This is a genomic window from Pseudomonas sp. C9D1, from assembly GCF_056491235.1.
Genome location: NZ_JBSZIE010000002.1, coordinates 3,338,490 through 3,562,303, shown reverse-complemented (window position 1 = coordinate 3,562,303; position 223,814 = coordinate 3,338,490). Strand labels below are relative to the sequence as shown.

The 223,814-nt window shown below is 66.7% G+C and carries 207 protein-coding genes and 3 pseudogenes (2 of these 210 cut by a window edge); 101 read left to right on the top strand and 109 right to left on the bottom strand.

Going from position 1 to position 223,814, the window contains the following annotated elements; all coding sequences use genetic code 11:
• Positions 1-891, top strand: partial view of a DUF6602 domain-containing protein gene (locus ACXI0U_RS24285; protein WP_374979492.1) — the 3' portion only. Its footprint begins 135 nt before the window's first position; only the last 891 of its 1,026 coding nucleotides appear in the window; the start codon falls outside the window, past its left edge; it ends in the stop codon at positions 889-891.
• Positions 892-1,589: 698 nt separating this feature from the next.
• Here ACXI0U_RS24285 and ACXI0U_RS24280 read toward each other — a convergent pair.
• On the bottom strand, positions 1,590-2,816 hold the full coding sequence (locus ACXI0U_RS24280; protein WP_043243834.1) for a nucleoside recognition domain-containing protein: 1,227 nt from the start codon (positions 2,814-2,816) through the stop codon (positions 1,590-1,592).
• 140 nt (positions 2,817-2,956) lie between these two features.
• On the opposite strand from ACXI0U_RS24280, the gene wrbA reads away from it, so the two are divergent.
• Both wrbA and ACXI0U_RS24270 read left to right on the top strand, forming a co-directional pair.
• Entirely contained in the window at positions 2,957-3,553 is a 597-nt protein-coding gene (gene wrbA, locus ACXI0U_RS24275) for an NAD(P)H:quinone oxidoreductase (protein ID WP_271659561.1), read from the top strand.
• Positions 3,550-3,801 carry a hypothetical protein gene (locus ACXI0U_RS24270; protein WP_374979490.1) on the top strand — a complete coding sequence of 84 codons (252 nt, stop codon included), beginning with the start codon at positions 3,550-3,552 and terminating at the stop codon, positions 3,799-3,801. The genes wrbA and ACXI0U_RS24270 overlap by 4 nt, the downstream gene beginning before the upstream one ends.
• 297 nt (positions 3,802-4,098) lie before the next feature.
• On the opposite strand, the gene ACXI0U_RS24265 is transcribed toward ACXI0U_RS24270, so the two are convergent.
• From ACXI0U_RS24265 to ACXI0U_RS24240, 6 genes are all read right to left on the bottom strand, one after another.
• Positions 4,099-4,563, bottom strand: coding sequence for an inhibitor of vertebrate lysozyme family protein (locus tag ACXI0U_RS24265; RefSeq protein ID WP_184488228.1), 465 nt, complete (start codon positions 4,561-4,563; stop codon positions 4,099-4,101).
• A gap of 9 nt (positions 4,564-4,572) precedes the next feature.
• Positions 4,573-4,734 carry a DUF1328 domain-containing protein gene (locus ACXI0U_RS24260; protein ID WP_021218842.1) on the bottom strand — a complete coding sequence of 54 codons (162 nt, stop codon included), beginning with the start codon at positions 4,732-4,734 and terminating at the stop codon, positions 4,573-4,575.
• A gap of 32 nt (positions 4,735-4,766) precedes the next feature.
• Positions 4,767-4,961: a hypothetical protein gene (locus tag ACXI0U_RS24255; RefSeq protein WP_021218841.1), complete on the bottom strand. Its 195-nt coding sequence runs from the start codon at positions 4,959-4,961 to the stop codon at positions 4,767-4,769.
• A gap of 21 nt (positions 4,962-4,982) precedes the next feature.
• Positions 4,983-5,246, bottom strand: coding sequence for a hypothetical protein (locus ACXI0U_RS24250; RefSeq protein WP_021218840.1), 264 nt, complete (start codon positions 5,244-5,246; stop codon positions 4,983-4,985).
• Positions 5,247-5,504: 258 nt separating this feature from the next.
• Positions 5,505-5,939: a ferritin-like domain-containing protein gene (locus ACXI0U_RS24245; protein ID WP_021218839.1), complete on the bottom strand. Its 435-nt coding sequence runs from the start codon at positions 5,937-5,939 to the stop codon at positions 5,505-5,507.
• 32 nt (positions 5,940-5,971) lie between these two features.
• Entirely contained in the window at positions 5,972-6,805 is an 834-nt protein-coding gene (locus ACXI0U_RS24240; protein ID WP_479550929.1) for a BON domain-containing protein, read from the bottom strand.
• A 228-nt stretch (positions 6,806-7,033) separates the two neighbouring features.
• Between ACXI0U_RS24240 and algB the strand changes: the two genes are divergently transcribed.
• Both algB and ACXI0U_RS24230 read left to right on the top strand, forming a co-directional pair.
• A complete protein-coding gene (gene algB / locus ACXI0U_RS24235) occupies positions 7,034-8,380 on the top strand; it encodes a sigma-54-dependent response regulator transcription factor AlgB (protein ID WP_021218837.1) in 1,347 nt (448 codons plus the stop codon).
• On the top strand, positions 8,377-10,152 hold the full coding sequence (locus tag ACXI0U_RS24230) for an ATP-binding protein (RefSeq protein WP_043243836.1): 1,776 nt from the start codon (positions 8,377-8,379) through the stop codon (positions 10,150-10,152). The genes algB and ACXI0U_RS24230 overlap by 4 nt, the downstream gene beginning before the upstream one ends.
• A gap of 202 nt (positions 10,153-10,354) precedes the next feature.
• Here the strand turns inward: ACXI0U_RS24230 and ACXI0U_RS24225 are convergent, their stop codons facing one another.
• The 3 genes from ACXI0U_RS24225 to ACXI0U_RS24215 form a co-directional block, all read right to left on the bottom strand.
• On the bottom strand, positions 10,355-11,167 hold the full coding sequence (locus ACXI0U_RS24225; protein WP_479550928.1) for an N-acetylmuramoyl-L-alanine amidase: 813 nt from the start codon (positions 11,165-11,167) through the stop codon (positions 10,355-10,357).
• The gene (locus tag ACXI0U_RS24220) at positions 11,164-11,757 is read right to left on the bottom strand and encodes a MarC family protein (protein WP_021219840.1); all 594 of its coding nucleotides are present in this window, start codon (positions 11,755-11,757) and stop codon (positions 11,164-11,166) included. Before ACXI0U_RS24220 ends, ACXI0U_RS24225 begins: the two co-directional genes overlap by 4 nt.
• Positions 11,758-11,829: 72 nt before the next feature.
• Complete coding sequence (locus ACXI0U_RS24215; RefSeq protein WP_043243839.1) at positions 11,830-12,510, bottom strand: hypothetical protein; 681 nt, start codon at positions 12,508-12,510, stop codon at positions 11,830-11,832.
• Positions 12,511-12,706: 196 nt separating this feature from the next.
• Here ACXI0U_RS24215 and ACXI0U_RS24210 point away from each other — a divergent pair, with 196 nt between their 5' ends.
• Positions 12,707-14,128, top strand: a complete 1,422-nt coding sequence (locus tag ACXI0U_RS24210; RefSeq protein WP_479550927.1) for a DASH family cryptochrome — start codon at positions 12,707-12,709, stop codon at positions 14,126-14,128.
• Positions 14,129-14,134: 6 nt separating this feature from the next.
• Here ACXI0U_RS24210 and ACXI0U_RS24205 read toward each other — a convergent pair whose 3' ends face one another.
• From ACXI0U_RS24205 to ACXI0U_RS24185, 5 genes are all read right to left on the bottom strand, one after another.
• Positions 14,135-16,234, bottom strand: coding sequence for a GGDEF domain-containing protein (locus ACXI0U_RS24205; protein ID WP_479550926.1), 2,100 nt, complete (start codon positions 16,232-16,234; stop codon positions 14,135-14,137).
• Positions 16,231-17,109 (bottom strand): endonuclease/exonuclease/phosphatase family protein, encoded by an 879-nt coding sequence (locus ACXI0U_RS24200; protein WP_021219844.1) that lies wholly within the window; start codon positions 17,107-17,109, stop codon positions 16,231-16,233. The genes ACXI0U_RS24205 and ACXI0U_RS24200 overlap by 4 nt, the downstream gene beginning before the upstream one ends.
• 21 nt (positions 17,110-17,130) lie before the next feature.
• Positions 17,131-17,760 carry a thiol:disulfide interchange protein DsbA/DsbL gene (locus ACXI0U_RS24195; RefSeq protein ID WP_021219845.1) on the bottom strand — a complete coding sequence of 210 codons (630 nt, stop codon included), beginning with the start codon at positions 17,758-17,760 and terminating at the stop codon, positions 17,131-17,133.
• A gap of 153 nt (positions 17,761-17,913) precedes the next feature.
• Positions 17,914-18,519 (bottom strand): c-type cytochrome, encoded by a 606-nt coding sequence (locus tag ACXI0U_RS24190; RefSeq protein ID WP_021219846.1) that lies wholly within the window; start codon positions 18,517-18,519, stop codon positions 17,914-17,916.
• Between the two features lie 53 nt (positions 18,520-18,572).
• Positions 18,573-18,863 carry a c-type cytochrome gene (locus tag ACXI0U_RS24185; RefSeq protein WP_031287843.1) on the bottom strand — a complete coding sequence of 97 codons (291 nt, stop codon included), beginning with the start codon at positions 18,861-18,863 and terminating at the stop codon, positions 18,573-18,575.
• Positions 18,864-19,038: 175 nt separating this feature from the next.
• On the opposite strand from ACXI0U_RS24185, the gene yihA reads away from it, so the two are divergent.
• Positions 19,039-19,686, top strand: a complete 648-nt coding sequence (gene yihA / locus ACXI0U_RS24180) for a ribosome biogenesis GTP-binding protein YihA/YsxC (RefSeq protein ID WP_479550925.1) — start codon at positions 19,039-19,041, stop codon at positions 19,684-19,686.
• A 251-nt stretch (positions 19,687-19,937) separates the two neighbouring features.
• Here the strand turns inward: yihA and polA are convergent, their stop codons facing one another.
• The gene (gene polA, locus ACXI0U_RS24175; protein WP_479550924.1) at positions 19,938-22,685 is read right to left on the bottom strand and encodes a DNA polymerase I; all 2,748 of its coding nucleotides are present in this window, start codon (positions 22,683-22,685) and stop codon (positions 19,938-19,940) included.
• Between the two features lie 77 nt (positions 22,686-22,762).
• On the opposite strand from polA, the gene ACXI0U_RS24170 reads away from it, so the two are divergent.
• Together ACXI0U_RS24170 and ACXI0U_RS24165 are read left to right on the top strand one after the other, a co-directional pair.
• Positions 22,763-23,047, top strand: a complete 285-nt coding sequence (locus ACXI0U_RS24170; protein WP_111259321.1) for a DUF2782 domain-containing protein — start codon at positions 22,763-22,765, stop codon at positions 23,045-23,047.
• Between the two features lie 32 nt (positions 23,048-23,079).
• On the top strand, positions 23,080-24,030 hold the full coding sequence (locus ACXI0U_RS24165; protein WP_479550923.1) for a homoserine kinase: 951 nt from the start codon (positions 23,080-23,082) through the stop codon (positions 24,028-24,030).
• On the opposite strand, the gene ACXI0U_RS24160 is transcribed toward ACXI0U_RS24165, so the two are convergent.
• The 4 genes from ACXI0U_RS24160 to ACXI0U_RS24145 all read right to left on the bottom strand — a co-directional run bounded on the left by ACXI0U_RS24160 (position 24,027) and on the right by ACXI0U_RS24145 (position 29,534).
• Positions 24,027-25,106, bottom strand: coding sequence for a DUF4419 domain-containing protein (locus tag ACXI0U_RS24160; RefSeq protein ID WP_479550922.1), 1,080 nt, complete (start codon positions 25,104-25,106; stop codon positions 24,027-24,029). The genes ACXI0U_RS24165 and ACXI0U_RS24160 overlap by 4 nt on opposite strands.
• 508 nt (positions 25,107-25,614) lie before the next feature.
• Complete coding sequence (locus ACXI0U_RS24155; protein WP_169708402.1) at positions 25,615-26,304, bottom strand: TSCPD domain-containing protein; 690 nt, start codon at positions 26,302-26,304, stop codon at positions 25,615-25,617.
• Between the two features lie 12 nt (positions 26,305-26,316).
• Positions 26,317-28,452: an adenosylcobalamin-dependent ribonucleoside-diphosphate reductase gene (locus ACXI0U_RS24150; protein ID WP_479550921.1), complete on the bottom strand. Its 2,136-nt coding sequence runs from the start codon at positions 28,450-28,452 to the stop codon at positions 26,317-26,319.
• A gap of 167 nt (positions 28,453-28,619) precedes the next feature.
• Positions 28,620-29,534 (bottom strand): zinc ABC transporter substrate-binding protein, encoded by a 915-nt coding sequence (locus ACXI0U_RS24145; RefSeq protein WP_479550920.1) that lies wholly within the window; start codon positions 29,532-29,534, stop codon positions 28,620-28,622.
• A gap of 63 nt (positions 29,535-29,597) precedes the next feature.
• Here ACXI0U_RS24145 and ACXI0U_RS24140 point away from each other — a divergent pair, with 63 nt between their 5' ends.
• From ACXI0U_RS24140 to znuB, 3 genes are read left to right on the top strand one after another with little or no spacing between them, the layout of a single operon-like run.
• Positions 29,598-30,098 carry a Fur family transcriptional regulator gene (locus ACXI0U_RS24140; RefSeq protein WP_021219856.1) on the top strand — a complete coding sequence of 167 codons (501 nt, stop codon included), beginning with the start codon at positions 29,598-29,600 and terminating at the stop codon, positions 30,096-30,098.
• Positions 30,095-30,898, top strand: a complete 804-nt coding sequence (znuC, locus tag ACXI0U_RS24135) for a zinc ABC transporter ATP-binding protein ZnuC (RefSeq protein WP_021219857.1) — start codon at positions 30,095-30,097, stop codon at positions 30,896-30,898. The genes ACXI0U_RS24140 and znuC overlap by 4 nt, the downstream gene beginning before the upstream one ends.
• Positions 30,891-31,676, top strand: a complete 786-nt coding sequence (znuB, locus tag ACXI0U_RS24130; RefSeq protein ID WP_043243847.1) for a zinc ABC transporter permease subunit ZnuB — start codon at positions 30,891-30,893, stop codon at positions 31,674-31,676. The genes znuC and znuB overlap by 8 nt, the downstream gene beginning before the upstream one ends.
• On the opposite strand, the gene ACXI0U_RS24125 is transcribed toward znuB, so the two are convergent.
• Positions 31,673-33,319, bottom strand: coding sequence for a GMC family oxidoreductase (locus ACXI0U_RS24125; protein WP_479550919.1), 1,647 nt, complete (start codon positions 33,317-33,319; stop codon positions 31,673-31,675). The two genes, znuB and ACXI0U_RS24125, sit on opposite strands and share 4 nt — an antisense overlap.
• A gap of 201 nt (positions 33,320-33,520) precedes the next feature.
• Between ACXI0U_RS24125 and ACXI0U_RS24120 the strand changes: the two genes are divergently transcribed.
• From ACXI0U_RS24120 to ACXI0U_RS24105, 4 genes are all read left to right on the top strand, one after another.
• A complete protein-coding gene (locus tag ACXI0U_RS24120) occupies positions 33,521-34,357 on the top strand; it encodes a PA5502 family lipoprotein (RefSeq protein WP_479550918.1) in 837 nt (278 codons plus the stop codon).
• Between the two features lie 245 nt (positions 34,358-34,602).
• Positions 34,603-35,610: a methionine ABC transporter ATP-binding protein gene (locus tag ACXI0U_RS24115; protein ID WP_021219861.1), complete on the top strand. Its 1,008-nt coding sequence runs from the start codon at positions 34,603-34,605 to the stop codon at positions 35,608-35,610.
• Complete coding sequence (locus tag ACXI0U_RS24110; RefSeq protein WP_021219862.1) at positions 35,610-36,275, top strand: methionine ABC transporter permease; 666 nt, start codon at positions 35,610-35,612, stop codon at positions 36,273-36,275. Before ACXI0U_RS24115 ends, ACXI0U_RS24110 begins: the two co-directional genes overlap by 1 nt.
• A 56-nt stretch (positions 36,276-36,331) precedes the next feature.
• Positions 36,332-37,102: a MetQ/NlpA family ABC transporter substrate-binding protein gene (locus ACXI0U_RS24105; RefSeq protein WP_479550917.1), complete on the top strand. Its 771-nt coding sequence runs from the start codon at positions 36,332-36,334 to the stop codon at positions 37,100-37,102.
• 633 nt (positions 37,103-37,735) lie between these two features.
• Here ACXI0U_RS24105 and ACXI0U_RS24100 read toward each other — a convergent pair.
• From ACXI0U_RS24100 to ACXI0U_RS24035, 14 genes are all read right to left on the bottom strand, one after another.
• Entirely contained in the window at positions 37,736-38,131 is a 396-nt protein-coding gene (locus ACXI0U_RS24100; protein WP_021219864.1) for a YbaN family protein, read from the bottom strand.
• On the bottom strand, positions 38,124-38,717 hold the full coding sequence (locus ACXI0U_RS24095; RefSeq protein ID WP_479550916.1) for a biliverdin-producing heme oxygenase: 594 nt from the start codon (positions 38,715-38,717) through the stop codon (positions 38,124-38,126). The genes ACXI0U_RS24100 and ACXI0U_RS24095 overlap by 8 nt, the downstream gene beginning before the upstream one ends.
• A gap of 154 nt (positions 38,718-38,871) precedes the next feature.
• Positions 38,872-40,200, bottom strand: coding sequence for a TolC family outer membrane protein (locus tag ACXI0U_RS24090; RefSeq protein WP_479550915.1), 1,329 nt, complete (start codon positions 40,198-40,200; stop codon positions 38,872-38,874).
• Between the two features lie 5 nt (positions 40,201-40,205).
• Positions 40,206-41,543, bottom strand: a complete 1,338-nt coding sequence (locus ACXI0U_RS24085; RefSeq protein ID WP_431483066.1) for an HlyD family type I secretion periplasmic adaptor subunit — start codon at positions 41,541-41,543, stop codon at positions 40,206-40,208.
• Positions 41,540-43,312 carry a type I secretion system permease/ATPase gene (locus ACXI0U_RS24080; protein ID WP_479550914.1) on the bottom strand — a complete coding sequence of 591 codons (1,773 nt, stop codon included), beginning with the start codon at positions 43,310-43,312 and terminating at the stop codon, positions 41,540-41,542. Before ACXI0U_RS24080 ends, ACXI0U_RS24085 begins: the two co-directional genes overlap by 4 nt.
• Before the next feature lie 159 nt (positions 43,313-43,471).
• On the bottom strand, positions 43,472-44,233 hold the full coding sequence (locus ACXI0U_RS24075; protein WP_374979473.1) for a heme acquisition protein HasA: 762 nt from the start codon (positions 44,231-44,233) through the stop codon (positions 43,472-43,474).
• A gap of 119 nt (positions 44,234-44,352) precedes the next feature.
• Positions 44,353-47,028, bottom strand: a complete 2,676-nt coding sequence (locus ACXI0U_RS24070; RefSeq protein WP_479550913.1) for a TonB-dependent receptor — start codon at positions 47,026-47,028, stop codon at positions 44,353-44,355.
• A 144-nt stretch (positions 47,029-47,172) separates the two neighbouring features.
• A complete protein-coding gene (locus tag ACXI0U_RS24065; protein WP_374979471.1) occupies positions 47,173-48,180 on the bottom strand; it encodes a FecR family protein in 1,008 nt (335 codons plus the stop codon).
• Positions 48,181-48,248: 68 nt separating this feature from the next.
• Entirely contained in the window at positions 48,249-48,764 is a 516-nt protein-coding gene (locus ACXI0U_RS24060; RefSeq protein WP_431483062.1) for an RNA polymerase sigma factor, read from the bottom strand.
• Positions 48,765-48,844: 80 nt separating this feature from the next.
• Positions 48,845-49,480, bottom strand: a complete 636-nt coding sequence (locus ACXI0U_RS24055) for an SCO family protein (RefSeq protein WP_236205070.1) — start codon at positions 49,478-49,480, stop codon at positions 48,845-48,847.
• 88 nt (positions 49,481-49,568) lie between these two features.
• On the bottom strand, positions 49,569-50,474 hold the full coding sequence (gene cyoE / locus ACXI0U_RS24050; protein WP_479550912.1) for a heme o synthase: 906 nt from the start codon (positions 50,472-50,474) through the stop codon (positions 49,569-49,571).
• 23 nt (positions 50,475-50,497) lie between these two features.
• On the bottom strand, positions 50,498-51,541 hold the full coding sequence (locus ACXI0U_RS24045) for a COX15/CtaA family protein (RefSeq protein WP_271659540.1): 1,044 nt from the start codon (positions 51,539-51,541) through the stop codon (positions 50,498-50,500).
• Between the two features lie 98 nt (positions 51,542-51,639).
• Positions 51,640-52,227 carry a hypothetical protein gene (locus tag ACXI0U_RS24040; RefSeq protein ID WP_184488206.1) on the bottom strand — a complete coding sequence of 196 codons (588 nt, stop codon included), beginning with the start codon at positions 52,225-52,227 and terminating at the stop codon, positions 51,640-51,642.
• On the bottom strand, positions 52,202-52,930 hold the full coding sequence (locus tag ACXI0U_RS24035) for an SURF1 family protein (RefSeq protein ID WP_271659539.1): 729 nt from the start codon (positions 52,928-52,930) through the stop codon (positions 52,202-52,204). Before ACXI0U_RS24035 ends, ACXI0U_RS24040 begins: the two co-directional genes overlap by 26 nt.
• A gap of 69 nt (positions 52,931-52,999) precedes the next feature.
• Here ACXI0U_RS24035 and ACXI0U_RS24030 point away from each other — a divergent pair, with 69 nt between their 5' ends.
• A complete protein-coding gene (locus ACXI0U_RS24030) occupies positions 53,000-53,203 on the top strand; it encodes a twin transmembrane helix small protein (RefSeq protein ID WP_021219878.1) in 204 nt (67 codons plus the stop codon).
• Between the two features lie 78 nt (positions 53,204-53,281).
• On the opposite strand, the gene ACXI0U_RS24025 is transcribed toward ACXI0U_RS24030, so the two are convergent.
• Genes ACXI0U_RS24025 through coxB form a run of 4 tightly spaced genes read right to left on the bottom strand, consistent with a single transcriptional unit; the run spans position 53,282 to position 57,466 of the window.
• Positions 53,282-54,169: a cytochrome c oxidase subunit 3 gene (locus ACXI0U_RS24025; RefSeq protein ID WP_043241918.1), complete on the bottom strand. Its 888-nt coding sequence runs from the start codon at positions 54,167-54,169 to the stop codon at positions 53,282-53,284.
• Between the two features lie 25 nt (positions 54,170-54,194).
• Positions 54,195-54,746, bottom strand: coding sequence for a cytochrome c oxidase assembly protein (locus tag ACXI0U_RS24020; RefSeq protein WP_184488204.1), 552 nt, complete (start codon positions 54,744-54,746; stop codon positions 54,195-54,197).
• 1 nt (position 54,747) lies between these two features.
• The gene (gene ctaD, locus ACXI0U_RS24015) at positions 54,748-56,337 is read right to left on the bottom strand and encodes a cytochrome c oxidase subunit I (RefSeq protein WP_021219881.1); all 1,590 of its coding nucleotides are present in this window, start codon (positions 56,335-56,337) and stop codon (positions 54,748-54,750) included.
• Between the two features lies 1 nt (position 56,338).
• On the bottom strand, positions 56,339-57,466 hold the full coding sequence (gene coxB / locus ACXI0U_RS24010; protein ID WP_043241915.1) for a cytochrome c oxidase subunit II: 1,128 nt from the start codon (positions 57,464-57,466) through the stop codon (positions 56,339-56,341).
• Positions 57,467-57,841: 375 nt separating this feature from the next.
• Here coxB and ACXI0U_RS24005 point away from each other — a divergent pair, with 375 nt between their 5' ends.
• Positions 57,842-58,501 carry a hypothetical protein gene (locus ACXI0U_RS24005; RefSeq protein WP_043241913.1) on the top strand — a complete coding sequence of 220 codons (660 nt, stop codon included), beginning with the start codon at positions 57,842-57,844 and terminating at the stop codon, positions 58,499-58,501.
• 3 nt (positions 58,502-58,504) lie between these two features.
• Here the strand turns inward: ACXI0U_RS24005 and ACXI0U_RS24000 are convergent, their stop codons facing one another.
• From ACXI0U_RS24000 to ACXI0U_RS23945, 12 genes are all read right to left on the bottom strand, one after another.
• Entirely contained in the window at positions 58,505-60,034 is a 1,530-nt protein-coding gene (locus tag ACXI0U_RS24000) for a SulP family inorganic anion transporter (RefSeq protein WP_021219884.1), read from the bottom strand.
• A 72-nt stretch (positions 60,035-60,106) separates the two neighbouring features.
• Entirely contained in the window at positions 60,107-60,754 is a 648-nt protein-coding gene (locus ACXI0U_RS23995) for a carbonic anhydrase (RefSeq protein WP_374981977.1), read from the bottom strand.
• Positions 60,755-61,121: 367 nt separating this feature from the next.
• The gene (locus ACXI0U_RS23990) at positions 61,122-61,826 is read right to left on the bottom strand and encodes a carbonic anhydrase (protein ID WP_021219886.1); all 705 of its coding nucleotides are present in this window, start codon (positions 61,824-61,826) and stop codon (positions 61,122-61,124) included.
• A gap of 148 nt (positions 61,827-61,974) precedes the next feature.
• Positions 61,975-63,033 carry a PA0069 family radical SAM protein gene (locus ACXI0U_RS23985; RefSeq protein WP_374979467.1) on the bottom strand — a complete coding sequence of 353 codons (1,059 nt, stop codon included), beginning with the start codon at positions 63,031-63,033 and terminating at the stop codon, positions 61,975-61,977.
• An 83-nt stretch (positions 63,034-63,116) separates the two neighbouring features.
• Positions 63,117-63,638: a hypothetical protein gene (locus tag ACXI0U_RS23980; RefSeq protein WP_374979466.1), complete on the bottom strand. Its 522-nt coding sequence runs from the start codon at positions 63,636-63,638 to the stop codon at positions 63,117-63,119.
• A complete protein-coding gene (locus ACXI0U_RS23975; protein ID WP_021219889.1) occupies positions 63,635-64,459 on the bottom strand; it encodes a hypothetical protein in 825 nt (274 codons plus the stop codon). The genes ACXI0U_RS23980 and ACXI0U_RS23975 overlap by 4 nt, the downstream gene beginning before the upstream one ends.
• Positions 64,460-64,587: 128 nt before the next feature.
• Positions 64,588-65,229, bottom strand: a complete 642-nt coding sequence (locus ACXI0U_RS23970; protein ID WP_043241907.1) for a Vat family streptogramin A O-acetyltransferase — start codon at positions 65,227-65,229, stop codon at positions 64,588-64,590.
• Between the two features lie 37 nt (positions 65,230-65,266).
• Complete coding sequence (locus tag ACXI0U_RS23965) at positions 65,267-66,046, bottom strand: DUF3658 domain-containing protein (protein WP_479550911.1); 780 nt, start codon at positions 66,044-66,046, stop codon at positions 65,267-65,269.
• A gap of 81 nt (positions 66,047-66,127) precedes the next feature.
• Entirely contained in the window at positions 66,128-67,507 is a 1,380-nt protein-coding gene (locus ACXI0U_RS23960) for a hypothetical protein (protein ID WP_479550910.1), read from the bottom strand.
• Between the two features lie 21 nt (positions 67,508-67,528).
• Positions 67,529-67,810: a YheV family putative zinc ribbon protein gene (locus ACXI0U_RS23955; RefSeq protein WP_021219893.1), complete on the bottom strand. Its 282-nt coding sequence runs from the start codon at positions 67,808-67,810 to the stop codon at positions 67,529-67,531.
• Positions 67,807-69,855 (bottom strand): oligopeptidase A, encoded by a 2,049-nt coding sequence (gene prlC, locus ACXI0U_RS23950; protein ID WP_435634797.1) that lies wholly within the window; start codon positions 69,853-69,855, stop codon positions 67,807-67,809. The genes ACXI0U_RS23955 and prlC overlap by 4 nt, the downstream gene beginning before the upstream one ends.
• Before the next feature lie 82 nt (positions 69,856-69,937).
• Positions 69,938-70,126: a hypothetical protein gene (locus ACXI0U_RS23945; RefSeq protein ID WP_431483055.1), complete on the bottom strand. Its 189-nt coding sequence runs from the start codon at positions 70,124-70,126 to the stop codon at positions 69,938-69,940.
• Between the two features lie 167 nt (positions 70,127-70,293).
• Here ACXI0U_RS23945 and ACXI0U_RS23940 point away from each other — a divergent pair, with 167 nt between their 5' ends.
• Together ACXI0U_RS23940 and ACXI0U_RS23935 are read left to right on the top strand one after the other, a co-directional pair.
• Positions 70,294-70,839: a gamma carbonic anhydrase family protein gene (locus ACXI0U_RS23940; RefSeq protein WP_271659532.1), complete on the top strand. Its 546-nt coding sequence runs from the start codon at positions 70,294-70,296 to the stop codon at positions 70,837-70,839.
• 90 nt (positions 70,840-70,929) lie between these two features.
• A complete protein-coding gene (locus ACXI0U_RS23935; protein ID WP_271659531.1) occupies positions 70,930-71,577 on the top strand; it encodes an HAD family hydrolase in 648 nt (215 codons plus the stop codon).
• Between the two features lie 56 nt (positions 71,578-71,633).
• Here the strand turns inward: ACXI0U_RS23935 and ACXI0U_RS23930 are convergent, their stop codons facing one another.
• Both ACXI0U_RS23930 and ACXI0U_RS23925 read right to left on the bottom strand, forming a co-directional pair.
• Positions 71,634-71,867 carry a DUF1161 domain-containing protein gene (locus tag ACXI0U_RS23930; protein WP_031287857.1) on the bottom strand — a complete coding sequence of 78 codons (234 nt, stop codon included), beginning with the start codon at positions 71,865-71,867 and terminating at the stop codon, positions 71,634-71,636.
• Positions 71,868-71,898: 31 nt separating this feature from the next.
• On the bottom strand, positions 71,899-72,996 hold the full coding sequence (locus ACXI0U_RS23925; RefSeq protein WP_350447380.1) for an aminopeptidase: 1,098 nt from the start codon (positions 72,994-72,996) through the stop codon (positions 71,899-71,901).
• A gap of 49 nt (positions 72,997-73,045) precedes the next feature.
• On the opposite strand from ACXI0U_RS23925, the gene ACXI0U_RS23920 reads away from it, so the two are divergent.
• Together ACXI0U_RS23920 and ACXI0U_RS23915 are read left to right on the top strand one after the other, a co-directional pair.
• A complete protein-coding gene (locus ACXI0U_RS23920) occupies positions 73,046-73,462 on the top strand; it encodes a PA0061/PA0062 family lipoprotein (protein WP_350447379.1) in 417 nt (138 codons plus the stop codon).
• A 51-nt stretch (positions 73,463-73,513) separates the two neighbouring features.
• The gene (locus ACXI0U_RS23915; RefSeq protein WP_265170181.1) at positions 73,514-73,933 is read left to right on the top strand and encodes a PA0061/PA0062 family lipoprotein; all 420 of its coding nucleotides are present in this window, start codon (positions 73,514-73,516) and stop codon (positions 73,931-73,933) included.
• A gap of 1 nt (position 73,934) precedes the next feature.
• Here ACXI0U_RS23915 and ACXI0U_RS23910 read toward each other — a convergent pair whose 3' ends face one another.
• The 3 genes from ACXI0U_RS23910 to ACXI0U_RS23900 all read right to left on the bottom strand — a co-directional run bounded on the left by ACXI0U_RS23910 (position 73,935) and on the right by ACXI0U_RS23900 (position 75,722).
• Complete coding sequence (locus tag ACXI0U_RS23910; protein ID WP_423727701.1) at positions 73,935-74,933, bottom strand: LLM class flavin-dependent oxidoreductase; 999 nt, start codon at positions 74,931-74,933, stop codon at positions 73,935-73,937.
• Between the two features lie 191 nt (positions 74,934-75,124).
• A complete protein-coding gene (locus ACXI0U_RS23905; protein WP_021219903.1) occupies positions 75,125-75,349 on the bottom strand; it encodes a DUF1161 domain-containing protein in 225 nt (74 codons plus the stop codon).
• 157 nt (positions 75,350-75,506) lie between these two features.
• Positions 75,507-75,722: a dodecin gene (locus tag ACXI0U_RS23900; RefSeq protein ID WP_043241890.1), complete on the bottom strand. Its 216-nt coding sequence runs from the start codon at positions 75,720-75,722 to the stop codon at positions 75,507-75,509.
• A 137-nt stretch (positions 75,723-75,859) separates the two neighbouring features.
• On the opposite strand from ACXI0U_RS23900, the gene ACXI0U_RS23895 reads away from it, so the two are divergent.
• Positions 75,860-76,183, top strand: a complete 324-nt coding sequence (locus ACXI0U_RS23895) for a hypothetical protein (RefSeq protein ID WP_021219905.1) — start codon at positions 75,860-75,862, stop codon at positions 76,181-76,183.
• Positions 76,184-76,295: 112 nt separating this feature from the next.
• On the opposite strand, the gene ACXI0U_RS23890 is transcribed toward ACXI0U_RS23895, so the two are convergent.
• Positions 76,296-78,542, bottom strand: coding sequence for a TonB-dependent siderophore receptor (locus tag ACXI0U_RS23890; RefSeq protein WP_374979456.1), 2,247 nt, complete (start codon positions 78,540-78,542; stop codon positions 76,296-76,298).
• Positions 78,543-78,838: 296 nt separating this feature from the next.
• Between ACXI0U_RS23890 and ACXI0U_RS23885 the strand changes: the two genes are divergently transcribed.
• The 6 genes from ACXI0U_RS23885 (at position 78,839) to ACXI0U_RS23860 (ending at position 87,008) form a co-directional block, all read left to right on the top strand.
• Entirely contained in the window at positions 78,839-79,339 is a 501-nt protein-coding gene (locus ACXI0U_RS23885) for a sigma-70 family RNA polymerase sigma factor (protein ID WP_479550909.1), read from the top strand.
• Positions 79,336-80,298, top strand: coding sequence for a DUF4880 domain-containing protein (locus tag ACXI0U_RS23880; RefSeq protein ID WP_479550908.1), 963 nt, complete (start codon positions 79,336-79,338; stop codon positions 80,296-80,298). The genes ACXI0U_RS23885 and ACXI0U_RS23880 overlap by 4 nt, the downstream gene beginning before the upstream one ends.
• A gap of 126 nt (positions 80,299-80,424) precedes the next feature.
• Positions 80,425-82,842 (top strand): TonB-dependent siderophore receptor, encoded by a 2,418-nt coding sequence (locus ACXI0U_RS23875; RefSeq protein WP_374979454.1) that lies wholly within the window; start codon positions 80,425-80,427, stop codon positions 82,840-82,842.
• A gap of 150 nt (positions 82,843-82,992) precedes the next feature.
• Entirely contained in the window at positions 82,993-83,511 is a 519-nt protein-coding gene (locus ACXI0U_RS23870; RefSeq protein ID WP_021219910.1) for a sigma-70 family RNA polymerase sigma factor, read from the top strand.
• Complete coding sequence (locus tag ACXI0U_RS23865; RefSeq protein ID WP_479550907.1) at positions 83,508-84,467, top strand: FecR domain-containing protein; 960 nt, start codon at positions 83,508-83,510, stop codon at positions 84,465-84,467. Before ACXI0U_RS23870 ends, ACXI0U_RS23865 begins: the two co-directional genes overlap by 4 nt.
• A gap of 99 nt (positions 84,468-84,566) precedes the next feature.
• Positions 84,567-87,008, top strand: a complete 2,442-nt coding sequence (locus tag ACXI0U_RS23860; protein ID WP_479550906.1) for a TonB-dependent siderophore receptor — start codon at positions 84,567-84,569, stop codon at positions 87,006-87,008.
• Positions 87,009-87,019: 11 nt separating this feature from the next.
• Here the strand turns inward: ACXI0U_RS23860 and ACXI0U_RS23855 are convergent, their stop codons facing one another.
• The gene (locus ACXI0U_RS23855) at positions 87,020-87,913 is read right to left on the bottom strand and encodes a LysR family transcriptional regulator (protein ID WP_374979450.1); all 894 of its coding nucleotides are present in this window, start codon (positions 87,911-87,913) and stop codon (positions 87,020-87,022) included.
• A gap of 107 nt (positions 87,914-88,020) precedes the next feature.
• Here ACXI0U_RS23855 and trpB point away from each other — a divergent pair, with 107 nt between their 5' ends.
• Positions 88,021-89,229 (top strand): tryptophan synthase subunit beta, encoded by a 1,209-nt coding sequence (gene trpB / locus ACXI0U_RS23850; RefSeq protein ID WP_184488177.1) that lies wholly within the window; start codon positions 88,021-88,023, stop codon positions 89,227-89,229.
• On the top strand, positions 89,226-90,035 hold the full coding sequence (trpA, locus tag ACXI0U_RS23845; RefSeq protein ID WP_021219915.1) for a tryptophan synthase subunit alpha: 810 nt from the start codon (positions 89,226-89,228) through the stop codon (positions 90,033-90,035). The genes trpB and trpA overlap by 4 nt, the downstream gene beginning before the upstream one ends.
• Before the next feature lie 160 nt (positions 90,036-90,195).
• Here the strand turns inward: trpA and ACXI0U_RS23840 are convergent, their stop codons facing one another.
• Positions 90,196-91,059, bottom strand: a complete 864-nt coding sequence (locus ACXI0U_RS23840; protein ID WP_479550905.1) for a carboxylate/amino acid/amine transporter — start codon at positions 91,057-91,059, stop codon at positions 90,196-90,198.
• A 105-nt stretch (positions 91,060-91,164) separates the two neighbouring features.
• On the opposite strand from ACXI0U_RS23840, the gene ACXI0U_RS23835 reads away from it, so the two are divergent.
• On the top strand, positions 91,165-91,845 hold the full coding sequence (locus ACXI0U_RS23835; protein ID WP_435634784.1) for a FadR/GntR family transcriptional regulator: 681 nt from the start codon (positions 91,165-91,167) through the stop codon (positions 91,843-91,845).
• 67 nt (positions 91,846-91,912) lie between these two features.
• Positions 91,913-93,352: a flavin monoamine oxidase family protein gene (locus ACXI0U_RS23830; protein ID WP_479550904.1), complete on the top strand. Its 1,440-nt coding sequence runs from the start codon at positions 91,913-91,915 to the stop codon at positions 93,350-93,352.
• A gap of 4 nt (positions 93,353-93,356) precedes the next feature.
• On the opposite strand, the gene ACXI0U_RS23825 is transcribed toward ACXI0U_RS23830, so the two are convergent.
• From ACXI0U_RS23825 to ACXI0U_RS23805, 5 genes are all read right to left on the bottom strand, one after another.
• On the bottom strand, positions 93,357-93,725 hold the full coding sequence (locus ACXI0U_RS23825; RefSeq protein WP_021219919.1) for a DOPA 4,5-dioxygenase family protein: 369 nt from the start codon (positions 93,723-93,725) through the stop codon (positions 93,357-93,359).
• A gap of 56 nt (positions 93,726-93,781) precedes the next feature.
• Positions 93,782-94,387, bottom strand: a complete 606-nt coding sequence (locus tag ACXI0U_RS23820; protein WP_479550903.1) for a hypothetical protein — start codon at positions 94,385-94,387, stop codon at positions 93,782-93,784.
• Positions 94,384-95,664, bottom strand: coding sequence for a peptidylprolyl isomerase (locus ACXI0U_RS23815; protein WP_479550902.1), 1,281 nt, complete (start codon positions 95,662-95,664; stop codon positions 94,384-94,386). Before ACXI0U_RS23815 ends, ACXI0U_RS23820 begins: the two co-directional genes overlap by 4 nt.
• Positions 95,645-96,631, bottom strand: a complete 987-nt coding sequence (locus ACXI0U_RS23810) for a hypothetical protein (RefSeq protein ID WP_479550901.1) — start codon at positions 96,629-96,631, stop codon at positions 95,645-95,647. The genes ACXI0U_RS23815 and ACXI0U_RS23810 overlap by 20 nt, the downstream gene beginning before the upstream one ends.
• A gap of 122 nt (positions 96,632-96,753) precedes the next feature.
• Positions 96,754-97,704 carry a choline sulfate utilization transcriptional regulator gene (locus tag ACXI0U_RS23805; RefSeq protein ID WP_021219922.1) on the bottom strand — a complete coding sequence of 317 codons (951 nt, stop codon included), beginning with the start codon at positions 97,702-97,704 and terminating at the stop codon, positions 96,754-96,756.
• A gap of 112 nt (positions 97,705-97,816) precedes the next feature.
• Between ACXI0U_RS23805 and betC the strand changes: the two genes are divergently transcribed.
• The 3 genes from betC to ACXI0U_RS23790 all read left to right on the top strand — a co-directional run bounded on the left by betC (position 97,817) and on the right by ACXI0U_RS23790 (position 101,981).
• Entirely contained in the window at positions 97,817-99,322 is a 1,506-nt protein-coding gene (gene betC / locus ACXI0U_RS23800) for a choline-sulfatase (protein WP_431483040.1), read from the top strand.
• A gap of 52 nt (positions 99,323-99,374) precedes the next feature.
• Positions 99,375-100,301, top strand: coding sequence for a choline ABC transporter substrate-binding protein (gene choX / locus ACXI0U_RS23795; RefSeq protein ID WP_431483039.1), 927 nt, complete (start codon positions 99,375-99,377; stop codon positions 100,299-100,301).
• Between the two features lie 120 nt (positions 100,302-100,421).
• Positions 100,422-101,981: a SulP family inorganic anion transporter gene (locus ACXI0U_RS23790; protein ID WP_479550900.1), complete on the top strand. Its 1,560-nt coding sequence runs from the start codon at positions 100,422-100,424 to the stop codon at positions 101,979-101,981.
• A 61-nt stretch (positions 101,982-102,042) separates the two neighbouring features.
• On the opposite strand, the gene aroE is transcribed toward ACXI0U_RS23790, so the two are convergent.
• Positions 102,043-102,867, bottom strand: coding sequence for a shikimate dehydrogenase (gene aroE, locus ACXI0U_RS23785; RefSeq protein ID WP_479550899.1), 825 nt, complete (start codon positions 102,865-102,867; stop codon positions 102,043-102,045).
• A 58-nt stretch (positions 102,868-102,925) separates the two neighbouring features.
• Positions 102,926-103,843: an oxygen-dependent coproporphyrinogen oxidase gene (hemF, locus tag ACXI0U_RS23780; RefSeq protein WP_479550898.1), complete on the bottom strand. Its 918-nt coding sequence runs from the start codon at positions 103,841-103,843 to the stop codon at positions 102,926-102,928.
• A gap of 156 nt (positions 103,844-103,999) precedes the next feature.
• Here hemF and ACXI0U_RS23775 point away from each other — a divergent pair, with 156 nt between their 5' ends.
• Positions 104,000-104,977, top strand: coding sequence for a quinone oxidoreductase family protein (locus ACXI0U_RS23775; RefSeq protein WP_479550897.1), 978 nt, complete (start codon positions 104,000-104,002; stop codon positions 104,975-104,977).
• 1 nt (position 104,978) lies between these two features.
• Here ACXI0U_RS23775 and tsaC read toward each other — a convergent pair whose 3' ends face one another.
• From tsaC to ACXI0U_RS23760, 3 genes are all read right to left on the bottom strand, one after another.
• Positions 104,979-105,536 (bottom strand): L-threonylcarbamoyladenylate synthase type 1 TsaC, encoded by a 558-nt coding sequence (gene tsaC, locus ACXI0U_RS23770; protein ID WP_374979438.1) that lies wholly within the window; start codon positions 105,534-105,536, stop codon positions 104,979-104,981.
• Between the two features lie 39 nt (positions 105,537-105,575).
• Positions 105,576-106,679: a DNA-processing protein DprA gene (dprA, locus tag ACXI0U_RS23765; RefSeq protein ID WP_479550896.1), complete on the bottom strand. Its 1,104-nt coding sequence runs from the start codon at positions 106,677-106,679 to the stop codon at positions 105,576-105,578.
• Positions 106,680-106,744: 65 nt separating this feature from the next.
• On the bottom strand, positions 106,745-107,770 hold the full coding sequence (locus tag ACXI0U_RS23760) for a LysM peptidoglycan-binding domain-containing protein (protein ID WP_265170160.1): 1,026 nt from the start codon (positions 107,768-107,770) through the stop codon (positions 106,745-106,747).
• A 141-nt stretch (positions 107,771-107,911) separates the two neighbouring features.
• Between ACXI0U_RS23760 and def the strand changes: the two genes are divergently transcribed.
• The 6 genes from def (at position 107,912) to ACXI0U_RS23730 (ending at position 112,923) form a co-directional block, all read left to right on the top strand.
• The gene (gene def / locus ACXI0U_RS23755; protein WP_043241851.1) at positions 107,912-108,418 is read left to right on the top strand and encodes a peptide deformylase; all 507 of its coding nucleotides are present in this window, start codon (positions 107,912-107,914) and stop codon (positions 108,416-108,418) included.
• Positions 108,419-108,485: 67 nt separating this feature from the next.
• Positions 108,486-109,430, top strand: coding sequence for a methionyl-tRNA formyltransferase (gene fmt, locus ACXI0U_RS23750; RefSeq protein ID WP_374979435.1), 945 nt, complete (start codon positions 108,486-108,488; stop codon positions 109,428-109,430).
• A complete protein-coding gene (gene rsmB, locus ACXI0U_RS23745; RefSeq protein WP_374979434.1) occupies positions 109,427-110,740 on the top strand; it encodes a 16S rRNA (cytosine(967)-C(5))-methyltransferase RsmB in 1,314 nt (437 codons plus the stop codon). Before fmt ends, rsmB begins: the two co-directional genes overlap by 4 nt.
• An 11-nt stretch (positions 110,741-110,751) precedes the next feature.
• Positions 110,752-112,125, top strand: coding sequence for a Trk system potassium transporter TrkA (gene trkA / locus ACXI0U_RS23740; RefSeq protein WP_043241845.1), 1,374 nt, complete (start codon positions 110,752-110,754; stop codon positions 112,123-112,125).
• 40 nt (positions 112,126-112,165) lie between these two features.
• On the top strand, positions 112,166-112,486 hold the full coding sequence (locus tag ACXI0U_RS23735; RefSeq protein ID WP_431483035.1) for a tetratricopeptide repeat protein: 321 nt from the start codon (positions 112,166-112,168) through the stop codon (positions 112,484-112,486).
• A gap of 8 nt (positions 112,487-112,494) precedes the next feature.
• The gene (locus ACXI0U_RS23730) at positions 112,495-112,923 is read left to right on the top strand and encodes a hypothetical protein (RefSeq protein ID WP_021219937.1); all 429 of its coding nucleotides are present in this window, start codon (positions 112,495-112,497) and stop codon (positions 112,921-112,923) included.
• A 1-nt stretch (position 112,924) separates the two neighbouring features.
• On the opposite strand, the gene ACXI0U_RS23725 is transcribed toward ACXI0U_RS23730, so the two are convergent.
• The 3 genes from ACXI0U_RS23725 to ACXI0U_RS23715 form a co-directional block, all read right to left on the bottom strand.
• The gene (locus tag ACXI0U_RS23725; RefSeq protein WP_021219938.1) at positions 112,925-113,188 is read right to left on the bottom strand and encodes a PilZ domain-containing protein; all 264 of its coding nucleotides are present in this window, start codon (positions 113,186-113,188) and stop codon (positions 112,925-112,927) included.
• Positions 113,189-113,271: 83 nt separating this feature from the next.
• Positions 113,272-114,159: a lysophospholipid acyltransferase gene (locus ACXI0U_RS23720; RefSeq protein WP_431483034.1), complete on the bottom strand. Its 888-nt coding sequence runs from the start codon at positions 114,157-114,159 to the stop codon at positions 113,272-113,274.
• Between the two features lie 82 nt (positions 114,160-114,241).
• Positions 114,242-114,793, bottom strand: coding sequence for a DNA-3-methyladenine glycosylase I (locus tag ACXI0U_RS23715; protein WP_374979433.1), 552 nt, complete (start codon positions 114,791-114,793; stop codon positions 114,242-114,244).
• Positions 114,794-115,000: 207 nt separating this feature from the next.
• On the opposite strand from ACXI0U_RS23715, the gene glyQ reads away from it, so the two are divergent.
• The 4 genes from glyQ to ACXI0U_RS23695 all read left to right on the top strand — a co-directional run bounded on the left by glyQ (position 115,001) and on the right by ACXI0U_RS23695 (position 119,390).
• Positions 115,001-115,948, top strand: a complete 948-nt coding sequence (glyQ, locus tag ACXI0U_RS23710) for a glycine--tRNA ligase subunit alpha (RefSeq protein ID WP_031287876.1) — start codon at positions 115,001-115,003, stop codon at positions 115,946-115,948.
• Complete coding sequence (gene glyS, locus ACXI0U_RS23705; RefSeq protein WP_431483033.1) at positions 115,945-117,999, top strand: glycine--tRNA ligase subunit beta; 2,055 nt, start codon at positions 115,945-115,947, stop codon at positions 117,997-117,999. The genes glyQ and glyS overlap by 4 nt, the downstream gene beginning before the upstream one ends.
• 76 nt (positions 118,000-118,075) lie before the next feature.
• Entirely contained in the window at positions 118,076-118,606 is a 531-nt protein-coding gene (gmhB, locus tag ACXI0U_RS23700) for a D-glycero-beta-D-manno-heptose 1,7-bisphosphate 7-phosphatase (RefSeq protein ID WP_431483032.1), read from the top strand.
• 13 nt (positions 118,607-118,619) lie between these two features.
• Complete coding sequence (locus ACXI0U_RS23695) at positions 118,620-119,390, top strand: lysophospholipid acyltransferase family protein (protein WP_031287880.1); 771 nt, start codon at positions 118,620-118,622, stop codon at positions 119,388-119,390.
• Positions 119,391-119,519: 129 nt separating this feature from the next.
• Here the strand turns inward: ACXI0U_RS23695 and ACXI0U_RS23690 are convergent, their stop codons facing one another.
• The 5 genes and pseudogenes from ACXI0U_RS23690 to dnaA form a co-directional block, all read right to left on the bottom strand.
• Complete coding sequence (locus ACXI0U_RS23690) at positions 119,520-119,708, bottom strand: hypothetical protein (protein ID WP_031287881.1); 189 nt, start codon at positions 119,706-119,708, stop codon at positions 119,520-119,522.
• 65 nt (positions 119,709-119,773) lie between these two features.
• Positions 119,774-122,193: pseudogene (gene gyrB, locus ACXI0U_RS23685) on the bottom strand (DNA topoisomerase (ATP-hydrolyzing) subunit B).
• Positions 122,190-123,298: pseudogene (gene recF / locus ACXI0U_RS23680) on the bottom strand (DNA replication/repair protein RecF). Before recF ends, gyrB begins: the two co-directional pseudogenes overlap by 4 nt.
• Positions 123,299-123,305: 7 nt before the next feature.
• The gene (gene dnaN, locus ACXI0U_RS23675) at positions 123,306-124,409 is read right to left on the bottom strand and encodes a DNA polymerase III subunit beta (RefSeq protein ID WP_021217134.1); all 1,104 of its coding nucleotides are present in this window, start codon (positions 124,407-124,409) and stop codon (positions 123,306-123,308) included.
• A gap of 38 nt (positions 124,410-124,447) precedes the next feature.
• Positions 124,448-125,911: a chromosomal replication initiator protein DnaA gene (dnaA, locus tag ACXI0U_RS23670; RefSeq protein ID WP_031286948.1), complete on the bottom strand. Its 1,464-nt coding sequence runs from the start codon at positions 125,909-125,911 to the stop codon at positions 124,448-124,450.
• Positions 125,912-126,435: 524 nt separating this feature from the next.
• Between dnaA and rpmH the strand changes: the two genes are divergently transcribed.
• From rpmH to ACXI0U_RS23550, 24 genes and pseudogenes are all read left to right on the top strand, one after another.
• Positions 126,436-126,570, top strand: coding sequence for a 50S ribosomal protein L34 (gene rpmH, locus ACXI0U_RS23665; protein WP_021217136.1), 135 nt, complete (start codon positions 126,436-126,438; stop codon positions 126,568-126,570).
• 14 nt (positions 126,571-126,584) lie between these two features.
• Entirely contained in the window at positions 126,585-126,989 is a 405-nt protein-coding gene (rnpA, locus tag ACXI0U_RS23660) for a ribonuclease P protein component (protein ID WP_043241807.1), read from the top strand.
• A complete protein-coding gene (yidD, locus tag ACXI0U_RS23655) occupies positions 126,982-127,227 on the top strand; it encodes a membrane protein insertion efficiency factor YidD (RefSeq protein ID WP_431483031.1) in 246 nt (81 codons plus the stop codon). The genes rnpA and yidD overlap by 8 nt, the downstream gene beginning before the upstream one ends.
• 2 nt (positions 127,228-127,229) lie before the next feature.
• Positions 127,230-128,945 carry a membrane protein insertase YidC gene (gene yidC / locus ACXI0U_RS23650; protein WP_021217139.1) on the top strand — a complete coding sequence of 572 codons (1,716 nt, stop codon included), beginning with the start codon at positions 127,230-127,232 and terminating at the stop codon, positions 128,943-128,945.
• Between the two features lie 86 nt (positions 128,946-129,031).
• A complete protein-coding gene (gene mnmE, locus ACXI0U_RS23645; RefSeq protein ID WP_374979427.1) occupies positions 129,032-130,399 on the top strand; it encodes a tRNA uridine-5-carboxymethylaminomethyl(34) synthesis GTPase MnmE in 1,368 nt (455 codons plus the stop codon).
• 510 nt (positions 130,400-130,909) lie between these two features.
• Positions 130,910-132,802 carry a tRNA uridine-5-carboxymethylaminomethyl(34) synthesis enzyme MnmG gene (gene mnmG / locus ACXI0U_RS23640; RefSeq protein WP_374979426.1) on the top strand — a complete coding sequence of 631 codons (1,893 nt, stop codon included), beginning with the start codon at positions 130,910-130,912 and terminating at the stop codon, positions 132,800-132,802.
• Positions 132,802-133,448: pseudogene (gene rsmG / locus ACXI0U_RS23635) on the top strand (16S rRNA (guanine(527)-N(7))-methyltransferase RsmG). The gene mnmG and the pseudogene rsmG overlap by 1 nt, the downstream one beginning before the upstream one ends.
• 15 nt (positions 133,449-133,463) lie before the next feature.
• The gene (locus tag ACXI0U_RS23630) at positions 133,464-134,252 is read left to right on the top strand and encodes a ParA family protein (RefSeq protein WP_021217143.1); all 789 of its coding nucleotides are present in this window, start codon (positions 133,464-133,466) and stop codon (positions 134,250-134,252) included.
• Positions 134,253-134,261: 9 nt separating this feature from the next.
• Positions 134,262-135,134: a ParB/RepB/Spo0J family partition protein gene (locus ACXI0U_RS23625; protein WP_021217144.1), complete on the top strand. Its 873-nt coding sequence runs from the start codon at positions 134,262-134,264 to the stop codon at positions 135,132-135,134.
• Between the two features lie 147 nt (positions 135,135-135,281).
• A complete protein-coding gene (locus ACXI0U_RS23620) occupies positions 135,282-135,689 on the top strand; it encodes a F0F1 ATP synthase subunit I (RefSeq protein WP_043241800.1) in 408 nt (135 codons plus the stop codon).
• Positions 135,690-135,705: 16 nt separating this feature from the next.
• Positions 135,706-136,575 carry a F0F1 ATP synthase subunit A gene (gene atpB / locus ACXI0U_RS23615; protein ID WP_431483028.1) on the top strand — a complete coding sequence of 290 codons (870 nt, stop codon included), beginning with the start codon at positions 135,706-135,708 and terminating at the stop codon, positions 136,573-136,575.
• Between the two features lie 190 nt (positions 136,576-136,765).
• The gene (atpE, locus tag ACXI0U_RS23610; protein WP_003457994.1) at positions 136,766-137,023 is read left to right on the top strand and encodes a F0F1 ATP synthase subunit C; all 258 of its coding nucleotides are present in this window, start codon (positions 136,766-136,768) and stop codon (positions 137,021-137,023) included.
• Positions 137,024-137,071: 48 nt separating this feature from the next.
• Complete coding sequence (locus ACXI0U_RS23605; RefSeq protein WP_021217147.1) at positions 137,072-137,542, top strand: F0F1 ATP synthase subunit B; 471 nt, start codon at positions 137,072-137,074, stop codon at positions 137,540-137,542.
• A 12-nt stretch (positions 137,543-137,554) separates the two neighbouring features.
• Positions 137,555-138,091, top strand: a complete 537-nt coding sequence (locus ACXI0U_RS23600; protein WP_021217148.1) for a F0F1 ATP synthase subunit delta — start codon at positions 137,555-137,557, stop codon at positions 138,089-138,091.
• Between the two features lie 21 nt (positions 138,092-138,112).
• Positions 138,113-139,657 (top strand): F0F1 ATP synthase subunit alpha, encoded by a 1,545-nt coding sequence (gene atpA, locus ACXI0U_RS23595; protein ID WP_021217149.1) that lies wholly within the window; start codon positions 138,113-138,115, stop codon positions 139,655-139,657.
• 50 nt (positions 139,658-139,707) lie between these two features.
• Positions 139,708-140,568 carry a F0F1 ATP synthase subunit gamma gene (gene atpG / locus ACXI0U_RS23590; protein ID WP_021217150.1) on the top strand — a complete coding sequence of 287 codons (861 nt, stop codon included), beginning with the start codon at positions 139,708-139,710 and terminating at the stop codon, positions 140,566-140,568.
• 30 nt (positions 140,569-140,598) lie between these two features.
• Positions 140,599-141,975 carry a F0F1 ATP synthase subunit beta gene (gene atpD / locus ACXI0U_RS23585; protein ID WP_021217151.1) on the top strand — a complete coding sequence of 459 codons (1,377 nt, stop codon included), beginning with the start codon at positions 140,599-140,601 and terminating at the stop codon, positions 141,973-141,975.
• Positions 141,976-142,018: 43 nt separating this feature from the next.
• On the top strand, positions 142,019-142,444 hold the full coding sequence (locus ACXI0U_RS23580; protein WP_021217152.1) for a F0F1 ATP synthase subunit epsilon: 426 nt from the start codon (positions 142,019-142,021) through the stop codon (positions 142,442-142,444).
• Between the two features lie 99 nt (positions 142,445-142,543).
• Positions 142,544-143,908 carry a bifunctional UDP-N-acetylglucosamine diphosphorylase/glucosamine-1-phosphate N-acetyltransferase GlmU gene (gene glmU / locus ACXI0U_RS23575; protein ID WP_374979424.1) on the top strand — a complete coding sequence of 455 codons (1,365 nt, stop codon included), beginning with the start codon at positions 142,544-142,546 and terminating at the stop codon, positions 143,906-143,908.
• Between the two features lie 116 nt (positions 143,909-144,024).
• Positions 144,025-144,795 carry a DeoR/GlpR family DNA-binding transcription regulator gene (locus ACXI0U_RS23570; protein ID WP_374979423.1) on the top strand — a complete coding sequence of 257 codons (771 nt, stop codon included), beginning with the start codon at positions 144,025-144,027 and terminating at the stop codon, positions 144,793-144,795.
• Between the two features lie 11 nt (positions 144,796-144,806).
• Positions 144,807-146,639 (top strand): glutamine--fructose-6-phosphate transaminase (isomerizing), encoded by a 1,833-nt coding sequence (gene glmS / locus ACXI0U_RS23565; protein ID WP_431483027.1) that lies wholly within the window; start codon positions 144,807-144,809, stop codon positions 146,637-146,639.
• A gap of 222 nt (positions 146,640-146,861) precedes the next feature.
• The gene (locus ACXI0U_RS23560) at positions 146,862-147,647 is read left to right on the top strand and encodes a DUF1190 domain-containing protein (protein WP_316924270.1); all 786 of its coding nucleotides are present in this window, start codon (positions 146,862-146,864) and stop codon (positions 147,645-147,647) included.
• 6 nt (positions 147,648-147,653) lie between these two features.
• Positions 147,654-148,514 carry a hypothetical protein gene (locus tag ACXI0U_RS23555; RefSeq protein ID WP_236233398.1) on the top strand — a complete coding sequence of 287 codons (861 nt, stop codon included), beginning with the start codon at positions 147,654-147,656 and terminating at the stop codon, positions 148,512-148,514.
• Positions 148,504-149,289 (top strand): hypothetical protein, encoded by a 786-nt coding sequence (locus ACXI0U_RS23550; RefSeq protein WP_431483024.1) that lies wholly within the window; start codon positions 148,504-148,506, stop codon positions 149,287-149,289. The genes ACXI0U_RS23555 and ACXI0U_RS23550 overlap by 11 nt, the downstream gene beginning before the upstream one ends.
• Here ACXI0U_RS23550 and ACXI0U_RS23545 read toward each other — a convergent pair.
• Positions 149,257-150,420 carry a glutathionylspermidine synthase family protein gene (locus ACXI0U_RS23545; protein ID WP_111259212.1) on the bottom strand — a complete coding sequence of 388 codons (1,164 nt, stop codon included), beginning with the start codon at positions 150,418-150,420 and terminating at the stop codon, positions 149,257-149,259. The two genes, ACXI0U_RS23550 and ACXI0U_RS23545, sit on opposite strands and share 33 nt — an antisense overlap.
• A 222-nt stretch (positions 150,421-150,642) precedes the next feature.
• A complete protein-coding gene (folE2, locus tag ACXI0U_RS23540) occupies positions 150,643-151,533 on the bottom strand; it encodes a GTP cyclohydrolase FolE2 (protein WP_431483023.1) in 891 nt (296 codons plus the stop codon).
• Between the two features lie 75 nt (positions 151,534-151,608).
• Here folE2 and dksA point away from each other — a divergent pair, with 75 nt between their 5' ends.
• The 3 genes from dksA to ACXI0U_RS23525 are packed head-to-tail and all read left to right on the top strand — an operon-like array spanning position 151,609 to position 153,924.
• On the top strand, positions 151,609-152,025 hold the full coding sequence (gene dksA / locus ACXI0U_RS23535; RefSeq protein WP_111259210.1) for an RNA polymerase-binding protein DksA: 417 nt from the start codon (positions 151,609-151,611) through the stop codon (positions 152,023-152,025).
• A 49-nt stretch (positions 152,026-152,074) separates the two neighbouring features.
• Positions 152,075-153,280 carry a zinc metallochaperone GTPase ZigA gene (gene zigA / locus ACXI0U_RS23530; RefSeq protein WP_431483022.1) on the top strand — a complete coding sequence of 402 codons (1,206 nt, stop codon included), beginning with the start codon at positions 152,075-152,077 and terminating at the stop codon, positions 153,278-153,280.
• Entirely contained in the window at positions 153,280-153,924 is a 645-nt protein-coding gene (locus ACXI0U_RS23525; protein WP_236207651.1) for a DUF1826 domain-containing protein, read from the top strand. The genes zigA and ACXI0U_RS23525 overlap by 1 nt, the downstream gene beginning before the upstream one ends.
• A gap of 121 nt (positions 153,925-154,045) precedes the next feature.
• Here the strand turns inward: ACXI0U_RS23525 and ACXI0U_RS23520 are convergent, their stop codons facing one another.
• Complete coding sequence (locus ACXI0U_RS23520) at positions 154,046-154,432, bottom strand: NADH:ubiquinone oxidoreductase (RefSeq protein WP_111259207.1); 387 nt, start codon at positions 154,430-154,432, stop codon at positions 154,046-154,048.
• An 82-nt stretch (positions 154,433-154,514) separates the two neighbouring features.
• Here ACXI0U_RS23520 and ACXI0U_RS23515 point away from each other — a divergent pair, with 82 nt between their 5' ends.
• The gene (locus ACXI0U_RS23515) at positions 154,515-155,480 is read left to right on the top strand and encodes a CobW family GTP-binding protein (protein ID WP_431483021.1); all 966 of its coding nucleotides are present in this window, start codon (positions 154,515-154,517) and stop codon (positions 155,478-155,480) included.
• A gap of 532 nt (positions 155,481-156,012) precedes the next feature.
• Here the strand turns inward: ACXI0U_RS23515 and ACXI0U_RS23510 are convergent.
• From ACXI0U_RS23510 to ACXI0U_RS23490, 5 genes are all read right to left on the bottom strand, one after another.
• The gene (locus ACXI0U_RS23510; protein WP_021217435.1) at positions 156,013-157,320 is read right to left on the bottom strand and encodes an MFS transporter; all 1,308 of its coding nucleotides are present in this window, start codon (positions 157,318-157,320) and stop codon (positions 156,013-156,015) included.
• An 868-nt stretch (positions 157,321-158,188) separates the two neighbouring features.
• Complete coding sequence (locus tag ACXI0U_RS23505) at positions 158,189-159,133, bottom strand: IS110 family transposase (protein ID WP_431482168.1); 945 nt, start codon at positions 159,131-159,133, stop codon at positions 158,189-158,191.
• Positions 159,134-160,112: 979 nt separating this feature from the next.
• The gene (locus tag ACXI0U_RS23500) at positions 160,113-161,453 is read right to left on the bottom strand and encodes a sigma-54-dependent transcriptional regulator (protein WP_431483020.1); all 1,341 of its coding nucleotides are present in this window, start codon (positions 161,451-161,453) and stop codon (positions 160,113-160,115) included.
• The gene (locus ACXI0U_RS23495) at positions 161,450-163,210 is read right to left on the bottom strand and encodes an ATP-binding protein (protein ID WP_043241785.1); all 1,761 of its coding nucleotides are present in this window, start codon (positions 163,208-163,210) and stop codon (positions 161,450-161,452) included. Before ACXI0U_RS23495 ends, ACXI0U_RS23500 begins: the two co-directional genes overlap by 4 nt.
• 71 nt (positions 163,211-163,281) lie before the next feature.
• A complete protein-coding gene (locus ACXI0U_RS23490) occupies positions 163,282-164,118 on the bottom strand; it encodes an extracellular medium-chain-length polyhydroxyalkanoate depolymerase (protein ID WP_431483019.1) in 837 nt (278 codons plus the stop codon).
• 328 nt (positions 164,119-164,446) lie between these two features.
• Here ACXI0U_RS23490 and ACXI0U_RS23485 point away from each other — a divergent pair, with 328 nt between their 5' ends.
• Entirely contained in the window at positions 164,447-166,201 is a 1,755-nt protein-coding gene (locus ACXI0U_RS23485) for a DUF1302 domain-containing protein (RefSeq protein ID WP_184488130.1), read from the top strand.
• 16 nt (positions 166,202-166,217) lie between these two features.
• Complete coding sequence (locus ACXI0U_RS23480; protein ID WP_043241779.1) at positions 166,218-167,579, top strand: DUF1329 domain-containing protein; 1,362 nt, start codon at positions 166,218-166,220, stop codon at positions 167,577-167,579.
• Here the strand turns inward: ACXI0U_RS23480 and ACXI0U_RS23475 are convergent.
• The gene (locus ACXI0U_RS23475; protein WP_043241777.1) at positions 167,576-168,190 is read right to left on the bottom strand and encodes a TetR/AcrR family transcriptional regulator; all 615 of its coding nucleotides are present in this window, start codon (positions 168,188-168,190) and stop codon (positions 167,576-167,578) included. The two genes, ACXI0U_RS23480 and ACXI0U_RS23475, sit on opposite strands and share 4 nt — an antisense overlap.
• Before the next feature lie 184 nt (positions 168,191-168,374).
• Between ACXI0U_RS23475 and ACXI0U_RS23470 the strand changes: the two genes are divergently transcribed.
• From ACXI0U_RS23470 to ACXI0U_RS23460, 3 genes are all read left to right on the top strand, one after another.
• A complete protein-coding gene (locus tag ACXI0U_RS23470; RefSeq protein ID WP_479550895.1) occupies positions 168,375-169,166 on the top strand; it encodes an alpha/beta fold hydrolase in 792 nt (263 codons plus the stop codon).
• A gap of 67 nt (positions 169,167-169,233) precedes the next feature.
• Complete coding sequence (locus tag ACXI0U_RS23465; protein ID WP_271659471.1) at positions 169,234-170,109, top strand: alpha/beta fold hydrolase; 876 nt, start codon at positions 169,234-169,236, stop codon at positions 170,107-170,109.
• Positions 170,106-170,471, top strand: coding sequence for a DUF7079 family protein (locus ACXI0U_RS23460; protein ID WP_479550894.1), 366 nt, complete (start codon positions 170,106-170,108; stop codon positions 170,469-170,471). The genes ACXI0U_RS23465 and ACXI0U_RS23460 overlap by 4 nt, the downstream gene beginning before the upstream one ends.
• A gap of 551 nt (positions 170,472-171,022) precedes the next feature.
• Here ACXI0U_RS23460 and ACXI0U_RS23455 read toward each other — a convergent pair.
• Positions 171,023-171,427: a DUF3301 domain-containing protein gene (locus ACXI0U_RS23455; protein ID WP_021220995.1), complete on the bottom strand. Its 405-nt coding sequence runs from the start codon at positions 171,425-171,427 to the stop codon at positions 171,023-171,025.
• A gap of 47 nt (positions 171,428-171,474) precedes the next feature.
• Positions 171,475-173,013, bottom strand: a complete 1,539-nt coding sequence (locus ACXI0U_RS23450; protein WP_431483016.1) for a sensor domain-containing diguanylate cyclase — start codon at positions 173,011-173,013, stop codon at positions 171,475-171,477.
• Positions 173,014-173,117: 104 nt separating this feature from the next.
• On the opposite strand from ACXI0U_RS23450, the gene pdxY reads away from it, so the two are divergent.
• The 4 genes from pdxY to ACXI0U_RS23430 all read left to right on the top strand — a co-directional run bounded on the left by pdxY (position 173,118) and on the right by ACXI0U_RS23430 (position 176,578).
• On the top strand, positions 173,118-173,987 hold the full coding sequence (gene pdxY / locus ACXI0U_RS23445; RefSeq protein ID WP_479550893.1) for a pyridoxal kinase PdxY: 870 nt from the start codon (positions 173,118-173,120) through the stop codon (positions 173,985-173,987).
• 122 nt (positions 173,988-174,109) lie between these two features.
• Complete coding sequence (locus ACXI0U_RS23440; protein WP_043243083.1) at positions 174,110-174,493, top strand: DUF2946 domain-containing protein; 384 nt, start codon at positions 174,110-174,112, stop codon at positions 174,491-174,493.
• 121 nt (positions 174,494-174,614) lie between these two features.
• Positions 174,615-175,994 carry a PepSY-associated TM helix domain-containing protein gene (locus ACXI0U_RS23435; protein ID WP_479550892.1) on the top strand — a complete coding sequence of 460 codons (1,380 nt, stop codon included), beginning with the start codon at positions 174,615-174,617 and terminating at the stop codon, positions 175,992-175,994.
• Positions 175,995-176,065: 71 nt separating this feature from the next.
• A complete protein-coding gene (locus ACXI0U_RS23430; protein WP_374979406.1) occupies positions 176,066-176,578 on the top strand; it encodes a copper chaperone PCu(A)C in 513 nt (170 codons plus the stop codon).
• A gap of 18 nt (positions 176,579-176,596) precedes the next feature.
• Here ACXI0U_RS23430 and ybaL read toward each other — a convergent pair whose 3' ends face one another.
• From ybaL to ACXI0U_RS23410, 4 genes are all read right to left on the bottom strand, one after another.
• Entirely contained in the window at positions 176,597-178,288 is a 1,692-nt protein-coding gene (ybaL, locus tag ACXI0U_RS23425; RefSeq protein ID WP_479550891.1) for a YbaL family putative K(+) efflux transporter, read from the bottom strand.
• Between the two features lie 176 nt (positions 178,289-178,464).
• Positions 178,465-178,968, bottom strand: coding sequence for an acyl-CoA thioesterase (locus ACXI0U_RS23420; protein ID WP_021220988.1), 504 nt, complete (start codon positions 178,966-178,968; stop codon positions 178,465-178,467).
• A 281-nt stretch (positions 178,969-179,249) separates the two neighbouring features.
• Positions 179,250-180,617, bottom strand: coding sequence for a glutamine synthetase family protein (locus ACXI0U_RS23415; RefSeq protein WP_479550890.1), 1,368 nt, complete (start codon positions 180,615-180,617; stop codon positions 179,250-179,252).
• A gap of 14 nt (positions 180,618-180,631) precedes the next feature.
• Positions 180,632-182,023 carry an aspartate aminotransferase family protein gene (locus ACXI0U_RS23410; protein ID WP_479550889.1) on the bottom strand — a complete coding sequence of 464 codons (1,392 nt, stop codon included), beginning with the start codon at positions 182,021-182,023 and terminating at the stop codon, positions 180,632-180,634.
• Positions 182,024-182,305: 282 nt separating this feature from the next.
• Between ACXI0U_RS23410 and ACXI0U_RS23405 the strand changes: the two genes are divergently transcribed.
• Together ACXI0U_RS23405 and ACXI0U_RS23400 are read left to right on the top strand one after the other, a co-directional pair.
• Complete coding sequence (locus ACXI0U_RS23405; protein ID WP_111259187.1) at positions 182,306-182,971, top strand: GntR family transcriptional regulator; 666 nt, start codon at positions 182,306-182,308, stop codon at positions 182,969-182,971.
• A 180-nt stretch (positions 182,972-183,151) separates the two neighbouring features.
• Positions 183,152-184,912 carry a cation:proton antiporter gene (locus ACXI0U_RS23400; protein WP_431483009.1) on the top strand — a complete coding sequence of 587 codons (1,761 nt, stop codon included), beginning with the start codon at positions 183,152-183,154 and terminating at the stop codon, positions 184,910-184,912.
• 4 nt (positions 184,913-184,916) lie between these two features.
• Here the strand turns inward: ACXI0U_RS23400 and ACXI0U_RS23395 are convergent, their stop codons facing one another.
• Positions 184,917-185,324 carry an SMI1/KNR4 family protein gene (locus tag ACXI0U_RS23395; protein ID WP_021220983.1) on the bottom strand — a complete coding sequence of 136 codons (408 nt, stop codon included), beginning with the start codon at positions 185,322-185,324 and terminating at the stop codon, positions 184,917-184,919.
• 138 nt (positions 185,325-185,462) lie between these two features.
• Between ACXI0U_RS23395 and ACXI0U_RS23390 the strand changes: the two genes are divergently transcribed.
• Positions 185,463-185,921 carry a GNAT family N-acetyltransferase gene (locus tag ACXI0U_RS23390; RefSeq protein WP_021220982.1) on the top strand — a complete coding sequence of 153 codons (459 nt, stop codon included), beginning with the start codon at positions 185,463-185,465 and terminating at the stop codon, positions 185,919-185,921.
• Positions 185,922-186,678: 757 nt separating this feature from the next.
• On the opposite strand, the gene ACXI0U_RS23385 is transcribed toward ACXI0U_RS23390, so the two are convergent.
• The 3 genes from ACXI0U_RS23385 to uvrD all read right to left on the bottom strand — a co-directional run bounded on the left by ACXI0U_RS23385 (position 186,679) and on the right by uvrD (position 191,891).
• A complete protein-coding gene (locus ACXI0U_RS23385; protein WP_021220981.1) occupies positions 186,679-187,527 on the bottom strand; it encodes a Tim44 domain-containing protein in 849 nt (282 codons plus the stop codon).
• A gap of 283 nt (positions 187,528-187,810) precedes the next feature.
• Positions 187,811-189,598 carry a hypothetical protein gene (locus tag ACXI0U_RS23380; protein WP_431483008.1) on the bottom strand — a complete coding sequence of 596 codons (1,788 nt, stop codon included), beginning with the start codon at positions 189,596-189,598 and terminating at the stop codon, positions 187,811-187,813.
• A 109-nt stretch (positions 189,599-189,707) separates the two neighbouring features.
• Positions 189,708-191,891: a DNA helicase II gene (gene uvrD, locus ACXI0U_RS23375; RefSeq protein WP_043243075.1), complete on the bottom strand. Its 2,184-nt coding sequence runs from the start codon at positions 191,889-191,891 to the stop codon at positions 189,708-189,710.
• A gap of 199 nt (positions 191,892-192,090) precedes the next feature.
• Here uvrD and ACXI0U_RS23370 point away from each other — a divergent pair, with 199 nt between their 5' ends.
• Entirely contained in the window at positions 192,091-194,976 is a 2,886-nt protein-coding gene (locus ACXI0U_RS23370; protein ID WP_431483007.1) for a putative bifunctional diguanylate cyclase/phosphodiesterase, read from the top strand.
• Here ACXI0U_RS23370 and trhP read toward each other — a convergent pair.
• Together trhP and zwf are read right to left on the bottom strand one after the other, a co-directional pair.
• Positions 194,945-196,303, bottom strand: a complete 1,359-nt coding sequence (gene trhP, locus ACXI0U_RS23365; protein WP_431483006.1) for a prephenate-dependent tRNA uridine(34) hydroxylase TrhP — start codon at positions 196,301-196,303, stop codon at positions 194,945-194,947. The genes ACXI0U_RS23370 and trhP overlap by 32 nt on opposite strands.
• Positions 196,304-196,640: 337 nt before the next feature.
• Positions 196,641-198,062, bottom strand: coding sequence for a glucose-6-phosphate dehydrogenase (gene zwf, locus ACXI0U_RS23360; RefSeq protein WP_263403901.1), 1,422 nt, complete (start codon positions 198,060-198,062; stop codon positions 196,641-196,643).
• 173 nt (positions 198,063-198,235) lie between these two features.
• On the opposite strand from zwf, the gene hexR reads away from it, so the two are divergent.
• Positions 198,236-199,102: a transcriptional regulator HexR gene (gene hexR, locus ACXI0U_RS23355; RefSeq protein WP_021220975.1), complete on the top strand. Its 867-nt coding sequence runs from the start codon at positions 198,236-198,238 to the stop codon at positions 199,100-199,102.
• Between the two features lie 33 nt (positions 199,103-199,135).
• On the opposite strand, the gene ACXI0U_RS23350 is transcribed toward hexR, so the two are convergent.
• Positions 199,136-199,912, bottom strand: coding sequence for an IclR family transcriptional regulator (locus tag ACXI0U_RS23350; protein WP_271659453.1), 777 nt, complete (start codon positions 199,910-199,912; stop codon positions 199,136-199,138).
• Positions 199,913-200,085: 173 nt separating this feature from the next.
• Between ACXI0U_RS23350 and ACXI0U_RS23345 the strand changes: the two genes are divergently transcribed.
• From ACXI0U_RS23345 to ACXI0U_RS23325, 5 genes are all read left to right on the top strand, one after another.
• Positions 200,086-200,844: an ABC transporter substrate-binding protein gene (locus tag ACXI0U_RS23345; protein WP_316924301.1), complete on the top strand. Its 759-nt coding sequence runs from the start codon at positions 200,086-200,088 to the stop codon at positions 200,842-200,844.
• A 61-nt stretch (positions 200,845-200,905) separates the two neighbouring features.
• A complete protein-coding gene (locus tag ACXI0U_RS23340) occupies positions 200,906-201,562 on the top strand; it encodes an amino acid ABC transporter permease (RefSeq protein ID WP_265170124.1) in 657 nt (218 codons plus the stop codon).
• Positions 201,559-202,302, top strand: a complete 744-nt coding sequence (locus tag ACXI0U_RS23335; protein WP_184492010.1) for an amino acid ABC transporter ATP-binding protein — start codon at positions 201,559-201,561, stop codon at positions 202,300-202,302. Before ACXI0U_RS23340 ends, ACXI0U_RS23335 begins: the two co-directional genes overlap by 4 nt.
• Complete coding sequence (locus ACXI0U_RS23330; protein ID WP_431483005.1) at positions 202,299-203,588, top strand: NAD(P)/FAD-dependent oxidoreductase; 1,290 nt, start codon at positions 202,299-202,301, stop codon at positions 203,586-203,588. Before ACXI0U_RS23335 ends, ACXI0U_RS23330 begins: the two co-directional genes overlap by 4 nt.
• Before the next feature lie 112 nt (positions 203,589-203,700).
• Entirely contained in the window at positions 203,701-203,925 is a 225-nt protein-coding gene (locus tag ACXI0U_RS23325) for a PA3496 family putative envelope integrity protein (protein ID WP_081672315.1), read from the top strand.
• Here the strand turns inward: ACXI0U_RS23325 and ACXI0U_RS23320 are convergent.
• Positions 203,867-204,814, bottom strand: a complete 948-nt coding sequence (locus tag ACXI0U_RS23320) for a LysR family transcriptional regulator (RefSeq protein ID WP_031288296.1) — start codon at positions 204,812-204,814, stop codon at positions 203,867-203,869. The two genes, ACXI0U_RS23325 and ACXI0U_RS23320, sit on opposite strands and share 59 nt — an antisense overlap.
• A gap of 201 nt (positions 204,815-205,015) precedes the next feature.
• Between ACXI0U_RS23320 and ACXI0U_RS23315 the strand changes: the two genes are divergently transcribed.
• The 3 genes from ACXI0U_RS23315 (at position 205,016) to ACXI0U_RS23305 (ending at position 208,877) form a co-directional block, all read left to right on the top strand.
• Positions 205,016-206,431 (top strand): acetyl-CoA carboxylase biotin carboxylase subunit, encoded by a 1,416-nt coding sequence (locus tag ACXI0U_RS23315; RefSeq protein ID WP_021220968.1) that lies wholly within the window; start codon positions 205,016-205,018, stop codon positions 206,429-206,431.
• Positions 206,432-206,447: 16 nt separating this feature from the next.
• Entirely contained in the window at positions 206,448-208,268 is a 1,821-nt protein-coding gene (gene oadA, locus ACXI0U_RS23310; RefSeq protein WP_021220967.1) for a sodium-extruding oxaloacetate decarboxylase subunit alpha, read from the top strand.
• Between the two features lie 168 nt (positions 208,269-208,436).
• Entirely contained in the window at positions 208,437-208,877 is a 441-nt protein-coding gene (locus ACXI0U_RS23305; RefSeq protein WP_265170122.1) for a CBS domain-containing protein, read from the top strand.
• Positions 208,878-208,901: 24 nt separating this feature from the next.
• Here the strand turns inward: ACXI0U_RS23305 and ACXI0U_RS23300 are convergent, their stop codons facing one another.
• The 3 genes from ACXI0U_RS23300 to ACXI0U_RS23290 all read right to left on the bottom strand — a co-directional run bounded on the left by ACXI0U_RS23300 (position 208,902) and on the right by ACXI0U_RS23290 (position 211,859).
• Entirely contained in the window at positions 208,902-209,102 is a 201-nt protein-coding gene (locus tag ACXI0U_RS23300; protein ID WP_021220965.1) for a DUF2191 domain-containing protein, read from the bottom strand.
• Positions 209,103-209,263: 161 nt separating this feature from the next.
• Positions 209,264-210,253, bottom strand: a complete 990-nt coding sequence (locus ACXI0U_RS23295) for an asparaginase (protein WP_374979394.1) — start codon at positions 210,251-210,253, stop codon at positions 209,264-209,266.
• Between the two features lie 160 nt (positions 210,254-210,413).
• Positions 210,414-211,859 (bottom strand): alanine/glycine:cation symporter family protein, encoded by a 1,446-nt coding sequence (locus ACXI0U_RS23290; RefSeq protein ID WP_184492005.1) that lies wholly within the window; start codon positions 211,857-211,859, stop codon positions 210,414-210,416.
• Between the two features lie 180 nt (positions 211,860-212,039).
• Between ACXI0U_RS23290 and ACXI0U_RS23285 the strand changes: the two genes are divergently transcribed.
• Positions 212,040-212,858 (top strand): helix-turn-helix domain-containing protein, encoded by an 819-nt coding sequence (locus ACXI0U_RS23285; RefSeq protein ID WP_111259165.1) that lies wholly within the window; start codon positions 212,040-212,042, stop codon positions 212,856-212,858.
• A 58-nt stretch (positions 212,859-212,916) separates the two neighbouring features.
• Positions 212,917-213,633, top strand: a complete 717-nt coding sequence (locus ACXI0U_RS23280) for a hypothetical protein (protein ID WP_271659449.1) — start codon at positions 212,917-212,919, stop codon at positions 213,631-213,633.
• A gap of 388 nt (positions 213,634-214,021) precedes the next feature.
• Here ACXI0U_RS23280 and ACXI0U_RS23275 read toward each other — a convergent pair whose 3' ends face one another.
• The 4 genes from ACXI0U_RS23275 to ACXI0U_RS23260 all read right to left on the bottom strand — a co-directional run bounded on the left by ACXI0U_RS23275 (position 214,022) and on the right by ACXI0U_RS23260 (position 218,992).
• Positions 214,022-216,925, bottom strand: coding sequence for an autotransporter family protein (locus ACXI0U_RS23275; protein ID WP_431483003.1), 2,904 nt, complete (start codon positions 216,923-216,925; stop codon positions 214,022-214,024).
• Between the two features lie 272 nt (positions 216,926-217,197).
• The gene (locus ACXI0U_RS23270; protein WP_374979391.1) at positions 217,198-217,881 is read right to left on the bottom strand and encodes a GNAT family N-acetyltransferase; all 684 of its coding nucleotides are present in this window, start codon (positions 217,879-217,881) and stop codon (positions 217,198-217,200) included.
• Positions 217,882-217,894: 13 nt separating this feature from the next.
• Positions 217,895-218,338 (bottom strand): GNAT family N-acetyltransferase, encoded by a 444-nt coding sequence (locus tag ACXI0U_RS23265; protein WP_374979390.1) that lies wholly within the window; start codon positions 218,336-218,338, stop codon positions 217,895-217,897.
• 21 nt (positions 218,339-218,359) lie between these two features.
• Positions 218,360-218,992 carry an FMN-binding negative transcriptional regulator gene (locus ACXI0U_RS23260; protein ID WP_374979389.1) on the bottom strand — a complete coding sequence of 211 codons (633 nt, stop codon included), beginning with the start codon at positions 218,990-218,992 and terminating at the stop codon, positions 218,360-218,362.
• A gap of 89 nt (positions 218,993-219,081) precedes the next feature.
• Here ACXI0U_RS23260 and pdxR point away from each other — a divergent pair, with 89 nt between their 5' ends.
• Entirely contained in the window at positions 219,082-220,548 is a 1,467-nt protein-coding gene (gene pdxR / locus ACXI0U_RS23255) for a MocR-like pyridoxine biosynthesis transcription factor PdxR (RefSeq protein WP_479550888.1), read from the top strand.
• A gap of 290 nt (positions 220,549-220,838) precedes the next feature.
• Here pdxR and ACXI0U_RS23250 read toward each other — a convergent pair whose 3' ends face one another.
• A complete protein-coding gene (locus tag ACXI0U_RS23250; protein ID WP_031288292.1) occupies positions 220,839-222,263 on the bottom strand; it encodes an aspartate ammonia-lyase in 1,425 nt (474 codons plus the stop codon).
• A 175-nt stretch (positions 222,264-222,438) separates the two neighbouring features.
• Here ACXI0U_RS23250 and ACXI0U_RS23245 point away from each other — a divergent pair, with 175 nt between their 5' ends.
• The gene (locus tag ACXI0U_RS23245) at positions 222,439-223,359 is read left to right on the top strand and encodes a LysR substrate-binding domain-containing protein (RefSeq protein ID WP_350447322.1); all 921 of its coding nucleotides are present in this window, start codon (positions 222,439-222,441) and stop codon (positions 223,357-223,359) included.
• A 20-nt stretch (positions 223,360-223,379) separates the two neighbouring features.
• Here ACXI0U_RS23245 and adhP read toward each other — a convergent pair whose 3' ends face one another.
• Positions 223,380-223,814 carry the 3' end of an alcohol dehydrogenase AdhP gene (gene adhP / locus ACXI0U_RS23240; RefSeq protein ID WP_479550887.1) on the bottom strand. It continues 588 nt past the right edge of the window, so the window shows 435 of its 1,023 coding nt (coding positions 589-1,023); its start codon lies off the right edge, out of view; it ends in the stop codon at positions 223,380-223,382.

Here is a 223,814-nt window from a genome sequence, read left to right as displayed (position 1 = left end):
CGCTTCCTGCCGAGCAACATCAGCATCGGCTCGGGGCAGATCGTCGACAACGAAGGCGGCATCTCCAAGCAGATCGACCTGATCATCTACCGCAACGACTTCCCCACCCTGCGCACCTTCGGCTCGGCGGACGTGTACCTGATCGAAGGCGTGGTCGCCACGGTGGAGGTCAAGTCGCAGCTCAACGACAAGTCCCTGGTCGAAGCCCTGGAAAACGGCAGGTCGGTGCGCAACCTGCGGCCGTCGTTGCTCAAGGCCTCGCTGGACGACTACAGCACCCGCGTTTTCGGCAAGCCGCACACGGAGCTCTCCATCCCCCAGTACAACTCGCTCATGGGCCTGGTACTGCCGCCGACCTACGTCTACGGCTACCGCGGCTATACCGAGAGCAGCCTGGAGGACCTGCGCGGAAGCCTGAACCGCTGGCACAACGTGCCCAACAGCGCCGGTGAGCTGGATATCACGCTGATGCCGGAGGTGATCGCCACCCAGGGCTGCGTGAGCCTGAAGAACCTCAGCAACTTCCTGCAGCTGCCCCATGCGGGCGCGGAAGACCTCGAGGCCTGCCGCCAGTCGTTCAACCAGGCGATGAACACCGACCTCGGCAAGCAGGCGTTCTATGCGAACTTCCGGGCCAACGAAAACGCGCGCTTCGACTATGGCCTGGCCCTGAAGACCTCCGATACGCCGCTGCAGTACCTGATCTCCAGCCTGCTGGAGACGGTCATCTCGCGCATCGGCCACCAGCAGTTGGGCGGCACCGCCATCCAGTACAACCTGCTGCGCTACCACATGACCGAGGAGATGGAGGGCGGCTGGTCCGGCGCGGCGGTGAACGTCACCAGCGTGCGCGACCCGAAGCTGGACTTCGCCAAGGCCAACGGGTTCTGAGCCCGGGCGGTGCCGGGCGAATGAATTGGCTCTGTCTGCGTTAGCTGTTGTGGTTTTAAAGCAAGGGCTCAAGCACGGCCATTTCCGGGCCCCAAAGGGTTTGTGGCACCTCCACCGCATGGGTTTCGCTTCGCTCTACACCATCCTACGAAAGCTCGTGCGCACCACGTGGCGATGCGCTGGACGAAGAAAGTTGGAGCAGCCGCCAACGCCCCTCCAGGAGGCCGAACGCAGTCGTTGCGCCGGGGGACGAGCGACATGGATGCCGCGAGAGGCGCGCCAGGCCATGGATGGCCCATCGCGCCGGCCCCCAGACGACGCTTGCGGCGAACGCACTTCAGTGCGGCCCGAAGGGCGAGCGTAGCGAGTAACGGCGATGGAGTGAGGGAACCCCGGCGAAGCCGGGGCCGGATGATGGGGCAAGCGTTTTTGGTTCCTTTTTTGTGGTTCGGCATCCCGACGACTGAAAAAAGGGACTCGCCCGGGTGGGCGAAACCAGAAACATCACCAGAGCTCGGCAATCAGCTGGGTCCAGATCTTCTAGCAACACTTAACGCAGACAGAGCCAATGAATTCGCCCCTACAGGGTTGGACGCGGGCCGTAGGGCGGGTGCAACCCGCCACCCCCGATCGCGAATGAATTCGCTCCCACCGGTTCAGCGCCGGCGGTAGCCCGGGCTTCAGCCCGGGAGCTGGGGTCAGCCGAAGAACCAGTAGCACACCAGGATCGAGGCGATGACGCCGGCGAGGTCGGCCAGCAGGGCGCAGCCCACCGCATGGCGGGCGCGCTGGATGCCCACGGCGCCGAAGTACACCGCCAGTACGTAGAAGGTGGTTTCGGTGCTGCCCTGCATGGTGGCGGCCACCAGGGCGGGGAAGCTGTCCACGCCCTGGGTCTGCATGGTTTCGATGAGCATGGCGCGGGCGGCGCTGCCGGAGAACGGCTTGACCAGGGCGGTGGGCAAGGCGTCGACGAAGCGGGTGTCGAGGCCGGACCATTCCACCAGCGCGCGGATGCCATCGAGGCCGAAGTCCAGGGCGCCGGAGGCACGCAGCACGCCCACGGCGCAGAGCATGGCCACCAGGTAGGGCAGCAGGCTCTTGGCAACATCGAAGCCGTCCTTGGCGCCGTCAACGAAGGTTTCGTACACCGGCACCTTCTTCAACGCGCCCACCAGCAGGAACAGCATGATCAGGCCGAACAGCACCAGGTTGCCCAGCAGCGACGACAGGGCCGCCAGCGCCGTGGCGGAGAGGCCGGCCAGCAGCGCCATGAAGCCGCCCAGCAGCAGGGCGCCGGGTACCAGGTAGGCGAGTACCACCGGGTCCCACAGTTTCAGGCGCTGCATGAAGGCCACCGTCAGCAGGCCCACCAGGGTGGAAGCGCTGGTGGCCAGGAGGATGGGCAGGAATACCAGGGTCGGGTCGGCGGCCCCCTGTTGCGCGCGGTACATGAAGATGGACACCGGCAACAGGGTCAGGGACGAGGCGTTGAGCACCAGGAAGAGGATCTGCGCATTGCTCGCCGTGGTGCTGCTGGGGTTGAGTTCCTGCAGCGCGCGCATGGCCCTGAGCCCGATGGGGGTGGCGGCGTTGTCCAGGCCCAGGCCGTTGGCGGCGAAGTTGAGGGTGATCAGCCCCAGCGCGGGATGGCCCCGGGGCACCTCGGGCATCAGCCGGGCGAACAGCGGGCCCAGCAGGCGCGCCAGCACCTCCACCAACCCGGCCTTTTCGGCGATGCGCAGCAGCCCCATCCACAGGGTCAGGGTGCCGAACAGCAGGATCATCACCTCGACCGAAAGCTTGGCCATGGCGAACAGGCTTTCCACCATGGCCGCCCAGACACCCGGGTCACCGCCGAGCCAGCGCACCAGCGCCGCGGTCGCGGCCACCACGAAGAAGCCGAGCCAAAGGCCGTTGAGCATGAACGATCCCCCCGAAAACGATGGACGGATGATAGCGGCGGCGGCACGGCGCGCGCCAGGAAGCCACCCCGGCAATGTCATGAAAGCCATCTAGGCTGAACCGGGTCGGTCGATGACGACCTCTGTCCTGGGAGATGACGATGAAGAAGGTCCTGGTGCTCTATTACTCCATGTATGGCCATATCGAACGCCTGGCCGAAGCGGTGGCCGAGGGCGCGCGCAGCGTGCCGGGCGTGGAGGTGACCCTCAAGCGCGTCGCCGAGACCATCCCCGAGGACATCGCCCGCAACGCCGGCGCCAAGCTCGACCAACCCGCCGCCGTGGCCAGCCCCCAGGAGCTGGCGGACTACGACGCCATCCTCTTCGGCACCCCGACCCGCTTCGGCAACATGGCGGGGCAGATGCGCACCTTCCTCGACCAGACCGGCGGCCTCTGGGTGAAAGGCGCCCTGGTGGGCAAGTTCGGCAGCGTGTTCACCTCCACCGGCACCGGCGGCGGCTCGGAAACCACCATCACCTCGTTCTGGAACACCCTGGCCCACCACGGCATGCTCATCGTCGGCCTGCCCTACGCGGCACCCGAGCTGACCGACATCAGCGACGTCCGCGGCGGCTCACCCTACGGCGCCGCCACCCTCGCCGGCGCCGACGGCTCACGCACGCCGACCGACAAGGAACTCGCGCTCGCCAGATTCCAGGGCGCACACGTAGCCAAGTTGGCGACACGACTCCAATGACGGGAAAGAAAATAACCAAGGCCGGCAGGACGCTGGCCCTCTTCGCCGGGCTCACCCTGCTCGCAGGGTGCGCCGGGACGCTGCACACCGGCAACGGCGGTTGGGCACCGGGGAATCAGCAGGTCTACCTGCTAGCTCCAGCGGGAATGCACGGCAATCAGACAGTGGACGGTACGATCCACGCGCTCAGCCTCTACATGAATGGCCTGCTGGCCAGCGACAAGGTCCGCCCGAGCTGGGGCTATTGAGTCACTGCTTGAAGCTTGAAGCTTGAAGCTTGAAGCTTGAAGCTTGAAGCTTGAAGCTTGAAGAAGACTCCAGCTCCCGGCTTTTGTCTTCCAGCTTCCAGCTGCTTTTCTCTTCCAGCTGCTTTTAACGCTACCACCGAGAAGCTGGATCACAGCTTCCCGGTGGCGGCTTCGCCTGACCCGGCCCGCGTTCGCGGAGGTAACCCCTTTACCCCTAGGTCATGCCGCTCTACCGACGCGGAACAACCCGGCCCCATGGTCATGGCCCCGCCTGCGGGGCCTGTGGTCTGAATGGCTTCAGTACCAGTTCGGATCGCTTTTCAGCTGGTCCTCGAGAATCGCCTTGACCTCATCATCCGGTTCGCCCAGCCAGCGCTTGCTGGCGTGGCGGCTCGGTGATTTGTCCTGGGGCAGGCCTTCCGGCACTTGCACCAGCAGGGCGTAGGCGTCGTCCTTGTCCCAGCTGAAGGCGACGAGCAGTCGTTGGCTGGCGCAGGCATGCGGTTCGCACAACTCGCCAACCAGGTATTTATCGCCGTCCTGGTCCACCGCCTTCATCGGCGGTGCCGTCCCGCTCAGGTTCATTACCCATTCGGGCAGACGGCTTTCGTCCTTGACCAGCGCCTGCCAGGTCTCGCGGTACTGCGGGTCAGTGCCCAGCAGTTCGTTGAGCCTGTGCTGCGCGTCGGTATCGGCCGCCAGCACCAGGGTGCTGGCGAAGCCGAACGCGGCGGCGGCGCAGAGATCACGCAGGATGCGCATGCTGCCTCCCTAGCCCCTGCGGCGACCGAAGATGAAGGACACCACGAACAAGACCAGGAACAGCACGAAGAGAATCTTCGCGATACCTGCTGCGGTGCCGGCGATACCACCGAAGCCCAGAACGGCAGCGACGATGGCGATGACGAGGAAGGTAAGTGCCCAGCTGAGCATGATGGTTTCTCCTGCTTCGGTTTGTCGGGTTCTCAGTGCGCCGGCGACCAGGCCGGGTCGTGCTGAGCCGGCTGCGAGGCGAGGGCCTCGTCCGCCGGGGGATTGATGAAATCGATATCGCTGAAGTCGTTGCTGTCCTGCAGCGCCTGGCCAACCGCCAGGGCACTGCCGAGCATCAATACGGGGAGGATCAGGAGGGCGGTCAGGAACAGGGCGATGGTCCACATCTTCGTATCTCCTTTATGTACTCAGAACACCCAGCGGGGTTGCTGCGGTTGATCGTTCCAGCGCTGCTGGGCAACGCTCTGCAGCGAACCGTCGTGGAGCATGCCGTTGGCATGGAAAGCGGCCGGGGTCGGCGCGATATCCAGGCGGGCCGGCAGCGGGGGCTGCTGCTCGTGGCTGCGCAGGCTCTGGCGCAGCTGGTGTTCGGCCAGGAGGATCAACACCACGGCGAGGGCGGCCAGCAGTACCTTGCCCGCAAGGGCGAGACGCGCATGACGACGGTTCATCCTGAAACACCTCCTGAGCTGTTGATCGATCGAGGGAACCGAAGCTCCCCTGCCTGTCCTAGCGGTCATCGCCGGCTGGCGATTTGCTTTTCCTGATGTATTGATTGCAGAGCGCATGCCAGTTTCTCTAATCAGTTAAATCCATTTAAATTCAATAACTTACGAATTGATTGATCACTGGATCTGCTGGCAACTTGCATGATCGCCAGCGCTGCGTCGTGCGTTTTGCATGGCCGGACATCCCTGTCCGATCCGGGCTCACTTCATCGCCAGCTTCAGGCTGCGCATGCGGTCATGGCAGGCCTTGACCCGGGGCATTTCCTGGGCGAGCAGGCCGCGCACCTCGGGCTCGGCGCTTTCCAGGGCGTCTTCGAAGGCGTGGAGGATGCGATCCTCGGCTTCCTCCAGCTGGCTCACATAGGTGGCCTTCTCGTCGCTGGAGAGCGTGGCGCGGGTGTCCGCATAGACCTGGCGCAACTTGCCGACGAAGGTGCCGCCGGTGGACGGGTCTTCGTGGTTGGCCGCGACCCGGACCGCCAGGGCCTGGATGACCTGGGTCTTGGCCTGGGCCATGTCGCGGAACAGGCCCTGCAGGGCCGGGTCCTTCACTTCGTCGATGGCGTGCTGGTAGAAGCGCTCGCCGTCGCGGGTGATCTCGATCAGCTCGTTGAGTTGCGCAGTGGTATTGGTCATGGCGTTTCTCCTTGGGGGTACGGGTCGCGCGTTCAGCCGGCGACCTTGAGGGATGCGGCGTGCACATCGAGCACGCCGCGAACATTTCTGGCCGTTTCCACCGCCAGCGCCTTTTCTGCCGCCGTGGCCACGTTGCCGGCGAGGCGCACCACGCCGTCGTCGGTTTCCACGGAGATATCCAGAGCGGCGAGGTTGTCGCTGGAGAGGAAGCGGGTCTTCACCTTGCCGGTGATCCAGGCGTCGCCCAGCAGGCTGCCGGCCTCGGCCCGTTGCTCACCGTCGCGCTGGGCGGTGCCGGGGTCGGCGCTGAGGTGAATGGCGTTGTCCACCCGCTCGACGCCCTCGGTGCTGGCGGCCAGCTTGCCGGCCATCTCACGGGCCTCGGCGCTGGCGGAGCGACCACTGAGGGTGACCAGGCCTTCGCGGGTCTCGACACCGATGTCGAGACCTTGGGTGGTGGTGTTCCACAGCAGCTTGGATTTCACCTTGGCGGTGACGGTGGCGTCGTCGAGGTGGCTTTCGGCGGCGGCAATGGACAGCAAGCGAGGCCGAACGCCCGGGTCGACGCGGATGAGGTTATCCACAGCGTCGATACCCTCGACGCCGAGGGCGACCTGCTCGGCCAGCTCGCGGTTGACTTCATTCGCCACGGTGCCGGTGAGCGTGGCCAGGCCATGCTCGACATCGACGTTGAGGGAGAAGGGGCCGAGGTGATGGTTGAAGGCGAAGGCGGTCCAGATGCTGCCTTCCTGGCGGGCTTCGCGAATCTGTTCGCTGAAGCCGTCCCCGGCGGCCGCCGGCAGGGCGACCAGTCCCAGCAAGGCGCTACCGGCCATGGCGAGCGCCAGGCTGTGCAAGTGCGGCATGGAAACCTCCTGTCATCCACTTCGGCGCTCAGCGCCTCCAGATGCAGGGGTTATCGCAAGGCCTGTGCCAGGCCTTTTCGTGGCGTTTATTCCTTTAAAATCAATTGGTTATTGTAGACGTCCAAATACCCGCTGCATGCAGGCTGCAATACATGTATGAAAGGACCTTGCAACTTGCACGATAATTCCTGGACTAAGCGATACGACTGAACAATGCGGAGCGACAAAATGGCATCAGCAACGGAAACCAAGGGACGCATCCTGCTGGTCGACGATGAGTCGGCGATTCTGCGCACCTTCCGTTATTGCCTGGAAGACGAGGGTTACAGCGTGGCCACCGCCAGCAGTGCGGCACAGACCGAGGCCATCCTGCAGCGCCAGGTGTTCGACCTGTGCTTCCTCGACCTGCGCCTGGGCGATGACAACGGCCTGGATGTGCTTGCGCAGATCCGCGTGCAGGCCCCCTGGATGCGGGTGGTGATCGTCACCGCCCACTCGGCCGTGGACACCGCCGTGGACGCCATGCAGGCCGGCGCGGCCGACTACCTGGTGAAACCCTGTAGCCCCGACCAGCTGCGCCTTTCAGCCGCCAAGCAGCTGGAAGTGCGCCAGCTCACCGCGCGCCTGGAGGCCCTGGAGGGCGAGGTGCGCAAGCCGGGCGACGGCCTGGATTCGCAGAGCCCGGCGATGATGGCGGTGCTGGAAACCGCTCGCCAGGTGGCGGGCACCGACGCCAACATCCTCATCCTCGGCGAGTCCGGCACCGGCAAGGGCGAGCTGTCCCGGGCCATCCACGGCTGGAGCAAGCGGGCGAAGAAGGCCTGCGTGACCATCAACTGCCCGTCGCTGTCGGCGGAGCTGATGGAAAGCGAGCTGTTCGGCCACAGCCGCGGCGCCTTCACCGGGGCCAGCGAGAGCACCCTGGGCCGGGTCAACCAGGCCGACGGCGGCACGCTGTTTCTCGACGAGATCGGCGACTTTCCCCTCACCTTGCAACCCAAATTGCTGCGCTTCATCCAGGACAAGGAATACGAGCGGGTGGGCGATGCGGTGACCCGCCGCGCCGATGTGCGCATCCTCGCCGCCACCAACCTCAACCTCGATGAAATGGTCCGCGAGGGCCGCTTCCGCGAAGACCTGCTCTACCGCCTCAACGTCATCACCCTGCACCTGCCGCCCCTGCGCGAGCGCACCGAGGACCTGATCGGCCTGGCCGAGCGCTTCCTCGCCCGCTTCGTCAAGGACTACGCGCGCCCGGCACGCGGTTTCAGCGACGCGGCACGGGGTGCCCTGCTGGGCTACCACTGGCCCGGCAACGTGCGCGAGCTGCGCAACGTGATCGAGCGCGCCAGCATCATCTGTGGCCAGGAACTGGTGGAAATCGCCCACCTGGGGCTGAGCGAAGCGCCGTCCAACAACGCCCCGCGCGTAGGAGCCTCCATGAGCCTGGAGGACCTGGAGAAGGCCCATATCGCCGCCGTGCTCGCGGCCAGCGAAACCCTCGACCAGGCCGCCAAGACCCTCGGAATCGACGCATCGACGCTCTATCGCAAACGCAAGCAGTACGGTCTATGAAGCTGCCGATGAAGCTGCGGACGCGGCTTTTCCTCAGCATTTCGGCGCTGATCACCGTGGCCCTCCTGGGGCTGCTGCTGGGGCTGACCAGCGTCATGCAACTGGCCCGTTCCCAGGAGCGCCTGATCTCCTACAACTTCGCCACCATCGACCTGGGCGAAAAGTTGCGCACACACCTGGGCGACCAGTTGGTGAACCTGACCCGCGAACAGCCGGATATCCAGGCACTGCTCACCTCGCAGCAACGTTTCCTCGCCGTGGTGCAACAGGGCCTGATGAACGCCCGCGACGAGCAGACCCGTCAGGGCTTCCAGGCCATCGCCGACAGCTACGGCGAGTTCCTGCGGGTCAGCGAACGCAACACCGACCGCCGCGACGATGATTTCAGCCAGGCGTTGAACGACACCCGCAATGCCATGCTGGCGCTGCAGAAGCATGCCTTGCAGAGCGCCGCCGAGGCCGAGCAGTCGGCCCGTGAGCGCGCCGGCCTGGTGGCCACCCTGCTGGGCCTGCTGGGCATCGCCGTGCTGCTGATCGGCTTCGTCACCGCCCACGGCATCGCCCGGCGCTTCGGCCAGCCCATCGAGGCCCTGGCCCGCGCCGCCGACCGCATCGGCCAGGGTGACTTCCAGGTGACCCTGCCGATTTCCACGGTCAGCGAGATGGCCTCCCTGAGCCGCCGCTTCGGCCTCATGGCCGAAGGCCTGCGGCTGTTCAAGGAAACCAATATCGAGAAGCTGCTGGCCGAGCAGCGCCGCCTGAAGGCGGTGCTCGACAGCATCGACGACGGCTTGCTGATCCTCGACCGCCAGGGCCGCATCGAACACGCCAACCCGGTGGCCCAGCGCCAGCTGGCCTGGGAGACCGAGCAGCTCGGCCAACCCCTGAGCCAGGCCCTGGGCGACCCGGCCATGGAGGCGCCCACCCAGCAGGTGCTGCGCGGCCAGCCCCTGGAGCAGGTGCCGCCGGACCTGGCCATCGAGGTCGAGGGCGAGAGCCGCCTGCTGAGCTGGCGCCTGACCCCGGTGAGCCTGGACGAGGAGCGCATCCTCGGTGCGGTGATGGTGCTGCGCGATGTCACCGAGCAGCGCGCCTTCGAGCGGGTGCGCAACGAGTTCGTGCTGCGCGCCTCCCACGAGCTGCGCACCCCGGTGACCGGCATGCAGATGGCCTTCGGGCTGCTGCGCGAACGCCTGGTCTTCGCCGAGGAGTCCCGCGAGTCCGACCTGCTGCTGACGGTGGACGAGGAGATGCAGCGCCTGGTGCGCCTTATCAACGACCTGCTGCACTTCTCCCGCTACCAGAACGGCATGCAGACCCTGACCCTGGCGCCCTGCGATATCGACGACCTGCTCGGCGCCCTGCGCACGCGCTTCCAGGAGCCGGCGCAGAACAAGGGCATCAGCATCGAGCTGGACCTGCAGGAGCCGCTGCCCCGCGTGCCCATCGACCGCCCCCAGGTGGAGCGGGTGCTGGACAACCTGGTGAGCAACGCCATCCGCCACACGCCCAATGGCGGGCATATCCGCCTGCAGTCGCGGCGCCATGGCGAGCGGGTGATCCTCAGCGTCGAGGACAACGGCGAAGGCGTGCCGTACAGCCAGCAGGCGCGCATCTTCGAGCCCTTCGTGCAACTGGGCAGCTACACCGGCGGCGGCGTTGGCCTCGGCCTGGCGCTGTGCAAGGAGATCGTCCAGCTGCACGGCGGCCGCATCGGCATCTACTCGCGCCCCGGCGAAGGCGCGCAGTTCTACCTGGCGCTGCCGCTCTAGCGGCGGGCTTGAACGCTATTTGGAGGATGGGTAGAGCGAAGCGAAACCCATCACCTCGGCGCGGCAGGGGCGGGTAGAGGGTGCGGCGCCAGCAGGCGAAGGGGGGTGCACGATGAGGAGGGTCGCGTCCGAGCGAGATCACTCAGGTAAAGCCCACCGTCATCACGCCAGCCACCGTCCGGTGCAGGGCGCGATTCTAGCGTCAGTAAAACGTCACGGGACGGAGTGGCAGCGCCTCGCCCGGCATGCGGTTGAGCACCAGCAGCAGGGCGGCGGTCTCGGCGTCGGGCTGGCCGTCGAACAAGTGCGGGCGGTACTTCATCTGGAACGCGGCGATGACGTTGCGGGTGGCCTCGTCCAGCTGTCCGTTGCGCGGCACCGGGTAGCCCTGGCGGGCCAGCTGCATCTGGAACCAGCCGACGGTGGGCAGTGCCTGGGCGAAGCGCGCCTGCTCCACCGCCACGGCGGAAGCCTCCGGCCAGGGCACGAGGCCGGCGTCGGCGAGGCGCTTCCAGGGGAACAGGGGGCCGGGATCGACCTTGCGCTGGGGGGCGATGTCGCTGTGCCCGATGATGCTGCCCAGGGGCAGGTTGTGGCGCTTGACGATGTCCTTGAGCAGCACGATCAGGGCGTCGATCTGCTGGTCGTCGAAGGGCTGCCAGTTGCGCCCGGTGGCGGTCTGCTCGTAGCCCTCGTTGACCAGCTCGATGCCGATGGTGCTCGCGTTGAGCCAGGTGCGGCCCTGCCATTCGCTCTGGCCGGCGTGCCAGGCGCGCCGGTTCTCGTCCACCAGCTGGTAGATGGTCGGCGGCTGGGCGCCGATCAGGTAATGGGCGCTGACCTCGCCATGGGTGAGCAGCGCGAGGGAGTGCTCCAGGTCGGTCGAGGTGTAGTGCAGCACCACGTACTGCACGCGGCTGTTCTGGTTGACCGAGGTCTGGCTGCGATCGATGCGCGGGCCGCTGGTGCAACCGGCGAGCAGGGCCAGCAACAGGCCGAGGGCTAGGGTTTTCATGGGGTGATGTGTAGCACGCTTTGCAGGTTGTCCAGGAGCATGTCGACACTGAGCATGATCAGCAACATGCCGGTCAGGCGCTCCACCGCCATCAGCCCGCGCTGGCCGAGGAAGCGCTGCAGGAAGGCTGCCTGGAGCAGGATCAGGGCGGTGCAGGCCCAGGCCACCAGCACGGCGACGTAGAGCTCCCAGAGCTCGCCCTGGTGGGTGTTGCGCAGGGTCATCAGCACCGCCAGCGCGGAGGGGCCGGCCACTGCCGGGGTGGCCAGGGGCACCAGCATGGGTTCGCCGTCCGGCAGGTCGCCGAGCACGCCCTCGGGCCGCGGGAAGATCAGGCGCAGGGCGATGATGAAGAGAATGATGCCGCCGGCGATGGCGATCGCCTCGCGGGACAGGCCGAGGCCACTGAGGATGTTTTCGCCGAAGGTGAGGAACAGCAGCAGCAGGCCGAGGGCGAACACCAGCTCACGCAGGGCCACCTTGAGCCGGCGCTCCGGCGCCACGTTCTTCAGGGCGGCGAGGAAGATGGCGATGTTGCCGAATGGGTCGGTGACCAGAAAGATCAGCACGGCGATGCCGAGAATTTCCATGGGCGCTCCTCAACTGAAGGACGAAGTGTAAAGGGCGCTGGCGGCGACGTCTCGCCGCCGTGCCGATCGGGGTCAGAAGTGGTACTTGAGCGTGCCGTTGACTGCGCGCTGCTCGCGGGAGGCGTTGCCGCGCACGTCGTCCAGCTCGCTGTAGCCACCGCTCTGCTGCAGGTACTGGATGCCGAGGAATAGCTGGCGACCCTGGGCGAAGAAGTAGTCGCCGGCATCGAAGCTCAGCTGCGGGCTGAAGCTCAGGCCCTGTTCGCGGTCGCCTTCGGCACCGGCCCAGTCGAGGCCGCCATCGAGCATCCAGCTGGCCTCGCCGAGGCGGAAGGCATAGGCCCAGGCGCCGCTGAACTGCACGCTGTGGCCGGGTTCGTCCTGGTCGTCGCGGTCGTAGAGGCTCAGGGTCAGGTAGTCGAAGCCGGGGGCCTGCAGGTCGAAGGCCGGGCCGAGCAGGTTGCCGCCCTGGCCAGGCGCCGGGGCCGCCTGGGCACCGCTGAGGCGCATCTGCAGGGGCGCCGGGGTGTGGCCGGGCAGCTCCGCCAGGGCCTTGGGCGAGAGGCCGGCGGTGAAGGCCGGGCGCTCGGTGGCGAAGCTGAGGAAGCTCTCGCCGGCGGAATAGGGCAGGGTGGAGAACTGCAGGTTGCTGTCCTGCAGGTGCAGCAATTCGTTGCCGGCGACCTGAACGGCGCCGAAGGTCAGGGCAAAACCACCCAACCAGCTGGCGATACGGGAAAAGGAAAGACGCATTGACGATGTCTCCACAGGTGAATGCAGGCAGGGCCCGCGAAAAAAGGGGCGGATTATACGCAGCTCCCGGCCCGACGGCAGCAACGCCACCGGTCATCCTCCCGGCGGCACTGTTCAAGCCCGGCGAAAAGCCTATAACGTCTAGAAGCCAGCGGAATCAGTTGGCATAGGGAAATGCCTGCCGAGGATTTACGTCATGCGTCGTACTCTGCTCTGGTTCAAACAGGATCTGCGCCTCGATGATCACCCCGCCGTGCAAGCGGCGCTGGCGACCGATTGCGTCCTGCCGCTGTTCGTTTTCGACCCGACCCTGCTGCGCCCGGGCGACCTCGGGATCCGCCGCATGGGCGTGCACCGCGCGCGCTTCCAGCTGGAGAGCCTCACCGCCCTGGACGCCGAGCTGCGCCAGCGCGGCTCGCGCCTGCTGGTGGTGCAGGGCAACGCCGCGCAGGTGATCCCGGCGCTGCTGGAACACCTGGACCTGAACGAAGTACTGACCCTGGAGGAGGTGGCACCCCAGGAACGCACCCTGGTGGAGGAGCTGCGTCAGGCACTCGGCGACATTCCGCTGCGTGAGCTGGCCGGCAACAGCCTGCTGCGCCGCGAGGAGCTGCCGACCCCGGTGGAGCACCTGCCGGCGGTGTTCAGCCAGTTCCGCGAGCAGGTGGAGCAGCGCCCCAGCGTCTATCAACCACGCTCGGCCCCGGCGGCCTTGCCGCCCCTGCCCGAAGCGGTGGAGCTGCTCTTCGAACCCCTGCCGACGCCAACCCGCCTGGGTCTGGGCGAGCCGGTCGGCCCGCCCATCAGCGCCTTCCCCTTTTCCGGCGGCGAGGTCGCGGCACTGGCGCGACTGCGCGATTACCTGTGGGCGACCCAGGGCGTCCGCACCTACCAGGAGAATCGCAACGGCATGGTGGGCAGCGAGTACTCCTCCAAGTTCTCGCCCTGGCTGGCCAACGGCAGCCTCTCGCCGCGCCGCGTCGCCGCCGAGCTGCGCCGCCACGAGGCGCAGTACGGCGCCAACGCCTCCACCCACCAGTTGTGGCAACAATTGCTATGGCGTGATTACTTCCGCTGGACCCTGCTGCGCCATGGCCGCGCGCTGTTCGAAGCCGGCGGCCTGAAGGCCACGGTGCGCGCACCGCAGCAGCTGGACGAACGCTTCGAACGCTGGTGCCAGGGCCGCACCGGCATGCCGCTGGTGGACGCCAGCATGCGCGAGCTGGCAGCCACGGGCTTCATGTCCAACCGCGGCCGCCAGGTGGTGGCCGCCTACCTGGTGCACGACCTGGAGCAGGACTGGCGCCATGGCGCCGCCTGGTTCGAAGAACACCTGCTGGATTACGACCCGGCGAGCAACTGGGGCAACTGGGCCTACCTGGCCGGCGTGGCCAGCGATCCACGGCGCAGCCAGGCCTTCAACGCGCTGCGCCAGGCCCGGCATTACGACCCGGATGCGACCTACGTGAGCCTGTGGTTGCCAGAGCTGCGAGCGCTGCCCCAGGCGTTGCGGCATACGCCCTTCCAGCTCTCGCGCCTGCAGCTGGACGCCCTTGACTACCCGCGCCTGGAGCATGTGCCGGAAGACTGGAAGCCCTACCTGACCCACGCCGCCTGAGGCGGCTCAGCCCAGTTCGATGCGGTTGCGACCTTCGCGCTTGGCGCGGTAAAGCGCCTGGTCGGCGCGTTCGAACGCCTGCTCGTCCTTCTCGCCTTCGACGAAGGACACCAGCCCTCCCGACAGCGTGATGGTCACCGGCTCGCCCTTGAAGTGGAAGGGGCATTGCTCGATGGCCGAGCGCAGGGTGTCGAGCAACTGCTGGCCACCCTCCAGGGGCGTGGCGGGGAGCAGCAGGACGAACTCCTCGCCGCCGAAGCGGGCGATGAAGTCGGTCTTGCGCAGGCGCTTGGCGATCTCGCCGGCGATGATCTTGAGTACCTTGTCGCCGGCCAGGTGGCCGTAGTTGTCGTTGATGCGTTTGAAGTGGTCGATGTCCAGCACCGCCAGCAGCAACTCGCCGCCATAGCGCTTCCAGCGCGCCACTTCCAGCTCCAGGCGCTCGCTCCAGGCGGCGCGGTTGGGCAGGCCGGTGAGCGGGTCGCTGAGGGCTTTCTGCCGCTGTTCTTCCAGGTGGTCGCGGAAGGCACTGGCCTCCTGTTCCATGGTGGCGACGCGATCCACCAGCACCTTGAGGCGTCCGCCGACTTCTTCTTCGCGGGCGGCGCGCTGGCGCTGGTAGTCGTTCATGGTGCTGAGCAGGCCGTCGAGGCGCTTTTCCACGGCGCGCTTGAGGTCGTCCAGGTCGGTGGCGTCCTGCACGCTGCTCTGCAGGTCGCTGACCTGCTCGCGCAACTGGTCGTCGAGCACGCGCGCGCTTTCCAGGGTCTCGCTGTAACCCTCCTGGGCGGCGGAAATGGAGGCGACGAAGGCGACCAGGCGCTCGTTGAGCTGCTTGAGGTAGATGGCGAAGTCACGGTGCTCGCTGTTGGTGACGGCCAGCACCAGCACGGCGAGGTCGTCCAGCACGGGCACCAGTTCGTACCAGTTCAGGCCACCTACCAGACGCTCGCGAAGGGCTTCGCCCTGGGGCTTGTGGCGCTCGGGCAGGTCGAGCTCGTCCAGCAGCCCGCGCAGGCTGGCGGCGACGTGGGGCGCGACGGCGCTGTAGCCGGGTTCGGGCGGCGTGGGCAGCGCGTAGCCCGGGTCGCCTTCGCCGGTGAGCAGCGCCGCCGGCAATGGCAGGCTGTCGAGGCGCGGCGTCAAGCTTGGGCTGACACCATCGGCCAGCGCGGTGACAGGCGCCGGAGCGGCTGCAGCGAGTGGCTCGACCGGGGCGGCAGGAGCAACCTCGGGCACAAGGGGCGCAACCACCGGTGCCGCTTCGGCGACCACCTGGGCCGAGGCAGACTGCTCGGTGGCGGCTGCCGGGGTGGGTACGGGAGCCTGGGCAGGGGCAGGGGCAGGCGCCGGAGCGAGAGCCGCAGCCACGGGGGCCGCCTCAACGGTAGGCGGCACGCCGGGAGCTGGCACGACAGGAGCCGGGGCGGCAGCGAGCGCCTGGGCCGGCGATGCGGGCTCGTCGTCCAGCGGGCGCGCGGCCTGCAATGCGGCAGGTGCCGGGACGGCCGGTGGTGGAGCCAGGGCATCACCTGTCGGCAGCGCGGCGGCAGCGGGCTGGGCGTCTTCGGTGGCGTCACCCTGGCTGCCGAACAGACGCTGCAGCAGGCCGGGCTTGGGCGCGGCAGGGTCGGTGTTGGCGATCTCGTCGAGGGCGCGCTGTTGCAGGCCGCTGAGCTCGCCGAGGAGGGCAGGCATCTCACGCGCCTGGCTGGCGCGCTCGTCGATGCGCTTGGCGAACTGCTTGAGGGATTTGCGCACGTCACGCGGCACATCCAGCTTGAGCAGCTGGTTGGTCAGCCCGGTGAGGGCGCCGACGTTCTGGTCGATCCGTTGCTGGCGACGCTGCTCGGAATCCAGCACGGCCTTTTCCAGGCGCGGGATCAGGGCGGAGAGGCCGGCGTCTATCTGATCGCCACGGATGATCTCGCGCAGCTCCTGCATGCACTGGTCGACGGCCTTGTCGCTGCCTTCGGCGGCGAGGGAGCTGCGCACCAGGCCACGGCGCAGGAGATCGAGGCGGGCGTCCCAGCGACGCTCCAGCTTCTCCTGCTGCTCGAGGCTCTGCAGGTACTTTTCTTTCCAGCGCTGGCCGTCGTCGCTCATGAAGGTGATCCGTCGGGAGTGTCCACCAGGGCCGGCAACGCATCCCCGGTAAGGGACGTGGGCAGGCGGATGTCCACCGCCACTGGCAGGTGGTCGGAGATGGGTTGGCTGAGCACTTGCACGCGCTCCAGGGTCAGGCTGGGGCTGAGCAGGATGTGGTCGAGGCAGCGCTGCGGGCGCCAGCTCGGGAAAGTGGCCTCGACCTGTGGCGCGAGCAGCCCGAGGTCACGCAGGGGCGAGTTCTGCAGCAGGTCGTTGGCGTGGGTGTTCATGTCGCCCATCAGCACCTGGTGGCGGTAGCCGCCGATGAGCTCGCGGATGTAGGCGAGCTGGCGGGAGCGGGCCTTGGTGCCCAGGGCCAGGTGCATCATCACCACCACCAGTGCGTCCTCGCCCTCGCCGAAGCGCATGAGGATGGCGCCGCGCCCGGGCGGGCCGGGCAGGGGGTGGTCTTCCAGCTGGGTGGGCTGCAGGCGGCTGAGCAAGCCGTTGCTGTGCTGGGCGATGCGCCCGAGGTTGCGGTTGAGCTGTTGGTACCAGAAAGGGAAATCGGCCAGGTGGGCGAGGTGCTCGACCTGGTTGACGTAGCCGGAACGCAGGCTGCCACCGTCGACTTCCTGCAGGGCCACGAGGTCGAAATCGCCGAGCAGGGCACCGATGCGCTGCAGGTTGCTGGCGCGGCCGGCGTGGGGCAGCAGGTGCTGCCAGCTGCGGGTCAGGTAGTGGCGGTAACGGCCGGTGCTGATGCCGACCTGGATGTTGAAGCTGAGCAGCCGAAGGCGGCCATCCTTTGGGAGGCCGCTGGAGCCACAATGAGGATTGACCTGCGGAGCCCGCAGGCCAGCGGTTCGATCATTGCTCCAGCGGCGCAGCATCTTCGCTCTGCCGGGCGCCGCTTACTTCGCGGCGCGCTCCTTGGCGATGAGGAAGTCGGCGACCTGGGTGGCCTGCTCGAGGCCGCCCGAAGAACCGATGTCGAAGCGGTACTTGCCGTTGACGATCAGGGTCGGTACGCCGGAGATCTGGTACGCCATGGCGAGCTTCTTGGCCTTCTCCATCTGGCTCTTCACGCCGAAGGAGTTGTAGGCCTTGATGAAGGCCGCCTTGTCGACGCCCTGGCCAGCGAGGAACTCGGCCATCTCGTCGGGGGTGGAGAGCTTCTTGCCTTCTTTGTGGATGGCTTCGAACACGGCTTTATGCACGGCGTGCTCGACGCCCATGCTTTCCAGGGTAATGAACAGTTGGCCGTGGACGTTCCACACGCCACCGAACATGGCGGGGATGCGTACGAAGTTGACGTCCTCCGGCAGCTTCTCGGTCCAGGCGTTCAGGGTGGGTTCGAATTGGTAGCAGTGAGGGCAGCCGTACCAGAACAGTTCCACCACCTCGATCTTGCCGGGCTTGGAAATCGGGACCGGGCTGCTCAGTTCGACGTACTGTTTGCCGGCCTGGATATCCTCGGCCTGTGCGGTCATGCCGAAAAGGCTCGCACTGGCAAGAACGGCGGAAAGAATCAGGTTACGCATGCTCAACTCCTAAGCGGGTCATATGGTTCTGCGGCGGGCCTTGCTTCGACCGATCGCGTTGCGTCGGGTTCCGGCAATTGTAGCGGGGGCGCCAATGAAAAAGGGTGGCCATGGCCACCCTTTTATTTACCGTTTTCTACCGCTGGGCCGGACTTAGTGCAGGCCCTGAATGTAGCTGGAGACGGCTTCGATGTCCTTGTTGCTCAGCTTCGCGGCGATGGCGCGCATGATCATGTTGTCGCCATCGTTGGTGCGGTTGCCTTCGCGGAAGTCGGTCAGCTGCTTGGCCACGTACTGGGCATGCTGGCCACCCAGGTGCGGGAAGCCGGCAGCGGCGTTGCCGGCGCCGTTCGGGGAGTGGCAACCGGTGCAGGAAGGCATGCCTTCTTCCAGTTTGCCGCCACGGAACAGGGCTTCACCGCGCGCGACCAGCTTGGGATCGGCGGCGCCGACACTGCCGGACTGGCTGGCGAAGTAGGCGGCGATGTCGGCCAGGTCCTGATCGCTCAGGTTGGTCAGCAGGCCGGTCATTTCCAGGACCTGGCGGTTGCCGGACTTGATGTCGTGCATCTGCTTGAGCAGATAGCGCTCGCCCTGGCCAGCCAGTTTCGGGAAGTTGGGGGCAGCGCTGTTGCCGTCCGGGCCATGGCAGGCACCACATACGGCAGCTTTCGCCTGACCGGCTTTGGCGTCGCCAGCGGCGTGGGCCAGACCGGTGATGCCCAGGGTCAACAGCAGACTCACGAGTACTTTGTTCATCAGCTAATCCAATTACGGCTAAGGGTGAAAGAGTTAGCGCCGGGCTACCTTGATTATTGGCTCATCCACTGGATGACCGCTTGGTAGTCCTCGGCACTGCAGTCCATGCACAAGCCTCGGGGAGGCATGGCGTTCAAACCATTGGTGACGCTCTTGACCAGAGCATCGTTGCCCTTGGCCAGACGCGGCTCCCAGGCGGCCTTGTCGCCTTTTTTCGGCGCCATAGGCAGTTGACCGTTGTGGCAGGCACTGCAGGTCCGGTTGTAAACCGCTTCCGGATCCTGGGCAGCCTGCGCGCCAAAGGCCAGCGCCGCAAGGCTTGCGACGAGTAGCACTTTCTTCATGATCAACCTCATCAGAGGGGCCCTGCCATGCGTTCTGTCGCGCAACGGTCAGTCCCGTGAACACTGAACCCTGGGGGATAAAGCGCACACTAAATCTGCGGCATTATATACTGGCGATGCTCAAACGGAAACGAAACAGCCCCCTGCGACACCGCGTCGCACCCGTGGACACCTCATGTCATTCAAGAACCCGATCATCGGTCTGTGCCAACAGGCCCGCTTTCTCATCAGTGCCGCCAAGGTGGATCAGTGCCCTCCCGACGAAGGTCTGGAAGTGGCGTTCGCCGGGCGTTCCAACGCCGGCAAGTCCAGCGCGCTGAATACCCTCACCCACGCCAGCCTTGCACGCACCTCGAAGACCCCGGGGCGCACCCAGCTGCTCAACTTCTTCTCCCTGGACGACCAGCGTCGCCTGGTGGACCTGCCCGGCTATGGCTACGCCAAGGTGCCGATCCCGCTCAAGCAGCACTGGCAGCGCCACCTGGAAGCCTACCTGAGCAGCCGCGAAAGCCTGGCCGGGCTGATCCTGATGATGGACATCCGCCATCCGCTGACCGACTTCGACCGGCTGATGCTCGACTGGTCCAGCGCCGGCAACATGCCCATGCACATCCTCCTGACCAAGGCCGACAAGCTGGCCTTCGGCGCCGCGAAGAACGCGCTGCTGAAGGTTCAGCAGGACATACGCAAGGGTTGGGGCGAGGGCGTGACCATCCAGCTGTTCTCGGCACCCAAGCGCCAGGGCATCGAGGAAGCGCAAACGGTGCTGGCCAACTGGCTGCAACTGGGCGAGGAATTCGAGCAGGTCGAGCCGGAAGCCTGAATCGCAGGCAAAAAAAACCCCGAGCTTCGTATGGGGAGGGGGAAGTTCGGGGTTCAAGTCTGAACCGCTAGGGCGGGGTTCAGATATCTGCCAACACTAAACACAGCAAAAGGAGCATCGAAGGCTTCACCAGCCATTCCCATCCTCTGACCCTGTGCCCAGGTATAAAGTTCACCGCCCCGCTGAAAACCGTTCGTTATTAGAGCCTCCTGCTTTATGCGCAGGAGGTCTATGCCAGGAATGGCGCCGGCTCAGTGCGCCTCGTCCCAGTTGTCGCCCACGCCCACTTCCACCAGCAGCGGTACATCCAGCTGCGCCGCATCGCTCATCAGCGGGCGGATAGCGTCGCGCACCTGGTCCACCAGGTCCTCGCGCACTTCCAGTACCAGTTCGTCGTGGACCTGGAGGATGACCCGCGCATCGATGGCGGACTCCGTCAGCCAGTTATCCACAGCCACCATGGCGCGCTTCATGATGTCGGCCGCGGTGCCCTGCATCGGCGCGTTGATCGCGGTGCGTTCGGCACCCTTGCGCATGGCCTGGTTCTTCGAGTTGATCTCCGGCAGGTACAGGCGACGGCCGAACAGCGTCTCGACGAAGCCCTGCTGGGCCGCCTGCTCGCGGGTGCGCTCCATATAGGCGAGCACGCCGGGGTAGCGGGCGAAGTAGCGATCGATATAGGCCTGGGATTGCTTGCGGTCGACGCCGATCTGCTTGGCCAGGCCGAAGGCGCTCATGCCATAGATAAGGCCGAAGTTGATCGCCTTGGCGCTGCGGCGCTGGTCGTTGCTGACCTGCTCCAGCTCGACGCCGAAGACTTCCGCCGCCGTCGCCCGGTGCACGTCGCGATCGTGGCGGAAGGCATCCAGCAGCCCTTCATCCTTGGCCAGGTGGGCCATGATGCGCAGCTCGATCTGCGAGTAGTCCGCCGCCAGCAGCTTGTAGCCCTTGGGCGCGACGAAGGCCTGGCGGATGCGCCGGCCCTCGGCGGTGCGGATCGGGATGTTCTGCAGGTTCGGGTCGGTGGAAGACAGCCGCCCGGTGGCCGCCACCGCCTGGTGATAGGAGGTGTGGATGCGCCCGGTGCGCGGGTTGATCTGCTCCGGCAGCTTGTCGGTGTAGGTGCTCTTGAGCTTGCTCACGGTGCGGTACTGCATGATCACCTTGGGCAGCTCGAAGTCCTGCTCGGCCAGCTCCGCCAGCACGTTCTCGGCGGTGGACGGCTGGCCGGTGGCGGTCTTGGACAGCACCGGCAGGCCCAGCTTCTCGTAGAGGATGGCGCCGAGCTGCTTGGGCGAACCGAGGTTGAATTCCTGGCCGGCCAGCTCATAGGCCTGGCGCTCCAGCTCCACCATGCGCGCACCCAGCTCGATGCTCTGCTGACCGAGCAGCTTGGCGTCCACATAGGCGCCGTTGCGCTCGATACGCGCCAGCACCGGCACCAGCGGCATCTCGATATCGCGGAACACGCTGGCCAGGGACGGCACGGCCTCCAGCTTCTGCCACAGCGCCTGGTGCAGGCGCAGGGTGACATCGGCATCCTCGGCGGCGTAGGGGCCGGCCTGCTCGATGGCGATCTGGTCGAAGGTCAGCTGCTTGGCGCCCTTGCCGGCGATGTCCTCGAAGCGGATGGTGCTCTGGCCGAGGTACTTCAGCGCCAGGCTGTCCATGTCGTGGCGGGTGGCGGTGGAATCCAGCACATAGGATTCGAGCATGGTGTCGAACGCGATGCCCTGCATGAGGATGGGCGTCGAAGCGTTGGCCAGGACGTTCATGTCGTACTTGGCGTGCTGGCCGATCTTGCCCTTGGCCGGGTCTTCCAGCAGCGGCTTGAGGGCCTTGAGCACGGCGTCGCGGTCCAGCTGGTCGGGCACACCCATATAGGAGTGGGCCAGCGGCACATAGGCCGCCTCGTGCGCATTCACGGCGAAGGACACGCCCACCACCTGCGCCTGCTGCGGGTCGAGGCTGGTGGTTTCGGTGTCGAAGGCGAACAGCGGCGCGTCCTGCAGCTTCTTCAGCCAGGCATCGAACTGCGCCTGCTCCAGCACGGTTTCATAGCGGGTCTCGACCGCATCGGCCGGCGCTGCGGGCGGCGGCAGCGTCTCGCCGGCGGCCTTGGCCTGGCGCTGCAGATCATCCAGGCCGGTCTTGAATTCCAGGGTGCGGTACAGCTCGGTCAGGGCTTCCACGTCCGGCTCGCCAGGGTGCAGCGCCTCGATCTCGACGTTCAGCTCGACGTCGCACTTGATGGTCGCCAGCTTGTAGGAGAGGTAGGCCATCTCCTTGTGCTCTTCGAGCTTGGCCGGCAGCCCCTTGGCGCCGCGGATCGCCAGCTCGGGCACCTTGTCGAGGTTGGCGTAGAGCACGTCCAGGCCGCCACCGACGCCGGTCAGCAGGCCAAGGGCGGTCTTTTCACCGACGCCGGGCACGCCCGGGATGTTGTCGACCTTGTCGCCCATCAGGGCCAGGTAATCGATGATCAGCTCAGGACCGACGCCGAATTTCTCTTTCACGCCATCGATGTCCAGCACGCTACCGGTCATGGTGTTGACCAGCGTAATGTGCCCGTCGACCAGCTGCGCCATGTCCTTGTCGCCGGTGGAGATCACCACCGCACGGCCCAGCGCCGCGCTCTGCCGGGCCAGGGTGCCGATCACGTCGTCGGCCTCCACGCCTTCCACGCACAGCAGCGGCAGGCCCAGGGCGCGTACGGTGGCGTGCAGCGGCTCGACCTGCACCCGCAGCTCGTCGGGCATCGACGGCCGGTTGGCCTTGTACTCGGCGAACATCTCGTCGCGGAAGGTTCCGCCCTTGGCGTCGAAGACCACCGCGAAGGGGCTGTCCGGGTACTGCTTGCGCAGGCTTTTCAGCATGTTCAGCACGCCCTTGACCGCACCCGTCGGCAGGCCGGCGGAGGTGGTCAGCGGAGGCAGGGCATGAAAGGCGCGGTACAGGTAGGAGGAACCGTCCACCAGGACGAGAGGGACTTGGCTCATGCGTGAATTCAACCTTTATTCGCCGGACCCGCAGTAGAATGGCCCGATCATTGACGATAAGGGACAAGGTTACCACCATGCGCGCCATCAACCGCCTGTTGCTTGCCAGCCTGCTGGTCGTCGCCCCGGCCGGCGTATTCGCCGCCGACGACGCCCCCTCTGCCGAGCCCGACGTGACCATCCGCCAGGACGGCGACAAGACCATCCAGGAATACCGCGTCAACGGCTTCCTCTATGCCATCAAGGTCACCCCCAAGGGTGGCAAGCCCTATTTCCTAGTCCGCGCAGACGGCGACAGCAACTTCATCCGGTCGGACAACCCGGACATGCTGATCCCGCAGTGGGAAATCTTCAGCTGGTAAGGCCGCCGTGCCGGCCGTAACAAGGTAGTCCAATGTCCGTTTTCACCCCACTCGAACGCCCTGAACTCGAAACCTTCCTGGCCCCTTACGGGCTAGGGCGGCTCAAGGATTTCAAGGGCATCGCCGAAGGCTCGGAGAACAGCAACTTCTTCGTCAGCCTGGAGCGGGGTGAATACGTGCTGACCCTGGTGGAGCGCGGCCCCAGCCACGACCTGCCGTTCTTCATCGAGCTGCTCGACGTGCTCCACGACGCCGGCCTGCCGGTGCCCTACGCCCTGCGTACCGCCGATGGCCAGGCCCTGCGCGAGCTGGCCGGGAAGCCCGCCCTGCTGCAGCCCCGGCTCGCCGGCAAGCATGTGCGCGAGCCCAACGCGCACCATTGCAGCGAGGTCGGCGCACTGCTGGCCCGCCTGCACCTGGCCACCCGCGCACACCCCATCGAGCGCAAGAGCGACCGCGGCCTGGACTGGATGCTCAAAGAGGGCCCGTCCCTCGCCCTGCAGCTGGACGCCGCCGCGCTGCCGCTGCTCCGTGACGCCCTCAAGGAAATCGCCGAGCTCAAGCCGCGCATCCTCGCCCTGCCCCGCGCCAACCTGCACGCCGACCTGTTCCGCGACAACGTGCTGTTCGACGGCCCGCACCTGGCCGGGCTGATCGACTTCTACAACGCCTGCTCGGGGCCGATGCTCTACGACCTGGCGATCTGCCTGAACGACTGGTGCTCCGACGAGGAAGGCCGCCTGGACGCCCACCGCGCCCGCGCCCTGCTCGGTGCCTATGCCGCGCTGCGCCCCTTCAGCGCCGCCGAGGCGGATCTCTGGCCGGCGCTGCTGCGCATCGCCTGCGTACGCTTCTGGCTGTCCCGCCTGATCGCCGCCAACGCCTTCGCCGGCCAGGACGTGCTGATCCACGACCCCGCCGAGTTCCAGCGCCGCCTGGCCCACCGCCAGGACGTGCACCTGCCGCTGCCTTTCGCGCTCTAGCTGGAAGGCTCGTCCACCACCGCCCAGCCGAACGCCGGGTACAGCGCGCCGTCCGTGTCGCGCTGGGCCACGCCGAACAGGCCGCCCACCAACCGGGCATTGCGCTTCGTGCCGGTGGTGAACTCGTCGATCAGCAGCACCGCACTCACCAGGCTCTTGGGGATGGCCTGCAGGCCCGGCCCCTGGGCCTGGTCCGCCATCAGCCAGTCACCGCTCAGCGCCATCACGCCAGCCCGCTCGAAGCGCACCTGCCAATCCCCCAGGTAGGGGTTCGGTCGCAGCGCGTCGGTGGCCGTGTCGACGATGTAGGGGAAGAGCGTGAGGATCCAGCCCGTCAGCTCCGACGGGCCCGAACCGCTGCGATAGCGGAAGAAGGACTCCCAGAAGGCGCGATCCACCTCGCCGGCCGCAGTGCGGGCGATCGCCTCCAGCACCGGCTTCAGGCTCGCCACCCAATGACCCAGGCCGTAACCCTCCAGGGCAGTGAAACGCTCGATGATCAGGCGCCAGTCATCCTCGCTGCCCTGCAGCTCGATTTCGGGGATGCCGCAGCCGGCCAGCATCTCGTAGTCGAAGTAGCCGCTGAAGGCATCCATCCAGCACAGCGAGAAGGCCGCCTGCTCGATGGGGCCGGTGGTGGAAAAGGCGGTAGCGATGAAGTCGGAGAACTGCGGGATCTCCCCGGCGATCTGCCGGGAGAAATCACCGAACAGCTCGACCCAGCGGCTGTTATCGGCGAAGGGGTAGTCGGGACAGAACACCGTCAGCGTCTTCTTGCCCTGATGGCTCACCAGGTCGGGCCGCAGCTGCTCGCCATGCAGGGCCATGTGGTTCGCGAAGCCCTGGGCGATGCAGAACCAGATGTCGTCCGGGCGGATCACCAGCGGGTGATGCCCATAGAAGGCGCGGCACGCGGCCTTGGCGAAGGCGTTGCAGTTGTCCTCCTCCAGCAGTTCGGCGGCCGCGCAATCCAGCGCCTCCACCGGTCGGTTGAGCAACGTGCGCATGACGGTATCGGCCGGCAGGCGTGGATAAGGGGCGCCGCGTTCTACATCCGAGAGGGTGAAACGGATCATTCGGGTTCTCCCTGAACCTGGAAAAGCGCCATGGTGCCGGTTTGCCGGAAGCGGTGCAGCTACCTACGTCCGACTCTGAAGCCACGGAAGGGCACGGATAGAGGGCAGATGTAGCCTGGGCTTCAGCCCAGGAAATGCGCGCGAGGGCGAAGCATGCTTGTCCGTGTGAAGGTAGAGCCCGCTGTGGACGTCCCTGTCGGTGCTCCGCTGCCTCAGTTCGACCCCGGCCAGGCCATCCTTGGCCGGGCGTTCGCCGGGGCGAAGCATGCTTGTCCGTGTGAAGGTAAAGCCCGCTGTGGACGTCCCTGTCGGTGCTCCGCTGCCTCAGTTCGACCCCGGCCCGGCCATCCTTGGCCGGGCGTTCGCCGGGGCAACGCATGCGTTGACCGAGTGAAGGTAAAGCCCGCTGTAGACATCCCTGTCGGTACTCCGCTGCCCCGGTTCAGCCCCGGCCCGGCCATCCTTGGCCGGGCGTTCGCCCTTCAAAACGCATGCGTTTTGAGCGGGCTCACCCACATTTCGAGTGCCCGCAGTTGAGGCAGGTGGCGCAGCCGTCCATCTGCACCACGGCCTGGGTGTTGCACTTGCCGCAGAGCTGGGAGCCAGGCGGGAAGCCTTCGCCGGGTTCGGCGGTGCTGGTGCCCAGGCTGGCTTCGTAGGCGGCGCGTTTTTCGGCGAGGTAGAGCTTCTGCTCCTCGCCCAGTTGCTGGCCTTCCATCAGGCCGATGGCGATCAGGTGGCGCTCCAGCACCGCGCCTATCTCCGCCACCAACGAGGGCATGTAGATACCGCCGCGCTTGAGATAGCCACCACGCGGATCGAACACCGCCTTGAGCTCTTCCACCAGGAAGGTGCAATCACCGCCCTTGCGGAACACCGCCGACATGATGCGGGTGAGGGCGACTATCCACTGGAAGTGCTCCATACCCTTGGAGTTGATGAATATCTCGAAAGGCCGGCGCTGCTCGTAGGCCGTGCCGGGGTTGAGCACCACGTCGTTGATGGTCACGTACAAGGCATGCTCGAACAGCGGCGACTTGATCTTGTAAGTGGCACCCACCAGGGTTTCCGGGCGCTGCAGGGTCTCGTCCATCTGCACCACGGCGGCGGCTTCCTCGGCGGCCAGGCGCACGCGCTCGGCCTCGACGTCGACCACCTTGAAGCCCTTGATCTTCTGGCTGATCTTCACGCTCATCACTGCCTCCGCGAATCAGTACTTGCCGTAATAGCCTTCTTTCAAGGCGTCGAAGAGGTTGGCGGCGCTGTGCAGCTCGCCGTCGTACTCCACCTGCTCGTTGCCCTTGAGCTCCACCACGCTGCCGTCTTCCAGTTCGAAGCGGTAGCGGGTCTTCTCCAGGTCCGCGTCCTTCACCAGCACGCCCTGGAAGGCCGCCGGGTTGAAACGGAAGGTGGTGCAGCCCTTGAGGCCCTGGCGCCAGGCGTAGCGGTAGATGTCCTTGAAGTCCTCGAAGGGGTAGTCGGTGGGCACGTTGGCGGTCTTGGAGATGGACGAGTCCACCCACTTCTGCGCGGCCGCCTGGATGTCCACGTGCTCGGCCGGGCTGATGTCGTCGGCAGCAACGAAGTACTCCGGCAGCTTCTGCGCCGCGGCCTCGGCGCCCGGCACGGCGTGGGCGTTGACCAGGGTGCGGTAGGCCAGCAGCTCGTAGCTGCACACCTCGATCTTTTCCTTGGTCTTGCGCCCGGGGCGGATCAGGTTGCGCGAATAGGCGTGGGCGAAGCTCGGCTCGATGCCGTTGGAGGCGTTGTTGGCCAGGCTCAGGCTGATGGTGCCGGTGGGCGCGATGGAACTGTGGTGGGTGAAGCGTGCGCCGACCCGGGCCAGTTCCTCCACCAGCTCCGGTGCGTACTCGGCGATGCGCTGCATGTAGCGCGAATAGCGCGCGTGCAGCAGGCTGCCGGGCACCTCGTCGCCCACCTTGAGGCCGTCCGCGGCCATCTCCGGGCGCTTGCGCAGCATCTCCGCGGTCACCGCGAAGCGCTTGGCCAGCAGCGGCGCCGGGCCTTTCTCCCGGGCCAGCTCCAGGGCCTGCTGCCAGCCCACCAGGGCCATCTCGCGGGCCACTTCCTCGGTGAACACACAGGCTTCCGGGCTGCCGTAGCGCAGGCGCAGCAGGGTCAGCGCCGAGCCCAGGCCGAGGAAGCCCATGCCATGGCGGCGCTTGCTGGTGATCTCCTCGCGCTGCTGCGCAAGCGGCAGGCCGTTGATCTCCACCACGTTGTCGAGCATGCGGGTGAAGACCTTCACCACCTCGCGGAAGCGATCCCAATCGAAGCGCGCATCCTCGGTGAAGGGCGCCTCGACAAAGCGGGTCAGGTTGATCGAGCCCAGCAGGCAGGAGCCATAGGGCGGCAACGGCTGCTCGCCGCAGGGGTTGGTGGCGCGGATCGCCTCGCACCACCAGTTGTTGTTCAGGTCGTTGACCCGGTCGATGAGGATGAAGCCCGGCTCGGCATAGTCGTAGGTGGAGACCATGATCATGTCCCACAGGTGCCGCGCCTTGAGCCGGCCATAGACGCGGCAGGCCACCAGAGCGTCCTCGCGCACCTGGTAGCCCTCGTGCACCGGCCACTCGCGCCACACCACCTGCTCGGGGTCGCCCAGGTCCACCTCGCCCAGCTCCTTGGCGTGCACGGGGAATACCAGGGGCCAGTCGTCGTCGGTCTCCACCGCCTGCATGAAGCCGTCGGTGATCAGCAGGCTGAGGTTGAACTGGCGCAGGCGCCCGTCCTCGCGCTTGACCCGGATGAACTCGCGTACGTCCGGGTGGCTGACGTCGAAGGTGCCCATCTGCGCGCCCCGGCGGCCGCCGGCGGAGCTCACGGTGAAGCACATCTTGTCGTAGATATCCATGAACGACAGCGGCCCGCTGGTATGCGCGCCGGCGCCGGAAACATAGGCGCCGCGCGGGCGCAGGGTGCTGAATTCGTAGCCGATGCCGCAGCCGGCCTTGAGGGTCAGCCCGGCCTCGTGGACCTTGGCCAGGATGTCGTCCATGGAGTCGTGGATGACCCCGGAGACGGTGCAGTTGATGGTGGACGTGGCCGGCTTGTGGCCCAGGGCGTCGGCGTTGGAGATGATCCGCCCGGCGGGGATGGCGCCGTTGCGCAGCGCCCAGAGGAAGCGTTCGTACCAGTGCTCGGGGTCGTTTGCCTCGACCTCGGCCAGGGCCTTGGCGACCCGCTGCCAGGTGTGGTCGAGCGTGGCGTCGACCGGGGTGCCGTCCTTGTGCTTGAGCCGGTACTTGCTGTCCCAGATGTCTTCGGACGCGGCCTGCAGGGCGATGCCCTCGCGCGCCTGGATCGTGGTGCCTGTCTTGGCCATTCGCCGGAACCTCCTGTCGTCTGGATGAACCTTTGGAAGGGGCTCACCCTATCAACATGTAGTGCCAGTTCGATGACGCATATCAATATCTTGTGTCACCGAGCCAAAATCCTCGATGACACCTTAGTCGCTGGAACGCCCCCTCGCCGGGCGTTCCGTCCGAACCTTCAGAGCGCTTCCAGGCAACCGGCCAGGCCGTCGCCCAGGTTCTCCAGCAGCTTCTCGTAGCCACCGGCATCCAGGGTTGCCTGCATGCCCAGGGCGTCCAGCTCGGCCAGGCGCACCGGCAGGCCGGCGGTCAGGGTTTCGGCCAGGCGCGGACGCACCGGCGGCTCGTTGAACACGCAGCTGGGGCCGGCCTTTTGCAGCCGCGCGCGCATGGCGGCGACGTGGCGGGCGCCGGGCTGCACCTCGGCGGCGACGCTGAAGACCCCGGCGTGGCGCAGGCCGTAGGCGGCTTCGAAGTAGTCGAAGGCCTCGTGGAAGACGAAGAACGGCTTGCCGGCGACGGCGGCCATGCGTGCCTTGAGGCGCGCATCGAGCAGGTCCAGGCGTTCGCCGAAAGCCTTGAGGTTGGCCTGGTAGCGGGTGGCGTTGGCCGGGTCGGCGACGGCCAGGTCGGCGGCCATGCGCGCGGCGATCACCCGCGCATTGGCCGGCAGCAGCCAGAGGTGGGCGTCGAGTGAGCCGGGGCGGTGGTCGTGGTCATGGTCATCCTCGGCCTCGTGCTCATGCTCGTCGTGGCCGATGGCCTCGAAGTGGCGCAGGGTCATGCCGGGCAGGGATTGCAACGCCACCGCCGGCTTGCCGCGGCCTTCCAGCACGCGGGGGAGGAAGCCTTCCAGGTCGGGGCCGACCCAGTACAGCAGGTCCACCTCGCGCACGCGCCGCACGTCGGAGGGGCGCAGCGCGTACTGGTGCGGCGAGGCGCCCGGGGGCAGCAGCACCTCGGGCTGGCCGACGCCGTCCTGCACGGCGGCGGCGATCAGTTGCAGCGGCTTGATGCTGGCCAGCAGGCGCACTTCGGCCTGGGCCGGAAGGGCCAGGCAAGCGAGGAGAAGAAGAGGCAACAGACGTGACACGGGAACAGACTCCGGCTCGAAAGCGTAATAGAATAACGTCTCTTTGCCCGGACGTCGCCGCCCATGCTCAAGCCCATCAAGACCAAAGCCCCCCTGGCCTGCCTGCCCCACGACCATTCCCATTGCGTCCGTGATGCCCTGGCCGAAGCCGAGGTGCTCTGCGCTCGCGACGGCCTGCGCCTGACCGCCCTGCGCAAGCGCGTGCTGGAGCTGGTCTGGGCCAGCCACAAGCCGCTGGGCGCCTACGACATCCTCGGGGTGCTCACCGAGGAAGACGGCCGCCGCGCCGCGCCGCCTACCGTTTATCGGGCGCTGGATTTCCTCCTGGAAAACGGCCTGGTGCACCGCATCGCCTCGCTCAACGCCTTCGTCGGCTGCAACCACCCGGGCGACGCCCACCAGGGCCAGTTCCTCATCTGCCGCGAATGCCAGACCGCCATCGAGCTGGAACAGCCGACCATCAGCAATGCCATCGTCGCCAGCGCCCAGGCCGTGGGCTTCAGCGTCGAAGGGCAGACGGTGGAGATCGTCGGCCTCTGCGCCACCTGCCGGGAGGCGGCATGAGCGATGCGCTGATCCGCCTCGACGGCGTCGGCGTCAGCTTCGCCGGCCAGGCGGTGCTGCAGGATGTCGGCCTGAGCCTGAAGCCCGGCGAGATCGTCACCCTGATCGGCCCCAACGGTGCCGGCAAGACCACCCTGGTACGCACCGTGCTCGGCCTGCTCAAGCCCGAGCGCGGCAGCGTCTGGCGCAAGCCGCGCCTGCGCATCGGCTACATGCCGCAGAAGCTCCAGGTGGACGCGACCCTGCCGCTTTCCGTGCTGCGCTTCCTGCGCCTGGTGCCGGGGGTGGACCGCGACGCCGCCCTGGCCGCCCTCAAGGAAGTGGGCGCCACCCACGTCATCGACAGCCCGCTGCAGAGCGTGTCCGGCGGCGAGCTGCAACGGGTCCTGCTGGCCCGGGCGCTGCTGCGCCAGCCCGAGTTGCTGGTGCTCGACGAGCCGGTGCAGGGCGTCGATGTCGCCGGCCAGGCCGAGCTCTACCGCCTCATCACCCGCCTGCGCGACCGCCTCGGCTGCGGCGTGCTGATGGTCTCCCACGACCTGCACCTGGTGATGAGCACCACCGACCAGGTGGTCTGCCTGAATCGCCACGTGTGCTGCTCCGGCCACCCCGAGCAGGTCAGCTTCGACCCAGCCTTCGTCGAGCTGTTCGGCCAGGACGCCAAGAGCCTCGCCGTGTACCACCACCATCACGACCATGCCCACGACCTGCATGGCGAGGTCGTGGCCACCCCCACCTTCCCCGAGGGCACCCGCTTCACGCCCGTCCACAAGCACGGCCCCGACTGCAACCATGGCTGATTTCCTCGTCAACGCGCTTCTCGCCGGTCTCGCCCTGGCCCTGGTGGCGGGCCCGCTCGGCTCCTTCGTGGTCTGGCGGCGCATGGCCTACTTCGGCGACACCTTGTCCCACGCTGCGCTGCTGGGTGTCGCCCTGGGCCTGATGCTGGATGTCAGCCCGACCCTGGCGGTGACCGTCGGCTGCGTGCTGCTGGCCGTGCTGCTGGTGACCCTGCAACAGCGCCAGCCGCTGGCCTCGGACACCCTGCTGGGCATCCTCGCCCACAGCACCCTGTCCCTGGGCCTGGTGGCCCTGAGCTTCATGAGCGAAGTGCGCATCGACCTGATGGGCTACCTGTTCGGCGACCTGCTGGCGGTGAGCCCCACCGACCTGGCCTGGATCCTCGGCGGCAGCGCCCTGGTGATGCTGATCCTCATCCCGCTGTGGCGGCCGCTGCTGGCCATCACCGTGCACGAGGAACTGGCTCGGGTCGAAGGCCTGCCGGTAGCCGCCATCCGCCTGGCGCTGATGCTGCTGATCGCCGTGGTCATAGCCGTGGCCATGAAGATCGTCGGCGTGTTGCTGATCACCTCGCTGCTGATCATTCCCGCCGCCGCCGCCCAGCGCCACGCACGCACCCCCGAGCAGATGGCCGCCGGTGCCAGCCTGCTGGGCCTGGTGGCGGTGTGCGCCGGCCTGGCGCTGTCCTGGTTCAAGGACACCCCCGCCGGCCCCTCCATCGTCGTCTCGGCGGCAGCGCTGTTCCTCCTCAGCTTCGCCCTGCCCAAGCGCACCTAGCCGCTCACCGCCTGCGCCACGGCCGCCTTCTCAGCGCCCGTGGCCGCGTCTTCCAGGATCATCCGTGCCGCCTTCTCGGCGATCATCAGGGTCGGCGAGCAGGTGTTGCCGGAAACGATGGTCGGCATGACCGACGCATCCACCACCCGCAGCCCCGGCACCCCGTGCACCCGCAGGCGCGCGTCCACCACTGCCTCGCGGCCCTGGCCCATGCGGCAGGTGCCCACCGGGTGGAAGATGGTGGTGCCGATGGCCCCGGCCGCCTGGCGCAACTCCGCCTCGCTCTGCAGCGCCGCGCCCGGCAGGTATTCCTCCGGCCGGTAGCGCGCCAGGGCCGGTGCGCCGGCGATGCGCCGGGTCAGGCGGATGGCGTCGGCGGCCACGCGCAGGTCCTCGTCCTCACTCAGGTAGTTCGGCTGGATCAGCGGCGCCGCACTGGCCTCGGCGGCGCGGATATCCACCCGCCCGCGGCTGGCCGGACGCAGGTTGCACACCGAGGCGGTGAAGGCCGGGAAGGCGTGCAGCGGCTCGCCGAAGCGCTCCAGGGACAGCGGCTGCACGTGATATTCGAGGTTGGCGCGGTCCTGCTCCGGGCCGCTGCGGGCGAAGGCGCCCAGCTGGCTTGGCGCCATGGCCAGGGGGCCGCTGCGGCTGAGCAGGTAGCGCAGGCCCATGCCGGCCTTGCCCCAGAGGCTTCCAGCCATCTGGTTGAGCGTCGGCACGCCGCTGACCTTGAAGATCAGCCGCAGCTGCAGGTGGTCCTGCAGGTTGCCGCCGACGCCCGGCAGCTCATGGCGCACGGCGATGCCCAGTCCCTCCAGCAGCGGGCGCGGACCGATCCCCGAGCGCTGCAACAGGGTGGGCGAACCGATGGCCCCGGCGCTGAGGATCACCTCGCGGGCGCGGAACTCCCGGGCCTGGCCCTGCCAGCGGGCCAGCACGCCCCGGGCGCGACCGTCCTCCAGCAGCACCCGCTCGGCCTCGACGCCGGTGAGCACGGTGAGGTTGGGGCGCTGGCGCGCGGGGCGCAGGTAGGCCTTGGAGGCGTTCCAGCGCACCCCGGAGCGCTGGTTGACCTGGAAGTAGCCGCAGCCTTCGTTGTCGCCGGTGTTGAAGTCCTCCACCGCGGCGATACCGGTCTCGCCCGCCGCCGTGCGGAAGGCGTCGAGCAGGTCCCAGGACAGGCGCTGGCGCTCCACCCGCCATTCGCCGCCGGCGCCGTGGTGCTCGGAAGCGCCGCCGTGGTGGTCCTCGCAATGCTTGAACAGTGGCAGCACGTCGCTCCAGCCCCAGCCCGGGTTGCCCAGGGCGGCCCAGTGGTCGTAATCCGCCGCCTGGCCACGCATGTAGATCATCCCGTTGATCGACGAGCTGCCGCCCAGCACCCGCCCACGCGGGTAGCCCAGGGCGCGGCCGTTGAGGCCCGGCTCGGCCTCGGTGCGGTAGCACCAGTCGGTGCGCGGGTTGCCGATGCAATAGAGGTAGCCGACGGGGATGTGGATCCAGGGGTGGTTATCTCGGCCCCCGGCTTCCAGCAGCAGGACCCGATGCCGCCCGTCGGCCGAAAGCCGGTTGGCCAGCAGGCAACCGGCGGGGCCGGCGCCGACGATCAGGTAGTCGTAGGGGCTGTTGTCAGGCTGCATCGGAACCTCGCCAGAGCTTGTAATTGTTGTCGTTCACCATGGTAGGGAAGCCGCCGCAGAAATACAGGACGAACGGCGAACGGCGCGCGGGCCGCCTGGTCTGATAGCACGCAGATGGCAAAAAAGTGGCCCCGACTTTTGTCCTGCCCGGTCGCGCAGTGTAGAATTGCGCGTTTTTTGAGCAACACGAGACTTGCAGGAATGATGCTGTTCGCAACCCGATACCTTCCCGTTATCGCGATTTCCCTGCTGTTAGCCGCGTGCCAGAGCAAACCGCAGGTGGCCAGCCTGCCCACCGACGACCTGGTCACCAGTTTCCGTCAGCTGGACCTGAGCCTGAACAACGGGCAACTGGCCGACGCCGAAACCCAGCTCAAGGACCTCCAGCAGCGCGCCGCCGGCGACACCCGCCTGGAGCAGTACCAGCGCCAGCTCACCGAAGCCTGGCTGAAGAAAGGCCAGGCCGCGCTGCAGCAGGGCGACCTGGACACCGCCACCACCGCCCTCAGCCACGCCCGCAGCCTGATGCCCCAGGCCCCGGCGCTGACCACCGGCCTCGACGGCGCCATCGCCCAGGCCCGCGCCAGCGAGCTGGACCGCGCCGAGCAGGCCCGCACCGCCACCGAGCAGGCCGCCGCCAAGGAAGTCGCCGCCCGTACCGAGCAGGCCCGCCAGCAGCGCCTCGCCCTGGAGCGCCAGGCCGCCGAGGCCGCCAAGCTGGTGGCCATCCCGGCACCCCTGGCCCAGCCGGCCGCAGCCGCCAAGCCCGTACGCCGCGTGGCCAACCAGGTGGCCCTGCCGATGCTCGACAACGACGACAACGAGCGCCTGCGCAGCCTGTTGGACGCCGTCGCCGCCGACGTGGTCGCCTTCGACTGCGGCGTGCGCCTGCAGGTGCGCGAAGCCAAGCAGTACCCCTGGGTCGTGGCCCTGCTTTCCGCCCGGGTGAAGAAGCTCGACCCCAGCTACAAGCTACGCGTGGACCACAGCGTCGACCCCGCCAAGGTGCCGAACCTGGTGCTTAGCCCGAAGAGCTGAGGCCCCGGCCAGCACGCACCGGGTTACACCCGACCTAGGTCACGCAACGCCGATCCGTAGGGCGGGTGAAACCCGCGCTCACCCCCGCCATGGCGGGACGATGGCGGGACGCGCCCGCTCCCGTTCTTATTCCAACTGGCTATAGCCATAGGCCGACAAAGATTTTCGGCGCCTATGCGTGAACAGGTAAACTACTCGGCTTTTTAGGCCCCACCCGGCCCCCGAGAACCCACAAGGTTTCCCCCGTGATCGAATTCCATGACGTCCACAAGGCGTATCGCGTCGAAGGCCGCGAGATTCCGGCCTTGCAGCCCACCGACCTGCGTGTCGAGCAGGGCGAGGTGTTCGGCCTGATCGGCCACTCCGGCGCCGGCAAGAGCACCCTGCTGCGCCTGATCAACCGCCTGGAAGAACCCAGCGGCGGGCGCATCGTCATCGCCGGCGAAGACGTCACCGCCCTCGATGCCGAAGGCCTGCGCCGCTTCCGCCAGCGCGTCGGCATGATCTTCCAGCACTTCAACCTGCTGTCTTCCAAGACCGTCGCCGACAACGTCGCCCTGCCGCTGAAGCTGGCCGGCGAGCTGTCGCGCAGCGAGATCGACGCCCGCGTCGCCGAGCTGCTGGCCCGCGTCGGCCTCAGCGACCACGCGAAGAAGTACCCCGCCCAGCTCTCCGGCGGCCAGAAGCAGCGCGTCGGCATCGCCCGCGCCCTGGCCACCCAGCCGAAGATCCTGCTCTGCGACGAGGCCACCAGCGCCCTCGACCCGCAAACCACCGGCCAGGTGCTGCAGCTGCTGGCGGAGATCAACCGCGAGCTGAACCTGACCATCGTCCTCATCACCCACGAGATGGACGTGATCCGTCGCGTCTGCGACCGCGTCGCGGTGATGGATGCCGGCGTCATCGTCGAGCAGGGCCCGGTGGCGGATGTGTTCCTCCACCCGCAGCACCCCACCACCCAGCGCTTCGTCCAGGAGGACGAGCAGGTGGACGAGGGCGAGCAGCGTGACGACTTCGCCCACGTCCAGGGCCGCATCCTGCGCCTGACCTTCCGTGGCGAGGCCACCTACGCGCCGCTGCTGGGCACGGTCGCGCGCCGCACCGGCGTCGACTACAGCATCCTCGCGGGGCGTATCGACCGCATCAAGGACACCCCCTACGGCCAGCTGACCCTGGCCCTCACCGGCGGCGACATCGAGGCCGCGCTGACCTGCTTCCGCGAAGCGGACGTGCACCTGGAGGTCCTGCGCTGATGAACGAGCTCATCGCCAACATCGACTGGTTCGAAATCTGGCTGGCCAGCCTGGACACCCTGCTGATGCTGGGCGGCTCCCTGCTGTTCACCGTGCTGCTGGGCCTGCCCCTGGGCGTGCTGCTGTTCCTCACCAGCCCGCGCCAGCTGTTCGAGAACCGCGCCCTCTACAGCCTGCTGTCGCTGGTGGTGAACGTGCTGCGTTCGCTGCCCTTCATCATCCTGCTGATCGTGATGATCCCCTTCACGGTGTTCATCACCGGCACCTCCCTGGGTGTCGCCGGCGCCATCCCGCCGCTGGTGGTGGGCGCCACGCCGTTCTTCGCGCGCCTGGTGGAAACCGCCCTGCGCGAGGTGGACCGCGGCATCATCGAGGCCACCCAATCCATGGGCGCCACCACCCGGCAGATCGTGGTCAACGCCCTGCTGCCGGAAGCGCGCCCGGGCATCATCGCCGCCATCACCGTCACCGCCATCACCCTGGTGTCCTACACCGCGATGGCCGGCGTGGTGGGCGCGGGCGGCCTCGGCGACCTGGCCATCCGCTTCGGCTACCAGCGCTTCCAGACCGACGTGATGGTGGTCACCGTGGTGCTGTTGCTGGTGCTCGTCCAGATCCTGCAAACCATCGGCGACAAGCTGGTGGTGCATTTCTCGCGCAAGTGAAAGGATGGCCGGCGTCCACCCCGACCCGGCCCTCGCATTCTCATAAGGAGCGTTCCATGAAAAAACTGCTGGTGGCCGCTGCCGCCTTCGCTGCCCTCTCCGCCCAGGCCGACACCCTGACCGTGGCCGCCACCCCGGTGCCCCACGCGGAAATCCTCGAATTCATCAAGCCGCAGCTGGCCAAGGAAGGCGTGGACCTGAAGATCAAGGTCTTCACCGACTACGTGCAGCCCAACGTGCAGGTCGCCGAGAAGCGCCTGGACGCCAACTTCTTCCAGCACCAGCCGTACCTGGATGAGTTCAACAAGGCCAAGGGCACCCAGCTGGTGAGCGTCGCCGGCGTGCACATCGAGCCCTTCGGTGCCTACTCCACCAAGATCAAGAAGCTCGACGAGCTGCCCCAGGGCGCCGCGGTGGTCATCCCCAACGACGCCACCAACGGTGGCCGTGCGCTGCTGCTGCTGGACAAGGTCGGCGTGATCAAGCTGAAGGACAACACCAGCATCACCGCCACCCCCAAGGACATCGCCGAGAACCCCAAGGGCATCAAGGTGCGTGAGCTGGAAGCAGCCACCCTGCCGCGCGTGCTGACCCAGGTCGACCTCGCCCTGATCAACACCAACTACGCCCTGGAAGCCAAGCTGAACCCCACCAAGGACGCCCTGGCCATCGAAGGCAGCGACTCGCCCTACGTGAACATCCTGGTGTCCCGCCCGGACAACAAGGACAGCGCCGACATGCAGAAACTGGCCAAGGCCCTGCACAGCCCCGAGGTGAAGCAGTTCATCCTCGATAAGTACAAGGGCGCCGTGGTTCCGGCGTTCTGATCGCTTCCCGGTCATGAAAAAGCCCGCTCATCGAGCGGGCTTTTTTGTGGTCGCGGAACGGCGTTAATCAAGGCTCTGTCTGCGTTAGCTGTTGTGGCTTTAAAGCAAACGCTCAAGCACAACCCTTTCCGGGCGAAGGGTTTGTGCCCGCTCCGCCGCATGGGTTTCGCTCCGCTCTACCCATCCTACGAAGGCCACCACGTGCACGTTGGGTTGGTGCGCACATCAATGTGAGGAATCGAGCGAAGAAAGTTGGAGCAGCCGCCAAACGCCCCTTTCAGGAGGCCGAGCGAATCGTCGTGGAAGGGGTTGAGCGACATGGATGTCGCGAGAGCCGCGATGGGCCAGGGATGGCCCTTCGCGGCGTGCCCCTGGAACGATGATGGAGCGAGGGAAGTCTGGCGAAGCCAGACCCGTATGCAGGGGCAAGCCCTTTTGGTTCCTTTTAAGGCGATTGTTAAAAGGGACTCGCCCGGGTGGGCGAAACCAGAAGCACCAGCAAAGCTCGGCAATCAGCTGGGCTCAGCTCTTCTAGCCTTAATCCACACCGTAGGGCGGGTGAAACCCGCGTGTTCACCGTGCTCGGTCGTCGGGTTTCACCCGATCTACGAAACGGCGCCAGGGTGCGGGTCTTCAGCCCGCGTCCGGCAGCCGCTCCGGGCGCGACCAGATCCACGCGGCGCCAATGGCCATGCCGATGCCGGCCATGATCACCGACGGCAGGTGCGGCACGGTGCAGGCCATCAGGGTCAGGCCCAGGCACATGCTGGTACTGGCGACGACCTTGGTGCGGCGGGTGATGACCCCGCCGTTACGCCAGTTGCGCAGCGAGGGACCGAGCAGGCGGTGGTTCTCCAGCCAGGCGCTGAGGCGCGGCGAACCCTTGGCCGCCGCCCAGGCCGCCAGCAGCACGAACTCGGTGGTGGGCAGCCCCGGCAGCACCACGCCCAGCAGCGCCAGGCCGATGAACAGGTAGGCGAGGGCCTGCCACAACCAGCGCAGCGGCCCCCGCGCAACGGCCTCAGGCAAAGCAGCGTTCCAGGTGATCGGCGAAGCGGTTGAAGGCGGCAATGGCGGCGGCCTCTGCATGGCGCTCCTGCTCGGCGTCCAGCTCGATGCCGTCGAGGGTGGCGACGAAGCTCTTCCAGCCCTGGGCGCGACCGCCCTCCGGGTCACCCAGGTGACGGGCGCCGAAGCTGTCGGACAGCTGCAGCGCCTCGGCACGCTTGTAGAGGAAGGCGGCGCCGAGCTTGGAGCCCTCGGACACGAACAGCCAGCCCAGGGCGGCACCCAGCGGGTGCTTGGCGCCACGCACGCTCTCGTCGCCCTCGGGCACGGCATGGCCCAGGTCGGCCAGGTCGAGGCGCGCCTGCTCGTGGCGGGCGCGGCTGGCGAGGTTGTCGAAGGTCAGGCCCAGCTCGGCGTCGGCATAGAGCGCGGCCAGGTCGTACTGGAACAGGTACTGGGCGGCGACGAAGCGCGCGAAGTTCTCGCGGTTGCCGAAGGGGTCGTGGCTCTTCACCAGGGCGTCCAGGCGGCTGTGGGGCTCGTGGGTGAGCTGGTTGAGGCGCTGGGAACGCAGGGGATGGGAGAGTTGCGACTGGGAAGCGGTCATGACGATGTCTCGATTCGGGTTGGCCTGCCCGGTCGATCGGCCGGGCTTTGCACTGGATGACGTTTCAGCGAATGAAACTCAGTAAAAAATATTCCGAACGGTTTTCCCCGGGCTGCAGCCCGGGCCACCTGCCGGGATAGATCGATGCCCGGGGTCAGCCCCGGGCCTGGAAATACCCGGCCAGCACATCCAGGTCACCCGCCTCCAGCAGGCCGGCGTGGTACTTCAGCTGCAACCAGGCGCGCAGGTAGCCGTAGCGGGCCTGGGCCAGGTCGCGGCGGGCGCTGTAGAGCTGCTGCTCGGCATTGAGCACATCGAGGTTGACCCGTTCGCCACCCGTCACGCTGCGCTTGGTGGCCTCGATCAAGGTGCTGGCCGATTCCACCGCCAGCTCGTAGGCACGCACCTTGGCACCGCTGCTGACGCAGAGGTTGAACTGCTTGCGCAGCTGGTTGAGGGTCTCGGCGGTCTGCGCATCCAGGGCGTGGCTGGCGCGCTCCATCTCGGCGGCGGCCTGGCGGGTGGAGGCGGAGACTGCGCCGCCGGCGAACAGCGGCAGGCTGATCTGGATGCCGACGCTGTCGGTGTCGTACTTCTGGTTGTAGGTGCTCTCCGAGCTGGAGCTGGTCTTGCTGGTGCTGGCGTAGGCGCTGAGGGTGGGCAGGTGGCCGGCGCGGTTGCGCTCCACCGTGTAGCTGGCGGCGTCCAGCGCGTGGCGCTGGGAGGCCAGCTCGGGGTTGCTGGCCAGGGCCAGGTCGCGCCAGGTCTCGAAGCGCGCCGGCTGCAGCGGCTGGATGTGGAAGCCGTCCGCCAGGGGCGTCAGGTCCTGGATGTCCAGCGGCTCGCCGACGATGGCCTGCAGCTCGCGCAGGGCCGCATCGAGGTTATCCACAGCCTCGATCTCCTGGGCCTGGGCCAGGTCGTAGCGGGCGCGGGTTTCCAGCAGGTCGGTGCGGGTGCCTTCGCCGGCTTCGAACAGGCGCTGGTTGAGCTGCAGCTGCTCGGCATAGGCGCGGCGCTGAGCCTGGGCGAGGTCGATCTGCTCGCTGGCGAACAGCGCCTCGCTGTAGGCGTTGAACAAGCGCACCGCCAGCTCCTGGCTGCGGCTGCGCAGGCGCTCGTCGGCCAGCAGCGCCTTGGCCTCGCCCTGGCGGTACTCGGCCCAGGCGGCGTAGTCGAACAGTGGCTGCTGCAGGGTGAAGGTGGAGGAATAGCTGCGGTAGTCGCGGTCGTTGGTGATGTCGCCGATCACGGTGGACTGGGTCACCTTCGAGTCGTTGCGGCCGTTGTTGTAGCTGTAGGAGAGCTTGGGCAGCAGCGCCGCGCGACCAATGATGCGCTCCTCCTGGCCGGCGTCGCGCTCGGCGAGGGCGGCGTGGAAGGTCGGGTCGTTGCGCAACGCCAGGGCATAGGCGTCGCGCAGCTCCAGGGCACTGGCGGGGAACGCGGGCAACAGCAGGATGAGGGCGAACAGCAGGCGCATCGGGCTCATTCCTCCGTCAGCGCGACATGGGCGCGGTCGGTCAGCGGCTTGAACAGGTAGTTGAGCAGCGAGCGCTCGCCGGTGCGCACGAAGGCTTCCACCGGCATGCCGGGGCGGATCTGCACGCCGGCCAGCTTGTGCATACCTTCCTCGCTCACCTGCACGCGCATGCGGTAGTAGGGGATGCCGGTCTTCTCGTCCTGCAGGCGGTCGGCGGAAACCAGCGTCACCCGGCCTTCCACCCGCGGGGTCAGGCTCTGGTTGAAGGCGACGAACATCAGCTCCACCGGCAGGCCGGGTTGCAGGGTGTCCACCAGGTCCACCGGCACCTGGGCGTCCACCAGCAGCGGCGCGTCCTGGGGGACGATCTCCATCAGCTTCTGCCCGGGGCTGATCACCCCGCCTTCGGTGAACACGCTCAGGCCCACCACCACACCGCCGCTGGGCGCGCGCACCTGGGTGTTGGCCAGTTCGAACTCGGCGCCGCGCAAGCGGTTGGCCAGGTCCTCGGCGCGCACCTGCTCCTCGGCGAGCTGGCCGCGCACTTCCTTCTGGTATTCCTCGCGGCGCTGGCCGGCGTTCAGGCGCAACTCGGCCACCTGGCGCTGCAAGCGGCCGATATTGCCCAGGTCCTCGGAAAGGGTGCCGTTGATCTGCGCCAGCAGGCGCTCGTTCTCCAGCAGGCGATTGCGGGCGATGTAGCCGTCGCGGGCCAGGTCGCGCAGACCCCGCAGCTGTTCTTCCAGGGTGTCGCGCTGGGCTTCCTTGCTAGCCATCGAGGCGCGCAGGCCCTGGAGGATGGCCTGGGTGCCGGCGATGCTTTCGTCGATGGCCGAGAGTTCCATGCGCAGCGCCTGGCGCCGGCTGCCGAGCAGCTGGCGTTGCAGGGCCAGGCTGGCGGCGACGCGGGGTTCGCTCTCGCTGGCCAGCAGGTCGTCGGCGAAGGTGATGGTTTCCAGCCCATCGCGTTCAGCGGTCAGCCGCGCCTCGGCAGCCCGCGCCCCGAGGTACTGGGCATGCAGGGATTCCCGCTGCGCCCGCGCCTGGGTGGCGTTGACCTGCACCAGCACCTGGCCGGCCTGCACCGTGTCGCCATCGCGCACCAGGATGCGCTCCACCACACCGCCACCGGGGTGCTGCACGGCCTTGCGGCTATCGGCGACCACCACGCTGCCGGAGACCGGCACGCCCTTGTCCAGGGGCGCCAGTGCGGCCCAGGCCATGAAGCCGCCGAAGCCCAGCAGCACCAGCCACCAGCCGAGGCGGGTGAAGCGGCGCTCGTCCAGGGGCAGCACCGGCGCCAGGGTCGGCTCGGGGGCCTTTTCCACCCCATGCAGGCTCATGATTGCACCGGGGCGGCGGGGCCGCTGGCGTAGCTCACGCTCAGGCTCGGGGCCGCGCGCAGGGGCGCGACCGCCGGGGTGGCGGGCCGTCCTTGCAGGTCCTGCCAGACCCGCGCCGCCGGGCCGAAGGCCTGCATCTGCCCGCCCCGCAGCACCAGCAGCTTGTCGGCACCGGCCAGCAGCGAGGGCTTGTGGGTGACCATCACCAGGGTCCGCCGCAGACGGCGCAGCTCGGCGATGGCCGCCAGCAGCGCCTGCTCGCCGGCTTCGTCGAGGTTGGCGTCGGGCTCGTCGAGCACGATCAGCGCCGGCAGGCCATAGAGCGCACGGGCCAGGCCGATGCGCTGCTTCTGCCCACCGGAGAGACCATTGCCGCCGTCGCCCAGCGGCGTGTCGTAGCCCTGGGGCATGCGCAATACCAGTTCATGCACGCCGGCCAGGCGCGCGGCGGCCACCACCTTCTCCGCGTCCACCTCGGCGAAGCGCGCGATGTTCTCGGCGATGCTGCCGGCGAACAGTTGTACATCCTGGGGCAGGTAGCCCAGGTAGGGGCCGAGGGCGGCCTTGTCCCATTGCTGCAGGTCTGCGCCATCCAGGCGCACCTTGCCCGCCTGGGGTGCCCAGACGCCCACCAGCAGCCGTGCCAGGCTGGATTTGCCGGAACCCGACGGGCCGAGCACGCCGAGGGTTTCCCCGGCCGGCAGGGCGAAGCCCAGGTTGAGCAGGGCGGGGATGCGGCTGCCCGGCGCGGCGGCGCTCAGCTGCTCCACGCTCAGGTTGCCCTCGGGCACCGGCAGCGGCATCGCCTGGGGCCGGCGCGGGTGAGCCTGGAGCAGCGCCACCAGGCGCTGGTAGGCCAGGCGCGCGGCGCTCCATTGCTTCCAGGCGCCGATCAACTGGTCCAGCGGTGCCAGCACCCGGCCCATGAGGATGGAGCCGGCGATCATCATCCCCGGCGTCACCAGGCCGATCACCGCCAGCCAGGCGCCGAGGCCGAGCACCAGGGATTGCAGGGCGATGCGGGCGATCTTCGACAGCGCGCCGATCATCGCCGTGCGCTCGCTGGCCAGGTTCTGCTGGCGGAGGAACTCGCTATGGCCGGCGAACCAGCGGCTGCGCAGGGCCGCGAGCATGCCCATGGCTTCGATCACCTCGGCATTGCGCAGGCTGCTGCCGGCCTGCTGGGAGGAGCGGATCGACAGGCGGCTGGCGGCAGCCAGGGGCTCGGCGGACACCCGCTCGTTGAGCCAGGCCAGCAGCACCAGGATCAGCGAGCCGACCAGGGCGAACAGCCCGAGCCAGGGGTCGAAAAGGAAGATCACCCCCAGGTAGACGGGAAACCAGGGCGCATCGAAGAAGGCGAAGAGCGAAGGCCCGGTGACGAACTGGCGCAGGGTGGTGAGGTCGTTCAGCGCCTGGGCGGCGGCCTGGTCGCCACTCTTCAGGCTGGACTCGAAGGCCGCGCTGTAGACCCGCTCGTTGAGCCGCATGTCGAGGCGCGCGCCGATGCGGATGACCACGAAGCTGCGCACGTACTCCAGCAGCCCCATGAAGGCGAACAGGCCGAGCACCATCAATGTGAGCATGGCCAGGGTCATGGTGTTGCCGGAAGCCAGCACCCGGTCATAGACCTGCAGCATGTAGAGCGCCGGGGCGAGCATCAGCAGGTTGATGACGGCGGTGAAGATGCCAACGCTGCGAAAACTCGACCGGAACAGCCCCAGCGCGGTGAGGATCTCGTTGCGCGGGCCCTGCTGTTGTGTGGTCATGACCGACTAGCTCCTGCGACATGCGCCCGGCGGGCATTGACGTGCCCCCGGGCGCCTTTCAGAATTCGGCGCCGTCACAGCCGGCCTGCAAGCGAGGGCTGTGACGACGTGGTAACGGAGCGGATGGAAGAGCGATCTTTCATCCGCTTTTTGCTTTCGTCAGGCGACGAATTGCAGATCGCTGGTGCTGAAGCTGGTCACACCGGTGAGGGTGATGGTGCCGTGACCGTTGGTGTCGATGACGGTGTTGCCGCCCACGCTGCCCACGGTGCCGCCGGCGGCGGTGAAGGCGCTGTAGCTGGCGAACAGCGAGTTGGAGATCTGGATCTTCTCGCCGCTGGCATAGTCGGTGACGGTGTCGTTGCCGAAGCTGGTGGCCGCGCCATTCACACCGAAGAAGAAGTTATCCACACCCGCGCCACCGGTCAGGGTGTCGTTGCCGTTGTAGCCGGTGACGGTGTCCGCGCCGGAGCTGCCGGTGATCGACAGGTTGTTGGCGTTGAGCACGGCTTCCAGCTCGGTGGTGGTGCCCTGCATCAGGCCGTAGACGACCTTGTGCACGATGTTGTTGGCGGTCTGGGTGCCGGTCAGGTTGAGGCCGGTGATGGACAGCTCCGGGCCGTTGTTGAAGCTGTAGCCGGCGTTGTTCACGATCTGGTTACCGAAGCCCAGGCTGTCCAGTTGGCCGTACAGAGTGTGGGCCGGCGGCGAGAACAGGGTGTAGTTCAGCGAGCCACCGGCGATGAAACCTGCGGTGTGGCCTTCAACGCCGCTGGACAGGGCGTACTGGGTACCGCTCAGCGCGCCCGGGTAGAAACCGCCGGTGTTGTCCGGGTGGTTGCCGCTGATGAAGTCCGCGCGCCAGTCGGCGAAGTAGGTGCGGCCATTGGTGGCGGTTCCGTAGTTGATTGCGATAGTCACAGGTGAGTCTCCATCGTTTGGGGTTTCCCTCGGCGCCGTCCGGTGCCTCGGGGCCTGCCTGCCGGCTCAGGGCCGAAAGGCGTGCTCGTCGATGCCCGCCACGGGGGCGTGCATCAGGATCAGAAGCGGATTTCCACGGTGCCCTGCGCCGTGCGTCCACGGCCCATGGTGGCGGCCAGGGCATCGCCCATCGGCACCACGTAGGCACGGTCACGCAGGTTCTCCACGGAGAGGCGCAGGGTCAGGTTGTCGCTGACGCGGTAGGCGCTGTAGAAGTCCCAGACCACGTAGCTCTTCCAGATCAGCGGGTAGACGTCTTCTTCACCGGCGGCGCGGCGCTCGGCATAGGTCTCGAAGAAGCCTTCGCTGTAGCGGGCGCGCAGGCCCATATCCAGTTTCTTGTCGAAGAAGCGCAGGCCGCCGTGCCAGCTGCCGCGGTCCATGGGCATGTGTTCGGCGCTGCCCATCATGAAGCCGCAGGTCACCCTGTTGTCGCGCCAGGCCTGGCCGGTGGCGACGGCGGAGGGGCCGATGTACCAGACTTTGTAGCAGAGCTCGTTCCTGCCGATCATGTGGGTGTAGGTGAGGCCGGTGTACCAGCGCTCGGCGTCGTATTCGAGCTCGTATTCCACGCCCTTGAAGCGCGCCGGGTTGAGGCTGTTGACGAAGGCCGAGGTGCCCAGGTTGGTGACCGCCGTGTTGGGCAGGCCCACCTCCAGGCTCATGAACATGTAGTCGTCGACCTTGGTGTCGAAGTAGGCGACCTTGCCGGTGAGCTTGTCCCCGGGGATGAACAGCCCTTCCTTGAACAGGTTGATGCCGGCTTCCCAGGTCCGGGATTCCTCGGGTTCGAGGAAGGGGTTGGGGTACATCTTCGAGGCGGCGTCGCCGATGTGGGTGCCGTGCATCAGGGTTTCGGTGATGGCCGGCGGGCGCCAGCCCTTGCCGTAGTTGGCGAACAGCTGCAGCCAGTCGAGGCCCGGGTTCACCGCGATGGAGAAGGTCGGCGAGATGTGGCCGCGCTCTTCGTCCACGCTGTACTGGGGTGACTGGGTGCGGCCATTGAAGTCGCGGTAGGCCGTCAGGCGGGTGTCGCCTTCCAGGTGGTAACGGTCATAACGCAGGCCGCCGTTGATCTGCAGCCAGTCGTCGTAGCGATAGCCCAGGCCGGTGAACAGGCTGGCCATTTCCCGGGTGCCCTTGGGGGTCACGCCCAGGGTGTCGCCGATCGGGTCGGTGGCGACGCGAGGGGTGGCCAGGCCGGCTTCGGGCTTGGTCTTGTCCTCGAAATATTCCATGCCGTAGTTGGCGGTGACCACCGAGCGCTCATCCAGCTCGAAGGTCGAGGTGTTCTGCAGTTGCGCACCCCAGGTGTCGGTGCGGTGGGTGATCGAATACGCCGGTGCGCAGTTGCGCTCCCAAGTCGCGGTCGAGCGCGGCACGTCGCAGTAGTCGGACGGATAGCCGGTGGGCGGGTTGCCCTTGTAGACGTCTTGCTCGTTACGGGTGGTGCCGTAGTAGAGCTTGGCCTGCAGGTCGATCAGCGGGTTGTCCGGGGTGTAGCTGTAGTCGAGGCTGTAGAGCGTGTTGGTCAGCTTGTCCTCGCCGGTCTTGCGCCAGGTATCGGTGCTCAGGGCGTTGGCCATGCTGGCGTTGTCGTAGCTGACGCGGCTTTCCAGGTAGCTGAAGCCCAGCATCTGGTCCGGAGCCAGCTTGAGGCCGAGCTTGAACAGGTCGGAACGCTGCATCTGGTTGGTGAACTTGACGAAGGTCGGCTTGCCCGGCTGGGCGTCGAGGCCCAGCTGGTTCTCGGCGCCGGACTTGCCGCGCTGGCCCGGCTCGTACTCGCCCAGGTGCTTTTCGCTGTGGGCCACCAGCAGGCTCCACAAGTCTTCGTCGAGGGCGAAGGCGGCGCTGCCGATGAAATTCGTGCCGTTGTCGTAGCCGCCCAGGCCGGTGGTGCCACGCAGGCGCGCGCCGTAGTCATGGCCGGGCAGCAGCACGTCCTCGACGTTGAGGGTGCGGAAGTTGGCGATGCCGCCGATCACCCCGGCGCCGCCCATGCCCGAGGTCGGGCCCTTCTCGATGTCCACCTGGGTCAGCAGCTCGGTGTCCACCAGCACTTCACCGTTGCGCTGCTGGTGGCCGCTCTGCTGGAAGTTCTGGCGGGCGCCGTCGATCGACATGTTGACCCGGCCGAAGTCCTGCAGCCCACGGATGTTCACCGACAGGCCCGGGTCCTGCTGGCTGACGATGCTGTACACGCCGGAGGTTTCCTCGAGCATGTCGGCGGCGTGGCGCGGCGGGTTGCGGTCGATCTGCTCGCGGCCGATCACCGCCACCGAACGCGGCGTGCGGTACATCCAGTCGTTGGCATCGGCCTGGCTCTGCACATGGGTGGCGCCCAGTTGCATCACACTGCCGGCATCGGCGTAGGTGCGGGTCAGGCTGACCTGGCGCGGCGAGCTGAAGCTGTAGCTCACCGGGTGGCCGCGCAGCAGCGCCTGCAGGCCTTCGCGGATTTCCAGGCGGCCACGCACCGCGTTGCCCTGCAGCCCTTCCAGCAGGGCGGCGTCGAAGATCACCTGCACGCCGGACTGTTCGGCGAAGGCCAGCACCGCGCTGCTCAGCGGCTGCACCGGAATGTCGAAGGCGACCAGTGCCTGTTGCGCCTGCGCCGTCGCCGGAGCGGATTCGACGGCCTGCAGCTCCCCAGCGCAGGCCAGCATCCAGCTTCCCCCCAAGGCGAGCTGCGCACGACGGAATCGCTGGCCCGGCCCCTTGTATGCGTTCATCGGTTTTCCTTATGGCTGTGTTTATTGTTTGGTGAATGAAAATCACTCTCATCACCAAGACGAACCAGTCGGGAAAACTCAGTAAGGTTTTTTTGCGATTTTTTTCAGGGGAACGCTGGAAGCCGCGCGGAGCGGGCTTCCAGGTCAGTAGAGGAAGGTGACGCCGGGCAGGTCGAGACGGCTGACCTTGAGTTCGTGGGTGAGGGTGTCCAGGGCCTCGTCGAGGATGTCGAGGCGGAACACGCCGCTGACCTCGCGACGGGCCAGGGCCGAGTCGGTGATCAGCACGCGGCCGGGGCGATAACGGTTGAGTTGCTCGGCGACCTGCTCCAGGGGCACGCGCTCGAACACCAGCACGCCACGTCGCCAACTGGTGGTGCGTTGCAGATCGCGGGCGGCCAGGGGCTGGATGCCGCCACGGGCGTCATAGCGGGCGCTCTGGCCCTCCCGGAGCACCTGCTCGCGGGGGCCCCGATCGGGCGCGCGCTCCAGGGCGACGGCGACACTGTGTTCGGTGACGCCGACCCAGGCGCCTTGCTCGTCGTCCTGGCTGACCAGGAACTGGGTGCCGAGGGCGCGCGTCGTGCCCCCGGCGCTCTCGACCACGAAGGGCCGCGATTCGTTGGGCCCCAGCGGGGCCACGGTGAAGTAGGCGTCGCCGCCGAGCAGGCGCACCCGGCGTTCGGTATCGCTGAAGGCCAGGTCGATGGCGCTGCGGGTATCCAGCTCCACACGGCTGCCGTCCGGCAACTGCACCTGGCGTATCTCGCCCTTGGCGGTGGCATGGTCGGCCAGCAGGGGCAGCAGCAGTTGCTTGCCCTGCTCGACGCCGAGCCCGGCCAGCAGCAACACGGCGGCAGCACTGGCCGCCCAGCGCAGGCGCGGACGCCGGCGGGCCGGCTGCTGCGGCCGTGCCCGGGGCAGCGCCTGGCCGGCGGGCCCATAAGCGGGCGCGGGCATCTCGCCCAGGCGCGCGAGGTCCGCCCAGGTGCGCTGGGCGAACTGCAGCGCTGGCCCGTGGCGCGAGTCCTCGGCCTGCCAGCGGGCCAGGGCCTGCGCCTGTTCGGCGTCCAGGGCCCCGGCGCTGAGGCGGATGGCCCAGTCGGCGGCTTGCTCGCGGATGTCCTGCTCGCGCAGGTCGTGGCTGATCACGGCAGTCTCTCGAGTTCTCGTTATATGAATGCTGACGTCTGAGGGGCCGATATTCGGTAAACCATTTGTCATCTTTCGCTCGAAGCGCCGGTTTGCAGGCGCTGCATGACATGCGCCAGGGCCTTGGACAGGTGCTTCTGCACCGAGCTGTCGGAGATCTCCAGTTGCCGTGCGACCTCGGCGTGAGTCAGGCCTTCGAGGCGGTTGAGGCGGAAGATCTCGCGGGTGCGCGGGGGCAGTTCCGCCACCGCCTCGCGCAGCCTGTGCATGTGCTGGGCCTCGGCGGCCTGGTCATCGAGCCCGGGGCGCTCCTCGACTATCTCCTCCAGCGCCTCGTGGGGCACCGACTCGGTCCTGCGCCGCGACTGTTGCCGGGCGTGGTCGATCATCAAGTTGTGGGCGGTGCGATAGAGGTACGCGGGGCTGTTGTCGATGCGTTCCTTGCCGCGCTGTTCGGCCAGCCGCAGGAAGCTCTCCTGGACCAGGTCGGCGGCCAGCTGCGGGTCGCGCACCTTGCGCGTCAACAGGCTTTGCAGGGCCTTCGCATGCTTGATGAAAAGGCTCTTGAGATCGGGCTCCGACAAGCGCGCTCCCTGACTGGCGGAGGTGAGGGAGCGCCATCTTATTTTTATTGAGAATTAGTTGCAATTGAGAAAGAGGCTTCTCAGCTGGCCGGCACCAGCAGGGTGGGCAACTGGTCCTTGAGCTTCTGGTTGTTCAGCGGCGCGCGGATGAAGCCGCGCTGGGTGCCATCCGGGCCGATCACCACGAGGTTGCCGCTGTGATCGACGGTGTAGTTTTCCTTGCTGGTATCGGCCGGGATGAAGGGGATGCTCACGGCATTGGCGAGCTTCTGGATCGAGGCCAGCTCGCCGGTGTAACCGAGGAAGGCCGGGTCGAAGTAGCCCAGGTACTGCTTGAGCTGCTGCGGGGTGTCGCGGTTGGGGTCGACGCTGACCAGCACCACGCGCAGGTTGTTGCGCGCCGCCTCCGGCAGCAGGCCCTTGAGCTCGCGCATCTGCGCCAGGGTGGTGGGGCAGATGTCCGGGCAGAAGGTGTAGCCGAAGAACAGCAGGCTCCATTTGTCCTTGAGCTCGTTGACCGCCACCGGCTTGCCGTCCTGGTCGGTGAGGCTGATGGACGGCAGGGTGCGGCTCTGCGGCAGCAGCACGATGCCGGCATCGAGCAGTTGGGTCGGGTCGGCCTGGCGCTGGTTGTTGAGCACCTTGTGCACGGTCAGGCCGAGCACCAGCGCCACCAGGGCGATGAGGACGAATACGGTTTTCTGCACACGGGTCATGGGCGGTCTTCACTCGGGAATTCGGTGGCGGCAAGACTAACCGCGAAGCGCGCCGATGGCACGGTCCGCGGTGTAACAGCCTTTGGAGTCAGATGTTCAGCAGCAGGTAGTGGTCCACCAGCAGGGCGATGAACAGCAGGAACAGGTAGGCGATAGAGTACTTGAAGGTCTTGATCGCGGCGTGCGGTCGGCTGTCGCGGTAGAGCACCCAGGCCCACTGCAGGAAGCGCCCGCCCAGGGCGACGGCGCAGACCAGGTAGAGCAGGCCGCTCATGTGGATGGCGTAGGGCAGCAGGCTCACGGCGAACATCACCAGGGTGTAGAGCAGGATGTGCACCTTGGTGTAGTGCTCGCCATGGGTCACCGGCAGCATGGGGATGTCGGCCTTGGCGTACTCCTCCTTGCGGTGGATGGCCAGGGCCCAGAAGTGCGGCGGGGTCCAGGCGAAGATGATCAGCACCAGCAGCAGCGGCTCGGCGGACAGGTGCCCGGTGACCGCGACCCAGCCGAGCAGCGGCGGGGCGGCGCCGGCGAGGCCGCCGATGACGATGTTCTGCGGCGTGGCGCGCTTGAGGAAGCCGGTGTAGATCACCGCGTAACCCAGCAGCGAGGCGAGGGTCAGCCAGGCGGTGAGCTCGTTGGTGAAGTGCAGCAGCAGCACCTGCCCGGCCACCGCCAGGAGCAGGGCGAACACCAGCGCAGCGACAGGCGAGACGCGGCCGTTGACCACCGGGCGCTTGAGGGTGCGCGCCATGATCGAGTCGATGCGCCGGTCCACCACGTGGTTCACCGCCGCCGCCGACCCGGCGCACAGGGCGATGCCGAGGTTGCCGAAGATCAGCACCTCCCAGGGCACGCCCGCGCGGGTGGCGAGGAACATCCCCACCAGGGAGGTGATGAGCATCAGCACCAGCACCTTGGGCTTGGTCAGTTCCAGGTAATCGCGCCAGCTGGCGTGGACCCGGGCCTCGCGTTCGCTGAGCAGAGTGGCCATGGCGTCTCTCCTTCTTCTTGTGTTCAGGCAGGCTTGCCGGCGTGCAGCCGGAGAGCCGTGGTTGCGGGGGCGGTGGCCAGGGCCGGCGCACGCACGCGGTAATTCACCAGCACCAGGGTCAACAGCAGCAGCGCACCGCCGCCGTTGTGGGCCACTGCCACGGGCAGCGGCAGGTGGAAGATCACGTTGCTGATGCCCAGCCCCACCTGCAGCGCCAGGGCGCCGAGCACCAGCACAGCGAGACGGCCGAGGCCGGCGGCACGCAGGCGCCAGGCGAGCACCAGCAGGGTGAGGGTCACCACCAGGGCGCCGAGGCGGTGGGTCATGTGGATGGCGGTGCGGGCGTCGCTGTCCAGCTGCCCGCCCAGGTAATTGGGGCCGATGTGCTGGCTGAGGTGGAAGCCGTTGGCGAAGTCCATCTCCGGCCACCACTGGCCGTGGCAGGTGGGCAGGTCGACACAGGCCACCGCCGCGTAGTTGGAGCTGACCCAGCCGCCGAGGGCGACCTGCCCGATCACCAGCAGCAACCCGAAGGTCGCCAGGTAGCGCAGCCGCGCGGGCAGCTGCAACGGGGCAAAGGCGCCGGACAGGCGCAGGCTGAGGAGGAACAGCAGCGCCAGGGTGGTGAAGCCGCCGAGCAGGTGCGCGGTGACCACCTGGGGCCAGAGCTTGAGGGTCACCGTCCACATGCCGAAGGCGGCCTGGGCGATGACCACCCCGAGCAGCAGCAGCGGCAGCTTGTGCGGCTGCCCATCACGCCCGCGCCGCACCAGGGCATGCACGGCAAGGCCGAGGATGGCCAGGCCCAGGGTGCCGGCGAAGTAGCGGTGGATCATCTCGTTCCAGCCCTTGTCGGCCTCCACCGGCGCCTCGGGGAAATGCACCTCGGCGTGGGCCAGCTGGGCTTCGGTCTTGGGCACGCTGATAAAGCCGTAGCAGCCCGGCCAATCGGGGCAACCGAGGCCGGCATGGGTCAACCGGGTGTAGGCGCCCAGCAGCACCACCACCACAGCCAGCGCAGTGGCCAGCACCGCGAGGTAGAAACCGGGACGAAAAGATCGTTGCATGTGGAGAACTCCGTTTTCTCAGCTGCAAGCTTCAAGCCTCAAGCGACAAGGGAAGAGCAGGCCTCTTGCAGCTTGTAACTTGCAGCTTGCCGCTGCCCTCAACCTATATTCGAGAGCTTCATGAGGTGCCGCAGGTCGTTGAGGATCTGCTTGCCCTTGATCTTCGCGTCGTAGCGCAGCACCAGGTTGCCGTGGGGGTCGACGATCCACAGCTGCGGGCCGGTGACGTCGCTTTCCACCGCCTTGCCATAGGCCGCCGGGTCCAGCGTGTAGCGCTGCAGGCGCGGGTATTCGCGCTCCAGGGTCTGCTGGTAGTCCGCCGACAGCGGCTGCCCGGCAGCGAAGGCGTGGCTGCCGCGCTCGGCCTCGCGGCCCAGGCCGATGTGGATCTGCCGGGCGACGTAGACCAGTTGCTGGCAGTCGGCCTCGCAAGCCTGGGGGGCGGTGACCAGCAACTGCCACAGCGCAGGCTCCCCGGCGCCCTGCACGCCGAGGTCGGCGCGGGTCTGGCCGTTGCCGATCAGCGCGCCGTGGTAGCTGCGCCCCTCCGGCACCCAGAAGCGCAGCTTGTACATGGCCGAGGCCAGCACCATGGGGCCGAGTACCACCGCGAGGATCAGCAGCAGCTGCAGGCGCCCGCGCGTACGGCGCGGCGGCGTATCAGGCAGAGCGAGGGCTGGATTCATCCGTTAACTCCCGTGCTTGGCGAAAACCGAAATAGGTGAAGAGCGCGCAGAGGGCCGCCGCCATGGCGAACCACTGCACCGCGTAACCGAGGTGTTTTTCCGGCCCCATGGCCACCACCGGCCAGTCGGCTTCGTAGGCGGCGAGACCGGGTTCGATGCGCAGCTCGAAAGGCAGGCCGCCACGGCCGAGCTTCTGCCACAAGGCGCGTGGCTCGACCTGGTTGATCAGTTGCGGCCACTCGGCGCTTTCCACGTGTTTGAGCTCGAAGGCGGCGCCGGGCGGCACATAGACCCAGGCGTCGAGGGCCAGGGGCTGGTGCGGGGTGTCGAATTGCGGCGGGGTGCGCCGGTCCGGCCAGGGCAGCCAGCCCCGGTTGACCAGCAGCCAGAGCCCGCTGACCTGGTCGTAGAAGGGTTGCAGCAGTTCGACGCCGGGCTTGCCGGCGCGGATGCGGCTGTCCAGCAACAGGCTGTGCTGGTCATCGAAACTGCCCTGCAGGCGCACCCGCACATAGGCCGGGTCGGGCAGGCGTTCGAGTTCGGTGATGGCGATGGGATCGGCACTGCGACGCGCTTCGTAGCCCGCCAGCAACTGGCGCTTCTCCTCCGCGCGGGACAGCTGCCAGACCCCCAGGCCGACGAGCAGGGGCAACAGCGCCAGCACCACGAGGGTGGGCACGAGGCCGGGGCGAAAGGCCCTCAACCGACGTGGCCTGGAGCCTGGAAAGCTCTGGCTATACTGCACAACGTCCCCCTTACCGCGGATTCGCCCATGCTCAAGGCGCTTATCGTTTTCATGCTGCTGGCCACCGTGGTCAGCCTGTTCAGCGGCCTGTTCTTCCTGGTCAAGGACGAGGGTCGCGGTTCACGCGTGGTCAACGCCCTTACCGTCCGTGTCGTCCTTGCCGCCCTCACCCTCGGCCTCGTCGCCTGGGGCTTCTACAGCGGCCAACTGGTGTCGCATACGACCTGGTAACCAGAGCTGGAAGCTTGAAGCCAGAAGCTGGAAGAAGAACTGCTTCGGGCTTCCCGCTTCCGGCTTCCAGCTGCTTTTTCAAAGCACATACACAAAGATGAACAGCCCCACCCAGACCACGTCGACGAAGTGCCAGTACCAGCTGGCGGCTTCGAAGCCGAAGTGGTGGTCGGCGTCGAAGTGCCCGCGCAGGATGCGCACCAGCATCACCGTGAGAATCAGCGTGCCCATGGTCACGTGGGCGCCGTGGAAGCCGGTGAGCATGAAGAAGGTGGCGCCGTAGATGCCCGAGCCGAGGGTCAGGCCCAGTTCGGTGTAGGCGTGGATGTATTCCTCGGCCTGCAAGGCGAGGAAGGCCACGCCCAGGAGGATGGTCAGCGCCAGCCAGATCTTCAGCAGCTTGCGGTTGGCCTTCTTCAGCGCGTGGTGGGCGAAGGTCACGGTGAAACTGGAGGACACCAGCAGGAGGGTGTTGATCAGCGGCAGGTGCCAGGGGTCGATCACCTCCTTGGGCCCGGGGAAGAGTTTCGGGTCGGGGGTGTTGAGCAGCGGCCAGGTGTACTGGAAGTTGGGCCAGAGCATGTTGGCCACCCCCTTGTCGCCCTCGCCGCCGAGCCAGGGACCGGCCCAGGTGCGCACGTAGAACAGCGCGCCGAAGAAGGCGGCGAAGAACATCACCTCGGAGAAGATGAACCAGCTCATGCCCCAGCGGAACGAGCGGTCCATCTGCGGGCTGTAGAGCCCGCCGCGGCTTTCCTTGATCACCGCGCCGAACCAGCCGAACAGCATGTACGCCAGGCACAGGGCGCCGACGAAGAAGATCAGCGGGCCGTTGGAATCCGGGCGGGCGGCCTTGAGGTCGTTGAACCAGGTGCCCAGACCGTAGACGGTGACGAGCATGCCGATGGTGGCGATGATCGGCCATTTGCTCTGGGCGGGAACGTAATACTGCTCGTGACTTGCCATCGTTGTTGTTCTCCTTGTCGGCGCGTCAGCTGCCGGTCTTGGCGACCGGGGGCTTGCGGGCCGTGATATCGAACAGCGTGTAAGCGAGTGTCAGGTGGTGCACGTCGGGCGGCAGGTCGCGGTCGACGATGAAGCGCACCGGCATTTCGATGCGCTCGCCCGGTTGCAGGACCTGCTGGGTGAAGCAGAAGCATTCGGTCTTGTGGAAGTACGCGGCAGCCTTGGACGGCGAGATGCTCGGCACCGCCTGGGCGGTCATGGGCTTGTCCGTCGTGTTGTGGGCGATGAACAGCATCTCGTTGCTGGCCCCCGGGTGCACCACCAGGTCGTCCGCCTTGGAGCGGAATTCCCAGGTCATGTCCGCCGAGTTGGTGGCGAGGAACTGCACCCGCACCTGGCGTTGCTCGTCCAGCGCCTGGCTGCCTTCGTAGGCGGAGGCATTGGTCTTGCCGTTGATGCCGAAGGCCACGCACATCACGTCGTAGATCGGCACCAGGGCGAAACCGAAGCCGAACATCGCCACCACCAGCACCAGCAGGCGTGGAATCAGGCGGCGATTGTTCAGTTCCCCGCTCATCTCACTTCACCTCCGGCGGGGTGCTGAAGGTGTGGTACGGCGCCGGCGAGGGCACGGTCCACTCCAGCCCTTCGGCACCGTCCCACGGCTTGGCCGGTGCGGGTTTGCCGCCACGGATGCACTTGATGACGATGAACAGGAAGAGCAGCTGGGTGGCGCCGAAGGTGAAGGCGCCGATGGAGGAGATCATGTTGAAGTCGGCGAACTGCAGGTTGTAGTCCGGGATGCGTCGCGGCATGCCGGCCAGCCCCACGAAGTGCATGGGGAAGAACGCCATGTTCATGCCGATGAAGCTCATCCAGAAATGCAGCTTGCCGAGGGTCTCGTCGTACATGTGGCCGGTCCACTTCGGCAGCCAGTAATAGGCCGAGGCGAAGATGCCGAAGATGGCGCCGGGCACCAGCACGTAGTGGAAGTGGGCCACCACGAAGTAGGTGTCGTGGTACTGGAAGTCCGCCGGGGCGATGGCCAGCATCAGCCCGGAGAAGCCGCCGATGGTGAAGAGGATGACGAAGGCCACCGCGAACAGCATCGGTGTCTCGAAGGTCATCGAGCCCTGCCACATGGTGCTGGCCCAGTTGAACACCTTCACCCCGGTGGGCACGGCGATCAGCATGGTGGCGTACATGAAGAACAGCTCGCCGGTCAGCGGGATGCCGACCACGAACATGTGGTGCGCCCAGACGATGAAGGAGAGGAAGGCGATGGAGGCCGTGGCGTAGACCATCGAGGTGTAGCCGAACAGCGGCTTGCGCGCGAAGGCCGGGATGATCGAACTGACCGCGCCGAAGGCGGGCAGGATCATGATGTACACCTCGGGGTGGCCGAAGAACCAGAACACGTGCTGGAACAGCACCGGGTCGCCACCGCCGGCCGCGCTGAAGAAGCTGGTGCCGAAGTGGATGTCCATCAGCATCATGGTCACGCAGCCCGCCAGCACCGGCATCACCGCGATGAGCAGGAAGGCGGTGATTAGCCAGGTCCAGACGAACAGCGGCATTTTCATCAGGGTCATGCCCGGGGCACGCAGGTTGAGGATGGTGGCGATCACGTTGATCGCGCCCATGATCGAGCTGATGCCCATCAGGTGGATGGCGAAGATGAAGTAGGTGACGCTCTCCGGCGCGTAGGTAGTGGACAGCGGCGCGTAGAAGGTCCAGCCGAAGTTGGGCCCGCCGCCGGCGGTGAACAGGGTGCTGATGAGCAGGCCGAAGGCGGCGGGCAACAGCCAGAAGCTGAAGTTGTTCATGCGCGGCAGGGCCATGTCCGGCGCGCCGACCATCAGCGGGATCATCCAGTTGGCCAGGCCGACGAAGGCCGGCATCACCGCGCCGAAGACCATGATCAGGCCGTGCATGGTGGTCATCTGGTTGAAGAAGGCCGGTTCGACGATCTGCAGCCCGGGCTGGAACAGCTCGGCGCGGATCACCATCGCCATGGAACCCCCGAGGAGGAACATGGCGAAGGCGAACCACAGGTACATGGTGCCGATGTCCTTGTGGTTGGTGGTGAGCACCCAGCGCATCAGGCCCTTGGCCGGGCCGTGGTGGTGATCATGCCCGGCATGATCGTGGTCGATCACTGCACTCATGTCATTTCTCCTCGGCTTGCTTGAGCGCAAGCACTTCTTTCGGCGTCACCATGTCGCCCTTGGCGTTGCCCCAGGCGTTGCGTTCGTAGGTGATGACGGCGGCGATATCGACTTCCGACAGCTGCTTGCCGAAGGCGGCCATCGCGGTGCCGGGTTTGCCGTGGAAGACGATGCTGAGGTGGTCTTCCTTCGGCCCGGTGGCGATCTTCGAGCCCTTGAGCGCCGGGAACATGGGCGGCATGCCCTGGCCCTCGGCCTGGTGACAGGCGGCGCAGGTGGTGTGGTAGACCTTGTCGCCACGGGCGGTGAGCTCTTCGAGCGTCCACTCCTTGTCGGTCAGCTCCTTGAGCTTGGCCACCTCTTCCTTGCGGCCGGCGAGCCACTTGGCGAAGTCCTCCTTGGACTTGGCCTCGACCACGATGGGCATGAAGCCGTGGTCCTTGCCGCACAGCTCGGCGCACTGGCCGCGGTAGATGCCGGGCTTGTCGATGCGCGTCCAGGCTTCGTTGACGAAGCCGGGGATGGCGTCACGCTTGACCGCCAGCGCCGGTACCCACCAGGAGTGGATGACGTCGGCGGCGGTGATCAGGAAGCGCACCTTGGTGCCCACCGGGATCACCAGCGGCTCGTCCACCTCCAGCAGGTAGTGCTCGTCCTTCTCCGCCTTGTTGTGGATCTGCTCGGCGGGGGTGGCGAGGTTGCTGAAGAATTCGACGTCCTGGCCCAGGTACTTGTAGTTCCACTTCCACTGGTAGCCGGTGACCTGGATATCCAGCTCGGATTCGGAACTGTCGTAGATGTCGATCAGGGTCTTGGTGGCAGGTATCGCCATCAGCACCAGGATGACGAAGGGCACGACCGTCCAGAGGATCTCCACCGTGGTGCTCTCGTGGAAATGCGCCGGCTCCTGGCCGGTGGAGCGACGGTGGATGATCATCGACCAGAACATGGCACCGAACACGATCACGCCGATGACGACGCAGATCCAGAAGATGGTCATGTGCAGATCGAAAACGGTACGACTGACCTCGGTGGCACCGGGCGTCATGTTGACGGTCCAGGCGGCCTGCGCCTGGCTGAAAATCGACCACAGCAGGAGTCCCATCCAGACTCGTGGATGTCGCATCATTGCGGGTTCCCCTTATCGTTCTTGTTATCCCGCCGGCTGGGCCAGCGGCTAAGGGAGCGGTCGTTAATACGGCTGACTTTAACGGCCGACCTTCAGCACGTGGTGCACAGTCGGGTGTCATCAGGTATCGCCTTTCGAGTCGGAGTATAGACACCGACTTGAAGCTGGCAACGCGATGGGAAAATTGGCGCAAGGGCCGCAAGCCTTGTCCTAAACGCCACGGCTGGCGCGGGGTTGGCGGGAGTGCGCGGTGGCCGTTATCGCGACCATGCATAAGCATTGCGGCATTATGACAATCGGGTCTTAGCTGGCCGCCGGGGCGAGCTAAGTTGTGTCTTCCCCTCCCTTAGATCCATGTCCTATCCAGGAGCAGTCATGAATACCCTCGCCCTGCGCGAACTCATCCAGCGAGCCCACGAACAGGAAGCCCGGAGCGGGCACCTGGCGCGCATCCTCTCCACCCAGCTGGACCGCCTCCACCCCGCCATCCGCCTGCCCGACGACGACGCCCAGGGCGTGCTGGCGCGCTTCGTCAGCGCTTATATCGAACAGGTGCCGGACGTGCTCGACGCCGCCGCCAACGTCGCCCGCGAAGCCGGTATCGAGGCCCAGGTGAAGCCGGTGCTGAAGGTGGCCGAGCAGTTCTTCCTGCAGCCGCCGAGCATGGTGGAAGGCCACGAGGGCCTGGACGGCCTGCTCGACGAGGCCTACCTCGCCCACCGCCTGGTGGAGGAAGTGAACGACCGCTACATCGCCCACCTGGGCGAGCCGCTGATCCCCCTGGACACCACCGTGGCCAACCTCATCGCCCACCGGCTGATCGGCGAACCCTTCGCCAACCAGCTGGACGAAGCCGTGCACCATGCAGTGGACGGCATGCTCGACGAGGCGGTGTTCGAGCGCGCCTCGGTGCAACACTACCGCGACAGGCTGCACGACCCAAAGGTGGAAGCGGCGTGGAAGCGCTGGCCCTGCCTCTCGCGCCAGCTCGGCGTCGAACTGCAGCTGGACCAGGCACAACGCGCCGCCAGCTGATCTTCAGACGGCGCGGCCGCGCAGGCTGAGCAGCCGTCCCTCCAGGCGCCGGTTCAGGGCACGGGGCTCGATCTGCAGGGCCCCACCCTGGCGCTGCGCGGCGCGCCCCCAATCCTCCAGCAGTTCCATGCAGGCATGGTCGATGTAGCTGAGGTTATCCAGCGGCACCTGCAGCCGCGTGCCCGGCGCCACCCCCTCCAGCACCCGCGCCAGCTGCGGCACCCGCAGGAAGGTGGCGGCGCCGGCCAGGCGCAGCTCGGCCTCGCCGGGGGCACCCTGCACCAGGGCGACCTTCAGGCGCGAAGCCTTCCAGGCCAACTTGGCCAGGGTCAGGGCGAAGCCGATGAGCACGCCGCTGAGCAGGTCGAAGGCGACGATGCCCAGTGCCGTGGCGGCATAGATCAGCAAGGGTGCGCGGCCGTAGCGCGAGAGGCTGCGCATGGCCTTGGCATCCACCAGCTTGAAGCCGGTGAACACCAGCACGCCGGCCAGGGCGGCCACCGGGATGCTCTGCAGCACCGCCGGCAACAGCGCCACGAAAGCCAGCAGCCAGGCACCGTGCAGCACGGCCGACAGGCGCGTGCGGGCACCGGCCTGGACGTTGGCCGAGCTGCGCACGATCACCCCGGTCATGGGCAGCGCGCCGAGTACGCCACAGAGCAGGTTGCCCACGCCCTGGGCCGACAGCTCGCGGTCCAGGTCGGAGCGCGGCCCAGCGTGCATGCGGTCTACGGCGGCGGCGGAAAGCAGCGTCTCGGCACTGGCGACGAAGGCCACCACCAGCGCCGCCAAAAGGATCTGCGGGTCGGCCAGGCCGAGCAGGTCGGCCGGTCGCAGCCAGTCGATGGCTTCGCCCAGGGTGGCCGGCACCGTCACCCGTTGCACATCGAGCGCCAGGGCCAGGCTGGCCAAGGTCGCCAGGCTGACACCGATCAGCGCGCCGGGCAGGAAACGCAGCGACTGCGGGCGCCAGCGCTCCCAGCCCCACATGCAGGCGATGGTGCCCAGGCCCAGCGCCGCGGCGGCCAGGCCGCCGCCGGAACCGACCTGGGCGAGCGCGTTGATCAGCGTCTCGGGGAACGCCAGCAGGTTCTCCAGACCCGAGGCGTGGGGCCTGGCATCGAACATCACATGCACCTGCGACATCACGATGAGCGCGCCGATGCCGGCGAGCATGCCGTAGACCACCGCTGGCGCCGTGACCCGGAACCAGCAGCCCAGGCGCAGGCGCCCGGCGCACAGCTGCAACAGCCCGGCCAGCACCAGGATCGGCCCGAGCATGGCCATGCCGTGCTCGCGCACCAGCTCGAAGACCAGCACGGCGAGGCCGGCCGCCGGGCCGCTGACCTGCAACGGCGAGCCCGCCAGCCAGCCGACCACCAGGCCGCCGACGATGCCGGTGATCAGGCCCTTGGCCGGCGGCATGCCGGAGGCGATGGCGATGCCCATGCACAGTGGCAGGGCGACGAGGAAGACCACCACCGAGGCCAGCAGGTCCCGGGGTAGCGTGGATTGAAGGGAAGCAAGGCGCATGTCGCGATCTCCTGCGGCACGAAAGGGGGACGCGCGGCGGTCTCGGCCGCCACGGCGTATGGGAAGGGGGCGTCAGGACGCCAGGTAGCGCGGGCGCGGTGTCGCCATGGCGGCGCGGCCTTGCTCCAGCGGCCGGAAGCGGCCGGCCTCGGCGTCGTAGGCGCGGATGGCGGCGGTCTCGATGTCGTAGACCCAGCCGTGGATGAACAGCTGGCCGGCGGCCAGGCGCGCGGCCACCGCCGGGTGGGTGCGCAGGTGGTCGAGCTGGGCCACCACGTTCTCCTCGGTGAGCACGCCGAGGGCATCGTGGCCCACGCAATCGCAGTTGCGTTCCACCAGGCTGCGGGCCACCTCGGCGTGACGCAGCCAGGCGCTGACGGTGGGCATGCCGTTCAGGGATTCCGGGGCCAGCACCGCCTTCATGGCGCCGCAATCGGAATGGCCGCAGACGATGAGGTGCTGCACGCCCAGGGCCATGACCGCGTACTCGATGGCGGTGGAGACGCCACCGTTCATCTGGCCGTAGGGCGGCACCAGGTTGCCGACGTTGCGGGTGACGAAGAGATCGCCCGGCGCGCTGTGGGTGATCAGCTCCGGGGCCACCCGCGAGTCGGCGCAGGTGATGAACATGGCCCGCGGCGACTGGCGCTGCGCCAGCTGCTGGAAGAGGGCGCGTTGCCGGGGGAAGGTCTCCTCGCGAAAACGCCGGCAGCCCTGCATCAGGGTGTCGAAGGCGGCCTGGGCGTCGATGGCGTCGGAGGGGGCGGGCGGGATGCTGCGGATGTCCTGGTTCATGGTTTCTCCTGTTTGCGTTCCGAGCGGGCCGATGGCCCTCGTGACCTGCCGCTTGATGGCAGATTGCAACCCGACCGGGCGGTCGGGATGGAGAAAAACCTTAGGCGCGCAGACTTAACTCAAACTGAAGAAACCGCTCTGGAATGAGCATTACAGACGAATGGCCGATAGCAGTCTGCCAGCCCGGACTGGTGATGGGACGACCGTGCAGAAGTTCGACGAAGCAAAAGCGCAGCCACGAGAGGAAGGAAGGGAACGGACGGCGCCCCGGCCGCAACCGGGGCGCCGGGGCTCACAGGTAGCGGGCGCGGGGCGTGGCCATCGGCAGCGGGCCATCACCGATGGTGCGGAAGCGACCGCTCTCGGCGTCGTAGGCGCGGATGGCGGCGGTCTCGATGTCGTAGACCCAGCCATGGATGAACAGCTGGCCGCTGGCCAGGCGCGCCGCCACCGAGGGGTGGGTGCGCAGGTGGTCGAGCTGGGCCACCACGTTCTCCTCGGTGAGCACGCCGAGGGTTTCGTGGTTGGCGCAGCCGCAGTTCTCGGCGACCACGGTGCGGGCCACTTCGGCATGGCGCAGCCAGGCCTTGACGGTGGGCATGCGCTCCAGCTGCTCGGGGTTGAGCACCGCCTTCATAGCGCCGCAGTCGGAGTGGCCGCAGATGATGATGTGGTGCACGCCGAGGGCCATGACGGCGAACTCGATGGCGGTGGAAACGCCACCGTTCATCTGCCCGTAGGGCGGTACCACGTTGCCGACGTTGCGGGTAACGAACAGGTCGCCGGGAGAGCTCTGGGTGATCAGTTCCGGGACGATGCGCGAGTCGGCGCAGGTGATGAACATGGCGCGGGGTTTCTGCTCATGGGCCAGGCGCTTGAACAGCTCTTCCTGCTCCGGGTAGACCTGGTCGCGGAAACGCTGGAAACCTTCGACGATGTTGCGCAGCGCTTCTTCAGCGCTTTCCTGGGTTTGCGGGGTATCGTGCTCGTCGCTCATGCCGACCTCGTTCGCCTTGGGACTCTGTAGGGGAAAGTGGGATTACTTTACCGATATGGTCGGATTTATCCGACCCCCTACAGGACACCGTTCGGCGTGTTCCGGTCACACTTCGGCCCCGCAAAAGCCCTTCCGCCCATCCTTTCGCTCACAGCAACGCCATCTGCCCACCAGGCGGACAGAAGCGCGAGCAGTCCAGCGCCACGTCGCCACGTTTCTCCAGGCCCAGGCGGCGCATGGCGACGGCGAAGCGCTGGGCCAGCAGCTGGGCGAAGGCGCCTTCACCGCTGAAGCGCTTGCCGAAGCGGCTGTCGTAGACCTCGCCGCCGCGGCACTGGCGGATGATGCTCATCACATGGGCAGCCCGTTGCGGGTAGTGGGCCTGCAGCCACTCCTCGAACAGCGGCGCCACCTCCCGGGGCAAGCGCACCAGCATGTAGGAGGCGCTGCGCGCGCCGGCGTCACGGGCGGCCTCCAGCAGGCTTTCCAGCTCGCTGTCGTTGATCATCGGGATCATCGGCGAGCAGAGCACGCCCACCGGAATACGGTTTTCACGCAGCACACGGATCGCCCGCAGGCGCGCGGATGGCGCGGCGGCGCGGGGCTCGAGCACGCGCTTGAGCTCATCTTCGAGGGTGGTGAGGCTGATCATCACCTTGACCAGGCGCTGCTCGGCCAGCTGGCTCAACAGGTCGAGGTCACGCAGCACCAGTGAGCCCTTGGTGACGATGGTCAGCGGATGGCGGTAGCGCAGCAGCACCTCGAGTATCTGCCGGGTCAGGCGATGCTCGCGCTCGATGGGCTGGTAGGGGTCGGTGTTGGCGCCCAGGGCGATGGGCGCGCACTGGTAGCCGGGCTTGCTCAGCTGTTGCTCCAGCAGGGCGGCAGCGTTGGTCTTGGCGATCAGCCGGGTTTCGAAATCGATGCCCGGGGACATGTCCCAATAGGCGTGGCTGGGCCGTGCATAGCAGTAGATGCAGCCGTGTTCACAGCCGCGATAGGGGTTTATCGAGCGGTCGAAGGGCAGGTCCGGCGACTGGTTGCGGGCGATGATGCTCTTGGCCGTCTCGATGCGCACTTCGGTGGCGCGGGTCGGCGGCACCTCCTGGTACCAGCCGTCGTCCTCGGCCACCGAGAGGGTCGGGGCGAAACGGTTGAACGGGTTGCTGCCGGTTCCCCGGCCACGGGGCGGGAGGGTGACGGACATGGCGAGGCGCTCCGGAAAATACTGTATGCATGAACAGTATATTCTTACAGCGTCCTACGCCAGCCGGTTTTCGTCGGAAAGCCCTACTCGTCCTCGTCGGACTCGCTCGGCGGGGTAAAGGGCTCGATCAGGTATTGGCGACCGTGGGCCTTGCAGTCGGCGAGGGTGCCTTCGGCCGAGGAGCGCAGTTGCAGGAAGCTGCTGCCGAAGCGCTGCTCGTCGGTGTCCACCAGGCCGTCCTTCAGGTCCACGGTATTGGCCATGGCCATGGAGTCGGCGTACTTGAATGCATCGCTCACGCCGGATTTTCCGGTCCAGAGCACGATGCGCTGGCCTTCCTGCCAATGCACCGCCGCCTTGCGCTTGCCATCCGGCCACTGGTAGCCGACCACGCAGAAGTGGTTGGCGCTGTCGTTGCGCTTGGCCTGCACCAGCAGGAAGCGCATGTCCTGCTCGGGGTCGGCGAAGGTCTTGTCCTCGGCGATGTCGAAACGCGCCACCTGGCCGGTGTAGATCGACGGGCCGAAGGACTCGGCCGCGCAGGCACCAAGGGTGACGAAAAGCAGGGCGCCGGAGAAGAGTCCGGCCAGGCGTGAGCTGTTCATTTCTTCGGTTTACCCGGGTTGTTGGGGTTGTCGATAAAGGCCTGGGTGAGGCTGAAGAAGGTCTGGCCACCCTTGTCCACCGCCTTGATGAAGTAGCCGCCCGGGTCGCTGCCTTCGGTCATCCAGCCATAGACCGGCGGCTTGTAGGGCTTGGCGACACTCTTGCCCGCCGCCACGTCCAGCGCGTTCTGCACATGCTGGCGGACGAAGGAGAAACGCAGGTCGCTGCCATCGTTGGCCAACCGCAGGTAGCTGTCGATCTTGCCTTCCTTGGCGCCGATGGCCGGATAGTTGCCGAACCCCTCGAACTGCAGCGGGTCACGGGCGGTGATGAAGCCGGTCATGGTCTTGTTGGCGGGCTTGCCGAAGTGCTTCGGTTCGGAGAACGCCATGCGGTTCTCGATCACCTGGCGCATCAGCTGCATGGAGAACAGCGCTTCCTCAAGGCCTCCCGCGTTCTTCGGCACCACCGACTCGGCCAGCAACAGGCGCGCGAGGCAGCCTTCGTCGGTCTTGCCATCGGGCAGCGTCAGCGCTTCCAGCACGGTGATGACCACGTGGATGCCCGAGGGCAGGTCATCGACGGCGGAAAAGGCTTCGACGCGCACCGACTGGCAGGCGCGCAGGGCCTTGATGGTGATGCTCTGTTCACTCTGGCGGTCGTTGGCATCCTGCTTCACTTCCAGGCAGGTGTTGGCGCTTTTGATGCGGTAGTGCTTCTTGCCCGGTCCCAGGCCGTTGAGCTTCAGCTTGAGCACGTTGCCGACCACCAGTTCGAGGCTGCCGACGACCGGAAGTTTGTTGCGGGTAAAGGTGGGCACCTGGGGTCTCCTTGCTGTATTGCCGCCCTCTGCGACGGCTCCCTGTGCAGCGGGGCACAGCAGGGAAAACTACTCCCGGCCCCGCGCCGGGGCAAGGTGCCCGCTCGGCGGAAGTGACGCAGTTCGCCTCAGCCTTCCCGGGCGCAGCGCTCCAGGGCGTCGAGATCGGCGGCCATGATCGCCGCCATGTGCCGGCTGATCTTCTCCACCGGCCAGTCCCACCAGGCCAGGGCGAGCAGGCGTTCCACCACTTCATCGGGGAAGCGCCGCTTCAGCGGTTCGGCCGGGTTGCCGCCGACGATGCTGTAGGGCGCCACGTCGCGGGTCACCACCGAGCGCGAGGAAATGATGGCGCCATCACCGATCTTCACCCCGGGCATGATCAGCGCCTCGTAGCCGATCCACACGTCGTTGCCGATCAGGGTGTCGCCCTTGTTGGGAAACTCGGACAGCTCCGGCATGTGCCGCTCCCAGCCGCCGCCGAAGATCTGGAAGGGGTAGGTGGAGAAGCCGGAGAGCTTGTGGTTGGCGCCGTTCATGATGAACTTCACCCCGCGCGCGATGGCGCAGAAGCGCCCGATCACCAGGCGATCGCCGATGAAGGGGAAGAGATAGAGCACGTTGCGCTCGAAGTTCTCCGAGTCGTCCGGGTCGTCGTAATAGGTGTATTCGCCGATCTCGATCTGCGGGTTGTTCACCGTGTTGCGGATGAAGCAGACCTGGGGGAAGCCCGCCATGGGGTGCGGGTTGCGGGGGTCGGGTCCGTGCATGAAGCCTCCGGCTCGAAGGAATGAGTGCAGCCCGGAATCAACCGGGCAGGCGCACCTGCAGGCCGCCGTAGCCATTGGCACCGGGTTCGCCCTCGATCTGGACCCGGCCCTGGACGGCCAGTTCCCGAGCGCGCCAGAAGAGGAAGAAGTCGGTGGCGAAGAAGCCGTCGCAATGGCCCATGACATCGGCCATCACCCGGCCCAGCGGGCGCCATTCAGGGGTGCAGCGCTCCAGCAGGTCGGCATCGATAAAGCTGAAGTCTTCACCCTGGAAGGCCCCGTCGCGCCAGCGGCGGATGCCCGCGCCCTCGCTGAGCACATCACGCCATTGCGCCGCCAACTGCTGTCGACGCTCCGGCCCCACCAGTTTGGGCAGGTACAGCTCGGCGAGTTCGGCCGGCGCGTGCATGGCCACCGCGCGGCGGCTGGCCACGCGGCTGTCACCGCTGCCGCAGGGCACTTCCCAGAGGGGCAGCTCGCTGTGCTCCAAGGCCGCCGCGACGCGGGCCAGCAGCAGTTGCTCGGAGGCGCTGTCGCCATGCCAGACGGTGACCGCATGACTCTGCCCAGCCAGGCCGGCGAGCCATTGGGCGTCTTCGCCCAGGCCGCTTTCGAAGTCCGGCACCGGCTGCACCGCAACCGGCCATACCGCGCGCCAGAAGGCGGCGCGACGGGTGCAAGGCGGCTGTTCGATGCCGCTCAGCGGGCCGACGGCGAGGTCATCGCGCAGCACCCGCAGGAACTGCCGCGCCACCTCCTCGCCAAGCACGAAAGCGACGCCTTCGACCGCGTTGTCACCGCATACCAAGTGCCACATGACGCCCTCTCTGAACCCTTGTGCTCGCGGGGGAAGATCCACCCTGGGTGTCGGAATCTAACACTGTCATAAGCGCCACGCTCAAGGCTGCTGGCGCTGCAGCCCCTGGATGACTTCCGCCTCGAATGCCTTGCCGCTTTCCATCGCCTGCTCCGGTTCGGCCCGCTGCAACAGGCCGCGCTCGAATGCCGCGTTCACCGCAGCATTGGGGCCGGCCAGCACCAGCGACATCTGGTCGCCACTGGCCAGCGGCACAAATGCCACGTCCAGCCGGCGGTCATCGGCGACTCGCTGCAGCAGTTGCAGCACGGCCTGGACGTCGTACCAGTCGCCGTAGTTCTGCGCCTCCAGGCGATAGACCGAGCCATCGGCATAGGCACTCAGCCGGTAGGGGCCCTGGTCGTCCGCCGGGTAGCGCTCCTCGAACACCACATCCTGCAGCGTCGACCCGGCCAGGCGCGCCAGGCGCCGCAACAGCGAATCGTGCTGGTTGGGGAACATCCCGGTCTCGGTGTCGAAGCCGTACAGGTAGTCGGCGGCACTCAGCAGGAACTCCGGGTCGGCACTGGCCTGCTCATCCACCTTGAGCGCCTGCACCCGGCTGAAGCCGAGGGTAGCCAGCTCGGCGATGCGACGCGCGACAAGAGCCCTGTCGACGTGCGGCTCGTCCTCGCCCTGAGCCTCTGCCCCGTAGTGCGGCGAGGGGCTGCACATCGGATCGCGCAGGCGACGCTGGCAGGCCGCCTGCGCCAGTGCGCGTCCCTGAGGGTCGTCGCTCCGCAGGAAAGCCAGTGCGACCTGGTCGGCCTTGTCCTGGTCGGTGATCCGCCCATGGATGCGCAACAACGCACGGTTGGCCTCGGCCTGTTTCAGGTGCACGAGGGTGAAGGCGGCGGCGCGCAGCTCATAGGCTTCAGCGCTCGGGATCATCGCGGTGACGGCCTGCTCCAGGCGCGGCTCGAAAGCGGGCACGGGCGCTTCCTGCCCGGCGTAGAACGCCAGCACCGCGCGGGCCGGCGTATCCGGGCGCAACAGCAAGGGACGGTCCGATGCCTGGGCGCAGCCCTTCGCGAAAGGTACGGAGACGATGCGGCGGATCAGGTCGTCCGGCCCTTGCAGGCTGTGCCGGGCGAAGGTGCAGAACGCCGGTGACAGCTCGCTGAACTGCAAGTGCGATTGCCACAGGCGCTCGACCGCGACGGCCTCCGTCGGGCGGACCTGGGCCATTGCCGAACGCCAGCGCTGTAACCAGGGCTCGCTGCCATCGGCGATCTGGTCCAGGGCATGGGCGACGGGTGGGAAACGGCGAGTGTCTTGGTCCCAGGCCTGCAGGTCGGCCGCGCTGTGAGGCAGCGCGGCGCCATAACGCGCGGGCAGTGCCGCAGGCTCGCGGGTGATTTCGCTGGCGACGACAAGGCCGCTGGCCAATGCCAGCAGGCCACAGAGCATCAGACGGATCATCGGCCCTCCCTGGCCTTCAATTCACTCGCTGGGTTTCTTCAGCTTGGGATTGGGGAAGAACTGCACGCCCTGGACCTTGGGGTCGGCCGGCTTGGGCACAGCCTTGTTGACCCGCGTTCCCAGCTCCTTGGGCACCGATTGGCCCTGGGCGTTGAGGGTGTCGGCATAGCCGCAGGCTACGCACTGGCGGTGCGGCACGCCGTCCTCGTCCCACATCTGGATGCGGTCCTGCTCGCTGCACGCCGGGCACACGGCGCCGGCGATGAAGCGTTTCTTGGTGACGTTCACGGGACCTTCGCTCATGCGGCCTCCGCGGACAGGCCGAGGTGGCGCAGCAGGGCGTCGATGGAGGGCTCGCGGCCGCGGAAGTCGACGAACAGCACCATGGGCTCCTGGGAGCCGCCACGGGCGAGGATGGCCTCGCGGAAGGCGCGGCCGGTGTCGGCGTTGAACACGCCCTCTTCCTCGAACTTGGAGAAGGCATCGGCGGAGAGCACTTCGGCCCACTTGTAGCTGTAGTAACCAGCCGCGTAACCGCCGGCGAAGATGTGCGCGAAGCTGTTGGCGAAGCGGTTGAAGGCCGGCGGGCGCATCACCGAGACCTCGGCGCGGATGCCTTCGAGCACCTCCAGCACGCTGCGGCCATCGCCGTGGGTGGCGTGCAGCTCGAAGTCGAACAGGGAGAACTCCAGCTGGCGCACCATCATCAGGCCGGACTGGAAGTTCTTCGCGGCGAGCATCTTGTCCAGCAGGTCCTGGGGCAAGGCCTCGCCACTCTGGTAGTGGCCGGAGATCAGGGCCAGGCCTTCCGGCTCCCAGCACCAGTTCTCCATGAACTGGCTGGGCAGCTCGACCGCGTCCCAGGCCACGCCGTTGATGCCGGAGGCACCGGCGTGCTCGACGCGGGTCAGCAGGTGGTGCAGGCCGTGGCCAAATTCGTGGAACAGGGTGGTGACTTCATCGTGGGTCAGCAGCGCGGGCTTGTCGCCCACGGCCGGGGTGAAGTTGCACACCAGGTTGGCCACCGGGCTGACCAGCGTGCCGGCGGACGTGCGGCGCTTGTCGCGGGCACCGTCCATCCAGGCGCCGCCACGCTTGTTGGCGCGGGCATAGAGGTCGAAGAAGAAACGGCCGACGTGCTGGCCGTTCTCGCTGATCTCGAACAGGCGCACGTCCGGGTGCCAGGTGTCGAAGCCCGACAGCTCACGGATTTCGATGCCGTAGAGCTTCTGCACGATGGCGAAGAGGCCGGTGAGCACCTTGTCGATGGGGAAGTAGGCGCGGAGGATTTCCTGGGAAATGCTGTAGCGCTGCTCACGCAGCTTCTCGGCGTAGTAGCCGGTGTCCCAGCTCTGCAGGTCGTCCAGGCCCTGTTCGGCGGCGAAGGCACGCAACTCGTCGAGGTCCTGCTTGGCGAAGGGCTTGCTGCGCACGGCTAGGTCGCGGAGGAAGCTCAGCACTTGGTCGCTGGTCTCGGCCATCTTGGTGGCCAGGCTCAGCTCGGCGTAGCTGCCGAAGCCGAGCAGGGCGGCCAGCTCCTGGCGCAGGTCGAGGATCTGCTCCATCACCGGGCCGTTGTCGTTCTGGCCGGCATTGGGCCCCTGGTCGGAGGCGCGGGTGCAGTAGGCGGTGTAGACCTCTTCGCGCAGGGCGCGGTCGTTGGCGTAGGTCATCACCGCGTAGTAGCTGGGGAACTCCAGGCTGATCAGCCAGCCGTCCAGGCCCTTGGCCTTGGCGGCCTGGGCCATCTGCGCGCGGGCGGATTCGGTCAGGCCATCCAGCGCGGCTTCGTCGCTGACCTGTTTGGTCCAGGCCTGGGTGGCGTCCAGCAGCTGGTTGGAGAAGCGGCTGGTGAGCTCGGAGAGCTTCATCTGGATTTCGCCATAGCGCTGCTGCTTGTCGCTCGGCAGGTCGATGCCGGACAGGCGGAAGTCGCGCAGGGCGTGTTCGAGGATGGTCTTCTGCGCCACGTCGAAGCCGGCGGCCTCGGGGCTGCTGGCCAGGGCCTCATAGGCCTGGAACAGTTCGCGGTTCTGGCCCAGCTCGGTCCAGTACTCGGACAGCTTGGGCAGGCAGGCCTCGTAGGCGCTGCGCAGCTCGGCGCTGTTGCACACGGCGTTGAGGTGGCTCACGGGGCTCCAGGCGCGGCCCAGGCGCTCGCCCAGTTCGTCCAGCGCCAGCACCAGGCCTTGCCAGGTCGGCGTGCCCTCCTGGCGGGCGAGCAGCGCATCGATGGCAGCACGGCTGTCAGCGAGGATGGTGTCGATGGCGGGCTCTACATGCTCCGGGCGGATGGCGGAGTAGGGCGGCAGGTCGAAGTCCTGAAGAAGGGGATTGCTGGAGCTCACGGCATTCACCTGTTGCGTCTGGAAAGGTTGATGGAGCGTAGATACCGGGAAAGAGAGAGGGGGCACAAGGCCCCCTCCTGAATCATTTCCTGCGCCTGGACAAGTGCCAGGAACCGTTCAATGGTATCCCGCTCACCCCCCGGGCGATCTTCTGGATCTGCCCCCCACGCCGCAGATAGGCGGCGACCTGGGATTCGAGGGATTCACGGGTTACCGTGGCCGCTGCGGCTTTGGTTCTGTTCGCAGAGGATCTGAAACGCAAGGTAGTCATGGACTCTCTCCTTTTCCAGAGACGGCCAGCCACATTGCCAGATTTTTGACGGTCCTACGCCGGGTGCACCTAATGAGTGGGACAACCGACGCGCCACGAGGTTTAACCCGGGTCGATGGCGTTCATCTTAATTACAATCGGCGCACAACGCAGCCACAGGACTTTCTATGAGCGCGATAAGAACCTACCGGGGCACCGCTCCACAGCTGGCCGAGCGGGTTTTCGTCGACCGGTCCGCCGTGGTCATCGGCGATGTCGAACTGGGCGATGACAGCTCCGTCTGGCCCTTCACCCTGATTCGCGGCGACATGCACCGTATCCGCATCGGGGCACGTACCAGCGTGCAGGACGGCAGTGTCCTGCATATCACCCACGCCGGTCCCTTCAACCCGGACGGCTTTCCCCTGCTCATCGGCGACGATGTGACCATAGGACACAAGGTCACCCTGCACGGCTGCACCCTGGGCAACCGCATCCTGGTGGGCATGGGCAGCATCGTCATGGACGGCGTCGTGGTGGAAGACGACGTGGTGATCGGCGCCGGCAGCCTGGTACCACCGGGCAAGCGCCTGGAAAGCGGCTACCTCTATGTCGGCAGCCCGGTGAAACAGGCTCGCCCGCTGAGCGACAAGGAAAAGGCCTTCTTCACTTACAGCGCCGCCAACTACGTGAAGCTGAAGGACCTGCATATCGCCGAGGGATACGGCCAGTGACGCCGCCGGCCGACCATGCCCAGCGGATGCTCGGCACGGCCGGCCAACCCCGCTATCCTGCCAACCCCCGAGCCCAGACCGCCTAAAGCCATGCACCAGCAGAACATCCTCTTCGACCTCGATGGCACCCTCACCGACCCGCGCGAGGGCATCACCCGTTCGATCCAGTACGCCCTGGGCAAGCTGGACATCCACGAGCCGGACCTGGCGCGCCTGGAGCACTTCATCGGCCCGCCGCTGCTGCAGTGCTTCATGCAGACCTACGCCTTCGACGAGCCCCGTGCCTGGGAGGCGGTGAACCACTACCGCGACCGCTTCCAGGTCACCGGCCTCTACGAGAACCGCGTGTTCGACGGCGTCGCCGAACTGCTGAGGATGCTCGGCGAGCAGGGCCGCACCCTGTACATCGCCACCAGCAAGCCGGCGGTGTTCGCCCGCGAGATCGCCCGGCACTTCGATTTCGCCAGGCACTTCAAGGTGATCTACGGCAGCGAGCTGGACGGCACCCGCACCAACAAGGTGGAGCTGATCCGCCACCTGCTGGACGAGGAAGGGCTGGACCCGGCCGAGACACTGATGATCGGCGACCGCAAGCACGACCTGATCGGCGCCCGGGAGAATGGCCTGCAGGCCATTGGCGTCGGCTACGGTTTCGGCAGCCATGAGGAATTGATGGCGGAAGCCCCGGCCTGGTACTTCGCCACCCTGGCGGAGATGCACCAGGCCTTCGCGCGCTAGCACTCGGGCTCTCGGCAGGTAGCCCGGGCTTCAGCCCGGGGGATTCAACGCAGGGCTCAGGTCCCGTTACGCTGGTAGACGATCTTCTTAGTGCCGTTCTCGCAGGTGCCGACCACCATGTTCGGGTCTTCCACCTCGGCAGCCGGCACGATCTCCAGCGTGTAGGCGGTCACCCCGGCGGCCTGGATCTTCACCTCGATCTCCTGCTTGAGTTCCTCGCAAGGCTTGGGTGCCGCCACGGCGGCGCTGCCCAGCAGGCCGAGCAGCACGGCCAATCCCCATCTGTTCATCGCACACCTCCTCTGTCAGGCGAATCCACGTTCATTCGACCGATGCGGCCACCGGCGAGTTCTCCGGCATCAACGCGGCCACAGCCGCCTGGCGTTGCATGGGCTCGAGCGCGGCCAGCGCCGCCACCCGCTCGTAGAAATCGGTCCAGCCGGCACTGCGTCGGTACAGCTCGGCGAAGGCCGGCACCCAGCGGTCGTAGAGGCCGAAGGGCAGCAGCTTGGCGTTGTTCAGCGGGCTTTCGATCCAGCCGTCGTAGCGGCCGACACCCTGCCACTGGCTGTCGCGCAGCTGGCGGTAGTCATGGCGCAGGCGCTCGAACTCGGCCTGCTTGGCCGCGCGCTTCTCGGCATCCGGGCGGTCGCTGGCGTAGAGCTTCTCCAGGCGCTCACGGCTGGCCAGCACCAGTGCGGTGAACTGCTCGCGCTGGCGCACGCCCTCCTCGCCACCCGCCGGCAGGCCCTGGCTGGCACGCCACTGGCGCAAGCCCTCGCGCTCGACGAAGCTGGCGAAGGATTCGTTGAAGGCACTGTCGTCGGCGACGTACAGCTGCTGGTGCGCCAGCTCATGGAAGATCACCGCCGCCAGCCGGTCCTCGTCCCAGCGCACCATGCTGCTGAGGATGGGGTCGTCGAACCAGCCCAGGGTGGAATAGGCCTCGACGCCGCCGATCCAGGTATCCAGCCCCTCCTCGCGCATCAACGCCGCAGCGCCACGTGCGCGGCCCGGCTGGTAATAGCCTCGATAGGCGACGCAGCCGGCGATGGGGAAGCAGTGGGTGATGGGCGCCAGGGACAGCTCCGGCGTGGCGAACACATTCCACACCACGAAGGGCCTGTGGATATCTGCATAGACGCGGTAGCTGCCATTGTCCGGCAGGGCCAGCTCGGCGCTGGCGAAAACCCGCGCCCGCTGCGAGAGCGCCAGGCGCTGGCGCAAGGTGGCGTCGCGGCTGGGGTCGGCGAGCACCCGCGCCACCGGCTCACGGGCGTGCAGCAACTGCAGCTGCCCGCTGGCCAGCTGGCCGTAGTAGTCCAGGCTGGAGCAACCGTTCAGCGCCAGGGCGAGCAGCAACGGAACCGCCAGGGTGCGGACGCGGTCGAGAGAGGCTAGAAGAATGGTGGCCGGCATGGCGTGAAGCTAGCGCATGGGCCCACCGCACGCCATAAGGAGTTGCCGCATGCGTCGCCTGCTTCCCACTGTCCTGCTGCTCAACCTCGGCGGCTGCTCGCTGATCATGCCGAGCCACGACCCCGACCAGGCCTGGATCGACCTCGATCAGCCGGAAAAGCACGCCCTGCAGGCGGCCAGCGTGGACCGCCAGCCCCTGGAGGACGATCGCTACTTCCAGGTGACCCCCGGCAGCCATGAACTGGAAGTGCGCTTCAGCTTCGATGTCGACGGCCACGACATCGGCCCCCAGCGCGAAGCCATGACCCGCACCTGTCTGCTGAAGCTGGACTACCCGGCGTTCAGCGCCGGCCAGCGCTACGAACTCAAGGCCGGCGGCATCGGCTTCCGCCCCTGGGCGCGGCTCTATACCGACGACAACCGCGAAGTGGCGCGAGCCCGGGAAAGCCGCTGCGGCGATGTCTGAAAACGGGCGGCGGGTTTATCCTGCACGCCACGCCCTCCCGAGGATTCCGCCATGCGCAAGCTACCCGCCGCGCTCCTGCTGGCCAGCCTGACCGCCTGCGCCGGCCCGCTGCCCCAACCCGACCCGGCTCAGGCCTGGATCGACCTGCGCGGCGAGCCGGGCACCAGCTTCATGGCCGATCGCCTGGACGGCAAGCGCACCGCCGACGGCCGCTACTACCAGGTCAGCCCAGGCCGCCACGAACTGGAGATGCGCTACCAGTTCGAGGTCTCCAGCGGCGGCAGCCTCAATAGCGATTCCGGTTCCTTCCAACTCACCTGCCACGTGCGCATCCGTTACGACGGCTTCGTCGCCGGCGAGCGCTACCGCATCGACGCCCGGCCCATCGTCATGCGCCCGCAGGTGCTGATGTACGACGCCCAGCGCAACGTGGTGGCGCGGGGCGACACCCTGGGTTGCGGGCCGATCTGACTCAGCCGCGCAGGTCGGCGAGGATGTCGAAGGCGCGCAGGCGGTGTTCGTGCTGGTAGACGTCGCAGGTGAAGATCAGCTCGTCGGCGCCGGTCTGCTCCAGCAGCACCTCCAGCTTGCCGCGGATCTTCTCCGGCCCGCCCACCATGGCCATCGCCAGGAAGCTGCCGACCGCCTCCTTCTCGTGGGGCAACCAGCGCCCGGCCATGCTCTCCACCGGCGGGCGCAGCACCAGGCTCTCGCCGCGCATCAGGCTCAGTACACGCTGGTAGACGGTGGTGGCGAGGAAGTCCGCCTCCTCGTCCGTGGGCGCCGCCACCAGGGGCACGCCGAGCATCACGTAGGGCGCATCGAGCACCGCCGAGGGGCGGAAGTGGTTGCGGTACACGCGTATCGCCTCGTGCATGTAGCGCGGCGCGAAGTGCGAGGCGAAGGCGTAGGGCAGGCCCTTCTGCCCGGCCAGCTGGGCGCTGAACAGGCTGGAACCGAGCAGCCAGATCGGCACCCGGGTATCGATGCCCGGCATGGCGATGACCTTCTGGCCTTCCAGGCGCGGGCCGAGCAACAGCTCCAGCTCTTCCACGTCCTGGGGGAAATCGTCGGCGCTGCCGGAACGCTCGCGGCGCAGGGCACGGGCGGTCAGGTGGTCGGCGCCCGGCGCCCGACCGAGGCCCAGCTCGATGCGCCCGGGGTAGAGCGTGGCGAGGGTGCCGAACTGCTCGGCCACCACCAGCGGCGCGTGGTTGGGCAGCATGATCCCGCCGGAGCCGAGGCGCAGCGTCGAGGTATTGGCCGCCAGGTAACCCAGCAGCACCGAGGTGGCGGAACTGGCGATGCCTTCCATGTTGTGGTGCTCGGCCACCCAGAAGCGCGAGAAACCGAGTTGCTCCACATGGCGCGCCAGGGCCAGGGAGTTGTGCAGCGCCTGGGCGGGGCCGCCATCGTCGCGGATGGGGGCCAGGTCGAGAACGGAAAGGGGCAGGGAAGAAAGGGCTGACATAGCGAAGGGACCTTGCTCGGGGGAAGACTCACGCCTTCCGTAAGACACAGGCGAGCTACTGTAGGCCTACCCGGCGGCAGCCACCAGAAGGCACTTTTCGGTAACCAGGGCACCTCCGGGTAAGCCATGGGGCCCGCCTGGCGCCCATAAAAAAGCCGGCGCGAACGCCGGCTTCACTGCTCATCGCGCGATCAATTGCGCTGGTAGACGATTTCCTTGCTGCCCGCTTCGCAGCTGCCGACCACTTTCTTGTCGGTCGCGCTGCCCTTGTCGACGATCTCAAGGGTGTAGGAGGTGGCTCCGTTCGCCTTGATCTTCGCGTCGATTTCGGACTTCAGCTCCTCGCAGGGCTTGGCGGCGGCAAAAGCCGAACCGGCAAGGGTGAACAGGCCAACGGCCAACAACAGTTTCTTCATCGGTAACGCTCCCTCGTTGTAGAAAAGAAAGGCTCGAGCGAGCCAAGGGGACCAGACGTCCCCAAGCGGATGGCACCTGTGGTCTTGTTCGTTGAGACGCCACATGGCCAAACCTGTGTGAGCCTAGCCCAGGGGGCAGGCCTTTTCTGTAAGACGCTCAGCTATCGCTGAGTCGGAATCCGACCTTCAGGGTGACCTGGTAGTGGCCGACCTTGCCGTTCTCGATGTGGCCCCGGGTCTCCACCACCTCGAACCAGTCGAGGTTGCGGATGGACTTCGCCGCCTCGGCCAGGGCGTTGTTGATGGCTTCGTCGATGCTGGTGCGGGAGGAGCCGACGATCTCGATCTTCTTGTAGGTGTGATGATCAGACATGGTTGTTCTCCTTGCTTTCGGAAATGGGCCACTTGCCATCTCAGGCCCGGAATCCCACGAATAAGTTCAGATTAGCTGCACTCCTCGGCGATACGTGGGTCGGACCTAGTACCCCAACCCGAAAGAGGAGGTACGACATGGCTTTCTTCATGTCTTCGCGCAAGAAATCCACCCTGCAGGGCATCGAGCAGGAAATCGAACAACTGCGCAGCGGTATCGAGCGCATCAAGCACGTGGTGGAAGCAGAGTCGCAGCACTCGCTCAGTGCCATCCAGGACGGCGCCCTGCGCACCCTGAGTCGCTCCCGTGATCTGGCCGGCCAGGCCTGGGAGCGCACGGCCAAGGCCGGTATCGCCACCCGCGAGTACGGCCGTGAGCACCCGCTGGCCACCGCTGGCGTCGCGGCGGGCGCCGTAGGTGCCGTGGCCCTGGCGACCTACATGTTGCGCCATCGCGGCTAGATCCGTCGCCCACCCCGAGCCGCCCGCCCAGGGCGGCTTCCACGAGGCCGGCCCCGTCTGAAGGAGCCGGCCTCGTGCCTGCCTGCTCCTCAGCAACCCGCGCGGCGAAGGCTCAGAGCGTCCAGTCCAGCCCCAGGGTCAGGGTGCGCGGTTCGCCCCAGTAAACGCCGTTATAGAAGCCAACCCGCTCGTAGTACTTCTTGTCGAACAGGTTGCTCACGTTGAGCGACACCGACAGGTGCCTGTCGAACTCGTAGCGCGACATCAGCCCCGCCACGCTGTAGGCCTGCTGATGGACGCGGGTGGTCTGGGTGATGATCGCACCGCCGCTGTCGCGCCCCACCGGGCGCCGGGTGTTGCCATAGATCTCGCTCTGCCAGTTCAAGGTGCCGCCGACGGTCAGCGCGCGCCATTGCCCCGGCAGGCGATAGGCCGTCGACAGGCGCAGCATGTTCATCGGCTCACCGCCATTGCTGCGCTGCTTCTCGCCATCCAGCGCGTGGGTGTAGGAGTAGCCGGCCGTCAGGTTCCAGTCCGGCAGGACCTCGCCCGAAACCTCGACCTCGAACCCCTCGGCCTTGCCGCCCTTGCCGCCCGACTTGTAGAACTCCTCGCCGGTGACCGGGTCCGGCGGCACCGAGCTGTCCAGCTCGCCGACGTTGTCCTGCTTGCTCCAGAACACCGCCGTGGCCAGGTTCAGGCGCTCCTCCAGCAGGCTGCCCTTGAGCCCCAGCTCGTAGTTGGCGCCCACCACCGGCTCCAGGTACTTGCGGTTGGCGTCGCGCAGTTCCTGGGGTTTGAAGATGTCGGTGTAGCTGACGTACAGCGTGTATTCGGGGGTCAGGTCGTAGAGCAGGCCGGCATAGGGCGTCCACATGTCGTTGTGCTGCTGGCGGGTGTCCTCGATGCCAGTCAGCTGGTCGTTGGCATCGTACTCATAGCTGCGGGCCTGGTTTTTCCAGCTGCCGTAGCGGCTGCCCAGCACCGCATGCAGGTCATCGCGCAGGCTCAGGCGGGTGGCCAGGTAGCCGGCCTTCTGCCGGGTGCTGCCGTCGGAACCGGGCAGGTGGGTCACGGTGTCGGGGAACTTGCCGATGCCGCCCATGTACTTCCAGTCGTCGATGTCGGTGTAACCCGGGGGTGTCGGGCCGGGAATGGTGTAGGGCGACCAGTCGCGGCGCTCGGCTTCGCCATAGCCCAGCATCAGTTCGTGATCGCGCCCAAGCAGGCTGTAGGGGCCCGCCAGGTTGACGTCATACACGCGCATTTTCTGCGTGCCGATCATGTGGCTGGTCCAGGCGCTCATGCCCGAGCGGTCGGCCTCCGGGATACCGCCACCGCCGTAGTAGACCTTGCCGTCGCTCTCGCTGTCGCGGTGGGTGTAGGCCGCCTTGAGGTGCCAGTCGCCACCCAGCTGCTGGTCGAGGGTCGCGAAGCTTGTCTTGTCCTCGAGGGGCCAGGAACTCCAGTGCGCCGCCATGTTGGTGGAGCGCGGCAGGTTGGCCTTGCCACCCGAGGCATTCCAGTAGGGCAGCGTGCCCCAGGAGGTGCCCTGGACCTGCTTGTCCTGGTAGTCGAAGCCCAGGGCCAGGGTGGTGCTTTCGGTCAGGTCGGCCTCGAGGATGCCGTAGCCCACCTCCCGTTGCTGCGCGTAGTGATCACGGAACGACTGGCTGTCGCGATAGGCCAGCACCGCGCGCCCGCGCAGGCGCCCCTCGAACGCCAGGGGGCCGCCGACATCCACATAGCTGTAGTAGTTGTCGTAGCTGCCACCGCTGGCGCCGGCCCTGGCCGCCCATTCGCGGGTGGGGCGCTTGCGCACCATGTTGACGGTGGCCGAGGGATCACCCGCGCCCGTGGTCAGGCCGGTGGCGCCGCGCACCACCTCGATGCGGTCATAGATGATGGTGTCCGAGTCGGATTTCATGCGGCTGAAGGTGTTGAGCATGCCGTCAACCTGGAAGTTGTCGATGCCATAGCCCCGTGACGAATAGATCGCCCGGTCGGAGTCCAGGTGCTGCACCACCACCCCGGTGGTTTGCCCCAGTACCTCGGTCAGGGTGTCGAGCTTGAAGTCATCCATCTGCTGGCGGGTCACCACCGACACCGACTGCGGGGTCTCCTTGATCGACAGGTTCAAGCGCGTGGCGGTGTTCATGCTGCCGGTGGTGTACGACCCGGTGTTCTCGGTGGTCGCCCCGAGGCCCTCGGCGGTGACGCTGGTGGCCTCCAGCTCCAGGGGCGTAGCGTGCGGATCGGGGCTACGGGCAGGCTCGGTTTCGGCCAGCAGGGCGGGGCTGAGCGCCGCGCCACAGAGGCCCAATGTGATCGTCATGAAACGGGTGAATGGCACGAACATCGCTGCCGACTCCTTGTCGTCGAGTGAAAAATTCCGTTGCACTGGAGACGAAGAGGGGGCGGCTTATTTAGCCTTTACGAGAATAATTATCATCTGAAAGGTCAGGAAAACGCCCTTGATGAGGCGCCGAGGGCAGGCATGACGAGGGCTGCTGCAGCCCTGCAGAAGGCGGCGTATCGGTGCGCCGGAAGCTTGGCCCCTGGCCCGCTGCATCGGACCCGCAACGGTTCAGGTGGACCTGCACGGGCATTTGTATAAGATACGACGCATTCTCATTTGTATCCGGTTCCCCTCCCGTGTCCGCGTCCAGCAAACTGGGTTTCTTCTTCAGCGACCACCACCGCTGGCTGCTGCAGCATGTGCAGCGGCAGCTGCGCAACCGCGCGGACGCCGAAGACACGGCGGCCGAAACCTTCTGCCAGCTGCTGGTCGCCCAGGTCGACCCGGCCACCATCGAGCAGCCCCGCGCCTACCTCTCCACCATCGCCCGGCGGCTGATCTTCGACCGCCACCGGCGCCGGCGCCTGGAGCAGGCCTACCTGGAGCGGCTGATGCAGCTGCCGGAGGAGCTGGCCCCCTCGCCGGAAGAGATCCACCTGCTGCTGGAAGCCCTGCACGCCGTCGACCGCAGCCTCGCCGGCCTGCCCCAGGCGGTGAAGAAGGCCTTCCTCATGAGCCAGCTCGACGGCCTCGGCTACGCCGAGATCGGCCGCCGCCTGGACGTCTCCGAGCGCACCGTCGGCCGCTACATGACCCAGGCCCTGCGCCAGTGCTACCTCACCGGGGTGCAGCCATGAGCCAGGCCCCTATCGACCGCGCCGGCGAAGAAGCCATCGCCTGGATGGTGCGGCTGCGCGCCGGCACGCCCGACGCCCGCCAGCAGGCCCGTTTCGAAACCTGGCTGAACAGCGACAGCAGCCACCAGGACGCCTGGGCCCGCCTGCAAGGCGGCCTCGGCGGCCACTACGACACCCTGCGCAGCTTCGAGCGGCGCGCCCCGGGCCAGGCCCGCGAAGCCCTGCTGCAACCGGAACTGTCACGACGCAACCTGCTGCGTGGCCTGGCCGGCCTCGGCCTGCTGGGTGGCGGCCTCTGGCTCGGCGCCAGCAGCCAGGCCGGGCAGGCGTTGATGGCCGACCTGCGCACCGGCACCGGCGAGCGACGCCGCTTCACCCTGGCCAATGGCAGCCTGCTGGAGCTCAACGCCGACAGCGCCGTCGACCTCGACGTCTCCACCAACGCCCACTTGTTGCACCTGCGCCAGGGCGCGCTGGTGATCAGTGCGGCCCAGGGCAGCACCCAGCCCCTGGTGGTGCGTACCCGCCAGGGCGACGTGCGCACCCTGGGCGGGCGCCTGCTGGTGGAACAGCTCGCGGAAAGCACCCGCGCGGTGGCACTGGAGCGCGGCGCCCAGGCGTCGCAGTTGCCGGGCGGCTCCCTCGGCCTCGGCGAAGGGCAGGCGGCGCTGCTGCATGCCCGCCACATCGAACTGCTCAGCGGCGACCAGCGCAACCGCGCGGGCTGGCTGCAAGGCCGCCTCAATGTGCTGGACGAGCCCCTGGAGGCGGTGATCGACGCCCTGCGCCCCTACCGACGCGGGCTGATCCGGGTCAGCCCCGAGGTCCGCCAGATCAAGGTCCAGGGTGTGTTCCCCCTGGACGACCCCGACCGCGCGCTCACCGCCCTGGGCGAAACCCTGCCGATCCACGTCGACACCTACGGCCCCTGGCTGACCTTGATCAGCGCGGCCGTTTGAATGCCGCGAAGCCCATGGATAGCGGCCTGCACAGGCAGCGAATGAAAATTCATCTCATTCGTGTCCGATTTTTTGCGTTCGTCCCACCTATCTCCTGACAACGCCCACACATTCAGGAGAATCTCCGTGCGCAAACCCTGGCCCCGCGCCATTGCCATCGCCGTCGCGCTCGCCGCCACCGGCCCGCTCGGCTACGTCTACAGCCAGCCCGCCAGCCAGCAACAGGTGCTGGCCTTCGACCTGCCCGCCGCCAGCCTGGCGGAAACGCTCAATGCCATCGCCAGCCAGAGCGGCCAGGTGGTGTCCCTGGAGCCGGTACTGGTCAAGGGCAAGCTGGCGCCGGCCGTCAGGGGCTCGATGACCGCCACCCAGGCCATGCAGCGCGCCCTCGAAGGCAGCGGCCTGGAACTGCGGGTCACCGAAAGCGGCAACTACAGCGTGCAGCCCAAGGCCGACAGCACCGGCGCCATGGAGCTGGGCGCCACCACCGTCAACGCCGCCGGCCTCAGCGCCACCAGCGAAGGCAGCGGCTCCTATGCCGCCCGCGCCATCAGCATCGGCAAGGGTGACCGGACGCTGAAGGAAATCCCCCAGTCGGTCACCGTCATCACCCGCAAGCAGCTCGACGACCAGGGCATCACCGACCTGCGCGAAGCGGTCAACCGCACCACCGGCCTGGTGGGCGCCCAGGGCATCGGCCCAGGCATGGTCATCTCCTCGCGCGGCTTCCAGATCGACGACTGGCAGTACGACGGCGTGCCGGTGCCGCGCAACTTCTACGTGCTGGGCAACTGGGCGACCCAGGACCTGGTGTTCTTCGACCGCGTGGAAATCCTCCGTGGCGCCGCCGCCCTGCTGCAAGGCGCCGGCAGCCCAGGCGGCGCGGTGAACCTGGTGCGCAAGCGCGGCCAGGACGCCCCCACCGTCGCCATCACCGGCAAGGCCGGCACCTGGGACCACTACGGCCTGCAGCTCGACGCCGGCGGCCCGCTCAACCCGGAAGGCACCCTGCGCGGCCGCGTGGTGGTGGACGAAGACCGCAGCCACTCCTTCACCGACTACGTTTGGGACGAGACCCGCTCGTTCTACGCCGCCCTCGACTACGACTTCACCCCCGACACCACGGTCGGCTTCGGCGTCAGCAACACCGACGGCGAATCGCGGCCGATGATGCGCGGCCTGCCGCGCTACCCGGACGGCAGCGACATCGGCTTCTCGCGCTCCACCTACAGCGGCGCCACCTGGAACCACCTCGACACCGACCAGACCACGGTCTACCTCGATCTCGAACACCGCTTCGACGACAACTGGAGGTTCAAGTCCTCGCTGCTGCGCATGCAGGAACACAGCGACTCGATCCACCAGCGCATGCACGGCGATGTCGCCGCCGACGGCAGCGGCCTGAACTTCGCCGACTGGATCACCAATTTCCAGTCCACCAAGATCGGCATGGACAACTACCTCACCGGGCGCTTCAACGCGCTGTCGCTGGAACACGAAGTCACCCTGGGCGGCAACTACTCCAAGTACACCTCGGACGACTTCTACGCCCGGCGCTTCGTCCCCGGCGGCAACATCTTCGCCATCGACCACCACCGCCCGAAACCCACCGTCGCCGACATCCTCGCCTCGCCGGGCGGCCGCGCCTACAACGCCGGCTACGACGTCCGCCAGAAGGGCCTCTACGGCAGCTGGCGGGTCAAGCTGGCCGAGCCGCTGACCCTGGTGATGGGGTCCCGCGTGAGCGGGTACGACTACGAGTACAACGTCACCGGCGGCACCCCGAGCCGCACCACCGCCACCGGCGAAGTCACCCCCTACCTGGGGCTGATCTACGACCTCAGCGAGCAGTGGGCGGTCTACGCCAGCTACACCGACGTGTTCGAGCCGCAGACCGAGCGCTCCGCCGATCAGAAGATCCTCGAGCCGATCGTCGGCACCAACTACGAGGTCGGCCTCAAGGGCGAACTGCTCGACGGCCGCCTCAACACCTCCCTGGCGGTGTTCCGCTACAACCAGAAGAACCGCGCCACCCAGGACCTCGACTCCGGCTTCGAATGCGACGGCTGGTACTGCTCGCGGGCATCGGGCCAGGTGCGCAGCCAGGGCATCGAGGCGGAGATCAGCGGCGAGCTGCTGACCGACCTGCAGGTGTTCGCCGGCTACACCTACAACACCACCAAGTTCCTCGAAGACCCGGACAACAAGGGCAGCATCTACAGCCAGTGGACGCCCAAGCACATGCTGCGCGTGTGGACCGACTACCGCCTGCCGGGCAACCTGCGTCGCTTCAGCGTCAGCGGCGGCTTCAACACCCAGAGCCACACCGTCAGCTTCGCCCGTGATTTCGAAGTGCCCGGCTTCACCGTGTGGAACGCGCGGTTGGGCTACGAGCTGAGCTCGGAGGTCGACCTGGCGCTCAACGCCAACAACCTCTTCGACAAGCGCTACTACCAGCCCGGCTTCGCCGCCGGCGACGGCGCCAACAACTTCGGCGACCCGCGCAACCTCATGCTCACGGTCAAATACACCCCGGAGTTCTGATCCCGCGTCATCACTGCAGGATGGGCGCCGCCGCCAGGCCGCCCATCCTGCGGCCCCGCCTCCGCACCCATGGCGTATTCCCAAGCGCACCCGCTCCACTTAGAATTGCGATCAATTCTTATCCGCACTTAGGCATCACGGGAGCATCGGGTGTCCACTGTCATCCCCGAGCCATCGCTGCAACAGGATGTGCACCGTCTCTACAAGGACCATCACGGCTGGCTGCAAGGCTGGCTGCGGCGGCGCCTGGGCGACCGTGAGCGGGCGGCCGACATCGCCCAGGACACCTTTCTCCGCCTGCTGGTGACCCGGCGCCTGCCCGGTAGCGGCGAGGGCCGCAGCTACCTGGCGCAGATCGCCCGCAACCTGGTCATCGACCAATGGCGGCGCCAGCGCATCGAACAGGCCTACCTCGACAGCCTGGCCATGCTGCCGGAGCCGGAAACCCCCTCCCTGGAGACCCGCGCCATGGTCATCGAGACCCTGCTGCAGATCGACGCCATGCTCGACTCGATGCCGGCCAAGGTGCGCGAAGCCTTCATGCTCTCGCAGTTCGAGGGCCTGACTTATCCACAGATCGCCGAGCGCCTGCAGGTCAGCGTCAGCTCGGTGCAGAAGTACATGATCCGCGCCATCCAGGCCTGCTACCAGGTGCTCTACGCCGAATGACAGCCCATCGCGACGCCCCCATCGCCCCCGCCATCGTCGAGCAGGCCAGCCACTGGCTGATGCTGCAGTGGGGTGGCGAACTGGACGGTGAGCAACAGCGCCGCTTCGTCGCCTGGCAGGACGCCGACCCCGAGCACCAGCGCGCCTGGCAGCGCCTGCAACAGTTGCAGGGCACCCTCGCCGGCGTACCCGGCGACACCGCCCGCGCGGTGCTGCGCGACATGCCCGACGCCCGTCGCCGGCAGACCCTCAAGCTGCTCGGCCTGCTGCTGGTGGCCGGCGGCAGCGGCTACGCGGCCCAGTCGCACCTGCCCTGGCGCGAAGCCATGGCCGACCTGCGCAGCGGCACCGGCGAACGCCTCGAACGCACCCTGGAGGACGGCAGCCAGCTGCTGCTCAACAGCGGCAGCGCGGTGGACATCCTCTTCAACGACGCCGAGCGGCGCATCCGCCTGCTGGCCGGCGAACTGCTGCTGGACAGCGGCCAGGACCCGGCCGGGCGACCGCTGATCGTGGAAACCGCCGCCGGGGAGATCCAGGCCCTGGGCACGCGCTTCTCGGTCTACGAGCAGGACGGCGGCAGCCGCGTCCAGCTCTACGAAGGCCAGTTGGAACTGCGCCCGCGCCACGCAGCCGCTACGCGCCTGCAGGCCGGCCAGAGCCTGTGGTTCTCCGCCGGGCGGCTCGGCGAGCTCGGCAGCGCCGATGCCAATGCCATCGCCTGGAGCCAGGGCCGCCTGGTCGCCGAGCGCATGGCCCTGGGCGAGTTCATCGGCCAGCTGTCGCGCCACCGCCCCGGTGTGCTGCGCTGCGACCCGGAGGTGGCGGGCCTGGTCCTCACCGGCGTCTTCCCCCTGGCCGACACCGACCGTGTGCTGGCCGCCCTGCAGCAATCACTGCCCGTCGAGGTGCACAGCCTGACCCGCTACTGGGTCACCGTCCGCGCCCGCGCCTGAGCCCTGAAAAAAACTTCACCCGGCGTTGTCGGTTTCCCCGGCTCGCTCGGGATACCTCTTGAAATCAATCAAGAAGCATTCTCAAGAGGACGTTCCAGAATGCCGTATCTGCCCGCTTCCCATCGCTCCCGCCTCAGCGCCGCCATCCGCCATGCCCTGTTCGCCAGCCTGCTGGTCGCCGGCCCGGCACTGGTCGCCACCGCTCCCCTGGCCCAGGCCGCCAGCGAACAGACCCGCGCCTACGCCATCCCCGCCGGCAACCTCGACCAGGCGCTGAACCGCTTCGCCAGCGAGGCCGGCATCCTCCTCTCGGTGGATGCGAAGCTCACCGCCGGCAAGCGCAGCCCCGGGCTGAACGGCAACTATGGGGTGAACGAAGGGCTGGCCCGGCTGCTGGCCGGCACCGGCCTGCGCGCGCTCAACAGCGGCGGCAACTACGCCCTGGAAGTGGCAACGGGCAGCGGCGACGCCCTCGAACTGGGTGCAACCACCATCAACAGCACCGGGCTGGGTGAAACCACCGAAGGCAGCGGCTCCTACACCACCGGCGCCGTGACCATCAGCAAGAGCGCCCAATCGCTGCGGCGCACGCCGCAGTCGGTGACCGTGGTCACCCGCAAGCTGATGGACGACAAGAACCTCGTCTCCCTCGACCAGGTGATGGCCCAGACCCCGGGCATCACCCGCGCCAACCGTGGCTACGGCAACCACCACTTCAGCTCCCGCGGCTTCGACCTCACCGACGAGAGCTACATGGTCGACGGCGTACCCGGGCAGGCCTTCGCCTACACCGGCTGGATGACCCCGGACATGGCCATGTTCGACCGCGTCGAAGTGCTGCGCGGCGCCTCCGGGCTGCTGGTGGGCGCGGGCAATCCGGGTGGCGCGGCGAACCTGGTGCGCAAGCGCCCCACGGTGGACCCGCGCTTCTCCATCACCACCCGCGCCGGCTCATGGGACAACTACCGCCTCGACCTGGACGCCAGCGGCAAGCTCAACGACGAAGGCACCCTGCGCGGCCGCATGGTCGCTTCCTATGAGGATCGCGGGTACTTCATCGACGTCACCGAATCCAAGCGCCCGCTGCTCTACGGCATCGTCGAGGCCGACCTCAACGACGCCACCACGGTCGCCCTCGGCCTGCGCCGGCAGACCTCGCGTATCGACGGCTACAGCGTGCTGGGCCTGCCGATGAACCCCGACGGCAGCAACCCGCACCTCAAGCGCTCGACCTTCCTCGGCCAGGACTGGGCCAAGCTGCAGAGCCGCACCGACGAGGTGTTCGCCGACCTCAGCCACCGCTTCGACGACAACTGGACCGGCAAGCTGGCGCTGTCCCACTCCGAGAGCAGCTACAACCGCAGCGCCATCGAATGGGGCGCGGGCGACACCCTGGACTACGGCAGCCCCACCGGCCCGATGGTCAACGACATCAGCTACCACAAGTTCGACGCCACCTCGAACGCCGTGGACGGCCACCTGGACGGCGAGTTCGAGGCCTTCGGCCTGAGCCACCAGGTGACCCTCGGCGCCAACTGGTCCAAGCGCAAGATGAACGACAAGGACGCCACCGTCGCGCTGCCCAGCCCCATCCCCCTCGACGTCTTCAACCCCAACAACAGCAACGTACCCCAGCTGGCGCGCCAGGGCTGGGACGCCAAGGACGACACCATCGAAACCCGCTACGGCACCTACCTCAGCACCCGCCTGCACATGACCGAGGACCTGAGCCTGGTCCTCGGCGGCCGCCTGAGCTGGTACAAGACCGACTCCTGGAGCGGCGACCTGCTGTCGACCAACGAGCAGAAGCACGAATTCACGCCCTTCGCCGGCGCCATCTACGACCTCGACGACGCCTGGTCGCTGTACGCCAGCTACGCCGACATCTTCATGCCCCAGGCCGGCTACCGCACCGCGGGCGGCAGCATGCTCGACCCGGCCATCGGCTCCAACTACGAGACCGGCATCAAGGGTGAGCTGTTCGACAAGCGCCTGAACCTGTCCTTCGCGCTGTTCTACATCGAGCAGGAAGACGTCGCCGCCCGCGACTACGCCAACGACGGCAACTGCCCGCAGGACGTCGCCAACCGCTGCTACGTGAACAGCGACGGCATCAGCCGCAGCAAGGGCTTCGAGGCGGAAGCCAGCGGCGAGGTGCTGCCGGGGCTGCAGGTGGCGGCCGGCTACACCTTCAACACCACCCGCTCGGAAAACGGCGGCCCCATCTCCGCGCAGACCCCCAAGCACCTGCTGCGCCTCAACACCCACTACAGCCTGCCGGGGGAGTGGAACCGCCTCAGCATCGGCGCCGGCGTATCGGCGCAGTCGGGCTACGAGGATGCCTACAACGAGACCGCCAACAGCGGCCGGGCGATCTACGACGCGCGCGCCGCCTACAAGCTCGACCCGAACTGGACCGTCGGCGTGGACGTCGAAAACCTCTTCGACCGCACCTACTTCGACTCCACCGGCTACTGGACCCGTGGCACCACCTACGGCACTCCACGTAGCTACATGCTCACCCTGCGCGGCGACTTCTAGCGCAACCTGTCTCAGCCGGGCTGGGTGAAGGCCTGGCGCAGCCATTGCGCCAAGCGTTCGGCACGCGGGCCCTGGCGCCCGGCCGGCACCCACAGGGCCAGCCGCGCCGGGGTCTCGACGAAGCCCCAGGGCGCCACCAGGCGGCCGGCAGCCAGGTCATCGGCCACCAGCTGCTGCGGGGCGATGGCCACGCCCAGGCCGGCCACCGCCGCCTCCAGCAGGTAGTACAGGTGCTCGAAGCCCTGGCCCAGCTGCAACCCTTCCGCGTCCAGTCCCTCCGCCCGGGCCCATTGCGGCCAGGCCTGGGGGCGCGACGCGGTGTGCAACAGTGGGCGCCGCAACAGGCGCTCGGGCGGCGCCTGCTCCAGCTCGGCGAAACCGGCGTAGCGGGGGCTCAGCACCGGGCCGATGCGCTCCCCGGCCAGCTCGAACACCTGCATGTCCGCCGGCCAGGGCGGCGCGGCGAACAGCAGGGTGGCGTCCAGCTGCGGGCTGCGCGGGTCCAGCTCGCCCTGGCTGCTGGAGAGCTGCAGGCGCAGTTCCGGCAGCTCGCGGTTGAGGCGGTCCAGGCGCGGGATAAACCAGCGCGCCAGCAGGCTGCCGGGGCAACCGAGGACGAAGGGGCGATCCTCCTCCTGGCGGCGCAGGTCCGCGCAGACGCCACGCAGCCGCTCGAAGGCATCCCCAGCCGCCTCGGCCAGGCGCTGGCCGGCATCCGTGAGTTTTATGCCGCGCCCATCCTTGGCCAGCAGCGCCACGCCCAGCTGTTCCTCCAGCGCCCGCACCTGGCGGCTCACCGCGCCGTGGGTGACGTGCAGCTCTTCTGCCGCTCGGCTTACGCTGAGCAGGCGGGCGGCGCTTTCGAAGGCCTTCAGGGCATTGAGGGGAGGGAGGTCGCGGCTCATGGTCATCTGTGAGTTTTACTGACATGTCAGCGCAATCTAATCGCTTTTCCCGGCACCGGCCAGCGGTAGAATGGCTGCCATCGGATACCACTCCCAGGAGTTCCACCATGACTTCACTGCGCACCGGCCCAGACGCCAAGGGCCTGTTCGGTTCCTTCGGCGGCCAATACGTCGCCGAAACCCTGATGCCGCTGATCCACGACCTGGCCCGCGAGTACGAAGCCGCCAAGGAAGACCCGGAATTCATCAAGGAGCTGGCCTACTTCCAGCGTGACTACGTCGGCCGCCCGAGCCCGCTGTACTTCGCCGAGCGCCTGACCGAGCACTGTGGCGGCGCGAAGATCTACCTCAAGCGCGAAGAGCTGAACCACACCGGCGCGCACAAGATCAACAACTGCATCGGCCAGATCCTCCTGGCCAAGCGCATGGGCAAGAAACGCATCATCGCCGAGACCGGCGCCGGCATGCACGGCGTGGCCACCGCCACCGTGGCCGCGCGCTTCGGCATGGAATGCGTGATCTTCATGGGCACCACCGACATCGACCGCCAGCAGGCCAACGTCTTCCGCATGAAGCTGCTGGGCGCCACCGTGATCCCGGTCACCGCCGGCACCGGCACCCTCAAGGACGCGATGAACGAAGCCCTGCGCGACTGGGTGACCAACGTCCACAACACCTTCTACCTGATCGGCACCGTCGCCGGCCCGCACCCGTACCCGGCCATGGTCCGCGACTTCCAGGCCGTCATCGGCAAGGAGACCCGCGAGCAGCTGGCCGAGAAGGAAGGGCGCCTGCCCGACTCGCTGGTCGCCTGCATCGGCGGCGGCTCCAACGCCATGGGCCTGTTCCACCCCTTCCTCGATGACACCGGCGTGGCGATCATCGGCGTCGAGGCGGCCGGCCACGGCATCGAGACCGGCAAGCATGCCGCCAGCCTCAACGGTGGCGTACCCGGTGTACTGCACGGCAACCGCACCTTCCTGCTGCAGGACGAAGACGGCCAGATCATCGACGCCCACTCCATCTCCGCCGGCCTCGACTACCCCGGCATCGGCCCGGAACACGCGTGGCTGCATGACATCGGTCGCGTCGAATACACCTCCATCACCGACGACGAAGCCCTGGACGCCTTCCACCAGTGCTGCCGCCTCGAAGGCATCATCCCGGCCCTGGAGAGCTCCCACGCCCTGGCCGAAGTGTTCAAGCGCGCACCCGGCCTGCCGAAGGACCACATCATGGTGGTCAACCTCTCCGGCCGTGGCGACAAGGACATGCAGACCGTGATGCACCACATGCAACAGGAGCCCAAGGCATGAGCCGCTTGCAGACCCGCTTTGCCGAACTGAAACAGCAGAACCGCGCCGCCCTGGTGACCTTCCTCACCGCCGGCGACCCGGGCTACGACGCCTCCCTGGCGATCCTCAAGGGCCTGCCGGAAGCCGGCGCCGACGTGATCGAACTGGGCATGCCCTTCACCGACCCGATGGCCGACGGCCCGTCGATCCAGCTGGCCAACATCCGTGCCCTGGCGGCCAAGCAGAACCTGGCCAAGACCCTGCAGCTGGTTCGCGAGTTCCGTGAAGGCAACCAGAACACCCCGGTGGTGCTGATGGGCTACTTCAACCCCATCCACTACTACGGCGTCGAGCGCTTCATCGGTGACGCCAAGGAAGCCGGCGTGGACGGCCTGATCGTCGTCGACCTTCCGCCGGAACATAACGAAGACCTGTGCCACCCGGCCCAGGCCGCCGGCATCGACTTCATCCGCCTGACCACCCCGACCACCGACGACAAGCGCCTGCCCGTGGTGCTCGATGGCAGCTCCGGCTTCGTCTATTACGTCTCGGTGGCCGGCGTCACCGGTGCCGGCTCCGCCACCCTGGAGCACGTGCAGGAAGCCGTGGCCCGCCTGCGCCGCCACACCGACCTGCCGGTGGCCATCGGCTTCGGCATCCGCACCGCCGAACACGCCGCCAACATCGCCCGCCTCGCAGACGGCGTGGTGGTGGGCTCCGCCCTGGTGGACCAGATCGCCAAGGCCGAAACCGCCGAACAGGCCATCGACGGCGTCCTCACCCTCTGCAAATCCCTGGCCGAAGGCGTGCGCAGCGCCCGCGCCTGACCGCCACACGGCCATAAGAAAGCCGCTGCCCCTTTCGGGACAGCGGCTTTTTTCATTTCAGGGAACGAGCCGCACTATCGGATGGGCGGCGTTCCGCGAGCCCATGAACGCCATCGACTCCGGAGCCCTCCAGCATGGGTTTCGCTGTGCTCTACCCATCCTACGCAAGAGCGGCCCTGCGACGGCCCAGGCGACTTATCCACAGGGAAGCGAGGATCACCGCGCCGCCCAGGGCGAGGCGGGGGAGGTCGGCGTCGCGGTTCCAGATCAGCAGGTTGACCACCAGGCCGGCGGGGACGTGAAGCTCGTTCATCACCGCCAGGGTGCCGGCGCTGACGGCGGTGCTGCCCTTGACCCACCAGAACATGCCCAGGGCCGTGGCGAACAGGCCCATCCATACCAGCACGCCCCATTGCACCGGCGTTTGCGGCAGGCGCTCGGGGTTGCCGAAGAGCAGGAAGGAGGGCAGCGCCAGCAGCAATGCGCCGAGGAAGAAGTGGCCGAAGAAGCGGTGCAGCGGCTGCTCCACCGGGTAGCGCACCAGCAGGCGACGGCAGAGCACCTGGCCGGCGGCGAAGGTGGCGTTGGCCACCTGCAGCAGGATGAAGCCCAGCAGGTAGTCGCCCTCCAGGCGGTCGAAGCGGATGATCACCCCGCCGCCCACCGCCACCAGGGCCGCCAGCAGCGCCCAGGGGCTGAAGCGGCGGGACAGGGCGTCGTCCAGCAGGGTCACGTAGATGGGCGTGAGCACGGTGAACAGCAGCACCTCCGGCACCGTGAGCACGGCGAAGCTGCGGTACAGGCACAGGTAGGTGATGCCGAACTGCAGCGCCCCGGCCAGCCAGAACCCCGCCAGCAGCCTTGTCGGCAGCCCGCGCCAGCGGGTGAAGGGCAGGAACACCAGCGCCGCGATCAGCACCCGCGCCAGCACGGCGAAATCGCTGTCCACCCGCCCGGCCAGGTACTCGCCTATGAGGCTGAAGGAAAAGGCCCAGAGCAGGGTGACGACGAGCAGGTAGCGCATAGCGTATCTCCGAAAACAGGCGGCGGATCATAGGCCGTGGCTCAGCGCGCGTCGATTCGCCATGGGGCCTTGACTTAACTTGGTAACCAAGTAAATTTTCCCGCCATGGACGAATCGATCACACCCGCCCCCAGGGGGCATGCCGCCGACGCCGCGCTGGAAGGCCTGTTCATCGAGATACTCGATGGCCAGCTGGCGCCCGGCGAATCGCTGCCAGCCGAGCGCCTGCTGGCCGAGCGCTACGGCGTCTCGCGCATCACCGTGCGCCAGGCCGTGCACAAGTTGAAGGACATCGGCCTGGTGGAGGTCCGCCAGGGCGGTGCCAGCCGCGTGCTGGACCCGGCCCGAGCCGATGCACGGGTCTTCGAGCTGCTGCTGCGCTGCGCCGATCGGCTGCAATCCGACGCCGCCACCCGCCTGCTGCGGGACCTGGCCGAGTACCAGCAGCTCTATGCCATCGGCCTGCTGGAGGCGGCCTCGCGCCATGCCACGGATGCCGAGCGGGAACACCTGCTGCAACAGGTGGACACCTGCCCGGCCACGCTCGATGCCGCCGACGCGCAGCGCCTGGAAGACGCCTTCTGGCGACGCATCACCGCCATCGGCCGCAACCGCATCCTGCAGATGGAAATGGCCCTCTGGCAGCGCTGGACCGACGACCAGGACGCCATCGACGGCGATCCCGCCGAGCTGCGCTGGTTCTACCTGACCCTGGCCCGCCAGCTCCTGGCCCGCCAGGACCCCGTGCCCTTCTACCTGGCCTCGGTGCGCACCACCTCGGCCTGAACCCGACGACCGCGGGAAGCGGTCGATTTTTTGCCTCCGACAACTTGGTTACCAAGTGGAGAACACCATGCGCTACCGACTGCTCGAACCCCTCTCACTCACCCGTCGGCACCTGCTGTGCCTCAGCGGCGCCGCCCTGCTCGCCGCGATCACCCGCAGCGGGCGCGCGGCGGTCTCCGAACCTGCGGCGCTGGAACTGGATGTCGCGATCATCGGTGCCGGCCTCTCCGGCCTGGTGGCGGCGCGGCGCCTGGCCGGCAGCGGCCTGCGCGTGGCGGTGCTGGAGGCCCGCGAGCGGGTGGGCGGGCGCACCGTCAACCAGCCCATGGGCAACGGCCTGGAAGTGGACGGCGGTGGCCAGTGGGTGGGCGGCGACCAGCCGATGGTGATGGAACTGGCCAGCGACCTGGGCATTCCCCTGGTGCCGCAGTACCGCGGCGGGCAGATGGCCGCCCTGCTGGGTGGCGAGCGCTACACCTTCGATGCCGACGAGCCGCCAGGGGACGCCGTGCGCGCACTGCAGGCACGGCTGGAGGCCATGGCCGGGCAGGTGCCCCTGGACGCGCCCTGGAGCGCGGCCCGCGCCGATGAGTGGGACCGCTGGAGCCTCGCCGCGTGGCTGAAGGCCGAGCGCGCCGATGCCGAGGCCGTCGAGGCGATGTCCACCACGGTCGCCACCACCCTGAACAGCGCGCCGGACCGGGTCTCGCTGCTGTGGTTTCTCTTCTACCTGCACTCTGCCGGCGGCTTCGCCGCGCTGGACGACCAGGCCCAGCAGTTCCGCCTGCAGGGCGGCGCGCAGCGGCTGTCCCTGAACCTGGCGCAGCAGCTCGGCCCCTCGGTGCTGCTGGGCGCGCCGGTGCGACGCATCGAGGGCTGGGACCAGGAGGCGGTCACCCTGGATTGCGCCCTGGGCCGCCTGCGTGCCCGCCGGGTGATCGTGGCGATGATGCCCGCCGACATGGCCCGCATCGGCTTCTCACCGGCACTGCCCAAGGGGCGCGCCGCCCTGCAGAAGGGCTGGACCGGCGGCAGCGGTATGAAGGTGCACTTGAGCTATGCGCGGCCGTTCTGGAAAGAATCGGGGCTCTCCGGTGCCGGCTTCATCGACAGCGCTCTGGTGCAGATGACCTTCGACAGCAGCCCCGCTCATCAGGGCCTGGGCGTGCTGCTGGCCTTCCTTGATCCCGCACGGGCAGGGAACGATGCCCGCAAGCGCCAGGCACGGGTGCTGAAAGAGCTGGTGCGGCTGTTCGGCGAGGAAGCGGGCCGACCGCTGGCCTACGTGGAGCAGGACTGGAACCGCGAGCCCTGGACCGCCGGCTGCGTATCACCACTGCCGCCTGGCCTGCTGAGCCGCCATGGCCGCCACCTGCGCGCGCCCCTGGGCAACCTGCACTGGGCCGGCAGCGAAACGTCGTCTGTCTGGTGCGGCTACCTGGAAGGCGCGGTCCGCGCCGGCCGGCGCGCGGCGGACGAAGTCCTGGCGGCCCTGCGCCCGGCCTGAGCCGCTAGAGGTCGTACTCGATGGCGCCGTCGCTGAGGTCGGAGAGGTCCAGCGGCCGCACGGCGCCCATCCACATCGGGTAGTCGCGGTGGTCGCGCAGGTCGCTGCCGGTGATGGGGTGGACCAGCACGTTGAGGCCGGCCCGGTTGAGGGCGAGCCAGGGGATGAGTTCGCCGAACAGCTCGGGGCGGAAGGCCAGCTGGCAGCTCCAGTCCGGATGCGGGCCGACGGGCTGGCGGTGCAGGCGGCCCATCTTCAGGGGGAAGCGGCGCGCGGCCTCTTCGCAGAGTTCGCGGGCCTGCTCGAAGCTGTCCGCGTCGTAGTAGATGTGGGCGTGGAAGCCCTTGATGCGGGGTAGGGGGGCAGCCTGCATGTTCACCTCTCTCGGGTACCGACGCGCCATGGTACCCGCAACCCGCGCCGCCTGGCTCAGGGTTTGGGCGGTGTCGGCGCGGTGCCGCCGGGCAGCAACTGCGGCGCCTGCCGTTCCAAGCGGCTCTGCAGGGCTTCCAGTTGCTGCAGGGCGGCGCGGGCTTCGTCCAGCTCGGCGGCCGTGCGCTCGCCGCTCTGGGCTGCCGCCTCGATACGCGCGCGGATCTCGGGGATCTGCTGCACGCCGCTGGTGTAGGCCTGCACCAGCTCGCGGGCCTGCCGGTCTTCCAGCGCGGCATACTGGCGCGGGTCGGCCAGCTCGGCGGCAGTGGCCCCCTGGCGGGGCTTGAGGCCGCCCAGCTCGGGGCGGCGCGGGTCGCCTTCCTGCTCCATCATCTGCATGAAGAGAATGGCGTCCTGCTGGTCCAGGGGGCGTTCCTCCGGCACCGCGGCGGCCACCTGGGCCACGGCGGGACGGGGCGCAGGCGTCGGAACGGGGCTGAGCACCGGCTCACGGGGCGACGGTACGACCGCCACCTTGGGGCGTACCACCGGCGCCGCTTCGGCGGCGGCCATGGGCGTCGGCTCCAGGGTCACCATGATTCCTGCCACAGCCACGGCACCCGCGCTGCAGACCAGGGCGGCGGCGATCCAGCCCTTCACAGGCCTTCCACCTTGGCGCTGGCCAGCAGGGCACCGAGTTGCGCATCCACCTGGGCGGCGAGCTTTTCCCGCGCCACGGCCTGGTTCACTTCGAAGCGCACGCTGCGGTCGTCCAGGGGCAGTTGGCGGTCCTCGCGGCTGCGCACCCGGACGATCTCGAAAGCGCCGTCGATGTGCATGGGCTGGGACAGGCTGTCGGCCTTCTGGATCAGCGCGGTCTTGCGCAGCAGGTCGAGGTCCGCGTCAGCGGGGCGGATCAAGCCCAGGTCGCCTGGCGGCGTGCGCGTCTTGTCCTCGGCCTGGGAGTAGCGACGCACCGCTTCGTCGAAATCCAGGCCCTTCTGCAGTTCCTCGTAGACGCGGTCGGCACCGGCCTGGTCGGCCAGGCGGATGTGCGCGGCCTGCACCTGGGCGACGTTGCGGTACTGCGCCAGGTTGCGCTGGTAGTAGGCCTGGGCCTCGGCATCGGTGACCTGGGCGGCGAGGGCGCGCAGGGCGTAGGACTCGTGGTGGAAGTCGCTGTAGAGGCCGATCTGGTGCAGGTAGCGTTGGCGCACCAGGCGGTCCCGCACCAGGGCTTTGACGCCCGCGCGCTCGGCCGGGGTGAAGCCGTCGCGGCCCAGGCGATACCAAAGGTGATCACGCTGCACCCGGCCCTGCACCTGGCGCGCCAGGTATTCGAGGTTGCCCTTCTGCAGCTCCACCTGGCCCTGGACGTTGTCGCCACGGTAGAGGTCCAGCAGGTCGAGGCTGTGCTCGGGCTCGCCGGGGAACTGCCAGCGGATCAGCTCCACCTTGGCCGCCGCCTGTTCCTGGACCGGGCCGAGCACCAGGCTGTTGGCCACCAGCACGCTGCTGGACGGTGCCAGTACCTCGCGCAGGCGCCGCGAATCCAGGGGCTGCGGCTGGCGCAGGAAGGGGCGCATGTCCTGGCGGGCGTCGCGGCCGTAGTACTGCTCCAGCAAGTTGCCGGCCTCGATCTCCACCGTGGCGTCCAGGTCGGCGCGGCTCTGGGCATTGAGCTGGCCCTCCACGTCGCGGGCTAGCAGGTGGTTCTCCACCAGGCCCCGGCGCAGCTGCGCCGGGTCGGTGTTGAACTTCACCCGCGACAGCACCTGCTGCAACAGGGCGATGCTGCGCCCAGGCAGCAGCTCGCCGTCGATGCGCAGGTCCTTGGCGGTGGGCATGGCCTGGGCCGCGCCCAGGTACAGCCCCAGCACCAGGCCGGCCAGCAGCCGGACCCGGCGCCGGGTTCCTTCAGAGTGCCTTGGGTGCATTGAAGCTGTTGGCTCCCTTGGTCAGGACGCTGACGGTGAGCGCGATAGATTCGGGGATCAGCTCCTTGGCCACGCGCAGGCGGGTTGCATAGCTGGTGTCGTAGAGCGGCTCGGGGTGCGCGTAGGCGACGCGGCCGGTCTGCAGCATCAGGTCGCTGACGCTGCGGCTGGCGTCGTAGCGGCCGATGAGGTTGGCCACTGCGGCCTGGTCGTTGAGGCGCTCGCTGGCGTAGTGGTCGTCAACCCAGCCTTCCCAGCTGGAGTGGCCGTTGGCCGAGGTGATCCACACGTGGTGGGGCTGGGCCACGTCGCCCGTGGCGTGCAGCGCGTAGCCGATGGTCTGCAATGAGGGCGCGGCGCGGAACTGGTCGAACCAGTAGCTGGCGAGGTTATCCACAGGCTGGAACGCGGCGTTCTGGAAGTCGCCGTAGTGCTCCTGCCAGTCGGAGCGGCTGCCACGGCGGTAATGGGCTTCGGTGGTGTCGAAGTCGGCCCGCTTCAGCTCGCGGTTGTAGAGGTAGACCATGGCGTACCAGTCGACATCGGAGATGCCGCCGTCGACCTTGTGGTAGCGGTAGTCGTAGCCGCCGTGACGGTTGCCGTGGGCGTCGCCCTCGCGGGTGAGGTTGAGGAAGTGCCAGTAGGAGGTGTAGTTGACGATGCCGGACGCGGCGCCCCACAACGGCGCGTGCTCGTAGCCGACCCACCAGCCGCCCAGGCGCGTGTCCTTGAAGTCGTCCACGTCATAGGCGGCCTGGCCGAGGGTTTCGCCCGCCTTGGCTTCGCTGCCGGCCGCGCTGACGTAAAAGCCGTAGGCCCGGCGCATCTCCTCCGTGGCATAGGGGGAGTTCATGTAGGCCAGTGCATCCTTGACGATGTTCTTGTGGGTGGGCTGGGAGCAGGCGTTGGCCTGGCCGGCCATGGCGCAGATGCAGAGACCTGCAGCCAGGTGGACGAGGGGTTTCATCGGCAGCGCTCGGGGAAGTGAATGACCCCAGAAGTGATAGCCGCGCTTTGTGCAACCCGAATGACAGCTCGCGCCCTTTATGGGACTGGCGTCTCAAAATCCTGCAAACCCAACTCCGCCCGTCAGACGGCAATGCCCTCGCGGTTGCGGATACGCTGCACCGGGTCTTCGTCCGCCAGCTCGCGCTGCAACCAGTCGACGAAGCAGGCCACCACCCGCGCCCGGCGCTTGCGCTCGGGCAGCACCACGTAATAGCCGAAGTCGGAGGTGAGGCTGCCTTCGATCACCCGTGCCAGCAGGCCCTGCTCGATGAGGTCGTCCACCAGGTAGCGCCAGCCGATGGCCACGCCCTGGCCGGCGATGGCGGCCTGCACCAGCAGCGTGTAGTTGTCGAAACGCAGGGAGCCGGAGCCCGGCGGGCGGTCGATACCCAGCTCGCGGAACAGCGCCTCCCAGTCGAACCAGCGGGTGCGCACCTCGGGCTTGAGGTGCAGCAGCGGCAACTGGGCGAGGGCGGCGGCGGGGAGGGGGGCGGCCTGGTCCTTGAGCAGGCGCGGGCTGCAGATGGGAAACACCTCCTCGCGGAACAGCAGCAGCGCGTCACCGTGCTTGAAGCGGCCGTCACCGAAGGCGATGGCAACGTCGATCTCCGAGCGCAGCATGTTCATGGTGCGGTCGCTGGTCACCAGGCTGACGTCGATTTCCGGGTGGGCTTCGTGGAAGCGGTGCAGGCGCGGCATCAGCCAGTAGGCGGCGAAGGCGAAGTCGGTGGCCACCTGCAGCACCTCGTGCTGGGCCCGCGCGCCCACCGCCTCCAGGCCGAGGTTGATGGCGCGCAGGCCGTCCTGCACATGAACGAAGAGCAGGCGCCCGCTGTCAGTCAGTTCGATGCCGCGGTAGACGCGGTCGAACAACCGGGTCGCCAGTTGCTTCTCCAGGCGCTGGATCTGCTGGCTCACCGCCGGCTGGGTGGTGCCCAGCTCCACCGCTGCGGCGGTGAAGCTCAGGTGGCGCGCCGCCGCTTCGAATACGCGCAGCAGGTCGAGGGAGAGTTCGGGTTGCAGGTCTGCCATAACGATTACTTATCCGAGGCATGTCCGCCCATGCGGTTTACCGAAAAGGTGCGGCGATTCCATGATCGACGCCAGCACTCTCGCATAAACCGATCATATGGATGAAGGCCCCATGAACCGCCCCAACATCCTCTTCATCATGGCCGACCAGATGGCCGCGCCGCTGATGCCCTTCCACGGTGGCCTGCCCCTGCACATGCCCAATCTTTCGCGCTTGGCGGAACGTGCCGTGGTGTTCGACTCGGCCTACTGCAACAGCCCGCTCTGCGCGCCCTCGCGCTTCACCCTGGTGAGCGGCCAGTTGCCGTCGAAGATCGGCGCCTACGACAACGCCGCCGACTTCCCCGCCGACGTGCCCACCTACGCCCATCACCTGCGCCGCCTGGGCTACCGCACCGCGCTGTCCGGCAAGATGCACTTCTGCGGCCCGGACCAGCTGCACGGCTACGAAGAACGCCTGACCAGCGACATCTACCCCGCCGACTACGGCTGGGCAGTGAACTGGGACGAGCCGGACGTGCGCCCGAGCTGGTACCACAACATGTCCTCGGTGCTGCAGGCGGGGCCCTGCGTGCGCACCAACCAGCTGGATTTCGACGATGAGGTGGTGTTCAAGGCGCGCCAGTACCTCTACGACCATGTGCGTGAACAGGCCGGGCGGCCCTTCTGCCTGACAGTGTCGATGACTCACCCCCACGACCCCTACACCATTCCCCGCGAGTACTGGGACCTGTACCGCGAGGAGGACATCCCGCTGCCCTCGGTGCAGCTGGCCCAGCATGAGCAGGACCCGCACGCCCAGCGCCTGCTGAAGGTCATCGACCTGTGGGACAAGCCGCTGCCGGAGCAGAAAATCATCGACGCCCGCCGCGCCTACTTCGGTGCCTGTAGCTACGTCGACGCGCAGATCGGCACCCTGCTCAAGACCCTGGAGGACTGTGGCCTGGCCGAGGACACCATCCTGGTGTTCTCCGGCGACCACGGCGACATGCTTGGCGAGCGCGGCCTCTGGTACAAGATGCACTGGTTCGAAATGGCCGCGCGTGTGCCGATGCTGGTGCATGCGCCGCAGCGTTTCGCGCCGCGCCGGGTCAAGGCGTCGGTCTCGACCATGGACCTGCTGCCCACCCTCGTGGAACTGGCCGGCGGCAGCCTGGACCCAAAGTTGCCGCTGGACGGCCGCTCGCTGCTGCCGCACCTGGCGGGCGAGGGCGGGCATGACGAGGTGTTCGGCGAATACATGGCCGAAGGCACCACCAGCCCGCTGATGATGATCCGCCGTGGCCCGTGGAAATTCGTCTATTCGGAGCAGGACCCGCTGCTGCTCTTCAACCTGGAAAGCGACCCCCGCGAGCTGGAGAACCTGGCCGCATCCGCGAGCCACCGCGAGGTGCTCGAGGCCTTCCTCGCCGAAGCCCGGGCGCGCTGGGACATCCCCGCGATCCACCAGGCGACGCTTGCCAGCCAGCGGCGCCGCCGCTTCGTCGCCGGCGCCCTGGAGCAGGGCCGGCTCACCAGCTGGGACCACCAGCCCTGGGTGGACGCCAGTCAGCAATACATGCGCAACCACATTGACCTCGATGACCTGGAGCGCCGCGCACGTTATCCACAGCCCTGACCAGAGGGGACGAACCCACGGCCGGCCACACCTTCACTTACAAGGAAAAGGCATGAAGACCACCACCACCCTGTTCGCCGCCGCGCTGCTTTCCAGCGCCCTGATCGCCACCGCCCAAGCCGAGGACGCCCGCTGCGCCAGCGTGAAGCTGGGCGACCCGGGCTGGAGCGACATCGCCGTCACCAACGGCGTCGCCCGCCTGCTGCTGGACGGCCTGGGCTACAAGGCCGAGACCCAGACCCTGGCGGTGCCCATCATCTTCGCCGGGCTGCAGAAGGGCCAGGTGGACGTCTTCCTCGGCAACTGGATGCCGGCCCAGCAGAGCAACTACGACAAGTTCGTCGCCGCCGGCGAAGTGGACAAGGTGGCGCAGAACCTCGGCGGCACCGAGTACACCTTGGCGGTGCCCACCTACGCCTATGACGCGGGGGTGAAGACCTTCGCCGACCTGGACAAGCACGCGGACAGGTTCAAGCACACCCTCTACGGCATCGCCGCCGGCTCCCCGGCCAACATCTCCATCCAGGACATGATCAAGGGCGACGAATTCGGCCTGGGCGACTGGAAGCTGGTGGAGTCCAGCGAGCAGGCGATGCTGGTGCAGGTGGGCCGCGCGGTGAAGCGCAAGGACTTCGTGGTGTTCCTCGGCTGGACCCCGCACCCGATGAACGTGCAGTACGACATGAAGTACCTCAAGGGCGGCGAGAAGTACTTCGGCGCGAGCGGCACGGTGAACACCCTGGCGCGCAAGGGCTACGCCCAGCAGTGCCCCAACGTCGGCAAGCTGCTGGCCAACCTGGCGTTCACCCAGGAGATGGAGAACGCGGTGATGAACGAGGTGCTGAGCAAGAACGCCAGCAACGACGAGGCGGTGAAGGCCTGGCTCAAGGCCAACCCGCAGGTGGTCGAGAGCTGGCTGCAGGGCGTGACCACCCGCGAAGGTGGCGATGGGCTGGCGGCGGTGAAAGCGAAGCTGTGATTCGCGGGGGCCGTGAAGCGGCCCCATTTCGCCCGAGGTGGCGTATGGTCGCTGCCCATCGCGATTGAAAGTTCGCGCCACGTCTCCCACGCCTGCCGATGAGGCCCTGCCCGTCCCACGATGAAGCCTTCCACCCTCTTCCCCTTCCTCGACTGGCTGCCCCGGACCACCGGGCGCAGCCTCGGGCGTGACGCGCTGGTGGGCCTGACCGGCGCCATCCTCGCCCTGCCGCAATCCATCGCCTATGCCCTGATCGCCGGCCTGCCGGCCGAATACGGCCTCTATGCCGCCGTGGTGCCGGTGATCATCGCCTGCCTCTGGGGCTCGTCCTGGCACCTGATCGGCGGCCCGACGGCGGCGATCTCCGTGGTGCTGTTCGCCAGCGTCAGCCCCTTGGCCCTGCCGGGCAGCGGCGACTACATCGCCCTGGTGCTGCTGCTGACCTTCCTCGCCGGGCTGTTCCAGTGGCTGCTCGGCGTACTGCGCTTCGGCGCCCTGGCCAACTTCGTCTCGCAGTCGGTGGTGATCGGCTTCACCTGTGGCGCGGCGCTGGTCATCGCCCTGGGGCAGATCCCCAACCTGCTCGGCCTGCCCAGCCTGGAAGGCCGCGCGACGGCATTGCAGGGCGCGCTGGAGCTGGCCGGGCACGTGCGCGAAGTGCATGTGCCGTCGGTGCTGGTGGCGCTGGCCACCCTGGTGGTGACGTTGCTGCTGCGACGCTTCGCCCCGCGCCTGCCGGCCCTGTTGCTGGGCCTGGTGGCCGGCAGTCTGGTGGTGCTGGCATTGCCTGGGAGCATGGCGGACGTGCCCTTGGTGCCGCCCTTCGAGGGCAGCCTGCCGCCGTTCACCACGCTGCGCTTCGACCTCGACGACATCCTGCGCCTGCTGCCGTCGGCGGTGGCCTGCGGGCTGCTCGGCCTGGTGATGAGCCTGTCCATCGCCCGCGCCCTGGCGGCGCAGTCGCAGCAGGTGCTGGACGCCAACCGCGAGACCCGCGGCCAGGGCCTGTCGAACCTGGTCGGGGCCTGGTTCTCCGGCTACCTCTCCAGCGGCTCCTTCACCCGCTCGGCGCTGAACCTGCAGGCCGGCGCCCATTCACCCTTGGCGGGGGTGTGCTCGGCGCTGTGGGTGGCGCTGTTCGCCCTGGTGGGCGCGCGGCTGATCGCGCATATCCCGTTGCCGGCGATGGCGGCGAGCATCCTGCTGATCTGCTGGAACCTGATCGACCTGCCGGGCATGCGCCAGCTGTGGCGGGTGAGCCGGGCGGAGTTCGTGGTGATGGCGCTGACGGCCTTGGCCACCCTGGTGCTGGAGCTGCAGACGGCGATCTATGCGGGGGTGCTGGCGTCGCTGTTCTTCTACCTCAAGCGCACCTCGCAGCCGCGTGTGCTGCATTCCGGCGATGCCGAGGAAGAGGTGCTGCGCATCGAGGGGTCGATCTTCTTCGGCGCCTGCCCCTATGTGCAGCGGCTGATCCAGCGCAGCCGGGGCAAGCGCCTGGTGCTGGACGGGCACCACATCAACTTCATCGATTTCGCCGGGGTCAGCCTGCTGCACAACGAAGCGCGGCGCCTGGATGGCGAGGGCCGCACCCTGGTGCTGCGTCGCGCCCGGCCCCATGTGGAGCGCGAGCTGCGCAAGCTGGAAGACGAGCACAGCCGGCTGGTGATCGAGGAATAGGACGGGCGCAGCAGCATGGGTTTCGCTGCGCTCTACCCATCCTACGCCCGGGGCGACCGAATCAGCCCTGGGCCAGCAGGCGGCGCAGTTCGGCGAGGACCGGTGCCGTTTCCGGGCGCACGCCGCGCCAGAGCAGGAAGGCCTCGGCCGCCTGCTCCACCAGCATGCCCAGGCCGTCGAGGGTACGCGCGGCGCCCTGCTCCTGGGCCCAGCGGTTGAAGGCAGTGGTCTGCGCGCCGTACATCATGTCGTAGCAGACGGTGTGGCCGGCCTCGATCAGGCTCGGCGAGATGGGCGGCAACTCGCCGGCGAGGCTGGCGGAGGTGCCGTTGACGATCAGGTCCACCGGTTCTTCCAGCCAATCGAAACCACTGGCCAGCACCGGGCCCAGGTCGGCGAATTCACGGGCCAGCTGCTCGGCCTTCTCCACCGTGCGGTTGGCGATCACCACCGCAGCCGGGCGCTGGGCCAGCAGGGGTTCGAGCACACCGCGCACGGCGCCACCGGCACCGAGCAGGAGGATGCGCTTGCCGGCGAGTTCGAGCCCGGCATTGCGCATCAGGTCGCCCACCAGGCCGGCGCCGTCGGTGTTGTCGCCCAGCAGGCTGCCGTCATCCAGGCGCTTGAGGGTGTTCACCGCACCGGCGCGGCGAGCGCGCTCGCTGAGGCTGTCGGCCATCTGGAAGGCCTGCTCCTTGAAGGGCACGGTGACGTTGCCGCCCAGGCCCTGCGCGAAGAAGGCGCGGGCGAAGCCGGTGAAGTCGTCCAGGGGCGCCAGCAACGCCTCGTACTCCAGGGCCTGGCCGGTCTGCGCGGCGAACAGGCGGTGGATCAGCGGCGACTTGCTGTGGCCGATGGGGTTGCCGAAGACGGCGTAGCGGTCCATGGGGTAGTCCTTGGGGTAGGGCAGAAGCGGTTCGAAAACCTGCTCTGCCGCAATGGCGTCAGGGCAGGATTTTCAGCCAGTCGCGGTCCTGGAGGAAATACTCCGTCAGGCGCGCCTCTTCGCTGCCCGGCTCCGGTTTCCAGTCGTAGCCCCAGCGCACCTGGGGCGGCAGGGACATGAGGATGGATTCGGTGCGCCCGCCGGATTGCAGGCCGAACAGGGTGCCGCGGTCGAACACCAGGTTGAACTCCACGTAGCGGCCGCGGCGGAAGGCCTGGAACTCGCGCTGCTGCTCGGTGAAGGGGGTGTGGCGACGCTTGCGCACGATGGGCAGGTAGGCCTGGATGTAGGCGTCGCCGATGGCGCGCATGAAGGCGAAGCTGGTGTCGAAGTCCCACTGGTTCAGGTCGTCGAAGAACAGGCCGCCGATGCCACGCGGTTCGTTGCGGTGCTTGAGGTGGAAGTAGCGGTCGCACCATTCCTTGTAGCGCGGGTAGACGTCCGCGCCGAAGGGTGCGCAGGCGTCACGGGCCACCTGGTGCCAGAGCACGCAGTCTTCCTCATGGGCGTAGTAGGGGGTGAGGTCGAAGCCGCCACCGAACCACCAGACCGGCTCTTCACCTTCCTTCTCGGCGATGAAGAAGCGCACGTTGGCGTGGGAGGTGGGGATGTGCGGGTTCTCCGGGTGGATCACCAGGGACACGCCCAGGGCCTGGAAGCCACGGCCGGCCAGTTCCGGGCGATGGGCGCTGGCCGACGGCGGCAGGCTGCTGCCGAACACATGGGAGAAGTTGACCCCGCCCTTTTCGATCAGCTTGCCGTTCTCCAGCACGCGGGTGCGACCGCCGCCGCCGGCCGGGCGCTCCCAGGCTTCTTCGAAGAAGCCGGCGCCGCCGTCCTCGGCTGCCAGTTCGGCACAGATACGGTCTTGCAGATCGAGCAGGTAGGCCTTCACGGCCTCAATGTGTTTACTCACGTCGAATGCACCTTGGATCGGCTTGCGCGCGCCGCAGGACGGGGCTTGCAGGGAAAAAAGAGGGCGCAAGCATACCACCGCGAGCGGCTCGCGGTAGCTTGACGCCGATCAAGCGGAAGGCTTGGATTGAGGCTTTTCCCGGAAGGAGAGTCGACCATGGCCAGGCGCGTGCAGTTTTCCCAGTACGGCGGTCCCGAGGTGCTCGAACTGGTGGAGGCGCCAGTCGCCGAACCCGGCCCTGGCCAGGTGCGGGTACGCAACCACGCCATCGGCCTCAACTTCATCGAGACCTATTTCCGCAGCGGGCTCTACCCGGCGGCGTCGCTGCCCTCCGGGCTGGGCAACGAGGGCGCGGGCGAGGTGGATGCCGTGGGCGCGGGCGTGGAGCACCTGAAGGTGGGCGACCGGGTCGGCTACGGCACCGGCCCCCTGGGCGCCTATGGCGAGTACCACGTGCTGCCGGCGGCCAACCTGGTGAAGCTGCCGGACGCCATCAGCTACGAGCAGGCGGCAGCGGTGATGCTCAAGGGCCTGACGGTGCAGTACCTGTTGCGCCAGACCCACGCGCTGAAAGCCGGCGAGACGGTGCTGTTCCATGCCGCCGCCGGCGGGGTCGGCTCCATCGCCTGCCAGTGGGCCAAGGCCATCGGTGCGCGCCTGATCGGGGTCGCCGGCTCGGCGGAGAAGGCCGAGCGGGCCAAGGCCCTGGGTGCCTGGGCGTGCATCGACAGCAGCCGCGAGAACGTGGTGCAACGGGTGCTGGAGCTGACCGAGGGGCGCAAATGCCCGGTGGTCTACGACTCGGTGGGCAAGGACACCTGGGAAACCTCGCTGGATTGCGTGGCCCCGCGCGGGCTGCTGGTTAGCTTCGGCAACGCCTCGGGCGCGGTGAGCGGGGTCAACCTCGGGGTGCTGGCGCAGAAGGGTTCGATCTACGTCACCCGGCCGACGCTGGGCAGCTACGCCGACACGCCGGCGAACCTGCAGGCCATGGCCGACGAGCTGTTCGGGATGATCGCCAGCGGCGCGCTGAAGGTGGAGATCGGCCAGCGCTATGCCCTGGCCGACATCGCCCGCGCCCATGCCGACCTGGCAGGCCGGCGCACCAGCGGTTCGAGCGTGCTGCTGCCCTGATTCAGGAGGCGCGCACGACCCGCCCGGTGGCCAGGTCGCGGATGGTGCTGGGGTTGCGGCGCCCGCCCAGGGCGCCCACCAGCACGGCATCCAGCTCGCCGGGGAAGTATTGCTGCACACGCAGGCGCGACACGGCGGAAGGCCGTCCAGCGGGGTTGGCGGAGGTGGACACCAGCGGCCCGACCTGGGCGCACAGGGCGCGCACCACCGGGTGGTCGCTGACGCGCAGGGCGACGCTGTCGTGCTGCCCGGTGATCCATTCCGGCAGCAGGTTCTGGTGCGGCACCAGCCAGGTGTTGGGGCCGGGCCAGGAGGCGGCCAGCGTGTCCTTCCATTCATCGGGCAGGTCGTCGAGGAGGAAGTCGAACTGCTCGATGGCATCGGCCACCAGGATCAGCCCCTTCTCCACCGGCCGCGCCTTGAGCGCCAGCAGGCGGTAGACGGCGTCCTCGTTCCAGGGGTCGCAGCCGAGCCCCCAGACGGCTTCCGTGGGGTAGGCGATCACACCGCCATCGCGCACCATCCGCGCCACTTGCTGAACCCGCCAGTTGCTGACCATTGCCCACTCCCGAAAAACGATGGCGCGAGTGTACAGGCCTCAACCACGACGGTGCACCCAGAGCCCCGCCTCACGGGCGATGCAGCCGTCGAGTTCGAGGTCGGTGAGCGCGGCCAGCACCCGGGGCAGCTCCCAGCCACTGGCGCTGGCCAGGGCTTCGCTGCTGTAGGGCGCGGCACGCAGCAGGTCGAGCAGTGGGTGGTCCAGCAGCGCAGCACGGGGTTCCGGCGCGACCACCTGCCAGCCACGCAGGGCTTCGAGCACATGCCCGACCGTCTCCACCAGCACGGCGCCGTCGCGGATCAACTGGTGGCAACCGCGCGCACCGGGATGGTGGATGGAGCCGGGGATGGCGTAGACCTCACGGCCCTGCTCGACAGCCAGGCGCGCGGTGATCAGCGAGCCGCTGGACGGGCTCGCCTCCACCACCAGCACGCCCAGCGAGAGCCCGCTGATGATGCGGTTGCGCCGGGGGAAGTTGCTGGCCTGGGGCGCGCAGTCCAGCGGCAGTTCGGAAACCAGCGCCCCGCCGCTTTCGACTATCGCCGTCGCGAGCGCCTGGTGCCGGCTCGGGTAGATGCGCTCCAGCCCGGTGCCGAGCACGGCGACCGTGTGCCCACCGGCATCCAGCGCGCCCCGGTGGGCGGCACCGTCGATGCCCAGGGCCAGGCCGCTGGTGATGCAGAAGCCCCCGGCGGCCAGGCTGCGGGCGAAGGCGTGGGCGGTATCCAGCCCGGCACGGGAGGCACGGCGGCTGCCGACCATGGCCAGCTGCGGGCGTTCGAGCAGGGCAGGGTCACCGCGCACGAACAGCAGCGGCGGGGCATCGTTGAGCTGGGCGAGCAGGGCGGGGTAGTGGGGGTCGTCCCACATCAGCAGGTGGTTGCCTTCCTGTTCCAGCCAGGCCAGTGACCGGGCGGCGCAGTTGCGCACCTCTTCACTGCGGCGGGGGCCGGCGCAGGCCTCGGGCAGGCGCAGCGAGCGCCAGGCAGCGGCCGGGGCACTGAGGGCAGCGGAGGCACTGCCGAAGGCGTCGATCAGGATGCGGAAACGCTGGGGGCCGAGTTCGGGAAGACTGTGAAGACGCAGGCGGGCTTCGATTTCAGCGGGGAGGCGGGCGGCACGGGGATCGTCCTTGACCATCGCCGCGCAGGGCGGCTGGCCACCCTGTATACAACAAGCCCCCGTAGGACGGGGGCTTGGTTTGCTTAGGGATTGTGCACCTTGTCCATCACCGCCAGCTGTCGGCTGGCCGCCAGGATCAGGCCGTAGCTGAGCTTGTCGTAGGTGCGGAACACCATCAGCAGGCCGGCACGCTCATCGGGGATCTTCACCGACTCGCCGGTGACGCGGTCACGCACGATCTCGCCGGTCTTGTAGACCGCCAGTACGTTGCCTTCCACCAGGCCGTCGCGCTTGCCCTTGTTGATGGTCACCACATCGAACTGGCCGATCTGGTTCACGCCACGGGGCACGTCGAGGATCACACCCTTGATGTCGGTGCTCGGAGCACTGGGCATGAAGGTGGAGTTCACCGAGCGCTGTTCGGTCGGGAACAGGCGATCACCCAGGCGGACTTCCTGGGTCGAACGGGTGAGGGTCATGGTCGCCACGTCGCCTTCCTGGGCCACCAAGTCACCGCCACCGATGTCGTCGGCGTTGATGCCGAGGAATTCCTTGGTCTCGGGATCGATGTAGGTCTTGCCCTGACGGAAGATGCCGTAGGTGGGGTTCTGCTCGTCGAAGCTGCCGCGTGCATAGACGCGATCACCCGCGCCGCTGACCACACGCTCGGCGTTGCCGGCGACGATATAGGGCGCGCCGTTGAACTGGTCGGGCGTGTCGACGATGCGGTTGCTCAGCAGGAAACTGTTGATGGCTTCCAGCGGGATGGTCGGAATGGCTTCGGCCATCGGCGTGCTGCGCACCTGGGGCGACAGCTTGATGGTGCCGCGGGATGCGCCGCGATCCAGCATCAGGCGAGGCTGGCCATCGACATAGACGAGGCTCAGGCTGTCGCCCGGGTAGATCAGGTGCGGGTTCTCGATCTGCGGGTTGGCGTGCCAGATTTCCGGCCACTTCCAGGGTTCGCGCAGGAACTTGCCCGAGATATCCCAGAGGGTATCCCCACGCACTACCGTGTAGTGCTCCGGGTGGCCTTCCTTGAGTTCCACCGCAGCCTGTGCCAGCCCACTGGCAGCAAGGAGCAGCAGGGCGAGTAGTGATTTCCTCATGCGGTGAATCCCTTTATTATGTGCGTTCACGCGAAACGGCCTGAAAGCCGCCCCAACCGGGCTTTGCAGGCGTTTTTCAATGCTGCTCATCATCTTAGCAGCGGATTTTGACTTTATTCTACAAGTGCATCACAAACGCATATGGCGATCCTGAACATCCTCGAATTTCCCGATCCACGCCTGCGTACCATCGCCAAACCGGTGGACGTGGTGGACGACGCTGTGCGCCAGTTGATCGACGACATGTTCGAAACCATGTACGACGCACCGGGTATCGGCCTCGCCGCGACCCAGGTCAACGTGCACAAGCGCGTGGTGGTGATGGACCTGTCCGAAGACAAGTCCGAGCCCATGGTCTTCATCAACCCCGAGTTCGAATCCCTGACCGACGAGATGGACCAGTACCAGGAAGGCTGCCTGTCGGTGCCGGGCTTCTACGAGAACGTCGACCGCCCGCAGAAGGTGCGCATCAAGGCCCTGGACCGCGACGGCAAGCCCTACGAGCTGATCGCCGAAGGGCTGCTCGCGGTGTGCATCCAGCACGAGTGCGACCACCTCAACGGCAAGCTGTTCGTCGATTACCTGTCGACGCTCAAGCGTGACCGGATCAAGAAGAAGCTGGAAAAGCAGCACCGCCAGCAGGCTTGATCGCCGAACCCCAAAGGCTTGCTCCGGCAAGCCTTTTTCTTTTTCAGAGTGACCAAGTGAGCCCCGCATGACCCAAGCACTGCGCCTCGTCTTCGCCGGCACCCCGGAGTTCGCCGCCGAGCACCTCAAGGCCCTGCTCGACACGCCGCACAGCATCGTCGCTGTCTACACCCAGCCGGATCGCCCGGCGGGCCGTGGCCAGAAGCTGATGCCGAGCCCGGTCAAGCAACTCGCCCTGCAGCACGGCATCCCCGTGATGCAGCCGCCTACCCTGCGTGACGCCGATGCCCAGGCCGAGCTCAAGGCCCTCGGTGCCGACCTGATGGTGGTGGTCGCCTACGGCCTGATCCTGCCCCAGGTGGTGCTCGACACCCCGCGCCTCGGCTGCATCAACAGCCATGCCTCGCTGCTGCCGCGCTGGCGTGGCGCCGCGCCGATCCAGCGTGCGGTGCAGGCCGGCGATGCCGAGAGCGGCGTCACCGTGATGCAGATGGAAGCGGGCCTGGACACCGGGCCGATGCTGCTCAAGGTCGTCACCCCGATCACCGCCGACGACACCGGCGGCAGCCTCCACGACCGCCTCGCCGCCCTCGGCCCGCAAGCCGTGGTGCAGGCCATCGGGCAACTCGCCGCCGGCACCCTGGTGGGCGAGGTGCAGGACGATGCCCTGGCCACCTACGCACACAAGCTGAACAAGGACGAAGCCCGTATCGACTGGAGCCGCCCGGCCGATGAGCTGGAGCGCCTGGTGCGCGCCTTCAACCCCTGGCCCATCTGCCACAGCACCCTCGGCGGCGAGCCGCTGAAGGTACTGGCGGCCCAGCTCGGCGAAGGCCAGGGCCAGCCGGGGCAGATCCTCGCCGCCAGCAAGGACGGCCTGACAGTGGCCTGCGGCAGTGGTGCCCTGCGCTTGACCCGCCTGCAACTGCCCGGCGGCAAGCCACTGAGTTTCGCCGACCTGTTAAACAGCCGCCGCGAGCAGTTCGCCGCCGGCCTGGTGCTCGGCGCATGAATCCGCGTCTCGCCGCCGCCCGCGCGCTGACCGCCGTCCTCTCCGGCAAGGCCTCGCTGGGCGGCAGCCTGCCCGCACAGCTGGACAGGGTCGACCCGCGCGACCGCGGCCTCGCCCAGGACCTCGCCTTCGGTGCCGCCCGCTGGCAGCCCCGCCTCTCGGCCCTGGCCGAACGCCTGCTGCAGAAGCCGTTCAAGAGCGCCGACAAGGATGTGGAGGCGTTGCTGCTGGTCGGCCTTTATCAACTCTTCTACAGCCGCATCCCCGCCCACGCGGCCATCGGTGAAACCGTGGGTGCCGCCGAGAAGCTGAAGAAGCCCTGGGCCAAGGGCCTGCTCAATGCCGTGCTGCGTAATGCCCAACGTGACGGCGAGGCGATCTTCGCCGAGCTGGAGCGCGACCCCATGGTGCGCACCGCCCACCCACGCTGGCTGCAGAAGGCGCTCAAGGCGGCCTGGCCCGAACACTGGGAAGCGATCTGCGCCGCCAACAACGCGCACCCGCCGCTGATCCTGCGGGTCAACCGCCGTCACGGCGAGCGCGACGCCTACCTCGCCGAACTGCGCCAGGCCGGCATCGAGGCCGAGCCCTGCGCGTTCAGCCGCGACGGCATCCGCCTGCTCGAAGCCCGTGACGTGAAGACCCTGCCCGGCTTCGCCGACGGCCGCGTCAGCGTGCAGGACGAAGCCGCGCAGCTGGCCGCCGACCTGCTCGAACTCGCCCCCGGCCAGCGCGTGCTCGACGCCTGCTGCGCCCCTGGCGGCAAGACCTGTCACCTGCTGGAGGCCGAGCCCGGCCTGGCCGACGTGGTGGCCGTGGACCTGGAAGAGAGCCGCCTGGTACGGGTGCGCGAAAACCTCCAGCGCCTCGGCCTGCACGCCACGCTGATCGCTGCCGATGGTCGCGATACCGCTGCCTGGTGGGACGGCAAGCCGTTCCAGCGCATCCTCCTGGACGCGCCCTGCTCGGCCACCGGCGTGATCCGCCGCCACCCCGACATCAAGCTGACCCGCCAGGCCGAGGACATCCCCGCCCTGGCGCAGCTGCAGGGCGAGTTGCTCGACGCCCTGTGGCCCACACTCGAAGTGGGTGGCGTGCTCGTGTACGCCACCTGCTCCACGCTGCCGATGGAAAACAGCGATAACATCGCCACCTTCCTCGCCCGCACCCCTGGCGCGCGCGAACTGGACATCGCCGGCAGCTTCGGCCTCAAGCAGCCCCACGGGCGCCAACTGCTGGCCCAGGAAGACGGCCACGACGGCTTCTACTATGCCAAGCTGATAAAGATCGCCGCCTCACCGCGCGGCTAACGGAGCGATCAGTGAAGATCATCATCCTCGGTGCGGGACAGGTCGGCGGCACCCTCGCCGAGCACCTCTCCGGCGAAGCCAACGACATCACGGTGGTGGACACCGACGCTGAGCGCCTGCGCGACCTCGGCGACCGCCTCGACATCCGCACCGTGCAGGGGCGCGGCTCCTTCCCCACCGTGCTGCGCCAGGCCGGTGCGGACGACGCCGATATGCTGGTGGCAGTGACCAACAGCGACGAGGTGAACATGGTGGCCTGCCAGGTCGCCTACACCCTGTTCCATACCCCGACCAAGATCGCCCGCGTGCGCGAAGCGGCCTACCTGACCCGCGCCGGCCTGTTCGACAACGAAGCCATTCCGGTGGACGTGCTGATCAGCCCCGAGCAGGTGGTGACCAACTACATCAAGCGCCTGATCGAATACCCCGGCGCGCTGCAGGTGATCGACTTCGCCGAGGGCAAGGCCCAGCTGGTGGGCGTCAAGGCCTACTACGGCGGCCCGCTGGTAGGCCAGGAGCTGCGCCAGTTGCGCCAGCACATGCCCAACGTCGACACCCGCGTTGCCGCGATCTTCCGCCGCAACCGGCCGATCACGCCCCAGGGCGATACGGTGATCGAGGCCGACGACGAGGTCTTCTTCATCGCCGCCAAGGCGCACATCCGCGCCGTGATGAGCGAGATGCGCCGCCTCGAGGACAGCTACAAGCGGGTGGTCATCGCCGGTGGCGGCCACATCGGCGAGCGCCTGGCGGAGGCCATCGAGAGCCGCTACCAGGTGAAGATCATCGAGATGAACCCGGCCCGCTGCCGCTACCTCTCCGACACCCTCGACAGCACCGTGGTGCTGCAGGGCAGCGCCTCCGACCGCGACCTGCTGGTGGAAGAAAACATCAACGATGCCGACATCTTCCTGGCGCTGACCAACGACGACGAGGCCAACATCATGTCCTCGCTGCTGGCCAAGCGCCTGGGCGCGCGCAAGGTGATGACCATCATCAACAACCCCGCCTACGTCGACCTGGTGCAGGGCGGCGATATCGACATCGCCATCAGCCCGCAGCTGGCCACCATCGGCACCCTGCTGACCCACGTGCGCCGCGGCGACATCGTCAGCGTGCACTCCCTGCGCCGGGGTGCGGCGGAAGCCATCGAGGCCATCGCCCACGGCGACGCCAAGTCGAGCAAGGTGGTGGGCCGAATGATCGAGGACATCGCCCTGCCGCCGGGCACCACCATCGGCGCCATCATCCGCAACGACGAGGTGCTGATCGCCCACGACGACACGGTGATCGAGTCCGGCGACCACGTGATCCTGTTCCTCGTCGACAAGAAGTACATCCGTGATGCCGAGCGCCTGTTTCAGGTCGGGCTGACGTTCTTCTAAAGGCGCACGGCAAGCCGCACGAACAAGGGAAGGAGGGGAAATGCTCGAAGGACTGGAGAGGATGCTCGCCAAGGGCAACGACAATTCGCTGCTGCGCTTCGGCCTCGGCAAGGGCTACCTCGACCAGGGTGACGCTGCCCGGGCCGCCGAGCACCTGAAGGCCTGCGTGGCCTTCGACGCCAAGTACTCGGCGGCCTGGAAGCTGCTCGGCAAGGCCCTGCAACAGGCAGGGGACGACGAGGCGGCACGTCAGGCCTGGACCCAGGGACTGCAAGCGGCCCAGGCCCAGGGCGACAAGCAGGCGGAGAAGGAGATGACGGTGTTCCTCAAGCGTCTCGACCGCCAGGCAGCGCCCCGTTGAGCGCCGCCATGAGCCGCCTCGTCCTCTGCGCACTGGCCACGACCCTGGCGCTGCCGGCTGGCGCCGCCGAGCCCAATGGGCCCTACACCCTGCTCGAAGCCTCGCGCCCGCTGTTCGAAGGCGTGACCAACACCGACAGGGCCACGGCCGAAGCCTGCGCGGGCTGGTCGATGTCGAAGGCCCAGGTCGAGCGTTTCTTCACCCTTGGCGAGCTGCTCGATGGCGTGGTCCTGCATCACCAGTTCGCCTGGCTGCCCTGCAGCATCGAGGGCCGGGTGCATGACGGGCGTGGCCAGGTGTGGAACTTCCGCATCAACGCGGCGGCCACGGCCACCACCTGGCGCGGTGACGGGCCGACTCGGGAGGAATACCGCTGGGGTTGTCGCCGTGAAGGCTGCGAATCCCTGGTGCTGATGGGCGCCGAGGGCGACGGCTGAGTCAGCGATCGATGAAGCGCAGGCCGACGCCTTCGACATCCGCGCGCATGATCTCCATCTGCAAGACCGGCGCCTCGAAGGGCAGGTCCTGGACCTGGCCGGTGACGATGGTGCCCAGGGGCAGGGCGACGAGATCGGGGTGGCGCACGTAGACACCACCATCGGAGAGGTCGCGGGTCTGGGCGAGTATTTCGCCGAAGCTTTCGTGACTGATCTTGATCCGGCACTTCATCGGAGTGCGCGGGTACTGCCGCTGGTTCGACATCGTCTGTTCGCCATCCTCAGCCTTGGTGTGCCGTTAATAGCCTAAATCACAGCGGCGACGGAAAAAAGGCGCCATAAGGCGCCTCAATACCAGCGTTTCTCCCCTTCGGGGCGCTTCTTGAAGCGCTTCATGCTCCACATGTACTGGGTCGGGTAGGTGCGCACGTAGCGCTCGACCACAGCGCTCATGGCGGCGACCGAGGTCTCGACGTCCTCGCTGTACATGGCCTCGGGCGCGGCCTCGAGGATCACCTTGAAGCCGGAGCCATCGGGCAGGCGCAGCGCATGCAGGAACACCCCGCGGGCCTTGCCGCCGGAAAGCATGCCGTGGACGAACTTGCTGGTCAGCGCGGTGGTGCCCAGGAAGGGCACGAACAGGCCGCTGGAAAGGCTCGGCTCGGGGTCGGCCGGAATGCCCACGGCACCGCCCTTGCGCACTTCCTTGATGACACTGAGGATGCCTTCACGGGTGGAAGGGGCCACACGGTTGCCCAGCTGCACGCGCTGCTTGCGCAGCAGCTCGTCCACCGCCTTCAGCTTCGGCGGGCGGTAGAAGATGATCGGTTTGCACTGGTCGCAATAGAAGTGGTTGAGCACTTCCCAGTTGCCCAGGTGGCTGGTGATGCCCACCACGCCCTTGCCGCTGGCCAGCGCCTCGCGCAGCACGTCCAGGCCCTCCACCTCGCGCACCAGGCCGATGGATTTCTGCGCCGGCCAGATCCAGGCACAGGCGCTCTCGGTCAGGGTGCGGCCGATGTCCATCAGGCTCAGGCGTGTGCGCTCGTCCAGTTCGGCCGCGTTCAGCTCGGGGAAGCACTTGGACAGGTTGATGCGCACCACCTCGCGCGAGCGGTTGGGCAGGCGCCACATCAGCCAGCCGATGGCGGCGCCCAGGCGCTGGACCACGCCCCAGGGCAGGAGAGCGAAGAGCCGCAGGAACCCCACGACCAGCGCGCCTTTGAACTTCTCCACGGGCAACTCCAGCAATCGACGAGGCGCGTATTCTAACCAGCCGCGCGCCAGCGTCGATGACCAATTGGTCTCGGCGGAGACTTCAGCCCTTCAGCGCCAGGTAGCGATCGCAGTCGGTGGTGTGGTCCATGACCATGCCGCAGGCCTGCATGAAGGCATAGCAGATGGTCGGGCCGACGAAGGTGAAGCCGGCCTTCTTCAGCGCCTTGCTCATGGCTTCGGCCTCGGGCGTGACCGCCGGCACCTCGCCACGCCCGACGAAGTGATTGATGCGCGGCACCCCGCCGACGAAGGACCAGAGCAGCTTCACCGGGTCTTCCAGGCGCAGCCAGGCCTGGGCGTTCTGCCGCGCGGCCTTTAGCTTGGCGAGGTTGCGGATGATGCCCGGGTCCTGCATGCGTTCCTCGATCTCCTCGTCGCTCATGCGCGCCAGGCGCTGGGCGTCGAAGCCGAACATCACCTCGCGGTAGCGCTCGCGCTTCCTCAGCACGGTGATCCACGACAGCCCGGCCTGGAAGCCTTCCAGCAGCAGCATCTCGAAGAGCCCCTGTGGGTCACGCTGGGGCACGCCCCATTCAGTGTCGTGGTAGTCGATGTAGAGCGGGTCGTCGTTGCACCAGAAGCAGCGGGGCATGGGGGTCCTTCCTGGAACGGGGAAAGGCGCACTATACGCACCAGACTGTATAAAAAACCAGTAGTGCGAGAGCCGCAAACCGACGGCCGGAAGGAGAGGCGGGCCGCCTCCGGGGAAATCAGCGAGACGCCTGTGGCTGCTGGGTTCGGCGGGAGTCGATCGGGTATACTCCCCGGCTTTGTCGCAGCCTCAGCACAGGTAAATTTCGTGAGCCAGACTACGCCTGCCGTGCGCACCTTCCAAGACCTGATCCTCGTCCTCCAGCAGTACTGGGCGGAGCAGGGTTGCGTGGTGCTGCAGCCCTACGATATGGAAGTTGGCGCCGGCACCTTCCACACCGCTACCTTCCTGCGGGCCATCGGCCCGGAAACCTGGAACGCTGCCTATGTGCAGCCCAGCCGTCGCCCCACTGACGGCCGCTACGGCGAGAACCCCAACCGCCTGCAGCACTACTACCAGTTCCAGGTGGTCCTCAAGCCCAACCCGGAGAACTTCCAGGAGCTGTACCTGGGTTCGCTCAAGCGCATCGGCATCGATCCGCTGGTGCACGACATCCGCTTCGTCGAGGACAACTGGGAATCCCCCACCCTCGGCGCCTGGGGCCTGGGCTGGGAAATCTGGCTGAACGGCATGGAAGTCACCCAGTTCACCTACTTCCAGCAGGTCGGTGGCATCGAGTGCTACCCGGTGACCGGCGAGATCACCTATGGCCTGGAACGCCTGGCCATGTACCTGCAGGGCGTGGACTCGGTCTATGACCTGGTGTGGACCGACGGCCCCTTCGGCGTGGTCACCTATGGCGACGTGTTCCACCAGAACGAAGTGGAGCAATCCACCTTCAACTTCGAGCACGCCAACGTGCCGAAGCTGTTCGAGCTGTTCGACTTCTACGAGAGCGAAGCCAACCGCCTGATCGAGCTGCAGCTGCCGCTGCCGACCTACGAGATGGTGCTCAAGGCTTCCCACACCTTCAACCTGCTGGATGCCCGCCGCGCCATCTCGGTGACCGAGCGTCAGCGTTACATCCTGCGTGTGCGCACCCTGGCCCGCGCCGTGGCCCAGAGCTACCTGCAGGCGCGCGCGCGCCTGGGCTTCCCCATGGCCACCCCCGAACTGCGTGACGAAGTACTGGCCAAGCTGGAGGCGGCAGAATGAGTGCACAAGATTTCCTCGTCGAACTGGGCACCGAAGAGCTGCCACCCAAGGCCCTCAAGTCCCTCGGTGACGCCTTCCTCGCCGGCATCCTCGGCGGCCTCAAGAACGCCGGCCTGAGCCACGGCGCCGCCCGCGTCTACGCCGCCCCGCGTCGCCTGGCGGTGCAGATCGAGCAGCTGGCCACCCAGCAGCCCGACCGCAGCGTCAACCTCGACGGCCCGCCGCTGCAGGCCGCCTTCGATGCCGCCGGCAACCCGACCCAGGCTGCCCTCGGCTTCGCCAAGAAGTGCGGCGTCGACCTCGAGCAGATCGACAAGAGCGGCCCCAAGCTGAAGTTCAGCCAGACCATCCCCGGCCAGGCCGCCGCCGGCCTGCTGGCCGGTATCGTCGAAGCCTCCCTGGCCGCCCTGCCGATTCCCAAGCGCATGCGCTGGGCGGCACGTCGTGAAGAGTTCGTGCGCCCCACCCAGTGGCTGGTGATGCTCTTCGGCGACGAGGTGGTCGACTGCGAGATCCTCGCCCAGAAGGCCGGTCGCGAAACCCGTGGCCATCGCTTCCACCACCCTGAACACGTCCGCATCGGCAGCCCCGCCAGCTACCTGGACGACCTGCGCGCCGCCCACGTGCTGGCCGACTTCGCCGAGCGCCGCGAGATCATCTCCCGCCGCGTTGCCGAGCTGGCCGCCGAGCAGAAGGGCAGTGCCGTCGTGCCCGCCGACCTGCTGGACGAAGTCACCGCGCTGGTGGAGTGGCCGGTACCGCTGGTGTGCTCCTTCGAGGAACGCTTCCTCGAGGTGCCGCAGGAAGCGCTGATCACCACCATGCAGGACAACCAGAAGTACTTCTGCCTGCTGGATGCCAACGGCAAGCTGCTGCCGCGCTTCATCACCGTGGCCAACGTCGAGAGCAAGGACCCGGTGCAGATCGTCTCGGGCAACGAGAAAGTAGTGCGCCCGCGCCTGACCGACGCCGAGTTCTTCTTCAAGCAGGACAAGAAGCAGAAGCTGGAAACCTTCAACGAGCGCCTGAAGAACGTGGTGTTCCAGGCCCAGCTCGGCACCGTGTTCGAGAAGGCCGAGCGCATTTCCTCCCTGGCCGCCTACGTCGCCGAGCAGGTTGGCGCCGACCCGGTGAAAGCCGCCCGCGCCGGCATCCTCGCCAAGTGCGACCTGGCCACCGAGATGGTCGGCGAGTTCCCGGAGATGCAAGGCATCGCCGGCTACTACTACGCCAAGAACGACGGTGAAGCGGAAGACGTCGCCCAGGCCCTGAACGAGCAGTACATGCCGCGCGGTGCCGGTGCCGAACTGCCGCAGACCCTGACCGGTGCAGCCGTGGCCGTGGCCGACAAGCTGGATACCCTCGTGGGGATCTTCGGCATCGGCATGCTGCCCACCGGCAGCAAGGACCCCTTCGCCTTGCGTCGCCAGGCCTTGGGCGTGCTGCGCATCCTCATCGAGAAGCAGCTCGACCTGGACCTCGCCGGCGCCGTGGACTTCGCCATCGCCCAGTACGGCGCCAAGGTGAAGGCCGAAGGCTTGTCCGCACAGGTGCAGGACTTCATCTTCGACCGCCTGCGCGCGCGCTATGAAGACGAAGGCGTGGACGTCGCCGTGTACCTCTCGGTGCGCGCACTGCAGCCCACCTCGGCCCTGGACTTCGACCAGCGTGTGCAGGCCGTGCAGGCCTTCCGCAAGCTGCCGGAAGCTGCCGCCCTGGCCGCTGCCAACAAGCGGGTTTCCAACCTGCTGGGCAAGGCCGAAAGCGCCGTGCCTGAGAGCGTCGACGCAGCCCTGCTGCAGGAAGCCGCCGAGAAGGCCCTTGCCGAGGCCGTAGCGGCCGCCGAGCGCGCGGTACAGCCCATGGCCGCCGCACGCTGCTACAGCGAGGCCCTGGCCCATCTGGCAAGCCTGCGCGAGCCGGTCGACGCCTTCTTCGAAGCAGTGCTGGTCAATGCCGAAGACGCCGCCGTCCGCGCCAACCGCTACGCCCTGCTGGCGAAGCTGCGCGGCCTGTTCCTCGGCGTCGCCGATATCTCGGTATTGGGGTAAGAGAGCCTGAAGCTGGAAGCCTGAAGCGGCAGTGGTTCCGCTTTCAGCTTCCGGCTTCTAGCTTCAAGCTGAAGCCATGAAATTACTTATCCTCGATCGCGACGGTGTCATCAATCAGGACTCCGACGCGTACATCAAGTCCGTTGAAGAATGGATCCCCATCCCGGGCTCGATCGAAGCCATCGCGCAGCTGTCCCGCGCAGGCTGGACCGTGGCCGTGGCCACCAACCAGTCCGGCGTCGCCCGCGGCTACTACCCCCTGGAAACCCTCGATGCCATGCATGCGCGCCTGCGCGAGCTGGTGGCGGAGCAGGGCGGGGAGGTGGGGCTGATCGTGCATTGCCCCCACGGCCCGAATGACGGCTGCGATTGCCGCAAACCGAAACCCGGCATGCTGAAGCAGATCGCCGCGCACTACGGCGTACCTCTGGTCGGCGTGTGGTTCGTTGGCGACAGCAGTGGTGACCTGGAAGCGGCTCAGGCCGTCGATTGTCAGCCCGTTCTGGTTAGGACCGGCAAGGGCGAGATCACCCTGACGAAGGGTTTGCCCGGGAATACGCTTTTATTCGACGATCTGGCGGCCATCGCCGCGCACCTTCTCAACTAAGGCCAAGGACACCATGACGACAGTGCAGGCAATCAGAACCTTCTTCTTCTACCTGCTGCTGTCGTCCAGCGCCTTCGTCTGGGGCACGCTGAGCTTCTTCATCGCCCCCTTCCTGCCGTTCCGCGCCCGCTACCGCTTCGTCGTCTGGCGTTGGTGCCGCTTCGCCACCTGGCTGGCGAAGACGGTGGCCGGTGTGCGCTATGAAGTGCACGGGCTGGACAACATCCCCGCCGAGCCCTGCGTGATCCTGGCCAAGCACCAGAGCACCTGGGAGACCTTCTTCCTCTCCGGCTTCTTCGAGCCCCTGAGCCAGGTGGTGAAGCGCGAGCTGCTGTTCGTGCCCTTCTTCGGCTGGGCCATGGCGCTGCTCAAGCCCATCGCCATCGACCGCAACAACCCCAAGGCGGCGCTCAAGCAACTGGCCAAGCAAGGCGATGAACGCCTCAAGCAGGGCGCCTGGGTGCTGGTCTTCCCCGAGGGCACCCGCGTGCCGGTAGGGCAGATGGGCAAATTCTCCCGGGGTGGCACGGCGCTGGCGGTGAACGCCGGGATGCCGGTGCTGCCCATCGCCCACAACGCGGGCAGCTTCTGGCCCAAGGAAGGCTGGAGCAAGCGCCCCGGCACTATCCAGGTGGTCATCGGCCCGCTGATGTTCGCCGAGGGCAGCGGCCCCCGCGCCATCGCCGAACTCAACGACCGCGCCCACGCCTGGGTCGAGCAAACCCAGCGCGAAATCGAAGGCCTGCAGCAGCCGCTGCAAGAGCCCATTTCCAGCCAAGCCTGAATCTGTGGATAAGCTGTGCATGAAATGCCGGCTTTGTGCCATTGGAAGCGCTGGAGGCCTTGATCTGAGAGGCTTTCAGCCAGGCTGGGGAAAACTGGAAAAAAGTGCATAAGCTTCTTTCCGTTGGTGCTATCCCTTGAGGTACTTGGAGTCCAGCGCGTTGAAGCAGCGGATGATCCTATCCCTGCCCGCCGTGGGAAATTCCTTCTCCGTCTGCACCACCAGCACCGTCGCCTTGACCCTTCCGGAACGCACCAGGCGCATCATGTAGGCGGAGATTTCCTCGTCGCTCGGCGCTCGTTTTTCTTCGTCACTCATCGTGTTCTCCATTCCAATAAAAAGCCCCGGCATGCCGGGGCTTTTCCTTGCGATCCGTCCTCGACTCAAACGTCGAGGTTGGATACCGCCAGGGCATTGCTTTCGATGAAGTCACGGCGGGGTTCGACCGCATCACCCATCAGGGTGTTGAAGATCTGGTCCGCGCCGATGGCGTCCTCGATGGTGACCTTGAGCATGCGGCGCACGTTCGGGTCCATGGTGGTTTCCCACAGCTGCTCCGGGTTCATCTCACCCAGCCCTTTGTATCGCTGGATGGTGTGGCGCTTGGTGCTTTCGGTCATCAGCCAGCTCAGGGCTTCCTTGAAGCTGGTGATGGCCTTGCGGCGCTCGCCACGCTGCACGAAGGCATCGTCTTCCAGCAGGTTGTTCAGCTGGTCGCCCAGGGCGGTTACCAGCTTGTAGTCGTTGCTGGCGAAGAAGTCGCGGTTGAAGGTGATGTAGTGGGACAGGCCATGGGCGACCTGCTCCACCTCGGGCAGCCAGAGGTGACGCTCGCGGTCTTCACGCAGGCTGGCGGAGTAGGTCAGCCCGGACTTCTCGGACGCGCTCAGGCGCGCCTGGAAGCCTTCCAGCCAGCTCTGCATGGCGGCCTGGTCGGCCAGCTGCTCCACGCTGACGCGGGGCAGGTAGACCATGTGCTCGGTGAGCTCCTGCGGGTACAGGCGCGAAAGACGCTTGAGGGTGCGCATCACCGCACGGTACTCGTTCACCAGGCGCTCCAGGGCTTCGCCGGAGAGGCCGGGGGCGCTCTCGTTGACGTGCACGCTGGCGTCTTCCAGGGCCGACTGGGTCATGTATTCATCCATGGCCTCGTCGTCCTTGATGTACTGCTCCTGCTTGCCACGCTTCACCTTGTAGAGCGGCGGCTGGGCGATGTAGATGTAGCCGCGCTCGATCAGCTCGGGCATCTGGCGGAAGAAGAAGGTCAGCAGCAGGGTACGGATGTGCGAGCCGTCGACGTCGGCGTCGGTCATGATGATGATGTTGTGATAACGCAGTTTGTCGATGTTGTATTCCTCACGCCCGATACCGCAGCCGAGCGCGGTGATCAGGGTGCCGACTTCCTGCGACGACAGCATCTTGTCGAAGCGAGCCTTCTCGACGTTGAGGATCTTGCCCTTGAGCGGCAGGATCGCCTGGGTCCTGCGGTTACGGCCCTGCTTGGCAGAACCGCCAGCGGAGTCACCCTCCACTATGTAGAGTTCGGAGAGGGCAGGGTCCTTCTCCTGGCAGTCGGCAAGCTTGCCGGGCAGGCCGGCGATGTCCAGGGCGCCTTTACGGCGGGTCATCTCACGGGCCTTGCGCGCGGCTTCACGGGCACGGGCGGCGTCGATCATCTTGCCGACGACGGCCTTGGCTTCGTTGGGGTTCTCCAGCAGGAAGTCGGCGAAGTACTTGCCCATCTCCTGCTCGACCGCAGTTTTGACTTCGCTTGAGACCAGCTTGTCCTTGGTCTGGGAGCTGAATTTCGGGTCCGGAACCTTGACCGAGATGATGGCGGTGAGGCCTTCACGGGCATCGTCACCGGTGGTGGCGATTTTGAATTTCTTCGCCAGGCCTTCCTGCTCGATGTAGTTGTTCAGGTTACGCGTCAGCGCCGAGCGGAAGCCGGCAAGGTGGGTGCCGCCGTCGCGCTGGGGAATGTTGTTGGTGAAGCAGAGGATGTGCTCGTTGAAGCTGTCGTTCCACTGCAGGGCCACTTCCACGCCCACGCCGTCTTCTTCGCGCTGCATGTTGAAGTGGAAAATCTGGTTCACCACGGTCTTGTTGGTGTTCAGATAATCGACGAACGCCTTCAGGCCACCCTCGTACTTGAACAGCTCTTCCTTGCCGGATCGCTCGTCACGCAGGACGATGCCCACGCCGGAGTTGAGGAAGGAGAGCTCACGCAGGCGCTTGGCCAGGATGTCCCAGCTGAAATGGATGTTGTTGAAGGTCTGGCCGGAAGCCTTGAAGTGCACTTCGGTGCCGGTGCCATCGGTCTCGCCGACCGGGCGCAGGGGGAACTGCGGCACGCCGTGGTGGTAGATCTGTTCCCAGACCTGGCCCGCGCGGCGAATGGTCAGGCGCAGTTCCTCGGAGAGGGCGTTGACCACCGACACACCCACACCGTGCAGACCGCCGGAAACCTTGTAGGTGTTGTCGTCGAACTTACCGCCGGCGTGAAGCACAGTCATGATGACTTCGGCAGCGGAGACGCCTTCTTCCTTGTGGATGTCCACCGGAATGCCACGGCCGTTGTCGCGAACGGTGATGGACTCATCGGTGTGGATGGTGATGCTGATCTCGGAGCAATAGCCCGCCAGCGCTTCGTCGATGGAGTTATCGACGACCTCGAACACCATGTGGTGCAGACCGGTACCATCATCGGTATCGCCGATGTACATGCCGGGGCGCTTGCGTACGGCGTCCAGTCCCTTCAGCACCTTAATGCTGGAAGAGCGTACGTATTGTTCTCGCTCATGCTTCACTCCGATGATCAAAGGTCTGGGCTATACCACCATGTTCCACGTGGAACATGGCTACCGGCGTATCCGTTCGCCAGCCGTCCCTCATTAGTTCGTGATCGACACAGGTGATGAACACCTGGCAATCCAAATCGTCCAGCAAGCGGCACAGTGCGCGCCGATGCTGCTCATCCAGTTCAGACGGTAGGTCGTCCACCAGATAGATACATTGGCCGTGCTTGGCCTGGTTCAACAGGTGCCCCTGCGCAATTCGTAGCGCACAGACGACTAGCTTCTGCTGACCACGCGAAAGGATATCGGCCGCGTTATGCGCTCCAAGGCGCAGTCGCAAATCGGCTCGTTGGGGGCCAGCTTGGGTGTGTCCCATTTGCTGGTCCCGGAGGAGGGAAGAGGCGAGTACTTCGGAAAGCTGGCGATCTTTATCCCAGCCTCGGTAGTAGCTCAGGCTGAGCGCATCGAGTTCGACCAACTCACCCAGGGTGCGTTCGAAAACAGGCTTCAGGGCCTGAATATAGGCCCGTCGATAACCGTCGATTTCATCGCTGGCCAAGCACAGTTCCCGGTCCCAAGCCGCTTGCGAAACGGCGTCAAGTGTACCATGCCGGAGCCACGAGTTCCGCTGTCTCAGGGCCTTCTGCAGGCGCTGCCAAGCAGGCAGGAATCGAGGTTCCACGTGGAACACTCCCCAATCGAGGAACTGCCGCCTGATCTTCGGGGCGCCTTCGAGCAAACGGAAACTGTCCGGGTTGATTACCTGCAGCGGCAGCGTTTCGGCGAGCTGCGCAGCACTGCGTGCGTTCTGCCCATCGATACGGATCTGGAACTCGCCTTGGCGATCGCGTGAAATCCCCAGGCTGCTGCTACGCCCTTCGAGCAACTCGACCTGACCGAATACCGTGCAGGCAGGCTGCTCGTACTGAATGACCGGTTGCAGCTTGGCACTTCGGAAGGAGCGGGCGAGGCCGAGGAGATAGATGGCCTCGAGCACGCTGGTTTTACCGCTGCCGTTGGCGCCGTGGATGATGTTGATGCGGGGGAGGGGGAGAGTGTCACCGGGTGCAGATTTCGCACCGCGGTGACAGTGACGCGGCTGAGGGACATCGAGTGGTTACAGGCGCATCGGCATAACGACGTAGGCAGAGTCGTCGTTGTCCGCTTCCTGGAGCAGGGCGCTGCTGTTGGAGTCGGAGAGGATCAGACGCACTTGATCAGTGGTCATCACGCCCAGCACGTCCAGCAGATAGCTGACGTTGAAACCGATTTCCAGGTTGCTGCCGTTGTACTCGACGGCCACTTCTTCCTCGGCTTCTTCCTGCTCCGGGTTGTTGGCCTGGATTTTCAGCAGGCTGGCAGCCAGTTGCAGACGGATACCACGGTACTTCTCGTTGGAAAGAATCGCGGTGCGGCTGAAGGCTTCACGCAAGGCCTGACGATCACCGACCACCAGCTTGTCGCCACCACGGGGCAGAACGCGCTCGTAATCCGGGAACTTGCCGTCCACCAGCTTGGAGGTGAAGGTGAATTCGCCGGTGGTGGCACGGATGTGGTGCTGGCCGAGGACAATGCTCACTTCGCCGTCCTGCTCGGTGAGCAGACGGGCCAACTCGAGAATGCCTTTGCGCGGCACGATCACCTGGTGACGATCGGCCTGCTCGATACCGGATTCCATGGAGCACATGGCCAGGCGGTGGCCATCGGTAGCGACGGCACGCAGCAGGTTGGCGCTGACTTCCAGCAGCATGCCGTTCAGGTAATAGCGGACATCCTGCTGGGCCATGGCGAAGCTGGTGCGTTCGATGAGGCGACGCAGCTTGCTTTGCACCAGGCTGAAGGTCAGCGAACCCGGGCCTTCCTCGACGGTGGGAAAGTCATTGGCAGGCAGCGTCGACAGGGTGAATTTGCTGCGGCCGGCCTTGATCAGTAGCTTCTGCTCATCCACGCGGATGTCGATCAGCGCATCGCTCGGCAGGCTCTTGCAGATATCCATCAGCTTGCGTGCCGGAACGGTGATTTCGCCAGGCTCGGCGGTCTCTTCCAGGGCTACGCGGCCAACCAGTTCGACTTCGAGGTCGGTACCGGTGAGCGACAGTTGCTGGCCTTCCACGACCAGAAGAACGTTGGAGAGAACCGGCAAGGTCTGGCGGCGCTCGACGACGCCGGCGACCAGTTGCAGGGGTTTCAACAGGGCTTCGCGTTGAATGGTGAAATGCATGGTCTAGTCCCTTGCCTCAATGGGCTGCGCTTGAGCTATCAAGTGGTGAGCGTACGCAGCAGGTTCTTGTAGTCCTCGCGGATATCCGCGTCGGATTCCCTGAGTTCCGCAATCTTACGACAGGCGTGCAGAACTGTGGTGTGGTCTCGTCCGCCAAAGGCGTCGCCGATCTCCGGAAGGCTGTGGTTGGTCAGCTCCTTGGAAAGAGCCATGGCCACCTGGCGCGGACGCGCTACCGAGCGCGAGCGGCGCTTGGAAAGCATGTCGGAGATCTTGATCTTGTAGTACTCGACCACGGTGCGCTGAATGTTATCGATGCTGACCAGCTTGTCCTGCAGGGCCAGCAGGTCCTTCAGCGACTCACGGATAAGCTCGATGGTGATATCGCGCCCCATGAAGTGGGCGTGGGCAATCACCCGCTTCAGCGCGCCTTCCAGCTCACGCACGTTGGAGCGAATGCGCTGGGCGATGAAGAACGCAGCATCGTGGGGCAGGTCGACCTTCGCCTGCTCGGCCTTCTTCATCAGAATGGCGACTCGGGTCTCCAGCTCTGGCGGTTCCACGGCGACCGTCAGGCCCCAGCCGAAGCGGGACTTGAGGCGCTCTTCCAGGCCTTCGATTTCCTTCGGGTAGCGGTCGCTGGTGAGGATCACCTGCTGGCCGCCTTCAAGAAGGGCGTTGAAGGTGTGGAAGAACTCTTCCTGGGAGCGTTCCTTGCGTGCAAAGAACTGGATGTCGTCTATGAGCAGGGCATCCACCGAACGGTAGAAGCGCTTGAACTCGTTGATCGCGTTCAGCTGCAACGCCTTGACCATGTCTGCCACGAAACGCTCGGAGTGCAGGTAGACGATCTTGGCGTTGGGGTTCTTCTTCAGCAGGTGGTTGCCCACCGCGTGCATCAGGTGGGTTTTACCCAGGCCCACACCGCCATAGAGGAACAGCGGGTTGTAGCCATGCTTGGGGTTGTCCGCCACCTGCCAGGCAGCCGCGCGGGCCAGCTGGTTGGATTTGCCCTCGACGAAGTTCTCGAAGGTAAAGGTGCGGTTCAGGTAACTGGTGTGCTTGAGCGCACCCTCGACCTGGACCGAACGCTCGGTGCGCACAGCCTGTGGCGCCGATACCGACGCCAGGGGATCGAAGCCGCCCCGGGAGTCTTGCACCGTTTCCACGCGCTGCGCAGCGACAGGCGCAACCGGGGGTGCGGTCATCACGGGCGGAGCCGTAATCGGCAGCGGCGCGACACGCGGCGGCATGCTGCGTTTGCTGCCTATTAATAAGGAAAGGGCTGGGGCGAGTCCGTTGCCGCGCTCGCCGAGCAGTTCGAGAAGGCGGCCCATGTACTTTTCATTGACCCAATCCAGCACGAAACGGTTGGGCGCGTAGACACGGAGCTCGTCTCCCTCGGCCTCGACCTGCAACGGGCGGATCCAGGTGTTGAATTGCTGGGCGGGCAGCTCGTCACGCAGTAGCTCGACGCACTGCTGCCAAAGTTCCACTGACACGGATATCCCCCAAACGGAAAGGAGTACGACGCGAAAAAACAGGCGTCATTGTAGCTGTCGTGGACAAAGTTATCCACATGAAGAACGGCGTTTCACCAAGGAAAATCAAGATGTTATTGGATATCTCCAATCCAGGAGCAACGCTCAGGAAGTTTGTGGATAACCACACAATAACCCTCTGGACAACCCCACCCGGAACACGGTGGACAACCGCCCTGTGGGCAACTCGTACTTTAATCCCCAGCTTGCCCCCAGACCGCGCACAGCCAGGGCACCGCTTTCGGACAGGCTTATCCTTTGGTCAAGCCTTCGCCTACCGCAGCCCAGAGGCAGTTTTCCACAGGACCTGATGCCACCAAGAGTTATAAACAAAACAAGCCTTTCTTAAGTACTTCTTCCTTTCTTATTCTTTTGATCGGAACAGGTTGGTTGGAAATTGACCTGCACGCGCCATTTCTCTAGAATCGCCGGTCTCTTTAAACGGGGGCCACGTCGGCCCGTTGTGATCACCCAGGTAAAGCATCATGAAACGCACTTTCCAACCCAGCACCATCAAGCGCGCTCGTGTTCACGGTTTCCGTGCCCGCATGGCTACCAAGAACGGCCGTGCAGTCCTGTCGCGTCGCCGCGCCAAGGGCCGCAAGCGTCTGACTGTCTGATTCACCCGGAACAGGTGGTGAGTCGAGGCTTCGGCCGGGAGAAGCGTCTGCTGGTCCCCCGGCAATTCAAGGCAGTCTTCGACTCCCCAACCGGCAAGGTTCCCGGCAAGAACGTCCTGCTGCTCGCGCGCGACAACGCTCTGGATCATCCCCGCCTCGGCTTGGTGATCGGCAAGAAGAGCGTCAAGCTTTCAGTCGAACGCAACCGCCTCAAACGCCAGATCAGAGAAACCTTCCGCCACAACCTCGAGTTGCTGGCCGGCTGGGACATTGTGATCGTGGCGAAAAAAGGCCTGGGTGATCTGGAGAACGCAGAACTGAAGCATCAGTTCGAAAAGCTCTGGAAGCGTCTAGCCCGCAGCCGGCCTCGCCCTGAATCCCCGACCGAATCAGGGGTGGCCGACAGTCCCCATGCGTAAACTGGCCCTCGTACCGATCCAGTTCTACCGCTATGCCATCAGCCCGCTGATGGCCAGTCACTGTCGCTTCTATCCCAGCTGTTCCTGCTACGCGCAGGAGGCCATCGAAAACCATGGTCTCCTGCGCGGTAGCTGGCTGACTGCGCGTCGGCTCGGCCGCTGTCATCCCTGGAATCCCGGCGGCTACGACCCGGTTCCGCCCGTAAAAACCTCCCAATCCTCTTCGATGGCCGAGTAATCATGGATATTCAACGCTCGATCCTGATCGTCGCCCTGGCAATCGTGTCCTACCTGATGGTTCTCCAATGGAACCAGGACTACGGCCAGGCCGCCTTGCCGACCGCCAGTGCACCCGCCGCCAACACCGCGACGCTGCCTGACTCCGCGACTCCGACTCAGCAAGCTGCCAATGACGACGTCCCGACCGCCGACAATACCGAGCACAGCGCACCTGCCGCTGCTCAGGTAGCGCCGAGCAACGAGCTGATCCGCGTCGAAACCGACGTGCTCAACCTGGCCATCGACCCCAACGGCGGTGACATCGTCCAGCTGACCCTGCCGAAGTACCCCCGTCGCCAGGATCGCCCGGATGTCCCCTTCCAGCTGTTCGACAACGGTAACGAGCGTCTGTACCAGGCCCAGAGCGGCCTGATCGGCACCAACGGTCCCGATGCGCGCCCCACCGGCCGCCCGCTCTACAGTGCCACTCAGCGCCAGTACAAGCTGGAAGACGGCCAGGACCAGCTGGTGGTCGAGCTGACCTTCAGCGAAAACGGCGTCAACTACATCAAGCGCTTCACTCTGACCCGCGGCAAGTACGACCTGCAGGTCGCCTACCGCATCGATAACCAGAGCGCCCAGGCCTGGAACGGCAGCATGTACGCGCAGCTCAAGCGCGACGGCAGCGCCGACCCGTCCTCCAGCACCGCGACTGGCGTTTCGACCTACCTCGGCGCCGCCGTCTGGACCCCCAGCGAGCCCTACAAGAAGATTTCCACCAAGGACATCGACAAGCAGGACGAGAAGCGCCGCGAAGGCAATCCTGACGCCTGGTTCAAGGAAAGCGTGAGCGGTGGCTGGGTCGCCTGGCTGCAGCACTACTTCGTCACCGCCTGGGTCGCCGACAAGGGCCAGACCAACGTCATCCAGACCCGCAAGGATCCGAAAGGCAACTACATCGTTGGCTTCGTCGGCTCCAGCCTGGCAGTACCTGCCGGTGCCCAGGCGGAAACCTCGGCCACCCTGTATGCCGGTCCGAAGGTCCAGGATCACCTGAAGGAACTGTCCCCGGGCCTGGAGCTGACCGTCGACTACGGCTTCCTGTGGTTCATCGCCCAGCCGATCTTCTGGCTGCTGCAACATATCCACAGCATCCTCGGCAACTGGGGCTGGTCGATCATCGCCCTGACCGTGCTGATCAAGCTCGCCTTCTTCCCCCTCTCGGCCGCCAGCTACAAGTCCATGGCCCGCATGCGCGCCGTGTCGCCGAAACTGCAGGCGCTGAAGGAACAGTTCGGTGACGATCGCCAGAAGATGTCCCAGGCGATGATGGAGCTGTACAAGAAGGAGAAGATCAACCCGCTCGGTGGCTGCCTGCCGATCCTGGTGCAGATGCCGGTCTTCCTCGCCCTCTACTGGGTACTCCTGGAAAGCGTCGAGATGCGCCAGGCCCCATGGATGTTCTGGATCACCGACCTGTCGATCAAGGATCCGTTCTTCATCCTGCCGATCATCATGGGCGCCACCATGTTCATCCAGCAGCAGCTGAACCCGACGCCGCCGGATCCCATGCAGGCCAAGGTGCTGAAGCTGATGCCGATCATCTTCACCTTCTTCTTCCTCTGGTTCCCTGCCGGCCTGGTGGTTTACTGGGTGGTCAACAACTGCTTGTCCATCGCCCAGCAGTGGTACATTACCCGCAAGATCGAAGCAGCGACGAAGAAAGCAGCGGCCTGATAATCACGCTGTAATCCGTTGAACAAGACGCCCCCTCAGTGGGGCGTCTTGCTATCCGCCATTCAGTGACCTTCCGGGAGCCAGCCATGAACGCTGTGCGTGAAACCATCGCCGCCGTCGCCACCGCCCAAGGCCGTGGCGGCGTCGGCATCGTCCGGGTCTCCGGCCCACAGGCATCGCGTATCGCCCAGGCCATTGCCGGTCGCCAGCTCAAGCCCCGCTACGCCCATTACGGCCCCTTCCGGGATGCTGCCGGCGAGACTCTGGACGAAGGCCTGGCGCTTTATTTCCCCGGCCCCAACTCATTCACAGGCGAGGACGTGCTCGAACTTCAGGGCCATGGCGGTCCCGTGGTCCTCGACCTGCTGTTACGCCGCTGCCTGGAGCTGGGCGCGCGCCAGGCCCGCCCAGGCGAGTTCAGCGAACGTGCCTTCCTCAACGACAAGCTCGACCTGGCCCAGGCGGAAGCCATCGCCGACCTGATCGAAGCCAGCTCCGAGCAGGCCGCGCGCAACGCCCTGCGTTCCCTGCAGGGTGAATTCTCCCGCCGCGTACAAGGGCTCACGGAAAAACTCATCCAGCTGCGCATCTATGTAGAAGCCGCCATCGACTTCCCGGAGGAGGAAATCGACTTCCTCGCCGATGGCCATGTCCTGGGGCTGCTGGATGGGGTTCGGGAAAACTTATCCACAGTGTTGCGTGAAGCGGGCCAGGGCGCACTGCTGCGGGAAGGCATGACGGTGGTCATCGCCGGGCGGCCCAATGCCGGTAAATCCAGCCTGCTCAACGCCCTGGCAGGCCGCGAAGCCGCCATCGTCACCGAGATCGCGGGCACCACACGGGACGTACTGCGCGAACATATCCACATCGACGGCATGCCACTGCACGTTGTGGATACCGCCGGCCTGCGGGATACCGACGACCATGTGGAAAAGATCGGCGTGGAGCGCGCCCTCAAGGCCATCGAGGAAGCGGACCGCGTCCTCCTGGTGGTCGACGCCACGGCAGCGGAAAGCGCTGACCCCTTCGCCCTCTGGCCCGAATTCCTCGACAGCCGTCCCGACCCGGCCAAGGTCACCCTGATCCGCAACAAGGCGGACCTGTCGGGCGATGCCGTCGACCTCCAGACCAGCGCCGATGGCCACGTCACGCTGAATCTCTCCGCCCGTTCGGGAGAGGGCCTCGAACTGCTGCGCGAGCACCTCAAGGCCTGCATGGGCTACGAGCAGACCGCCGAGAGCAGCTTCAGCGCGCGCCGGCGCCACCTGGAAGCCCTGCGCCAGGCCAGCAGCCATCTGGAACACGGCCGCTCGCAGCTCACCCTGGCTGGAGCCGGTGAACTGCTGGCGGAGGACCTGCGCCATGCTCAACAGGCACTGGGAGAGATAACCGGTGCCTTCAGTTCGGACGACCTGCTGGGTCGGATCTTCTCCAGCTTCTGCATCGGCAAGTAGCGGTTTTCCGCTGATGGAACGAGCCACCTTCGGGTGGCTTTTTTATGCCCGCAGACTTATCCAGAGGCAAATAAACCCTGTTGATAACTGGCCCTGAACCCCGTCCATAAGCCTGAGGATAACCGGGGGCATAACCACCCTGTGCATAAGTACCTATTCCATCCACAGGGGGTGCACGGCTTACCCGGAGGAAACCGCCAGGTTCAGCACAGGCTTATCATTCTCTGCAGCCAGCGCCCTTTATGGTCTTGAGGCACTTATCCACAAAAAAGCCGTTCACCATTCATATAAACAATGAACAAGCTCTATAAGAATTCTTTCTCTCTTCTTATCTATTAGCCCCGAAGCCCGGGAAGCCATAGCCGGTCGAACAGGATGTGGACAGGCGAAAGGGGAGTACACCGAACGGTTGGCTATTTTTTGTGCAAAAGACTTCATTCACCGAGGGGAAGTCCCTATACTTGCCGCCTTCCCTATTTCCCCATTTACAGAACAGGCACGAGGTGCGTGGTGGATTTCCCTTCCCGTTTTGACGTGATCGTTATCGGCGGCGGCCATGCCGGCACCGAGGCTGCACTGGCAGCTGCGCGCATGGGGGTGAAAACCCTGCTGCTGACGCACAACGTCGAAACGCTTGGCCAGATGAGCTGCAACCCCGCTATCGGCGGCATCGGCAAAAGCCACCTGGTCAAGGAAATCGATGCCCTCGGCGGCGCGATGGCGACTGCCACCGACCTCGGCGGCATTCAGTTCCGTGTGCTCAACAGCCGCAAGGGCCCGGCCGTGCGTGCTACCCGCGCCCAGGCCGACCGCGTGCTGTACAAGGCAGCCATCCGCGAGATCCTCGAGAACCAACCCAACCTGTGGATATTCCAGCAGGCCTGCGATGACCTGATTGTGGAAAACGATCAGGTGAGAGGCGTCGTGACCCAGATGGGCCTTCGCTTCCACGCGGATTCCGTGGTGTTGACCACCGGTACCTTCCTCGGCGGACTTATCCACATCGGCCTGCAGAATTATTCAGGTGGCCGTGCCGGCGACCCGCCGTCCAATGCCCTGGCCAAACGCATGCGCGAACTGCCCCTGCGTGTCGGCCGACTGAAGACCGGTACCCCGCCGCGCATCGATGGTCGTTCGGTGGACTTTTCGGTGATGACCGAACAGCCCGGTGATACGCCAATCCCGGTGATGTCCTTCCTTGGCAACAAGGAACAGCACCCGCGCCAGGTCAGCTGCTGGATCACCCACACCAATGCGCGCACCCACGAGATCATCGCCAGCAACCTCGATCGCTCGCCGATGTACTCCGGTGTGATCGAAGGCGTCGGCCCGCGCTACTGCCCGTCCATCGAAGACAAGATCCACCGCTTCGCCGACAAGGAAAGCCACCAGGTGTTCCTCGAGCCGGAAGGCCTGACCACCCACGAGCTGTACCCCAACGGCATCTCCACCTCTCTGCCCTTCGATGTGCAGCTGGACATCGTCCGCTCCATCCGCGGCATGGAGAACGCCCACATCGTGCGTCCGGGCTACGCCATCGAGTACGACTACTTCGACCCGCGCGACCTCAAGTACAGCCTGGAGACCAAGGTCATCGGCGGGCTGTTCTTCGCCGGCCAGATCAACGGCACCACCGGTTATGAAGAAGCCGGTGCCCAGGGCCTGCTCGCCGGCGCCAACGCTGCGCTGCGCGTCCAGGGCAAGGAAGCCTGGTGCCCGCGTCGCGACGAGGCCTATATCGGTGTGCTGGTCGACGACCTGATCACCCTGGGCACCCAGGAGCCGTACCGCATGTTCACCTCGCGTGCCGAGTACCGGTTGATCCTGCGGGAAGACAACGCCGACCTGCGCCTGACCGAAAAAGGCCGCGAGCTCGGCCTGGTGGATGATCGCCGCTGGGCAGCGTTCGAAGCCAAGCGCGAAGGCATCGCCCTGGAAGAACAACGCCTGAAAAGCACCTGGGTGCGTCCCGGTACGCCCCAGGGCGACGCCATCGCCGAGCGCTTCGGCACGCCGCTGACCCATGAATACAACCTGCTCAACCTGCTCAGCCGCCCGGAGATCGACTATGTCGGCCTGGTGGAAGTGACCGGCAACGGCGCCGAAGACCCGCAGGTCGCCGAACAGGTGGAGATCAAGACCAAGTACGCCGGCTACATCGACCGCCAGCAGGACGAGATCGCCCGCCTGCGCGCCAGCGAAGACACGCGCCTGCCTGCCGACCTCGACTACGCGACCATCTCCGGCCTGTCCAAGGAGATCCAGCACAAGCTCGGCCAGGGCCGCCCGGAAACCCTCGGCCAGGCGTCGCGCATCCCCGGCGTTACGCCGGCGGCCATTTCGCTGCTGCTGATCCACCTGAAGAAACGCGGCGCCGGTCGCCAGCTGGAGCAGAGCGCCTGATGTCGCACGTCACCTCCCGCCACGGCGACGAACTGTCCCGTGGTGCACAGCAACTCGGCGTCGAACTTTCCCCCCGCAGCACGAACTGTTGCTCGGCTACCTGGCACTGCTGATCAAATGGAACAAGGCCTATAACCTCACCGCGGTGCGTGACCCGGACGAGATGGTCTCGCGCCACCTGCTCGACAGCCTCAGCGTGGTGCCCCATGTGGCCGCGCTGGGTGACAGCTGGCTCGATGTCGGCAGCGGTGGCGGCATGCCCGGTATTCCCCTGGCGATCCTGTTCCCCGAACGCCGTTTCACCCTGCTCGACTCCAACGGTAAGAAGACCCGCTTCCTCACCCAGGTGAAGCTGGAACTCAAGCTGGACAACCTCGAAGTTATCCACAGCCGGGTCGAAGCCGTGCAGCCCGAGCGCCCGTTCGCCGGCATCATTTCCCGTGCCTTCAGCTCGCTGGAGGATTTCGCAAACTGGACCCGTCACCTGGGCGATGGCGAAACCCACTGGCTGGCGATGAAGGGCCTGCACCCCACCGATGAGCTGGTTGCGCTGCCTGCGGACTTCCGCCTTGACGCGGAGCACGCCCTGGCGGTTCCCGGTTGCCAAGGTCAACGCCATCTGCTGATACTGCGCCGCACGGAATAAGGGGGAAAGGCAGCCATGGCTAAGGTATTCGCGATCGCCAACCAGAAAGGTGGAGTGGGCAAGACCACCACCTGCATCAACCTGGCGGCATCGCTGGTTGCGACCAAGCGCCGCGTGCTGCTGATCGATCTCGATCCCCAGGGCAACGCCACCATGGGCAGCGGCATCGACAAGCACGCCCTGGAAAACTCCATCTACGACGTGCTGATCGGTGAATGCGACCTGGCCGAGGCCATGCAATTCTCCGAGCACGGCGGCTACCAGTTGCTGCCGGCCAACCGCGACCTCACTGCCGCGGAAGTCGCACTGCTGGAAATGAAGATGAAGGAAAGCCGCCTGCGCTATGCGCTGGCGCCGATCCGCGAGAACTACGACTACATCCTCATCGACTGCCCGCCGTCGCTGAACATGCTGACCATCAACGCCCTGGTCGCCGCCGATGGCGTGATCATCCCCATGCAGTGCGAGTACTACGCGCTGGAGGGGCTGTCGGACCTGGTCAACAGCATCCAGCGCATTGGCCAGCTGCTCAATCCGAGCCTGAAGATCGAAGGCCTGCTGCGCACCATGTACGACCCGCGCATCAGCCTCACCAACGACGTCACCGCGCAGCTCAAGGAGCATTTCGGCGACAAGCTCTACGACGCTGTCATCCCGCGTAACGTCCGTCTCGCCGAGGCCCCCAGCTTCGGCATGCCGGCACTCGTCTACGACAAGCAATCCCGTGGCGCCCTCGCCTACCTGGCGCTGGCTGGCGAGCTGGTTCGCCGCCAGCGTGCGAACGCCAAAACCGCTACTGCATAAGGAAACCGCATGGCAGCGAAGAAAAGAGGTCTGGGCCGTGGCCTGGACGCCCTGCTGGGCGGAAACACCGCGACCGTACTGCAGGAGGAGGCCGCCAAGGCCGACACCCGCGAACTGCAGAACCTGCCCCTGGAGCTGATCCAGCGTGGCAAATACCAACCCCGCCGCGACATGGACCCGACCGCCCTCGAAGAGCTGGCGCAGTCGATCCGTGCCCAGGGCGTCATGCAACCCATCGTGGTGCGTCCCATCGACGGTGGCCGCTTCGAGATCATCGCCGGTGAACGTCGCTGGCGTGCCAGCCACCAGGCCGGCCTGGATCGGATCCCCGCCCTGGTGCGCGAAGTGCCGGATGAAGCCGCCATCGCCATGGCGCTGATCGAGAACATCCAGCGCGAAGACCTCAATCCCATCGAGGAAGCCGTTGCCCTGCAGCGCTTGCAGCAGGAGTTCCAGCTGACCCAGCAGCAGGTCGCCGAGGCCGTTGGCAAATCGCGGGTGACCATCACCAACCTGCTGCGCCTGATCGCCCTCCCCGAAGAGATCAAGACCCTGCTTTCCCACGGGGATCTGGAAATGGGCCATGCCCGTGCCCTGCTCGGTCTGCCGGCCGAACAGCAGGTGGAAGGGGCGCGACATGTTGTCGCACGAGGCCTGACCGTGCGCCAAACCGAGGCACTGGTGCGGCAATGGCTGAGCGGCAAGGACAAAGCTGTCGAACCGGTCAAGGCCGATCCGGACATCAGTCGCCTCGAACAGCGCCTCGCTGAGCGGCTGGGGGCTCCGGTGCAGATAAAACACGGCCAGAAAGGCAAAGGTCAGCTGGTCATCCGCTACAACTCCCTCGACGAGTTGCAAGGCGTTCTGGCCCACATTCGCTGAAACATTTGACCATGTAGCGTGCGGTCGGAATTCACTACCCGGCAGTTGAATAGGGGGTATTCCACCCCTATACTCTGCGCGCAATTTTGTCGGCACAAACTATGCCAAGTTATTGATTCGAGGCGCCGACTCAGAGGACCCGCTGCGATGGATCTACGCATGCAAAACCGCCTGCCCTTCCATCGCCTTCCGGTATTCCCGGTGCTGCTGGCCCAACTGGTCGTGTTGCTGATCGCCGCTGTCGTTCTTTGGCTATGGCGCGATGGTGTAGCTGGTTACTCTGGTTTGTGCGGCGGCCTGATCGCGTGGGTGCCGAACCTGTATTTCGCCCACAAGGCGTTCCGTTTCAGTGGAGCGCGGGCGGCTCAGGCGATAGTCCGGTCTTTTTATGCCGGCGAGATGGGCAAGATGATTCTGACGGCGGTGCTCTTCGCACTGACGTTCGCAGGCGTGAAACCCCTGGAAGCACTGGCGGTATTCGGTGTCTTCCTGCTGACCCAGGCGGTCAGCTGGTTCGCTCCCCTGTTAATGAGAACAAGATTTTCGAAACCTTAGGGCGTTTGAGGCAAACATGGCAGAGCAAACCGCTTCGGGCTATATCCAGCACCACCTGCAAAACCTGACTTTCGGTAAACTGCCGTCCGGCGAATGGGGCTTCGCCCACACCGCCGAGCAAGCCAAGGAAATGGGCTTCTGGGCTTTCCACGTGGACACCCTGGGCTGGTCCATCGCCGTAGGCCTGTTGTTCGTGATCCTGTTCCGCATGGCGGCCCGCAAAGCCACCTCCGGCATCCCCGGTGGCCTGCAGAACCTGGTCGAAGTCATGGTCGACTTCGTCGACGGCAGCGTGAAGGACACCTTCCACGGCCGTAACCCGCTGATCGCCCCCCTGGCACTGACCATCTTCGTCTGGATCTTCCTGATGAACGCCATCGACCTGATTCCGGTCGACTGGATTCCGGTCCTGGCGGCGAAGATCACCGGTAACGAGCACCTGTTCTTCCGTGCCGTACCGACCACCGACCCGAACGCCACCCTGGGCATGGCCCTGTCGGTGTTCGCGCTGATCATCTTCTACAGCATCAAGGTCAAGGGCATCGGCGGCTTCGTCGGCGAGCTGACCCTGCACCCCTTCGGCAGCAAGAACATCTTCGTTCAGATCCTGCTGATCCCGGTGAACTTCCTGCTCGAGTTCGTGACCCTGGTGGCCAAGCCGATCTCCCTGGCCCTGCGTCTGTTCGGCAACATGTACGCCGGCGAGCTGGTGTTCATCCTGATCGCCGTGATGTTCGGCGCCGGCATGATCCTGCTCAGCGGCCTGGGTATCGCACTGCAGTGGGCGTGGGCTGTGTTCCACATCCTGATCATCACCCTGCAGGCCTTCATCTTCATGATGCTGACCATCGTCTACCTGTCGATGGCGCACGAAGACAACCATTAAGAACGCAGCTCGTCCCTGATGTCCTTCTCCCTCGGGAGAAGGCGCCCGAAGGGCGGATGAGGGATGAGGTTCGAGATGGTCCCGCGCCAACCAGCGCGGGAACGCCCGAAAGGGCAGCTGGAAAGAAGACGATTTCGTTTTACCGCTTCACTTAAACCTTAACCAACACGACATAAAGTCGGGAGGAAAAATGGAAACTGTAGTAGGTCTCACTGCGATCGCCGTAGCTCTGCTGATTGGCCTGGGTGCCCTGGGTACCGCTATCGGCTTCGGTCTGCTGGGTGGCAAGTTCCTGGAAGGCGCTGCTCGCCAGCCGGAAATGGTCCCGATGCTGCAGGTCAAAATGTTCATCGTCGCCGGCCTGCTGGACGCCGTGACCATGATCGGCGTTGGTATCGCTCTGTTCTTCACCTTCGCTAACCCGTTCATTGCTCAGGTAGCCCAATAATCCTCTTTCTAGAGGATTGGACTGACAACGAACGAGCGAGGTGTTGGCGTGAACATTAATGCAACCCTGATCGGCCAGTCCGTCGCGTTCTTCATTTTTGTACTGTTCTGCATGAAGTTCGTGTGGCCTCCGGTCATCACGGCACTGCGCGACCGTCAGAAGAAGATTGCCGACGGCCTGGACGCTGCCAACCGCGCGGCTCGTGACCTGGAGCTGGCCCACGAAAAAGTGGCCCAGCAACTGCGCGAAGCCAAGACTCAGGCAGCTGAAATCATCGAGCAAGCCAAGAAACGCGGTACCCAGATCGTCGACGAAGCTCGCGATCAGGCCCGTGTAGAAGGCGAGCGCCTCAAGGCGCAGGCTCAGGCCGAGATCGAACAGGAACTGAACAGCGTCAAAGACGCGCTGCGCGCCCAACTGGGTAGCCTGGCCGTCGGCGGTGCCGAGAAGATCCTGGGTGCCACTATCGATCAAAACGCGCACGCGGAGCTGGTTAACAAACTGGCCGCCGAAATCTAAGCGAGGGCGATCATGGCAGAACTGACCACGCTGGCCCGACCTTACGCCAAGGCTGCTTTCGAGTACGCCCAGGCCCATCAGCAGCTGGCCGCCTGGTCGGCCATGCTAGGCCTGGCCGCTGCGGTGTCCCAGGACACCACCATGCAGCAGGTGCTCAAAGCCCCGCGTCTGACGAGCGAAGAAAAAGCCAACACCTTTGTCGAGGTGGTTGGTGAGAAGTTCGATGCATCGGTAAGCAATTTCATCCACGTGCTCTCCGAGAACAGCCGCCTCGTGCTGCTGCCGGAAATCGCCGAACTGTTCGAGCTGTACAAGGCCGAGCAGGAGAAGTCGATCGACGTGGAAGTCACCAGTGCCTTTGCATTGAACACAGAACAGCAAGACAAACTCGCCAAGGTTCTCAGCGCACGGCTCAGCCGGGAAGTGCGCCTGCACGCCGCGGAGGATGCCAGCCTGATAGGCGGCGTCGTCATCCGTGCCGGCGACCTGGTTATCGATGGCTCGGTTCGCGGCAAGCTCGCGAAACTGGCCGAAGCGTTGAAATCCTGAGTTTGAAGGGGCAGCAGAGCAATGCAGCAACTCAATCCGTCCGAAATTAGTGAAATCATCAAGGGGCGCATCGAGAAACTCGACGTGTCCTCCCAAGCCCGTAACGAAGGCACCATCGTCAGCGTATCCGACGGTATCGTGCGTATTCACGGTCTGGCCGACGCGATGTACGGCGAGATGATCGAGTTCCCCGGTGGCGTCTATGGTATGGCGCTGAACCTGGAACAAGACTCCGTGGGTGCCGTGGTACTGGGTAGCTACCTGACCCTCGCCGAAGGCATGAGCGCCAAGTGCACCGGCCGCATCCTGGAAGTACCGGTTGGTCCGGAACTGCTGGGTCGCGTGGTCGATGCCCTGGGCAACCCGATCGACGGCAAAGGCCCTCTGAACAACGTCGCTACCGACGCTGTCGAGAAGGTTGCGCCGGGCGTGATCTGGCGTAAGTCGGTCGACCAGCCGGTACAGACCGGTTACAAGTCCGTCGACGCCATGATCCCGGTAGGCCGTGGCCAGCGCGAGCTGATCATCGGTGACCGTCAGATCGGCAAGACCGCCCTCGCGGTCGACGCCATCATCAACCAGAAGAACAGCGGCATCCGCTGCGTCTACGTTGCCATCGGTCAGAAGCAATCGACCATCGCCAACGTCGTGCGCAAGCTGGAAGAGAACGGCGCCCTGGCCAACACCATCGTGGTGGCTGCCTCGGCTTCCGAATCTGCTGCGCTGCAGTTCATCGCACCGTACGCCGGCTGCACCATGGGCGAGTACTTCCGCGACCGCGGCGAAGACGCGCTGATCGTTTATGACGATCTGTCCAAGCAAGCCGTTGCCTACCGCCAGATCTCCCTGCTGCTGCGCCGCCCGCCGGGCCGCGAAGCCTACCCGGGCGACGTGTTCTATCTCCACAGCCGTCTGCTGGAGCGCGCTTCCCGCGTTTCCGAAGAGTACGTCGAGAAGTTCACCAATGGCGCCGTGACTGGCAAGACCGGTTCCCTGACCGCTCTGCCGATCATCGAAACCCAGGCCGGTGACGTTTCCGCGTTCGTTCCGACCAACGTGATCTCCATCACCGACGGTCAGATCTTCCTGGAATCCGCCATGTTCAACTCGGGTATCCGTCCGGCCGTCAACGCCGGTATCTCGGTATCCCGCGTAGGTGGTGCAGCCCAGACCAAGATCGTCAAGAAGCTGTCCGGTGGCATCCGTACCGCCCTGGCCCAGTACCGTGAACTGGCGGCTTTCGCCCAGTTCGCCTCTGACCTGGACGAAGCGACCCGCAAGCAGCTGGAACACGGTCAACGCGTTACCGAGCTGATGAAGCAGAAGCAGTACGCGCCCATGTCGATCGCTGACATGTCGCTGAGCCTGTACGCGGCCGAACGTGGCTTCCTGCAGGACGTCGAAGTCGCCAAAGTCGGCGCCTTCGAGCAGGCCCTGATTGCCTACTTCAACCGGGATCACGCCGCTCTGCTGGCGAAGATCAACGAGAAGGGTGACTTCAACGACGAAATCGACGCTGGCCTCAAAGCCGGTATCGAGAAGTTCAAAGCCACCCAAACCTGGTAAGCCGCAGCGGGCGTCGCAAGACGCCCGCTTGCTAACCCGATAGGTGTCAAATGGCAGGCGCAAAAGAGATTCGCAGCAAGATTGCGAGCATCAAAAGCACGCAAAAGATCACCAGCGCCATGGAAAAGGTGGCCGTCAGCAAGATGCGCAGGGCTCAAATGCGCATGGCTGCCAGCCGTCCCTATGCGGAGCGTATCCGTCAGGTGATTGGTCATCTGGCCAACGCCAACCCGGAATACCGCCACCCGTTCATGATCGAGCGCGAAATCAAGCGCGTCGGTTATGTCGTGGTGAGCAGTGACCGTGGTCTGTGCGGTGGCTTGAACACCAACCTGTTCAAGGCCCTGGTCAAGGACATGTCGGCGAACCGCGAGAAGGGCGTGGAGATCGATCTCTGCGTGATCGGCAGCAAGGGTGCGGCATTCTTCCGCAACTTCGGCGGCAACGTCGTCGCAGCCATCAGCCAACTCGGCGAAGAGCCTTCGATCAACGACCTGATCGGCAGCGTCAAGGTGATGCTGGATGCCTACCTGGAAGGTCGTATCGACCGTCTCTCGGTAGTCTCCAACAAGTTCATCAACACCATGACCCAGAAGCCCACCGTGGAGCAGTTGGTTCCGCTGGTGGCAGATGCCGACCAGGATCTCAAGCACCACTGGGACTATCTCTACGAACCCGACGCCAAAGAGCTGCTGGACGGCCTGATGGTGCGCTACGTGGAGTCGCAGGTGTACCAGGCGGTCGTCGAGAACAACGCAGCCGAACAAGCGGCGCGGATGATCGCGATGAAGAACGCCACTGACAACGCCGGTGACCTGATCAGCGAACTTCAGCTGGTCTACAACAAGGCCCGTCAGGCTGCGATCACCCAAGAGATCTCGGAAATCGTCGGCGGCGCTGCCGCGGTTTAAGAACGGTTCAAATATTCAGAGGACCAAATGATGAGTAGCGGACGTATCGTTCAAATCATCGGCGCCGTCATCGACGTGGAATTCCCGCGTGACCAGGTGCCGAACGTCTACGAGGCGCTGAAAGTTCAAGGCGCTGAAACCACCCTCGAAGTTCAGCAGCAGCTGGGCGACGGCGTGGTACGTACCATTGCGATGGGTTCGACCGAAGGCCTGAAACGTGGCCTGGACGTCGCCAGCACTGGCAAGGCCATCTCCGTACCGGTGGGCAAAGCGACCCTCGGCCGGATCATGGACGTGCTGGGCAACCCGATCGACGAAGCCGGCCCCATTGGCGAAGAAGAGCAGTGGGAAATCCACCGCGCTGCTCCGTCCTATGCCGAGCAGGCTGGCTCCAACGAGCTGCTGGAAACCGGTATCAAGGTAATTGACCTGGTTTGCCCGTTCGCCAAGGGCGGCAAGGTCGGTCTGTTCGGTGGCGCCGGTGTCGGCAAGACCGTAAACATGATGGAACTGATCCGTAACATCGCCATCGAGCACAGCGGTTATTCCGTGTTCGCCGGTGTGGGTGAGCGTACCCGTGAGGGTAACGATTTCTACCACGAGATGAAGGACTCCAACGTTCTGGACAAAGTGGCCCTGGTATACGGCCAGATGAACGAGCCGCCGGGCAACCGTCTGCGCGTTGCACTGACCGGCCTGACCATGGCCGAGAAGTTCCGTGACGAAGGCCGTGACGTTCTGCTGTTCGTGGACAACATCTACCGCTACACCCTGGCCGGTACCGAAGTGTCCGCGCTGCTGGGTCGTATGCCGTCCGCGGTGGGTTACCAGCCGACCCTGGCTGAGGAAATGGGCGTTCTGCAAGAGCGCATCACCTCTACCAAGACCGGTTCGATCACTTCGATCCAGGCCGTATACGTTCCTGCGGACGACCTGACCGACCCGTCCCCGGCGACCACCTTCGCCCACCTGGACGCCACCGTCGTTCTGTCCCGTGACATCGCGTCCCTGGGTATCTACCCGGCCGTGGACCCGCTGGACTCCACCTCTCGCCAGCTCGACCCGCTGGTGATCGGTCAGGACCACTACGACACCGCTCGCGGCGTCCAGTACGTTCTGCAGCGTTACAAGGAACTGAAGGACATCATCGCGATCCTGGGTATGGACGAACTGTCCGAAGCGGACAAGCAGCTCGTATCCCGCGCTCGTAAGATCCAGCGCTTCCTGTCCCAGCCGTTCTTCGTGGCTGAAGTATTCACCGGTTCGCCCGGCAAGTACGTCTCCCTGAAGGACACCATCGCTGGCTTCAAAGGCATCCTCAACGGCGACTACGATCACCTGCCCGAGCAGGCGTTCTACATGGTCGGCGGCATCGAAGAAGCCATCGAGAAAGCGAAGAAACTGTAACCCCCTGGGCGCCCGGCGACGGGCGCTTACGTGAGGCAAGCGTATGGCTATTACTGTCCATTGCGATATCGTCAGCGCCGAAGCGGAGATCTTCTCCGGTCTGGTGGAGATGGTGATTGCGCACGGCAACCTCGGCGATCTGGGTATCGCGCCGGGTCACGCCCCGCTGATCACCGACCTCAAGCCGGGCCCGATCCGCTTGGTGAAGCAGGGTGGCGAGGAGGAGGTGTACTACATCTCCGGTGGTTTCCTCGAGGTGCAGCCGAACATGGTGAAGGTCCTGGCCGACACCGTTCTGCGCGCCGGCGACCTGGACGAAGCTGCTGCTCAGGAGTCCCTGCGGGCTGCTGAGAAGGCTCTGAACGAGAAGGGCGCGGAGTTCGATTACTCCTCCGCCGCTGCTCGCCTGGCCGAGGCTGCTGCCCAGCTGCGCACCGTCCAGCAGATCCGCAAGAAGTTCGGCGGCTAACCCCGCGCTCTTCATCGCAAGCGAGTAAAAGGGTAGCCTTGGCTACCCTTTTTCTTTTCCGGCAGTGCCGGTTATCCACAGGCTCGGAAGCTCCCCTCCATGTCACTCGATATCGTCATCCTCGCCGCTGGCCAGGGCACCCGCATGCGTTCGGCCCTGCCCAAGGTCCTCCACCCCATCGCCGGCAAGGCCATGCTCGGCCACGTCATCGACAGCGCGCGCAAGCTGCAGCCCCAGGGCATCCACGTGGTGATCGGCCATGGCGCCGACACGGTGAAGGAACGACTGGCAGCGGGTGACCTCGGTTTCGTGATCCAGGCCGAGCAACTGGGGACCGGCCACGCCGTCGCCCAGGCCCTGCCGCAGCTCAGCGCCGAACGCGTGCTGATCCTCTACGGCGACGTGCCGCTGATCGAAGTGGAGACCCTGGAGCGTCTGCTGCAGAAGGTCGGCCCCGAGCAACTGGCGCTGCTCACCGTCGAGCTGGACGACCCCACCGGCTACGGCCGCATCGTGCGTGACCAGCAAGGCGTGGTGAAGGCCATTGTCGAGCACAAGGACGCCAGCCCCGAGCAGCGTCTCATCCGTGAAGGCAACACCGGCATCCTCGCCGTGCCGGGCAAGCGCCTGGCCGACTGGCTGGGCCGCCTCTCCAACAACAACGCCCAGGGCGAGTACTACCTCACCGACGTCATCGCCATGGCCGTGGCCGATGGCCTGGTGGTCGCCACCGAGCAGCCCCAGGACGCCATGGAAGTGCAGGGCGCCAACGACCGCATCCAGCTTTCCGAGCTCGAGCGCCACTACCAGAAACGCGCCGCCCGCCGTCTCATGGCCCAGGGCGTCACCCTGCTGGACCCGGCGCGCTTCGACCTGCGCGGCGAGGCCTCCGTCGGCCGCGACGTGCTCATCGACGTCAACGTGATCCTCGAAGGTCGTGTGGTCATCGAAGACAACGTGCAGATCGGCCCCAACTGCGTGATCAAGGACAGCACCCTGCGCCGTGGCGCCATCGTCAAGGCCAACAGCCACCTGGATGGCGCCGAAGTGGGTGAGGGCGCCGATTGCGGCCCGTTCGCCCGCTTGCGTCCGGGCGCTGTACTGAGCGCCAAGGCCCATGTGGGTAACTTCGTCGAGATCAAGAACGCCGTCCTCGGCGAGGGCGCCAAGGCCGGCCACCTCAGCTACCTGGGGGATGCCGAGATCGGTGCGCGCACCAACATCGGTGCCGGCACCATCACCTGCAACTACGACGGCGCCAACAAATTCCGCACCGTCATGGGCGAAGACGTCTTCATCGGCTCCAACAGCGCCCTGGTCGCCCCGGTGACCCTGGGCGACGGCGCCACCACCGGTGCCGGCTCCACCATCACCCAGGACGTACCGGCCCACGCCCTGGCGGTCGGCCGTGCCAAGCAGCGCAACATCGAAGGCTGGAAACGCCCGGTGAAGCTGAAGCAATAAGCCTGTGGATAACTGCAAAAGGCGGCCTGTGCCGCCTTTTGTCGTTTTCGGTCTTGACGCAAAAGCTTCGTTGAGTTTTGATTCGCACACTTTTTCTTTCGAATCGAAACTTAAGCATGTCGAAGCGCAATACGCCGCAACGTCGCCACGCCATCCTCGCCCTGCTGGCCGAGCAGGGCGAAGTCAGTGTCGACGCGCTCGCCAAGGGTTTCGCCACCTCGGAAGTCACCATCCGCAAGGACCTCGCCGCTCTCGAGACCAACGGCCTGCTGCTGCGCCGCTACGGCGGCGCCGTGCCGGTGCCCCAGGAGTTCATGGTCGAGGCCAGCCAGCCGGTCTCCCGCTACAAGCAGGCCATCGCCCGGGCCGCCGCTGATCGCATCCGCGAACATGCGCGGATCATCGTCGACAGCGGCAGCACCACCGCCGCTCTGATCCCCGAGCTGGGCCACCGCCCCGGCCTGGTGGTGATGACCAACTCGCTGAACGTCGCTACCGCCCTGCGCGACCTGGAACAGGAACCCGTGCTGCTGATGACCGGCGGCACCTGGGACCCGCACTCCGAGTCCTTCCAGGGCCAGGTGGCCGAGCAGGTCCTGCGCTCCTACGACTTCGACCAGCTGTTCATCGGTGCCGACGGCATCGACCTGGCCCGTGGCACCACCACCTTCAACGAACTGCTGGGCCTGTCCCGCGTCATGGCCGAGGTCGCCCGCGAGGTGATCGTCATGGTCGAGGCCGACAAGGTCGGGCGGCGCATCCCCAACCTGGAGCTGCCCTGGAGCAGCGTCCATACCCTGATCACCGACGAGCGCCTGCCCCAGGACGCTCGCCAACAGATAGAGGCGCGGGGCATCACCCTGGTCTGCGCGCCTGTGGATAACTGAGGAGAAAACTTATGTGTGGCATCGTCGGCGCAGTGGCTGAACGGAATATCACCGCCATCCTCGTGGAAGGCCTCAAGCGTCTCGAATACCGCGGTTACGACAGCGCCGGCGTCGCCGTGCTGGACAACGAAGGCGTGCTCCAGCGCCGCCGCCGCGTCGGCAAGGTCAGCGAGCTGGAACAGGCCCTGGCCGAGCAGCCCCTGGCCGGCCGCCTGGGCATCGCGCACACCCGCTGGGCCACCCACGGTGCGCCCACCGAGCACAACGCCCACCCGCACTTCTCCGGCGACCTGGCCCTGGTGCACAACGGCATCATCGAGAACCACGAAGCGCTGCGCGCCCAGCTCAAGGGCCAGGGCTACGTGTTCACCTCCGACACCGACACCGAAGTCATCGTCCACCTGCTGCACCACACCCTGGGCGAGGCCGGTGATCTTGCCGCCGCCCTCAAGGCCGTAGTCCCGCAGCTACACGGCGCCTACGGCCTGGCGGTGATCAACCGTGCCCAGCCCGACCGCCTGCTCGCCGCCCGCAGCGGCAGTCCCCTGGTCATCGGCCTCGGCCTGGGCGAGAACTTCCTCGCCTCCGACCAGTTGGCCCTGCGCCAGGTGACCGACCGCTTCATGTACCTGGAGGAGGGCGACATCGCCGAAATCCGCCGCGACAGCGTCCAGGTCTGGGACCTGCAGGGCAACGCCGTGCAACGCGAGGCCGTGCAGTACCACGAAGGCGCCGAGGCCGCCGACAAGGGCGAGTACCGCCACTTCATGCTCAAGGAAATCCACGAGCAGCCCAAGGTCGTGCAACGCACCCTCGAAGGCCGCCTGGGTACCGACCATGTGCTGGTCCAGGCCTTCGGCCCGCAGGCCGCCGAACTGTTCGCCAAGGTGCGCAACGTGCAGATCGTGGCCTGCGGCACCAGCTACCACGCCGGCATGGTCGCCCGTTACTGGCTGGAAGACCTGGCCGGCATCCCCTGCCAGGTGGAAGTGGCCAGCGAGTTCCGCTACCGCAAGGTCGTGGTGCAGCCCGACACCCTGTTCGTCACCATCTCCCAGTCCGGCGAGACCGCCGACACCCTGGCCGCCCTGCGCAATGCCAACGCGTTGGGCTACCTCGCCAGCCTGGCCATCTGCAACGTCGGCACCAGCTCCCTGGTGCGTGAGTCCGACCTCACCTTGCTGACCCTCGCCGGCCCCGAGATCGGCGTCGCCTCCACCAAGGCCTTCACCACCCAACTGGTCGCCCTGCTGCTGCTCACCCTCAGCCTCGGCCAGGTGCGCGGCACCCTGGCCAAGGCCGAGGAAGCGCGCCTGGTGGAAGCCCTGCGCCGCCTGCCGACCCACCTGGGCGAAGCCCTGGCCATGGACAAGACCGTGGAAAAGGTCGCCGAGCTGTTCGCCGAGAAGCACCACACCCTGTTCCTCGGCCGTGGCGCCCAGTACCCGGTGGCCATGGAAGGGGCGCTCAAGCTCAAGGAGATCTCTTACATCCACGCCGAGGCCTACCCGGCCGGCGAGCTCAAGCACGGCCCCCTGGCCCTGGTGGATGCGGACATGCCGGTGGTCACCGTCGCGCCCAACAACGAGCTGGTGGAAAAGCTCAAATCCAACCTGCAGGAAGTGCGCGCCCGTGGCGGCCAACTGGTGGTCTTCGCCGACCGCGAAGCCGGCATCGACAACGGCGAGGGCACCCACGTGGTGGCCATGCCGCACATCCTCGACGCCCTGGCACCGATCCTTTACACCCTGCCGTTGCAGTTGCTGTCCTACTACGTCGCCGTGCTCAAGGGCACCGACGTCGACCAGCCGCGCAACCTGGCCAAGTCCGTCACTGTGGAGTGACGGGCGGCCCGCAAGGCGTCAGCGGCGGGTTTCCGGCCGCGGGTGCCTTGGCGGGGCGAGGCACGCACCTCGGTTTCCCAGGGGCGGGCAAGCCGATCGGAACGCCCTGTGCCTTGGGCGGTGCACACCCTTCGGGACTGGATCACATCCTGTTCGAAGGCGGTTGACCCGAGGGAGGCGTCACTTTCTAATCCGCAGCTCAATCTTGAACATGGACCGTTTATGTCTTCCGGCGACGCCGCCTCGGCCCCTGCTGCCGCCTCTTCCGCCCCTGTACCTGCCTCCGTCCGCCGGCAGAAGCGCGCCGGCTTGCTCACCCTCAGCCTCATGGGCGCCACTCCCCTCGTCCTGCTGGCCTGGGACCCGATGTACCGTGACGTGCGGGTCTTCGACAGCCTGGCGGTCTGCGAACAGGGCACCACCCTGACCGCCGAGCAATGCCTGCGGCTGCGCGACGAGGCGTTCCGTCGCACCGTCCTTATGGCGCCGGTCTACACCAGCTTCCTGGCCTGTGAGCGCGACTTCATTCGCATCAATGCCGACTGCAAGGTTGGCGAGTGGTGCGAGGCCGACGCCGTGCAGAGCTGCACACAGGGCGACGATGGCCTGGCCCGCCCCCAGCCGGTGGCGTTCCTGGTCAGCGATGCCCTGGTCAGGCGCCTGCGCAGTGGTGAACCGGAGGATTGGAGCGAGGTCGGCCTCGATGAACTGCAGCCGGTCTTCGGCATGAGCGAAGACACCCTCTATGGCAGCGGCAGTAGCACCAGTGGCCATTACGGTGGCTACTACGGCGGTGGCGGCCGCAACCTGCACCTGTTCACCAGCCAGGGCCAATACCTGGGGGATGAGCGCACCCGCCAGGCCAGCGTGCATCGCAGCCAGTTGCAGGCGTCCGGTTATGCCCAGCAGTTCCAGAGCGGGCAATTGCCGACGCGCCTTCAGGGCGTTGCCAGTCGCGGCGGGTTCGGCTCGACGGCCCGCAGCAGCCTGGCCATGGCCAGCGGGTAACCGATCATGTGGATACGGATTGGCCTAGTGCTTGGTTGTCTCTTCGGCAACTCGATTGCCCAGGCAGCAGGCCTGGATAGCAGCATTGGCGAGGCCGATGCACGTCTCGAGGAACTGCGCCGGCTCATCGCCGAAAAGCCCGACCGGCTGCGGGTGCGCCTGCCGAACAGTCGCGAATGGCAGAGCCTGGAGTCCCTCGGTCTTGCCCCTACCTGCCGGGCGCCCGTGCTGGTGCGTCTTGCGGCCCCTTTGCGGGCGTTTACGCAGTGCGGCGGCATAGAGGTGACCGAGGAAGGCGTGAGGTGGATGACGACCTCGATCTTCTGGACCCATGACCGTACCTGGGAGCATGGGCGGATGCTGCACATGCAGGTCAGGAGTTTCGCCCGTCAGGGCAGACCCACCGATGACGTCGACCTGCGCGCCGAGTCGCCACTGGTCAAGGCCCTGGTGGACGCCAGGCCGCTCGAACTGGAAAAGCTCGCCGAGCTCTGGGCGACCCTGCGGCAGCAACCGTTGCCGGCCCGACCGGATGGCCAGTGGGGGGCCAGCGAGTCCTGGCCCACCGGCCTGCTGGCGTTGCATACCGATGGGCGGATCAAGCTGGCCGGCTCGAACCTGGCGGGCTTGCATGCCTGGCAGGCCTGGTGGGCGAGCCAGCCTCGGACCGATAACGTCGCTGCCCTGGTGGGGGTCGACCTGCAGCTGGGAGGCAAGTCCCCGGCCTTGCAGTTGGGCGAGTTCACGCTGGGCCAGACGCCCTTTGCGGTGGTGGTGTTGCCGGCTGACCAGCAGCCCCGCGATGAGCCTGCGCTGTGGCGTGATGACAGTTGGCAATTGCTGATGGTGCGCACCGATGGCAAATGAATACCTGAAAGCAACCCTGGTGACCGAAAATGGCGGCCCGCTCGACGTGTCGGAGCCTCGCATCGTGCGCGTCGACCCGGCCAGCGGCAGTGCCATGCTGATCGGCGCCACCCATGGGTTGACCCTGATGCTGGGCTGTATGACGCCGCTGGTGATCGGCCTGATGTTCGCCGCGCAGCTGGCCTGTGACCTGCCGCCCTGGCCCGTGGGCAACTACGAGCTGACGTCGCTGGCCTGGACCGTCCTCTGGTTGGCTTTCCTGGGCTACAGCCTGTGTTGCGGCAGCTACATGGAGACCTACCTGTTCAACCCGCAGCAGCGGCGGCTGTGGCACCTGAACAGTGGCGAGGTGCTCGACCTGAAGGCACTGGCCGAGCTGGCACGCGCCCGCCAGAAGCCAGCAGATGCCGCCGTGACCGACGCGTCACCGCAGGAGCGCCTGTTGCCCATGGCCGCCGAGCAACTGCTGGGGATCAACTGGCAACGGCTGCAAAAGCTTCAGCCCTACAGACCCAGCCCATTGCGCGCCTACTTGCGCAGTTTCTGGCCCGTGGACGCCTGGTGGATCGCGGGGGTAACGGTAGGCACCTGCCTGCTGGTCATCCTGCTGGTCGTTGGCTCGCTCGCCGGCCTGCTCCTCGCTGTAATGGCGCTGGCTGCCGCCTGGCTGGCCAGCGCCCTGGCCGGTTTCTGCCTGCAGCATCAGGCACCGAGGCGGGCCGAGGCCCTGCTGCGCGGGCGTTCAATCGAGGATGTAGTGCGGAACGAAGCGTGAGCTGTCCTGGGTGATGGCGCTGCGGTCCTCGCGAATGCCCATGCCCACGGGCCGGCCGCCGACCAGCCAGCTGCCGATGATGGGGTGCTCCCCGCCCATGCAGGGCGGCGGGCACCAGCTCTGCAGAATCGCCGGCCCCTGCTCGTAGGGGCCGGGCGTCGCCAGCTCCACACCGCCCTCGCTTTCCACCTGGATGTTCGCCCCCTCGCGGGAGAAGAACGGCTTGCGCACCCAGCGCGGGCCCAGCAGGGCCGCATCCGGCTCATCGGCGAAGCAGGCCGGGATCAGGTTGGGGTGGCCGCGATGACGCTGCCAGAGCAGCGGCAAGATCGCCTTGTTCGACAGCAGGGTCTTCCAGGCGGGCTCGATGAAGCGCGTCCGGCTGTGGGCCAGGTGGTGGGCGAAGTCCTCCTCCAGCAGCCACTCCCAGGGGTAGAGCTTGAACAGCTGGATGATCGGCTGGTCGTGCAGGTCGACGAAGCCCTTGCCGGGTACGTGGCCGATGTCGTCGATGTACAGCAGATGGGGCAGCAGGCCAGCCTGGTTGGCACAGTCGGCCAGGTAGGTGACGGTGCCCTCGTCCTCGATGTGGTCGCGGCAGCAGGCCAGGTGGAAGGGCTCACCCGCCAGGCCAATGCGCTGCAGGCGCTCGACCAGCGCATCTTGGATGAGGTTGAACTGATCGGCCCGCTCCGGCAGCACGCCACGTTCGCGGCACTGCTCCAGCCATACCCACTGGAAGAAGGCCGCCTCGTAGAGGCCGGTCGGGGTATCGGCGTTGTACTCGTAGAAACGCGCCGGGCCCTGGCCGTCGTAGGTCAGGTCCATGCGCCCGTACAGCGCCGGCTCGCGTGTACGCCAGCTGTCGCGGATCAGCGTCCAGTGCGCCTCGGGCACCGCCATGCGCCGCAACAGGGCTTCGCTCTCCACAGCATCTTCCACCAGGGCCAGGCACATGGCCTCCAGCTCGGCGCTGGGTGCCTCGATGTCGTCCTCGATCTGCTGCAGGCTGAAGCGGTAGCAGACGCTTTCATCCCAGTAGGGTTCGCCGCCGATGGAGTGGAAGTGGAAGCCGAGTGCCGCAGCTTGTTCGCACCAGTCGTGGCGCGGCGTGATGGGGTGCCTATGCATGGAACGTCCGTGTACCGCCAGGAAAATGGAGCGCCATTCTAGCGGCCAGCCAGGGCCTTGGTTGTTGATGGAGGCAGCAACCCGGTGAGGCATCCTTGTCGGCGTGCCTGCCGCAGGCTTCACCGCCGAGCTCGCCAGCGTCGGATGACCCGCAAATGGGGCGCTCATTGGGATGTCAGTCGGATGGCGTCGCGAGGCCAGGCGCCGGGCGGGGAAGGGGGCTCAGGTCCAGAGCCAGTGGATTTCCGCCACTGCGTCGTGGGCGTGCAGGCTTTCCTCGTGCTCCACGCGGACCTTGAACGCGGCCAGGCCCGGTAGCGCCCGCAGGGGCTCGGCCAGGCGCCGCGCGGCGTCCTCGCAGAACATCAGGTTGTGGCCATTGGCCAGCGCGAATGCCTGCTCGTCGGCACGCTTCACGGCTGTCTGCAGGGCCGTGCCCAGGGCGGCTTCGCAGCGGTCCACCAGCTCGATCCAGCCCGGCGCCCGCAACGGGTCCGCTGGGCGCAGCCAAAGCCGCGCCTTGCTGCGCTGGCTGTGGGGAGTGGCGGGCATGGCGGCTTCGCTGCCCAGCCATTCATGCAGTGCTTCCCAGGTGGGTGCTTGCCCGGCGAAACGTTCACTGAAGGCGCGCTGGGCCATCTGCCGTGACAGCGCCGCCGAGCACGGGCAGGTGGAGGAGTAGCCCAGTTCCAGCATGAGTTCCACGTGAAACCCCCTTGGATCGAGGCTGAGCGCGATTTCGAAGGGGTAGGCCTTGTGCCCCGACAGTGGGCTGACCAGTGCCGCGCGCCTGAGCAACAGCTCGCCCGCCACCCGTAGATGCGCGGAGAGGGAGAGATTCTGGTGGCTGTCGAGGAAGCCCTGCAGCAGCGCCTGCAGGGCCGGGAGGGTCAGTTCCTCGCCGGCCAGGGCTTCCAGCGCCAGGTACAGCCGTGACATGTGGATGCCGCGTACGCCCGGGGTGTCGAGGCTGACACTGGCCTCCACTCGCGCTTGCACGGCTTGCCCGGCCACCTGCAATGGGAGACGGATGCCGGCCATACCGACGCGGTCCAGCGGTGCGAGGGTCGCGTGGGTCTGGCTGGCCACGTCGGGTAGGGAGAGGTCGTTCATCGTCGGGCTCAGCTTGCGGAGAAAGTGATATGTTATGTTATAACGCTTGAAAATCAAGCCGCCCTTGCCAAAGCCATGCACCTCATCACCAGCGAAGACGACCTGCTCAGCCAACCGGCCGAGCAGTACATGGACGACGCCCAGCAAGCTTTCTTCCAGCGCCTGCTGGAGGCCCAGCGGGACGATCTGCGCACGCGTGTCGACAACGAAATGATCGAGCTGCGGGAGATCGAGCCCGCCAGCGACGACGTCGACGTGGCCTCCCTAGAAGAACAGCGCCAGTGGCAACTGCGGCGCCTGGAGCGGGAAAAGAAGCTGCTGGACAAGATCGACAGCGCCCTGGGCCGCCTGGCCCGTGGCGAGTACGGCTGGTGCCGGGAGACCGGCGAGCCCATTGGCCTGCGCCGCCTGCTGCTGCGGCCTACCGCCGAGCTGTGCATCGAGGCCAAGGAGCGCCAGGAACAACGCGAGCGCCACCGGCGCGACGCCTGATATCCCCAGAGCGGCCGCCCGAGCCGCCCAGCCTGAACCGGAGAATCCCATGACCGCCCGACTCCCCGTCACCCTGCTTTCCGGCTTCCTCGGCGCCGGCAAGAGCACCCTGCTCAACCACGTGCTGAAGAACCGCGAGAACCTGCGCGTCGCCGTGATCGTCAACGACATGAGCGAAATCAACATCGATGCCAGCGAAGTACAGCGCGACGTCAGCCTCAACCGCGCCGAAGAACGCCTGGTGGAGATGAGCAACGGCTGCATCTGCTGCACCCTGCGCGAGGACCTTCTGGAAGAAGTCAGTCGCCTGGCCGGCGAAGGGCGCTTCGACTACCTGCTGATCGAGTCCACCGGCATCTCCGAACCGCTGCCGGTGGCAGAGACCTTCACCTTCCGTGACGAGCAGGGCCAGAGCCTGTCCGACCTGGCGCGGCTGGATACGCTGGTCACCGTGGTCGACGGCGTGAACTTCCTGCGCGACTTCCACGAGGCGCAAAGCCTGGCCAGCCGTGGCGAGACATTGGGCGAGGAGGACGAGCGCTCCATCACCGACCTGCTGATCGAACAGGTGGAGTTCGCCGACGTCATCCTCATCAGCAAGATCGACCTGATCAGCCAGGCCGAGCGCGAGGAGCTCACGGCCATCCTCGCGCGCCTCAATACCCAGGCCGAGATCCTGCCCATGAGCATGGGCCGGGTGCCGCTGGAGAAGATCCTCGACACCGGCCGCTTCGACTTCGACCGCGCCGCCGAGGCGCCGGGCTGGCTCAAGGAACTGCGCGGCGAGCACGTGCCGGAAACCGAGGCCTACGGCATCGCCTCCACAGCCTACCGGGCGCGGCGGCCCTTCCACCCCGAGCGCTTCCACGCATTCCTCAATCGTGAATGGACCAACGGCCGGCTGCTGCGCTCCAAGGGCTTCTTCTGGCTGGCCAGCGCCTGGCGTGAGGCGGGCAGCTGGTCCCAGGCCGGCGGCCTGATGCGTTACGGGCATGCCGGGCGCTGGTGGCGCTTCGTGCCGCGCGAGCAGTGGCCCACCGACGAAGATGGCCTGCTCGCGGTGATGAAGCATTGGGACACGGAGGTGGGCGATTGCCGCCAGGAGCTGGTGTTCATCGGCCAGGGCATCGACTTCGAGCGCCTGCATGCCGAACTGGACGCCTGCCTGCTGGATGCTGCAGAGATGGCCGTGGGGGTCGAGGGCTGGGCGCACCTGCCCGACCCCTTCGGCGGCCTGGTCGGGGAGGCGGCGTGATGGAAGCCCTGGCCCTGCGCCCGCCGCCCCGGGTGGCGATCAGCGACAACCTGGCGGTATTGGGCGAAGCACTGCGTGATGAGGTCAACCTCGCCGTGTGGGAGCGCCGCCTGCCCTTGCACATCACCGACTACGCCCAGTGCCTGCTGGGGCTCGAGGAGCCGCTTAGCGAGTCCCTGACCCTGGAGCTGGCGGACCCCGAGGCCCCCCTCGACCTGGGCAGCCTGGCCCGACGCTTCGCCGACATCGACGGGCATGCCGCCTTCCTCGCCGACGTGGCCTGGCTGGTGCGTGCCTTCGCCTGCCTGCTGGATGCCCGCCGCATCGGCCTGCGCCTGCGTCGCCTGGACCGCGCCATGTGCCCGCGCTATCACGTCGACCATGTACCGCTACGGCTGATCACCACCTATGCCGGTGTGGGCAGCCACTGGCTGCAGGAAGGGCAGATGCCACGCAGCCGCCTGGGCGACCCCGCCGCCGAGCCGACGGCCGTGCCGGCCGGGCAGACCCTGGCGCCGGGTCATGTGGCGTTGTTCAAGGGCGAGAAGTGGCTGGGCAACGAGGGGCGAGGGGTTATCCACAGGTCGCCCGAGGTCATGCCGGGGGATGCGCGCCTGCTACTGACTCTGGACTGGCTGGCTTGACCGGCATGAAACGGGCGAAGCCATCGCGAAGCTTGGGCCGCGCAAAAAAAGGGCCACCCGAAGGCGGCCCTGTATCACCGAGGCCCTACCGGCTGTGCCGGTACGGGCGAGGTACCCAAGGCTATTGGACACCCTGGCTGTTACCGGCTGATGACGACGGGCTTTCCCAGGTGCCCTGGCTCTGCCCCTCGCAGAAGGGCTTCAGATAGCGCGCGTCGGTGGCCACGCCGTAATAGTGGATGTCCTGGCGGTAGGCGATGTTGCTCACCTGGGCGTTGCTGCACACGCCGAAGGCGCCGGCCGGGCACTGGTCGGCGTAGCTCACCTCCACCTTCTGCCCGGGCATCTGCGGCTTGCAGAAGCCGTCGCGGAACAGCTGCGGCGGGATGCTGCGGTTCTGCTGGCAGACCTTCACATCGAGCTTGTCGCTCTGGCTGTGGACGATGCAGGCCTCGGCCAGCGCATCGGCGGACAGGACCAGCAGCAAGGGCAGTAGGCAGAGACGCATGAATGCAGGACCTCGGGAAAATAATGGGCGCGACTCTAGCACGAGGCTTTATTCCGAACCCGTGACGCAGCACCATAGCGCGATGCTTGCCCATATCCCCACCCACCTGGTGGCCGGCCCCCTCGGCGCCGGCAAGACCAGCCTCATCCGCCACCTCCTGGCGCAGCGCCCGAACGACGAGCGCTGGGCGGTGCTGATCAACGAATTCGGCCTGGTCGGCCTGGATGCCGCGCTGCTGGAGACCGGCGACGACGGCATCGCCCTGGCCGAGGTGGCCGGTGGCTGCCTGTGCTGCGTCAACGGCGCGCCCTTCCAGGTCGGCCTCGGCCGCCTGCTGCGCAAGGCGCGGCCGGACCGGCTGTTCATCGAGCCCTCCGGCCTCGGCCACCCCGCCGAGCTGCTGCGCCAGCTGCGCGAGCCGCCTTGGGAAGGCGTGTTGGCCCTGCAGCCGAGCCTGCTGGTGCTGGACGCCGCTGCCCTGGTCCGCGGCGATGCCCTGCCCGACAGCCAGCGCGACGCCCTCGAGGGCGCTGGCCTGCTGGTGCTGAACAAGGCCGATAACCTCGATGCCGATAGCCGCCAGCGAGTGGCCGAGCAACTGCCCCGGTTGCCACTGAGCTGGACGGTGCAGGGCCGCCTGTCCCTGGCCGAGCTGCCGGGGCTCGATGCCAAGGCCGGCGCAGCTGTGGATAACCCGGCCTTGCCCACTGGTCAGGCGGCTCCGCCCGCGCTGTGGATAAACCCCGGGCAGCCCATCATCCAGGCACAAGGTGCGGCGGATGGCTGGACCATCGGCTGGCGCTGGCACCCCTCCCAGACCTTCGAGCCGATGCGTGTGCAGCTGTGGCTGGCGAGCCTCGGCTGGCGCCGCGCCAAGCTGGTTATCCACAGCAACGCCGGCTGGCTCTCCGGCAACGCCCTGGACGGCGCACCCCTCCACTGGCAGAGCAGCGAATGGCGCAAGGACTCGCGGCTGGAGCTGATCTTCTCCACGCCCCAGGACGAGGACGCGCTCAAGGCTGGATTCGAAGCCTGTCGGCTGACTTGAGCCGGTGTTGATTCAGTGTCTGGCTGATTATCGAGTTCTGCTGAAGGTTCCTGTTTCGCCTTGCCGGGCGAGTCTCTTTCTTCAGTCGTCGGGATGCCGAACCACAAGAAAGAAACCAAAGAGGCTTGCCCCATCATCCGGCCCGACTGCGTCGGGTTCCCTCACTCCATCGCCGTTACTCGCTACGCTCGCCCTTCGGGCCGCACTGAAGTGCGTTCGCCGTAAGCGTCGTCTGGGGGCCGGCGCGATGGGCCATCCATGGCCTGGCGCGCCTCTCGCGGCATCCATGCCGCTCGTCCCCCGGCGCAACGACTGCGTTCGGCCTCCTGGAGGGGCGTTGGCGGCTGCTCCAACTTTATCGCTAACTCTTCAGGATGCTGTGCGCTTCGGCATTCTCGATAACACGGGAAAAGCCAGACCGAAGGTCTCAAGACGTTATGGGGACACAAACGAAAACGGGCCCTCACGGGCCCGTCTTCGGGAATAAAACGGCTACGGATTAGCGCAGCCAGAGCCACGGGGGCTCAAGGGATCAATCGTCGTTCATCCGCGAGTGGGTGCGGGTGTCCTTCATGAACACGTACACCAGCAGCGAGCAGGCGATGCAGGCGGTCACGTACCAGTAGAAGCCGCTCTCCATGCCGATGCTCTTGAACCACAGCGCCACGTACTCGGCGGTGCCGCCGAAGATGGACACGGTCAGCGCGTAGGGCAGGCCCACGCCCAGGGCACGGATCTCGGTGGGGAACAGCTCGGCCTTCACCACGGCGTTGATCGAGGTGTAGCCGCTGACGATGATCAGCGCCGCCATGATCAGGAAGAACGCGCCCCACCAGGTATCGATGGTGTGCAGGGTGCTGAGGATCGGGTAGGTGAACAGGGTGCCCAGCACGCCAAAGGCGATCAGGATCGGACGGCGGCCGACCTTGTCCGAGAGCGCGCCCACCAGGGGCTGCAGCAGCATGAACAGGAACAGGGTGGCGGCCGAGATCATGGTCGAGTCGTTCTTGCTCATGCCGACCGTGTTGACCAGGTATTTCTGCATGTAGGTGGTGTAGGTGTAGAAGGCCAGGGTGCCGCCCATGGTCAGGCCGATCACGGTGAACACTTCCTTGGGGTGGCGCATCAGGGTGCGCAGCAGGCTTTCCTTCGGCTTGTCCTTCTTCTTGGTGAAGGACTCGGTCTCTTCCATGCCGCGACGCAGGAACATCGCGACTACCGCGCACAGGGCGCCGATGAAGAAGGGCACGCGCCAGCCCCAGCTTTCCAGCTGCTCGGTGGTGAGGGTCTGCTGGAGGATGATCAGCACCGCCAGGGCGATGAGCTGGCCGGAGATCAGGGTCACGTACTGGAAGCTGGAGAAGAAGCCGCGACGCTCCTTGGTCGCCATCTCCGACAGGTAGGTGGCCGAGGTGCCGTATTCGCCACCGACCGACAGGCCCTGCAGCAGGCGGGCGACCACCAGCAGGATGGGCGCGGCGATGCCGATGGTTTCATAGCTGGGGGTCAGCGCGATGATCAGCGAGCCGAAGCACATCAGCAGGACCGAGGCCAGCAGGGCGGCTTTGCGGCCCTTGCGGTCGGCGTAGATGCCCATCAGCCAGCCGCCGATCGGGCGCATCAGGAAGCCCACGGCGAAGATCGCGGCGGTGTTCAGGAGCTGGGCGGTCAGGTCGCCCTGGGGGAAGAAGGCCTTGGCGAAGTACAGCGAGAAGGCGGCGTAGACGTACCAGTCGTACCACTCGACCAGGTTGCCCACCGAGCCGCTGAAAATGGATTTGATGCGTTGCGAGGTGGTGCGGGGTGCTGCTGAGGCAGTCAGGGTGCTGGTGCTTTCCATCGTGTTTCCTCGAGTCATAGTTGTTGTTGTAGGCACGGCTCTCGCCGCGCTTGGGGTGCGGGCACATAGCAGGAGCTGTGCCAGCGCCGCAAAGCGCCGGAATAGAAGGCTCGGAGGGATTTCACAGGGCATTTGTGCGCGGATTGGCGCCTATCGCGAAGGGGCCATAAGCGGGATTCCGCCTATCCATTGATGGCCAGGTAGGGGCGAATTGATTCGCCAAGCGGTGCGCAGCGCCGCCGACTCAACCGAACTATCCACAACGACTTTTCTGGGCGAATGAAATCGCCCCTGCATTGCCCACAATTACTGTGGAACCAACTGTTGGCGGGCTGTGGATAGATCGCTTAGGCCCAGTCACAGCGCTGCTTTCAAGCTTGTGCTCAGATATTGACCAGTGCCACCTATTCGCGGTTGAAACCGCTCCCGCAGGGAGACGAGCACCCGTGGGAGCGAATTTATTCGCGAAGAAATCCCCAGGAAGACGGATTCATCCTCAGTTGCCCACAATAGCTGTGGAGCCAACTGTTGGTTGTCTGTGGATAAATCGCTTGGCGCCAGTAACAGCGGTGCTTTCAGGGTTGTGCTCAGACTTTGACCAGTGCCGCCTTTCGCAGTTGAAACCGCTCCCAAAGGGAGACGAGCACCCGTAGGAACGAATTTATTCGCGAAGAAATCCCCAGGCAAACGGATTCATCCTCAGTTGCCCACAATAGCTGTGGAGCCAACTGTTGGCGGGCTGTGGATAGATTGCTTGGTGCCAGTCAAATCAGTGCTTTCAAGCTTGTGCTCATATTTCGACCAGTGCCACCCATCCACGGTTGAAACCGTTCCCACAGGCAGACGAGCCCCCGTGGGAGATTCTATGTCAACCAGCCGTAGCGTCCCGGTGTCGGTACGGCTGTTGGCTGGTCATCAGGGCAAAGGCGATTCTGGCCAGTTTCCGGGCGAGGATCGTTAGGGCCTCGGTCTTCTTCAAACCCCGCTGTAAATAAGCTTGATAGCGTTCTTTCCAGGCCGCTGTGCGACTGGCGGCCATAGCGGCGTTATGCAGCAGCCGTCGTATCTCCGGATCCCCCTGCTTGGTCAGCTTGCGCCGGCCGATGTAGCGCCCCGATTCCCTGACCCGGACATCCAGCCCGAGAAAGGCGATGAACGCATCGCTACTGCGGAAGGTGCCCCGCAGGAAGGCCAGGTTCAGCGCAGCAGCGGTGATCGGGCCAACCCCTTCGATCTCCTGGCAACGTTGTGCCTGCGCGCTCAAGCCGGCCTCTTTCAGCGTGGATTGCAGCGCCCTGTTGAGTGTCCGCTCCAGGTCTTTCATCTGCTGCAGGACGGGCTTCAATGCTTCCGCCAGTTGGCGATCCTGGGCGAAGCTCAGGCGCAGAGCCGTCGTTACTCGCACCAGGGTGGCGCGACGGTGCAACAGGGCCTGCAGCTTGCGGTACAGGCGGCTCGGCGGCGCCCAGGGGTGCAACTGCTTCTGTTCATGAGCCAGGTAGCGGGCCAGCAGACGGGCATCGCTCAGGTCGTTCTTGACCCGGCCACCGATGCCTTTGCGGTAGTTGCTCAGGCGGTAACCATCGATCACGTAGACCCTGTGGCCACGTTTGTGCGCCAGCGTGGCGACGGCAACGTGGTAGGTGTTGGTGGCTTCGATGGCCAGGCTGCAACCTGCAGGCAGGCTCTTGAGCCAGGTGGCGATAGCGTGCGGCTCATTGATGAGCTCGCTGGCCTGCTCCAGATCTGCTCGATACAGACTCAGACTGTCTTTGGCGACATCGATACCGATTACGGTGCTCTGCATTGTCATGACGAACTCCCAGGGCCAAGATGGAATGACCTGTCGGGGGCTCACGATGGCGCAGGCTTGCAGATATGGTCGGTCTCGGGGGCGGACCTGAGCCGATGGATTCCTTATCGGCGCTTGCAGTGAGGTGAGGGGCGGGAGAAATCTCCCACGGTCTGGCTTGCAGAAGCGATTTCGCTCCCTCCGCCCCCCGACAGGTTCCACCCTAGGACATACAAGCGAATTCACTCGCGAAGAAATCCCCAGGCGAGCTAGTTCATCCCCAGTTGCTCACAATTACTGTGGAGCCAACTGTGAGCGGACTGTGGATATATTTCTGTATGCCAGCAACAGCGCTGCTTTAAAGCTTGTGCTCAGATATTGAGCAGTGCCACCTATTCGCGGTTGAAACCGCTCCCACAGGCGGGCGAGTCCCCGTGGGAGCGAATTTATTCGCGAAGAAATCCCCAGGCGAACGGATTCATCCCCAGTTGCCCACAATGTCTGTGGAGCCAACTGTTGGTTGTCTGTGGATAAATCGCTTGGCGCCAGTAACAGCGGTGCTTTCAGGGTTGTGCTCAGACTTTGACCAGTGCCGCCTATTCGCAGTTGAAACCGCTCCCACAGGCAGGCGAGCACCCGTAGGAGCGAATTCATTCGTGAAGAAATCCCCAGGCGAATGGATTCATCCCCAGTTGCTCACAATGTCTGTGGAGCCAGCTGTTGGTTGGCTGTGGATAGATTGCTTGGTGCCAGTCACAGCAATGCTTTCAGGGTTGCGCTCATATTTCGACCAGTATCGCCCATTCGCGGTTTAAACCGCTCCCACAGGCGGGCGAGCACCTGTAGGAGCGAATTCATTCGCGAAGAAATCCCCAGGCGAACGCATTCATTCCCAGTTGTCCACAATGTCTGTGGAGCCAACTGTGAGCGGCCTGTGAATAGTTTTCTGTATGCCAGTCGCTACGGCGCTTTCAGGGCTGTGCTCAGCTTTTGACCGCTTTCAGTCTTCATCACCCGGCAGGAACTCGCCCCGGGCCAGGCCGTGGCGTTGCATCTTTTCGTTGAGGGTGCGGCGGGGCAGTTGCAGCAGCTCCATCACCGCCTTGATGTCGCCCTTGCTGCGGGCCAGGGCCTGGCGCAGGCATTGGGCCTCGTAGGTTTCCATCAGCTCGGCGAGGGAGGGCGCGGCGTTGTCGGCTGCATGGCCGCCTGTGGATAACCCCAGCACATGGCGCTCGGCGGCGTTGACCAGCTCGCGCACGTTGCCCGGCCAGTCGTGGGCCAGCAGCTGGGCCAGCTCGGCGGGGGTGAGGCTCGGGACCGGGCGGCCGAGGCGTTCGCTGGCCAGGGCGGCGAAGTGCTCGAACAGCAGCGGCACGTCTTCGCGGCGCTCGCGCAGGGCGGGCAGCTGCAGCTCGGCGACGTTGAGGCGGTAGAGCAGGTCTTCGCGGAAGCGCCCGGCGCGCACTTCCTCCTTGAGGTCCGGTTTGGTGGCGGCGATCACCCGCAGGTCGACGCGGATGCTCTGGTTCGAGCCCAGGCGCTCCAGCTGCTGCTCCTGCAATACGCGCAGCAGCTTGACCTGCTGGGCCAGGGGCATGCTCTCGATCTCGTCGAGGAACAGGGTGCCGCCGTCGGCATGTTCCAGCTTGCCGATGCGTTTGCCCTGGGCACCGGTGAAGGCGCCGCTCTCATGGCCGAACAGCTCGCTCTCGAACAGGTTCTCCGGGATGGCCGCGCAGTTCAGCGCCACGAAGGGCTTGCCGGCGCGTGGGCCGAAGTCGTGCAGGCAGCGGGCGACCAGTTCCTTGCCGCTGCCGGTGTCGCCGCGCAGGAGGATGTTCACCGGCGTCTGCGCCAGGTCCAGCACCTGGCGGCGCAGCTGTTCCATGGGGCGGGAGAAACCCATCAGTTGCCCATCGAGGCGGGTGCGGTCGTCCACCTGGCGGCGCAGGCGGCGGTTCTCCTGGGTCAGGCGGCGCTTTTCCAGGGCCCGGCGCAGGCTGCCCAGCAGGCGCTCGGGGGTGAAGGGTTTTTCGATGAAGTCGTAGGCGCCCAGGCGCATGGCCTCCACCGCCTGGGGCACGTCGCCGTGGCCGGTGACCAGCAGGAAGGGCAGCTCGCGGTCCAGCGCCTGCACCGCTTCCAGCAGGGCCATGCCGTCCATGCCGGGCATGCGCAGGTCGCTGATCACCACGCCCTCGAAGTCGGCGTCGAGCCCGTCCAGGCATTCGGCGGCGCTGGCGCAAAGGCGCACGGTGAAGCCCGAGAGCTCCAGCCACTCGCGCACCGCTTCGCGGATCGCGGCCTCGTCGTCGACGAAGATCAGGTTCGGGGTCATGGCTGCTCCTCGGCAGGATCAAAGATGGGCAGGCACAGGCGGAACACCGCGCCGGCGTCACGGTTGCCGGCGCTCAGCCGGCCCCCCAGTTCATGGACGATGGCATAGGAAACCGCCAGGCCGAGGCCGAGCCCTTCGCCCACCGGCTTGGTGGTGAAGAAGGGGTCGAACACCTGGGCCAGGGTGGCCTCGGGGATGCCGCCGCCGTTGTCGGCGACCTCCAGGCACCAGTGGCCATCGTCCCGTTGCAGGCGGATGTCGATGCGCGGCTCGGCCTGGCCGGCGACCGCGTCGAGGGCGTTGCGCAGCAGGTTGACCAACACCTGCTCCAGGCGGATGGCATCGCCCTGCACCCAGGCCAATGGGCGCGGGTGCTGTTCGATGTGCACGGCACTGTCACGCAGGCGCGGCGCCAGCAGCTGCAGGGCCTTGTCCACCACGCTGCCCAGCTCCAGCTTCTCGCGCAGGCCGCCGGGGCTCTGCCGGGCATAGGTCTTCAGGTGGCCGGTGAGGGCGGCCATGCGTTGCAGCAGTTCGTCGTGGCGACCGAGGGCGTTACGCGCCTGCTCCAGCTGGCCGTTGTCGAGCATCAGGCGCAGGCTGCCCAGGTGCATGTGCAGAGCGGTGAGCGGCTGGTTGATCTCGTGGGCGAGGGCGGCGGACATCTGCCCCAGAGCCGCCAGCTTGGCCGCCTGTACCAGGCCGTCCTGGGCGGTGCGCAGGGCGGCGGTGCGCTGTTCCACCAGGCGTTCGAGTTCGTCGTGGCTCTGCCGGCGCAGCCGCGCCAGGCGCCAGCGCTGGTGCAGGAACAGGGCGAGGAAGAACAGCGCCAGCCACAGCCCGCCAGCGGCCAGGCTGGCGTCGCGGGCGTTGCCGGCGGCGTTCTGCGGGCGGTGCAGCAGGTGCAGGGTCCAGCCTTCGCTGGGCAGCGCCAGGGATTCCCACAGGTAGTCGGCCTCGCCATCGGGGCCCTGCACGCGCACCAGGCGGCTGTCGTCGCCGAAGTCATCGAGGGTGCGGTGCACCAGGGGCGTCAGCGGCTTCTTGTCGTACTGGCGGGTGGCGGCCAGTTCGGCACGTTGCGCGGCGTCGATCGGCGCCAGTTCGCGGTAGCGCCACTGCGGCTGGTTGGCGATGAAGACGATGCCCTTGGCGTCGCTGACCAGGATGGTGTCCGGGCGCTCGCGCCACTGCTGTTCGATCTCGGGGAACTCCAGCTTCACCACGATGGCGCCGAGGAAGTGGCCGGTTTCGTCGTGGATGGCGTGGGAGAGGAAGTAGCCGGGGATGCCGCTGACCACGCCCACCGCGTAGAAGCGCCCGGTGCCGTGGGTGCGGGTCTGCAGGAAGTAGGGGCGGAAGCCGTAGTTGTGGCCCACGTAGCTGGTGGGCAGGCGCCAGTTGCTGGCGGCGATGGCCAGGCCGTCGCTGCGCATCAGCTCGAGGGTAGAGGAGTGGGCGGCGCCGTTGATGCGTTCCAGCTTGAGGTTGAGGCGCTGCTGCAGCTCGGGTGACAGCGGTTGCTGCAGGGCTTCGCGCAGTTCCGGGTCGAGGGCGAGCACGGCGGGCAGGGCGCGGTAGCGGTCGATCAGGGTGCTCAGCGCGTCGGCGTAGAGGCCCAGCTGGGCGCCGGCCTGCTGGCCCTCCTCACGCAGGGCCTGGCGCTCGGCGTGGCGGCCGGCCAGGTGCATCGTCAGCAGCAGGCCGGCGAACAGCAGCAGGGTCAGCAGGGCGATGCGCAGGGAACGGGGCAGCACGGGCGGGGTCCGGGTGTCGCGACAGGCGGCGACGATAGCATGGACCCGGCCCGGGCTGCGTCCGCGGTGGATCAGGGGTGGGCGTTGAACCAGGCGAGCACCTTGGCCGGCGAGGCGGCGAACCACTCGTGGCCGCCCAGGGGCTCGGTGTAGCGCGCGGTCTCGATGCCCTGGTGGAGCAGGCGGTCGTAGTAGAGGTCCATGCTCCACCAGGGCACCACGGCGTCGACGAAACCGTGCAGGAACAGCGTCGGCGGGTGGTCGGTGGGGAGCTGGTCGGGCACCACGCAGAGCGGCCCGCTGCAGGTGGCATAGGAGCCGGATTGCACCGCCAGCGCGCGAAACTTGCCGGGGAAGGACACGGCCATGCGGCTGGTGTTGTAGCCGCCGCTGGAGATGCCGGTGGCGTACTGGCGCTGGGCGTTGAGCGGGCCGAAGTGACCGCTGGCGATGGCGGCGAGCACGTTGCCGAGGAAGTCGTAGTCGGTGCTCAGCTCATAGGCCTGGGCGAGGCCGGGGATGTTGGTCTGCCAGAACAGGTCGGCCGGGGCGCTGGGGGCGATCACCGCGTAGCCGTGGTCCAGAAGGTTCTGCACCAGCTTGCCTTCGTAGTAGCCGCCGAAGGGCAGGTTGCTGTGGTAGCTGAAGTCGTTGAGGGGGAAGAACGAGCCCTGGTAGATCAGCACCACCGGCCAGCCGCCGGCCGGCGGGGTGCCCAGGGGCGTCTGGTAGATGATCTTGCGCTGGCCCACCAGGCCGGAATCCAGCCAGGTGCTCTGGTAGGAACAGCTGACTTCGGCAGGGCGCAGCAGGGTACGGGGGCGTTCGCTGCAGCGGGAAGCGGCCAGGGCGTGCTGGCCGAGGCAGACGGCCAGCAGCAGGCCGCAGAGCAGGGTACGAAGGGGCATGACGGGTCTCCTATTTGTTGTTGTTTGACCGCCTTTAAATCGAAACAGAAATTCCGATTCCGTCAATAGGGTTGATCGAAATTCGTTCAGTGTGGCGGGGGAGAGCAGCGTTCCAGAGCCTGTGGACAGGTGCGCCAAGGCGACGGACGGCGGGGCCTAAGGGTGCCTACCCACAGCTCACGAGCCGCCGCTATGCGATGGCCAGCCCGGTGCCGCACCTGTGGATAAAAAATAATTCGAGCGGCGTCTTGTCAGCGGCAATGCGCAGGATTAGATTATTTCGGAACCGATGTTCCGATTCCGATAAAAACAACAGCTGGAGACCATCGTGGCAAATCAAGGAAGAGGCCTGGCAGCAGCCGGCCTGGCGTTGCTCGGCGCGTTGCCCCTGGGCGGCGCACAGGCGTTTCAGGTGCGCTCCGGAGACGGAGACTGGACCACCTCGCTCGATACCACCCTGTCCTACGGGCTCAGCTACCGCGTGGAGGGGCAGGACAGCAAGCTGATCGCCCGCGCCAACGGCGGCACCGGCGACAACGCCGGGCTGATCAACTCCGACGACGGTGACCTCAACTTCCGCCGTGGCGACCTCTTCTCCGAGGTGGTCAAGGCGGTGTCCGAACTCGACCTGCGCTACCAGGACCGCTTCGGCGTGTTCGTCCGGGGCCGCGCCTTCTATGATTTCGAGCTGAAGGACGACGAGCGCCGCCACCGTCAGATCAGCCACGCCGGCCTCGACGAAGCGGGCTCCAGCGCCGACCTGCTGGACGCCTTCGTCTACGGCAGCTGGACGGTCAACGACCGCGCCCTCAACGCGCGGCTGGGGCGCCAGGTGATCAACTGGGGCGAGGGGCTGTTCTACCAGAACGGTATCGGCGCCACGAACCCGGTGGACATCAACGCCCTGCGCGCGCCGGGCTCCGAAGTGAAGGAGGCGTACATGCCCACCTTCATGGCCTACGCCTCCTTCGAGCTGCGCGACAACCTCAGCGTCGAGGGCTACTGGCAACCGGGCAAGGCCTGGGAAGCCTCGAAGATCGACCCCTGCGGCACCTACTACTCGACCCTCGACGTGATCGGCGAAGGCTGCAACTACCTGTCCGTCTCGCCGCTGCAGGAAGCCGTCGCCGGTGGCCGCGCCTTCGACAACCCGGCCATGGCCCAGGCCTATGCCGATGCCCTGGCACCGGGCGGCCTGAACAACCTGCTCAAGGCCTACCTGCCCACCACCTTCATCCCCCGCGCCCAGGACATCGATGCCGACGGCGCCGCCCAGTACGGCCTCGCGCTGCGCTGGTACGTGCCGGAGCTGAACGACACCGAGCTGGGCTTCTACTACCTGCGCTACAACATGCAGGTGCCCATGCTCGGGCTCACCGTCGGCCGCCAGGTCACGCTGCCTGTCGTCGGCACCGTGCCCGACGCCAGCAGCTCGCGCTACTACGCCGAGTACCTGGAGAAGCGCGACCTGTTCGGCATCAGCTTCAACACCTCCATCGGCGGCGACAGCATCTTCAACGGCCTGTCGCTGGCCGGCGAGCTGAGCTACCGCCCGGACACGCCCATCGCCCTCGGCCTCAACGAGTATCTGCCCGACGCGCTGTTCAACCCCAATGGGCTGCCCGTGGGCACCCACCTGGACGGCTACCGCGAGAAGGACATGTACCAGGCGTCGCTGGCCGCCATCTACAACTTCACCGGGGTGCTCGGCGCCGACTCGGCGACCCTGTTCACCGAGCTGGTGGCCAGCCGCGTGCAGGGCCTGGAATCCGACGTCGACTACTACGAGGCCACCAGCACTGCCACCGGCGCCCAGGCCAGCCTGCAGCTGACCTACACCAACGTGCTCAACCTGGTGAACTTGGTGCCGTCCTTCGGCTACCAGTACAGCATCAACGGCGTCGCGCCCCAGCTCACCAACGGCCTGGACGAAGAGGCGCAGAGCTGGTCCGCCGGCATCGACGCCATCTACAAGGAGTCCCTCACCGTCGGCACCCGCTACGTGGGCTACAGCGGCGGCGGTGTCTCCAACAAGCGCAGCGACCGTGACTTCGTCAGCTTCAACATCAAGTACAGCTTCTGAGAAGGGATTCGACGCCATGCACAGACCAGGACTTATCCACAGCAGCCTGCTCGCCGCCCTGCTGCTGGCCGCGCCGCTCGCCCAGGCCCAGGTGGGTGCCGACCAGGCCGCGCGCCTGGGGGCCGACCTGACCCCGCTGGGCGCGGAGAAGGCCGGCAACGCCGCCGGCACCATCCCCGCCTGGACCGGCGGCCTGGCCCGCGATGCCGCGGCCTACGACAAGACCCTCGGCTACAAGGACCCCTTCGCCGCCGACCAGCCGCTGTTCAGCATCGATGCGAAGAACGCCGAGCAGTACCGTGCCCACCTCAGCCCCGGCCAGCTGGCCATGCTCAAGCGCTACCCGGACAGCTGGAAGCTGGTGGTTTACCCGACCCGCCGCTCGGCCTCCTACCCCGAGGCGGTGTACGCCGCGATCAAGGACAACGCCACCCACGCGAAGCTGATCGAGAACGGCAACGGCATCGCCGACTTCAAGGTCGCCACGCCGTTCCCCATCCCCCAGTCGGGGCTGGAGGTGCTGTGGAACCACCTGGTGCGCTTCCGAGGCAACAGCGTCAAGCGCTACTACGCCCAGGCCGTGCCCCACGCCAGCGGCGACTACTTCATGACCCGCATCGAAGACCTGTTCCTGTTCAACCAGAACGCCGGCGACTACAGCAAGGACAACGGCAACGTGCTGTTCTACTTCCGCCAGTCGGTGCTGGCGCCGGCGCGCCTGGCAGGCACCGAGCTGCTGGTGCACGAGACCGTCAACCAGGTGAAGGAACCGCGCCTGGCCTGGCTCTACGCCGCCGGCCAGCGCCGCGTGCGGCGCACGCCGAACGTCGCCTACGACTCCCCCGGCACCGCCTCCGAGGGGCTGCGCACCACCGACAACTTCGACATGTTCTCCGGCGCGCCGGACAAGTACGACTGGAAGCTGGTGGGCAAGGAAGAGCTCTACGTGCCCTACAACAGCTACCGTTTCGCCTCGCGCACCAGCAAGTACGCCGACATCGTCAAGGCCGGCCACGTGAACCCCGACCTGCTGCGCTACGAGCTGCACCGCGTCTGGCACGTGCGCGCCACCCTCAAGGACGGGCAGCGCCACCAGTACAAGCAGCGCGACTTCTATTTCGACGAGGACAGCTACCAGGTGCTGCTGGTGGACCACTACGACAACCGCGACCAGCTGTGGCGGGTGGGTGAGTCCTACACCATCAACCTCTACGACCAGCCGCTGGTATGGACCAAGGGCGACGCCGTATATGACCTGATCGGCGGCCGCTATGTAATCGGCATATTGTCCAACGAAGAGCCGGCGGATGAATTCGATATAGCGCTGAAGGCGTCCGACTTCACCCCGGCACAACTAAGGCGGGACAGCCGGCGTTAAACCCGGCGAACTTCCAGGTACTTGCAAACGAGGCGGGAAAGTTCCCCCGGCACAACTTCCCGGGGGGTGACGCCGAGGGTGCCGACCATGGTCAGGTAATTCAGGCTGGCGAGCAGCATGTGGGCGGTCAGGTCGGCCGCCTGCTGCGGCTGCGGATGGCCGAGTTCCTGCGCATGGGCGAGGACGATGCGGCAGAAGGATTGGCCGATGTAGGCGTTGAGCTGGTGGAAGCGCTCGCGGAACTGGACGTCCATCGAGCTGCGCCGGATCAGGGCGCGGAGCAGGCCTTCGCTGCCATCGAACAGGCGTGTCACGCCCTCGATGAAGCCCTCGATCTGCGCGGGCAGCGGCAGGTTCTCCAGGCTGGCGATGACCCCGTCCACCGCCTCGCGGCTCTGTTCGACGAAGCGCTCGTGGACGGTATAGAGCAGCACGTCCTTGTCGCCGAGCAGGCGATAGAAGGTGCCCACCGAGGACTCGGCGAGCTGGGCGATCTGGGAAATGCCGGTTTCTTCGAAGCTGTCGTTGGCGAGCAGTTCGGCGGCGACGTTGAGGTAGCGCTCCAGGGCTTTCTTGCTGCGTGCCTGGGTCGGACTGGCGATGCTGTACATGGTGGTTTCTCGAGTCGGCGCTGGGCGATTCTAGGAGGTTTGGGCGGACAAAGGCAAACACCGGAAACTTGTTTTACGGGCGCTTCGGAAGTTATCCGATCCACCAACTTTTCATCGGTCCTTTTAATAAGGAACGGCGCCTTTTTATTGGCCATCGAATATTCAAAAGGGAATTAACTCGACCATGGAACAGATCAACTTGTCGGGCGGACGTTTCAACTATATCTGTCAGGGAGAGGGCGCCTCGGTGCTGCTGGTGCACGGCCTGGGTTCCTCCCTGGAGGACTGGCAGCCCCAGGTCGAGGCGCTGTCCCGGCACTTCCGCGTCTACGCCCTGGACCTGCGCGGCCACGGCGCCAGCGAACCGCTGCGCGCGCCGGTGAGCATGGCCGAGTTGGCCGCCGACGTGGCCGAGTTCATCGTCGCCATGGACCTGGAGCCCTGCATCCTGGTGGGCATCTCCATGGGCGGCATGATCACCTTCCAGCTGCTCGCCGAGCACCCGCACCTGGTGCGCGCGGCAGCGGTTATCAACAGCTCGCCGAACTTCCCCGTGGACAGCTGGCAGGTGCGCTGGCAGGTGGCGCTGCGTTTCATCCTGGTGCGCCTGTTCGGCCCCGCCGGCATGGCGCGGCTGCTGGCCGGCAAGCTGTTCCCCAAGCCGGAGCAGGCCGGGTTGCGCCAGCGGGTGATGGCGCGCATCGCCGGCAACGACCGGCGTTCCTACCTGCATGCCATGGGCGCTATCCCCGGCTGGTCGGCGCTGGCGGGCGCCTGCCGGGCCAACACCCCGCTGCTGGTGATCAGCGGTGACCGCGACTACACCCCGGTGGCGGCCAAGGCCGCCTACGTCAGCCAGTTGCGCAACGCACAGCTGGAGGTGATCGCCGACTCCGGGCACGCCACGCCCCTGGACCAGCCCGAGGCGCTGAACCGCCTGCTGGATGCCTTCATCCGCGAACACGCCGCCATCTGAACGCAACGGCTGCGCCGGAGGCGGCGCGGCGGATAAACTGCACGCAGTTCATTTCGAGTGCGTTGCGATGCAGTTGTCCGCCTGGTCCCACCCGAGTTCCGCCGGCTTCACCTTGCGCGGCTGGCACAGCCAGCCCAGCGGCAAGCCCCTGCTGCACTTCCTCCATGGCAACGGCTTCTGCGGCCGCGCCTACTCGCCGATGCTGGAAGCCCTCAGCGAGCACTTCGACCTCTGGCTCTGCGACGTACAGGGCCATGGCGACAGCGACCACGGCGGGCGCTTCCTCGGCTGGAACCGCAACGCCGAACTGGCGGTGGAAGCCTTCGAGGCCGGGCGCGGCATCTTCGGCGACGTCCCCCGTTTCGCCCTCGGCCACAGCTTTGGTGGCGTGCTCACCAGCCTGGTGCTGGCGCGCCACCCCGAGTTGTTCCAGCGTGCGGTGCTGCTCGACCCGGTGCTCTTCACCCCGGCGATGATCGGCGTCATGGCCTTCTCCGAAGTGCTCGGCCTGCACCGCCGCACCACCATGGCCAAGCGCGCGCGGGCCCGGCGCAGCCACTGGGTGGATCGCCCCGCCGCCTTCGCCGCCCTGCATGGGCGCGGCATCTTCAAGGGCTGGACGGACGACGCCCTGGGCGCCTACGTGGAGCACGCGCTGAAGGCGGTGGACGGCGGCGTCGAGCTGAAATGCCGGCCCAGCCGCGAGGCGGAGATCTTCAGTTCCTGCCCCAAGCGCCTATGGCCCTCGCTTGCACGCATCGTCACGCCGACGCAGATCTTCCACGGCCAGCACAGCTACCCCTTCGTCGCCCGTTCGGTGGCGCGGATCAGCGCGCTGAACCCCCATGTCGGCGCCCAAGTGGTGGAGGGCGGGCACTGCTTCATGCAGGAATTCCCCGAAGCCGCCGCCGAGCGTGCCGCCGGCTTCCTCCTGCAGCGATGAGCGACGCGGCGCGGGAGCGGGTCTGGCTGGCGCTGTCCGAGCTGTGGCTGGACACCCAACGGGATGAGGCCAACCTGCGCGTGATAGCCGACACGCTGCGCGCCAGCGCCCTGCCCCCGGCCGAGCTGGAGGCCATCTACCTTTACGAGGTGGCACCGGTGGTCTGGTTGAACGCCTGGAGCGTGGCGGGGGAGTGGATCGGCTTCGATCCCGAATGGCTCTTCGAGCATTGCCGGCTTAACCGGGCGCGGCGTGCCAGCCGCTGGTTCCGCTGGCGCTGCCGGCTACTGCGCTGGCCGATGACCTACACCAACCGCGAGCAGTGGCAGCAGGTTATCCACAGGGTGACGTTAGAGAGTTGAAGCGAGTTTTCCACAGCGGCCGTGCTGTGGAAAACAGCGTCTTCATTGGCTATGTCTGCGTTAAGTGTTGCTAGAGGATTTGAGTCCAGCTGATTGCCGAGTTTTGCTGATGCTTCTGGTTTCGCCCCCCCGGGCGAGTCTCTTTCTTCAGTCGCCAAGAAAGAAACCAAAGAGGCTTGCCCCTCCATACGGGTCTGGCTAAAGCCAGACTCCCCTCGCTCCATCATCGTTCCAGGGGCACGCCGCGAAGGGCCATCCCTGGCCCATCGCGGCTCTCGCGACATCCATGTCGCTCAACCCCCTACACGACGATTCGCTCGGCCTCCTGGGAAGGGGCGTTTCGCGGCTGCTCCAGCTTTATTCACCCAGATATCTATTGATGTGCGCATCACATTCGGTACGCGCTGCGTTGCAGCGGCCGCACTCGTAGGATGGCGTAGAGCGGAGCGAAACCCATGCGGTGGAGGTGGCAGAGGTCCATAAATGCCCGAAAACCAACGTGCTTAAGCGGTTGCTTAAAGACTGCAACACACAACGCAAACAGAGCGTCTTCATTCGACGTGGCGTTGCTCATCCGGGCGCGGGTGGCTGCGTCGCCAGTCGCTGATCTGGATGACGTTGCCTTCCGAGGCCGCTGGCGGCTCGAAGGGGTGGGCATCCAGCTCGATGCGGCCGCCGTGGCTGCCGAACATCTGGATGGTGCCGGTGAGGCGCTGCTCGCCGGTGACGGTGAACTCGAAGCCGTAGATGCGTGCCAGGCGGCGGTTACCCCGGGCATCGCGGACCACGGTCAGACGCTGCAGGGCGACGTTGCCGTCCAGCAGTTCGATGTCGAAACGCGAGCAGTGCTGCTTGACCAGCGCCAGTGCGCGCTCGCGAATGCCGTGGCCACGCCAGAGCCAGGCGGCACCGGCGGCGAAGAGCATAAACAGGAATACATCGCCCAGACTGATCATGATCACTCCCCTGGAATACCCAGAAGCTTAACCCATCCGCAGCGATTTCAGAGGGCCAGTTCGACGCGGTTGCGGCCATGTTGCTTGGCGCGATAAAGCGCCGTATCGGCAGCCTCCTGCAGCAGGTGCAGGTCCGCGTTCGGCGGGCTGGCGGCCAGGCCGATGCTGACGCTCACGCGCAGGGAAATGCCATTGGCATCCACTCGCAATTGCTCCACCGATTCGCGCAGGCGCTCGAGAAAATTGCGGGCGGCGTCGGGGGTGGTATCGGGCAGCAGGAAGACGAACTCCTCACCACCGAAGCGGGCGAACAGGTCAGTACTGCGGGCTTCGCGTTGGCACAGCCTGCTGAATTCGCAGAGCACCTGGTCGCCGCTGCCGTGGCCGTGGGCATCGTTGATGCGCTTGAAATGGTCGAGGTCGAGCATCGCCAGGCACAAGGTCTGGCCCTGGCGCCGCGCGCGCTGCAACTCGTGCTCGGCGCGGGCGTAGAAGGCCCGGCGGTTGAGGGCGCCGGTCAGCGGGTCGGTGGTGGCCTGCAGGCGCAGGCGTTCTTCCAGGGCCTTGCGGTGGCTGACATCACGCACTTCCAGCAACTGCTGGCCGGCGCCATCGAGGTGGGTGACCGAGAGTTCGGCCGGGAAGGTCGAGCCATCGCGGCGCAGGGCGGTGACGTCGGCGGGGGTGCCGTCGGCCTGGGCGAGCAACGGGCCGATACGCGCGCGCTCGGCATCGACGAACAGCTGCTCGGGCGTCTGCTGCAGCAGGCCTTCGCGGGGCTGGCCGAAGAGCGCGTCGAGCGTCGGGTTGCTGTCCTGGATGCGCCCGTCCTGCAGCACCAGCATGCCGCAGCTGGTGACGTTCATCAGGCGTTCGAAGCGCTGGGCACTGGCCTCCGCCTGGCGGGCGTTGCGTTGGCTGTCGAGGAGGATGCGGCGCATGGTCATCAGCGCCAGGCCGACCAGGGCGATGACCCAGAGTGGAATGGCGAAGTTGTACGGCAGCAGGTACGCCATGGAGCGGGTGACGTCGGGGTGCTCGATGGCGTTGAGCCAATCGTGCACGGCGATGCCGCCGCGCAGCAGGGTGACCAGGGCATAGCCGAGCAGGACGATGCCGACGCAACGGCAGACGACGCGTAGTTCCGCGTCGCGCGGGTGGCGCAACAGGGCGCTGGCGGCCTGCAGCGGCAACAACCCGCCGATGCCGGCGTAGATGGCGATCAGCAGCTCGCTGTTCAGCGGCGCCACCCACCAGTGCCAGCTGTTGGCCGCGGCCATCAGGCCGGCGCTCACCGGCACCGTCCACCAGGGCAGCGGGCGATCGAGGAAACGGAACACGCCGAGCATCAGCACCGCCTCGCCTGCCAGTTGGGTGGCGTTGCCGAAGACGTTGAGCGGGCGGTTGCCGGTGGCGACGAAGACGAAGAAGGAGAAGATGCCGAGAATCAGCAGCCAGGCGCCAGCCATCCAGAAGCCCGGCCCACGGTAGGGGCGGGAGAAATACCACAGGCCGGTACAGGCCACGGCACTGGCGAGCATCAGGTTGAGTCCCAGCAGCATCGGCGAAAAATACAGGGATTCCATGATGGCTCTGACGGCGGAGGATGGGAGAATCTTGCCATTATGGTAGTGAACCTGTCGTTGCACGTCAGGCCGCCTTTCTTCCCGTCGAGACCAGGGTTTATTCAATGCCACGAACGCCCCACCTTCTCAGCATCCAGTCCCATGTGGTGTTCGGCCATGCCGGCAACCGCGCCGCGGTGTTTCCCGTGGAGCGTCTCGGGGTCAATGTCTGGCCGCTGAACACCGTGCAGTTCTCCAACCACACCCAGTACGGGCAGTGGACGGGCGAGGTGCTGTCGCCGAACCAGGTGCCGGTGCTGGTGGAGGGCATCGCCGCCATCGGCGAGCTGGGCAATTGCGACGCCGTGCTCTCGGGCTACCTCGGCAGCGCCGCCCAGGGCCGCGAGATTCTCGAGGTGGTGGCGCGCATCAAGCAGGCCAACCCCCGGGCGCTGTACCTCTGCGACCCGGTGATGGGCCACCCGGAGAAGGGCTGCATCGTGGCGCCGGAAGTCAGCACCTTCCTCCTCGAAGAGGCCGCCGCCGTGGCCGATCTGCTGTGCCCCAACCAGCTGGAGCTGAACAGCTTCGCCGGCCGCCGCCCCACCTCCCTGGAGGATTGCGTGGGCATGGCCCGGGCCTTGCTGGAGCGTGGGCCGAAGGCGATCCTGGTCAAGCACCTGGATTACCCCGGCCGCGCCGCCGAAGACTTCGAAATGCTGCTGGTCAGCGCCGAAGGCACCTGGCACCTGCGCCGCCCATTGCTGGCCTTCCCGCGCCAACCGGTGGGCGTGGGCGACCTCACCTCCGGAGTGTTCCTGGCGCGCCTGCTGCTGGACAACGACCTGATCGAGGCCTTCGAATTCAGTGCCGCCGCCGTGCATGAAGTGCTGCTGGAGACCCAGGCCTGTGGCAGCTACGAACTGGAGCTGGTGCGCGCCCAGGACCGCCTCGTTCACCCCCGGGTGAAGTTCGAGGCGCGGCGCCTGGGCTGACCGGGCCCCACGGGAATTTGCCGCCGCGCACTGCGGCCTTGTGACTCAGCCGCTATGCTTCAACCCATGGCGGTGCGCGGCTAGCATTGCACCCGTTCCAATCCCCTGTCCCGGACGGCACCTTGGCTCGACACACGACAAACCGCAGCGGCGCCTGGCTTGGCCTTCTGGCCATGCTGCTGGTGTTCGCCGGTCCGCTGCTGTCCCAGGCGCGCAGCCTGGACCGCCAGGGCGTGCCGGACTGGATGGGCGAGCTGGCCTGTTCCGCCGAGCAAGGCACCGCGCAAAAGGCGCCGGGCCAGCCCGGCCACGAGGCGGCCTGGGCCAAGTGCGGCTACTGCACCCTGCTGCTCAATTGCCCGGCGCTGAGCTCCGCCCCGCTGATCGCCTCCACCCTGCTGGATGCCGTCCGCGCGCCGCGCCTGGTGCCAGTCGCATCGGGCCACGCCGGCTCGGCCATCTTCCCCGGCTCCCGTTCCCGCGCACCGCCCGCATCCCTCGCCTGATCCACCCCTCGCGTCATCCCTCCGTACCCCAATGGGCGAGGAGGCTGACGACAAGCCTCCATTGCGCCAGCCACCGCGCTGCGCGTGAACCCAGAGAGGCGCTTTCCAGGCGAGCACGACCATGAGCAAACCGGCTGTTTCGTTCTACAACCTGGCGTGGCGCTGGCATTTCTATGCCGGCCTCTTCGTCATTCCCTTCATGATCCTGCTGTCCATCACCGGCAGCATCTACCTGTTCAAGCCGCAGCTCGATGAGCTGATGTACGCCGACCTGCTGCGGGTCGCCCCCGGGCACCATGCGCTGGACGCCGACGCCCAGCTGCAGAGGGTGCGCGAGGCTTATCCACAGGCCAGCGTCAGCCAGTACCTGCCGCCGGTGGATGCCGGGCACAGTGCCCAGTTCGTCATCGCTGACGGCGGCCGCACCCTCAACCTGTTCCTCGACCCCTACAGCGGCAAGGTGCTGGGCACCCAGGACGCCTTCTGGAACCTGCAGGCGGCGACCCGCGCCCTGCACGGCGAGCTGATGATCGGCACGGTCGGCGATCGGCTGATCGAGCTGGCCGCCGGCTGGGGCATCGTCCTGGTGGTGTCCGGGCTCTATCTCTGGTGGCCAAGGGGGCGCTCCGGCGCCGGGGTGCTGTGGCCGCGCCTGTCCGCACGTGGGCGCCTGTTCTGGCGCGACCTGCACGGCGTCACCGGCTTCTGGGGCAGCCTGCTGCTGCTGTTCATGCTGCTCACCGGCATGACCTGGACCGGCTTCTGGGGCGCGAGCTTCGCCGATGTGTGGAACCGCTTCCCCGCCGCCATGTGGAACGATGTGCCGAAGTCCGGCGAGCTGGCGCGCAGCCTCAACAGCGCCAGCGACCAGAGCGTGCCCTGGGCGGCGGAAACCACGCCGCTGCCGGAGTCCGACGCCCACGCCGCCCACCGCGCCCATGCCGGGCACGACAGGGCGCCGGCCAGCGAGGTGCCGAGCATCCCGCTGCAGCAGGTGGTGGACACCGCCCGCGAGCGCGGCGTGGTACCCGGCTATGGCATCACCCTGCCGACCACGCCCACGGGCGTCTTCAGCATCGCCGTGTTCGCCGCCGACCCGCGCCAGGACGCGACCCTGCACCTCGACCGCTACAGCGGCAAGGTGCTGGCCGATGTGCGCTGGAAGGACTATAGCCTGGTGGCCAAGAGCGTGGAGATGGGGGTGATGCTGCACGAGGGCCGCTTCTTCGGCCTGGCCAACCAGCTGCTGATGTTCGCCGTGTGCCTGATGATCCTGCTCAGCGCGGTCAGCGGCCTGGTGCTCTGGTGGAAGCGCCGGCCCAGCGGCCGCCTCGGCGTGCCGCCGCTGCCCCATGGCCTGCCCCTGTGGCGCGGCGCGGTGGTGATCATGCTGGTGCTGGGGGTGGCATTTCCCTTGGTGGGCCTGTCGCTGGTGCTGGTCTGGGTCCTGGACCGGCTGGTGCTGTCGCGCTTCGGCGGCGACCGGGTGATGGCGGGCTGAACCTGCCACGGTTTTTTATCGGCGCTCGCCTGGTGGGCGCCCAATCTGCTTATCGATGGATGGAGTTGAACATGCGCAAGACACTGCTGACCCTGATCGCCCTGGTGGGCTTCGTTCCCTTCGCCCAGGCCCACGAGTACGAACTGGGCAAGCTGCACATCGAACACCCCTGGGCCCTGGAAGTGCCGCCGGTTTCGCCCAACGGTGCCGCCTACCTGGTGGTGCACAACGGCGGCGACACGCCGGACCGCCTGCTGGGCGCCGACACCCCGCGCGCGGCCAAGGCCGAGATCCACGAGCACGCCCACGTCAACGGCATGATGAAGATGCAGCAGGTGCAGGGCGGCCTGGCCATCCCCGCCGGCAGCGAGGTGCGCCTGGAGCAGGGCGGCTACCACCTGATGCTGTTCGGCCTGAAGCAGCCGCTGAAGGATGGCGAGCGCTTCCCGCTCACCCTGCACTTCGAGAAGGCCGGCGACCTGCAGGTGGAGATCGCCGTACAGAAGGAGGCGCCCGCCAAGGCCGACGGGCAGATGCAGCACATGGAGCACATGGACCACGGCGCGCACCAGGGCGCCGAGTGACGGCTCGCGCCGCCGTCGTCAGGCCGCTGCCGGTGCGCCCGGTGCGGCCTGGTCGTCGGCGACGCGATTGATCATGGCGCGGGCGATCTCGCGCTCGCCCATGATCACCAGGTCTGCCCCATTCTGCTCCAGGTGCTCCACCTCGGCGTCGAAGTGGGCGCGGGCGATGATGGTCAGCTGCGGGTTCACCGCGCGGGCCTGCTGGGCGATCTGCCCGGCCTCGAAGCCATTGGGGATCGCCAGCAGCAGCCAGCGCGCCCGCGCCAGCTGCGCCAGTTCCAGCACCTCGGGCCGTGCCGCGTTACCCAGCACCGCGCTGATGCCCGACTCGCGCAGTTCATCCAGCCCTGCACGGCTGTCCTCGATCACCACCAGCGGCGTGCCGGCCTCGCGCAGACGCAGGGCGATCTTGCGTCCCACACGGCCGTAGCCGATGAGGATGGCGTGGTCGTGTTCCTCGATGGCGGGCGGCACGTCCTCGACCGGCGCCTGCTCCGGGGGCAGCTCCGCCGCCTTGCGGTCCTGGCGCGCCTGCCAGCGGACGATGGCGATGAACAGCAGCGGGTTGACCAGGATCGACAGGATGGCGCCAGCCAGCAACAGGTCGCGGCCGGTCTGCGGCATCAGCTCCAGGTCCAGCCCCAGGCCGATGAGGATGAAACTGAATTCGCCGATCTGCGCCAGGCTGGCGGAGATGGTCAGGGCGGTGCTCTTGGGGTGGCCGAAGGCGCGCACGATCACATAGGCCGCCACCGATTTGCCGAGCACGATGACCAGGAAGGTGGCCAGCACCGGCAGCGGTTCGTGGATCAGGATCAGCGGGTTGAAGAGCATGCCCACCGAGACGAAGAACAGCACCGCGAAGGCATCGCGCAGGGGCAGGGTCTTCTCGGCGGCGTCATGGCTCAGCTCCGATTCGTTGAGCACCATGCCGGCGAAGAAGGCGCCCAGGGCGAAGGACACGTCGAAGAGGATCGCCGAGCCGTAGGCGATGCCCATGGCGATGGCCAGCACGGCGAGGGTGAACAGCTCCCGCGAGCCGGTGCCGGCGACCTTGGCCAGCACCCAGGGAATCAGGCGGCGGCCCACCACCAGCATCAGTACGACGAAGGCGGTGACCTTGCCCAGGGTCAGCAGCAGCTCGACGCCGAGGCTGAGCTCGCCGCCGCCGTGAGCCTTGCCGCCGAGCATGCCGGAGAGCGCCGGCAGCAGCACCAGGGTCAGCACCATCACCAGGTCTTCGACGATCAGCCAGCCCACGGCGATGCGGCCGCGCTGGGTGTCCAGCAACTGGCGCTCCTCCAGGGCCCGTAGCAGCACCACGGTGCTCGCCACCGACAGCGCCAGACCGAACACCAAGCCGCCGCCCAGTGGCCAGCCGAGGCCCCAGGCCAGGCCCATGCCCAGCAGGGTGGCTACGGCGATCTGCACCACGGCACCGGGGATGGCGATGTTCTTCACCGACATCAGGTCCTTGAGGGAGAAGTGCAGGCCCACGCCGAACATCAGCAGGATCACCCCCAGCTCGGCGATCTCCTGGGACAGCGCCTGGTCGGCGACGAAGCCCGGGGTGAAGGGGCCGGCCAGCACGCCGGCCAGCAGGTAGCCCACCAGCGGCGAGATGCGCAGGCGGTTGGCCAGGCTGCCGAGCAGGAAGGCCAGCACCAGGCCGGCGGAGAGGGTGGCGATCAGCGGTGTGTGGTGGGGCATGCGGCGGCTCCTTGCACGCAGGGAACGACCCGACCGCAACGGCGACTCGCGGCGCTGCGGGGAGAGGTTCGAAGGTGTTCACGGGGCCTGGCCCTTGGCGAACGCGGCTGCCGCCGCGTGCGCCAGGTTACCCGTTGGCTGACGTTGTTTGTATGAAAAGTCCGTCAGATTATTTTTCAGGATGTAGCGGCGGGCTCGCTGCCGTTCTCCCGCAGTTCGCGGTAGCGGCGCTCCATTTCCTGGCGGATCTGCCGGCGTTGCTGGCCCTGGACGAAACGGCGCTTCTCCTCGGCGGTCTGCGGCTGGCGGGGCGGCACCGGGGCCGCCTTGCGGTCGTCGTCCAGCGCCACCATGGTGAAGAAGCAGCTGTTGGTGTGGCGCACCGAGCGCTCGCGGATGTTCTCGGTGACCACCTTGATGCCGATCTCCATGGAGGTGGTGCCGGTGTAGTTCACCGAGGCGAGGAAGGTCACCAGCTCGCCCACGTGCACCGGCTCGCGGAACACCACCTGGTCCACGGAGAGGGTCACCACGTAGCGCCCGGCATAGCGGCTGGCGCAGGCGTAGGCCACTTCGTCGAGGTACTTGAGCAGGGTGCCGCCGTGGACGTTGCCGGAGAAGTTGGCCATGTCCGGGGTCATGAGGACGGTCATCGTCAGTTGCGCGTTGCCGGGTTCCATGGAGGGGCTCTGTCTCGGGGCTGGGAAGTGAAACTGTAGACGCAGCGAGACAGGCACGGAGCACAGCGACAGCGCCTGTGGATAAACACCCGGCCGCACTCTGCCCCGTAGGATGGGTAGAGCCCTGCGAAACCCATGCTGCCCGCCCGACGCCGAAGCCATGCCGGTACTCGGAATTGATGGGTTTCGCTCCGCTCTACCCATCCTACGAATGACGAATGACGAATTACGGTTGGTGGAGGCGGGGCTGTGGACAAGTCGCTTATCCACAGCCCCTCGGCTCAGGCGTGGGTCAGGTACCAGCGCCAGTCCTGTTCGCCCACCTCGCTGACGAACTGGCGGAATTCCTCCCATTTGATGGCGAGGAAGATGTCGAGGAAGTCTTCGCCGAGTGCCTCCTTCGCCCAGGCCGAGCGCTCCAGGGTGCGCAGGGCGGTGAGCCAGTCGGTGGCCAGGGTCTCGCGGGCCTGCTCGTAGCCGTTGCCGGTGATGGCCTCGCCCGGGTCGATCTGTTCGCGGATGCCTTTATGGATGCCCGCCAGCAGTGCGGCGGCGGCCAGGTAGGGGTTGGCGTCGGCGCCGCAGATGCGGTGCTCGACATGGCGGCTCTGCGCCGGGCCGCCGGGCACGCGGAAGGACACGGTGCGGTTGTTCACCCCCCAGCTCTTGGCCAGCGGCGCGTAGCTGTTGGCCTGGAAGCGCCGGTAGGAGTTGGCGTTGGGGCAGAAGATCGCCAGGGCGTCGTCGAGGGTCGCCATCATCCCGCCGATGGCGTGGCGCAGCAGCGGGGTGCCGTGGGGGTCCTCGCTGGCCATCAGGTTGTTGCCCGCCTCATCCGCCAGGCTGACGTGCAGGTGCATGCCGCTGCCGGCCAGGTCGCCGAAGGGCTTGGCCATGAAGCAGGCCACCAGCCCGTGCTTGTTGGCCACGCCCTTGACCAGGCGCTTGTAGCGCACGCCTTCGTCGATGGCCTGCAACGCATCGAAGCGGTGCTCCAGGGTCAGTTCCAGCTGGCCCGGCGCGTATTCGGAGATGGCGGTGCGCAGCGGCAGGCCCTGGGCCTCGCAGGCGGCGTAGAGGTCGTCGAGGAAGGGCTGCAGCTGCTCCAGCTCGTACACGCCATAGACCTGCGGCGCCTCCGGGCGCACGCCATTGGCTTGCAGCGCCGGTTGCGGGCGGCCGTTGGCGTCGCGCTGCTTGTCCAGCAGGTAGAACTCCAGCTCCACCGCCATCACCGGGTGGTAGCCGTCGGCCTTGAGCCGGTCGATGGCGCGGGCCAGCACATGGCGCGGGTCGCCAGGGGTGGCCGGCAGGCCCTGGGTCGGGTGCATGCTGACCTGCACCTGGGCGGTGGGCGTGGCGCGCCAGGTCTGCAGGGCCAGGGAGCCGGGCACCGGGTAGGTCCAGCAGTCGGCGTCGGCCACTTCCCAGACCAGGCCGCTGGCTTCCACGTCCTCGCCCTGGATGGTCAGCGAGAGGATGGAGCTGGGCAGCGGACGGCCGTTCTCGTAGATGGCCAGCAGCTCGTCGCGGTGCAGCAGCTTGCCGCGCGGGATGCCGTTGGCGTCGATCAGCATCAGCTCGATGCTGCGCACCTCGGGGTGGCGTTCGAGGAAGTCACGGGCTTCCTGGGGTTCGGCGAATCGCATGGGGGTTCTCGCGGTCAGAGGCGGGCGCCGGGGATGGCCAGCAGCTCGGCCAGGGCCTGGTCGAGTGTGGCGATCAGGCGGTCGACATCGGCTTCGGTGGTGGCCGGGCAGCACAGGGTCATGTTGTGGAACGGGGTGATGAGGATGCCCCGGTTGATCAGGTAGAGGTGCAGGGCCATCTGCAGGCTGTCGTGGAAGGCCGCTTCGGCCTCGGCGCCGGTGCGTGGCGAGGTGGCGCAGAACTGGAACTCGCAGCGGGCGCCCAGCTCGGTCACCGACCAGGCCAGGCGGTGCTTGTGGATAAGTCCACGGAAGCCTTCGGCCAGGCGCGCCGCCAGGGGCAACATGTGGGCGTAGGCGGCCGGGGTCATCACCTGTTCCAGGTTGGCGCGCATGCAGTGCATGGCCAGGGCATTGGCCGAAAGGGTGGTGCCCATGCCGCTGTGGCCGTGGCCGCCGGATTGCTCGCTGGCGTGCTTGCGCGCCAGCTTCATGGCCTGGGCCATTTCGGCGGTGCAGCCGTAGACGGAGCAGGGCACGCCGCCGGCGATGGGCTTGCCGAGGGTGATGAAGTCCGGCTGCAGGTTCCAGGCGCGGGTGCAGCCGCCGGGGCCGGTGGAGATGGTGTGGGTCTCGTCGATGATCAGCAGGGTGCCGTGGCGGCGGGTCAGCTCGCGGAGCTTCTCCAGGTAGCCGGCATCGGGCAGGACCATGCCGATGTTGGTCATCGCCGGTTCGCAGAGCACGGCGGCGACGTCGTTCTGCGCCAGGGCCTTTTCCAGCGCCTCGAGGTCGTTGAAGGGCACGGCGCGGCTGGTCTTGGCCAGGTTGCGTGCCTGGCCGATCAGGCCGCTGCGGTGCACGGTGCGGTCCTCGCGGTGGCGCACCATGACGTCGTCGACGGTGCCGTGGTAGCAGCCGTCGAACACCAGCAGCACCTTGCGCCCGGTGATGGCGCGCACCCAGCGGATGACGAAGCGGTTGGCGTCGGTGGCGGTGGTCGCCACCTGCCAGTAGGGCAGGCCGAAGCGCTCGGCCAGCAGTTCGCCGGCGACCACGGCGTCCTCGCCCGGGAGCATGGTGGTGAGCCCGCGCGCGCCCTGCTCGGCGATGGCACGGGCGATGGGCTCGGGGGAGTGGCCGAACATGCTGCCGGTGTCGCCCAGGCAGAAGTCCACGTATTCGTGGCCGTCGACGTCATGGAAGCGCGCGCCCTGTGCGCGCTCGACGAAGAGCGGGCAGGGCGTCGACCAGTCGCTCATCCAGTGCATGGGCACGCCGCCGAACAGCGAGTGGCGGGCACGCTCGGCGAGCGCCAGGGATTTGGGGTTGTGGGCGATGAAACGGGCACGCTCGGCGGCGGCGAAGGTTTCAACGGCGGATTCTGCAATGCCACTGGCGGTCATGTTTGAACACCTCGTTCGAATTTCCGCACATCCTGTTTTGTGATCACAGATATGTCAATAGCTGGACTGTTCATGGCAAAAGCCTATGATCGAACTGCTTTTGTGATCACAATATCGGCAGGCCTGTCGATCTTGTCCCCAGGCGGTCGCTGCGCTTGCAGCGCGCCCGGGCCGTTATCCACAGGCCTGGCCATCCGTCCATCCAGGAGATCCACCAGCATGCGCAACTGCAGCCTGACCCTCGCCCAACTGCCGGCACCACCGGCCATTCAGGAGTGACCCATGGCCGACAACCTGCAGGAACAGCTTTACCTACGACTGCGTGAAGGCTTGCTGGCGGGGCGTTTCCAGCCCGGCGAGCGCCTCAAGATCCGCGACCTCGCCGCCGAGTGGGGCACCAGCCCGATGCCGGTCCGTGCGGCGTTGCAGCGCCTGGTGGCCGAGGGCGCCCTGGAAGGCGAGCCGCAGCGCTCGCTGCGGGTGCCGATCATGACCCGCGAACGCTTCCAGCAGATCTTCCTGGTGCGCCTGTCCCTGGAGGGACTGGCCGTGGAGACCGCCACGCCGCGGCTCACCGCGCAGGACATCGAGCAGCTGAGGCGCTGCGTCGAGAACATGGAGCGGGCCCTGGAACGGCGCGACGTGCAGGGCTACCTGGACGACAACAGCCTGTTCCACATGACCCTCTACCGCGCCTGCGCCAACCCCACGCTGCTGCGCATGATCGAGTCGCTGTGGCTGCAGGTCGGCCCCTTCTTCAACCAGCTGTTCACCGAGGCCGACCTGTCCCTGCGCCTCAACGATTTCCACGAGGACGCCTTCGAGGCGTTGCTCGCCGGCGATGCCAAGGGCGCGCGGGCGGCGATCGAGCAGGACATGACCTACTTCGGCAATTTCCTCATGAACCTGCTGGAGCTGGAGACTGCCCAGGCGAAGAACGGCAGCTGACCAGCAAAGCTGTTTCGGTTTGTTTCGCCGAAAATGACGGTGCGGTGCCCGGTGTTACTCTGCCGAAAGTTCTGACTAGGAACTTCCCTATTTCATACAGGGGCTCCCAGGAGCCAAGCGAGCAACCCCGGGCGCGGCCTCCGTCCTGCGCACTGATGAGCCAGAAGGAGCCGGTGCGCCATGCATGCCATCAGTTTCATCCAGGACATGGCGGTGATCATGCTGGTGGCCGGCCTGGTCACCATCCTCTGCCACCGTTTCAAGCAACCGGTGGTGCTGGGCTACATCATCGCCGGCTTCCTCATCGGCCCGCATACCCCGCCCTTCGCGCTGATCCACGAAGAAGAGACGATCAAGATCCTCGCCGAGCTCGGGGTGGTCTTCCTGATGTTCTGCCTGGGCCTGGAGTTCAGCCTGCGCAAGCTTTTCAAGGTGGGCGCCACGGCCTTCATCGCCGCCTTCCTGGAAATCGTGCTGATGATCTGGATCGGCTACGAGATCGGCAGCTTCTTCGGTTGGAGCACCATGGATTCGCTGTTCCTCGGCGCGATCCTGGCCATTTCCTCGACCACCATCATCATCAAGGCGCTCAGCGACCTGAAGATGAAGAACGAGCGCTTCGCCCAGCTGATCTTCGGCGTGCTGATAGTCGAAGACATCCTCGGCATCGGCATCATCGCGCTGCTGTCCGGCATCGCCCTGTCCGGCTCGGTGGAGACCGGCCAGGTGTTCGCCACGGTGGGCAAGCTCAGCCTGTTCATGGTCGTCGCGCTGGTCATCGGCATCCTGCTGGTGCCGCGCCTGCTGGCCTACGTGGCGAAGTTCGAGAGCAACGAGATGCTGCTGGTGACGGTGCTGGGGCTGTGCTTCGGCTTCTGCCTGCTGGTGGTGAAGCTGGAATACAGCATGGTGCTGGGCGCCTTCCTGATCGGCGCGATCATCGCCGAGTCGCGCCAGCTGGCGCAGATCGAGCGCCTGGTGGAGCCGGTGCGCGACATGTTCAGTGCCATCTTCTTCGTCGCCATCGGCCTGATGATCGACCCGGGCATCCTGCTCGATTACGCCTGGCCCATCGCGGTCATCACCGTCGCCGTGGTGCTGGGCAAGATGGTCTCCTGCGGCATTGGCGCGTTCATCGCCGGCAATGACGGGCGCACCTCGCTGCGCGTCGGCATGGGCCTTTCGCAGATCGGCGAGTTCTCCTTCATCATCGCCGCGCTGGGCATGACCCTGCAGGTCACCAGCGACTTCCTCTACCCCGTGGCGGTGGCGGTCTCGGCCATCACCACGCTGCTCACGCCCTACCTGATCCGCTCCGCCGACCCGCTGTCGCAAAAGCTCGCCGGCATCGTGCCTTCGCGCATCGCCCGGGTGTTCAACCTCTACGGCGACTGGCTGCGCAGCATCCAGCCCCAGGGGCAGGGCGCGGTGCTGGCGGGGATGATCCGCAAGATCCTCCTGCAGGTGGGGGTGAACATCGCGCTGGTGGTGGCGATCTTCCTTTCCGGCGCCTATTTCGCCGGCACCCTGGCTGGCTACCTGAGCGACTGGGTGGGCCAGGCGAACCTGCAGAAGGGCCTGGTCTGGGGCGCCGCGCTGCTGCTCTCGCTGCCCTTCCTGATCGCCGCGTACCGCAAGCTCAAGGCGCTGTCGATGCTGCTGGCGGAAATGGGCGTGACCCCGGAGAAGGCCGGGCGCCATACCGCGCGGGTGCGCAAGGTGATCGCCGAGGTGATCCCGGCGCTGTCGCTGGGGGTGATCATGCTGCTGCTCATGGCGCTGTCGGCGAGCATCCTGCCGACCCTGGAGCTGCTGGTGCTGATCGCGCTGCTGGCGGCCGGGGTGATCGCGCTGCTGTGGCGCTGGCTGATTCGCGTGCATTCACGCATGCAGATCGCGCTGATGGAGACCCTGGAGCAGAGCCAGGATCACCACCGCTAGCGGTTCAGCTCGCCAGCCACACGTCGCGGGCCCAGTGCCAGACGGAGTCCCAGCTCTCGTCGGTCATGTCGCCCTCGTCGCCGGACCAGAGCAGCACTTCGCCCTCCAGGTCGACCACGTAGTAGTCGCGGCCGTCCTGGCAGATCGGCACCAGGTCGCGGGGCACGCCCAGGTCCCAGGCCACCGAGGCCACTTCCGGCAGGTAGGTGTGGGATTGCGGGTCGGTCGCGGTCACCGGCTCCAGGCGGCCGTAGACCACATCGCTGACCTTGAGCAGGAACTCGCGGAGCTCGAAGGGCAGGTTGATCAGCAATTGCTCTTCGATCTCCACCAGCAGCTCGTCGTCCGGCAGCTCCAGCGGGACGGGGACGGGTTCGTTGAGTTCACGCAGCTGTTCGATGACTTCTTCCACGGCGACAGGCCCTCGTGCATTGGGATGCGCTTTATACAGTAGCTGGCACCCGGAAGAAAAAAACCGCAGGCGAACCGCTCGTCCGGTGGTGGTGCATTGCATACTGCCGCCTTCGCATTCACCACCACGGAGCCCCCAATGCCGATCGTCTGGAGCAGCAGCCATCACACCGAACTCGACAAGCAGGCGCTCTACGACATCCTCGCCCTGCGCACCCAGGTCTTCGTCGTCGAGCAGAAGTGCCCCTACCTGGAAGTGGACGGCCTGGACCTGGTAGGCGACAGCTGCCACCTCATGGCCCGCGACGGCGATGCGCTGGTGGCGTACTTGCGCCTGCTGGACCCGCAGCGCAACCAGGGCGACGTGGTGATCGGCCGCGTGGTGATCGCCGAAGCGGCGCGCGGCACCGGGCTGGGCCACCAGCTGATGGAACGTGCCCTGGAAGACTGCCAGCGGCGCTGGCCGGGGCTGCCGGTGTACCTCTCGGCCCAGGCGCACCTGCAGAAGTACTACGGACGCTACGGCTTCGTGCCGGTGACCGAGGTCTACCTGGAGGACGACATCCCCCATATCGGCATGCGCAAGGCGGCGGTCTGACGCCGGTGGCTATTACCCTGTAGGGGCGAATTCATTGGCTCTGTCTGCGTTAAGTGTTGCTAGAGGAATTGAGTCCAGCTGATTGCCGAGCTCTGGTGATGTTTCTGGTTTCGCCCCCCCGGGCGAGTCCCTTTTCTCAGTCGTCGGGATGCCGAACCACAGAAAAGGAACCAAAAGGGCTTGCCCCATCATCCGACCCGACTGCGTCGGGTTCCCTCACTCCATCGCCGTTACTCGCTACGCTCGCCCTTCGGGCCGCACTGAAGTGCGTTCGCCGCAAGCGTCGTCTGGGGGCCGGGGCGATGGGCCATCCATGGCCTGGCGCGCCTCTCGCGGCATCCATGCCGCTCGTCCCCCGACGCAACGACTGCGTTCGGCCTCCTGGAGGGGCGTTGGCGGCTGCTCCAACTTTGTCGGCCAGTGCATCACTACGTGGTGCGCACGGGCTTTCGTAGGATGGTGTAGAGCGAAGCGAAACCCATGCGGTGGAGGTGGCACAAACCCTCAAGCGCCCGGAAAGTACCGTGCTTGAGCGCCTGCATTAAAACCACAACAGCTAACGCCGACAGAGCCAATTCATTCGCCAAGGACCGCGTAGCAGTCCCTGCTGTGGCACATGCAGGGTGTTTCCTGTGGCATCGCCTGGTGGATGAGAAGAGCGTCATCCACCCTACATGTCGATCAGCCCAGCGGCTGGTCGAACACACAAAAGAAAACCCCGGGCATGCCCGGGGTTTCTTCATTGCGCGAACGCTGATCAGTTCTGGCGGATGCCCGCCACCAGCCAGGGCTGGTCGTCGCCGTTGGCACGCTCCATGCGCCAGCTTTCGCTGAACACTTCGCCCTGGTCGAAGCGCGAGGTCTTCGACACGCCGTTGAAGGTCAGGGTGGCGACGGTCTTGTCGGCCAGTTCGTCGATGCCGTCCAGCTGCACCTGCAGGTTGTCGATGTAGGTGGACTGGAAGCCATCGCCCAGGCTGGCGCGCTCTTCCTTGAGGAAGCTGAGCATCTGCGGGGTGACGAACTCGGCGATCTTGTCCATCTCGGCCGCGTCCCAATGCTGCTGCAGGGACAGGAAGTGCTCACGGCCGGCTTCGATGAAGCGCTCTTCGTTGAACCAGCTCGGGGCGTTGAACGCACGCTGGGCCACCGCTGCCGGCGCGGCGCTGCCACCGAAGATCGGCGACGGCTGCTGCTGCGGCATTTCGCGCTGGAACGGGCCGCCGGCCATGGCGGGCTGATGGCCCTGCTGCTGGCGCTTGCGGGCGGCGATGAAGCGGAAGATCACGAAGGCGATCAGGGCGATGATCAGGAAGTCGAAGATCTGCATGCCCTGGAAGCCGTCACCCATGAACATGGAGGCGAGCAGGCCACCGGCGGCGAGGCCGGCCAGCGGGCCGAGCCAGCGTGAAGCACCACTGGCGGCAGCGGGCTGACGGCCGGGGGCGGTCGGGGTGGCGGCAGGGGTATTGGGCTGCGCCTGGCGGGTCTGGTGGGTCGGCGCGGAGCCGAAGGTCTTGCCGCCGCCCATTCGCTTGGCGTTGGCATCCAGGCTGAGCGTCAGGCCGACGCATAGGGCCAGGGCAATACTGAGAAATCGGCGCATCACAGGCATCTCTTGGTTAAGGGTCCACGCGCGCCATGCTGCACAGTCGCGTTCGTGATGGCTAGCGGCAGAATGTATCGGGATTTTTTACGGCTGCGCTGCGGGCGTATGCCGCCGGGGCCGGCGTGCTTCCCGTGGGAATTCATTCGCGATGGTGCTACCGGCCCCCCTGAACGCTATTCGGCGAGCGCTTCGCGGCTGAAGCCGCTTGTATGTCCTAGGGTGGAACCTGTCGGGGGGCGGAGGGAGCGAAATCGCCCCACGGTGAACCCCGGCCAACAAGCTACCGTGCAGCACAGCCCGGACGGGCGCGCAGTTGGTGGTCGGCGCGCAGACGGATGGCGCCCTTGGCGCCGGGCTGATAGTCGAAGTGGCGGGCGAACCAGGCGGCGGATTGCTCCAGCGTCGCGTTGACCGGTGGCAGGGTGAACTCCCAGTAGGGGTCGTCCTCTCGGCGGCATTTGGCGTTCAGTACCAGGCCCGGCAGGGGCGAGTCGTCGGCGTGGTCGCTGCCGAAGGTTCGCTGGCCAAGGGTGAGGCGGTCTGTCTCGCTGTCGCCATAGGCGTACAGCAGGGTTTCGCCGCGGATATCCAGCAGGCTCTCGCCGGCCTGCTCATAGGCAAAGGGAGCGAGGCGCACCAGCAGCCCTGGCTTGCGCAGGTAGACCCAGCCCGCGCGGCTGGCGTCGAAGGGGCTGGCGGGGTAGGGCAGGGTGTCCAGGTACTCCAGGCGCAGCTTGCCGCCGGCGTCGGTCGAGGCCCGCAGCAATTCATAGGCGCCGTCGCCACGGGTCTTCAGCAGGGCCTCGCCCTTGCCAGTGGGCAGTACTTCGCGGATCGCCAGGGCCTCGTCAAAGCCCCGGCTGCCGGCGATGTAGCGGTTCACCGTCATGCCCTGGCGCAGTTGGTAGACCGTCTGCTCGATGGCCGTACCCTTGCCGCCCGGGCGATAGCCGTAGCGCACCTCTTCCAGCGCCCACTGTGTGCTGCCCACCAGGGTGCGGGTGCGTGCCGGCAGCACGCAGCGTTGCTCGCGGAAGGTGGGGGGCACGCCCTTCAGTAGCTCGCCCAGGCACAGGTCATCGGTCGCCACGCTGGTGCTGGGGTAGGGCTCCTGGCCGGCGCGCAGCGGCGGGTTGGGGTTGATGGCCTGGCACTGCCCGGGCACCAGGTCGAGGGTGTCGACGAAGTCGTCGGGCTCGGGGCTGGAGGCGTAGTCGAGGGTTTCCGGCGTGCGGGGCTGCGGGCCGGCGTCCGCCTCGCGCAGGGTCACGCCCCAGCGCACCGGGTCGGGGCGCGGCAGTTGCTGGGTTGGGCGCAGGCGCAGGGCCGGCTTGGGGGCGGTGAGCAGTTCCAGGTTGTGCTCGAGCCAGGCGGGGCCGTCCTGGAAGCGCAGGCGCTCGGGGGTGGAGGAGCCCAGCCCGGAATAGATCAGCGGGTGGCTGAACTCGAAGTCGGGCAGCACGAAGCAGGCGGGGTCCAGCTCCAGGCGGGCGACCTCGCGGCCACGCTGCATGTCCACCGCGCGGAAGGCCGGCGGGCGCTGGTTCCAGCCCGGGTCGGCGAGCACGGCCAGGTCGCCGCGCACATCCAGCAGCGCGCCGGGGCCTGCATCGACGATGCGCAGCGGTTGCAGTTGCACCAGGTACAGGCGGTCCGCGCCGCCCACGCTCACCCAGCCTTTGCGGCGGGCGTCGTTGAACCAGTTGTAGGGCAGGTCGCGCAGCAACACCTCGGCCTGCGGCTTGCCGCCGTTCTTGCGGTACAGGCGGGCCAGCTCGAAGTCCTGGCCGCTGCCACGGTTGAAGAGAATCAGCGCCTGGTCGGGGCCGCTCACGCGGGCGTCCCAGAGGGTCGGGTAGATGGGCTTGCCGTCGGTCGCCAGCAGCTGTGCGAGCGCCTTCATCGACAGGGTGCCGCCGTCCAGGCGCAGGGAGGTTTCGGTGCGCTCGCGGCGCTGCCCGGTGTTCCAGTCGCGGTAGCTGTCGGTGTCGCGCTTCACCTCGAAGCCGGGGGCGGCCTCGATGCTGGTGGCGATGATCAGGCTGAGCAGCAGCAGGGGAAGGCGCACGTCCGTGTTTCCGCAAGGAGGATGGGAGCGGCCATCCTGCCGTGCCTGTGGATAACTGCCAAGGGGCGCTACGCCGGGCCCCACCATGACGACGGGGCCCGGGAAGGCATCAGAGGGGTTCGAGCTTGGCGTAGGCGAGCATCAGCCATTTGCTGCCTTCGCTCTCGAACACCACCTGGACCCGGGCCTGGGCGCCGGAGCCCTCGAAGTTGAGGATGGTGCCCTCGCCGAACAGCGAATGCTGCACGCGCTGGCCGAGGTTGAAGCCGGTCTGCGGCACTTCCGCGCCGGCGAACATCGAGCCGCTGCTGCGGTTGCTGCCCGCCACCGGGCGGCTGACGCTGTTGCTCAGGCGCACTTCGCGGATCAGCTGCGGGGGGATTTCGCGGACGAAGCGCGAGACCTTGTTGTAGGTCTCGCTGCCGTACAGGCGGCGGGTTTCCGCGTAGGTCAGCACCAGGCGCTGCATGGCGCGGGTGACGCCGACATAGGCCAGGCGGCGCTCCTCTTCCAGGCGGCCGGATTCCTCCAGGCTCATCTTGTGGGGGAACAGGCCTTCTTCCATGCCCACCAGGAACACCAGCGGGAATTCCAGGCCCTTGGCGCTGTGCAGGGTCATTAGTTGCACGCTGTCTTCGAAGGCGTCGGCCTGGGTATCACCGGCCTCCAGCGACGCGTGGCTGAGGAAGGCCTGCAGTGGGGTGAGTTCCTCGTCGTCTTCGTTGTTCTCGAAGGCGCGGGCGGCGCTGACCAGTTCCTCCAGGTTTTCCACCCGGGCCTGGCCTTTCTCGCCTTTTTCTTCCTTGTGGTAGGTGATCAGTCCGGTCTGCTCGATGACGGTCTGGGTCATCAGGTGCAGGGGCATCTCCAGGACCTTGGCGGCGAGGTTCTCGATCAGCTCGATGAACACCGCCAGGGCGCCGGATGCGCGGCCCGGCAGGCCCTTGTTGGCCACCAGCAGGCGGATCGCCTCCCACATGGAGACGTCCTGGGCGCGGGCGAACTCACGGATGCTTTCCACGGTCTTCTCGCCGATGCCGCGGGCGGGGACGTTGATCACCCGCTCCAGGGCGGCGTCGTTGCCACGGCCGTCGAGCAGGCGCAGGTAGGCCATGGCGTTCTTGATCTCGGCGCGCTCGAAGAAGCGCTGGCCGCCGTAGATGCGGTAGGGGATCTTCTCCCGCAGCAGGGCCTCTTCCAGCACCCGCGACTGGGCGTTGGAGCGGTAGAGGATGGCGATCTCGCTGCGCGCCATGCCGTCCTTCAGCGCGCTTTCGATGCTTTCCACCACGTAGCGGGCTTCGTCGTGCTCGTTGAAGGCGGCGTACAGGCCCAGGGGCTCGCCGTCCTCGCCGTCGGTCCACAGCTCCTTGCCCAGGCGCCCCTGGTTGTTGGCGATCAGGGCGTTGGCGGCCTTGAGGATGCCGGCGGTGGAGCGGTAGTTCTGCTCCAGGCGGATGGTTTCGGCGTCGGCGAAGTCGCTGGAGAACTGCTGGATGTTCTCGATGCGGGCGCCGCGCCAGCCGTAGATGGACTGGTCGTCGTCGCCCACCACCATGAGGCTGTCGCCACCCTGGGCGAGCAGGCGCAGCCAGGCGTATTGCACGGCGTTGGTGTCCTGGAACTCGTCCACCAGGATGTGGCGGAAGCGGCGCTGGTAGTGGGCCAGCAGGCCCGGCTTGTCGCGCCACAGGTCCAGGGCGCGCAGCAGCAGCTCGGAGAAGTCGATGACCCCGGCGCGGGCGCAGGCGGCCTCATAGGCTTCGTAGATCTTCAGCATGGTACCGAGGAACAGGTCGCCGCCGGCCTGGATGTGCTGCGGGCGCAGGCCCTCGTCCTTCTGCCCGTTGATGAACCATTGCGCCTGGCGTGCCGGCCAGCGCTGCTCGTCCAGGCCCAGCTCGCGGATCACCCGCTTGACCAGGCGCTGCTGGTCATCGCTGTCGAGGATCTGGAAGTTCTCGGCCAGGCCGGCTTCCTGCCAGTGGGCGCGCAGCAGGCGATGGGCCAGGCCGTGGAAGGTGCCGACCCACATGCCCGCCGGGTTGATGCCCAGCAGCTGCTCGATGCGGTGGCGCATCTCGGCGGCGGCCTTGTTGGTGAAGGTCACCGAGAGGATCGAGTGGGGCGAGGCGTGCTCCACCTGGATCAACCAGGCGATGCGGTGCACGAGCACGCGGGTCTTGCCCGAGCCGGCGCCGGCGAGGACCAATTGACGCCCCAGCGAGGCCGCTACGGCCTGGCGTTGAGCGTCGTTCAGGGAGTTCAGGAGTAGAGAGAGATCGTCATGCATCGCGGCATTCTATTGACCGGCCCAGACGAGGGCAAACCGATGACCGGATGGTCAGCCAGACGGTGCGGGCGCTGCATCCCGAAGGCCCGCCGAAAGTTAGGCGGCGCGCTGTCAAAACCGGGCACATAAAGCTTTGGCAGCTCGTTCTGCTCGGGTAAGCTCCGCCGACGCCTAGGCAACCATTACAAGAAAATCGCCTATGACCGCGACACCCAACGAAGCCCCAATCGACCTGCACGGTGACGACAGCCGCGCCATCAGCCAGCATTTCGCGACGGATCTGGCCGTGGAGCGCACGCGCCTGCTCTATCAGGGCTCGCAAACCCCCACGCTCTTCATGCTGCTCAACGGCCTGGTCTGCGCCTACCTGCTGTGGGAGCCCGCCAACGGCTTGCTGCTGGGTGGCTGGCTGGTCTGGCTGGTGCTGCTGGCGGTGCTGCGCCTGACCCAGGTGGCCGCCTTCAAGGCCGCGCTGCCCTCGCGCCAGGCCCAGCCCCAGTGGCGCCGCACCTTCCTCCTCGGCGCCGCCGCCTCCGGCCTGACCCTGGCCCTGCCGGTGATCTTCCTGGTGCCGGGCGACGCCTTTCTGCAGCAGGCGCTGGTCTATGGCCTGATCGCCGCCGCCATCCTTTCCGCCAGCGTCGCCTATGCCGTCAGCCTGCAGGCCTTCCTCACCTTCGCCTTGCCGTGCCTGGTGCCCACCGTGTCCTGGCTGCTGGCCAGCGGCGAGCCGCTGCAGCGAGGCTGGGGGCTGCTCAGCCTGATCCTCCTGGCGGCGCTGATGGTGGTGGCCTGGCAGGTCAACCGCCTGGTGCAGCGCAGCCTGCTGCAGCGCTTCCACAACCAGGCTCTGATCGACAACCTGGAACACGCCAAGGTCCGCGCCGAGGGGCTCAACAGCGAGCTGGCGCGGGAAGTGGAGCAGCGTCGCCGCGCCGAGCGCGAGCTGCGCGCGGCCCATAACGACCTGGAAATCCGCGTCGCCCAACGCACCCTGGAGCTGGCCGACGCCAGCCACGCCCTGGTCAAGAGCGAGGCGCGCCTGGCCATGGCCCTGGAGGCCAGCGAGCTGGGGATGTGGGACTGGAACCTGGAGACCGACGAAGTCCATCACTCGCACCTGAAGGAAATCTTCGGCATCGAGATGGACGACGTCACCCGCGTGCTCAGTGACCTCAAGCCGCGCCTGCACCCCGACGACCTGCCGCTGCTGCGCCGTGCCCTGGTGGACCATCTCAAGGGCCGCAGCGACGGCTACGCCATCGACTACCGGGTACGCCACAGCGACGGCCGCTGGCTCTGGGTCGAGGACCGGGGCCGGGTGGTGGAGCGCGACGAGCGCGGCAAGGTGCTGCGCATGCTCGGCACCCGCCGCGACGTCACCGAGCGCAAGCAGGCCGAAGAGCAGCAGCGCCTGTCGGCGATGGTCTTCGAGGCGGCCAGCGAGGGCATCGTTATCCTCGACCCGCAATACCGCCTGCTGGCGGTCAACCAGGCCTTCAGCGACGTTACCGGCTACCGCCGCGACGAGGTGCTTGGCCACACGGTGGTGGAGATCAACAGCACCCGCGAGAGCCGCCGCCAGTACCACCTGATCCGCCAGGAGCTGGAGCAGAGCGGCAGCTGGCAGGGCGAACTGGTGGACACCCGCAAGAACGGCGAGCTCTACCCGCAGTGGCTGCAGCTCAACCTGGTGCGTGATGCCCGGGGCAACGCCAGCCACATCGTCGGCTTTTTCGCCGACCTCTCCGCACGCCGCGATGCCGAGGAGCGCCTGCGCTACCTCTCGCACTACGACGAGCTCACCGGCCTGGCCAACCGCACCCTGTTCAAGGACCGCCTGCACGAGGCCAGCCAGCGCGCGCGCCAGAGCGGCCGCAGCCTGGCCCTGCTGCACATCGACCTGGACCGCTTCAAGGTGCTCAACGACAGCCTCGGCCATGAAGTGGCCGACCAGCTGCTGCGGCAGATGAGCCGGCGCCTGGCCCAGGCGGCCCCCGAGGCGGACACCATCGCCCGCCTCTCGGGCGACGAATTCGCGGTGATCCTCGACTCCTACGGCAGCCTTTCCAGCCTGGCGCGCACCGCCAGCCGCCTGCTGGCCAAGCTGCGCACGCCGATGACGGTGGGCGGCGAGGAACTGGTGGTCAGCGCCTCCCTGGGCATCAGCCTGCTGCCGGACAACGCCCGCGAGATCTCCGCGCTGATCACCCAGGCCAACATGGCCATGCAGCATGCCAAGCACCTGGGCGGCAACACCTTCCAGTTCTTCACTGACAACCTCCAGGCCTGCACCCTCGAGCGCCTGCAGATGGAAACCCAGCTGCGCAAGGCCATCGAGGAAGGCCAGTTGGAGGTCTTCTACCAGCCCAAGCTGTGCCTGGCCGACGACAGCCTCAACGCCGCCGAGGCGCTGGTGCGCTGGCGCCATCCGCAACTGGGCCTGGTGCCGCCGGGTGACTTCATCGGCCTGGCCGAAGAGACCGGGCTCATCGCCCCCCTCGGCGAGTTCGTGCTGCGCCAGGCCTGCCTGCAGGCCCGCGAGTGGCAGCGCCAGGGGCTGGCGGACATCCGCGTCTCGGTGAACCTCTCCGGCCACCAATTGCGCCAGGGCAACCTCACCAGCCTGGTGCGCCAGGTGCTGGACGAGACCGGCCTGTCACCGCGCCTGCTGGAGCTGGAGCTGACCGAGAGCCACCTGCTGGAGAACGTCGAGCACGTCATCGCCACCTTCCGCCAGCTGCGCGACCTGGGGGTGAAGCTGGCCATCGACGATTTCGGCACCGGCTACTCGTCCCTGAGCTACCTCAAGCGCTTCCCGGTGGACTACGTGAAGATCGACCAGACCTTCATCCGCGACCTCTCCTCCGGGGGCGAGGACGCCGCCATCACCCGCGCGATCATCGCCATGGCCCACGGCCTGGAGCTCAAGGTGGTGGCCGAGGGCGTGGAAACCCAGGGGCAGATGGACTTCCTCAAGAGCCAGGGCTGCGACGAGATCCAGGGCTACCTGATCAGCCCGCCGGTGGAAGCGCCGGTGTTCGCCGCGCTGCTCAAGGAACAGGCGACGGCGCTGTGGCGCTGACCGCCTCGGGCAGGTCGCGCAGCAGCAGGGCGTATTCCAGATCGAGGTCAGCCGGCAGCGGGATGTAGAGCAGGTGGCCGTCGCCCGGCGCCACCTGGCGGCTCTCGCCGTTGGCGCCTTCCAGGCCGTGGAGGATGAAGCCCAGGTTGCCCGTCGGGGTCATCAGCTCCAGGCGGTCGCCCACCTCGAAGCGGTTCTTCACCCGTACTTCCGCCATCTCGCCCCGGCGCACGCCGGTCAGCTCGCCGACGAACTGCTGGCGCGAGGGCCGCGAGCTGCCGTGCGCGTAGTTCTGATAGTGGTCGTGGGTGTGGCGGCGCAGGAAGCCTTCGGTGTAGCCACGGTTGGCCAGTGAATCCAGGCGCTCCAGCAGGCGCGGCTCGAAGGGGCGGCCGGCGAGGGCATCATCGATGGCCTGGCGGTAGGCCTGGGTGGTGCGTGCGACGTAGAAGTGCGACTTGGTGCGGCCTTCGATCTTCAGCGAGTGCACGCCCATCTCCAGCAGGCGCCCCACGTGCTGCACGGCGCGCAGGTCCTTGGAATTCATGATGTAGGTGCCGTGCTCGTCCTCGAAGGCGGGCATGTACTCGCCCGGGCGGCTGCCGTCCTCCAGCAGGAACAGGCGCTCGCTGGGCGCGCCTTCGCCCAGGGTCGGCTGCGGCGTGCAGGCGTGCACCACATCGCCCAGCGCGTCCTCGCGGGCTTCCCCGGCCTTGTACTGCCAGCGGCAGGCGTTGGTGCAGGTGCCCTGGTTGGGGTCGCGGTGGTTGATGTAGCCGGAGAGCAGGCAGCGGCCGGAGTAGGCCATGCACAGGGCGCCGTGGACGAACACCTCCAGCTCCATCTCCGGCACTTCGCGGCGGATCTCGCCGATCTCCTCCAGCGACAGCTCGCGGGAGAGGATCACCCGGGTCAGCCCCTGGGCCTGCCAGAACTTCACGCTGGCCCAGTTCACCGCGTTGGCCTGCACCGAGAGGTGCACCGGCATCTGCGGGAAGTGCTCGCGCACCAGCATGATCAGCCCCGGGTCGGACATGATCAGCGCGTCCGGGGCCATCGCCACCACCGGCGCCATGTCCTTGAGGAAGGTCTTCAGCTTGGCATTGTGCGGGGCGATGTTGACCACCACGTAGAAGCGCTTGCCCTGGGCGTGGGCCTCGGCGATGCCTTCGGCCAGGGTGGCGTGGTCGAACTCGTTGTTGCGCACCCGCAGGCTGTAGCGCGGCTGGCCGGCGTACACCGCATCGGCACCGTAGGCGAAGGCATGGCGCATGGCCTTGAGGGTGCCGGCGGGGCAGAGCAGTTCGGGGGCTTGGCGGCTGGACATGGGCGGGGCTCGTTGCGCGAAAAGCCGCGGATTCTAGGCAAGCCGCGCGGAACGGGTATTGCGCTGGAGCAATGACGGCGCGGGGTGAATTCGTTCGCCAAGGGACGGGCGTCGCTGTGTTGGGCCTCGCTGCGCTCGGCGCCAACCTACGGGGCTTCGGTGCCGTGGATGTAGGGTGGACCCCGCTTCATCGGTCCACCAGCGGTGGCAGGCCGGGCTCAGCCGGTGGACGTAAAGAACGACGTCCACCCGCAGCGGTCCGGCTTTTTTGTGGGAGCGAATTCATTCGCCCGCTCTTCCTCCCGCAACCACTCTCTTGAAGGCAGCGCTATTCGCTTCAGTCATTCCACTCCCGCCCCTGCAGCTCCAGCAGGCTGTGGGCCTGCTCGGGGCCGGTGGAGCCGGCGGGGTAGTTGCGCGGGCTCTGGTAGTACTCGTGCCAGCCTTCGAGGATGGGGTCGACCCAGCGCCAGGCGGCTTCCACTTCGTCGCGGCGCATGAACAGGGTCGAGTCGCCTTCGATCACGTCCAGCAGCAGGCGCTCGTAGGCATCCCAGCGGCGCTGGGTGAAGGCCTGGGCGAGGTTGAGGTCCAGCTCCACCGGTTCCAGGCGCATGCCCTTGCCGGGGTTCTTGGCCATCAATTGCAGGCTGATGCGCTCTTCCGGCTGCAGGCGGATCAGCAGGCGGTTGGCCTCGCCGCCGTTGAACAGGCGGTGCGGCACCGGCTTGAACTGGATGACGATCTCCGAGTACTTGCGCGCCAGGCGCTTGCCGGTACGCAGGTAGAAGGGCACGCCGGCCCAGCGCCAGTTGTCGATCTCGGCCTGCACGGCGACGAAGGTCTCGGTGTCGCTGTCGTTGTCGACGTTCTTCTCGAAGTAGTAGGCGGGCACTTCCTGGCCGCCGATCTTGCCGGCGCCGTACTGGCCGCGCACGGTCTTGTCCTGTACGTCGAGCCCGGAGATGGGCTTGAGGGCTTCGAGGATCTTCACCTTTTCGTTACGCACCGCGTCCGCGTCGAAGCGCACCGGCGCTTCCATGGCCACCAGGCAGAGCAGCTGCAGCAGGTGGTTCTGCACCATGTCGCGCATGGCCCCGGCGTGGTCGTAGTAGCTGCCGCGGTTCTCCACGCCCAGGGTCTCGCAGACGCTGATCTGCACGTGGTCGATGTGCCCGGCGCGCCACACCGGTTCGAACAGGGCGTTGGCGAAGCGCAGGGCCATGAGGTTCTGCACTGTCTCCTTGCCCAGGTAGTGGTCGATGCGGAACACCTGGCGCTCGTCGAACACCGCGCCGATGGCGGCGTTGATCGCCAGGGCCGATTCCAGCGAATGGCCGATGGGCTTCTCCAGCACGATGCGCGCCTGGGGCCCGGCGAGGCCGGCGATCTGCAGGTGGCGGGCGATGTCCTCGAACAGGCGCGGGGCGATGGCCAGGTAGTAGACCCGGCCACGGTCATCGGCCGGGCCCAGGTGGCGGGCCAGGCGGCCGAAGTCGGCGCTCTGGGAAACGTCCATGACGAAGTAGTCGAGGCGCGCGGCGAACCCCGCCCAGGCCTCGTTGGTGAAATCGGCGCGGGCCACCTGGGCGCGGCAATGGCGTTCGGCGAGGGCGCGGTACTGCTGTGCGTCCAGCGGATTGCGGGCGATGGCGAGGATGCGCAACTGCGGATGCAGGCGCCCGTCGCGATGCAGGTGGTAGAGCGCCGGAAGCAATTTGTGCAGGGCGAGGTCGCCGGTGCCGCCGAAGACCAACATGTCACAAGGCTGGGTCAAGGGTGCACTCCTGCGTGGTTTAGCTGAGCGGAAAAGCGGGTCATGTAGTATAACTACAAGGTCACTACAGCCCGACGGCCGTCGATCATAACCGAGTTGCCACCCCGAGTTGATCGAGCCTTGCGGCGTATCCCCCACTTCGAAGAGCCTGCCCAGTGAATCTGCTGCAACACATCGCCCAGTCGCGCCACCTGCTGCGCAAGTCGGAACTGAAAGTCGCCGACCACGTCCTGCTCGATCCCGCCGCAGTCATGCACAGCTCCATGGCCGACCTGGCGCAGAGCGTCGGGGTCAGCGAGCCCACCATCGTGCGCTTCTGTCGCGCCATCGGTTGCGGCGGCTTCCAGGATCTCAAGCTCAAGCTGGCGCAGAGCCTGGCCGCCGGTGCCAGCTTCGGCCAGTTCGCGATCCACGAGGATGACTCGGTCGCCGACTTCAGCCTGAAGATCTTCGACACCACGCTGCACACCCTGATGGACGTGCGCGAGAAGCTCGACCCCCAGGCCCTGCAGCGCGCCATCGCCGCCTGCGCCCAGGCCCAGCGCGTGGAGTTCTACGGCTTCGGTGCCTCCGGCGCGGTGGCCGCCGATGCCCAGCACAAGTTCTTCCGCCTGCTGCTCACCGCTGCCGCCTATTCCGACCCGCACATGCAGGCGATGTCGGCGGTCACCCTGAAGCCGTCGGACGTGGCCATCTGCATTTCCCAGTCCGGCCGCTCCAAGGACCTGCTGATCACCGCCAACCTGGTGCGCGAGGCCGGCGCCACGCTGATCACCCTGTGCCCGAGCCAGACGCCGCTGGCGGACCTGGCGACGGTGAACCTGGCCATCGACGTGCAGGAAGACACCGAGATCTACACCCCGCTGACCTCGCGCATCGCCCACCTGGTGGTGATCGACGTGTTGGCGATGGGCGTGGCCATGGCCCGTGGCCCGACCCTGGTCAACCACCTCAAGAGCGTGAAGCGCAGCTTGCGCAGCCTGCGTCTGTCGCCCAAGTCGATCAAGGTGATGGAAGACTGATCGACCTCCCCCGCCCCGAGCGCCAGGCGGCGCTCAGAGGGTCCTGATCGAGGTGCGGATCGCCCGCGCGCACTCGATCACCGCAGGCGCCAGCTTGCGTTCCGCCTCCTCCAGGCTCCAGCGGCTGGTCGGCGCCACCACGTGCACGGCGGCCACCGGCTGGCCCTGGCTGCCGAGGATGGGCGCGGCGATGGTCATGTCGCCGAGGAACAGCTCCTCGTTGTTGATTGCATAGCCCTTGCGCCGGGTCGCCTCGATCTGCGCGAAGATTTCCTCCGGGCCGGTCAGGGTCTGCTGGGTGTGGCGCTTCAGTTCGCTCGCCGCCAGCGCCGCATGCACTTCGTCGTCGCCCAGGGCGCTCAGGTAGGCGCGGCCGGAGCCGGTGCAGTACATGGGGATGCGGCTGCCGATGGGCATGTGGATGGGGATGAACTTGGGCGCCACGAAGCGCGCCACGTAGACCATCTCCAGGCCGTCGGGCTCGGTGAGGTTGGTGGTTTCCCCGGTGATCTGCGCCAGTTCGGCGAGGAAGGGGTTGGCCACGTCCACCAGGGTGTCGGCGGCCAGGTAGTTGTAGCCGATCTCCATCACCCGGGGCGTGAGCTGGAAGCGCTTGGTCTGCGGGTGCTTGCGCACGTAGCCCAGCTCTTCGAGGGTGTGGATCATGCGCTGCGCCGAGCTCTTGTTGATGCCCGCCGCCTCGGCCACTTCGGCCAGGTTCATGGTGCGCTGCCGGGCGTTGAAGGCACGCAGCACGGCCAGGCCTTTCTCCAGCGACTGGTTGAACAGTGAATTGTTGTTATCGCTCATGTCGCGTCCTTTCAGCGGATTTTTTGCTGCTTTGAATATCGATATTCGATATTTATAAATCTCTTTACGATTCTTGTAAATTGTTTATATTCGGGAAAACGCCCCCTGCCGATTCAGAAGGGGCTATCCATAGCGCACAACGACAATAAACAGCGTCCAATGGGAGACTTGCCATGCATCCTCGCCTTCGTGCCCTCACCTGCGCCTGCGCCCTCGTCGCCGGCCTCGCCACGTCCTTCGCCGCCAGCGCCGAGAGCTACCGGGTCGGCGCCACCGCCACCGGCGTGCCTTTCACCTTCCTCGACGTCAAGAGCCAGAGCATCCAGGGGATGATGGTCGATGCCGCCCAGGCAGTGGCCAAGGCCGGCGGCTTCGAGGTGGAGATCCAGCAGACCACCTTTGCCGCGCTGATCCCTTCGCTGACGGCGAACAAGATCGACGTCATCTCCGCCGCCATGCTGCGCACCCCCGCGCGGGAGAAGGTGGTGCAGTACTCCGACCCGGTGTTCAGCTACGGCGAGGGGCTGATCGTCCGCGCCGACGACACCACCGCCTATACCCGCATGGACGACCTCGAGGGCGAGGTGGTCGGCGCCCAGGTCGGCACCGTGTTCATCGACGAACTGAACAAGCGCGGCATCTTCAAGGAGGTGCGCGGCTACGACTCCATCGCCGACCTGATGCGCGACCTGGCCCTGGGGCGGATCAAGGCCGGCTTTGCCGACCGCCCGATCCTCGCCTACCAACTGGCCCAGGGCACCCAGGACAAGGTGCGCCTGGTGCAGGGCTACCAGCCGGTGATCATGGGCGACGTCTGCCTGATCGTGCGCAAGGGCGATGCCGCGACCCTGGAACGGGTCAACACCGGTATCGCCGCGATCAAGGCCGATGGCTCGCTGGACCGCATCATCGCGAAGTGGAAGCTCGACTGACTGCGCTCGCGGCCCGCCGGCGTGGCGGGCCTTTCCCTGAACCCATCCACGGGTAGCCTCCATGTTTCTCCAGAACGCTCTGGACTTCCTCCCCATTCTGCTGAAAGGGGCGGTGGTCACCGTGCAGGTCACGGCCGGGTCCTTCCTGCTCAGCTCCGTGATCGGCCTGGTCTTCGCCCTGATGATGGTGTCGAAGGTCCGCGCCATCTCGCTGTTCGCCATCGGCGTGGTCAACGTCATCCGCGGCCTGCCGATCATCGTGCAGCTCTTCTACATCTACTTCGTGCTGCCGGACTTCGGCATCCAGCTCAGCGCCTTCCAGGCCGGCGTCATCGGCCTCGGCATCGCCTACTCGGCCTACCAGGCGGAGAACTTCCGCGCCGGCATCCAGGCCATCCACCAGGGGCAGATCGAGGCGGCCGAATCCCTCGGCATGCGCGGCGCCATGGTGATGCGCCGGGTGGTGCTGCCCCAGGCCTTCCGCATAGCCCTGCCGCCCTATGGCAACACCCTGGTGATGATGCTCAAGGACTCCTCGCTGGTCTCCACTATCACGGTGGCGGAGATGACCCGCGCCGGCCAGCTGATCGCCTCCTCGACCTTCGAGAACATGACCGTCTACACCCTGGTGGCGCTGCTCTACCTGGCGCTGAGCCTGCCGCTGTCCTACGGCCTGCGTCGGCTGGAAGCGCGAATCGGCAAGAGGAGCAAGCCATGATCGAGATCAAGCAGCTGCACAAGAGCTTCGGCAGCCTGGCGGTGCTCGAAGGCATCGACCTGAACATCGAGAGCGGCGAGGTGGTCTGCCTGATCGGCCCCTCGGGCTCGGGCAAATCCACTCTGCTGCGCTGCATCAACGGCCTGGAGACCCATGACCGGGGCGAGATCCTGGTCAGCGGCCAGGCGGTGGACCGGCACCATGACAGCATCCACGAGATCCGCACCCAGGTGGCCATGGTGTTCCAGCGCTTCAACCTGTTCCCCCATCGCACCGCTGTGGAAAACGTGATGGAGGGGCCGATCTACGTGAAGAAGGAAGACCCCCGCGAAGCCCGGCGCCAGGCCGAGGCGCTGCTGGAGAAGGTCGGCCTCGCCCACCGCATGAACGCCTACCCGGACGAACTCTCCGGCGGCCAGCAGCAGCGCGTGGCCATCGCCCGCGCCCTGGCGATGAAGCCCCGGGCGATCCTCTTCGACGAGCCCACCTCCGCCCTCGACCCCGAGCTGGTGGGCGAGGTGCTGGCGGTGATGCGGCGCCTGGCCGATGAAGGCATGACCATGATCGTGGTCACCCACGAGATGGGCTTCGCCCGTGACGTGGCGGACAAGGTCTGCTTCCTCCACAGCGGCCGCATCGTCGAGCAGGGCCCGGCCCGCGAGGTGCTGAGCACGCCGAGCCACCCGCGCACCCAGGACTTCCTCAAGCGCCTGTTGAACAGCGGCGAGGTGCCGGCATGAACGCGCCCCTGGTGCCCACGCTGCCGTCCTCGCTCTGGGCGGCCACCGCGAAACCCGCTGTCGCCACCCCGCCCTTGGGCGAAAGCACCCAGGCCGATGTCGCCATCGTCGGCGCCGGCTACACCGGGCTGGTCACCGCCCTGCACCTGGCCGAAGCGGGCGTACGCGTCTGCGTGCTGGATGCCGGCGAACCCGGCTGGGGCGCCTCCGGGCGCAACGGCGGGCAGGTGATCCCCGGGCTCAAGTTCGACCCCGAGCAACTGATCGCCAAGTTCGGCGCGGCCCGTGGCGAAGCGATGATCGCCGCCGCCGGTGGCGCCGCCGACGAGGTGTTCGCGCTGATCGAGCGGCTCGGCATCGACTGCGACGCCACCCGCAAGGGCTGGATCCAGCCGGCCGCGTCTCCCGTCGCCATGCGTGGCCTGGAGCAGCGCGCCGGGCAATGGCGTGCGCGCGGTGTGGCGGTGGAGCTGCTGGACAAATCGGCCGTGGCCCGGCGCATCGGCAGCGTCAATTACCTCGGCGGCTGGGTCGACCCGCGCGCCGGCAGCGTCCAGCCCCTGAGCTACGCCCGTGGGCTGGCGCGTGCGGCTGTCGAGCGCGGTGCGAAGGTCCATGGTCACAGCCGGGTCACCGGCCTGCGCCGCGAGGAGGGCGGCTGGGTGTTATCCACAGCCCGCGGTGCCCAGGTGCGGGCCGAGCGTGTGCTGCTGGCCGGCAACGGCTACACCGATGATCTCTGGCCCGGCCTGCGGCAGACGCTGATCGCCGCCAACAGCTTCATCGTCGCCACCCAGCCGCTGCCCGCGCACCTGCGCCATAGCGTGCTGCCGGGGGGCGAGGTCTGCTCGGATGCGCGGCGCCTGTTGCTGTACTTCAAGCAGGACGCCCAGGGCCGCCTGCTGCTGGGTGGGCGCGGTCCCTTCCCCGAGCCGCGCCAGGCCAGCGACTGGGCGCACCTGGAGCGCTCGCTCACCGGGCTGTTCCCGCAGCTCGCCGGGGTGCCCATCGAATACCGCTGGAGCGGGCGCGTGGCGCTGACCCAGGACTTCCTGCCCCACGTCCACGAGCCGGCGCCGGGGCTGTCCATGCTGCTGGGCTACAACGGTCGCGGCATCGCCCTGGCCACCAGCCTGGGGCGGCACATGGCCGCGCGCCTGGCGGGGCAGGGCGGTGATTTCCCCTTCCCGATCACGCCGTTGCGGCGCATCCCGCTGCACGGCCTGCAGCGTCTCTACCTGGGCGCGGGGATCGCCTGGTACCGCCTGCTCGACGCGTTGTTTTGAAGGTGCCAGTGGCTGTCGCAAGACGGTCACCGCAGCGTCACCCGCCTGCCGTCAAAGCGTCATGCCGCTGGCCGATGCTGGTGCTCCCGCACTTCGTCCTGGGAGACCTGACATGCCTCGACACCATGCACAGCGTTTTGACGAGCCGGCCATCGACAGCAAGACCCGGCGCAAACTCGAAGACCAGCGCCGGATGCAATTCCGCCGGGCCATCGAGGACCGCGCCGAACAGCGCCGCTTGCTGGCGGAGCTGAACGACTATCCCGACCTGATCGCGATCAACTACCTGTTGTCGTCAACGGCAGAGCGCCGTCGAACCGCTGGGAAAGCGTGCTGATCTGGGCGCGTTCTTCGCGGATAAAGGCCATCAGCGCCTGGGCGACCGGTGACAGCCGCTTGCCCTTGGCGTGGACCACGCACCAGCTGCGGTAGAGCGGCAGCTCCTCCACCGGCAGCTCGCGCAATACGCCGGTGGCCAGCTCCAGGCTGACCGCATGGCGGGGCAGCAGCCCCAGGCCGAGGCCGGCCACCACGCATTCGCGCAGGGCATCCAGGGAGGCGACTTCCTGGGTCTGGGCGAAGTGCGCGCGCTTCTGCTGGAAATATTCCTCGCAGGCCTTGCGGGTGCCCGAGCCCGCCTCGCGGATCAGCAACGGGAAGGGCTCCAGGTCCTTCAGCGTCAGGCTGCGCGCGTGGCACAGCGGGTGGTCCGGTGGCGCCACGGCGATGATCGGGTTGTTGAGGAAGGGCAGGAATTCCAGGGCCATGTCCTGGGGCACCAGGGACATGATCACCAGGTCGTCGCGGTTGTCCGCCAGGCGCTTGATCACCTGGGCGCGGTTGACCACCGCCAGGTGCAGGCTCACGTCCGGATGCTGCTGCTTGAAGGCGGCGAACAGGTGCGGCACGAAGTACTTGGCGCTGGATTCCACCGCCAGGTTGAGCTGGCCCTGCAGCGAGCCCTGCAGATCCGAAAGCTGCATGTCGAGGCTGGCCAGGCGCTGGAAGATGTCGCTGCTGGCCACGTACAGCGCCTCGGCGGCGTCGGTCTGGTAGAGCTTCTTGCCCACGTACTCGAACAGCGGCTGGCCTACCAGTTCTTCGAGCTGGCGGATCTGCAGACTGACGGCCGGTTGGGTCAATGCCATCTCCTCCGCCGCTCGGCTGTAGGAGCGGGTCTCGAACACGGCACGGAACACCTGGAGCTGGCGCAGTGTCATGCGCAGCAGGGTCTTGCGCATAGGGTAGGGCCTCGAAAACGTGGGGTCGCGGCGGCGACTATAAGGCTTTCCTAATGGATACCCCAATAATTATTGATTTGGGTTATCCCAGGGCTGGGCGTAGGTTAATCACGCACCGCTACAGCACCGGCGGTCACTCGCCGAACGGCTCGCCGTTCGCCTGCTCACTTGGTCGAGGGAACGCTCGTGATCAAGAAAATCCTCATCGCCAACCGGGGTGAGATCGCCGTCCGAATCGTGCGTGCCTGCGCCGAGATGGGCATCCGCTCGGTGGCCGTCTACTCCGACGCCGACCGCCACGCCCTGCACGTCAAGCGTGCCGACGAGGCCCACAGCATCGGCGAGGACCCGCTGGCCGGTTACCTCAACCCGCGCAAGCTGGTGAACCTGGCCGTGGAAACCGGTTGCGACGCCCTGCACCCCGGCTACGGCTTCCTCTCCGAAAACGCCGAGCTGGCGGACATCTGCGCCGAGCGCGGCATCCGCTTCATCGGCCCGTCGGCGGAAGTGATCCGCCGCATGGGTGACAAGACCGAAGCCCGCCGCAGCATGATCAAGGCCGGCGTACCGGTCACCCCGGGCACCGAAGGCAACGTGGCGGACCTCGAAGAGGCCCTGCGCGAGGGCGAGCGCATCGGCTACCCGGTGATGCTCAAGGCCACTTCCGGCGGTGGCGGCCGTGGCATTCGCCGCTGCAACTCGCGCGCCGAGCTGGAGCAGGCCTACCCGCGCGTCATCTCCGAGGCGACCAAGGCCTTCGGCTCGGCCGAGGTGTTCCTGGAGAAATGCATCGTCAACCCGAAGCACATCGAGGCCCAGGTCCTGGCCGATAGCTTCGGCAACACCGTGCACCTGTTCGAGCGCGACTGCTCGATCCAGCGCCGCAACCAGAAGCTCATCGAGATCGCCCCCAGCCCACAGCTCACCCCCGAGCAGCGCGCCTACATCGGCGACCTCTCCGTGCGCGCCGCCAAGGCGGTGGGCTACGAGAACGCCGGCACCGTGGAGTTCCTGCTCGCCGAGGGCGAGGTGTACTTCATGGAGATGAACACCCGGGTGCAGGTGGAGCACACCATCACCGAGGAAATCACCGGCATCGACATCGTCCGCGAGCAGATCCGCATCGCCTCGGGCCTGCCGCTCTCGGTGAAGCAGGAGGACATCATCCACCGCGGCTTCGCCCTGCAGTTCCGCATCAACGCCGAGGACCCGAAGAACAACTTCCTGCCCTCGTTCGGCAAGATCACCCGCTACTACGCCCCCGGCGGCCCCGGCGTGCGTACCGACACGGCGATCTACACCGGCTACACCATTCCGCCCTTCTACGACTCCATGTGCCTGAAGCTGATCGTCTGGGCGCTGACCTGGGAAGAGGCACTGGACCGCGGCCTGCGCGCGCTGGATGACATGCGCGTGCAAGGGGTCAAGACCACCGCGGCCTACTACCAGGAGATCCTCCGCGATCCCGAATTCCGCAGCGGCCAGTTCAACACCAGCTTCGTCGAAAGCCACCCGGAGCTGACCCAGTATTCGATCAAGCGCAACCCGTCGCACCTGGCCATCGCCATCGCGACCGCCATTGCCGCCCACGCGGGCCTGTAAGGGAAGGATGCAGAACATGAGCAAGACCCTCGAAACCAAGAAGATCAGCGTCACCGACACCATCCTGCGTGACGCGCACCAGTCCCTGCTGGCCACCCGCATGCGCCTGGAAGACATGCTTCCCATCTGCGACAAGCTGGACAAGGTCGGCTACTGGTCGCTGGAAGTCTGGGGCGGCGCCACCTTCGACGCCTGCGTGCGCTTCCTCAAGGAAGACCCGTGGGAGCGCCTGCGCAAGCTCAAGGCCGCGCTGCCCAACACCCGCCTGCAGATGCTCCTGCGCGGGCAGAACCTGCTGGGCTACCGCCACTACAGCGACGACGTGGTCAAGGCCTTCGTGGCCAAGGCGGCGGTCAACGGCATCGACGTGTTCCGCATCTTCGACGCCATGAACGACGTGCGTAACCTGCGCGTCTCCATCGAAGCGGTGAAGGCCGCCGGCAAGCATGCCCAGGGCACCATCGCCTACACCACCAGCCCGGTGCACACCATCGATGCCTTCGTGGCCCAGGGCAAGGCCATGGCCGCCATGGGCGTCGACTCCATCGCCATCAAGGACATGGCCGGCCTGCTGACCCCCTATGCCACCGGCGAGCTGGTCAAGGCGCTGAAGGATGCCCTGCCGCTGGACGTGGTGATCCACTCCCACGACACCGCCGGCGTCGCCAGCATGTGCCAGCTCAAGGCCATCGAGAACGGCGCCGACCGCATCGACACCGCCATCTCCAGCATGGCCTGGGGCACCAGCCACCCGGGCACCGAATCCATGGTCGCGGCCCTGCGCAACACGCCCTACGACACCGGCCTGGACCTGGAGCTGATCCAGGAGATCGGCATGTACTTCCACGCCGTGCGCAAGAAGTACCACCAGTTCGAAAGCGAGTTCACCGGCGTCGACACCCGCGTGCAGGTCAACCAGGTGCCGGGCGGGATGATTTCCAACCTCGCCAACCAGCTCAAGGAGCAGGGCGCCCTCAACCGCATGGGCGAGGTGCTGGAAGAGATCCCGCGCGTGCGCGCCGACCTCGGCTTCCCGCCCCTGGTCACCCCGACCTCGCAGATCGTCGGCACCCAGGCGTTTTTCAACGTCCTCGCCGGCGAGCGCTACAAGACCATCACCAACGAGGTGAAGCTCTACCTGCAAGGCCGCTACGGCAAGGCCCCGGGCCAGATCAACGAAGAGCTGCGCCGCCAGGCCATCGGCAACGAAGACGTCATCGACGTGCGCCCGGCCGACCTGCTCAAGCCCGAACTGGACAAGCTGCGCAAGGAAATCGGCGCCCTGGCCAAGAGCGAGGAAGACGTCCTCACCTTCGCCATGTTCCCCGACATCGGGCGCAAGTTCCTCGAGGAGCGTGAAGCCGGCACCCTCAAGCCCGAGGAGCTGCTGCCCATCCCCAACGGCCAGGGTGCGGCCCCGGTCGGCGGCGAAGGCGTGCCCACCGAGTTCGTGGTCGACGTGCACGGCGAGAGCTACCGCGTGGACATCACCGGCGTCGGCGTGAAGACCGACGGCAAGCGCCATTTCTACCTGTCCATCGACGGCATGCCGGAAGAGGTGGTGTTCGAGCCGCTCAACGACTTCGTCGCCGGCAGCAGCAGCAAGCGCAAGCACGCCAGCGCACCGGGCGATGTCAGCACCACCATGCCGGGCAACATCGTCGATGTACTGGTCAAGGAAGGCGACAGCGTCAAGGCCGGCCAGGCCGTGCTGATCACCGAAGCCATGAAGATGGAAACCGAAGTGCAGGCGCCCATCGCCGGCACCGTCAAGGCCATCCACATCGCCAAGGGCGACCGGGTCAACCCGGGCGAGGTCCTGATCGAGATCGAGTGATCCCGAGCAAGCAGTCCCCTGGGGAGCCCACGGGCTCCCCTTTTTTTGCGCTTCTTCCAGGTCTCGGCCACAAAATTTTCAATGGCCGCCATGCAAATCACCGTTTGGCCGGGCACCGGCCGGCGACGGCATGCTGGGCGCCAATCACGATCACCGAGGGGTTCACCGATGAAGACCGTTGCCCAGATGCTCCACGCCAAGCCGCTCCAGCAGGTGCACACCGTCGGCGCCGAAGTGCCGATGCTCGATGCCCTGCGCCTGCTGGCCGAACACAATATCGGCGCCTTGCCGGTGGTCGAGGAGGGCCGCCTGGTGGGCATCGTCAGCGAGCGTGACTACGCCCGTCGGGGTGTGCTGCAAGGGCGTTCGTCGGTGGTCACGCCGGTGCGCGAATTCATGACCGAAGCGGTGCTGACGGTGAATGGCCGGCAGAGCATCCGCGAGTGCATGGCGCTGATGACCGACCGCCACCTGCGCCACCTGCCGGTGGTGGAAGACGGCCAGCTGGTCGGCCTGCTGTCCATCGGCGACCTGGTCAAGGAAGCCATCGCCGAACAGGACGCGCTGATCCAGCACCTGGAGCAGTACATCCGGGGTGAGGTGACCTGAGTCGTATCGCCGGAACGTTAATGGTCACGCCCCGTCTTCACGGTGACGTGGCACGTCCTGCATTTCGGGTGCCTTGGACCCCAGGGCGGCGAGGCGTTTCCCTGCCTGGACGCGTACGAAGGTCCTGAAGACTTCGTGGAAGATATCGGCCTCGTCCATATCCGGATCGGCCATTTCCAATGCCTGCTGGTAGAGCGTGTCGTCGAGGGTGACGGTGATCCGCATGTCCCGGTCTCCCATCCGTGTGTAGGGTGGATGACGCCTTTTTCATCCACCGGCGGTGTCGCCTGGAGCTCCGCAACGGTGGACCGGTTAAGCGGGGTCCACCCACGCCGGTTAGGTCGTGCGGGCGGTGGTTGGGGCCGCTGCGCGGCCCTTGCGGTTCGTCAGGCTACCCGTTCGCCGCACAGGTCCAGGGCGAACCAGCGTTCGACATCGGCGGGGGCGAGCCCGGCGCCGATCAGGGCGAAGAGCTTGGCCAGGGCGGCTTCGCGGGTCATGCCGCCGGCCGAAACCAGGCCGCTGGCCGCCAGCTGGCTGCCGGCGGCGTAGACGCCGAATTCCACATGCCCGGCCGGGCACTGGCTGATGGCGGCCAGCACCACGCCGCGCTGGTGCGCGGCCTTGAGCACAGCCAGCAGCTCGGCGTTGTCGGACGGGCCGGTGCCGCTGCCGTAGCACTCCAGCAATAGACCTTGCACGCCGGAGTCCAGCAGCGCCTGCACATGGCTCGCCTGCAGGCCGGGGAACAGCGGCAGCACCGCCAGGTTCACCGGTGCGCGGCGGGTGTTGAAGCCGAGCAGGGCGGGCAGCACGTCGGCACGTTCGCCGCTGCGCTGGCGTGGCAGCACGGTGAAGGCGTCGAAGGCGTCGCTGCGCAGCTTGCTCACCCGCGCGCCATGCATCAGCTCGCCGTTGAAATACAGGTGCACGCCCGGCTCCACGCCGGTTTGCAGGGCAGCGAGTGCGCCACACAGGTTGGGCCAGGCATCGCCGCCTTCGGCGCCCGCCGGGAGCATGGCGCCGGTGAGCACCACCGGCACGCCGAGGCCCAGCAGCAGGAAGCTCAGGGCGGCGGCGCTGTAGGCCAGGGTGTCGGTGCCGTGCAGCAGCAGCACGGCGTCGTGGCCGCCTTCGACCACTGCGTCGACTATGCAGTCGCGCATCGCCAGCCACTGGGCCTGGGTCATGTTGGCGCTGTCCAGCAGCGGCAGCATTTCGTGGAAGGCGAATTGCGGCGCCGGCGCACCGCTGCTGGCCAGGTGCTCGCGCATGCGCCCCTCGAAGCCACCGGCCGGGGCCAAGCCTTGGGCCGTCTGCAGCATGCCGATGGTGCCGCCGGTATAGAGGACGAAGAGGTTGTTGACTGCGCTCATGCCTTGCCCTGCTCACTCGGGAATAAAACGGTGGGCCAGCATAACGCTGAATCAGGCTGCCATCGCGAGCCGATCCCACCAGAAAAACCTTTGCCTGATACGACGATGCCGCTTCCCCGCAGGGCGGAGAAGCGGCATCCGGTGCCGCGCGAAAGGGCGCTTAGCGGTGGCTTTCCGCCAGGCCGGCGGGGGCCTGCTGCGGCGCACTCTCGGACGCCTTGGCGACCGGCCAGGCGGCATGGTCCAGGTCCAAGTCGGCGAACTTGCTGGCGTCGAACACCGGGGTGTCGATGCCGGCCTTGACCTGGGCGTCGTAGTCACGCATCAGGCGCATGCCGACCTTGAACAGCAGGGTGATGGCCACCAGGTTGACCACGGCCAGCAGGCCCATGGTGACGTCGGCGAAGCCGAACACGGTGGACAGGTCCTGCATGGAGCCCCACAGCACCAGCGCCATGACCAGCGCGCGGTAGACGATCAGCAAGGCGCGCTTGGAGCTGAAGAAGCTCAGGGCGTTCTCACCCAGGTAGTAGTTGTAGACCAGGGTGGTGAAGACGAAGAGCAGCAGCGCCATGCTCACGAAGATGCGGCCCCACTCGCCCACCTCGGCCGCCAGGGCCGCCTGGGTGAGGACCACGCCGGCCATTTCGCTGCCCGGCTGGTAGACGCCGGAGAGCAGGATGATCAGCGCGGTGCTGGTGCAGATCAGCAGGGTGTCGATGAACACGCTGAGGGACTGCACGATGCCCTGGGCAGCGGGGTGCTTGACCTCGGCGACGGCAGCCACGTTGGGCGCGCTGCCCAGGCCGGCTTCGTTGGAGAACAGGCCGCGCTTGACGCCCATGATGATGGCCGCACCGACGCCACCGGCGAAGGCCGGCTCGAGGCCGAAGGCGCTCTTGACGATCAGGGCCAGGGTGGCGGGAACCTCGGACAGGTTCATGCCGATGATCACCAGGGCCATGAGGATGTAGCCGCCGGCCATCACCGGAACCATCACGTCGGCCATGCTGGCGATGCGCTTGATGCCGCCGAAGACGATCATCCCGATCACGCCGACCAGGGCGATGCCGCTGATCCAGGTGGGCAGGCCGAAGGTGTCGTGCAGCGAAGTGGCCACGGTGAAGGACTGCACGGCGTTGAAGCCGAAGCCGAAGGTCACCAGCAGCAGGAACGAGAAGATCACCGCCAGCCAGCGCTGGCCGAGGCCGTGCAGGATGTAGAAGGCCGGGCCGCCACGGTAGGTGCCGTCCGCTTCGCGGCGCTTGTACAGCTGCGCGAGGGAGCACTCGAAGTAGCTGGTTGCCATGCCCAGCAGGGCCACCACCCACATCCAGAACACCGCGCCGGGGCCGCCGAGCATGATGGCCACGGCTACGCCGGCGATGTTGCCGGCGCCGACACGGCCTGCTACGGAAAGCATCAGGGCCTGGAACGAACTGAGCTGGCCTTCCTTGCGCTGCAGCGCCTGGCCGAAGATGCGGAACATGTCGCCGAAGTAGCGCAGCTGGACGAAGCGGGAGGCAAGGGTGAAGAAGAGTCCGAGGCCCACGAGGACCACGATCAGCAGTTTGCCCCAGAGGAAGTCATTGAGCAGATCGAGCATGGCGTTTCACCTGATCCAGTTTGTTGTTGTTCGGAGCGGCAGTGGATACGAACGTCACTGCGCCTGGAGGGTGGGCATGTTTGAGGAAGCAGCCCGCCCGGGGCAATTTCGCAGCTTGTAACCACTTGTTGCGAGTTGACGCTATAATCGCGCCGCTCGCGTCAACTGGAGGGCCGGGACTTGTCGAACAATCTAGGTGCCAACCTGAAGTTGCTGTGCAGCCACTACCGCTCTATCTCCGAGGTTTGCCGCAAGCTTTCGATCAATCGGGCGCAGTTCAACAAGTACCTCAACGGCCAGAGCGTACCCACGGCTTACAACCTCAAGCGTATAGGCGATTTCTTCGGCGTCGAGGACTACGAACTCGGTATGCCGCCCGAGCCGTTCGCTCGCCTGATCGGCGCTCGCCGTCCCCACGACAGCAGTGTGCCCAGCGACGACCCGTTGTTGCAGCTGCTGCGCCCGCTGCGCGAGGAGTCCGGCAACCTGTCGCGCTACTGCGGCTACTACTTCGAATACTCCAACTGCATGTCGGTGCCCGGCACCATCCTGCTGTCCCTGGTGCACCTGTGGGAGGAACGCGGCACCTTCCTCTTCGAGCGCCAGGAACGCCAGGAGCGCTCCAGCAGCACCGACGTGCAGGCCGAGGACTGGGTGCGCTGCCGCTACCTGGGCGCCGCCTTCCAGTTGCAGGACCGGGTGTTCCTGATGGACTACGAGTCGCTCACCGTCAACGAGATGAGCCAGACCATCCTCATCCCCAGCTTCAAAAGCCGCATCACTCGCCTCAACGGTTTGAAAACCGGCGTCTCCAGCGGCGACCGCCGTAACCCCGCCTGCACCCGCGTGGTGTGGGAGTACCTGGGCCCGGAGATCAACCGCGTCAGCGCCTACCGCCAGGTGATGCTCTACCGCCCCGACGACCCGCGCATCGACGCCGACATCCGCCAGCGCCTGGACGTCGCGCCGTTGAAGAACGGGCTGTTCGAGATCGAGTGAGCGGCCTAGCCGCTACCTCGACCACGGACTGCAATCTTCTGATCAAGGAATGAACGCCATGCTTCCTGTTCCACCGGCCCGCACTCGACGCGCGCTGCCGACCTCCCTGCTCATGGGCCTGCTGGGCCTTTCCCTGGCCGGCTGCAGCGGCCTCAACAACCTCAGCAGCCAGGGCTACCTCTACACCCGCGACAGCCAGCCCCTGCAATTGAGCGACGAGGTGCAACTGCGCCAGGGCCATATGGGGCTGGAGTTCAACCCGAAGCCCATGTGGTCCGCCGACATGCGCCTGCACAACGAGCGCAGCGACTTCAGCGTCAGCGTGCCGTCGGAAGCCTATTCCGGCCGCTCCTTTTTCCTCGCCAGCCGGGAGAGTGGGCTGCGCTACGACATCCGCGCCTACTGGCGCGAGTCCAAGGAAGACCGGGCGGAGCGCGACAGCAGCGAGAGCTGCACGGCGCCGGGGTTCTGCAGCAAGTCGGTGCGCCGGCTCAAATGCGCCGGCAAGACCTACCGCAGCGGCACCGACCGCTATGAAAAGCACCTGGACGATGAAAACTGCCAGGAAGTGCTGGTGACCGAGAGCGGCAACTTCCCCGACTGCCCCGGCACCCGCCCGGTGCGCAACCGCTACCAGACCTACAAGCTGATGGTCAGCCTCGCCTTCACCAACCCCGCCAGCCACCAACCCCCGATCGCCGAGTTCGACGGCGAAAGCCAGCGCAAGGAACGCCTGCTGGAAACCGTGGCCCTGGGGGCCTGCCGCGCCTATTGAAGGAAGCGCTTCGCGGGTTGTAGGGGCTCGAGCCGCATTTCGAGGCACGCCGCACCCGGCGACCGTAGGGTGGACCCCGCTTCACCGGTCCACCGTCGCGGTACTTCAGGATGCCTCCCTGCTCGGCCAGTGCGCAGTGCCCCCCTGTGGGAGCGGCTTCAGCCGCGAAGAATCTGCCACCCGAACAGCGTGGCAGGTGGCGATTGACTCCATCGCCAATGAATTCGCTCCCACGGGGTTAGCAGTGGTGCTGGGATGGGCTCCGCTCGGTGGATAAAAGAGCGTTATCCACCCTACCCAGCGGGATGCTCCACAGTGCGGGCGACGCTCGGCGTCACCTGCAGGAGCGGCTTCAGCCGCGAAGGGCTGCGTAGCGGCCCCTTTGCTTTTAGAACCCCATCTGCCACTGGGCGACGATGGCGTGGTTCTGCGCGTTGCCACCCAGCTCGCCGCTGTAGCCCAGGCCGATGCTCTGGGTGCTGCTCAGGCCGATGTCGAAGCCGGCGTCCAGCAGCAGGCTGTTGCGGTCCAGGGCGCTGCCTTCGACGCTGAAGGCGCTGCCGCCGCTGAGGAAGGACTGGCGGGTGCTGCTGTCGACGTTGCCGTACACATGGCGCCAGGCCACCGACAGGCGTGGGGTGAAGGCCATGCCGTTGTCCAGGGTGTCGAGGCGGGCGATGCGCACGCCGAAGGTGCTGGTGAGGTTGCCCTGGTCCTGGTCGTCCACGTGCAGGGCGGCGGCGCCGCCTTTCTCGTCGTAGCTGTCGCGGGCGTAGTACTGGTAGCCGATGCCGGCGAAGGGTTCGGCCTGGATGTTGCCGCTGCCCATGGCGTAACCCACCTCGGTGAAGGCCTGGAAGCTTTCGGCGTCATAGCTGCCGCGCAGGTGGTCGGTGAAGCCGCCGAAGGCCACCTCGCGCTTGCTGTCGCCGTCGTGGCGGCTGTAGGCGGCGCCCAGGCGCAGGGCCACCGGGCCGTCCTGGCGCAGGCCGTAGACGCCCAGGTGCAGGCTGTCGACATCGCCCTCGAAGCCGCTGCCGGCCTCCAGATCGGTGCGCGAATAACCGCCGAGCACGCCCAGGCGCCAATCGTTGCCCATGGCCCAGTCGGCGCCGACCACGGCGCCACGGGTGTCGCTGTCCAGGTCATGGCCGCCCTGGCTGCCGTCGAGGTTGCCGTGGCTGCCCAGGGCCTGGACCCAGAGGCGGCCGCGGGCGGACGGGTCGTTGAGGTTGCGGGCATCCGTCGGCACGCCGGTGGCGGCCAGCAGCGGGCCGTCTTCGACGTTCAGCGAACTCTGCAGGTTGCCGCCGAGGCCGCCGCTGAAGGACTGCAGGGCGCCGAGCATGGCGCCGCTGACCTGGCTGGTGCTGCCCAGGGTGCTGCCGGCGAGGCTGGCGTTGTTCGGCGCGGCCAACTGGTTGAGCGCGTCGCGGGCTTCGCTGGTGCTGCGGGTGACCAGAGCGTTGTACAGCTGCGGGCTGTTCTGGGCGCTGATGCTGTGGGCGACATTGGCGCCGTTGCCGTTGTTGGCCACGTCGGCGAAGGCAACATCGTTGCGGGTCAGGTCCAGCTCCACGCTGTCGGCTTCGTAGCGCAGGGTCGGGGTGAGGAAGGCGAAGTTGCTGGTGACGCTGGCGAAGCGGCCGCTGACGCCGTCGGCGGCCTGGATCACCTGGTAGTGGCGGGTGTTCGGGTAGGTGCCGGCGCTGGCGCGCACGTCCAGGCGGGCGCCGTCGAGGGCGACGTGCCCGTCGGCCAGCAGCGTGCTGTGGCTGCCATCGGCGGCTACGGCGAAGGCCAGGGTTGAACCGGCGGCCAGGTTGAGGTTATCCACATGGCCACCGCCGGTGTAGGTGGCGCCCGAGGTGATACCCAGGGTGCCGCCGATGCGGCCGAGGTTGACCAGCTCGGCGCCGGCCAGCACTTCGCCGCCTTCGCTGAAGTCTTGCGTGTCCAGGGTCCAGCGGCCGGCGCTGACCTTCAGCCACTCGAAGTTGGCGCTGTTGCCGAAGCTGCCGCCGCCGACGTCGTCCAGGGTCAGCACGTCGCGGCCGGCGCCGCCGTCCACCAGGCCGACGAACTGGCTGCCGCTGCGCAGGGTCAGGCTGTCGGCGCCGCCGCCCAGGTCCAGGGCCACGCCGCCGGTGCTGCTGATCAGGCCACCGTTGATCACGGTGTCGTTCTTGTCGCCGATGATGCGCACCGCATCGCCGGCCAGGCCGAGGATCTGCCCGAAGTTCTCCAGGTAGGTGGCATAGGGCGCGCCGCCGGTGGCGCTGTCGTCGATGAGGATGGCGTTGGCCGCGCCGCTGATGCTGGCGCCGGCGCGGTTATAAATGGTGCCGCCGCCCATGGCGATGCCTTCGCTGGTGTTGGCCGAGCCGTCCTTGAAACCGCCGGCACCGGTGCCTTCGATGATGCCGTGGTTGTCGATCCAGCCCTCGCCGTCGATGTCCACGCCATCGCCGTCACCGTCCGGCACCAGGCCGTTGTAGGCGCCGGTGATGCGCCCGTAGTTGGTGACGCGACCGTTGCCGTCGGAGCCGAAGCCCGAGCCGTTGTGGCCGATGACCACGCCGCCCGCGTAGTTGATCAGTTCGGCGCCGACATCGGTGGTGATGCCGTGGCGGCCGCCGGAGAGGGTGCCGTGGTTCTCCACCTTGCCGCCGGTGGAGGCGTCGAAGTCGATGCCGTCGAACTTGGCGTCGGCGTTGGTCATGTCGCCGCTGCTGATCTCGCCGTAGTTGGTGATGGTGGCGTTGTTGCCGACGCGCATGGCGTCTTCGCGCACACCGCGGATCAGGCCGGTGGCGCGGTTGGTGATGTCGATCTGCACATTGGTCTTGAGGTCCTTGAGCATGATCGCGCGGTCGGTCTGGGAAATGAGGGTGCCGGCGTTGTCGATGGTCACGTGGGTGCCGGCCAGGTCGCCGCTGATGCGGATGCCCTGCTTGGAGGCGTCGATGGTGGCGCCTTCGCGGTTGATGATCTGGTAGGTGCGCGAGGCGTTGCTGCCCGAGCTGTCGAGGCCGCGATCGCCGGTGGACTTGATCAGGCCGCTGTTGTCGACGATCACCCCGGCGCCGCTGGTGGCGTTCTTCAGTTCCACGCTCTTGCCGCTGGTGGTGATGCTGCCTGCACTGCCTACCTGCAGGGTGGTTTCCCCGGTGAGCACCTGACCGGTGGTGGTGGCGGTGTTTACGGTGACGGTAGCGGCACCGGCGAGGGTGGAGAAACCGGTCAGGGCGAGGGCGACGCAGCGGGCGAGCGGGGACAGCGTGCGGTTCATGGCGGCAACCTTTGTCGTGATCTTGTTGGCTGGCCGCTGTTTATAAGGAAGAAGTCTTACGGTTTCGTAACAGAAGGGTTACCGGAATAAGGGAGCTTTTTCTTGATGGGCTCCCGTTTACGTGGGGGCTGGGGCGGTGTCCCCGGGCGAAGCGAAACCCTTATGCATCAGTCCGTAGGATGGGTAGAGCGAAGCGAAACCCATGCGGTCATGGGGCGCTCCGCAATGATGGGTTTCGTACCTCTACCCATCCTACGAGGCGTGGCTCGCCTTCAGGCTTTCCTGAAGTCTTCGAGGCGGCGCTTTTGCTGGCCGTTGGCGTCAAAGTTATCCACAGCCAGCCAGCCCTCGAAGGCGTCGCGCACGGCCGGCCATTCGCTGTCGATGATGGAGAACCAGGCGGTGTCGCGGTTACGGCCCTTGACCACCATGTGCTGGCGGAACAGCCCTTCATAGGTGAAGCCCAGGCGCTCGGCGGCGCGCATGGAGCGGGCGTTGAGGGCGTTGCACTTCCATTCCAGGCGGCGGTAGCCGAGCTCGCTCATGGCCAGGCGCGCCAGCAGGTAGACCGCCTCGGTGGAGGCGGGCGAGCGTTGCATGGGGGCGCCGAAGGCGATGTGACCGATCTCGATGCAGCCGTCGTTGGGGGCGATGCGCAGGTAGCTGAGCAGGCCCACGGCGCGGCCGCTGGCGCGGTCGATCACGGTGAAGAACTGCGGGTCGCGGCTGGCCTGGTTGCCCGCCAGCCAGGCATCGAAGGCCGCGCGATCGGCGAAGGGGCCGTAGCCGAGGTAGTCCCACAGGCGAGGGTCGCCGTCCGGGCTTTGCAGCGCAGGCCAGAGGTCGTCGCCATGGCGGCTGGCGTCCACCGGTTCCAGGCGCACGAAGCGGCCGTCGAGGGGCGCGCGGGCCGGGGCGGGTACGGGTTGCCAATCGAGTTGTGTTTCGTCGTTCATGGAAGATTCCTGGTCAGAGCAGCTTGCGGTACTGGAGGAAGCCGGAGCGATCGGCGATGCGGTCATACAGGTGCATGGCGTCGGTGTTGGTTTCGTGGGTCAGCCAGTGCACCCGCGAGGCGCCGGCGGCCCGGGCCTGGGCGTAGACGTGCTCGATCAGCGCGCGGCCGACGCCGGCGCCGCGCAGGCCGTCCTGCACATAGAGGTCCTGCAGGTAGCAGTAGTCGCCCACCGTCCAGCAGGAGCGGTGATAGATGAAGTGCACCAGGCCCACGGCGCGGTCGCCCTGCCAGGCGAGGGCGGCGTGCATGGGCTCGACCGCATCGAGGAAGCGCTGCCAGGTCTGCTCGGTGGTCTCGGCGGCGATCTCGGTCTTGTAAAAACGCTGGTAGCCCTCCCACAGCGGCAGCCAGACGGCGTGGTCGGCGGCGCTGACCGGGCGGATTTCGAGGGACATGCTGCTTCCTTTCAGGGTGGTTCAGAGAGCGGGGGCCATGCGCTGGGCCAGTTCGCGGTCGCGTTCGTCGGCGCTGCCGGCCAGGCCTTCGCGTACGCCGGCCTGGTCGGCCTGGCTGCGGTTCTGGCCGAGCTTCCATTTGCCTTCGATACGGCGGATGGGCAGGGCGAAGCCGACGATGGCGCGCAGCATGGCGTCGATGTAGTCGCGCGGCGCATCGCTCAGCGCCCAGGGCTGCGGGCGCCCGGCTTCGTGCTGGTCGCTGAGGCGGCCGACCAGTTGCAGCAGGCGCTCGGCGTCGTCGAACACTTCGGCCTGGCCGTAGGCGTGCACGGCGATGTAGTTCCAGGTCGGCACCACCTTGCCGTGTTCGGCCTTGGCGGCGTACCAGGCGGGGCTGACGTAGGCGTCGGGGCCGTTGAACACCACCAGCGCCTCGGCGCCGTCGGCCAGCGCGCGCCACTGCGGGTTGGCCTTGGCGAAGTGACCATAGAGGGTGCCGTACTCGCCTTCGCCGGCTTCCAGCAGCAGCGGCAGGTGGCTGGCCACCAGCCCGTCGGCGCCCTGGCAGACCAGTGTGGCCAGGCGGCTCTGGCGCATCTGCAGGTGCAGTTCGGCGAGGTCTTCCTGGCGGAAGGAGGCGGGCAGGTACATGGCGAATCTCCTGGCGTGATGGAAACATCCTAGGCAGGATATTGGTCCGTTGTAAGAGCCATTTCCTGCGACTTCCATAGGGCCAATCCATGCCGATTGCCGTGCCGCTCCCCGTCGATCTTTCCGGCATTCGCCTCGATGCGCGCCAGGGCCTGGCCCGCCAGCTCTACGAGGGGCTGCGCGAACGCATTCTCGATGGCCGCCTGCAAAGCGGCACGCGGCTACCGGCGAGCCGGGACCTGGCGGCCTTGCTGGGCATCTCGCGCAATACCGTGACCCGCGCCTTCGACCAGCTCTACGCCGAGGGTTACGTGGAGGGCCGCATCGGCGATGGCACCTACGTGGCGGAGTTATCCACAGCCTCGAGGCCGGCGCCCGCCGTGCAGGCCAAGGCCGCGACGAGCGAGGCGCTGCAGCGTCTGCAGGCCCATCACCTGAGCCGGCCGCTGATCGGGCCACCCCGTGCCTTCCGCGTGGGCGTGCCGGCCTTCGACCTGTTCCCCTTCGAGACCTGGGCGCGGCTCTCGGCGCGCTTCTGGCGCAAGCCTTCGCCCGCGCGCCTGGGCTATGGCGACCCGGCTGGCGACTGGCAGCTGCGCGAGCTGATCGCCGCCTACCTGCGCAACGGCCGGGGGCTGCACTGCGACCCGGCGCAGGTGATCGTCACCTGTGGCGCCCAGCAGGCCATCAGCCTCTGCGCGCAACTGCTGGTGGAGCCGGGGGACCGGGTGGCCATCGAGAACCCCGGCTACCGCGCCGCCGGCCATGCCTTCTCCGTGGCCGGTGCGCAGCTCGCCGGCATCCCGGTGGACGCGGATGGGCTGGATACCGCCGCCCTGGAGCGAGCCGGGGATTGCCGCCTCACCTATGTCACGCCGTCCCACCAGTACCCCACCGGGGTGACCCTGAGCCTGGCGCGGCGCCTGGAGCTGCTGGACTGGGCCGAGCGCCACGACGGCTGGATAGTCGAGGACGACTACGACGGCGAGTACCGCTACAGCGGCACGCCCCTGGCCCCTCTGGCGGCGCTGGACCGGCAGGGCCGGGTGCTCTACGTCGGCACCTTCTGCAAGATCGCCTTCCCGGCGCTGCGCCTGGGCTACCTGGTGCTGCCGCCGGCCCTGGTGGAGCCCTTCGCCCGGCGCCGTGCCCTGGACATGCGCCATTCGGAGATCGGCACCCAGGCGGTGATGGCCGAGTTCATCGCCGCCGGGCACTTCCAGCGGCACATCCGCCGCATGCGCACCGCCGCCCGCAGCCGACGCGACGCGCTGCTGGCCGGCTGGCCTGTGGATATCCCCGGCTGCGCGCCGATGCCGGCGGTGGAGGCCGGGCTGCACCTGTGCGTGCGGGTCGACAGCCTCGCCCGCGAGCGCGAGCTGATCGAGGCGGCCGAAGGAGCCGGCGTGGAGTTGAACGGCTTGAGCAGCTACTGGCTGCCAGGGGAGGAACCGCCTGTGGATAACCGCGCCGGGCTGGTGCTGGGCTTCGCCGCCGTGCCCGAGGCGGAGATCGCCAAGGCGCTGGCGGCGTTGCGCAAGGCGTGGAAGCTGTAACCGGCAGGTGTTGGGGCACTTGTGGGAGCGGCTTCAGCCGCGAAAGGCTTGCAGCCCGCTGGATAGCCCCAGGTGGCTGCGGCTTCGTCGCGAATGAATTCCACGGGGTGAGCAGAGGTGCTGGGATCGGCTCCGCTTGGTGGATAAGAAGAGCGTTATCCACCCGGGAGGCTCCGTGCCAGTAAAGGGCTTGTGGATAACCTCTTTTCCACAGGCGAAAAAAAAGGATGGCTGGCGCCATCCTTGAAGGATGAAGGGGCAGGGCCCCTCCTGGTGAGTCAGGTGTCGCGTCAGGCCTTCAGGGGCACCAGGCGCGGGGCGATCATGTTTTCCGGGCGGAGGATGTCGGCGAGCATGGACTCGTCCAGCAGCTTCTCCTCGCGCACCAGTTCCAGCACGCCGCGGCCGCTGACCAGCGCTTCCTTGGCGATGCGGGTGGAGTTCTCGTAGCCGATGTAGGGGTTCAGCGCGGTGATCAGGCCGATGGAGTTCTCCATCAGCGCGCGGCAGTGGGCTTCGTTGGCGGTGATGCCGACGATGCAGTGCTCGCGCAGCATGTCCATGGCGCGCTGCAGCAGGCGGATCGAGTCGAAGATCTTGTAGGCGATCAGCGGCTCCATCACGTTCAGCTGCAGCTGGCCGCCTTCGGCTGCCAGGGTCAGGGCGAGGTCGTTGCCTATCACTTCGAAGGCGACCTGGTTGACCGCTTCCGGGATCACCGGGTTGACCTTGCCGGGCATGATCGAGCTGCCCGGCTGGCGAGCCGGCAGGTTGATCTCGTTGATGCCGGTACGCGGGCCGCTGGAGAGCAGGCGCAGGTCGTTGCAGATCTTCGACAGCTTGACCGCGGTGCGCTTGAGCATGCCGGAGAAGAGCACGAAGGCGCCCATGTCCGAGGTGGCTTCGATCAGGTCGGCAGCGGGCTTGAGCGGCTGGCCGCTGATGGTGGCGAGGCGCTCGACGGCCAGGTGCTGGTAGCCCGGGTCGGCGTTGATGCCGGTGCCGATGGCGGTGCCGCCGAGGTTCACTTCGGTGAGCAGTTCCGGCGCCAGGCTGCGCAGGCGGCCGAGGTCTTCGCCCAGGGTGGTGGCGAAGGCGTGGAATTCCTGGCCCAGGGTCATGGGCACGGCGTCCTGCAGCTGGGTACGGCCCATCTTGAGGATGTGCGAGAACTCCTCGCCCTTGGCGGCGACGGCCTGGATCAGGCTGTCGAGGCTGGCCAGCAGCGCGTCGTGGCCGAGCAGCAGGCCCAGGCGGATGGCGGTGGGGTAGGCGTCGTTGGTGGACTGCGCCATGTTCACGTCGTTGTTCGGGTGCAGGTAGGCATACTCGCCCTTGTTGCGGCCCATGGCCTCGAGGGCGATGTTGGCGATCACCTCGTTGGCGTTCATGTTGGTGGAGGTGCCGGCGCCGCCCTGGATCATGTCGACCACGAACTGGTCGTGGAAATCACCGCGGATCAGGCGGGCACAGGCCTCGCTGATGGCGGCGTGCTTTTCCGCGTTGAGGTGCCCCAGCTGCTTGTTGGCATCGGCGGCGGCCTGCTTGACCATCGCCAGGGCGATTACCAGCTTCGGGTAGTGCGACAGGGGCACGCCCGACAGGCGGAAGTTCTGCACGGCTCGCAGGGTCTGGATGCCGTAGTAGGCATCAGCGGGGACTTCGAGGGTGCCGAGCAGGTCTTTTTCTACACGAAAGGATGCAGCGGAGGACATGATGTAATACATCTCAGGGAAGACACGGCCAGTGCCGCGATGCCCAATAGACTAAGCTTGCAGCCGTTCGTCGACCAATGCTGTTATCCGCTGGGTCATGCATAAACGGCATAATGTGGCCGTGACCCGCTTCGTTCGGGGAGCGTGTGCACCAAAATCGGGCAAGGGGGCCGAGATGAACCTGGAAACCAAATGGCTGGAGGACTTCGTCGCCCTGGCCGCCACCCGCAGCTTTTCCCAGGCGGCGGAGAAGCGCTTCGTCACCCAGCCGGCCTTCAGCCGGCGCATCCGCAGCCTGGAGGCGGCCCTGGGGCTGACCCTGGTGAACCGTTCGCGCACGCCGGTAGAACTCACCGAGTCGGGCCAGCTGTTCCTGGTCACCGCGCGCAGCATGGTCGAGCAGGTGGGCGAGGTGGTGCGCCACCTGCATCACCTGGAAGGGCAGCAGGGCGAGGTGCTGCAGTTCGCCGCTGCCCACTCTCTGGCGCTGGGCTTCTTCCCGCAGTGGATCGCACGGCTGCGCGGCGAGGGCTTGAACATCGCCAGCCGCCTGATCGCCACCAACGTCGGCGATGCCGTGCATTCCCTGCGCGAGGGCAGCTGCGACCTGATCCTGGCCTTCTACGATCCGGACGCCTCCCTGCAGATGGACCCGGAAATCTTCCCCTCCATGCACCTGGGCAGCACCGAGATGCTGCCGGTGTGCGCGGTGGACGCGAATGGCGAACCGCTCTACAGCCTGGAGAACGGGCAGAGCGTGCCGCTGCTGGCCTACACCGCCGGGGCCTTCCTCGGGCGTTCGGTGAACCTGCTGCTGCGCCAGCGGGCGCTGCGCTCCACCACCGTCTATGAGACGGCCATGGCCGACAGCCTCAAGAGCATGGCGTTGCAGGGCATGGGCGTGGCCTGGGTGCCGCGCTTCAGTGCCCAGGCGGAGCTGGCGCGGGGTGAGCTGGCGGTGTGTGGCGGGTCGCAGTGGCATGTGCCGCTGGAAATCCGCCTGTACCGCTGCGCGCTGGTGCGTAAGGCGGCGATCCGCCTGCTATGGCGCAAGCTGGAAGGCGGGGCGGGCAGCGAGGGGACGACCCCGGCCTGAGCCGGGGCCGGTTGGCGGGGCTACATCTGCAGGACCACGCGGCCTTCGATCTGCCCGGCGCGCATGCGGTCGAGGATGGCGTTGATGTTGTCCAGGCTGTCGGTGCTGAAGGTGGAGTGCACCAGGCCTTCGCCGGCGAAATCCAGGGCTTCCTGCAGGTCCGCACGGGTGCCGACGATGGAGCCGGTGATGCTGATGGCCTTGAGCACCACGTCGAAGATCGGCGTGGGGAAGTCGCCCGGCGGCAGGCCGACCAGGGCCACGGTGCCGCCGCGACGGGCCATGCCGATGGCCTGGCCGAAGGCACTGTTGGACACCGCGGTGACCAACACGCCGTGGGCGCCGCCGATGTCGCGCTGGATCACCTCGGCCGGGTTCTCGTTGCGGGCGTTGACCGTGAGGCTGGCGCCGAGCTTGCGGGCCAGTTCCAGCTTGGCGTCGTCGACGTCGATGGC

Excerpts from the sequence above, each read along its gene's own strand:
- ACXI0U_RS24280 (WP_043243834.1), bottom strand. The coding sequence starts at position 2,816 with ATGCTCAACGGCCTTTGGCTCGGCTTCTTCGTGGTGGCCGCGACCGCG.
- wrbA (WP_271659561.1), top strand. The coding sequence starts at position 2,957 with ATGAAGAAGGTCCTGGTGCTCTATTACTCCATGTATGGCCATATCGAA.
- ACXI0U_RS24270 (WP_374979490.1), top strand. The coding sequence starts at position 3,550 with ATGACGGGAAAGAAAATAACCAAGGCCGGCAGGACGCTGGCCCTCTTC.
- ACXI0U_RS24265 (WP_184488228.1), bottom strand. The coding sequence starts at position 4,563 with ATGCGCATCCTGCGTGATCTCTGCGCCGCCGCCGCGTTCGGCTTCGCC.
- ACXI0U_RS24260 (WP_021218842.1), bottom strand. The coding sequence starts at position 4,734 with ATGCTCAGCTGGGCACTTACCTTCCTCGTCATCGCCATCGTCGCTGCC.
- ACXI0U_RS24255 (WP_021218841.1), bottom strand. The coding sequence starts at position 4,961 with ATGTGGACCATCGCCCTGTTCCTGACCGCCCTCCTGATCCTCCCCGTA.
- ACXI0U_RS24250 (WP_021218840.1), bottom strand. The coding sequence starts at position 5,246 with ATGAACCGTCGTCATGCGCGTCTCGCCCTTGCGGGCAAGGTACTGCTG.
- ACXI0U_RS24245 (WP_021218839.1), bottom strand. The coding sequence starts at position 5,939 with ATGACCAATACCACTGCGCAACTCAACGAGCTGATCGAGATCACCCGC.
- ACXI0U_RS24240 (WP_479550929.1), bottom strand. The coding sequence starts at position 6,805 with ATGCCGCACTTGCACAGCCTGGCGCTCGCCATGGCCGGTAGCGCCTTG.
- algB (WP_021218837.1), top strand. The coding sequence starts at position 7,034 with ATGGCATCAGCAACGGAAACCAAGGGACGCATCCTGCTGGTCGACGAT.
- ACXI0U_RS24230 (WP_043243836.1), top strand. The coding sequence starts at position 8,377 with ATGAAGCTGCCGATGAAGCTGCGGACGCGGCTTTTCCTCAGCATTTCG.
- ACXI0U_RS24225 (WP_479550928.1), bottom strand. The coding sequence starts at position 11,167 with ATGAAAACCCTAGCCCTCGGCCTGTTGCTGGCCCTGCTCGCCGGTTGC.
- ACXI0U_RS24220 (WP_021219840.1), bottom strand. The coding sequence starts at position 11,757 with ATGGAAATTCTCGGCATCGCCGTGCTGATCTTTCTGGTCACCGACCCA.
- ACXI0U_RS24215 (WP_043243839.1), bottom strand. The coding sequence starts at position 12,510 with ATGCGTCTTTCCTTTTCCCGTATCGCCAGCTGGTTGGGTGGTTTTGCC.
- ACXI0U_RS24210 (WP_479550927.1), top strand. The coding sequence starts at position 12,707 with ATGCGTCGTACTCTGCTCTGGTTCAAACAGGATCTGCGCCTCGATGAT.
- ACXI0U_RS24205 (WP_479550926.1), bottom strand. The coding sequence starts at position 16,234 with ATGAGCGACGACGGCCAGCGCTGGAAAGAAAAGTACCTGCAGAGCCTC.
- ACXI0U_RS24200 (WP_021219844.1), bottom strand. The coding sequence starts at position 17,109 with ATGCTGCGCCGCTGGAGCAATGATCGAACCGCTGGCCTGCGGGCTCCG.
- ACXI0U_RS24195 (WP_021219845.1), bottom strand. The coding sequence starts at position 17,760 with ATGCGTAACCTGATTCTTTCCGCCGTTCTTGCCAGTGCGAGCCTTTTC.
- ACXI0U_RS24190 (WP_021219846.1), bottom strand. The coding sequence starts at position 18,519 with ATGAACAAAGTACTCGTGAGTCTGCTGTTGACCCTGGGCATCACCGGT.
- ACXI0U_RS24185 (WP_031287843.1), bottom strand. The coding sequence starts at position 18,863 with ATGAAGAAAGTGCTACTCGTCGCAAGCCTTGCGGCGCTGGCCTTTGGC.
- yihA (WP_479550925.1), top strand. The coding sequence starts at position 19,039 with ATGTCATTCAAGAACCCGATCATCGGTCTGTGCCAACAGGCCCGCTTT.
- polA (WP_479550924.1), bottom strand. The coding sequence starts at position 22,685 with ATGAGCCAAGTCCCTCTCGTCCTGGTGGACGGTTCCTCCTACCTGTAC.
- ACXI0U_RS24170 (WP_111259321.1), top strand. The coding sequence starts at position 22,763 with ATGCGCGCCATCAACCGCCTGTTGCTTGCCAGCCTGCTGGTCGTCGCC.
- ACXI0U_RS24165 (WP_479550923.1), top strand. The coding sequence starts at position 23,080 with ATGTCCGTTTTCACCCCACTCGAACGCCCTGAACTCGAAACCTTCCTG.
- ACXI0U_RS24160 (WP_479550922.1), bottom strand. The coding sequence starts at position 25,106 with ATGATCCGTTTCACCCTCTCGGATGTAGAACGCGGCGCCCCTTATCCA.
- ACXI0U_RS24150 (WP_479550921.1), bottom strand. The coding sequence starts at position 28,452 with ATGGCCAAGACAGGCACCACGATCCAGGCGCGCGAGGGCATCGCCCTG.
- ACXI0U_RS24140 (WP_021219856.1), top strand. The coding sequence starts at position 29,598 with ATGCTCAAGCCCATCAAGACCAAAGCCCCCCTGGCCTGCCTGCCCCAC.
- znuC (WP_021219857.1), top strand. The coding sequence starts at position 30,095 with ATGAGCGATGCGCTGATCCGCCTCGACGGCGTCGGCGTCAGCTTCGCC.
- znuB (WP_043243847.1), top strand. The coding sequence starts at position 30,891 with ATGGCTGATTTCCTCGTCAACGCGCTTCTCGCCGGTCTCGCCCTGGCC.
- ACXI0U_RS24125 (WP_479550919.1), bottom strand. The coding sequence starts at position 33,319 with ATGCAGCCTGACAACAGCCCCTACGACTACCTGATCGTCGGCGCCGGC.
- ACXI0U_RS24120 (WP_479550918.1), top strand. The coding sequence starts at position 33,521 with ATGATGCTGTTCGCAACCCGATACCTTCCCGTTATCGCGATTTCCCTG.
- ACXI0U_RS24110 (WP_021219862.1), top strand. The coding sequence starts at position 35,610 with ATGAACGAGCTCATCGCCAACATCGACTGGTTCGAAATCTGGCTGGCC.
- ACXI0U_RS24105 (WP_479550917.1), top strand. The coding sequence starts at position 36,332 with ATGAAAAAACTGCTGGTGGCCGCTGCCGCCTTCGCTGCCCTCTCCGCC.
- ACXI0U_RS24095 (WP_479550916.1), bottom strand. The coding sequence starts at position 38,717 with ATGACCGCTTCCCAGTCGCAACTCTCCCATCCCCTGCGTTCCCAGCGC.
- ACXI0U_RS24090 (WP_479550915.1), bottom strand. The coding sequence starts at position 40,200 with ATGCGCCTGCTGTTCGCCCTCATCCTGCTGTTGCCCGCGTTCCCCGCC.
- ACXI0U_RS24085 (WP_431483066.1), bottom strand. The coding sequence starts at position 41,543 with ATGAGCCTGCATGGGGTGGAAAAGGCCCCCGAGCCGACCCTGGCGCCG.
- ACXI0U_RS24080 (WP_479550914.1), bottom strand. The coding sequence starts at position 43,312 with ATGACCACACAACAGCAGGGCCCGCGCAACGAGATCCTCACCGCGCTG.
- ACXI0U_RS24070 (WP_479550913.1), bottom strand. The coding sequence starts at position 47,028 with ATGAACGCATACAAGGGGCCGGGCCAGCGATTCCGTCGTGCGCAGCTC.
- ACXI0U_RS24055 (WP_236205070.1), bottom strand. The coding sequence starts at position 49,480 with ATGACCCGTGTGCAGAAAACCGTATTCGTCCTCATCGCCCTGGTGGCG.
- cyoE (WP_479550912.1), bottom strand. The coding sequence starts at position 50,474 with ATGGCCACTCTGCTCAGCGAACGCGAGGCCCGGGTCCACGCCAGCTGG.
- ACXI0U_RS24045 (WP_271659540.1), bottom strand. The coding sequence starts at position 51,541 with ATGCAACGATCTTTTCGTCCCGGTTTCTACCTCGCGGTGCTGGCCACT.
- ACXI0U_RS24040 (WP_184488206.1), bottom strand. The coding sequence starts at position 52,227 with ATGAATCCAGCCCTCGCTCTGCCTGATACGCCGCCGCGCCGTACGCGC.
- ACXI0U_RS24030 (WP_021219878.1), top strand. The coding sequence starts at position 53,000 with ATGCTCAAGGCGCTTATCGTTTTCATGCTGCTGGCCACCGTGGTCAGC.
- ACXI0U_RS24025 (WP_043241918.1), bottom strand. The coding sequence starts at position 54,169 with ATGGCAAGTCACGAGCAGTATTACGTTCCCGCCCAGAGCAAATGGCCG.
- ACXI0U_RS24020 (WP_184488204.1), bottom strand. The coding sequence starts at position 54,746 with ATGAGCGGGGAACTGAACAATCGCCGCCTGATTCCACGCCTGCTGGTG.
- ctaD (WP_021219881.1), bottom strand. The coding sequence starts at position 56,337 with ATGAGTGCAGTGATCGACCACGATCATGCCGGGCATGATCACCACCAC.
- coxB (WP_043241915.1), bottom strand. The coding sequence starts at position 57,466 with ATGATGCGACATCCACGAGTCTGGATGGGACTCCTGCTGTGGTCGATT.
- ACXI0U_RS24005 (WP_043241913.1), top strand. The coding sequence starts at position 57,842 with ATGAATACCCTCGCCCTGCGCGAACTCATCCAGCGAGCCCACGAACAG.
- ACXI0U_RS24000 (WP_021219884.1), bottom strand. The coding sequence starts at position 60,034 with ATGCGCCTTGCTTCCCTTCAATCCACGCTACCCCGGGACCTGCTGGCC.
- ACXI0U_RS23995 (WP_374981977.1), bottom strand. The coding sequence starts at position 60,754 with ATGCAGGGCTGCCGGCGTTTTCGCGAGGAGACCTTCCCCCGGCAACGC.
- ACXI0U_RS23990 (WP_021219886.1), bottom strand. The coding sequence starts at position 61,826 with ATGAGCGACGAGCACGATACCCCGCAAACCCAGGAAAGCGCTGAAGAA.
- ACXI0U_RS23985 (WP_374979467.1), bottom strand. The coding sequence starts at position 63,033 with ATGTCCGTCACCCTCCCGCCCCGTGGCCGGGGAACCGGCAGCAACCCG.
- ACXI0U_RS23980 (WP_374979466.1), bottom strand. The coding sequence starts at position 63,638 with ATGAACAGCTCACGCCTGGCCGGACTCTTCTCCGGCGCCCTGCTTTTC.
- ACXI0U_RS23970 (WP_043241907.1), bottom strand. The coding sequence starts at position 65,229 with ATGCACGGACCCGACCCCCGCAACCCGCACCCCATGGCGGGCTTCCCC.
- ACXI0U_RS23965 (WP_479550911.1), bottom strand. The coding sequence starts at position 66,046 with ATGTGGCACTTGGTATGCGGTGACAACGCGGTCGAAGGCGTCGCTTTC.
- ACXI0U_RS23960 (WP_479550910.1), bottom strand. The coding sequence starts at position 67,507 with ATGATCCGTCTGATGCTCTGTGGCCTGCTGGCATTGGCCAGCGGCCTT.
- ACXI0U_RS23955 (WP_021219893.1), bottom strand. The coding sequence starts at position 67,810 with ATGAGCGAAGGTCCCGTGAACGTCACCAAGAAACGCTTCATCGCCGGC.
- ACXI0U_RS23945 (WP_431483055.1), bottom strand. The coding sequence starts at position 70,126 with ATGACTACCTTGCGTTTCAGATCCTCTGCGAACAGAACCAAAGCCGCA.
- ACXI0U_RS23940 (WP_271659532.1), top strand. The coding sequence starts at position 70,294 with ATGAGCGCGATAAGAACCTACCGGGGCACCGCTCCACAGCTGGCCGAG.
- ACXI0U_RS23935 (WP_271659531.1), top strand. The coding sequence starts at position 70,930 with ATGCACCAGCAGAACATCCTCTTCGACCTCGATGGCACCCTCACCGAC.
- ACXI0U_RS23930 (WP_031287857.1), bottom strand. The coding sequence starts at position 71,867 with ATGAACAGATGGGGATTGGCCGTGCTGCTCGGCCTGCTGGGCAGCGCC.
- ACXI0U_RS23925 (WP_350447380.1), bottom strand. The coding sequence starts at position 72,996 with ATGCCGGCCACCATTCTTCTAGCCTCTCTCGACCGCGTCCGCACCCTG.
- ACXI0U_RS23920 (WP_350447379.1), top strand. The coding sequence starts at position 73,046 with ATGCGTCGCCTGCTTCCCACTGTCCTGCTGCTCAACCTCGGCGGCTGC.
- ACXI0U_RS23915 (WP_265170181.1), top strand. The coding sequence starts at position 73,514 with ATGCGCAAGCTACCCGCCGCGCTCCTGCTGGCCAGCCTGACCGCCTGC.
- ACXI0U_RS23910 (WP_423727701.1), bottom strand. The coding sequence starts at position 74,933 with ATGTCAGCCCTTTCTTCCCTGCCCCTTTCCGTTCTCGACCTGGCCCCC.
- ACXI0U_RS23905 (WP_021219903.1), bottom strand. The coding sequence starts at position 75,349 with ATGAAGAAACTGTTGTTGGCCGTTGGCCTGTTCACCCTTGCCGGTTCG.
- ACXI0U_RS23900 (WP_043241890.1), bottom strand. The coding sequence starts at position 75,722 with ATGTCTGATCATCACACCTACAAGAAGATCGAGATCGTCGGCTCCTCC.
- ACXI0U_RS23895 (WP_021219905.1), top strand. The coding sequence starts at position 75,860 with ATGGCTTTCTTCATGTCTTCGCGCAAGAAATCCACCCTGCAGGGCATC.
- ACXI0U_RS23890 (WP_374979456.1), bottom strand. The coding sequence starts at position 78,542 with ATGTTCGTGCCATTCACCCGTTTCATGACGATCACATTGGGCCTCTGT.
- ACXI0U_RS23880 (WP_479550908.1), top strand. The coding sequence starts at position 79,336 with ATGAGCCAGGCCCCTATCGACCGCGCCGGCGAAGAAGCCATCGCCTGG.
- ACXI0U_RS23865 (WP_479550907.1), top strand. The coding sequence starts at position 83,508 with ATGACAGCCCATCGCGACGCCCCCATCGCCCCCGCCATCGTCGAGCAG.
- ACXI0U_RS23860 (WP_479550906.1), top strand. The coding sequence starts at position 84,567 with ATGCCGTATCTGCCCGCTTCCCATCGCTCCCGCCTCAGCGCCGCCATC.
- ACXI0U_RS23855 (WP_374979450.1), bottom strand. The coding sequence starts at position 87,913 with ATGAGCCGCGACCTCCCTCCCCTCAATGCCCTGAAGGCCTTCGAAAGC.
- trpB (WP_184488177.1), top strand. The coding sequence starts at position 88,021 with ATGACTTCACTGCGCACCGGCCCAGACGCCAAGGGCCTGTTCGGTTCC.
- trpA (WP_021219915.1), top strand. The coding sequence starts at position 89,226 with ATGAGCCGCTTGCAGACCCGCTTTGCCGAACTGAAACAGCAGAACCGC.
- ACXI0U_RS23840 (WP_479550905.1), bottom strand. The coding sequence starts at position 91,059 with ATGCGCTACCTGCTCGTCGTCACCCTGCTCTGGGCCTTTTCCTTCAGC.
- ACXI0U_RS23835 (WP_435634784.1), top strand. The coding sequence starts at position 91,165 with ATGGACGAATCGATCACACCCGCCCCCAGGGGGCATGCCGCCGACGCC.
- ACXI0U_RS23830 (WP_479550904.1), top strand. The coding sequence starts at position 91,913 with ATGCGCTACCGACTGCTCGAACCCCTCTCACTCACCCGTCGGCACCTG.
- ACXI0U_RS23825 (WP_021219919.1), bottom strand. The coding sequence starts at position 93,725 with ATGCAGGCTGCCCCCCTACCCCGCATCAAGGGCTTCCACGCCCACATC.
- ACXI0U_RS23815 (WP_479550902.1), bottom strand. The coding sequence starts at position 95,664 with ATGCACCCAAGGCACTCTGAAGGAACCCGGCGCCGGGTCCGGCTGCTG.
- ACXI0U_RS23810 (WP_479550901.1), bottom strand. The coding sequence starts at position 96,631 with ATGAAACCCCTCGTCCACCTGGCTGCAGGTCTCTGCATCTGCGCCATG.
- ACXI0U_RS23805 (WP_021219922.1), bottom strand. The coding sequence starts at position 97,704 with ATGGCAGACCTGCAACCCGAACTCTCCCTCGACCTGCTGCGCGTATTC.
- betC (WP_431483040.1), top strand. The coding sequence starts at position 97,817 with ATGAACCGCCCCAACATCCTCTTCATCATGGCCGACCAGATGGCCGCG.
- choX (WP_431483039.1), top strand. The coding sequence starts at position 99,375 with ATGAAGACCACCACCACCCTGTTCGCCGCCGCGCTGCTTTCCAGCGCC.
- ACXI0U_RS23790 (WP_479550900.1), top strand. The coding sequence starts at position 100,422 with ATGAAGCCTTCCACCCTCTTCCCCTTCCTCGACTGGCTGCCCCGGACC.
- aroE (WP_479550899.1), bottom strand. The coding sequence starts at position 102,867 with ATGGACCGCTACGCCGTCTTCGGCAACCCCATCGGCCACAGCAAGTCG.
- ACXI0U_RS23775 (WP_479550897.1), top strand. The coding sequence starts at position 104,000 with ATGGCCAGGCGCGTGCAGTTTTCCCAGTACGGCGGTCCCGAGGTGCTC.
- tsaC (WP_374979438.1), bottom strand. The coding sequence starts at position 105,536 with ATGGTCAGCAACTGGCGGGTTCAGCAAGTGGCGCGGATGGTGCGCGAT.
- dprA (WP_479550896.1), bottom strand. The coding sequence starts at position 106,679 with ATGGTCAAGGACGATCCCCGTGCCGCCCGCCTCCCCGCTGAAATCGAA.
- ACXI0U_RS23760 (WP_265170160.1), bottom strand. The coding sequence starts at position 107,770 with ATGAGGAAATCACTACTCGCCCTGCTGCTCCTTGCTGCCAGTGGGCTG.
- def (WP_043241851.1), top strand. The coding sequence starts at position 107,912 with ATGGCGATCCTGAACATCCTCGAATTTCCCGATCCACGCCTGCGTACC.
- fmt (WP_374979435.1), top strand. The coding sequence starts at position 108,486 with ATGACCCAAGCACTGCGCCTCGTCTTCGCCGGCACCCCGGAGTTCGCC.
- rsmB (WP_374979434.1), top strand. The coding sequence starts at position 109,427 with ATGAATCCGCGTCTCGCCGCCGCCCGCGCGCTGACCGCCGTCCTCTCC.
- ACXI0U_RS23735 (WP_431483035.1), top strand. The coding sequence starts at position 112,166 with ATGCTCGAAGGACTGGAGAGGATGCTCGCCAAGGGCAACGACAATTCG.
- ACXI0U_RS23730 (WP_021219937.1), top strand. The coding sequence starts at position 112,495 with ATGAGCCGCCTCGTCCTCTGCGCACTGGCCACGACCCTGGCGCTGCCG.
- ACXI0U_RS23725 (WP_021219938.1), bottom strand. The coding sequence starts at position 113,188 with ATGTCGAACCAGCGGCAGTACCCGCGCACTCCGATGAAGTGCCGGATC.
- ACXI0U_RS23715 (WP_374979433.1), bottom strand. The coding sequence starts at position 114,793 with ATGCCCCGCTGCTTCTGGTGCAACGACGACCCGCTCTACATCGACTAC.
- glyS (WP_431483033.1), top strand. The coding sequence starts at position 115,945 with ATGAGTGCACAAGATTTCCTCGTCGAACTGGGCACCGAAGAGCTGCCA.
- gmhB (WP_431483032.1), top strand. The coding sequence starts at position 118,076 with ATGAAATTACTTATCCTCGATCGCGACGGTGTCATCAATCAGGACTCC.
- ACXI0U_RS23695 (WP_031287880.1), top strand. The coding sequence starts at position 118,620 with ATGACGACAGTGCAGGCAATCAGAACCTTCTTCTTCTACCTGCTGCTG.
- ACXI0U_RS23690 (WP_031287881.1), bottom strand. The coding sequence starts at position 119,708 with ATGAGTGACGAAGAAAAACGAGCGCCGAGCGACGAGGAAATCTCCGCC.
- dnaN (WP_021217134.1), bottom strand. The coding sequence starts at position 124,409 with ATGCATTTCACCATTCAACGCGAAGCCCTGTTGAAACCCCTGCAACTG.
- rpmH (WP_021217136.1), top strand. The coding sequence starts at position 126,436 with ATGAAACGCACTTTCCAACCCAGCACCATCAAGCGCGCTCGTGTTCAC.
- yidD (WP_431483031.1), top strand. The coding sequence starts at position 126,982 with ATGCGTAAACTGGCCCTCGTACCGATCCAGTTCTACCGCTATGCCATC.
- yidC (WP_021217139.1), top strand. The coding sequence starts at position 127,230 with ATGGATATTCAACGCTCGATCCTGATCGTCGCCCTGGCAATCGTGTCC.
- mnmE (WP_374979427.1), top strand. The coding sequence starts at position 129,032 with ATGAACGCTGTGCGTGAAACCATCGCCGCCGTCGCCACCGCCCAAGGC.
- ACXI0U_RS23630 (WP_021217143.1), top strand. The coding sequence starts at position 133,464 with ATGGCTAAGGTATTCGCGATCGCCAACCAGAAAGGTGGAGTGGGCAAG.
- ACXI0U_RS23625 (WP_021217144.1), top strand. The coding sequence starts at position 134,262 with ATGGCAGCGAAGAAAAGAGGTCTGGGCCGTGGCCTGGACGCCCTGCTG.
- ACXI0U_RS23620 (WP_043241800.1), top strand. The coding sequence starts at position 135,282 with ATGGATCTACGCATGCAAAACCGCCTGCCCTTCCATCGCCTTCCGGTA.
- atpB (WP_431483028.1), top strand. The coding sequence starts at position 135,706 with ATGGCAGAGCAAACCGCTTCGGGCTATATCCAGCACCACCTGCAAAAC.
- atpE (WP_003457994.1), top strand. The coding sequence starts at position 136,766 with ATGGAAACTGTAGTAGGTCTCACTGCGATCGCCGTAGCTCTGCTGATT.
- ACXI0U_RS23600 (WP_021217148.1), top strand. The coding sequence starts at position 137,555 with ATGGCAGAACTGACCACGCTGGCCCGACCTTACGCCAAGGCTGCTTTC.
- atpA (WP_021217149.1), top strand. The coding sequence starts at position 138,113 with ATGCAGCAACTCAATCCGTCCGAAATTAGTGAAATCATCAAGGGGCGC.
- atpG (WP_021217150.1), top strand. The coding sequence starts at position 139,708 with ATGGCAGGCGCAAAAGAGATTCGCAGCAAGATTGCGAGCATCAAAAGC.
- atpD (WP_021217151.1), top strand. The coding sequence starts at position 140,599 with ATGAGTAGCGGACGTATCGTTCAAATCATCGGCGCCGTCATCGACGTG.
- ACXI0U_RS23580 (WP_021217152.1), top strand. The coding sequence starts at position 142,019 with ATGGCTATTACTGTCCATTGCGATATCGTCAGCGCCGAAGCGGAGATC.
- glmU (WP_374979424.1), top strand. The coding sequence starts at position 142,544 with ATGTCACTCGATATCGTCATCCTCGCCGCTGGCCAGGGCACCCGCATG.
- ACXI0U_RS23570 (WP_374979423.1), top strand. The coding sequence starts at position 144,025 with ATGTCGAAGCGCAATACGCCGCAACGTCGCCACGCCATCCTCGCCCTG.
- glmS (WP_431483027.1), top strand. The coding sequence starts at position 144,807 with ATGTGTGGCATCGTCGGCGCAGTGGCTGAACGGAATATCACCGCCATC.
- ACXI0U_RS23560 (WP_316924270.1), top strand. The coding sequence starts at position 146,862 with ATGTCTTCCGGCGACGCCGCCTCGGCCCCTGCTGCCGCCTCTTCCGCC.
- ACXI0U_RS23555 (WP_236233398.1), top strand. The coding sequence starts at position 147,654 with ATGTGGATACGGATTGGCCTAGTGCTTGGTTGTCTCTTCGGCAACTCG.
- ACXI0U_RS23550 (WP_431483024.1), top strand. The coding sequence starts at position 148,504 with ATGGCAAATGAATACCTGAAAGCAACCCTGGTGACCGAAAATGGCGGC.
- ACXI0U_RS23545 (WP_111259212.1), bottom strand. The coding sequence starts at position 150,420 with ATGCATAGGCACCCCATCACGCCGCGCCACGACTGGTGCGAACAAGCT.
- folE2 (WP_431483023.1), bottom strand. The coding sequence starts at position 151,533 with ATGAACGACCTCTCCCTACCCGACGTGGCCAGCCAGACCCACGCGACC.
- dksA (WP_111259210.1), top strand. The coding sequence starts at position 151,609 with ATGCACCTCATCACCAGCGAAGACGACCTGCTCAGCCAACCGGCCGAG.
- zigA (WP_431483022.1), top strand. The coding sequence starts at position 152,075 with ATGACCGCCCGACTCCCCGTCACCCTGCTTTCCGGCTTCCTCGGCGCC.
- ACXI0U_RS23525 (WP_236207651.1), top strand. The coding sequence starts at position 153,280 with ATGGAAGCCCTGGCCCTGCGCCCGCCGCCCCGGGTGGCGATCAGCGAC.
- ACXI0U_RS23520 (WP_111259207.1), bottom strand. The coding sequence starts at position 154,432 with ATGCGTCTCTGCCTACTGCCCTTGCTGCTGGTCCTGTCCGCCGATGCG.
- ACXI0U_RS23515 (WP_431483021.1), top strand. The coding sequence starts at position 154,515 with ATGCTTGCCCATATCCCCACCCACCTGGTGGCCGGCCCCCTCGGCGCC.
- ACXI0U_RS23510 (WP_021217435.1), bottom strand. The coding sequence starts at position 157,320 with ATGGAAAGCACCAGCACCCTGACTGCCTCAGCAGCACCCCGCACCACC.
- ACXI0U_RS23505 (WP_431482168.1), bottom strand. The coding sequence starts at position 159,133 with ATGACAATGCAGAGCACCGTAATCGGTATCGATGTCGCCAAAGACAGT.
- ACXI0U_RS23500 (WP_431483020.1), bottom strand. The coding sequence starts at position 161,453 with ATGACCCCGAACCTGATCTTCGTCGACGACGAGGCCGCGATCCGCGAA.
- ACXI0U_RS23490 (WP_431483019.1), bottom strand. The coding sequence starts at position 164,118 with ATGCCCCTTCGTACCCTGCTCTGCGGCCTGCTGCTGGCCGTCTGCCTC.
- ACXI0U_RS23480 (WP_043241779.1), top strand. The coding sequence starts at position 166,218 with ATGCACAGACCAGGACTTATCCACAGCAGCCTGCTCGCCGCCCTGCTG.
- ACXI0U_RS23475 (WP_043241777.1), bottom strand. The coding sequence starts at position 168,190 with ATGTACAGCATCGCCAGTCCGACCCAGGCACGCAGCAAGAAAGCCCTG.
- ACXI0U_RS23470 (WP_479550895.1), top strand. The coding sequence starts at position 168,375 with ATGGAACAGATCAACTTGTCGGGCGGACGTTTCAACTATATCTGTCAG.
- ACXI0U_RS23465 (WP_271659471.1), top strand. The coding sequence starts at position 169,234 with ATGCAGTTGTCCGCCTGGTCCCACCCGAGTTCCGCCGGCTTCACCTTG.
- ACXI0U_RS23460 (WP_479550894.1), top strand. The coding sequence starts at position 170,106 with ATGAGCGACGCGGCGCGGGAGCGGGTCTGGCTGGCGCTGTCCGAGCTG.
- ACXI0U_RS23455 (WP_021220995.1), bottom strand. The coding sequence starts at position 171,427 with ATGATCAGTCTGGGCGATGTATTCCTGTTTATGCTCTTCGCCGCCGGT.
- ACXI0U_RS23450 (WP_431483016.1), bottom strand. The coding sequence starts at position 173,013 with ATGGAATCCCTGTATTTTTCGCCGATGCTGCTGGGACTCAACCTGATG.
- pdxY (WP_479550893.1), top strand. The coding sequence starts at position 173,118 with ATGCCACGAACGCCCCACCTTCTCAGCATCCAGTCCCATGTGGTGTTC.
- ACXI0U_RS23435 (WP_479550892.1), top strand. The coding sequence starts at position 174,615 with ATGAGCAAACCGGCTGTTTCGTTCTACAACCTGGCGTGGCGCTGGCAT.
- ACXI0U_RS23430 (WP_374979406.1), top strand. The coding sequence starts at position 176,066 with ATGCGCAAGACACTGCTGACCCTGATCGCCCTGGTGGGCTTCGTTCCC.
- ybaL (WP_479550891.1), bottom strand. The coding sequence starts at position 178,288 with ATGCCCCACCACACACCGCTGATCGCCACCCTCTCCGCCGGCCTGGTG.
- ACXI0U_RS23420 (WP_021220988.1), bottom strand. The coding sequence starts at position 178,968 with ATGGAACCCGGCAACGCGCAACTGACGATGACCGTCCTCATGACCCCG.
- ACXI0U_RS23415 (WP_479550890.1), bottom strand. The coding sequence starts at position 180,617 with ATGCGATTCGCCGAACCCCAGGAAGCCCGTGACTTCCTCGAACGCCAC.
- ACXI0U_RS23410 (WP_479550889.1), bottom strand. The coding sequence starts at position 182,023 with ATGACCGCCAGTGGCATTGCAGAATCCGCCGTTGAAACCTTCGCCGCC.
- ACXI0U_RS23405 (WP_111259187.1), top strand. The coding sequence starts at position 182,306 with ATGGCCGACAACCTGCAGGAACAGCTTTACCTACGACTGCGTGAAGGC.
- ACXI0U_RS23400 (WP_431483009.1), top strand. The coding sequence starts at position 183,152 with ATGCATGCCATCAGTTTCATCCAGGACATGGCGGTGATCATGCTGGTG.
- ACXI0U_RS23390 (WP_021220982.1), top strand. The coding sequence starts at position 185,463 with ATGCCGATCGTCTGGAGCAGCAGCCATCACACCGAACTCGACAAGCAG.
- ACXI0U_RS23385 (WP_021220981.1), bottom strand. The coding sequence starts at position 187,527 with ATGCGCCGATTTCTCAGTATTGCCCTGGCCCTATGCGTCGGCCTGACG.
- uvrD (WP_043243075.1), bottom strand. The coding sequence starts at position 191,891 with ATGCATGACGATCTCTCTCTACTCCTGAACTCCCTGAACGACGCTCAA.
- ACXI0U_RS23370 (WP_431483007.1), top strand. The coding sequence starts at position 192,091 with ATGACCGCGACACCCAACGAAGCCCCAATCGACCTGCACGGTGACGAC.
- trhP (WP_431483006.1), bottom strand. The coding sequence starts at position 196,303 with ATGTCCAGCCGCCAAGCCCCCGAACTGCTCTGCCCCGCCGGCACCCTC.
- zwf (WP_263403901.1), bottom strand. The coding sequence starts at position 198,062 with ATGTTGGTCTTCGGCGGCACCGGCGACCTCGCCCTGCACAAATTGCTT.
- ACXI0U_RS23350 (WP_271659453.1), bottom strand. The coding sequence starts at position 199,912 with ATGAGCGATAACAACAATTCACTGTTCAACCAGTCGCTGGAGAAAGGC.
- ACXI0U_RS23345 (WP_316924301.1), top strand. The coding sequence starts at position 200,086 with ATGCATCCTCGCCTTCGTGCCCTCACCTGCGCCTGCGCCCTCGTCGCC.
- ACXI0U_RS23340 (WP_265170124.1), top strand. The coding sequence starts at position 200,906 with ATGTTTCTCCAGAACGCTCTGGACTTCCTCCCCATTCTGCTGAAAGGG.
- ACXI0U_RS23335 (WP_184492010.1), top strand. The coding sequence starts at position 201,559 with ATGATCGAGATCAAGCAGCTGCACAAGAGCTTCGGCAGCCTGGCGGTG.
- ACXI0U_RS23330 (WP_431483005.1), top strand. The coding sequence starts at position 202,299 with ATGAACGCGCCCCTGGTGCCCACGCTGCCGTCCTCGCTCTGGGCGGCC.
- ACXI0U_RS23325 (WP_081672315.1), top strand. The coding sequence starts at position 203,701 with ATGCCTCGACACCATGCACAGCGTTTTGACGAGCCGGCCATCGACAGC.
- oadA (WP_021220967.1), top strand. The coding sequence starts at position 206,448 with ATGAGCAAGACCCTCGAAACCAAGAAGATCAGCGTCACCGACACCATC.
- ACXI0U_RS23305 (WP_265170122.1), top strand. The coding sequence starts at position 208,437 with ATGAAGACCGTTGCCCAGATGCTCCACGCCAAGCCGCTCCAGCAGGTG.
- ACXI0U_RS23300 (WP_021220965.1), bottom strand. The coding sequence starts at position 209,102 with ATGCGGATCACCGTCACCCTCGACGACACGCTCTACCAGCAGGCATTG.
- ACXI0U_RS23295 (WP_374979394.1), bottom strand. The coding sequence starts at position 210,253 with ATGAGCGCAGTCAACAACCTCTTCGTCCTCTATACCGGCGGCACCATC.
- ACXI0U_RS23290 (WP_184492005.1), bottom strand. The coding sequence starts at position 211,859 with ATGCTCGATCTGCTCAATGACTTCCTCTGGGGCAAACTGCTGATCGTG.
- ACXI0U_RS23280 (WP_271659449.1), top strand. The coding sequence starts at position 212,917 with ATGCTTCCTGTTCCACCGGCCCGCACTCGACGCGCGCTGCCGACCTCC.
- ACXI0U_RS23275 (WP_431483003.1), bottom strand. The coding sequence starts at position 216,925 with ATGAACCGCACGCTGTCCCCGCTCGCCCGCTGCGTCGCCCTCGCCCTG.
- ACXI0U_RS23270 (WP_374979391.1), bottom strand. The coding sequence starts at position 217,881 with ATGAACGACGAAACACAACTCGATTGGCAACCCGTACCCGCCCCGGCC.
- ACXI0U_RS23265 (WP_374979390.1), bottom strand. The coding sequence starts at position 218,338 with ATGTCCCTCGAAATCCGCCCGGTCAGCGCCGCCGACCACGCCGTCTGG.
- ACXI0U_RS23260 (WP_374979389.1), bottom strand. The coding sequence starts at position 218,992 with ATGTACCTGCCCGCCTCCTTCCGCCAGGAAGACCTCGCCGAACTGCAC.
- pdxR (WP_479550888.1), top strand. The coding sequence starts at position 219,082 with ATGCCGATTGCCGTGCCGCTCCCCGTCGATCTTTCCGGCATTCGCCTC.
- ACXI0U_RS23250 (WP_031288292.1), bottom strand. The coding sequence starts at position 222,263 with ATGTCCTCCGCTGCATCCTTTCGTGTAGAAAAAGACCTGCTCGGCACC.
- ACXI0U_RS23245 (WP_350447322.1), top strand. The coding sequence starts at position 222,439 with ATGAACCTGGAAACCAAATGGCTGGAGGACTTCGTCGCCCTGGCCGCC.